This is a genomic window from Streptomyces sp. NPDC006309, from assembly GCF_040613095.1.
Lineage (GTDB): Bacteria > Actinomycetota > Actinomycetes > Streptomycetales > Streptomycetaceae > Streptomyces.
On record NZ_JBEXRO010000005.1, the window covers coordinates 134,109 to 364,003 of the forward strand.

The window sequence follows — 229,895 nt, forward strand, 5'->3', positions numbered from 1 at the left end:
GCGACCACGGCCCACCTCGCCCGGCACCGCGACCACGGCCCACCTCGCCCGGCACCGCGACCACGGCCCACCTCGCCCGGCACCGCGACCACGGCCCACCTCGCCCGGCACCGCGACCACGGCCGATCTCGCCCGGCACCGTGACCACGGCCGACCGGGCCGGTTACAGGACGAAGCCCGGCTTGCCGTCGTCGGTGACCACCGGGCGGCCCGTGGCGTGCCAGTGCTGCATGCCGCCGTCGACGTTCACCGCGTCGATGCCCTGCTGGACCAGGTACATGGTCACCTGGGCGGAGCGGCCGCCCGAGCGGCAGATGACGTGGACGCGGCCGTCCTGCGGGGCGGCCTCGGTCAGCTCGCCGTACCGGGCCACGAACTCACTGATGGGGATGTGCAGCGCTCCCTCGGCGTGACCCGCCTGCCACTCGTCGTCCTCGCGGACGTCCAGCAGGAAGTCGCCGTCCTTGAGGTCGGTGACCGGGACCGTGGGCACACCAGCTCCGATATTCATGACTCCGACGCTACCCGAAGGACAGGACCGGGCGGCCCGGGACGGTCCGGCTCAGGCCTGCCCCAGCAGGCCCGCCAGTTCCGCCTCCCGCTCGGCGATGTCGGCGCGCAGCCGGCCGGCGATCTCGTCGAGCAGGCCGTCCGGGTCGTCGGGCGCGAGGCGGAGCATGCCGGCGATGGCGCCGTCCTCCAGCTCGCGGGCGACGAGGGTCAGCAGTTCCTTGCGCTGGGCCAGCCACTCCAGGCGGGCGTACAGCTCCTCGGCGGGGCTCGGCCGCCGCTCGGGCGGCACCGGGCCGGCCGCCCACTCCGCGGCCAGTTCCCTGAGCAGGGGCGCGTCGCCGCGGGCGTAGGCCGCGTTGACCCGGGAGAGGAACTCCTCGCGCCGCTTGCGCTCCTCGTCCTCCTGCGCCAGGTCGGGGTGGGCCTTGCGGGCCAGCTCGCGGTAGAGCTTGCGGGCCTCCTCGCTGGGCCGTACCCGCTGCGGGGGCCGTACCGCCTGGTCGGTGAGCATGGCGGCGGCCTCCGGGAAGAGGCCGTCACCGTCCATCCAGCCGTGCAGCAGCTCCTCCACGCCCGGGATCGGCAGGACATGGGCGCGGGCCTCCGCGGCCCGCCGGATGTCCTCGGGGTCCTGGGTGCGGGCGGCCTTCGCCTCGGCGATCTCCGCGTCGAGTTCCTCGAGACGCAGGTAGAGCGGGCCGAGGCGCTGCTCGTGCAGGCGGGAGAAGTTCTCGACCTCGACGCGGTAGGTCTCCACGGCGATCTCGAACTCGATCAACGCCTGCTCGGCGGCCCGTACGGCCTGTTCCAGCCGTTCCTCGGGACGCGGCGACTGGGACTGATCGGCTTCCGGGGTCGTCACCCGCCCAGACTAGCCTCTGCGCCCCGCGGGAACCGGCACGTACCCCGAGGACCGGCACGCACCCGGGGACCGGCACGCACCCGGGGCCGGCCTGGCCTGACCGCACCTGGGTGTCACGAGGGACCCTTCTCGGGCGATGGCGGGAGCGGCGGCCGTCCCCCTGCGGGGAGACAGCGCCCCCGTGGGAAGCCGCGGTTCCGCCGGTTCCGCTGCCGCGGCAGAACCGGCCTGTTCCCCTCACACCCCCTCACACCCCCTCAGGCCCCGATCACACCCCCGACTCGGCCGCGATCCGTCCCGCCCGGATGCCCGCGACCAGGTCGGCGTGGTCCGTCTCGGTGCGGTCGGCGTAGGCGACTGCGAAGCCGGCCACCGCCTCGTCCAGCTCCTCGTTCTTCCCGCAGTACCCGGCGATCAGCCGCGGGTCGGTGCTGTGGGAGTGGGCGCGGGCCAGCAGGGCGCCGGTCATGCGGCCGTAGTCGTCGACCTGGTCGGCGGCGAGCGCGGCCGGGTCGACGCTGCCCTTGCGGTTGCGGAACTGCCGTACCTGGTACGGCCGCCCCTCGACGGTCGTCCAGCCCAGCAGGACGTCGCTCACCACCTGCATCCGCTTCTGCCCGAGGACCACCCGGCGCCCCTCGTGCGGCACCGGTGGCGCCTCGAAACCGGCGGTGGCCAGGTGCGGGACGAGCGCGGACGGACGGGCCTCCTTCACCTGGAGCACCAGTGGCTCCCCGCGGTGGTCCAGCAGCAGCACGACGTAGGAGCGGGTGCCGACGCTGCCGGTGCCGACCACCCGGAAGGCCACGTCGTGGACCGCGTGCCGGGCGAGCAGCGGGTGCCGGTCCTCGCCGAGGGTGCCGGCGTACGACTCCAGGGACGCGGCGACGGCTGCCGCCTCGGCGTCCGGGATCTCACGCAGCACCGGCGGGGCGGCCACGAACCGGCGCCCGCCGTCCGCCACCGTCTCGGTCGACTTGGCCGCGAACCGGCCGCTGGTGTTGGCCCGCGCCTTCTCCGAGACCCGTTCCAGCGTGCCGAGCAGGTCGTGGGCGTCGCTGTGGGAGACCAGTTCCTCGTCGGCGATGGCGTTCCAGGCGTCCAGGACGGGCAGTGCGGCCAGCAGGCGCATGGTGCGCCGGTAGGCGCCGGCCGCGTCCCGTGCCGCCGCGCGGCAGGTGTCCTCGTCGGCGCCGGTCTCGCGCCCGGCGAGCACCAGGGAGGCCGCGAGCCGCTTCAGGTCCCACTCCCAGGGACCCTGCACGGTCTCGTCGAAGTCGTTGAGGTCGATGACCAGGCCGCCGCGGGCGTCGCCGTACAGGCCGAAGTTGGCCGCGTGCGCGTCACCGCAGAGCTGGGTGGCGATCCCGGTCACGGGGGTGCGGGCCAGGTCGTACGCCATGAGCCCGGCCGAGCCGCGCAGGAAGGCGAACGGGGTGGCCGCCATCCGGCCCACCCGTATCGGGGTCAGCTCGGGCAGCCGCCCGGCGTTCGACTCGGCCACCGCGCTGACCGCGTCGGGGCGGGCGGAGTCCAGGCCGAGGGTGCGGTGCGCGTCGCGCGGCACGCTCGCCCTGAGGGCCTTGCCCTCCTTCTTCGGCGAACCCTGCGGCGGCCACTGGGCGAACCCGCGCACCCGGGGCAGCGAACGCGCGCCCCGGTCCGCCCCCTCGGCCCCCTCCGACACGGCCACCACACCGGTTCCGGTCACCACGACCGCCTCCCCCATACTCCCGCACGCCTGCCGAACAGGCGTCGGTATCCACACCGACTCGGGGGAGACCGTACAACCGGTGACGGGAACGCATCAGGCGATCACCGCCTCCTGAGCCCCCGTGAGATAGCTCACCGGGCACCGGCCCGGCCGGCCCCGTGGCTGTGCGATGCCTCACACGTCGCGGCACGACGAGAAACGGGCCTCCACCGTGACATCCGTCACCGGTGGAGACCCGTTTCATCGGTTCTCGTTGTGCGCGAGGGGGGAGTTGAACCCCCACGCCCTTTCGGGCACTGGAACCTGAATCCAGCGCGTCTGCCTATTCCGCCACCCGCGCATTGGGTGTGTCTTCCGTTTCCGGCCCTTGCGGGCTGGCCCCTTCCGACACGCAGAACATTAGCACGTGGGACGGGGTGGATTCACATCCCTTCCCGGCCGCCCCATGCCGCCGGCCCCCGGGTCCGAACGCGGCGCGCCCGCGGCTCCCAGGCGGTGGCGCGGGTATCAAGAAGACACGGTTCACGTATCAACCTCGTACCGGTCCCGGCCATCTCACCAGGAGGCGGACCGGGTCCACAGCCGGGTGCGGGACACTGGTCTCCGCCCGCATCTACGATCCATGCCAGCAGGACACGCGCCAGGAGTTCGAAGGGGAGCCGCTGGGGGAACCGGCTGATTGGCGGGCGCGTAGATACGATCAGTGAGCAGTACCGGAAGTACGCGGCAAGCCAGCGGCACACAGCAGGGCAAGACAGCGGCAGGGACGGAGGAGGTGCCCCATGGGAGTCCTGAAGAAGTTCGAGCAGCGTCTCGAAGGTCTGGTGAACGGCACCTTCGCCAAGGTCTTCAAGTCCGAGGTCCAGCCCGTGGAGATCGCCGGAGCGCTCCAGCGAGAGTGCGACAACAACGCCACCATCTGGAACCGCGACCGGACGGTCGTGCCCAACGACTTCATCGTGGAGCTGAGCGCGCCCGACCACGAGCGCCTCAGCCCCTACTCCGGGCAGCTCGGCGACGAGCTGGCCGGAATGGTGCGCGACTACGCCAAGCAGCAGCGCTACACCTTCATGGGACCGATCAAGGTCAACCTGGAGAAGGCCGAGGACCTGGACACGGGCCTGTACCGGGTGCGCTCGCGCACCCTCGCCTCCTCCAGCGACCAGCAGGGCCAGGCGCCCGCCGCACCGGCCGGACGGCCCGGTCCCACGGGCGCCGGCGCCCCGGGCGGCTACGGCCCCCCGCCCGCCGCGCCCGCCGGACCTCCCCCGATGCCGGCCGCACCGCCGCCCGGCGCCCGCCCCGGCGGCTACGGCTACCCGCAGCCCGCCACCCAGCGACCCGCCGCCGCCCCGATGACCGGCGCGCGCACCCGCTACTGGATCGAGATCAACGGCACCCGCCACCAGATCTCCCGCCCGACGCTGGTGCTGGGCCGCAGCACCGACGCCGACGTGCGGATCGACGACCCCGGCGTCTCCCGCCGGCACTGCGAGATCCGGACCGGAACGCCCTCGACGATCCAGGATCTCGGCTCCACCAACGGCATCGTGGTGGACGGGCAGCACACCACCCGCGCTACGCTCCGCGACGGCTCGCGGATCGTCGTGGGCAGCACCACCGTTATCTATAGGCAAGCCGAAGGGTGAAGCGGGGGCAATGTCAGAGCTGACCCTCACGGTCATGCGGCTGGGTTTCCTGGCCGTACTGTGGCTGTTCGTGATCGTGGCCGTGCAGGTCATCCGGAGCGACCTGTTCGGTACGCGCGTCACTCAGCGCGGATCGCGTAGGGAGGCCGGGCGCCAGCAGCAGACGGCCCCCCGGCCGCAGACCCGGCAGCAGGCCGCCGCGACGCCCCCGCCCCAGCGCGGGCAGCAGGGCGGCGGCAGGCGTGGCCGCAACGCCCCCTCCAAGCTGGTCGTGACCGAGGGGACCCTCACGGGTACCACCGTCGCGTTGCAGGGCCAGACCATCACTTTGGGCCGGGCGCACGATTCCACCATCGTGCTGGACGACGACTACGCCTCCAGCCGCCATGCCAGGATCTACCCGGACCAGAACGGCCAGTGGATCATCGAGGATCTCGGCTCCACCAACGGCACCTATCTGGACCGGTCCCGGCTGACGACCCCCACACCGATCCCGCTGGGCGCGCCGATCCGCATCGGCAAGACCGCAATCGAGCTGCGGAAGTAGTGCTACGTCATGAGTAAGCGCGAGCGGAGCGAGCACGCAGCGGCAGGCCGCCACCCGGTCTCCGGCGCGCTCCCGACCGGAGGGTGGGCAGTGTGGCTCGACACGACCGGCTGTACCCGGAGCCGACGGGCGAGGTGCGCATGAGTCTGTCACTGCGCTTCGCCGCCGGATCGCACAAGGGCATGATCCGCGAGGGCAACGAGGACTCCGGTTACGCCGGTCCGCGCCTGCTCGCCATCGCCGACGGCATGGGCGGCCAGGCGGCGGGCGAGGTCGCGTCCTCCGAGGTGATCTCCACCCTGGTCACCCTCGACGACGACGTGCCCGGCTCCGACCTCCTCACCTCCCTCGGTGTGGCCGTGCAGCGCGCCAACGACCAGCTCCGCTCCATGGTCGAGGAGGACCCGCAGCTGGAGGGCATGGGGACGACCCTCACCGCCCTGCTGTGGACCGGGCAGCGGCTCGGCCTGGTGCACGTCGGCGACTCGCGCGCGTATCTGCTCCGCGACGGCGCGCTCACGCAGATCACGCAGGACCACACCTGGGTGCAGCGCCTCGTCGACGAGGGCCGGATCACCGAGGAAGAGGCCACCACCCACCCGCAGCGCTCCCTGCTGATGCGCGCCCTCGGCAGCGGCGAGCACGTCGAACCCGATCTGTCGGTGCGCGAGGTCCGGGCCGGCGACCGCTATCTGATCTGCTCCGACGGGCTGTCCGGGGTCGTCTCCCACCAGACGATGGAGGAGACCCTCGCCAGCTACCAGGGCCCGCAGGAGACCGTGCAGGAGCTGATCCAGCTCGCGCTGCGCGGCGGCGGCCCCGACAACATCACGGTCATCGTCGCCGACGTCCTCGACCTGGACACCGGTGACACCCTCGCCGGGCAGCTGTCCGACCAGCCGGTCGTGGTCGGTGCCGTCGCCGAGAACCAGCACCACCTGCACGACAACGGCATCATGCAGACGCCGGCCGGCCGCGCCTCCCACCTGGGCCGCCAGAACCAGCGGCACGGCGGCGGCGAGTTCGGCCCGCCCGGCTCCGGCGACGGCGCCGGCTACGTCCCGGACGGCAGCTTCGACGACTACGCCGACGACGACTTCACCAAGCCGCGCGGGAAGCACCGGTGGCTGAAGAGATCCCTGTACGGCGTCCTGGCGCTCGCCGTCGTCGGCGGCGGCCTCTACGGCGGCTACCGCTGGACGCAGACGCAGTACTACGTCGGCGCCAAGGACGAGCACGTCGCGCTGTACCGCGGGATCAGCCAGGACCTGGCCTGGGTGTCGCTGTCGAAGGTGGAGCGGGACCACCCCGAGATCGAACTCAAGTACCTGCCGCCGTACCAGCAGAAGCAGGTGAAGGCCACGATCACGGAGGGCGGTCTCACGGACGCCCGGACGAAGGTCCAGGAGCTGGCCGTGCAGGCGTCCGCGTGCCGCAAGCAGGCCGAGCGCAAGGCCGCCGCGGAGGCGCGGAGCAGCGTGAACGGCACCGGCAGGACCGGTGGCGGCACGGGCACCGTCACACGCACCGCCTTCACCAAGGCCCCGACACCGACCACGACCCCGAACCCGTCGGCCTCGAAGCCGTCCCCGACGTCCCCTTCGAAGCCTCCGTCCACGTCCCCGTCCGCGACCCCCAGCCCCGGCCCCACTCTCTCGGAGGACGAGCAGAAGGTCGTCTCGCTGTGCGGTAAGCAGTAGGCAAGCCGTGAGAGGCCCTGTCACACGATGAGCAGTACTACGAATTCGCCGACGCATCACACGTCCACGATCGGCGCGATCGGCGCCCCGAGCCGGCGCAACACCGAGCTGGCCCTGCTGGTCTTCGCGGTGGTCATCCCCGTGTTCGCCTACGCCAACGTGGGCCTCGCCATCGACAACCAGGTCCCCGCGGGGCTGCTGAGCTACGGGCTCGGGCTCGGTCTGCTGGCCGGCGTCGCCCATCTCGTCGTACGGAAGTTCGCGCCGTACGCCGACCCGCTGCTGCTGCCGCTGGCGACCCTGCTCAACGGGCTCGGACTCGTCGTCATCTGGCGGCTGGACCAGTCGAAACTGCTTCAGTCGCTGCCCCATTTCGCCCCGGCCGCGCCCCGCCAGCTGCTCTACACCGCGCTGGGCATCGCCCTGTTCGCCGTGGTGCTGATCTTCCTGAAGGACCACCGGGTCCTCCAGCGCTACACCTACATCTCGATGTTCTTCGCGCTGGTCCTGCTCATCCTGCCGCTGGTGCCCGGCCTCGGCGCCAACATCTACGGCGCCAAGATCTGGATCAGGATCCCCGGCCTCGGCTCCCTCCAGCCCGGTGAGTTCGCGAAGATCGTCCTCGCGGTCTTCTTCGCCGGCTACCTGATGGTCAAGCGCGACGCCCTCGCCCTCGCCAGCCGCCGCTTCATGGGCCTGTACCTGCCGCGCGGCCGCGACCTCGGCCCCATCCTGGTCGTCTGGGCGATCTCGATCCTCATCCTGGTCTTCGAAACCGACCTGGGCACGTCGCTGCTGTTCTTCGGAATGTTCGTCATCATGCTGTACGTCGCCACCGAGCGGACCAGCTGGATCGTTTTCGGTCTGCTGATGTCCGCGGTGGGCGCCGTCGGCGTGGCGAGCTTCGAGTCGCACATCCAGACGCGTGTGCACGCCTGGCTCGACCCGATGCGCGAGTACCAGCTCAGCCGCCAGATCACTCATGACGGCATCCTCCACTCCGACCAGTTGCAGCAGGCGCTGTGGGCGTTCGGTTCCGGCGGCACCCTCGGCACCGGTCTCGGCCAGGGCCACTCGGACCTGATCAAGTTCGCCGCCAATTCCGACTTCATCTTCGCCACGTTCGGCGAGGAGCTGGGGCTCGCCGGCATCATGGCGATCCTGCTGATCTACGGTCTGATCGCCGAGCGCGGTGTGCGCACCGCCCTCGCCGCCCGCGACCCGTTCGGCAAGCTGCTCGCCATCGGCCTGTCCGGCGGCTTCGCGCTCCAGGTGTTCGTCGTGGCCGGCGGTGTGATGGGCCTCATCCCGCTGACCGGTATGACGATGCCGTTCCTCGCGTACGGCGGTTCCTCCGTGCTGGCCAACTGGGCGCTGATCGGCATCCTCATCCGCATCAGCGACACCGCCCGCCGCCCGGCGCCCGCCCCCGCCGCCAACCCCGACGCCGAGATGACCCAGGTGGTCCGCCCGTCATGAACAAGCCCCTGCGCCGGATCGCGCTCTTCTGCGGCCTTCTCGTCCTGACCCTGCTGCTGCGGGACAACTACCTCCAGTACGTCAGGGCGGACAAGCTGAAGGACGACCCGAACAACCGCCGGGTCACCATCGCCCGCTACGCCACCCCGCGCGGCGACATCGTCGTCAACGGCGATCCCATCACCGGATCCACGCTGACCAGCAAGACCGGCGAGAACGACCTGAAGTACAAGCGGACCTACAAGAACGGCGCCATGTGGGCGCCGGTCACCGGGTACGCCTCGCAGGCCTTCGGCGCCACCCAGCTGGAGTCCATCGACGACGGCATCCTCACCGGCGACGACGACCGGCTGTTCTTCCGCAAGACGCTGGACATGATCACCGGCAAGCAGCAGCAGGGCGGCAACGTCGTCACCACGCTGAACGCCGCCGCGCAGAAGGCCGCGTTCGACGGCCTGCGCCGGCAGGGCGGCAAGGGCGCGGTCGTCGCCCTGGAGCCGTCGACCGGCAAGATACTGGCGCTGGCCTCCTACCCGTCGTACGACCCCTCGTCCTTCGCGGGGAACAGCAACGACGACGCGGCGGCCTGGAAGAAGCTCCAGAAGAAGTACAACCCGGCCGACCCGATGCTGAACCGGGCGCTGCGCGAGACCTATCCGCCGGGCTCCACCTTCAAGGTGGTCACGGCCGCGGCGGCGCTGGAGAACGGCAAGTACACCTCGGCCGACCAGAAGACCGACTCGCCGCTGCCGTGGACCATGCCGGGCACCACCACCCAGCTGAAGAACGAGGGCAACATCCCGTGCGAGAACGCGACCATGCGGGTCGCGCTCCAGTACTCCTGCAACACCGTCTTCGGCAAGATCGGCGCCGACCTCGGCAACGACAAGATGCTCGCCGAGGCGAAGAAGTTCGGCTTCGACTCCCAGCAGTACACCCCGGTGCGGTCCAGCGCCTCGGTGTTCTCCGACAACATGAACGCGTCGCAGACCGCGCTGTCCTCCATCGGCCAGTACAACACCGCGACCACCCCGCTCCAGATGGCCATGGTCGCCTCGGCGGTCGCCAACGACGGCAAGCTGATGAAGCCGTACATGGTCGACTCGTTGCAGTCCCCCAACCTGGACCCGGTCGCCAAGACCCAGCCGGAGGAGCTGAGCCGGCCGCTGTCGCCCGAGAACGCGCAGATCCTCCAGTCGATGATGGAGACGGTCGTCGAGAAGGGCACCGGTACCCGCGCGAAGATCGACGGGGCGATCGTCGGCGGCAAGACCGGTACCGCCCAGCACGGTGTGGAGAACAGCGAGAACCCGTACGCCTGGTTCATCTCCTACGCCAAGCTCAGCGACCACAGCAGCCCCGTGGCCGTGGCCGTGGTCATCGAGGACGAGAGTGCCAACCGCGACGACATCTCCGGCGGCGGCCTGGCAGCGCCGATCGCGAAGAACGTCATGGAGGCGGTCATCAACTCCAAGAAGTGACCGCCCCGATCACCGCCGAGTGACGCCGCTCACACCGTCCTCACATCGCCGCACGTTGCGGTACCGGTCCTGTATCGGGTTACGGGCTTGGCCAGGTCACACAGAGCGATCCGGGTACGGTAGGCCCGGACGGCAGCCTCCGGCCGCACACAGACAGTGCGGCCGGGGACCGACGGAGAGGGCTGGTAGGTAGCTATGGAAGAGCCGCGTCGCCTCGGCGGCCGGTACGAGCTGGGCCAGGTGCTCGGCCGCGGTGGCATGGCGGAGGTCTACCTCGCGCATGACACCCGCCTCGGCCGCACCGTGGCGGTGAAGACGCTGCGCGCGGACCTCGCGCGTGATCCGTCCTTCCAGGCCCGGTTCCGCCGGGAGGCCCAGTCGGCCGCCTCGCTCAACCATCCCGCGATCGTCGCGGTCTACGACACGGGCGAGGACTACATCGACGGGGTCTCCATCCCGTACATCGTGATGGAGTACGTCGACGGTTCCACGCTCCGCGAGTTGCTGCACTCCGGCCGCAAGCTGCTGCCCGAGCGCGCGATGGAGATGACCATCGGCATCCTCCAGGGCCTGGAGTACGCGCACCGCAGCGGCATCGTCCACCGGGACATCAAGCCGGCCAACGTCATGCTGACCCGCAACGGCCAGGTCAAGGTGATGGACTTCGGTATCGCCCGTGCCATGGGCGACTCCGGGATGACCATGACCCAGACGGCCGCGGTGATCGGCACGGCCCAGTACCTCTCGCCGGAGCAGGCCAAGGGCGAGCAGGTCGACGCCCGCTCCGACCTCTACTCGACCGGCTGCCTCCTGTACGAGCTGCTGACGGTCCGTCCGCCGTTCGTGGGCGACTCCCCCGTGGCCGTCGCCTACCAGCACGTGCGCGAGGAGCCGCAGGCTCCCTCGGTCTTCGACCCCGAGATCACCCCCGAGATGGACGCCATCGTCCTGAAGGCGCTGGTCAAGGACCCCGACTACCGCTACCAGTCGGCCGACGAGATGCGCGCCGACATCGAGGCGTGCCTGGACGGCCAGCCGGTCGCGGCCACGGCCTCGATGGGCGCGGTGGGCTACGGCGGTTACCCCGACGACCAGGCGACGACGGCCCTGCGGTCGGACGCGGGCGCGGGCGCGACCAGCATGCTCCCGCCCATGAGCCCCGACGACGGCGGCGGTTACGGCTACGACGACCGCCCGGACCGCCGCCGCCAGCAGAAGAAGTCGCACACCTCCACGATCCTGCTGGTGGTGGCGGGCCTGCTGGTGCTGGTCGGCGCCATCCTGATCAGCAAGTGGGCCTTCACCGGCGACAACACGGGCAACGGCAAGGTGGTCGTACCGACGTTCGTGGGCCAGCCGGAGAAGACGGCCCGGAAGATGGCCGACAACGTCGGGCTCCAGGTCTCGGTCACCAAGAAGTCCTGCGCCGACCAGGCCACGGGCAACGTGTGCACCCAGAACCCGGATCCGGGCGGGAAGGTCGCCAAGGACAGCACGGTCACCCTGGTGATCTCCACGGGCGCGCCGAAGGTGACCGTGCCGGACGTGCGCGGCGCCCAGTTCGACCAGGCGGAGGCCGAACTGAAGGCCAAGGGTTTCGAGGTCGACAAGAAGACCCAGGTGTCGACCCGCACGCCCGGTGTGGTCATCACCCAGGACCCGGAGGGCGGCACCAGCAAGGAGAAGGGGTCCACGATCACGCTCACGGTCGCCCAGGCCGAGGAGAAGATCACCGTGCCCGACGTCACCGGCAAGTCCTGTGACGAGGCGAAGGCCGAACTCCAGGCCAAGGGGCTCGCGCCGACCTGCAACGACACCGCGGTCAGCGACCCCGCCCAGAACGGCAAGGTGCAGAACACCAACCCGGCGGCGGGCCAGCAGGTCGTCAAGAACACCAACGTGGTGATCAACGTCGGCAAGGCGCCGGAACAGCAGAAGACGGCGGTCCCGGACGTCCGGGGCCGCACGGTCGCCGTGGCCCGGCAGCTGCTGAACGCCGCGGGCTTCACGAACATCCAGTTCGCGAGCGGCAGCGACGGCAGCGACACCGCGATCGTCGCCGCCCAGGACCCGAAGCAGAACGACCAGGTCGACGACCCGGGGAGCACCACCGTCACCCTGACGACGCTGGGCTTCGGCAACAACAACGGCGGCGGGAACGGCAACGGCAACGGCGGCGACAACGGCGGCACCAACTTCTTCGGCGGCACCACCGGCTGACGCCCCGCGCTCGCACATGGGCCCCTGCCGGGACATCCCGGCAGGGGCCCACGTCGTTCCCGGTGTCCCCGGGAGGGCGCGTCAGCGCAGTTCCGCCGGCGGGGTCCGCCGGGCGTCGACCTTCTGCACCCGGACCAGTTCGCCCCAGACGACGTAGCGGTAGCGGGAGGTGTAGACGGGGGTGCAGGTCGTCAGGGTGATGTAGTGGCCGGGCTTCTTCCGGCCGGACTCCCTCGGGACGGCCGACAGCACCCTGACGTTGTACTTCGAGGTCTCGGGCAGGATCGAGTAGACCTTGTAGACGTACCAGTTGTCCCGGGTCTCGAAGACGACCGGGTCGCCCTCGCGCAGCTTGTCGATGTTGTGGAACTTCGCGCCGTGGCCGTCGCGGTGGGCGGCGAGGGCGAAGTTGCCGGTCTTGCCGGTGGTGGGCAGCGAGGATCTGACCGGGTCCGTGTAGTAGCCGGCCACGCCGTCGTTGAGGACGTCCGTGCCCGTGCCCTTCTCGACCAGCACCTCGCCGTTCCTCATCGCCGGCACGTGCAGGAAGCCGATGCCCTCCTTGGTGTCGAGCGCGCCCGGGCCGGTGTCCTGCTGCTGCGCCCAGTGCTCGCGGACCCGGTCGGCCTGCCGGTCCGCCTTGCGGTCCGCTATGACGTTGGTCCACCACAGCGAGTAGACGACGAACAGGCCGAGCAGCACGCCCGCGGTGATGAGGAGTTCCCCGAAGACGCTGACCGCGGTCGCGATCCGGCCGGGGCGCCGGCGGCGCGCGGACGGGTCCGGGTCCGGCTCGGACGCGTCCGTGGTGTCTTCGGTCTCGTCGGTGGTCGCTGCCACAGTTCGTCTGCCCTTACTCGATGAGCCCTACTCGATGAGCGCGTCCGGCTTGCCCTTGCTGCGCGGGCGTTCCTCGACCATCTTGCCCCAGACGATCAGCCGGTACTTGCTGGTGAACTCCGGCGTGCAGGTGGTGAGGGTGATGTAGCGGCCCGGCCGGGTGAACCCGGAGCCCGGCGGGACGGGGTCCAGCACGCTCGTGTTGGACGGCGGGGTCACCGGAAGCATCGAGGTCACCTTGTACACGAAGTACGTGTCCTGCGTCTCGACCACGACCGCGTCGCCGGCCTTGAGCCGGTTGATGTACCGGAACGGCTCACCGTGGGTGTTGCGGTGCGCGGCGAGACCGAAGTTGCCGGTCCGGGCGTCGGGCATCGCCGTGCGGAGCGCGCTCTGCCCGCCGTAGTGCCCGACCATGCCCTTGTCGAGCACCTTCTTGTTGCTGACGCCCTCCGCGATGGGCGCGACGACGTCGAGGGCGGGGATGTGCAGGATGGCGAAGCCCTGGCCCGGCTCGAAGACGTCCGGCTTGCGTCTGCCGCTGGCCCAGTCGTCCTGGAGCTGGTGCGTCTCGCTGCCGGCCTGCGCGTGCGCGCGCACGTTGGTCCACCACAGCTGGTAGGTGACGAACAGCAGCATCAGCACGCCGGTGGTGATGAACACCTCGCCGACGGCCCGGCTCACGAGGACGGCCGGACCCGGCCTGCGCGCTTTCGCCCGCCGCCGGGCCTCCACCCGGGACCGCGGGCGCCCCGGGTCCCGCTCCGCCGGCGGAGCCGCCGTCCCCCGGCTCCCGCCGTGACGCCCGCCGCGGCGCTTGGCGGCCTTTCTGCGGGCCGCCCGGCCGCCCGGTGCGACTCCGGTCACGGAAGGGGCGGGGGAGGCCCCAGGCGGGCGGGGGGGCGTGTTCCGCGGGCCGGTGTCCGCCGCCACCGGGATCCGCAGCGCCATCGTCTCCTCGTCGGCGGGAGGCGACGGCGCCATGAGGTTCTCGCCCGGCGGCCCGGCCTCCGTCACCCGGGGCATCGGGGCCGTCGGCGGATCCTGTCGGCGTCCCGTGTGCGGCCGCGCACCGCCGGAGGACTCGTACGGTCTGCCACCGCCGTACAGGTCCTCGCGCTCGGGGCGCAGCGCGGTCACGCCGTGGCCCTGCCCACCACCGGGGCGAGCCCCGCCGATCTCGCCACGGCGCCCTGGTCGCCGCACTCGGCGAGCCAGTTGGCCAGCATCCGGTGGCCGTGCTCGGTCAGCACCGACTCGGGATGGAACTGCACGCCCTCGACCGGGAGTTCGCGGTGACGCAGGCCCATGATGATGCCGTCGTGCGTGCGGGCCGTCACCTCCAGCTCGGCCGGGACGGTCGCCGGCTCGGCGGCCAGGGAGTGGTAGCGGGTCGCCGTGAAGGGCGAGGGCAGGCCCGCGAAGACGCCCTTGCCCCCGTGCTCGACCGGCGAGGTCTTGCCGTGCAGCAGCTCGGGCGCCCGGTCGACCACACCGCCGTACGCCACCTGCATGGACTGCATGCCGAGGCAGACACCGAAGACCGGTACCCCGGTCGCGGCGCAGTGGCGGACCATGTCCACGCACACGCCGGCCTCCTCGGGCGTGCCGGGCCCGGGGGAGAGCAGCACGCCGTCGAAGCCGTCCTGGGCGTGCGCGGTCGACACCTCGTCGTTGCGCAGCACCTCGCACTCGGCGCCCAGCTGGTACAGGTACTGGACGAGGTTGAAGACGAAGCTGTCGTAGTTGTCGACGACGAGAATCCGCGCACTCACTGGTTGTCCACCGTCACATCGTTGAAGGGCAGCAGCGGCTCGGCCCACGGGAAGACGTACTGGAACAGGACGTAGACCACGGCCAGGACCAGTACGAGCGAGACGAGCGCCCTCACCCACGCGTTGCCCGGCAGATGCCGCCAGATCCAGCCGTACATGCCGTTCCCTGCCGTCCTTCCGTGTTCCCTACGGCACCAGACCCACGCCGTACGGCACCAGACTAGCGGCGCGGCGCTCCCGGTTCGGCTGCCTCCGCGGACCCGGTGGGATCCGGGACGCACCCGCCGGGTTCCCGGCGCGGGCCGGTCACCGCACGGGTTTGGCGTAGTGCAGGTCGACCGTGCCGGAGTAGCCGGGAAGGGTCACCGTGCCGTCGTCGGCGACTTTCCAGCCGAGGCCGTAGACGTTGACGTACACCATGTAGGTCTGGATCGCCTTGCTCGCCGCGAGCGCCTGCTTCAGCCGCCCCGGGTCCCCGACCGCCGTGATCCGGTACGGCGGGGAGTAGACGCGGCCCTGGAGGATCAGGGTGTTGCCGACGCAGCGCACCGCGCTGGTGGAGATCAGCCGCTGGTCCATGACCTTGATGCCCCGGGCGCCGCCCTGCCACAGCGCGTTCACCACGGCCTGGAGGTCCTGCTGGTGGATGACCAGGTAGTCGGGCTGGGGCTCGGGGTAGCCGGGGAGCTTGGCGGTGGCGTTGGGCGGGGCGTCGTTCAGGGTGACGGTGACGGCCTTGCCGGTGAGCCCGCGGGTGCCCGCGTCGTTCTCCAGGGCACCGAGCTTGCGGTCCTCGGCCCGGGTGCTGCCGTCGTCGCTCTCGGCCAGTGACTCCACGCCGGCGCGCAAAGCCGCGTTGGACTCGTCCAGCCCCTTGTTCTTGCGGCTGCGCTGCTGGATCAGGTCGGACAGCTTCAGCAGGGAGCCGTCCTGCCGGATGTCGGTGCCCCTGGCGGTGTCGAAGCTGGTGAAGAAGATGAGCCCGGCGAGGGCGAAGACGGCCGCCGTGAGGATCCGCACGGGCCGCGGGCGCGGCCGGCGGGCCGGACCGGAGCCCGTTGATCCCGTCCCGGGAAAGTCGGCAGAATTGCTCAACGTACCCTTATCTCCTTCGGCGCCACGGAAGCACTACGCTAACGGACGCCCGGGGGAGCACACAGAGTCGTCATGTCGGCCCCTTGTACGCTGCCCCGAGCCCGACCCAGTTCCCTGCGCGGCCACGCAGCGCATCGACAGGAGAGACCCTCGTGCCGAAGTCACGTATCCGCAAGAAGGCCGACTACACGCCGCCCGCGGCGAAGCAGGCGCAGGCCATCAAGCTCACCAACAGTGCCTGGGTCGCGCCGGTCATGCTGGCCATGTTCCTGATCGGGCTGGCCTGGATCGTCGTCTTCTACGTGACCGACGGCTCGCTGCCGATCGACAGCCTGGACAACTGGAACATCGTGGTCGGCTTCGGCTTCATCGCCGCCGGCTTCGGTGTCTCCACGCAGTGGAAGTAGCGGCGGGCCGCCCCAGGGCGCAATAGCTCTGCCCACGGCTATCCACTGAGTTATCCACAGCTGTTTCCACAGTGGGGAAAAAGAACGACGATCTGTGGATAACCCGTCGCGTGTTGACGCCGGTGTGATCGGTCGACAGCCCACCAGACACCTGTTCGCCCCCTGCCCCACCTGCGGAAACACATCCGAGCGGCAGGGGGCACAGCCGTGTCCGCACAGCGTGCACCACAGTCGCCACCCTCTGTGGACAACGGTTCGGTAGCCGGGTGTTCGCAGGCCCGGTCAGGTCAGCTGGGCGGTCCTGACCAGCGCCACCGCCACCGCCACGGCGAGGACGGCGGCACAGGTGCCGTACTGCACGAGCGACCGCTTCTCCCGCGGGGCGTGCACCATCGCGAAGCCCGTCACGACACCGGCGACCAGGCCCCCGATGTGCGCCTCCCAGGCGATGTTGCTGAACCGGAACGTGAAGAACAGGTTGATCACCAGCATGGCGATGACCGGCCGCATGTCGTAGTTCAGCCGGCGCATCAGCACGGCGGTGGCGCCGAAGAGACCGAAGATCGCACCGGAGGCGCCCAGCGACGCGGTCGCCGGGGAGGCGATCAGGTAGGTGAGCGCGCCGCCGGCCAGCCCGGAGACGAAGTACACCGCCAGATAGCGGGTCCGGCCGAGGGCCGCCTCGAGCGGACCGCCGACCCACCACAGGCTGAGCATGTTGAAGCCGATGTGCCAGTACTCCTCGTGCGCGAACATCGACGTCACGAAGCGGTACCACTCGCCGTCGGCGACCCCCATGGTCGGCGGGAACGGCCTGGGGGGCCACTGGCCGATGAGGACCAGGTGCTCCAGCAGGGACCGGTCGGCCTGGACGGCGATGAACACCGCGAGGTTGATCCCGATCAGGATCTTGGTGAGCAGCCGGGGGTCGGACGTGACCGTGCCGCCGGCGAGCGTCCGCGGCCGGGACGCCTGCGGCGCCTGCCCCGTACCCGAACCGCCGCGGACGCAGTCCGGGCACTGGAAGCCGACCGAGGCGCTGACCATGCACTCGGGGCAGATGGGGCGTTCGCACCGGGCGCAGCGCACGCCGGTCTCGCGGTCCGGGTGCCGGTAGCACACGGGCGCTCTCCCGGCGTCCTGCGCGCTGCCTGCGGCCTGCTCCATCGGGTCCCCTTGGTCGTCGTGTCCCTGCCTGACGGCACTATCCTGCCCCGTTCATCCTCACGGACGAAGGGCGCGGTTGGTTCCCCGTGCGGGTTTTCCGGGAATGCGGGTTTCCAGGGAGTCGGGGGGCCGGGGAGGGAAGGTGGTCCAGGATGCCGGAATCAGCCCTGCCGCGTCTCGATGACCACCGTCTCGATGACGACGTCCTGAAGCGGACGGTCGTTGCGTCCGGTCGGCACGCTCGCGATGGCGTCGACGACCTTCTGCCCGGCCGGGTCGGTGACCTCGCCGAAGATGGTGCGCTTGCCGTTCAGCCAGGTGCTCGGGGTCACCGTGATGAAGAACTGCGAGCCGTTGGTGCCCGGACCCGCGTTGGCCATGGCCATCAGGTACGGGACACCGAAGGACAGGTCGGGGTGGCACTCGTCCTCGAACCCGTAGCCGGGGCCGCCGATGCCGTTGCCCAGGGGATCGCCGCCCTGGATCATGAAGCCGCTGATGACGGAGTGGAAGACCGTGCCGTCGTAGAGCGGCTTCCGGCTCTTCTCGCCGGTGCCGGGGTGCGTCCACTCGCGTTCGCCCCGGGCCAGTTCGACGAAGTTCCGCACCGTGACGGGAGCGTGGTGCGCGAAGAGCCGCACCCCGATGTCGCCGAGGGTGGTCTTCAGGGTGGCATACAGCTGCTCAGCCACGAGGTGCCTTCCGTCGTCGTGCGCTGCGACGACTCGATCCTTGCACGCTCCCGCCCGCGCGTCGCCGCACGCCCGCGACTTCCGCCGGGAGAGGGTTGTCGGCACCCGTATGCGCGTCCGCACATGCTGCGGTCGCCGTTGACAGGCATGATCCGTAAAAGGGTGGAAAGTCGAAATACCGTACGCCACCGAGGAGGAGGAACCCGTGACCCGCATCGAGAGCGTGCGCGCCGCGACCGGTTCGGCGAAGGACAGCGTGCTGCACGCCGCGGAAGTGGTGGCGCCTTACGCCGACACGGCCAAGGAGCGTGCCTCGCACTATGCGCAGGAGGCACGCGTACGGCTGGCGCCCGTGGTGTCGCAGGCCGCCGGACAGGCCCGCGTCCAGTACGACGCCCGGCTCGCCCCACGTGTGGAGCAGGCGCTGACGCACGTACCGCCGAAGGTCGACCAGGCCGCGCACGACGCCGCCGCACTCACCCGCAAGGCCGCCCGGCAGGCCGCCGAGTACTCGCTCCCCCGGATCGAACAGGCCGTGGCCGCGACCGCTCCGGTACGCGACGAGGCCGCCGCCCGCGGCGCGGCCGCCCTGGCCGCGCTGCGCGGCCAGGTCTCGGCCGAGCAGATCCAGAAGCTGGCCCGGCGCAACGAACGGCGCTGCCGCACCGGCCGCACCGTGAAGACGCTGCTGGTGGTCGGCGCCGTGGCGGGCGGCGCGTTCGCCGCGTGGAAGTGGTGGGACCGGCAGGCCAACCCCGACTGGCTGGTCGAACCGTCCGCGGCGACGGAGGTCCCCGACACGGACCGGCTCAGCTCCGTCGACGGCACGGGCGCCGCGCCACTGGACCCGGAGGTCGAGGCCAAGCAGACGCAGGACGAGCAGACGGACCCCGGCGACCAGGCCTGACCCGCGCGGTACCGCCGCACACGACAGAAGACCCCTCCGGCCCGCGGGCGAGCGGACCGGAGGGGTCTCGTCGTGCCCGACGACGGACGCGGGCGCTTGCCGAGCCGGGGAAAAAGACCCCTCCTGCCTGCGTTTCCGCAGGCAGGAGGGGTCGTTTCGCGTGGAGCCTAGGGGAGTCGAACCCCTGACATCCGCCATGCAAAGACGGCGCTCTACCAACTGAGCTAAGGCCCCGGGAGGCAGCGACCGGCCGGAGGAAGCTCGTTCCGGCGGGTGCCGCAGACCAGAGTACCGGGTCACCCCCCGTATCCCGCAAAAAGATTGGGGGTCCCCGCGGATGACCACTCTCCGTAGGATGCACGACGTGGTTCGCTACAGCGAACCGCGGTTTTCAGGGGAAGCGATGGGGAGACGCAATGGACGCCGCACAGCAGGAAGCCACCACGAGAGCGCGGGAGCTCCAGCGGAACTGGTACGGGGAGCCGTTGGGGGCGCTCTTCCGTAAGCTCATCGACGATCTCGGGCTGAACCAGGCCCGTCTCGCGGCGGTCCTGGGACTGTCCGCCCCGATGCTTTCGCAGCTGATGAGCGGCCAGCGCGCGAAGATCGGCAACCCCGCGGTGGTGCAGCGGGTACAGCTGCTCCAGGAACTGGCGGCCCTGGTCGCGGACGGCAGTGTCAGCGCCGCCGAGGCGACCGAGCGCATGGACGAGATCAAAAAATCGCAGGGAGGCTCGGTGCTCAGCAACACCACGCACACCTCGGGCAGTTCCGGCGCCCCCGCGGTCAAGCGGGTGGTCCGCGAGATCCAGTCGCTGCTCCGCTCGGTGGCCGCCGCGGGCGACATCATCGACGCCGCGGACACCCTCGCCCCGAGCCACCCCGAACTGGCCGAGTTCCTCCGCGTCTACGGTGCCGGCCGCACCTCCGACGCCGTCGCGCACTACCAGTCCCACCAGAACTGACACGGCGGTCCGCGTCACCGGCAAGGCCCCGGGTCGAGAGGTCCGCCGCGGGAAGGTCCGGGGACGGAGGCGCGGGGACGGAGGCGCCGGGGCGGAGGCTCGGGGGCAGAGGCGCCGGGGCGGAGGCGCGTATCCGCCGTCACATGGGTAGGGAAGGGGAGCGAGGGGCACGGGGGCCTCGCAGGGCCAGGGGGAGGAGCGGCGGCTGTCATGGGTGAGGTCTTCGCCGGCCGGTACGAGCTGGCCGACCCGATCGGGCGCGGTGGTGTGGGCGCCGTATGGCGGGCCTGGGACCACCGACGGCGGCGGTACGTGGCCGCCAAGGTCCTCCAGCAGCGCGACGCCCACTCCCTGCTCCGCTTCGTCCGTGAGCAGGCCCTGCGCATCGATCATCCGCATGTCCTCGCCCCGGCCAGCTGGGCCGCCGACGACGACAAGGTGCTGTTCACCATGGAGTTGGTCGGCGGCGGCTCCCTGGTCCATCTCGTGGGCGACTACGGGCCCCTCCCGCCCGTGTTCGTGTGCACCCTGCTCGACCAGCTGCTGTCCGGGCTCGCCGCCGTGCACGCCGAGGACGTCGTCCACCGGGACGTCAAGCCCGCCAACGTGCTCCTGGAGGCCACCGGTACCGGCCGGCCGCGGCTGCGGCTGTCCGACTTCGGCATCGCCATGCGGCTGGGTGAGCCCCGGCTGACGGAGACCGACCTCGTGGTGGGCACGCCCGGTTACCTCGCCCCCGAGCAGATGCTGGGCGCCGAACCGGGCTTCTCCGCCGACCTGTTCGCCGTCGGACTGGTCGCCCTGTACCTGCTGGAGGGCGCGCGGCCCGACGCCAAGGCGCTCGTGCAGTACTTCCTGGAACACGGGACGCCCGGTGCGCCCCAGGGCGTCCCGGAGCCGCTCTGGCAGGTCGTCGCCATGCTCCTCCAGCCGGACCCCGAGGACCGTTTCCGCACTGCCACGGGGGCCCGAAAGGCGCTCGCCGCCGCCGCGGAACTCCTGCCCGAGCCCGGCCCCGACGACGAACTCATCGAGATCTTCGACCAACTCGGCCCGCTGCCCCCGGGCTTCGGACCCGAGGGCCCCCTCGCGCGGGCCCCCGGTGTGGTCCTGGAGACGGTCCCGGGAGCGGGCGCGCGGACCGTACCGGAGGCGGCTCACCCGGCGTCCTCCGCGACCGGCACCGGTTCCGGCGCACGGCACGGGAGCACGCCGACGGGCGCCGGGCCGACGGGCACCGGCTCCCTCTCGGACACAGGCGGCTTCCGCCTGCCCTCTCCCCGGCAGCCCCCGTCGCCGGATCCGCGTACCGGCTCCGGTACCGCCGCGTACACCACCCCCGGCCCCCAGCCACCGCCCCGGACACCCCCGCCGGTCCCGCCCGCGCCGCGGCCCGCCCGGGGCCGCCGTGGCCGGCGCGCGGCCCGCCGCCCCGGCCCCCCGGCCCGCGTCGTGCTCCCGGTCCTGCTGCTGGCGCTCGTCTGCTACGCGGTCGGTTTCTGGGCGCTGACCCGTCTCTGAGCCGCGCCGCCGACCCGTCCCCGAGCCCGCCGGGCCGTCACCGTCCAGCCGCCGAGAAACAGCAGCAGCGCGGTTCCCCCGCCGATCCCGCCGACGGCGACCAGCGTCATCGTGAGGTCACCGCCGCCCCCGGTGGCCCCGGTCGGCGCGGCCGTCCGGTCCTGCCCGGTGACCGTGAGGACGCCGTCCGGGACGGGCCGCCCGGCGTACCCCGGGCCCGGGTGCGCCTGCCCGCCCACCCGGACCCGCAGGGTCACCTCGAACGGCCCCCGCCCGAACGTGCCGGTCATCCGCGCGCTGAGGTGCAGCACCAGGTAGTAGTCGCCGGCGAAGCGGACGGAGGTCACCGCGGTGGGAACGGCGTACCGGTTGGCGTACTCCACCGGTGGCAGCGGCTGGAGGGCGGCGCGTCCGGCGGTGCCGGTGTAGCCGACGGAGGCGTCGTCGACGTAGCCGCGCACGGGGTTGTAGAGGGAGAGGTTCAGGGCGCCGCCGACGTATCCGTGCCCCGGGGAGTCGCCCAGGCCGGCGGAGGCGTACAGCTGCCGGCCCCAGTCGAGCGGCACCTTGTAGAACCGGGTCTGTCCGGGCGCCAGGCGGGTCCGCCAGACGCCCTCACCCAGCGGACGCGCCGCGGCGAAGCCGGTGCCGCCGAAACGGTCGCGGGGCGCGGCGGTGAGAGGCCCGGGGGTGGCGGAGTCCCAGGCCCGGGGGGCGGTGGTGGCGCCGGTCCGGGCGAGGGCCGGTTCCGTGGCGGGCGCGATCTCCAGATCCCACGCGCCGGCCGGGGCCGCCGCGCCGGAGCCCTGGGCGTCGAGGCGTTCGACGAGGAGATAGAAGGTGCCCGCGCCCTGGCACAGCGACTTCCCGGCCTCGCGCTGCCCCAGGGCCGTGACCGGGCGCGGGCTGAGTCCGGCGCCGAAGCGGGCGGAGGCGTAGGAGCAGGCCGTGCCGTGCGCGTCCCTGAGCGAGACACGGATGCCGTCGGTGGCGGAGACGGTGGCGTCCGCCGGCGGGACGGCGGTGACGGGGACGTACGCGGTGTCCGCGGCGGCCAGCTCGAGCCGGTAGTAGAGCCGGCCGTTGCGCGGGACGGTGCCGCGGTAGGTGCGGCCGGGGTCCAGCAGGGCGGCCCCGGCGGTGCTCCGCGCGCCCGTGACCGCTCGGGCGCCGGGGGCGAAGGCGTACGGCCCCGGGTGCGGCCCGGCGGCTGCCGCCGGCGGCGCGGCCGGCAGCACGAGGGCCGCACAGACGGCGGCACAGGCGGCGGACGGGGCGAGGGCGGCACGGACGGCTGCCGGCACGCACCGGCGGGCGCCCCGCCGCGGTGCCGCCGTACGCACACCCACGCCCCGCCACCACGCGATCCGCACACGCGCGGGTCGCCACCACGCCGTAGGCCTCGACACTCTGCGCCACCGCGCCGTACGCCCTCGCACGTGCCGCCACCCCCGGTCCTCGGTCCGCGCCCGCCGTCCGGGTCCCATCCTGCCCCGGCCGGCCCTGCGCCGTCCGGGGCATGCGTACGGCCGTCCGAAAAGCCCGCCACCGTCCCCGGGCCCCGCCGGGCCGCCGTACCCCACCCGCCGGCACCCCGCAACACGGGGCAACGCCCGCGTGATGCCGAACCCGGGCCCCGGGAACGCGAAACCCCGACCGCGAAGGCGGCCGGGGTCGGTTCAGCTGGGGTGTGGGGGACTCACGAACCCGTGGGCACGGAGTCAGTCGCCTCCGTCCACAGGTCCTGCTCGGCGCGATCCGCCTGGATCTGCCGGTACACGAGGAGCCCGCCGATGGCGGCCAGTGCGACCAGGAGCAGCTTCTTCACCGCGCGACCTCGTCTTTCCTTGACGTAAGGGACCTCTGGCGCCCGACTATACACACCGACCGATATCGATCGGTGACCTGCGTCGGGGCCTCAACTCCCCGCCTTCGGCAGCACCGAGGTTCTCCGTCCCCGTGCACCCGTCCGGGTGGTGTTCATCGGAACATCGACGCGCCACGGCTGTCGGTCCACCACTTCGCGAACCTCATACACATCATGAGGAAAGTACGCAAATCGCCCAACCCGAAAGTGAGGGGCCATGACCCAGAACAAGGTCATGAAGCTGTGGACCGCCATCGTCACCGCCTTCCTCGCGCTGTGCACGGCGCTCGGACTCGTCACCGCCGGCTCCGCGACCGCCGCCGCGGCCGGACCCCGGACCGAGAGTCCCCGCACCGGCACCGCGCAGCAGTCGGCACCGATGATCCCGGCGACCAGCCACTGGGCCTGGTCCCACGGCAGGGCCCTGCCCCCCACGATGAAGCAGCGGATCCGGGCCGAGGCCCATGGGAAGTCCCCGAGCTGCCGGCACCGCCCCCGCACCGAGACGCAGACGGACACGACGGACAGCGACGACGCGGCGGAGTCCCTCGACTGCTGATCCGGTCCTGCCGCAGTACCGCAACGTCTCGACACCACGGCGACTTGCGTACGCACCAGTCGACACGGAAGACCCCCGGCCGGGAACGGCCGGGGGTCTCGCGCTGTTCCGGCCCCCGCATCGCGGTCGTGCCCGGCCCGTACGTCATGCTTGTACGACCCCGACCCCGACCCCGACCCCGACCCGTCCCCGTCCCCGTCCCCGACCCCGACCCCGCCCCGTCCCCGACCCCGTGCCCCACCCGCGGCCCCGACCCTCACCCGCGGCCCCGGAAGGAGGTGAGTGCCGCGTGAACCGGCGCGTCACCGTTGTCACCGCTGTCCACGGCCCGTCCGCCCGTTTCCTGCCGGACGCCTACGCCTCCCTGTGCGGCCAGCGGCTCCCCGACGGCTGGGAGTGGCAGTGGGTCGTCCAGGAGGACGGCTTCACGGACGAGGTCCGCCCGCACGTCCCGGACGGCGACGCGCGCGTGACCTTCCGTCAGGGACGCCCCGGCGGGCCCGGCGTCGCGCGGACCATCGCGCTGGCGCGCGCCGAGGGAACGTACGTCAAGGTCCTGGACGCCGACGACCGGCTCGCACCGGGCGCGCTCGCCCGCGACCTGGCCGTGCTGGAGGCCGACCCCGCCATCGGGTGGACCACGTCCCGCGTCCTGGACCTGCTGCCCGACGGCTCCACGGCCGGCTTCCCCGGCGACCCGGACGACGGGCCGCTCGAGCGCGGTGCCGTCCTCGACCACTGGCGGCGCAACGGCTTCCGCCCACCGGTCCATCCCGCGACCCTCTGCGTCCGGCGGGAGCTGCTGACCGCCCTGGGCGGCTGGATGGCGCTGCCGGCCTCCGAGGACACCGGCCTGCTGCTGGCGCTGAGCGCGGTGAGCCGCGGCTGGTTCTCGGCGGAGACCGGCCTGCTGTACCGCAAGTGGGAGGGGCAGGTCACGGGTCAGGCGCCGCACGGGGATCCCGTCGAGCGCGCGGACCGCACCGCGGTCGCGGAGGCCAGGGCCCGGGACCTGGCGAATCTGGGCTGGAGCTATCCGCCCGCCGCGCCCGGACCGCCCTCTGCCGCCCCGGCTACGACGTGACGTCCTGCTCCGTGCAGACGATCGCCTGCGAGGGACACCTCTCGGCCGCCTCCCGGACCGTTGCCAGGCTCTGCGGGTCCGCGGCGGCCTGGGCACCACCGGGCCGTACGACGCCGTAGCCGTCCTCGAAGGCGAACACGGCCGGCGCCCGGTGCGCGCACTCGGCCGAGCCGTAGCACAGGGAGCGGTCGACGGAGACCTTCATACGTCCTCCAGCCGTCAGCGGCGATCTCGGTGTCCCCCGGACCCGTCCCTGCCCGGCGGAGCACCCGCCGAACCGCCCCGCACGCATCGGCCCCTGGCTTCGGCACGTCCGCGCACCCTGCCCGCCCGGCACCGGTCCCTCCCCTCGTGGGGACCGGTGCCGAACGGTGCGGGGCTTTCGGCCCGCGCCACGACGGCGTACCGGCGCGGGCCGAAGGAAGGGGAGCCGGGTCAGAAGCGCCGGCGGGTTCTTTCACCCGCCGGTGTCGTCGCCGTTCCCAGTCTGTGGTGGAAGTTGACCGATAACGTTCGGCGCCATGGGCTGCCTTCCCCGGGTGCGGTGCCGTTGGCCTGTCCGGACGGTGTGTGACGGATCCGATACCGGGTTCGGATCCTGCCATCCGATACCGCCCCCGAGGAGGCTCCGGTTGCCACTCCGGCCCTTCCGCCCAGGTCAGGCGTATAAGGTGAGTTTTCCGGTCCGGACGTCCTGGGGTGGGGGGAAGTAAGGGGTGGGACCTTGAGTTCCGACTCAGGGGCACGCACAGCCTTCGCCGAACGCCTCGCGCTGCTGTACCGGGAGGCCGGCAACCCTCCCCTCAAGAGCGTCGCCGAGGCTGTCGTACGACTTCGGCGGGTCGACGAACGCGGCCGTCCCGTACGGGTGTCGGCCCAGCGGATCAGTGACTGGCGCCGGGCCAGGAACGTGCCGGCCCAGTTCGCCGCCCTCGCGGCGGTCCTCCAGATCCTCATCCCGGAAGCGCGTCGGCTGCGCCCCGCACCCGTCTCCACGGGCCTGTACGACCTCGCGCACTGGCAGCGGCTGTGGGAACGCGCGCTCGCCGGCCCGGTCGGTGACGGTCCCGCGCCCGACGCCGAGAAGAACCGGCGGCCACCGGCCCAGGCCCCGCCCGTCGCCGGAGTCGTGTGCCCCTACCGGGGACTGGCCCCCTACCGGCAGGAGGACGCCCGGTGGTTCTTCGGCCGGGAGCGCAGCACGCGGGCGCTCGTGGACCAGTTGCGCGCCGCCGAACGGGAGGGCGGGCTGGTGATGCTGGTCGGCGCCTCGGGAGCCGGTAAATCGTCCCTGCTGAACGCCGGCCTGGTGCCCGCGGTCCGCGCCGGCGCCCTCGGGACGCGTGACGGCGGGACGCACGCCGCCGGGACGCGTGACGGCGGGACCCCGGTGGCCGGCGGAACCGCCACCGCTCCAGGGACCGCGTCCCCGGCCGCTCCCCGGACCAGTGCGGCCACCGCTTCCCGGACGGCTTCAGCCACCGCTTCCGAGAAGCCCCCTTCGGCCGCCGCCACGACCACAACCGCCACCGCCGCTCCCGCGAAGCAGCCCGCGGCCCCCACCGCGTCCGGCACCGGGCCGCCTGCCGCGGGCGCCGAACCGGCCGGTGCCGTCCTCCAGTTCGTCCCGGGCGCCGACCCGCTGGCGGAGCTGGTCCACCGGATCCCCGACCTCGCCCCCGTCGCCGCCGACGCGCGCCGGGCCGAGCAGGAGGCGACGGAGAACCCGGTGGCACCCGGCTCCGACGCCCCGCACCTCACCCGGGCCGTCCGCGAGGCGGTCACGGCCTGGGCGCGCCGCGAGACCCCCGGGGACACCCGGCCGGTCGTCATCGTGGACCAGTTCGAGGAGGCGTTCACCCTCTGCCCCGACGAGGCGGACCGGCGCACCTTCATCCAGCTCCTGCACGCGGCCTGCACCCCGGGTGCCGGGTCCGGCGAGCCGGCGCCCGTTCTCGTCGTCCTCGGCATCCGCGCCGACTTCTACGAGCAGTGCCTCGGCTACCCGGAACTCGCCGACGCGCTCCAGCACCGCCACATGGTGCTCAGCCCCCTGACCAGCGCCGAGCTGCGCGACGCGGTGACCGGTCCGGCCCGGGCCGTGGGTCTGGAGCTGGAGCCGGGGCTCGCCGAGCTGATCGTGCGCGAGGTGAGCGCGGACGGCCCGCGCGGGGCGCACGACGCCGGCGTACTCCCCCTGCTGTCGCACGCCCTGCTGGCCACCTGGCAGCGCCGCAAGGCCGGACGGCTGACGCTGGCCGGTTACCGCGCGGCGGGCGGCATCCAGGGCGCGGTGGCCGGGACAGCCGAGCGCGCCTGGTCCGGCCTGGACCCCGCGGCCCGTACCGCCGCCCGGCTGCTCCTGCTGCGCCTGGTCCGCCTCGGCGAGGACACCCAGGCCACCCGCCGGCGCGGCACCCGGCGGCAGCTGGCGGAGGAGTCCGCGGACCCCGGCAAGACGGAGGAGTCCCTGGAGGCCCTGGTCCAGGCCCGGCTCGTGACGCTGGACGCGGAAACGGTGGAGATCACCCACGAGGCGCTGCTGCACGCCTGGCCCCGGCTGCGGCACTGGATCGACGAGGGCCGCGGCGACCACCTGGTGCGCCAGCGGCTGGAGGAGGACGGCCGGGCCTGGGAGAGCACGGGCCGGGACAGCTCGCTGCTGTACCGGGGGACCCGGCTGGAGAAGACCCGCAACTGGGCCCGGGCGACCGGGGACACCAGTCTGACCCGCAGCGCGGTGGAGTTCCTGGCCGCGTCGGTACGGCTGCACCGGCGCACGGTGTGGCTGAGCCGGGCCGCGGTGGCGGCGCTGGTGGTGCTGGCCGTACTCGCGGCCGGTTCCGCGGTGATCGCCTGGAAGCAGCGCGACGACGCCGTGTTCGAGCAGGTGCTCGCCGAGGCCGACCGGGTCCAGCACACGGACCCGTCCCTGGCCGCCCAGCTCGACCTGGTCGCCCACCAGTTGCGCCCCGGTGACGAGGGCACGTACAGCCGCCTGATCTCGATCGTGAACGCGCCCCTGGCCACCCCCCTGACCGGCCACACCGGCGCCGTCTACCTCACCTCCTTCAGCCCCGACGGCCACACCCTGGCCACCGCCAGCTACGACCGCACCATCCGGCTGTGGAACGTGACCGACCCGCACCGCCCGGTCCCGCTCGGCAAGCCCCTCACCGGGCACACCAGCTGGGTGAGCAGCGCGGTCTTCAGCCCGGACGGGCACACCCTGGCCAGCGCCGGCGACGACGGCACGGTCCGGCTGTGGAACGTGACCGACCCCGCCCACCCGGTCCCGCTCGGCGAGCCGCTCGCCGGGCACGAGGGCACCATCTACCTGGTCGCCTTCAGCCCGGACGGGCACACACTGGCCTCGGCCGGCGAGGACCGCACCGTACGGCTGTGGGACCTGGCCGACCCGCGCCGGCCCACCCCGCTGGCCACGCTGCGCGGCCACAGCGCCGCGGTGCGCTGTGTGACGTTCAGCCCGGACGGGCGGACGCTCGCGACGGGCGGCGACGACGACACGGTCCGGCTGTGGGACGTGACCGCCGCGCGCCGGCCCGAACCGGTCGGGGCACTGCGGGGGCACACGGGCCTGGTGCACACGGTGGCCTTCAGCCCCGGCGGCCACACCCTGGCCAGCGGCAGCGCGGACGACACGGTCCGGCTGTGGAACGTCACCGACCCGGGCCACGCGGCGGCGGCCGGCCCGCCGCTGACCGGCCACACCGGGCCGATCTGGTCCGTCGCGTTCAGCCCCGACGGCGGCCGGCTGGCCGCCGCCAGCGCCGACAGCACGGCGAGCCTGTGGAACGTCAGCGATCCGGCGTCCCCTTCCCAGGTCGGCGAGCCGCTCGCGGGCAGCAGCGGCGAGATGTACGCCCTGGGGTTCAGCCCCGACGGACGGACCCTGGCCACCGGCAGCGGGGACGGCAAGGTGCGCCTGTGGTCCGTCCCCACCTCCGACATGATCGGCCGGAGCGGTGCGTTCCGGCCGGACGGCCGGGTTCTGGCCACGGCCGCCCGGGACGGCCGGCTGCGGCTGTGGAACGTGGCGCGGCCCGGCCGGCCCGTCCCGCTCGGCGAGCCGTTCATGCGGGCCGACGGCGGCCAGCGGTCCCCCGTCTTCTCCCCCGACGGCCGCACCCTCGCCGTCCTCACCGGCGACGAGGCGGTGTACCTGTGGAACGTCACCGACCCCGCCCACCCGGTCCCCGCCGGCCCGCCGCTGCGCCTGCGGACCCGCTTCATGGGACCCGACGCGCTCGCCTACAGCCCGGACGGCCGCACCCTGGCCACCGCCTACGACGACCGCACCATCCGGTTGTGGAACGTCACCGATCCCGCGCACGCGGTACCCCTGGGCAAGCCGCTCACCGGCCACCGGGGCTTCATCGACACCCTGGTCTTCGCGCCCGACAACCGCACACTGGCCAGCGGCAGCGCCGACAGCACGATCCGGCTGTGGAACGTGACCGACCCCGGCCGGCCCGTACCGCTCGGCACCCCGCTCACCGAGCACTCCGGGCCCGTCAACGCCCTCGCCTACAGCCCGGACGGCCACACCCTGGCCAGCGGCAGCGACGACGACACCGTGCGCCTGTGGAACGTCACCGACCCGGCCGCGGCCAGCGCGCGCGGCGCCCGCCTCACCGGCCACACCGAGGCGGTCACCTCACTGACCTTCGGCCCGGACGGCCACATCCTGGCCAGCGGCGGCAACGACAACACGGTCCGCCTGTGGAACGTCTCCGACCCCGCCTCGGCGACCCCGATCGGCCAGTCGATGAGCCCCAACGCCAAGACGGGCAACTTCCTGTCCTTCAGCCCCGCGACCCGGGTCCTCGGCGTCTCCAGCGGCGCCGACACGGTCCGCCTGTGGAGCCTGGACGCCGACGCCGCGATCCGGCACATCTGCTCGGTCACCCGCAACGTCCTGACCGAACACAAATGGCACGAGTACCTCTCGCGCCTCTCCTACGACCCCCCGTGTGGTCGATGATCGGCCAACGTCCCGGGATTCCCCCGGACTTGCCCCCACGGAACCGACAACCTTGTTACCCTTGGCCATAGCCCGATCGCTGGTGCATCCCCCGTCGCCAGCGGTCGGGCGCTCGCGTCCCGGCCCCCTTGTCGTCCTGATCGGCCGGTGTAAGCCGTAGATGACAAGAACCCCCCGACCATGATCGGTCGGGGGGTTCTCGCACTGGTGGGGCTAACAGGATTTGAACCTGTGGCCTCATCCTTATCAGGGATGCGCTCTAACCAACTGAGCTATAGCCCCGCCGCGCTCTGCGGTGTATGTCCCGCGCGCTGACTCCTGAAGATTAGCGCACGACCGCGTCAGTCCCAAAATCGGTTGTCGGGGGCCGTGGGGCCGGACGACCGCGGGCGGTTACTCGTCCTCCGCCAGGGTCAGCTCGACGCCGCCCACGAAGCCCGCGGACAGGTTGTAGATGAACGCGCCGAGCGTCGCGAGCGCGGTGGCCAGGACCACGTCGATGACCGCGATGACCGTCGTGAACATCAGGACGTGGGGGAGGGACAGGAACGCCTGGAGGTCGAAGCCGTTCGCCTCGTTGGAGCCGGTCGCCTCCGAGATCGTGCCGCCGACCGTCGAGAACACGCCCATCGCGTCCATGACCATCCACAGCACCGCCGAGGCGACCACCGTGCAGATGCCGAGCGCGATGGAGAGCAGGAAGCTGACCTTCATCACCGACCACGGATCGGCCTTGGCCACGCGCAGCCGTGCCTTGCGGGTGCGCGGGGTCGTCGTCCGCACACCGGTGCGCGGCTTGCGCGTCGCACCGGCGGGGGTCTGCGCAGGGTAGGCCTGCGGCGGGTGGTACGGCCCGCCGGTCTGCTCCGGATGCCGCTCGCCGGGAAGCGGCGACGCCGGCTGTGCCTCACCGGCCCGGGCCGGGCCTCGGGTGTCCGTCACGGTTCCCCCCTGGGGCTCCTGCTCCGATGTGTGCGCGCCGGAGGCCTCCGGCGCGGAAGCCTTCACCGGCTTCAGGTTCGTCGTGTGCGGGTCGTTGCCGGCCCCCGCACGCGCGGCGGAGCCACGGCCGCCGCCGTCCGTTTCCGTACCCGTGGAGGTACCGGCCGATCCGGCGCCCGTGGCTCCGCTCACGATGACTCTCTCCTCGTGCTACTCGGCCGAGGGCGCCTCGCCCTCGTCCGTGCCGGCCGTCGCGGCACCTTCGGCGGTCTCGTCCACGGCCACGTCGCCGTCGACTTCCTCCGCCTCGCGCCCCGCCTCGGCGTTACGTGCGATACCGACCACGGCATCGCGCTTGCCCAGGTTGATCAGTTGGACGCCCATGGTGTCACGGCCCGTCTCCCTGATCTCGTTGACTCGCGTACGAATCACACCGCCGGAGAGGGTGATGGCGAGGATCTCGTCGTGCTCCTCGACAATCAGCGCGCCGACGAGCGACCCACGGTCCTCCACGATCTTGGCGGCCTTGATGCCGAGGCCACCGCGGCCCTGGACGCGGTACTCGTCGACGGCGGTCCGCTTCGCGTACCCACCGTCGGTGGCAGTGAACACGAACGTACCGGGTCGCACCACATTCATCGAGAGAAGCTCGTCGCCCTCCCGGAAACTCATCCCCTTGACGCCGGAGGTGGCGCGGCCCATCGGGCGCAGGGAATCGTCCGAGGCGGTGAACCGGATCGACTGCGCCTTCCTGCTGACCAGCAGGAGATCGTCGTCGGCCGAGACGAGTTCCGCGCCGATCAGTTCGTCGTCGGTACCGTCCTCGCGCTCCCGCAGGTTGATCGCGATGACACCACCGGAGCGCGGCGAGTCGTAGTCCTTCAGCGACGTCTTCTTCACCAGTCCGGACTTGGTCGCCAGCACCAGGTACGGCGCCGCCTCGTAGTCCCGGATCGCGAGGATCTCGGCGATCGCCTCATCGGGCTGGAAGGCGAGCAGGTTAGCCACGTGCTGCCCGCGCGCGTCCCGGCCGGCCTCCGGCAGCTCGTACGCCTTCGCCCGGTAGACCCGGCCCTTGTTGGTGAAGAACAGCAGCCAGTGGTGGGTGGTGGAGACGAAGAAGTGGTCGACGATGTCGTCCTCCTTCAGCTTCGTCCCGCGCACGCCCTTGCCGCCGCGCTTCTGCGCCCGGTAGTCGTCCGTCTTCGTCCGCTTGACGTAGCCGCCGCGCGAGACGGTGACGACGATGTCCTCCTCGGCGGTCAGGTCCTCGATGGACATGTCGCCCTCGTACGGGATCAGCTTGGTCTGCCGGTCGTCGCCGAACTTCTCGACGATCGCGGCCAGCTCCTGGCTGACGATCCCGCGCTGGCGGACCGGCGAGGCGAGGATCTCGTTGTACTCGCTGATCTTCGCCTGGAGCTCGTCGTGCTCCTGGACGATCTTCTGGCGCTCCAGGGCGGCCAGCCGGCGCAGCTGCATCTCGAGGATGGCGTTGGCCTGGATCTCGTCGATCTCCAGGAGGCCCATCAGGCCGGTGCGCGCCACGTCGACGGTGTCACTGCGCCGGATCAGCGCGATGACCTCGTCGATGGCGTCCAGGGCCTTCAGCAGACCGCGCAGGATGTGCGCCCGCTCCTCGGCCTTGCGCAGCCGGAAGCGGGTCCGGCGGACGATGACCTCGATCTGGTGCGTCACCCAGTGGCGGATGAACGCGTCCAGGGACAGCGTACGCGGCACGCCGTCGACCAGCGCCAGCATGTTGGCGCCGAAGTTGGTCTGGAGGTCGGTGTGCTTGTACAGGTTGTTCAGCACGACCTTGGCGACCGCGTCCCGCTTCAGGACGATCACCAGACGCTGGCCGGTCCGGGACGACGTCTCGTCGCGGACGTCCGCGATGCCACCGATCTTGCCGTCCTTGACCAGGTCGGCGATCTTCTGCGCCAGGTTGTCCGGGTTCGTCTGGTACGGCAGCTCGGTGACCACCAGGCACTGGCGGCCCTGGATCTCCTCGACCTCGACCACCGCGCGCATCGTGATGGAGCCGCGGCCGGTGCGGTACGCCTCCTCGATGCCCTTGCGGCCGACGACGAGCGCGCCGGTCGGGAAGTCCGGGCCCTTGATGCGCTCCATGAGCGCGTCCAGCAGCTCCTCGTGCGAGGCCTCGGGGTGCTCCAGGTACCACTGGGCGCCGGCCGCGACCTCGCGCAGGTTGTGCGGCGGGATGTTGGTCGCCATGCCGACCGCGATGCCGGCCGAGCCGTTGATCAGCAGGTTCGGGAAGCGCGCCGGCAGGACGGTCGGCTCCTTGGAGCGGCCGTCGTAGTTGTCCGTGAAGTCGACGGTCTCCTCGTCGATGTCACGGACCATCTCCATCGACAGCGGCGCCAGCTTGCACTCGGTGTAGCGCATCGCCGCCGCCGGGTCGTTGCCCGGGGAGCCGAAGTTGCCGTTGGAGTCCACCAGCGGCATCCGCATCGACCACGACTGGGCGAGGCGCACCAGTGCGTCGTAGATCGAGGAGTCGCCGTGCGGGTGGTAGTTGCCCATGACGTCGCCGACGACGCGGGCGCACTTGTAGAAGCCGCGCTCGGGGCGGTAGCCGCCGTCGTACATCGCGTACAGCACGCGGCGGTGGACGGGCTTGAGGCCGTCGCGGACGTCGGGCAGCGCGCGGGACACGATGACGGACATCGCGTAGTCGAGGTACGAGCGCTGCATCTCCGTCTCGAGCCCGACGGGCTCGACACGCATCGCGACTTCGCCCTCTTCAGGGGTGACGGGGGTGTTCTCGTCGGCCATTGCTGGTGAAGATCCTTCCTGGTGCGGTCAGCTGAGACCGACTCAGATGTCGAGGAAGCGGACGTCCTTGGCGTTGCGCTGGATGAACGCGCGGCGGGCCTCGACGTCCTCGCCCATCAGGACCGAGAACAGGTCGTCGGCCTGGGCGGCGTCGTCGAGGGTGACCTGGCCGAGGACCCGGTGCTCCTGGTCCATGGTGGTCACGCGCAGCTCCTCGGCGTTCATCTCGCCGAGACCCTTGAAGCGCTGGATCGAGTCCTCGCGGATGCGCTTGCCGCGCTGCCGGCCCATCTCGATCAGGGCGTCGCGCTCGCGGTCGGAGTACGCGTACTCGATGTCGTCCCGGCCCCACTTGATCTTGTACAGCGGGGGACGGGAGAGGTACACGTGCCCGGCCTCGACCAGCGGCCGCATGAAGCGGAACAGGAAGGTGAGCAGCAGGGTGCTGATGTGCTGGCCGTCGACGTCGGCGTCCGCCATCAGGATGATCTTGTGATAGCGGAGCTTCTCGATGTCGAAGTCCTCGTGCACACCCGTGCCGAAGGCCGAGATCAGCGCCTGGATCTCCTGGTTCTGGAGGATCTTGTCGATCCTGGCCTTCTCGACGTTCAGGATCTTGCCGCGGATCGGGAGAATCGCCTGGTACTGCGGGTTGCGGCCGGACTTGGCCGAGCCGCCGGCGGAGTCACCCTCGACGATGAAGATCTCGCACTTGGTCGGGTCGTTGGACTGGCAGTCGGACAGCTTGCCCGGCAGGGACGCCGACTCCAGCAGGCCCTTGCGGCGGGTCAGGTCGCGGGCCTTGCGGGCCGCCACGCGCGCGGTGGCCGCCTGGATGCCCTTGCGGATGATGTCCACGGCCTCGACCGGGTTGCGGTCCAGCCAGTCGTTGAGGTGTTCGTAGACCGCCCTCTGCACGAAGGTCTTGGCCTCCGTGTTGCCCAGCTTGGTCTTCGTCTGGCCCTCGAACTGCGGCTCGCTCAGCTTGACCGAGATGATCGCGGTCAGACCCTCACGGATGTCGTCACCGGTGAGGTTGTCGTCCTTCTCGCGCAGCAGCTTCTTGTCCCGCGCGTACTTGTTGATCAGCGAGGTCAGTGCCGCCCGGAAACCCTCTTCGTGGGTACCGCCCTCGTGGGTGTGGATGATGTTCGCGAAGGAGTACACGCCCTCGCTGTAACCGCTGTTCCACTGCATGGCGACCTCGAGGGACAGGCTCTTGTCCCTGTCCTCGGCCTCCAGGTCGATGATCGTGGGGTGGACCGCCTCCCCCTTGCGGGAGTTCAGGTACTTCACGAAGTCGACGATGCCGCCGTCGTAGTGGTACGTGACGGTCTTGACCTCGGCCTTCTCGTCCGCACCGGCCTCGTCCGCGCCCGTGACGGCCTTCGCCGACTCGCGCTCGTCGGTGAGCTTGATCGTCAGGCCCTTGTTGAGGAACGCCATCTCCTGGAAACGCCGGGACAGCGTCTCGAAGGAGTACTCGGTCGTCTCGAAGATGTCCGCGTCCGCCCAGAAGGTGACCGAGGTGCCGGTCTCCTCCGTCGCCTCGTGCTGGACGAGCGGGGCCGTCGGGACGCCCATCTTGTATTCCTGCGTCCAGCGGTGGCCGTCGGTCTTGACCTCGACGGAGACCTTGGACGACAGGGCGTTCACCACGGAGACACCGACGCCGTGCAGACCACCGGAGACCGCGTAGCCACCGCCGCCGAACTTGCCGCCCGCGTGCAGCACCGTCAGCACGACCTCGAGGGCCGGCTTGCCCTCGGAGGGCACGATGCCCACCGGGATGCCGCGGCCGTTGTCGATGACACGCACACCGCCGTCGGCGAGTACGGTCACGTCGATGGTGTCCGCGTAACCGGCCAGCGCCTCGTCGACCGAGTTGTCGACGACCTCGTACACCAGGTGGTGCAGACCGCGCTCGCCCGTGGAGCCGATGTACATGCCGGGCCGCTTGCGGACCGCGTCCAGCCCTTCGAGCACGGTGATGGCGCTGGCGTCGTAGGAGACCTGGGGGGTGGCCTCGCCGCCCGCGGGGGCCTTGGGGGCCTCGCGGTTCACGCCGGCGTCGGTGGACGGGATGTTCTCGTTGGGGTTGCCGGAATCGGCCACGAAGCGCCCTTTCTGGCACAGCACGAGCCGGGCTCGTCGGCAGGTTGCCGGAGCGGCTGCGGCATGTTGCGTTGGTAAGCCTTGATCAGCGTTGCTCAGCGTTTCCCGGGCGGTCCCCACGTGGGGGCGGGATTGTCTTCCAGTCTACCGGTAGCGCTGACATCGATGGGGGTTTGCCGGTACCTGAGTCCCCATGTGCCGCCCTCAACCGGTCTCCGCCGGGTCCCGATATACGGATGGGGGCTCCAAGGGGCTCACGGCGGCACTCAGCCCCTTGAGCCGTCAACCCTTGGCTACTCCCGGGTCAGATGGCGATCCACACCTGTGTACGGGGGTGATCCGGGCCCGCGCCCGGCGGTGCGAGTGCCTCGCGCGCGCGGCCCGCACGTGAGGTACGTCACCTCGGCGCCGACGGGGCTTCAGGGGCCCTTCTCCCGGGTACCGGGCGTACCCACAGGGGGTGTGTGCCTTGTCCGGCTGCGTCCCCGGTGGGCCGGTGCCGACGCCTCGGGCACCCCCGGAGCCCATGCGGGTGCCCGGCGTATCCACAGGGAGTGCGTACCGGTATCCGGCCGCGCCTCCCGGCGGATCGATGCCGACGCCTTGGGCACCTCCGGAGCCCGTGCGGGTGTTGGGCGTATCCACAAGGGGTCTGGTGCCGGTATCCGGCTGCGCCCCCGGCGGACCGGTGCCGGCGCCTCAAGCGCCCCCCGAGCCCCGTGCGGGTGTCATCCGTTTCCGCAGAGAGCCTGCCGCCGGCGTCCCCCTACGGTGCGTTCCCGCCCGCCCGGGTGCCACCCGGGTCCGCGGAGGCCTGTGCGCCGTCCCGCCCGTGCCCCTGCGGCGTCCCGCCGCCGGCTCAGCCGTAGGTGTCGCCGGGGCCCATGCTGCCCGGCGCCCGCAGGGGGCCGTAGCGGCGGGCGGGGCCGCCCGGGCCCTGCACCTTGATCAGCCGGACCGCGCCCTGCCCGAGGTCCTTGTTGAGCCGGGCCACCAGCTCCGGCGCGAGCAGCCGCAGCTGGGTCGCCCAGGCCGTCGAGTCGCACTGCACCGTCAGCACCCGCTCGTCCTCGTCGTACCGCTGCGGCACACAGTGCTTGGCCAGGTCCTCGCCGACGATCTCCGGCCAGCGGCCCATCACCCCGCCCACCGCGGCGGGCGTCTCCCAGCCCCGCTCGGTGATCAGCCGGTTGATCGCCGCGCCGAGCGCCAGCGGATCACGGCCGTCGGCCCGCGCGCCGGAGCGCAGGCCACCGCCCCGCCGGGCCTGCTTCTTCTGCCGTGCCGCGTCCCCACGCGCGCGTGCCTGCTCCTTCGCCGCGCGCAACGCCACGCGCGCGAGGTCGACGCCGGAGGGCTCCGTCCTCCCCGGGGCCTTCGCCGGGTCTGCCGGGTTCTTCCCCGGGTCCTTCGGAGCCGGTCCGTCGGGGCTCATACGCGCTCCACCGTCCCGTCGGCCACCGTGTACCGGGCACCGGCCAGCACCTGCGGTACGTCGTCGTCCACGGCGGCGGTGACCAGTACCTGCTCACCGGGCGCGACCAGTTCCGCCAGCCGTTCCCGGCGACGGGCGTCCAGCTCGGCGAAGACGTCGTCCAGGATGAGCACCGGCTCGTTGCCCTCGGCGCGCAACAGGTCGTACGAGGCCAGCCGCAGCGCCAGGGCGTACGACCACGACTCGCCGTGCGAGGCGTAGCCCTTCGCCGGCAGCTGCCCCAGCTTGAGCACCAGGTCGTCCCGGTGGGGGCCCACCAGCGTGACACCCCGCTCGATCTCCTGTTTGCGCGCCTGCGCGAGGGCCGCCGTCAGCTGGGCGTACAGCTCCTCGCGCCCGTGCGCCTCGCCGGGCGCCGACGGCTTGTACTCCAGCGCCACCGGGCCGCCGCCCGGAGCCAGCTGCTCGTACGCCTTGTCGGCCAGCGGTTGCAGCGCGGCGACGAGATCCATTCGCTGCGCGAGCAGCTCCGCGCCCACGCGCGCGAGGTGCTGGTCCCACACGTCCAGGGTGGACAGGTCCATGGACCGTCCCCCGTGCCGGCGCGCGAGCGCCGCCGACTTCAGCAGGGTGTTCCGCTGCTTGAGCACCCGCTCGTAGTCGGAGCGCACGCCCGCCATCCGCGGGGACCGCGCGGTGATCAGCTCGTCGAGGAACCGCCGCCGCTCCCCGGGATCCCCCTTCACCAGCGCCAGATCCTCGGGCGCGAACAGCACCGTGCGGACGATCCCCAGCACGTCCCTCGGTCTGACCTGCGAAGACCGGTTGATACGGGCGCGGTTGGCGCGGCCCGGGTTCAGCTCCAGCTCGATCAGCTGCTGCCGCTCGCCCTGCCGGACCTGCGCCCGGACGACCGCCCGCTCGGCGCCCATCCGGACCAGGGGCGCGTCGGAGGCCACCCGGTGGCTGCCCAGCGTGGCCAGGTACCCGACCGCCTCCACCAGGTTGGTCTTGCCCTGCCCGTTGGGGCCGACGAAGGCGGTGACGCCCGGGTCGAGCGGAACCTCGGCCCGGGCGTACGAACGGAAGTCGGCCAGCGAAAGATGCGTGACGTGCATGGTCGTTCCGCCGACCTTCCTGCTCCTGTGGCGCTACTTCTTCTCTACGGCATGGCCGCCGAACTGGTTGCGCAGCGCGGCGATCATCTTCATCTGCGGCGAGTCGTCCTGCCGGGAGGCGAACCGCGCGAACAGCGAGGCGGTGATCGCGGGCAGCGGCACCGCGTTGTCGATCGCGGCCTCCACCGTCCAGCGTCCCTCACCGGAGTCCTGTGCGTAACCGCGCAGGCCTTCCAGGTGCTCGTCGTCGTCCAGGGCGTTGACCGCGAGGTCCAGCAGCCAGGAGCGGATGACGGTGCCCTCCTGCCAGGAGCGGAAGACCTCGCGGACGTTCTCCACGGAGTCGACCTTCTCCAGCAGTTCCCAGCCCTCGGCGTAGGCCTGCATCATCGCGTACTCGATGCCGTTGTGGACCATCTTCGCGAAGTGGCCCGCGCCGACCCGGCCGGCGTGCACCGCGCCGAAGTCACCCTCCGGCTTGAGCGCGTCGAAGACGGGCTGCACCTTGGCGACGTTCTCGGCGTCGCCGCCGTACATCAGCGCGTACCCGTTCTCCAGGCCCCAGACGCCGCCGGAGACACCGCAGTCGACGAAGCCTATGCCCTTGGCCGCCAGCTCCCCGGCGTGCTTCTCATCGTCCGTCCAGCGGGAGTTGCCGCCGTCCACGACCACGTCACCGGGCTCCAGCAGCTCGGCGAGCTGGTCGATGGTCGACTGCGTGGGCTCGCCGGCCGGGACCATCACCCAGACGACGCGCGGGCCGCTGAGCTTGCCCACGAGTTCTTCCAGGCTGTGGACATCCGCGAGGTCGGCGTTGCGGTCGTATCCGAGGACGGTGTGGCCCGCGCGGCGGATCCGCTCGCGCATGTTGCCGCCCATCTTGCCGAGGCCGACGAGACCGAGCTCCATCAGTTGTGTTCCTTAGGTCGCTGTGTGGCGTGACAGGCACCGGAGTGCCGAGCCGAGCCTAAACCCGCCCGGTCACGCACAGCTGTGGGCATACGTGCTCATCCGTAGCCCCTCACCTGCGGATTCCTTCCACAGGCCGGGACGGTTTCCCACCGGCCTGTGGATGAGCACCGGCCGCTCAGCCGCTGAGGCGCACCGGCATGATCAGGTACTTGTACGCGTCGTCGGCCTCCGCGTCCACCGACGGCCTCCCGCTGAGCAGCGCCGGCTTCGTGGACGTCGTGAAGGCCAGCTGGGCCACCGGGGAGTCGATCGCGCTCAGGCCGTCCAGCAGGAACGTCGGGTTGAAGGCGATCGAGATGTCGTCACCCTCCAGCTGGGCGTCGACCCTTTCCACAGCCTGTGCGTCGTCGCTGGACCCGGCCTCGAGGATCAGCACACCCTGCTCGAAGCTCAGCCGCACCGGGGTGTTCCGCTCGGCGACGAGCGCCACGCGCTTGACGGCCTCCACGAAGGGGGCGGTCTCGATCACGGCGACGGAGTTGAACTCGGTCGGGAACAGCGTCCGGTACTTCGGCAGGTCGCCCTCGAGGAGCCGCGTGGTCGTACGCCGGCCCGCGCCCTCGAAGCCGATCAGGCCCTCACCGGCACCCGAGCCGGACAGCGCCAGCGTGACACTGTCACCGGCACCGAGCGACTTGGCGGTGTCCAGCAGCGTCTTGGCGGGGATCAGGGCGACCGCGGAGGCGTCCGGGTTCTCCGGCTTCCACAGGAACTCGCGGACCGCGAAGCGGTAGCGGTCGGTGGAGGCCAGGGTGACCGTGTCGCCCTCGATCTCGATGCGGACACCGGTGAGCACCGGGAGCGTGTCGTCGCGGCCGGCGGCGATGGCCACCTGGGACACGGCGGCGGCGAAGACCTCGCCGGGGACGGTGCCGGTCGCGTTCGGCATCTGCGGCAGCGCCGGGTACTCCTCCACCGGCAGGGTGTGGAGGGTGAACCGGGAGGAGCCGCAGGCCACGGTCGCCCGTACACCGTCTGTGGAAATCTCCACCGGCCGGTTGGGCAGGGCCCGGGAGATGTCGGCCAGCAGGCGGCCGGAGACGAGGACGGTGCCCTCCTCCTCGACCTCCGCGTCGACGTTCACCCTGGCGGAGACCTCGTAGTCGAAACCCGACAGGCTCAGCCGGCCGTCCTCGGCCTTCAGCAGAAGGCCGGCGAGGACAGGAGCCGGCGGACGGGCCGGGAGGCTGCGGGCCGCCCAGGCCACTGCCTCCGCGAGTACGTCGCGTTCCACCCGGATCTTCACCGTAAGCCGCCTCCTGCTGTTGCTACTGAGTCCTCCGACTCGGTGTCACCGCCCACTGCGACGGGCGGAGCACCGGGGACCAGTCTGACGCACGGCACTGACAGTAGGTGCCCGTCGGGGTCAAGTCGGTCCGGGGGGCAGCCGGGCTCGAGACGGCGAGTTGTGCACAGGCCCCGCTTCGAAGCGGTTTCCCAGCTATCTCTAGTCGGAAGTAGTAGTAGGGCCTGTGGATACCGTGGATAACCCCGTTTTCCCAGCTCAGGGCGGGAATTTTATCCACCGGGCCTGTGGGCGGAGCCGGTGGACAACCGGGCCTGTCTGTGGAGAACAAAAAGTTCTGCACACAGCGCCCACAGGGTGGGGGCAGTTCTCCCCAGCTGTGTCCCCAGGAATACCCGGGTTTCCCACACCCCAATCCGGCAGCTTCGTGTGACGCCTTTCACTCGACGTGGTGACCGGGGCCTTCAGGTTGCCGAACAGTGGACAACCATGTGGAGAAGCGCCGGATCACTGGGGACAACGGCCCCCAACCTGTGGGTTGCCCGTGGACAACATCGTCCACAGGCTGGGGCCCCTCAAGTTGTCCACAGGCTGTGGAGATCCTTTGTCCACGAATCCACAGGCCTCTGAGCTGCGCGGAGGCCGCAGGGCCAGCCTGCCTGTGGACGCAGTTCGGGACAACTCCTAGGTCCCCAGGATGTGGACGGAAGAAAGTCACCGAATCTGTGGAGAGTGGCCGTAACCCGGCAAGTATTCGAACACCGGATGACACGGGAGGAACGGCCCACCGGGCTGTCCGCGGCGCTCCGAAGGGCCGGAACACCGGCCGACGACCCCGACGAGCGGCCTCCTGGACGCCGAAGCGCGCACCTTGAGCGGGTCGAGCGGGCCGAGCGGGCCGAGCGGTCGGGCGGCTCGACCGCCCTGAGCGTGCCCGCCCGCTTGAACGGCTCGGAGCGCACGGTGGCCCGCCCTGCTGGGACGGCTCCGCAGCGGGATGCCCCCGCCGGGGCAGCTCCTTCTACCGGAACGGCTACCCCGCCGGAGGCTCCCCCTGCCGTGGCGGCTCTTTCCGCCGGAACGGCTCCCGGGAATGCCGGAGGGCGCCCCGGGATGCGTTCCGGGGCGCCCTCCGTGCCGGTCGGCGTGCGGCCCGCCGGCCTGCCTCCTGCCGGCCTCTGGCCTGCCTCAGCCGTTCTTGATGCGGTTCGTCAGCTCGGTGACCTGGTTGTAGATCGAGCGACGCTCGGCCATCAACGCGCGGATCTTGCGGTCGGCGTGCATGACGGTCGTGTGGTCGCGGCCGCCGAACTGCGCGCCGATCTTCGGCAGCGACAGGTCCGTCAGTTCGCGGCACAGGTACATGGCGATCTGCCGGGCCGTGACCAGCTGGCGGCCCCGCGAGCTGCCGCACAGGTCCTCGACCGTGAGCCCGAAGTAGTCCGCGGTCGCCGCCATGATGGCCGGCGCGGTGATCTCCGGCGTCGAGTCCTCGCCGCCGGGGATCAGGTCCTTCAGGACGATCTCCGTCAGGCCCAGGTCCACCGGCTGCCGGTTGAGCGAGGCGAACGCCGTCACCCGGATCAGCGCACCCTCCAGCTCACGGATGTTCCGCGAGATCCGGGAGGCGATGAACTCCAGCACCTCCGGCGGCGCGTTCAGCTGCTCCTGCACCGCCTTCTTGCGCAGGATCGCGATCCGCGTCTCCAGCTCGGGCGGCTGGACGTCGGTGATCAGGCCCCACTCGAAACGGTTCCGCAGCCGGTCCTCCAGCGTCACCAGCTGCTTGGGCGGCCGGTCGCTCGACAGCACGATCTGCTTGTTGGCGTTGTGGAGCGTGTTGAACGTGTGGAAGAACTCCTCCTGCGTCGACTCCTTGTCCGCCAGGAACTGGATGTCGTCGACGAGCAGGATGTCCATCTCGCGGTACCGCTTGCGGAAGCTGTCGCCCTTGCCGTCGCGGATCGAGTTGATGAACTCGTTGGTGAACTCCTCCGAGCTCACGTACCGCACGCGCGTGCCCGGATAGAGGCTGCGCGCGTAGTGCCCGATCGCGTGCAGCAGGTGCGTCTTGCCGAGCCCCGACTCCCCGTAGATGAAGAGAGGGTTGTACGCCTTCGCCGGCGCCTCGGCGACCGCGACCGCCGCCGCGTGCGCGAACCGGTTCGACGCGCCGATGACGAACGTGTCGAACAGGTACTTGGGGTTCAGCCGCGCGGTCGGCTCCCCGGGACCGCTTCCCTTCGCCGGCTGCCCGGCGGCCGGGCCGGACATGTCCGGGCGGCCGTGGCCGCCACGGTGCGCCGACGGGTCGGGCAGCTCACGGCGGACCGGGTCGCGCTGGTCGTACTCGGCCCGGGAGGAGTCGTACTCGCCCCGCGCGGAGTCGTAGTCCGGGCGGGACGGCTCGTAGGGCGCGCGCGGGGCGTCGTAGTCACCGCGCTGCTGTCCGTACGACGGCCGGTCCCTGCCCTGCGGCCGGTAGTTCTGCGACGACGAGCCGTACGCGTCCGCCCCGGAGCCGTAACCGTCCTGGGACGACGGTGACGCGTACGGATCGCGCTCGGGGAAGCCGAGCCGCGGCTGCTGCCAGCCGTAGTCGTCCTGCCCGGAGCGCGGCCAGGCGCCGGGCTCGGGGCGCTGGTACTCCGACGGGTAGGCCGGGCGGGCGGTCGGGAGCTGGTCCGGGCGGCCCTGCGGGGACTGCTCGCCACCCGGCTCGGTGCCCGGGATCTGGTCGGGCCCGCGGTGGCGGCCGTAGCCCTCGTAGGGCCCCGAGGGCAGTTCCTGCTCCTCGTAGCGCGACGCGGGCGCCTGCTGCGCGGGAGACGCCGGCGGTTCGCCCGCCGAGTCGTCCACGGTGATCGCGATCCGGATGGGCCGGCCGCACTCGCGGCTCAGCGTCTCGCTGACGACGGGTGCGAGACGGCCCTCCAGTACGCCTTTCGCAAATTCGTTCGGTACGGCGAGCAACGCGGTGTCGGCGACCAGCGCCAGCGGCTGGCAGCGCCGGATCCAGTGCTCGTCCTTCACCTCGACGCCCTGACCGCGGCCCTCCCCCAGGAGCTGCTCCAGTACGCGTGGCCACACTGCGGCAAGATCGGCAGGTACGTCAGCCACAGGGCACGCTCTCTCACAGGTCCCACGAACGTGTGGTCCGGGGGACGGATCGGGATCTGAATCGGGTGGTGAGTGGGACAAGGGAACGAATCGGAGTCCAGCCACGGTAGTCAGCGCGGCGGGTAGGGTTCAAGTTGTTGTCCCCAGCCTGTGGACAGTGTCTCTCGGCTGGCCCCGGTTTGACCGGACGGCCCGGCCGCGCGTACCGTAACCAGGTCGAGTTGTCGATGGCTGCTGCCGCCTGCCTCCGATGGGCACAGATCACCTGGGTGATCGGGAAGCGGTGCACTCGGGCGTGAAGCGAGCTACTCGTGGGCGCACGGTGACAGCCAGGACGGCACCCCGCCACTACCGATTTCTTCTGGAGCCCCCGAGTGAGCAAGCGCACCTTCCAGCCGAACAACCGTCGTCGCGCGAAGACCCACGGCTTCCGGCTGCGTATGCGCACCCGTGCCGGCCGCGCGATTCTCGCGTCCCGCCGCAGCAAGGGTCGCGCCCAACTGTCCGCCTGATCCCGGTCAGGTCATGACATCGTGCTGCCCACCGAGAACCGGCTGAGGCGGCGCGAGGACTTCGCGACCGCGGTACGACGAGGGCGCCGGGCAGGCCGCCCAACCCTCGTCGTCCACCTTCGTAGCGGTGCCACGGACCCGCACGCGCCTGGGGAGAGCGCTCCCCCGACGCGTGCGGGTTTCGTCGTGAGCAAAGCCGTGGGTGGTGCGGTCGTGCGCAACAAAGTGAAGCGCAGACTGCGTCATCTGATGCGTGACCGAGTCACCCTGTTCCCCCCCGGTAGCCTGGTAGTCGTACGAGCGCTGCCCGGGGCGGGCGACGCAGACCACGCACAGCTGGCCCGAGACCTGGACGCCGCCCTCGAGCGGCTGCTGGGAGGGGGCGCGCGATGAAGTACCCGCTGCTGGCTCTGATCAAGCTGTACCAGTGGACGATCAGTCCACTGCTGGGGCCGGTATGCAAGTACTACCCGTCGTGCTCCCACTACGGCTACACGGCCATCGACCGGCACGGTGCGGTCAAGGGAACGGCACTCACCGCTTGGCGCATCCTCCGGTGCAATCCGTGGTCGCTCGGCGGTGTGGACCATGTCCCTCCGCGTAAGCGCCCGCGGTGGCACGAAAGGCTGCGCAACGCCTGGCGCGCACGCAAGGGCGGGCCCTCCGCCGCACCGGCCATCGAAGCGAAGCCCGAGAAGCCTGCTTCCGAGCTTCCCCCGAGCCCGGCCGCAGAGACCTCGTCCCATGCCCAAGGAGCATGATTAGTGGACACGATTGCCAGCCTGTTCAGCTTCATCACGACACCCGTCTCATGGGTCATCGTCCAGTTCCACACGGTGTACGGCGCCATCTTCGGCCCCAACACCGGGTGGGCCTGGGGCCTGTCCATCGTGTCCCTCGTGATCCTGATCCGCATCTGCCTGATCCCGCTCTTCGTGAAGCAGATCAAGTCGACGCGCGCGATGCAGACGCTCCAGCCGGAGATGAAGAAGATCCAGGAGCGCTACAAGAACGACAAGCAGCGCCAGTCCGAAGAGATGATGAAGCTGTACAAGGAGACGGGCACCAACCCGCTCTCCTCGTGCCTTCCCATCCTGGCGCAGTCGCCGTTCTTCTTCGCCCTGTACCACGTGCTCAGCGGCATCGCCTCGTACAAGAAGATCGGCGTCATCGACGAGCAGCTGCTCGCCAGCGCCCGTCAGGCGCACATCTTCGGCGCCCCGCTCGCCGCGAAGTTCATGGACAGCGCGTCCACGGTCGAGGCGCTGGGCGCCACGCTGACCGACGTCCGGGTCGTGACCGCGGTCATGATCGTCATGATGTCGTTCTCGCAGTTCTACACGCAGCGTCAGCTGATGACGAAGAACGTCGACACCACGGTGAAGACGCCGTTCATGCAGCAGCAGAAGATGCTGATGTACGTCTTCCCGGTCATGTTCGCCGTCTTCGGCATCAACTTCCCGGTCGGCGTCCTCGTCTACTGGCTGACCACCAACGTGTGGACCATGGGCCAGCAGATGTACGTCATCCGCAACAACCCGACGCCGGGCTCCAAGGCGCAGGCCGCCTACCTGGAGCGCCTGACCAAGCACGTCACCGAGCACGGCAAGATCCGCCGGCGCGGTGAGAAGGCCATCATCAAGGCGATCGTCGCCAAGGGCCGCGACCGCAACGAGTTCGAGCGCAAGTTCGTCAACGCGCTGAACAAGGCCGGTCTCGCCGCCCAGACCGACGGCACGGTGGTGCGGAGCACGGCCCAGGCCGCGGCGCAGACCGAGGACGGCGTGACCACCACCACGGCCGTGGCCGACACCGCCGCCCGGCGCCAGCAGCCCAAGCGGCAGAGCAAATCCCAGCGTCAGTCCGGCGCGCCCAGGCAGCCGGGTGACGACTCGCTGTCGCTGGAGAAGGCCGACGAGCCGCAGGCCGCCAAGCCCACCGCCGCCAAGCAGCCCCAGAAGCCCGGCTCCGCCACCCGCAGCAAGGCCCAGTCCGGCCAGCGCAAGGGTGGCCCGCAGCGGCCCAAGTCCCCGTCCAAGAAGTAAGAAGGAGCCCATCCCGTGACGGAAGGCACCACCTCCGCCGCTGCCGAGGGTGCAGACACCCTCTCCCGCTTGGAGCAGGAGGGTGAGATCGCGGCGGACTACCTCGAGGGTCTGCTGGACATCGCCGATCTGGACGGCGACATCGACATGGACGTCGAGGCCGACCGCGCCGCCGTGTCGATCATCGGCGACACCGGCAGCCGTGACCTGGAGAAGCTGGTCGGCCGGGACGGCGAGGTGCTGGAGGCGCTTCAGGAGCTGACGCGCCTGGCGGTGCTCCGGGAGACCGGTGACCGCAGCCGGCTGATGCTGGACATCGCGGGGTACCGGGCCAGGAAGCGGGCCGAGCTGTCCGAGCTGGGCGCCAAGGCCGCCGCCGAGGTCAAGAGCAGCGGCGAGCCCGTGAAGCTCGCGCCGATGAGCCCCTTCGAGCGCAAGGTCGTGCATGACGCGGTCAAGGCCGCCGGACTGCGCAGCGAGTCCGAGGGCGAGGAGCCGCAGCGGTTCGTCGTCGTACTGCCCGCCTGATCGGACCCTCGCGTTTCACCGGCCCCGTCTGTTGAGCAGGCGGGGCCGAATATTTGTCAGCCTGGTAGTTCTGGTGGGCCGGTGCACGAAGCGCCGGCGCTGTACGGAAGGACGGTCCCCGTGACGGAGGCAGCGGAGCTTCCCCCCGCGCCCGCGCAGGCGCGGGAAGTGTTTGGTGATCGCTTCGCGGATGCGGTGCGGTACGCGGAGCTGCTCGCCGAGGCGGGCGTGCAGCGTGGCCTCATCGGCCCGCGGGAGGTGCCCCGCCTGTGGGAGCGGCACCTGCTCAACTGCGCGGTGCTGTCCGAGGCCGTCCCGGAGGGCGTGACGGTCTGCGACGTCGGCTCGGGTGCCGGCCTGCCGGGTATCCCGCTGGCCCTGGTCCGCGACGACCTGAACATCACCCTGCTGGAGCCGCTGCTGCGGCGCACCAACTTCCTCAGCGAGGTTGTCGAGCTGCTCGGCCTGGACCACGTCACCGTGGTGCGCGGCCGTGCCGAGGAGGTCATGGGCAAGCTGCCTCCGGTACATGTGGTGACCGCACGTGCCGTGGCTCCGCTGGACCGCCTGGCCACGTGGGGCATTCCGCTGCTGCGTCCGTACGGCGAGATGCTCGCGCTGAAGGGCGACACGGCCGAGGAGGAGCTGAAGGCCGCGGCCTCCGCTCTCAGCAAGCTCGGCGCGGTCGAGACATCCATCCTGCATGTGGGCGAGGGTGTGGTGGATCCGCTGTCCACCGTGGTGCGGGTCGAGGTCGGGGAGAGCCCGGGCGGTGTGCGGTTCGCGGCCAAGCGCGCGAAGGCGGCCCGCACCGGTCGTGTCCGCCGCCGTCGCTGATCCGTCCTGACGACGAGCCGTACTCCACACAAGCTGCCCCTCCGCGATGCTCCGGAGTGTCGCGGAGTTTCGGTCGCGGGCGCTGTGCATCGTGTTTCACGTGAAACGTCGCTCATTGCTGCACGGCATCATCGGTCGCGGTCGCGCCGCGGCCGAGCCCCGCGACCGGAAGTCCCTCGGCTCGCTCGGAAAGGAGCCCCCCTCCCCGGGCGCCCCGCCCCCCTCCAGGGGTACGGAGTTGTCCACAGAGGTGGATTTCTCCACAGAACACCAGGCCTCACTGGTTCATGACCCCGACGGCATGGGAGGCTCTGTTCATTGCGAGCCTGATGTCGAGGAGAGTGAATCCGTGCGGTCCGACGCCAATATCGCGGGACCGATGACCGATCCGGTCCCCGGTCCCCGCACCGAGTCGATGGGGGCGGATGTTTCACGTGAAACACCGCCCCCGATGGACGACACTCCCATCGGTCGAGCGGCCCAACTGGCGGTGGAGGCCCTCGGCCGTGCCGGGGAAGGCCTGCCACGACCGGAGCAGACCCGACTGATCGTGGTCGCCAACCAGAAGGGTGGGGTGGGCAAGACGACGACGACCGTCAATCTTGCCGCCTCGCTGGCTCTGCACGGCAGTCGCGTCCTGGTGGTCGACCTCGACCCGCAGGGCAACGCCTCCACGGCTCTGGGGATCGACCACCACGCCGAGGTGCCCTCCATCTACGACGTGTTGGTGGAGAGCCGGCCTCTCGCCGAGGTCGTCCAGCCCGTCGTCGATGTCGAGGGTCTCTTCTGTGCCCCCGCCACCATCGATCTCGCCGGTGCGGAGATCGAGTTGGTATCCCTGGTGGCCCGGGAGAGCCGGCTCCAGCGGGCGATCCAGGCGTACGAGCAGCCGTTGGACTACATCCTCATCGACTGCCCGCCCTCCCTCGGCCTGCTGACCGTCAATGCGTTGGTCGCGGGCCAGGAGGTTCTCATCCCGATCCAGTGCGAGTACTACGCGCTGGAGGGCCTGGGCCAACTGCTCCGCAACGTCGACCTGGTGCGGGGGCACCTCAACCCCACGCTGCATGTGTCGACCATTCTGCTCACCATGTACGACGGCCGGACGCGTCTCGCTTCCCAGGTCGCCGAAGAGGTGCGCACCCACTTCGGTGACGAGGTACTGCGGACGAGCATTCCCCGCTCCGTCCGTATCTCCGAGGCGCCGAGTTACGGGCAGACGGTGCTGACTTACGATCCAGGATCGAGCGGCGCCCTCTCCTACCTTGAGGCGGCCCGAGAAATCGCGCTGAGGGGCGTCGGTGTCAGCTATGACGCCGGCCACGCCCACATCGGCGCCCAGAACGACCCGAGCATGGTGGAGGGCATCCAGTGAGCGAGCGACGGAGGGGACTGGGCCGTGGACTCGGCGCGTTGATCCCCGCTGCCCCGACCGAGAAGACCCCGACGCCGGCGGCGATGGGCGGTGGAGCATCGGCCTCCCCCGCCGCCGTCCCGGTGCTGACGACCGACCGGGGGGTGGCCGCGGCGAAGGTGGCCACGCTGCCGCCTGTCGCACGCGAGGCCGAGGCAGCCCCGGCGAGCCCGGACGTGGAGGTGCCCGCGGCTCCGATGGGCGCCCACTTCGCCGAGATCCCGCTGGACGACATCACGCCGAACCCGCGCCAGCCGCGTGAGATCTTCGACGAGGACGCGCTCCAGGAGCTGGTCACCTCCATCAAGGAGGTCGGCCTCCTTCAGCCCGTTGTCGTGCGCCAGATGGGACCGGCCCGCTATGAGCTGATCATGGGCGAGCGCCGCTGGCGCGCCTGCCGCCAGGCCGGCCTGGCGGCCATCCCGGCCATCGTCCGGGCCACGGAGGACGAGAAGCTCCTCCTGGACGCGCTGCTGGAGAACCTGCACCGGGCGCAGCTGAACCCGATCGAAGAGGCCGCTGCCTACGACCAGCTGCTGAGGGACTTCAACTGCACACATGATCAGCTCGCGGACCGGATCGGACGCTCCCGACCGCAGGTCTCCAACACCCTGCGTCTGCTGAAGCTGTCGCCGACCGTGCAGAAGCGGGTGGCCGCCGGAGTGCTCTCGGCCGGTCACGCCCGGGCGCTGCTGGCCGTGGAGGACTCCGAGGAGCAGGACCGGCTGGCGCACCGGATCGTGGCCGAGGGGCTGTCCGTGCGGTCCGTGGAAGAGATCGTCACGCTGATGGGGTCGCGGCCTCAGAAGGCCTCGCGTTCCCGGGGTCCCCGGGCCGGATCGGTGCCCTCCCCGGCGCTGAGCGAGCTGGCCACCCGGCTGTCGGACCGCTTCGAGACGCGTGTGAAGGTCGAACTGGGGCAGAAGAAGGGCAAGATCACCGTCGAGTTCGCTTCGCCGGACGACCTGGAGCGGATCCTCAGCACATTCGCCCCGGGCGAGAAGCTGGCCCTCCAGAAGAGTCTTCAGGAGGATGCCGGCGAGGAGACGCACGACTGACCCTCGGGCGGATCCACCGCGTTGTGCAGGGGAGCGGGCCGTGTCCGGTGTGTACCGGAACACGGCCCGCTCTTTGCTTTGAGGCGGTATCGAGTGAATCGCATCGTGGATACGATGCGAACAGGTATGGCGCATCCACCGGACAGCATCTGCATCTCTGAGCGGGAGTCGGGGCCATGCGATCGATGAGCCGCACCGGAATGGTTAGCGCGGGCCTCGGCCTCGGCGCGGCCGGCGGATTCGTCGGCAGCCTGCTCAGGGAGCGGAGCGCTCTGACAGCCGCACATGATGCGGCGAGCGAAGGAAGCGAGGATCACCCTCCATGGGGCGTCGGCTCGTGCCGCTCACGCTGGACAACCTTCAGGACCTTCCCCAGCGCTGTCGCTCATGCGTCTTCTGGGAACTGGACCCCGTCAGCGGCGAAGCGGCGGTGACAGCGGGCACCTCCGCGACGGAGAAAGAGGCCTGGATCTCCGCCGTCCTGCTGGACTGGGGATCGTGCGGCCGGGTGGCCTACGTGGACGACGTGCCGGCGGGCTTCGTGCTCTACGCCCCTCCGGCCTATGTGCCGCGCTCCACGGCCTTTCCCACGAGCCCGGTGTCACCGGACGCGGTCCAGCTGATAACGGCCTTCATCCTGCCCGGTTACCAGGGACAGGGGCTGGGCCGGATGCTGGTGCAGGCGGTCGCCAAGGATCTGCTGCGCCGGGGCTTCAAGGCGATCGAGGCGTTCGGTGACGCCCGTTGGAAGGAGCCCGCCTGCCTGCTGCCCGCCGACCATCTGCTGGCCGTGGGCTTCAAGACGGTACGTCAGCATCCCGCACATCCGCGGCTGCGGCTGGAACTACGGTCCACGGTCTCCTGGAAGGAAGACGTGGAGATGGCCCTCGACCGTCTTCTGGGAGCGGTCCAGAAGGAACCCGCACTGAGGCCGCTCTAGCGGACGGGGGCCGACGGGCCACCGTCAGCACATGGCCGTCCTATGCGAATGGGCCAACCCCGGGAGGTTGGCCCATTCGTGTTTCACGTGAAACGTCACTTGGTGATGAACTCGTCGAGGTCACGCAGAAGCGCGGCCTTGGGCTTGGCGCCGACGATCGTCTTGGCGACCTCGCCGTCCTGGTAGACGTTCAGGGTCGGGATGGACATGACGCCGTACTTGGCGGCCGTGCCCGGGTTCTCGTCAATGTTGATCTTGACGATCTCGATCTTGTCGCCGAACTCGGCAGCGATCGCCTCCAGCGACGGGGCGATCTGGCGGCACGGGCCGCACCAGGCCGCCCAGAAATCCACCAGGACAGGCTTGTCGCTCTTCAGGACGTCCTGCTCGAAGGAATCGTCGGTCACAATCTTGAGGTTGCCGGCCACGGCGGGCTCCTTACCTTGGTCGTGCGGTGGGGCGAGGGGAGAAGAGGAAGGTCAGACGGCGGCGGTCTTCTCGGGCTCCGCTTGGTCCTCGTCCGCGAGAGCGGCGAGGAAACGCTCGGCGTCCAGAGCGGCGGAGCAGCCGGTACCCGCTGCGGTGATCGCCTGCCGGTAGGTGTGGTCGACCACGTCGCCGGCGGCGAAGACACCGGTCACGTTGGTGTGCGTGGACGGAGCGGCGACCTTCAGGTAACCCTCCTGGTCCAGGTCCAGCTGTCCCTGGAACAGCTCCGTGCGCGGGTCGTGGCCGATCGCGATGAACAGACCCGTGACGGGCAGCTCGGACAGCTCGCCCGTCTTGAGGTTGCGCAGCTTCAGTCCCGAGAGCTTCTGGTCGCCCTGGATCTCGGCGACCTCGCTGTCCCAGACGAACTTGATCTTCGGGTCGGCAAAGGCACGCTCCTGCATCGCCTTCGAGGCGCGCAGGGTGTCCCGGCGGTGGACGATCGTCACGGACTTGGCGAACCGCGAGAGGAAGGTGGCCTCCTCCATCGCGGTGTCGCCGCCGCCGATCACGGCGATGTCCTGGTCCCTGAAGAAGAACCCGTCACAAGTGGCACACCAGGAGACACCGCGACCGGACAGCACGTCCTCCTTCGGCAGGCCCAGCTTGCGGTGCTGGGAGCCGGTGGTCACGATGACGGCCTTCGCCTGGTGGACGGTGCCCGCGGTGTCGGTGACGGTCTTGATCTCACCGGTCAGGTCGACAGAGACGATGTCGTCCGGAACCAGCTCGGCGCCGAAGCGCTCGGCCTGCGCGCGCATGTTGTCCATGAGGTCGGGGCCCATGATGCCGTCGCGGAAGCCGGGGAAGTTCTCCACCTCGGTGGTGTTCATCAGGGCGCCACCCGCGGTGACGGCGCCCTCGAACACCAGGGGCTTCAGCGACGCACGGGCGGTGTAGAGCGCCGCCGTGTAGCCGGCGGGCCCGGAGCCGATGATGATCACGTTTCGGACGTCGCTCACGGCTTGATTCCTCGTCTCTGGTCAGCGTCAGTCGACCGATGAGAGCCCCTTTCAGGACTCTCACCCACCCAACGGATCCTACGGGGCGCGCATTCCCGATGTGTCCGAGCACACGCATGCGCACCGGCGGCCGAAGAAGCGTTCCAGCCGACTCAAGGACGCGCGACGGATTGCTTCAGCAGAACCTCGCCGGCCGCCGGGGTGCTCCGCTGCCGCACACAGGCCTCATCGACCACGTACGCGGTGACCCGCTTGGTGTCGTGAGCATCGGATACGACGACGAGGTAGGCGGGCCTCCCCGCATAGGTACCCGTCTTGGCGCCCAGGACGTCAGCGCCCCGGCTGAGCGCTTGCCGGACGCAGTCGGGGACGGGGACAGCGGTCTGGATCAAAGTGTGCGGGCCGGGGGTCACCCCCGGCGTGTCCGACCCGCCCTCGGCGTCCGACCGTGGCTTCTCGCTGTCCTGCGGCAGTCCCTTCTTCGTGGCGAGGAGTCCGCGCACCTGGTTCTGCACGCTGTCACCGGAGAAGCTGACGGCGGACGGGGTGGGCGTCCCATGGGCCGTCGTGTGGCCGGCGTTGTCACCGAGTGACGTCACGACCAGCCCACCGCCGCCCAGTACGGCGGCCGTGAGGACGGCGCCCAGGACGAACCGGCCGCGGCGCCGCCCGCGCTCGGACGGCTTGCGCCCGGGCCCGGTCGTCGCACGCGGTCGTCCGGCGGGACGATCCGCCACGGTCGCCGTTTCACGTGAAACATGGCCGGCGATGCCTTCGTCGCCGGCGTGCGGGGCCGCGGCGGCCAGGGCGGCGCCGATACGCGCGGCCACGTCGTCCGGCATCCGTTCCGGCTCCGGCACGGCTCCCAGCAGGCTCCGGATCTCCTCCAGCGAGGCGTACATGTCCGCGCACGGCTCACACGTGCTCAGATGACGCCGCACATCACTGCTGCGGTCCGGCGGAAGCAGGCCCTCGGTGAGGTCGGAGATCTCGGCGACGTCCGGGTGCCCGGCCGTGTCCGTCGTGGAAGTCACGCTCGCCCACCTCCGCCCTTCACTACGGCTGAATCGCTCGGCCCCGTGTCCAGGGGGCGTCCGCTCGGTGATCCCGTTGCCGGTGGGACGGATGTCCCCGGCCCCCGGTTCCGTCCCGGGCCGGATTCGTTCCGCCCCCCGGCGTCATCGGGTTCTTCACCGCTCCCGGTGCGGGCGGACCGAGGATCCGCGCCGCCCTCGGGCCGTAGGTGAGCGAGCAGAGGCAGCAGCCGGGCTCTGCCCCGGGCGCACCGGCTCTTCACCGTCCCCGTCGGCACGTCCAGGATCCGCGCGGCCTCGGCCACCGGGTAGCCCTGCATGTCCACCAGGACCAGAGCGGCCCGCTGCTCCGGCGGAAGGGTGCCGAGCGCTTCGAGGAGCTGGCGGTGCACGTCCTTGCGCTCGGCGGGCGCCGAGGCGGACTCGTGCGGTTCCAGCAGCTGCTCCAGCCGCTCGGTGTCATCGACCGGGGCGGTCTTGCGCGAGGCGGCCTTGCGGACCCGGTCCAGACAGGCGTTCACGGTGATCCGGTGCAGCCATGTGGTGACGGCTGACTGCCCCCGGAAGGTGTGGGCGGCCCGGTAGGCGGAGACCAAGGCGTCCTGTACCGCGTCGGCGGCCTCCTCCCGGTCCCCAAGCGTCCGTAGCGCGACCGCCCAGAGCCGGTCCCGGTGCCGCCGCACGATCTCACCGAAGGCTTCGGGATCGCCTTCCACGTGACGGGCGAGCAGATCCTTGTCGCTCGCTCCGTCGTATCCGGCGCCCTCCGCCATCTGCCCCCTCCGGTCCGGGTGAGACGTCAGCCCGTGAACTTCACTTCGCCGATGGCCTGCTTGTAGCCGGCCTCGGCGTACAGGGCGGAGTCATACCCTGAATTCGGTACGGCCGTCAGCCAGACGAGGACGTACCGCGTGCTGACCGATTTGGTGACCTTCACCGTAGCGTTGGTGCCCGTCGTCGTGACCTTGCCGATCTGGTCCATCGAGTCCAGCGAGGGCGGCGTCAGCGAGTCGGCCGCGTACAGCTCGACCGTCGTGTGGTCACCGGCGTAGCGCATGTCGAGGGTGGCGGTGCTGAGCTTTTTGGCCGAACCGAGGTCGTAGACGATGCCGACGCCCGGCTTGAACGGCGCGATCGGCGGGCCTTCGTTGAAGCTTCTCGTCCTCCAGTAGGTGGACGCGTCCCCGTCGTAGGTCTTGGCCACGTCGTCGGGGCGCTGGGCGTTCCCCCCGGCGACGAACTCCTGGCTGTGCTCGATCTTTATCGGGACCGGTTTCGTCTTCCCGGTGTTCTTGTCGCCGTCGTCCGTCGTCTGGCTCTTGTTGGTGTCGTCCGACGTGTTGCCCCGGTCCATCAGGGCGTCCGCCAGCTGCCAGCTGCCCAGGCCCAGGGCGGCGATCAGGAGCGCCGACACCGCCCACTTCAGGGCCTTGCCCGTGCGGCTCTGGAGCGGGGGCGGCGGAGCCGCGATCGGCTGACCGGCTCCGGGGTGCGCCGCAGGGCGGCCGTAGGTGCCCTGCTGGTAGGTGGTGCGCTGGTAGTCCGGCGGGGCCGTGAACGACGGCTCGGGCGGGCGGATGCGGGGCATCTCGCCGATCGCCTTCACCAGCTCCTCCGGCGTGGTGCACGCAGCCTCGTGACGGGACGCCGTGGCCCCGTCGTTCACCAGGGCGCGCATGGTCAGCTCGGACAGACCGCGGTGCACCCCGGCCCGCACCTGGTCCGGTGCGATGAGGCCGATGTCCTTGGGGAGGCCGGACAGGCCGTAGGCGTCGTTCTCGTACGGCCAGCGCTGGGTCAGCGCCGCGTACAGCAGGGCACCGATGGCCTCGGTGTCGGTGCGCTGCGGGGTGTCGGAGCTGACCCCGCGCAGCGCGGCGTTCACGGCGAGGCCGCGGATGCGCCACTGGCCGGTGGAGGTGCGCAGTACGGCGTTCGGGTTCAGCCGCAGATGGGCGAGACCCTCGCGGTGCGCCGCGGCCATGGCCGAGGAGATCTGACTGACCATCTGGTAGGCGTCGTGCGGTTCCAGCGGGCCGCCGGCGAGAAGCGTGGTCATCTCGGTGGCGTCGGGCAGCCACTCGTGCACGACGTACACGAGGTCGTTCTCCTCGACGGCGTCGAGGACCTGGACGAAACGCGGATCGCCGAGCAGGGCGGAGGAACGGGCGGCGGCGAGGACGGAGCGGGCCCGGACATGGTTCGCGGGCAGGACGTGGACGCCGACGGCACGGCGGAGTTTCTCGTCGACCGCCCGCCAGCTGCTGAAGCCGTCCAGACGGGTGACGCACTCCTCCAGCCGGTAACGTCTGGCCAGCTTGTGACCGCTGTGCAGTTCCGGAGGCGAGGCCTTCTGTGCGGGACTCTCGGTGCCGCCACTTCCCTGTGCCTGGTCGCTGTCCGTGTCCCGCTCCGGGTTCTTGGCCACCCCGTCGGCCGTGGACTGGTCCGCCTTGGCGGTCAGCGGTTGCTCACCGCTGGTGTCTGCCACGTCGACGGCAGCCGTGCTCCGTTCCGCCACCGTCGTCCCTGCCTCCCCATCCGTTGCACGCTGTCCGACGCCGAAACCAATTGTGCCCACAGTCCGCCGCTATGCACGACACACAGCGGCGGACGATGGTTGTGCGCCTACCCCCGCCTCAACGCCCCAGACGCCCGCGCACCATACCCACGAGCGAGTTGAGCTCCTCGATGCGCATCCGCCGGGCCGCCACGAAGAAGACACCCAGCAGGACGATGCCACCGGCGAGCAGCTCCGCGAACGAGCCGACGACGCCCTGGCCGAGGGTGTGCCCGATGGCGTAGACGGCCGCGCCGCTGAGCAGGGCCGCCGGCAGGGAGGCGATGCCCAGCCGGGCGTACGTGCGCAGCACCCGGGCCCCGTCCAGGTCGCCGCCCAGCCGCTTGCGCAGCCGCCGCCAGGCGATGCCCACGCCGATGGCGTAGGCGAGGCCGTAGGCGGCTGCCATGCCGGCGACCGCCCAGCGGGGCGGCAGCAGGAAGTAGCAGAGGGCCGAGGCGCTCGCGTTGACCGCGGCCACGATGACCGTGTTGTAGAAGGGGGTGCGGGTGTCCTCGTAGGCGTAGAAGGCGCGCAGGACGACGTACTGCACCGAGTACGGGATCAGGCCGAGACCGAAGGCCATCAGCATGTAGCCCATGTTCACCGCGGCGCTGGTGCCGGCGGAGCCGAAGATCAGCGTGCACATGGGGATGCCGAGCGCGAGGAAGCCGAAGGCGATCGGGACGATGGCGACCGCGGTGGTGCGCAGGCCCTGCGAGATGTCGTCCCGGACCGCGCCGCCGTCACCCTCGGCGGCCGAGCGCGAGATACGCGGCAGCAGGGCGGCCATCAGGGAGACGGTGATGATGGCCTGCGGCAGACCCCAGATCAGCTGGGCGTTGGCGTAGGCGGCGAAGCCGACGCCCTTGATGCCGGAGTCCTTGCCGGCGGCGGTGGACAGCTGCGTCACCACCATGGCGCCCGCCTGGTTGGCGAGGACGAACAGGACCGTCCACTTGGCGAGCATCGCGGCCTTGCCCAGGCCGTGCCCGCGCCAGTCGAAGCGCAGCCGCACCCGGAACCCGGTCTCGCGCAGATACGGGATCATCGCCAGCGACTGGACGACCAGACCGAGCAGCACACCGATGCCGAGCAGGCGCTGGCCCTCCGGCGGGATGTTCGTGACGGTCATGTGGGAGTTGGCCGCGGTGCCGTAGACCCAGATGAACATGCCGAGCGTCACGATGATGACGATGTTGTTCAGGACCGGGGTCCACATCATCGCGCCGAACTTCCCCCGTGCGTTGAGGATCTGACCCATCACCACGTGGATGCCCATGAAGAAGATCGAGGGCAGGAAGTAGCGGGTGAAGGTGACGGCGACGTCGTTGGCCGCCGGGTTGGTGGCGACCGGGTTCGACAGCAGGCGCACCAGGAGGGGCGCGGCGAACATCGCGAGACCGGTCAGCGCCGCCAGCGCCACCATCACCAGGGTCAGGAGCCGGTTGGCGAAGGCTTCGCCGCCGTCCTCGTCCTCCTTCATGGAGCGCACCAGCTGCGGCACGAACACGGAGTTCAGGCCGCCGCCGACGGTGAGGATGTAGATCATCGTCGGTAGCTGGTAGGCCACCTGGAAGGAGTCGGCGAGGAAGCCGAGGCCCAGTGCGGCCGCGATCAACGCGGAGCGGACGAAGCCGGTGAGGCGGGAGACCATCGTGCCCGCCGCCATCACGGCACTGGACTTCAGCAGTCCGGTGGCCCGTCCGCCCTTCTTGGCGGGAGCGGCGGGAGCGGCGGGAGCGGCGGGAGCGGCGTCGGCCGCGCGGTCCTCCGGCCCGGCGCCCCGGGGACCGCCCGGGACACCGCCCGGGTACGGCGCTGCGGCGGGGGCGGGCACCGGGGTCTGCGCCGGATGTCCGGCGCCGGGACCGGCCGCATAGGAGGCCTGGGCCGGGTAGGCGCCCCCGGCGTACGGGTTGTCCTGCTGCGGGCCCTGGCCGTACGGACCGCCGTGCCCGCCGCCCGGCGCGCCGGCCGGTCCGGGGACGACCGGCGGATCCATGGGCGAGTGCCCGCCGCTGTGCTGCTGGTCCTTGAAGAGATGCGCGAAGGCGTCCGGCTCGTGGTATTCCTCGCCGGAGTGCGTGACCAGGTCGTCCACGCCCACGAACCGGGTGGTGCGCGGGTCGTCGCCGTACGGCAGGTACGGGGCCGGGGCTTCCGGCTCGGGGGCCGGTGTCTGCGCCCACACTCGCGGGTCGGGCGAGTACGGCGACTGGGCGGGCGGGGCGTACAGCGGCTGCTGCGGGTCGTACGTGCCCGGGGGCGGCGGCGGGTGCGCGGCGCGGTCGTAGAGCGCCTCGGCGACCGGGTCCTGGGCGGACAGGTCGTGCGCTCGGTAGGGATCCTGCTCGTAGGCGTCCTGGAGGTACATGTCCGCCGCGTGCTGCGGCGGCACCTGGCCAGGCTCGGGCGGCGGCTCGGGGTAGCCCGAACCGGCAGCGCCCTCGCCGCGGTCACCGTCGTACGGCGCGCTCATGCTTACCCCACCTCATCGTCCCGGGCCCACCGGCCACGACATCGCTCAACGGTCCACTCTCTCACCCGTCCCGGACGGGTCGGCGCTTTCCGGTGCGGTGTCCGGCGCAGGGTCACTCGGCTGCTCCGGGTCGCCTGCCCCGGAGGCGGAGTCGGGCTCTTCCGGGAGACGGTCCCCAGGGGCTCCGGGGTTCCCCGGTTCGTCCGTGTCCCCGTCCGCCGTGCCGGGACCGTCCTCGTCGGCCTGCCGGGCGGCGGCGCGCTTGCGCTGGGTGTACATGCGGAAACCGGCGAGGACGAGGAGCAGCACGCCGCCACCGATGACCAGCATCACGGTGGGCGTGACCTCGGTGACCTTCACATCGAAGGTGACGGGGGCACCGTACTCCTGACCGTCCTCGGTGAACAGCTGGGCGATGACCGTCACCCGGCCGTTGGCGTTGGCCGAGGTGGTGAACTTCACCGACTGGCTGTGGCCGCCGGAGACGTCCACCCGCTGTTCGTAGTAGGCCTTGTCGCCGATCTTGAGGCGGGTCGGCATGGTCGAGGTGAGGCGCAGCACCAGGTGGCCGACCGGCTGTACCAGGCGGTTCTGGACGGTCACCGGGATGGTGGCGCTGCGGCCCGAGAGCTTGGTCTCCGACTTGTCGATCAGCCTGACCTGATCGGCCAGCTCGTCGAGCCACGCCTCCACACCGTCCCGGTAGCCGGCCGCCTCGCCACGGCTGCCGCGCCACGACGTGGACATCTCCCGGTGTATGGCCAGCCCGAACGGGGTGGCCACGCGGGACCGGTCGCTGAGGATCACCTGGAAGTTGTCGAGCTTGTCCTGGGTGCGGGCGATCTGCGCGAAGACCGCCCTCGGCAGCTCCTGCCGGCGCAGCGAGGGCGGGTACACGGACGTCGAGGGGATGCGCGTGGTGGCACCCGGGTCGGGCTTGGCCTTGGCCGCCGCGGTGAGGTCCTGCGACTGGGACCAGCCGCTGCCCTGGAGCTCCCTCAGCGCTGCCGCCATCGCCTGTGCCTGGCTCGCCGTGGGCACGCGCTGCGGGGCGACGACGACGCTGCGCTCCTCGTCCGTCTGCGCGTTCAGCTCCAGGCTCTGCGCCAGGAACCGCTGTACGGCGAGTGTGGCCGAGCCGGCCTTCGTCATGTCACCCTCGAACGCCCTGGACAACCTGGCGTCGGCGACCACCGCCGTGGTGCCCCCGCCGACCGGGCGGGCGGCGGACGGCGTGTACGGCAGTCCGGCGGTCTCCTGGAGGCTGTCGCTGCGGGCGATCACCCGGTCTGCGCCGGCGGACGTCGCGACCTTCATGATCGACGGATCCACGGCGCCGTTCACGGGCCAGGCGAAGTCGATGGTCGGCGTGACGTGGAGCACCGTCTTGACCGTGGTCGCGGCGACGTCGGTGGCGTCCTTGAGGTGGCTGAGCGAGCCGGTGACGCTGGTGCCGCTGTGCGCCAGAGAGGCCAGGTCCGGGTCGGCGAAGGGCAGGGCGACGACCTCCTTGCCGGCCACGGCCTTCTGGAGTCCGGCCAGCCATTGCTTGGCGACCGCCTGGTGCTCCCGGGACCCGGGCGTCGTGGTGCCGTCGGCGTCCGGGAGCCGGTAGTTTCCCGTGGCCATCGCGTCGACCGACGCCAGCAGGTCCGGGTCGATCACCCAGGTCACGTCGAGATCCTTGCCCAGCTCCACCATCTGGGCCAGCCGGCCGCCCGGTGCCAGCTCCTTGGCCAGGCCGTCGTCGAGGAACACCGGTGTCTGAAGGTCACCGGCGCCCGTCTTGGCCGTCATGTGCACGCTGGAGATCAGCGGCCACAGGAATGTCGTCCTGGTCCGGGTGTCGGCCTCCGACGACTGCCACGGCAGGAACGTCTGCCGGATGCCGAGCAACTGGTCCCAGGGCTGTGCGGAGGTCTGCCCGGACAGGGAGACCCCGAACTCGTAGACCCCGTCCTCACCGAGGTCGAGCTTGTCCACGGGGACGGAGATGCTGAAGTGCTCGGCGACGCCCGGTGGCAGTGTGGCGAACTTCTCCTCGTACTTGTCGTCCACCTCGGCGCCGGTGCCGCCCTGCGGTTCGTCGGAGTGCCGGGCGACGGAGTCGATGGCCGAGCGGGTGGTGAGCCGGGGCCCCACCCGCAGGTTCACGTGGGCGCCCGTGACGGTCCGCTTGCCGTTGTTGGTCACCGTGCCGGCGACGGTCAGCGTGTCGCCGTCCGTGGGAACGCTGGGACTCAGGTTGTCCAGGGACACGGACACCGGGGCCGAGGAAGCGGCCTGCGCGGGCGCCGCGGCGGGCAGCTGGAGGAGACCGGCCAGCAGAGGCGCCCCGGCGAGCAGTGCTCCCGCGCGTCGCATCCACCGGCGGGCAGGTGAGGCACTGGTCCCCTGGAAGTCAGCCGCCTCGGCCACGCGCTCGCCCGTCCCTCGTCGTCGTCAGTGGTCGTCGGAATGTGCGTCCACGCATGGTAACGATGCGCGCCGAGGGGAAGTGCCGCGGTCTCCTCCACAAGATCGGAAGGACAACGGCGGCCCGTCCTCTATATCCAGTATCGGCGGGAGAGCAGCCGTACGCCGCAAGGGCAGCGCTTGGACGGGTATGGAAGGAGCTGTCCGCGCCGCTCGACGGGACGCCCCGGTCGCGCGGGCACGTACCCTTTTCTGTTGTGCCGAACCCCAACGAAGACACTCCCTCTGCCCTGAGCCAGGCGCAGCAGCGCGCGGTCGCCGAGCTGCTGCGGGTGGCTCCCGTCGCCGACGACCTCGCCCGCCGATTCCAGGAGGCCGGGTTCTCACTCGCCCTGGTCGGCGGTTCGGTCCGCGACGCGCTGCTCGGCCGGCTCGGCAACGACCTGGACTTCACCACCGACGCCCGCCCCGAGGACGTACTGAAGATCGTCCGGCCTTGGGCGGACGCGGTCTGGGAGGTGGGGATCGCGTTCGGCACGGTGGGCGCACACAAGAGTGCCCGCGTCGGCGACACCGACTGGGACTTCCAGATCGAGATCACCACCTACCGGTCGGAGGCCTACGACCGCACCTCGCGCAAGCCCGAGGTGTCGTACGGCGACTCCATCGCGGAAGACCTGGTCCGCCGGGACTTCACGGTGAACGCGATGGCTGTGGCACTGCCGGAGAAGGAGTTCATCGATCCGCACGGTGGCCTGGCGGACCTCGCGGCGCGCGTGCTGCGGACCCCGGGGACGCCCGAGGAGTCGTTCTCGGACGATCCGCTGCGCATGATGCGGGCCGCCAGATTCGCCGCCCAGCTGGACTTCGAGATCGCCCCCGAGGTTGTCACCGCCATGACGGAGATGGCCGAGCGTATCGGAATCGTCTCGGCGGAGCGGATCCGTGACGAGTTGAACAAGCTCGTCCTGTCCACCCATCCGCGCAAGGGACTGACCGTGCTCGTGGACACCGGGCTCGCCGAGCACGTCCTGCCCGAGCTGCCGGCGCTCCGCCTGGAGCGCGACGAGCACCACCGGCACAAGGACGTCTACGAGCACACGCTGATCGTCCTCGAGCAGGCGATCGCGTTGGAGCAGGACGGCCCGGACCTCACGCTCCGGCTGGCCGCGCTGCTCCATGACATCGGGAAGCCGCGTACCCGCCGCTTCGAGGACGACGGCCGTGTCTCCTTCCACCACCACGAGGTGGTCGGCGCGAAGATGACGAAGAAGCGCATGACCGCATTGAAGTACTCCAACGAGCTGGTGAAGGACGTCTCACGGCTGGTCGAGCTCCACCTGCGCTTCCACGGGTACGGCACCGGGGAGTGGACGGACTCGGCGGTCCGCCGCTACGTCCGTGACGCGGGGCCGCTGCTGGACCGCCTGCACAAGCTGACCCGCTCCGACTGCACCACCCGCAACAAGCGGAGGGCGGCCGCGCTGTCCCGGGCCTACGACGGCCTGGAGAAGCGCATCGCCCAGCTACAGGAGCAGGAGGAGCTGGACTCCATCCGCCCCGACCTCGACGGCAACCAGATCATGCAGATCCTGGACGTCGGGCCCGGCCCGGTCATCGGCAAGGCGTACAAGCACATGCTGGAGCTGCGCCTGGAGAACGGCCCGATGGGGCACGACGCCGCGGTGAAGGCCCTCAAGGAGTGGTGGGCCGCGCAAAACTGAGCCGAACTGTGTCCCGGCGATGTTTCACGTGAAACACGTCCGCGGGCCGACGGCATCCGGGGCGGTGTTTCACGTGAAACACCGCGCCTCGTCGCGCCCGGCCCCATGTCGTTCGAAGCGGGCCAGCGTCACGGAGATACCGCCGTAGATCAGGGAGACCAGCACCACCAGTGCGGTTGAGCGGCCGTCCGGTGGCAGTAGCAGGGCCGCCACGCCTGCCGCGCCGACGAAGGCCACGTTGAAGAGGACGTCGTACACGGAGAAGACGCGGCCACGGAAGTCGTCGTCGACACCCGTCTGCACGAGGGTGTCCGTGGCGATCTTGGCGCCCTGGGTGATCACACCCAGGACGAAGGCGGCGGCCAGGAGCGGGGCGGTGGCGAAAGGGAGACCGAGAGCCGGTACGAGCACCGTCGCTGTACCGGAGCACACCACGATCCAGCGGCCCGGGCCGAGCCGGCCCGCCGCCCAGGGCGTCACCACGGCCGCCGCGAAGAATCCCGCGCCGGACAGCGCCAGTGCCGGCCCGAGCAGGCGCAGTCCTTCTTCGGGAGTGTCGGAGAGGGCGTAGCGGCAGAGCATGAGCAGCAGCACGAGAAGCGCGCCGTAGCAGAAGCGCATCAGCGTCATCGCGGTCAGGGCCCAGGCGGTCTCCCGGCGCCGGGGTGCGGCCAGGTGCCGCACGGCCGCGGCCAGCTCGCGTGCCGTCTCGGCGAGCGCCGTACCGAGGTGGGGGCGAGCCGGGTGCCGGTCGGGACCGAGGAGGCCGGGAGCCAGGCTCAGGGACGCCAGGCTCGCGCACAGGTAGAGAAGCGCACCGAGCAGTACCACCGCGGCGTCGGAACCCGAGGCCAGGAGCCGTACACCGAGAGCCAGGCCTCCGCCGGCGGTCGCGGCGAGCGTGCCGGCCGTGGGTGAGACCGAGTTGGCCAGCACCAGGCGCTCGGCGTCCACCACGCGGGGCAGGGCGGCGGACAACCCGGCGAGAACGAAGCGGTTCACGGCCGTGACGCAGAGGGCGGAGACGTAGAACAGCCAGTCGGGGACACGGCCGAGGATGAGCCCGGCGGTGGCCGCGGCGAGCACGGCCCGCAGCAGATTGCCGTACACGAAGACCTGTCGGCGCCGCCAGCGGTCGAGCAGGACCCCGGCGAACGGTCCCACAAGGGAGTAGGGGAGCAGCAGGACCGCCATCGCCGAGGCGACCGCGGCGGCCGAGGTCTGCTTCTCCGGGGAGAAGACGACGTAAGCGGCGAGCGCGATCTGGAAGACGCCGTCGGCACCCTGGGACAGGAGACGGACGTACAGCAGACGCCGGAAGTACCGCAGACGCGACAGGAGACGCAGGTCTCGGACGACAGGCATGGGGCACAGCCTCACACATGAGGAAAGTCCCCGGGTCAGGGGACCCGGGGACCTTCACCGCCCTGGCAGGAGCGTTGTTTCGACGCGCCGCTGTGCCGAGCCGGCGATCAGCTCTGACTAGCGCTCGACGTCACCGCGGATGAACTTCTCGACGTTCTCACGGGCCTCGTCGTCGAAGTACTGCACCGGCGGGGACTTCATGAAGTACGAGGACGCCGACAGGATCGGGCCGCCGATGCCGCGGTCCTTGGCGATCTTCGCTGCGCGCAGGGCGTCGATGATGACACCCGCGGAGTTCGGGGAGTCCCAGACCTCGAGCTTGTACTCCAGGTTCAGCGGGACGTCACCGAAGGCGCGGCCCTCGAGGCGGACGTAGGCCCACTTGCGGTCGTCCAGCCAGGCCACGTAGTCCGACGGGCCGATGTGGACGTTCTTCTCACCAAGGTCCCGGTCGGGGATCTGGGAGGTGACGGCCTGCGTCTTGGAGATCTTCTTGGACTCCAGGCGCTCGCGCTCGAGCATGTTCTTGAAGTCCATGTTGCCACCGACGTTCAGCTGCATCGTGCGGTCGAGGACGACACCGCGGTCCTCGAACAGCTTCGCCATGACGCGGTGCGTGATGGTGGCACCGACCTGGGACTTGATGTCGTCACCGACGATCGGCACACCGGCCTCGGTGAACTTGTCCGCCCACTCCTTGGTGCCGGCGATGAAGACCGGGAGGGCGTTGACGAAGGCGACCTTGGCGTCGATGGCGGCCTGCGCGTAGAACTTCGCGGCGGCCTCGGAGCCCACGGGGAGGTAGCAGACCAGGACGTCGACCTGCTTGTCCTTCAGGATCTGGACGATGTCGACCGGCTCGGCGTCCGACTCCTCGATGGTCTCGCGGTAGTACTTGCCGAGACCGTCGAGGGTGTGGCCGCGCTGGACCGTCACACCGGTGGTGGGAACGTCGCAGATCTTGATGGTGTTGTTCTCGGAGGCGCCGATCGCGTCCGCGAGGTCCAGGCCGACCTTCTTGGCATCGACATCGAACGCGGCGACGAACTCGACGTCGCGCACGTGGTAGTCACCGAACTGCACGTGCATCAGGCCGGGCACCCTGGCCGCCGGGTCGGCGTCCTTGTAGTACTCGACTCCCTGCACCAGCGACGCCGCGCAGTTGCCCACGCCGACGATGGCTACGCGAACCGAACCCATTCCGGTTGCTCCCTGTGTGTACGAGTGAGGCCCTGACTGGGCGCTCACGTGGCGGTGTCGTCGGGCGTATCCGTCCCGGAGGTGTCCCCGGGGCGGGGCAGGCCGCCCGTCGATCCTGTGGTGGTGTCCTGCTGAGCGGTCCCCCCGGACGCGGAACCCTTCAGGTCCCGCCCGGCCCGCTCGCTCTCGATGAGCTCGTTCAGCCAGCGCACTTCGCGCTCCACGGACTCCATGCCGTGGCGCTGTAGCTCAAGCGTGTAGTCGTCGAGGCGCTCCCGGGTGCGCGCCAGCGAGGCGCGCATCTTCTCCAGGCGCTCCTCCAGGCGGCTGCGCCGGCCCTCCAGCACGCGCATGCGCACATCGCGCGAGGTCTGCCCGAAGAAGGCGAACCGTGCGGCGAAGTGCTCGTCCTCGTACGCGTCAGGGCCGGTCTGCGAGAGCAGCTCCTCGAAATGTTCCTTGCCTTCCGCCGTCAGCCGGTAAACGATCTTGGCGCGGCGGCCGGCGAGAGGAGCGGCGAGCGCGTCCTCGTGGGTGCTTCCCGGCTCCTCGATCAGCCAGCCGTTGGTGACCAGCGTCTTCAGGCAGGGGTACAGCGTTCCGTAACTGAACGCACGGAACACACCCAGTGACGTGTTCAGGCGTTTGCGCAGCTCGTAGCCGTGCATCGGGGATTCGCGGAGCAGGCCGAGTACGGCGAACTCAAGGATGCCGGAACGCCGGCTCATCGTCGCCTCCTCCCGGTCCCGCAGGCCGATCCCGCAGGTCTCGCAGTGCCTGTCCGTGTCTTTATACCGTGCTGATGTATCGACTCGATACATCAGCACGATAGAACGGCCGACTGTGGGCGACAAGGGGGATGACGGTGAACGGGATCACATCACCGATTCGTTGGAGGCAAGTTGCCTGTTTTGGGGTGAACTTCGGGGCTCGGCAGGTTTTGGCGGTGCGTAGTCTGTGCGGCATGCACACCACCGGGAACCACGTGGCGCCCGGGACGCGTCGTCGTCCTCGGTGCGGTACGGGTGAATGCGGAACCGACCACATCCGTACTTCGGGGGGACCGGAAACCAGCCGCCGTTCCAGGCGCGCACGGGTGCGCCTGCCCGAGGAGTAAATCGTTCGATGAGCGAGCACCGTCGCAAACCGCCGCAGCCGCAGGGAGGCGGACGTGCCGCGGCCCGACGCGGCCAGTCCGGTTCGTCCCCCGGCCGCCGTGCGGCACCGCGAGGCGCCACCGGGGCCCCTGCCGACTCCTATGCGTCCAGTTCCTATGGTCCGGATTCCCAGGACACGGGAGGCGATGCCTACGGCAGCCGTGCCGAGGCCCGCCGGGCGGCGCAGAAGGGCGGCCGCCGCAGACCGGCCGACGCCGCCGCCCCGGACGGCCGGCGCGGTGGTCCGGGCGGTCCAGCCGGCCCCGGACGCGGCAGGGGCCGGACGGCAACGGCACCCGGCAAGAAGCGGCTGATCGACTATCCCCGGGCCGGCAGGCACGGCTGGGGGCGCTGGGTGCCGTCCTGGAAGCTGGTCAGCGGCCTGTTCATCGGCTTCCTCGGCGGTCTGGTCGCGATGGTGGGCATCGGGTACGCGATGGTCTCGATCCCCAACGAGAACGACGCGGCCAAGTCCCAGAACAACGTCTACTACTGGGCCGACAAGAGCCAGATGGTCGCCACGGGTACCGGCGTCAACCGGCAGAACGTCAACATCGAGCAGATCCCGGTGGCGATGCGCTACGCCGTGATCTCCGCCGAGAACAAGTCCTTCTACCAGGACTCGGGTATCGACCCCATGGGCATCGCGCGTGCCGTGGCCAACATGGCGCGGGGCGGTCAGACGCAGGGCGGCTCGACCATCACCCAGCAGTACGTGAAGAACACGTACCTCAGCCAGGACCAGACGCTCACCCGTAAGTTCAAGGAGATGTTCATCTCCATCAAGGTGGGCACGAAGCTGAAGAAAGACGTCATCCTGCGGGGTTATCTGAACACCTCGTACTTCGGCCGGGGCGCGTACGGCATCCAGGCCGCGGCGCAGACCTACTACGGCAAGGACGCGGTCGACCTCCAGCCGAGCGAGTGCGCCGTCCTCGCGGCCCTGCTCAAGGGCCCGACGTACTACGACCCGGCGGGCGCCCAGGATCTCGACAAGTCGGCGAGCGCCGAGGCCAACAAGAAGCGCTCCCAGGCCCGCTGGGCCTGGATCCTCGGCGAGATGCACAAGGACAAGCACCTCAGCGACGCCCAGTACCAGAAGGCGATCAAGAAGTACCCGATGCCGGACGGCCGCAAGGCGACCAAGGGCATGACCGGGCAGATCAGCTACCTGGTCGACACGGCGAAGAAGTACGTGCTCGCCCACTCCGACATCACGGAGGCCCAGTTCGACCGGGGTGGTTACCAGATCTACACGACGTTCCAGAAGGGCAAGGTCAACGCCCTGGCCAAGGCCGTGAAGAACGTCCAGAAGGACCGGCTCGACCCGAAGCACCGCGACCTCGACAAGTACGTCCAGTTCGGCGCGGCCTCGGTGGTGCCCAGGGACGGTGCCATCGTCGCTCTCTACGGCGGTGACGGCTACGAGAACGGGCACTTCACGAACAACGCCGACACCTCCGGCGTACCGGTGGGTTCGACCTGGAAACCGTTCGTGCTCGCCGCGGCCATGAAGTACGGCACGTACGACTCCAATGGCGAGGGTCTGTCTCCGCTGAGCAAGTACAACGGCAACGACCACTTGAAGGTCCACAAGCCGGACGGGTCGTTCTACCTCAACAAGGACAATTCGTACTTCTTCCAGAACAACGAGAGCGACCATCCGTGGGGGTACATCACCCTGCGCAAGGCGATGGAGCAGTCCGTCAACACACCGTTCGTGCAGCTCGGTGTCGACGTGGGGATGACGCACGTCCGGGACGTCGCCAAGTCCGCCGGCATCCTCGGCGACAGCATGTCGCAGGACCTCAACCCGTCCTTCGCCATCGGTACGTCGACGCCCAGCGCGATCCGCATGGCCGACGCCTACGCGACATTCGCCGCGTCCGGCAAGCAGACGGACCCGTACTCCGTGACCGCGGTCAAGGTCAACGGCGCGGACGCGCCGAGCTTCGTCAAGCCCAGGCCCGCCCCCCAGCAGGTACTGGACCCGAACATCGCCAACAACGTCACGGACGTCCTGGAGAACGTCATCCAGAACGGCACGGGCACGAACGCCAAGGCTCTCGGCCGGACGGCGGCCGGCAAGACCGGCACCACCGACGAGAACAAGTCGGCCTGGTTCGTCGGCTACACCCAGCAGCTGTCGACCTCGGTGGCGATGTTCCGCGAGAACCCCAAGGACCACAAGCTGCTGTCCATGAACGGCACGGCGGGCGTGGACTCCATCCACGGTGGCGACATCCCGACATCCGTGTGGACCGAGTACATGAGGACCGCGCTCAAGGGGAAGAACGACCCCGGTTTCCCGTCCGCCACCGAGATCGGCTCGGTCAAGGACGAGGTGGGCGCCCCTTCCCCGACCCCGAGCGCCACGTTCACGCCGTCTCCGACTCCGACGCCGAGCGCCACACCGAGTCCGACGCCCAGTGAGACGACACCCACGCCGTCTCCCTCGGCCAGCGCGTCCTGCACCCTCGGATGGGGCAACACCTGCGACGGGAACACCACCGGCACCGGTGGCACGGACACGGGCGGGGGCACCGACGGAGGCACCACCCCGGCGCCCACGGACACAGCCGGGAACGGGAACACCCGGGGCAACGGCAACGGCAACGGCGGCTTCTTCGGAGGCCCGACCGGTTAGCTAGGCGATCTGTCCGGTTGGCGCCCATATCGCCGACGGCGGGTGTTTCACGTGAAACACGGGCCGCCGCACCCACGAGGTGCGGCGGCCCTCGGCGTGTCCAGGGGCAGGTACGGCAGGATGTGCCTCATGCCCAGTGCAGAGATGACGCCCGCGAGCATGCGTGAGCCCGAACCCGTGCGGGCCGCCACGGCACAACCGGTGCAGCCGACCAGGGAGGACGAGGTCGCCGCCGCCGGCAGTGAGCTGATCGGCGGCCCGCTGGGGCAGCGCGCCCTGTCCGGGACCTCCTGGTGGACGCCCGTACGGATCGTGGTGCTCGTGGCGATCGGCATGTTCGCCCTCGGCCTGGTCCAGAAGGCGCCCTGCTACCACAGTGCCTGGTTCTTCGGCGCGAGCAGCCAGTACACGCACGCCTGCTACTCGGACATCCCGCACCTCTACCAGGGCCGTGGGTTCGCCGACCATCTCGTGCCGTACTTCGACAAGCTGCCGGGCGACATGGGCTACCTCGAATATCCGGTGCTGACCGGTCTGTTCATGGAGGTGGCCTCCTGGCTGACCCCGCACAGCGGCAGCATCCAGCACCAGGAGCAGTGGTACTGGTTCGTCAACGCCGGGATGTTGATGGTGTGCGCCGCGGTCGTCGCCGTCTGTGTGGCCCGCACCCACCGCCGGCGCCCCTGGGACGGCCTGCTGGTCGCCCTGTCGCCCGCCTTCGCCCTGACCGCGACCATCAACTGGGACCTGCTGGCGGTGGCTCTGACGGCCGCCGCGATGCTGATGTGGTCGCGGGGCCGGGCCCTTGCCTTCGGTGTCCTGTTGGGGCTCGCCACGGCCGCCAAGCTGTATCCCGTCCTGCTGCTGGGTCCGCTGCTGGTGCTCTGCTGGCGGGCCGGCAGATGGCGGCAGTTCGGTCAGGCCGTGGCCGGCGCGGTGGTTTCCTGGCTCGTGGTGGACCTGCCCGTGATGCTCACGCACGACGCGTCGGGCTTCCACATCCGCGAAGGCTGGGCGAAGTTCTACACCTTCAGCGAGGAGCGCGGGGTCGACTTCGGCTCCTTCTGGCTGATCTGGTCGCAGAACTCCAGCAACCCGCCCACCACCAGCTTCGTCAACAGCGCCGCCATGGTGCTGGTGGTGCTGTGCTTCCTCGGCGTCGCCGCGCTGGCGTTCACGGCTCCACGCCGCCCGCGCTTCGCCCAGCTGGCGTTCCTGATGGTGGCGGCCTTCGTCCTCACCAACAAGGTCTACTCCCCGCAGTACGTCCTGTGGCTGGTGCCGCTGGCGGTCCTCGCCCGGCCCAGGTGGCGCGATTTCCTGGTCTGGCAGGTGTGCGAGGTGGCGTACTTCCTGGGCATCTGGTTGTACCTCGCCTACACGACCAGCGGCGACGCCCACAAGGGTCTGCCGACGCAGGGCTACCACTGGGCGATCGTCGTCCATCTGCTGGGCACGCTGTACCTGTGTGCCGTCGTCGTACGGGACATCCTCATGCCGGAACGGGACGTCGTGCGCCGGGCCGGAGAGGACGATCCCTCGGGCGGGGTGCTCGACGGTGCGGAGGACGCCTTCGTGTTCGGCGCTGCGGCCCGTCCGTCGCCGCACGCGGTCCGCTTCGAGGGGCCGCAGGTGGACTGGGGCAAGCCCGCGACACCGGCCGGCAAGCCCGGGACACCGACCAGCAAGGACAGTTCGCCGTGAGCGAACAGCCCTCTTGATCCGCCCGTCAGGTCATGCGGAAGGCCGTACGCCGGAATCCCGGAGTACGGCCTTCGCGCTGTCCGGACGGACTCAGCGGTCCACTATCCGGTCGAACTGAGTGGTGGTGTGCCGCAGATGCGCCACCAGCTCGTCACCGACCTTCGGCTCAGGGGCGTCCGCGGGGACGAACAGGATGGACACCTGCATGTGCGGCGGCTCGGCGAACCAGCGCTGCTTGCCGCCCCAGACGAACGGCGAGAGGTTCCGGTTGACCGTGGCGAGCCCGGCCCGTGCGACGCCCTTGGCGCGCGGCATGACGCCGTGCAGGGCCTTCGGGGCTTCCAGGCCCACCCCGTGCGACGTACCGCCCGCCACGACCACCAGGAAGCCGTCGGAGGCCGCCTTCTGCTGCCGGTAACCGAACCGGTCGCCCTTCGCCACGCGTGTGACGTCCAGGACGGCACCGTGGTACTCGGTGGCCTCGTGGTCCCCCAGCCACAGCCGCGTGCCGATGCGGGCGCGGAACCGGGTCTGCGGGAACTGCTGCTGGAGCCGGGCCAGCTCGTCCGCCTTGAGATGGCTGACGAACATCGTGTGCAGCGGCAGCCTGGCCGCACGCAGCCGGTCCATCCAGCCGATGACCTCCTCGACGGCGTCCGAACCGTCGGTGCGGTCCAGCGGCAGGTGGATGGCGAAGCCCTCCAGCCGGACGTTCTCTATGGCCTGGTGCAGCTGGGGCAGCTCCTGCTCGCTGACGCCGTGCCGCTTCATCGAGGACATCACCTCGATGACGACACGGGCGCCGACGAGGCCGTACACGCCGTCGATCGACGACACCGAGCGCACCACCCGGTCGGGCAGCGGCACCGGCTCCTCGCCACGCCGGTACGGCGTCAGCACCAGCAGGTCACCGCCGAAGAAGTCCTTGATGCGCGCGGCCTCGTACGTGGTGCCGACGGCGAGCAGGTCGGCACCGAGCCGTGTGGCCTCCTCCGACAGCCGTTCGTGCCCGAAGCCGTAGCCGTTGCCCTTGCAGACCGGGACCAGCCCCGGGAACTGCTCCTGCACGTGCTTGTGGTGCGCACGCCAGCGCGCGGTGTCGACGTAGAGCGTGAGCGCCATGGCCGGACCCGGGACCTTTCTCGTGACTGCGGTGGATCGGTGAGGTGAGAACTGTGAAGGCTATGGAATCAAACGCCCGCGCGGCTCAGCGGCGCGACATGTAGATGTCGAGCGCCTTGTGGAGCAGCTTGTTCAGCGGGAAGTCCCACTCGCCGAGGTACTCGGCTGCCTGGCCGCCGGTGCCGACCTTGAACTGGATGAGGCCGAAGAGGTGGTCGGTCTCGTCCAGCGAGTCGGAGATACCCCGCAGGTCGTAGACGGTGGCGCCGAGCGCGTAGGCGTCGCACAGCATCCGCCACTGCATCGCGTTCGACGGCCGGACCTCGCGGCCGATGTTGTCGGAGGCGCCGTAGGAGTACCAGACGTGGCCCCCGACGATCAGCATGGTCGCCGCGGACAGGTTCACCCCGTTGTGGCGGGCGAAGTACAGCCGCATGCGGTTGGGGTCCTCGGTGTTGAGGGCCGTCCACATGCGCTGGAAGTACGACAGCGGGCGGGGCCGGAAGTGGTCGCGGACAGCCGTGATCTCGTACAGCCGCTGCCACTCGGGCAGGTCCTGGTAGCCGCCCTGGACGACCTCCACGCCGGCCCTCTCGGCCTTCTTGATGTTGCGGCGCCACAGCTGGTTGAAGTTCTTGTGGACCTCTTCCAGGGAACGGTTGGCCAGCGGCACCTGGTAGACGTAGCGGGGCTGCACGTCACCGAAGCCGGCACCGCCGTCCTCGCCCTGCTGCCAGCCCATGCGGCGCAGCTTGTCGGACACCTCGAAGGCGCGCGGCTCGATGAAGTCGGCCTCCAGGTCGCGCAGCCGCTTGATGTCCGGGTCCTGGATGCCCCTTTTGATGGTGTCCGCGTTCCAGCGCCGGATGATCACCGGCGGGCCCATCTTCACGGAGAAGGCGCCCTGCTCCTTCAGGTGCGCCAGCATCGGCTGGATCCAGTCGTCCAGGTTCGGCGCGTACCAGTTGATGACCGGGCCCTCGGGCAGGTATGCCAGATAGCGCTTGATCTTGGGCAGCTGGCGGTAGAGGACCAGGCCGACGCCGACCAGCTGGCCGCTCTTGTCGAACCAGCCGAGGCTCTCCGAGCGCCACTCGGCCTTCACATCGGCCCATGCCGGGACCTGCATGTGGCTCGCCGCAGGCAGGCTCTGGATGTAAGCCAGATGTTGCTCACGGCTGATGGTCCTCAGGGTCAGGCTCATGTCGGGGCGCTCCTCGGGCTGGTGTGTCCCCATGGGTACAGGGGCTCCGGCTCTCGCGCCGAAGCCTACTGCGCCCCGCGAGCGCCCCGACTGGGCGTACGGGCCTTAGCCCGGACGGGTCAGCTAGATGAGCCCGCCGAACAGTCCGCCGTGTGCCATGCCGAGCAGGAAACCGATTCCCGAGGCACCGAGGCCCAGGATCAGACCGAAGCGCTCGCGAGTGGTCACGGAGATCCACTGTCCGTACACGCCGACCAGGAGCCCGGCCAGGCCGGCCCAGGACGTCAGCAGGTGGAGGCCGTGGAAGAACGACGTGATGAAGGACAGCAGCCCCAGGACCAGCGTCACCGCCATGAGGGCGTCCTGGAGCGGATGGGACTTGCCGTCCGTCGCGAACAGGGATCCGGCTGTGTTGGGCTGCAATGCCTGTGCCATAGGGCACCTCCTGCGGAAGCGGCGCATCGTAGCGCCGTCGACACCCGATGGGTACAGATTGACGGCCTCGGCGGCAGGATTTCAACCGGAAGCGGGTGTGCGGGTAGTCTGTACCGTCTGCACGGTGTCTGCCCACACCCACCGGGTGCCCCCTCGGGGCCCTCGACTGTCAGTGGTGGCCGATACCGTTGCGAACGCATCACAACCCTCCTGCCACGGAACGACCGTGGCCGCTGAGTCCGAAGGAGGTGGGTTCCACATGCGTCACTACGAGGTGATGGTCATCCTCGACCCCGATCTCGAAGAGCGTGCTGTCTCCCCGCTGATCGAGAACTTCCTCTCCGTCGTCCGCGACGGTGGCGGCAAGGTTGAGAAGGTCGACACCTGGGGCCGTCGTCGTCTCGCCTACGAGATCAAGAAGAAGCCCGAGGGCATCTACTCGGTCATCGACCTTCAGGCCGAGCCTGCGGTCGTCAAGGAGCTCGACCGCCAGATGAACCTGAACGAGTCGATCCTCCGGACCAAGGTCCTCCGCCCCGAGATGCACTGAGCTTCCGCTCAGCTGATCCCGGGACTCGAGTAGCAGCACCAAGCAGCCAGCAGCAAACCCGCCGAGAGGTTCCCCCATGGCAGGCGAGACCGTCATCACGGTCATCGGCAATCTTGTCGACGACCCCGAGCTGCGCTTCACCCCGTCCGGTGCGGCGGTCGCGAAGTTCCGCGTCGCGTCCACTCCCCGCACCTTCGACCGTCAGACGAACGAGTGGAAGGACGGCGAAAGCCTCTTCCTGACCTGCTCGGTCTGGCGTCAGGCGGCGGAGAACGTCGCCGAGTCGCTCCAGCGAGGCATGCGCGTCATCGTGCAGGGCCGGCTGAAGCAGCGGTCCTATGAGGACCGTGAGGGCGTCAAGCGCACGGTCTACGAGCTGGACGTCGAGGAAGTCGGCCCCAGCCTGCGCAATGCCACGGCCAAGGTCACCAAGACCGCCGGTGGTGGCGGTCGCGGTGGCCAGGGGGGCTACAGCGGCGGTGGCGGCGGCCAGCAGGGCGGCGGCTGGGGCGGTGGTTCCGGTGGCGCCCAGCAGGGTGCCGGCGCCGGCACCGGCGCTCCGGCCGACGACCCCTGGGCGACCGGCACTCCCGCCGGTGGCAGCCAGGCCGGCGGCGGCTGGGGCGGAAGCTCCGGCGGCAACGGTGGCGGCTACTCGGACGAGCCCCCCTTCTAAGCCCTCGGGCTGAGGGTGGGTCGTACCCCAACTTCTTGATCACACAGGAGAAACACCAATGGCGAAGCCGCCTGTGCGCAAGCCGAAGAAGAAGGTCTGCGCATTCTGCAAGGACAAGGTCACGTACGTGGACTACAAGGACACGAACATGCTGCGGAAGTTCATTTCCGACCGCGGCAAGATCCGTGCCCGCCGCGTGACCGGCAACTGCACGCAGCACCAGCGTGACGTCGCCACGGCCGTCAAGAACAGCCGTGAGATGGCGCTGCTGCCCTACACGTCCACCGCGCGATAAGGGAAGGGTGACCCACTCATGAAGATCATCCTCACCCACGAGGTCTCCGGCCTCGGTGCCGCGGGCGACGTCGTCGACGTCAAGGACGGTTACGCTCGCAACTACCTGATCCCGCGGAAGTTCGCTATCCGCTGGACCAAGGGTGGCGAGAAGGACGTCGAGCAGATCCGTCGCGCTCGCAAGATCCACGAGATCCAGACCATCGAGCAGGCCAACCAGATCAAGGGCCAGCTCGAGGGCGTCAAGGTCACTCTGGCCGTCCGCTCCGGCGACTCCGGCCGTCTCTTCGGTTCCGTCACCCCGGCCGACATCGCTTCCGCGATCAAGGCTTCCGGTGGCCCCGAGGTCGACAAGCGCCGCGTCGAGCTGACCTCTCCGATCAAGACCCTGGGCGCCCACGAGACGTCCGTGCGTCTGCACCCCGAGGTTGCCGCCAAGGTCAGCATCGAGGTCGTCGCGGCCTGATCGCTGCGTGATCACTGTGCTCACCTGAGCACGTGAAAGGGGCCGTACCCGTGAAGGGTGCGGCCCCTTTCACCATGGCCGGGAGCACGTCCGCGCCGTGTTTCACGTGAAACGGTCAGCGGGCCGCGCCCGTCACGATCCAGCGGCCCGAACGGGCGCGCAGCCACAGGGTCAGCATGCGCACCGTCATCATCAGCGCCATCGCCGCCCAGATCGCGGTGAGCCCGCCACCGAGAGCGGGCACCAGCAGGGCCACCGGAGCGAACACCCCCAGGGTGACCACCATGGCCCAGGCCAGGTAGGGGCCGTCGCCCGCGCCCATCAGAACCCCGTCCAGGACGAAGACGATCCCGCAGACGGGCTGGGAGAGCGCCACCAGCAGCAGTGCCGGCAGGGCGACGTCCTGGACCACGGGATCGCTGGTGAACAGCGGCAGAAACAGCGGCCGGGCGGCCACCACGAGCAGGCCGAGTACGACACCGGTCGCGATTCCCCACTGGATCATTCGGCGGCATGCCTCGCGTGCGCCGTCGGCGTCGTCGGCGCCGAGGTACCGGCCGATGATGGCCTGCCCCGCGATCGCGATCGCGTCCAGCGCGAAGGCCAGCAGGTTCCACAGCGACAGGGTGATCTGATGTGCGGCGATGTCGGCGTCGCCGAGCCGTGCCGCGACCGCTGTCGCGATCATGATGATCGCCCGCAGGGACAAGGTACGGACGAGGAGGGGGACGCCTGCCCGGGCCGAGGCCCGGATGCCGGCGGCGTCCGGACGGAGGGAAGCACCGTGCCGTCGGGCCCCGCGGACGACGACGGCCAGGTAGACGGCCGCCATCCCGCACTGCGCGATGACCGTGCCCCAGGCCGAGCCGGCGATGCCGAGTCCGGCGCCGTAGACCAGCACCAGGTTCAGTCCGGCGTTGGCGACGAAGCCGCCGACCGCGACGTAGAGGGGAGTCCGGGTGTCGTGCAGGCCGCGCAGGACACCGGTGGCGGCCAGGACGCCGAGCATGGCGGGGATGCCCAGTGCGGAGATGCGCAGATACGTCGTGGCGTAGGGGGCCGCAGTGGCGGAGGCGCCGAAGAGGTCCACGATCACCGGGGCGAGGGGCAGGACGACGGCGATCACCGCGGCACCGAGCAGCAGCGCCAGCCAGATCCCGTCCATGCCCTGCCGGATGGCTGCCTGGAGATCACCGGCTCCCACGCGGCGGGCGACGGCGGCCGTGGTGGCGTAGGCGAGGAAGACGAAGATGCTCACGGCGGTGGTGAGGAGCGCCGAGGCGACGCCGAGACCGGCGAGCTGAGTGGTCCCGAGGTGGCCGACGATGGCGCTGTCCGCCAGGACGAACAGAGGCTCGGCGATGAGGGCGCCGAAGGCCGGGACGGCCAGTGCGACGATGTCCCTGTCGTGCCGTCTCCGGGTCGCGCGGAGGGTCGCTGGAGCCTGTGTCATGCGCATCAATCTAATCGTCCACAGGTAAGTGATGCAATTGGCTATTGATCCTTACTTGCCGTCTCATGGCGTGTCCTTTCGGGAACCGTTCGAAGCGATCTTGGCCCGATGGGGAAAGTTTTTCTTCTGCACAGCCAGTGGACGGCAAAACTGCTGGTCAGAGGGTTTCCCTTGAGGGGATCGAGGGCTTGTTCACAGGGCTGTCCACCGGGTCGTGCACAGGTTTCGGCGAGTTCTCCACAGCATCCGGGCGGTCGTCCACATGGCCTGTGGATAACCAGATTGGCTGACGGTGCCGCCGGGCCTACCGTGGTCCGGCGCCCGCTCCTTCTCGCGGCCCCGGAAGCATCTGTGTTCCGGCCCGGGAAACGTCACAAATCCGACGCGTCAGAAGCGGAGTTGGGCCTCTTGTTTGTCAGTGTCGTGCCGTACAAAAGACGTCGGCGAGGTCCGCCGTGCGGACGGGAGGAGGTGGCTCGGTGAGCATTTCCGAGCCCTTGGACGATCCGTGGGCCGACAGCGGGCCCAGTGATCGTCTGCCGGCCTCCCGGCGGCGTGGTGACGGCGGCCGGGGCCGTGACGAACAGCACGACCGGGGCCGGGACAACGGTGCGTGGGAGGGTGCGGGCTCGTCCTTCGAGCGGGTGCCTCCCCAGGATCTGGACGCCGAGCAGTCGGTGCTGGGCGGCATGCTGCTGTCGAAGGACGCCATCGCCGACGTCGTGGAGATCCTCAAGGGCCACGACTTCTACAAGCCCGCGCACGAGACGATCTACCAGGCCATCCTGGACATCTACGCCAAGGGTGAGCCGGCCGACCCGATCACCATCGCCGCCGAACTCACCAAGCGCGGCGAGATCAACAAGGTCGGCGGGGCCGCGTATCTGCACACTCTCGTCCAGACCGTGCCGACGGCGGCCAACGCCGAGTACTACGCGGAGATCGTCCACGAGCGGGCCGTCCTGCGCCGCCTGGTCGAGGCCGGCACGCGCATCACGCAGATGGGCTACGCGGCCGACGGCGACGTGGACGAGATCGTCAACAGCGCCCAGGCAGAGATCTACGCGGTCACCGAGCAGCGCACCAGCGAGGACTACCTGCCGCTCGGCGACATCATGGAGGGCGCCCTCGACGAGATCGAGGCGATCGGCTCACGCAGCGGTGAGATGACGGGCGTACCCACCGGGTTCACCGACTTCGACTCGCTGACGAACGGCCTCCACCCGGGTCAGATGATCGTCATCGCGGCCCGTCCCGCCATGGGTAAGTCGACGCTCGCACTGGACTTCGCGCGTGCCGCCTCGATCAAGAACAACCTCCCGAGCGTCATCTTCTCGCTCGAGATGGGCCGCAACGAGATCGCGATGCGGCTGCTGTCCGCCGAGGCCCGGGTCGCCCTGCACCACATGCGTTCCGGCACGATGACCGACGAGGACTGGACCCGGCTCGCCCGCCGCATGCCGGACGTCTCGGCCGCGCCCCTGTACATCGACGACTCCCCGAACCTGTCGATGATGGAGATCCGCGCCAAGTGCCGGCGGCTGAAGCAGCGCAACGACCTGAAGTTGGTCGTCATCGACTACCTCCAGCTGATGCAGTCCGGCGGCTCCAAGCGCGCCGAGAGCCGTCAGCAGGAGGTCTCGGACATGTCCCGTAACCTCAAGCTGCTCGCGAAGGAGCTGGAGCTCCCGGTCATCGCCCTCTCCCAGCTCAACCGTGGCCCCGAGCAGCGCACCGACAAGAAGCCGATGGTCTCCGACCTGCGTGAGTCCGGTTCCATCGAGCAGGACGCCGACATGGTCATCCTGCTGCACCGCGAGGACGCGTACGAGAAGGAGTCCCCGCGCGCGGGCGAGGCCGACCTGATCGTCGCCAAGCACCGTAACGGCCCCACCGCCACGATCACGGTCGCCTTCCAGGGTCACTACTCCCGTTTCGTGGACATGGCTCAGACCTGACCGGAGCTTTCACGGAGTCCCGCACCGACGGCGCTGCGAGCCGGCGCTGAACGATGTCCTCACGCTCGCGTGGATCCGGCGTTGTCCTCGGCTCGCCGACGTCGGTACTCCGCTGCCCTGGCTTCGTAGTCCTGGTGCTCCCGCGCATGGTCCGGGGGCAGGTGCGGCGCGTCCGGGGACGTGGTGGCGAAGAACCGCTCGAGCGCGGTGTTCGAACTCATGGCGAGTTCGCCGGACCGGGCGAACATCGCCGCCTCATAGCGTGAGACAGCCTTGTCGAGGCTCGCCTCCTCGCTGACGGCGTGCGCGAGTTCCGCGCCGTCGAGCAGGGCGAGGTTCGCGCCGTGGCCACCGAAGGGAGCCATGGCGTGGGCGGAGTCGCCGATCAGGGTGACCCCGGGGACGCGGTCCCAGGTCAGCGGGGCGGGCAGTGCCCAGAAGGAACGCGGTACGTAGTCACCGTCGTTGTCGGTGAGCAGCGGCCGCATGGACGAGGACCAGCCGCTGAACTCCCGCAGCAGACAGGACCGGACGGACTCGCGGTCGGCGAGGTTGACCCCGGCCTTGACGTGCCAGTCCAGCTCGGCACGGAACGACACGTAGCCGCGGACCACACCGTTGCTGTTGCGCTGAACGATCACCGCGCGGCCGTCGCAGTCGTTGGCGAACATGTGCCCGGCACCGACGATCGCGGCGATCTCGGGGTGCCGGGTGTCCACGGCGTCGAATCGGACGTCGAGGAAACAGACCCCCAGGTATTCCGGAACCGCGTCGGTGAGCAGGGGGCGGACCTTCGACCAGGTGCCATCGGCGCCGATCACCAGGTCCGCTTCCACACTGGCACCGTTGGCGAACTCCAGGCGGTGCACGCCCTTGCCGAGCGGTGCCGCCTTGACGAGTTCGTGTCCCCAACGGACCGTGCCGGGCCACAGGTGCTCGTGCAGCATGGTCCGTAGTTGGCCGCGGTCGATCTCGGGCGCTGCCCGGTCGCCCGCGGCGGGGGTGAACTCCGCTAGCACCGTGCCCTGGTGATCCCGGCGGCTCTTGGCCTGGCCCTCGACGCGGGCCGACGCCAGGAAGGCGTCCATCAGCCCGGCATCCTCCAACGCGATCTGGCCGGAGTCGGCGTGCAGGTCGAGTGTTCCTCCCGTGTCGCGGGAGTCCACGGCGGCATCGGCGTCGTACACCGTCGGCGCTATGCCATGTCCCTGCAAGACCCGGGCACACATCAGCCCGGCCGGCCCGCCGCCGATGATGGCGATTCGGGGTGTGGTCGTCACGGTTCGCTCCTGTCGGTTGCGCTGTCCTGACCCCACGCACCGTAGGTGAAACGGATACGAATATGCAACCGATACACTTAGAGACTGGATCAACTCTCCTGTTAGGGTCGGAGCGTGACCGAGATGGGGCGCCGTGAGCGCAAGAAGGCCGCCACCCGCCAGGCCCTGGCGGACGCGGCGCTGAGGCTGTTCCTGGAGCGGGGCTACGACGCGGTCGGCGTGCGGGAGATCGCCGAGGCCGCCGATGTCTCGGTGACCACGCTGTTCAAACACTTCCCCGACGGCAAGGAAGCGCTGGTCTTCGACCAGGACACCGATCGTGAGGCCGCGCTGGTGGCCGCCGTCCGCGACCGCCCGGAGGGCCGGTCGATCCCGCAGGCGCTGCGTCAGTTGCTGCGCGAGGAGAGCTCCCAGCGGGTCCGCGACGACCCCCGCTTCGCCGGATTCCTCCGCCTGATCGACACCACTCCGGTGCTGCGCGAGTACGCCCGCCGCATGTGGCTGCGCCACGAGAACGCCCTGGCCGCCGCGATCGCCGCCGACACCGGGCTGCCCGCCGATGACGCCGGCTGCCAGGCACTGGCCCACTTCGCCCTCGACGCCGTCACCCTCGTCCGGGGGCGGGAGGACCCCGAGGCCGCCCTCGACCGGATCTTCACCCTCCTCGACCAGGGATGGACAGGCACGACAGGGGAATCCAGGGGACACACCGGCACTTGACCGCCCTGCCGCCCCCGGTCCTACCGACGACGGCCGCCGCTCGGGCGAGTTCCTGCCCGATGCTGCCGATGCAGCGCCTCAGGATCCGTGTCCTTTCCCCCGCTGTCGCGTCATCACGACGGCGGTCCTGAGGCTTCGGCTCACTCCGTTACGGGCAGGCACTCGGCGAGCAGGTCGACGACGTCGCGCCAGGCTCGCTGCGCGTGTCGCGGGTGGTAGCCGACGCCGGGGACCACGGGGTGGTCGACCGGCGGGTGGTGGAAGGCGTGCAACGCCCCGCCGTAGACCACGAGGCGCCAGTCGACGCCCGCGGCCTGCATCTCGGCGGTGAACGCGTCCCGTTGTGCGGGCGGCATGATGGGGTCTTCCGACCCGACCCCGGCCCACACCGGGCAGCGGATGCGCGCCGCCTCGCCCGGTCGGCCCGTGGTCAGTGCGTTGACCGTCCCGATCGCGCGCAGGTCGACGCCGTCGCGCCCGAGTTCCAGCCCGATGGCGCCCCCGGTGCCGTAGCCGATAGCGGCGATCCGGTCGGGGTCGGTCCGCGGTTCGGTGCGCAGCACGTCGAGCGCCGCGTGGCCGATGCCCCGCATCCGGTCGGGGTCGGCGAGCAGCGGCATGCACCGGGCCAGCATCTCCTCGGGGTCGCCCAAGTAGCGCCCGCCGTGGAGGTCGAAGGCCAGCGCCACGTATCCCAGCTCGGCGAGCGCATCGGCCCGCCGGCGTTCGACGTCGCTGAGCCCCATGCCCTCCGGTCCGAGCAGCACCGCGGGCCGGCGGCCGACACCGGCGGGGAGCGCGAGGTGACCGATCATCGTGAGGCCGTCGGCCGGGTACTCGACCGTGCGTGTGGTGACCGTCGTCATGGGTCCGGACTGTAGTGATCGCCGAGTCCGGTGGGGCCGCTCTTCGCCGTCGGCAGAACGGCGCGGGTCCAGACCGCGCGCCTCACTGCGCCGGCACATGGCCTGGGTGGCTACGGCTGCCAGGCTGGTGTCCGCCTGGCAGCGGCGTGTGTGAGGCCGCCCATGGACTCGCTCCCGGGCTCAGACCAGTTCCGGCTGGGGTTCCGGTTGGGGGACCGGCGCGGTTTTCGGTTCCCACGGTCCGGTGGTCCGTACGTAGCCATAGATCACGGAGACCATCGCCAGAACGAGGAGTGGTCCGAACACCGACGGATGCCCGGCCATGTGCACCGGCAGATAGCGATAGGACACCAGGAGAGCGGCGAAGACCGTCGTGCCGTAAGCGACCAATTGGATTCCGGACCGGTCCCAGCCGCGTTCGAGTGAGCGCAGAGCCGCCTCGATCGTGAGGGTGAACACCACGCCGGCAATGATGTCCGTGCCGTAGTGGTAGCCGAAGCCCAGGGTGGCGCCGAGCGTGGCGATCAGCCAGAAGGTGCCGGCGAAGCGCAGCAGCCGCGGCCCCTTGCGGGAATGTATGAAGATCGCGGTAGCCCACGCGGTGTGCAGGCTCGGCATGCAGTTGCGCGGGGTGATCTCGTCGAACGGCATGTCGTGCGGGGTCGCCATGACCGGCGGTGTGTGCGGCCACTGGTCGGCCACCGCCCAGTGCCCGCCGTCCGCGCCGTAGGCGAAGATGGGTCCGACCACGGGGAAGAGCATGTAGATGCCGGGCCCCAGGAGGCCGATCACCAGGAAGGTGCGCACCAGATGGTGGCGCGGGAATCGGCGCTCGGCCGCCACGTTGCGCAGCTGGTAGAGCGCGACGACGACCGCGGCCACCGCGAGCTGGATGTAGACGTAGTCCAGGACATGGTCGCCGATCGGGCCGGTGGCCCTGACGATCCGGCCTGCCACCCAGGACGGGTTGCCCAGCGCGTGATCGGCGGTCGCCACGTACTGGTCGAGCACCGTCGGCCGGGTCTTCGACGTGATGAGCAGCCAGGTGTCACCGGTCTTGCGGCCGGCCACCAGTAGCAGGCCCAGCCCGACGCCCTTCAGCAGCAGGACTCGTTCCCGTCCGGTGCGGCGCGTGACAGCGATGACCGCGTAGCCCAGGACCACCCACAACGCGCCGTTGCCGAAGCCCAGCTTGGCATCGGCCGCCCAGCGCACCAGCAGGAAGACGACGTCGATGCCGATCGCGACACCAGCGGCGATCAACCGTTGCCGCCAGGTGAGTACGACCATCATCAAAGCCATGCTGGCGTATAGCAGGGGCCCCGATTTCGGGGCGACCACGACTTCCTTCACCTGGTTGGTGATCGGCCCCGGCAGACCGTAGCGACGAGCGGCGATCTCCAGTGCGATGAGGAATCCGAGGGCCACCACGCCCGCTGCGGCCCACAGCAGGGGCCGTGGACGGCGCCACGCGGAAGATTGAATTCCACGCCTTATTCGGGAAAATGCCCGCGATTCCATAAGTATCAATGGTTCGGCCGATTTGATAGGGGTTGGTGGAGTAGGTCACTCATCGTGCTGGCTGGCATGGTTTTCCGGTTAGGGCAGGTGATAGGGGCGATCGTCGTAAGTTAGAACATGTTATCGGAGTGGTGCGAGCGGGTTTCGTTGCTCACCGGTCCGGTGAGGGCCGGTCGTTCCGGCGTTCATTGGCGCAACGCGCCGGAGATGACCATGGCACTGTCCGCCCCTGCCGGTACAGCCCCCTTTTCGGTCCGCGCGTCCTGAGGCCATGCCCTCGCACCGCGCAGGTCCATATTCGACGTCCGGCGCCGCAACCGGGTGGACTGTGCCCATGACGACATCTCATGAAGCGCTGCTCCCTGGCACCCGGCGTGCCTTGCTGCACCGGATCGCTGTCGCACAGGCCGAGGGGCGGGCTCCCTCGCTCGTTGCCGTCGTCGTACGGAACGGACAGGCCGTGTGGCACGGTGCGCGGACCTCGGTGGACGGGCACGGGCCGGACGAGACCGTGCAGTACCGGATCGGCTCCCTCACCAAGATCTTCACTGCCGTGCTGGTGATGCGGCTGCGCGACGAGGGTGTGCTCGACCTCGGTGATCAGCTGGAGAGGCATCTGCCCGGCACCGGCGTGGGGAAGGCGACGATCGCGGAACTGCTCGCGCACACCGCGGGGCTGGCGGCCGAGTCACCCGCGCCGTGGTGGGAGCGTACCCCCGGTGCGCTGCGGCCCGAGCTGAGCGATGTGCTCGGTGACCAGCCCCTGCTGCATCCCGTCGGCCGGCGGTTCCACTACTCCAACCCCGGCTACACGGTGCTCGGCGCCCTGGTGGAGCAGTTGCGCGGTGCTTCCTGGGAGAAGGTGCTGCGCGACGAGATCCTGGAGCCACTGGGCCTGCGCCGGACGAGCGCGCAGCCGCAGGCCCCGCACGCGAGTGGCTGGGCGGTGCACCCGTGGGCCGACGCCCTGCTGCCCGAGCCGCTGGAGGACCTGGGCCGGATGGCGCCGGCCGGCCAGCTCTGGTCGACCACCGGGGACCTGGCGCGGTTCGCCGCCTTCCTGGCGCGGGGAGACGACCGGGTCCTGAGTGCGGAGTCGGTACGGGAGATGCGCACCCCCGCGGCGCCCACCGAGGCCGCGGACGTGATGGACGGGGCCACCTACGGCCTGGGGATGCAGATCCAGCGTCGCGACGGCCGACTCCTGGTCGGGCACTCCGGTTCCCTGCCGGGATTCCTGGCGAACCTCACCCTCTGTGTGGAGGACGACGTGGCCGCGGTGGTCCTCGCCAACTGCACGAGCGGACCGCTGCTGGGAGCGGTGGGCGCGGACCTGGTCCGGATCGTCGCCGAGGCCGAACCGCGCATCCCCGAGCCCTGGCGGCCCCTGCGGGAGGTGGATCCGGCGGTGCTGGAGCTGGCGGGGCAGTGGTACTGGGGAACGCACGCCTTCGCCCTGCGGGCTACCGCCGACGGCTTCCTCGTGCTGGCACCGCTGACCGGTGGCGGCCGTCGTGCCCGCTTCCGCGCGAACGGTGACGGCACGTGGACGGGTGTGGAGGGCTACTATGCCGGCGAACTGCTGCGGCCGGTACGGCGTCCCGGTCAAACCGTGAGCCACTTCGATCTCGGCTCGTTCGTGTTCACACGGCAGCCGTACGATCCTGCGGCACCGGTGCCCGGCGGGGTCGACGCGGAGGGGTGGCGGGGCATCGGCTAGCCCTGGGCATCCAAGGGGGGGTGTTTCACGTGAAACACCCCCCTTGCTCGGTTCCCGGCGCTCTCGTCCGCCCGGCGCTGCGGTCAGAGGCGCAGCTTGAAGCCCTCGTGCGACGCTGTGAAACCCAGCCGCTCATAGAAGCGGTGGGCGTCGGTGCGCGACTTGTCGGATGTCAGCTGCACCAACCGGCAGCCGAGCCGCCGGGACGTGTCGACCGCCCACTCGATCAGCAGGCTGCCCAGCCCGCTGCCGCGCTCGCCGGCGTGGATCCGCACCGCCTCGATGAGCGCGCGGGTGGCTCCCTTCTGCGAGAGGCCCGGGATGATCGTGAGCTGGAGGGTCCCGATCACACGGCCCTCGCGCACCGCCACGACGAGGTGCTGGTTCGGGTCGGCGTCGAGGCGCTCCAGCGCGGCCCGGTACGGCGTCAGATCGTCGGGGGACTCGCGCTGAGCGCCCAGCGGGTCGTCGGCGAGCATGGCGACGATCGCCGGGAGGTCGTCGGCGGTCGCGTCCCGTATCTCAAGATCTCCCATGCCCGCACCCTATGCGGGCACGTTCAGGGACTCCACCGCCCGCACCAGCGGCGCCAGTTCGGCGTTCTTGGAGGCCTCGTCCAGGGCCTCACGCAGGGCGGCGTCATTGGTGGGCCGCGCCTCGTCCACCAGGCGCAGGCCCGCCGGAGTGACGTTGGTGTAGATGCCGCGCCGGTCGGTGGGGCACAGGTACCGCTCCAGCAGGCCGCGGTCCTCCAGCCGGGTCACCAGGCGGGTGGTGGCGCTCTGGCTGAGCACGACCGCGTCGGCGACCTGCTTCATCTGGAGGTGCCCGCCCTCGCCGTCGTGCTGCCGGCTGAGCACGTCGAGCAGGGAGTACTCGCGCACGCTCAGGTCGTGTCCGGCCTGTAGGGCGCGCTCGATGTGCGCCTCGATCCTTCCGTGCAGCGCAGAAAGGGCGCACCACCCCTGGGCGAGCGCGGTGAGCGCGGGGTCCGTCGCTGTCATGGCGTTTCCTCCGTCCCGGAGCGGCTGCATCACCAGGATAGGGCACGCCCGCAACATACGGCGGTTGCAAATAACCCGCGTCTGCAATTATTGTGGACAAACGCAAAGCGCTCCTGCAATCGTCTGGGAAGGTGTCCCCCCATGCCTCTCGCGCTTCTGGCCCTCGCGATCGGGGCCTTCGGAATCGGAACGACCGAGTTCGTGATCATGGGCTTGCTGCCCGAGGTCGCGGGCGACTTCGGGGTCTCCATCCCCACGGCGGGACTGCTCGTGACGGGCTACGCGCTCGGCGTGGTCGTCGGTGCCCCGCTGATGACCGTCCTCGGCACCAAGGTCCCGCGCAAGCGGATGCTGATGCTGCTGATGGGCCTGTTCATCGCCGGCAACCTCCTCTCCGCCGTTGCCCCGGCCTTCTCGGTCATGCTGATCGGACGCGTGGTCGCCTCGCTCGCTCACGGCGCCTTCTTCGGCATCGGCTCGGTCGCGGCCGCCGAGCTGGTCGCGCCGCACAAGAAGGCCGGCGCCATCGCCATGATGTTCACCGGTCTGACCGTGGCCAACGTCGTCGGCGTCCCGCTGGGCACACTCGTCGGACAGACCGCCGGCTGGCGTGCCACCTTCGGCATCGTCGCCGCCCTCGGCGTCATCGGTCTCGCCGGCATCGCCAAACTCGTGCCCGACCTGCCGCGCCCGCACGGCGTCCACCTGCGGCACGAGCTGGCCGCCTTCAAGAACGCCCAGGTCCTGCTCGCCATGGCGATGACCGTTCTCGGCTTCGGCGGCGTCTTCGCGGCCATCACCTACATCGCGCCGATGATGACCCATGTCACCGGCTTCGCCGACGGCTCGGTCACCTGGCTGCTGGTCCTCTTCGGCCTGGGCATGGTCGGCGGCAACCTCCTCGGCGGCAGGTTCGCCGACCGCGCCCTCATGCCGATGCTGTACGTCTCGCTGGGCGCCCTGGCCGTCGTCCTCGCTCTCTTCACGCTCACCGCCCACAACAAGATCGCGGCTGCGGCGACCATCGCGCTGATCGGCGCCCTCGGCTTCGCCACGGTGCCACCGCTACAGAAGCGCGTCCTCGACCAGGCCCACGGCGCCCCGACGCTCGCGTCGGCGGTGAACATCGGCGCCTTCAACCTGGGCAATGCCCTGTCCGCCTGGCTCGGCGGTCTCGTGATCGCGGCCGGCTTCGGCTACACGGCCCCCAACTGGGTCGGCGCCGTCCTCGCCGCCGCGGCCCTGGTCCTCGCCGTCCTCTCGGCCGCCCTGGAGCGTCGCGACGGCGCACGCACCACCGCGGCCGCCTCCGGCACCGCCGCCGGGCAGCGGACGCCCGTCGACCACTGAGCCGTCCGGCACGTCGGACACCCGTACCAGGGCGTGCCCGGTACGGCAGACATTCACCTCAGTACCACCAAGGAGACAGTTCCATGAGCACCACCACCGCCGTCGCCCCGCTGACCATCGAGGACGCCGAGCTGCTCATCGGCACGGCCCGCCGAGCGGCCGAGGACGCCGCGGTCACCGTCAGCGTCACCGTCCTGGACGCCGGGGGCAACCTGCTCGCCTTCCGCCGGGACGACCGGGCCGTGCTGATCTCCGGTGAGACCAGCACCCGCAAGGCCTACACGGCGCTCCAGCTGAACGCGCCCACCGCCGGCCTCGTCGACGCCGTCCAGCCCGGCGGCCTCTTCCACACGCTGCCCACGGCACTGGACCGCCCCCTGCTGTTCATCGCCGGTGGTGTCCCCGTCCACCGGGACGGCCGGCTGATCGGCGCCATCGGTGTCGGAGGCGGCGCACCGGAGCAGGACCACGGCTTCGCCACCGCGGCCGTACAGGCACTCGCCTGAGCACCCGGCCGTAGTCAATACGCGGGCCCCGCCGCTGGAAGCGGCGGGGCCCGCGTATTGCCGTACGGCGGTTCAGCCCGCGGCCACCGTCAGCGGCGCGAACCGCCGGGTCCAGTCCCCCGGAAGATCCGTGATGCCGTAGGTCATCACGGCGTTGAAGGCCACAGAGGCCAGCCCGCGTGCCTTCGCCCAGGCCAGCAGCTCTTCATGGCGCACGTCGATGTCGGTGCGCAGCGGACGGTCCGTGTGGGCCGCCAGCGAGGCGATGAGGGCCTTCGCGGTCTCGGTGTCCCGGGCGATCAGCGGACCGACGACGTGGGTGTCCATGTTGGGCCATGCGGCCGTGTAACCGATGAGCCGGCCACCCTCCTCGGCCACCCGCAGCTGATCGGCGAAGGCGGGCAACCGGGTGATGAGAGGTGTGCGGTCGGTGCCGAACACCTCCTCGTCGAGACGCAGGATCGCCTGAAGATCGTCCGCCGTGGCAGCACGGGTGGGGACCCCCGGCTCGGACCCGCCCGGAACGAAGCCGCCCATGAGCATCTCCGCCCGGCCCGTCGCCTTGAATCCCAGCTCCTCGTACAGGGGGCGGCCGCAGGGCGTGGCGTGCAGGGTCAGTGGGGTGGCTCCCATGACCGACATGACGTGCCGCATCAAGCGGCGGCCGACCCCCCGGCGGGCGTGGCGTCCGGCCACCAGGACCATGCCGACGGCGCCGAGATCCGGCTGCCCCCAGGGGCCGTACTCCGTGAGCACGCACGCGGCGACGAGACCGCCCGCGGGGTCGTCGATGCCCAGGCCCTTCCCGGCCGTGAGCAGGAAACCCCACTTGTGTTCCTCGCGGGGCCACCCCCGGTCTTCGGACAGATCGGCGCACGCGGTGAGGTCGCGAAGCGTCAGGCGGCGGATGGGCAGAGCGGCGAGGGGAGGAGTCGGCACGCAGGTCAGGCTGTCCGACCGAGACCCTCGCCGTCCACCCGTTTCGATGCGGACGCACGTGCTTTTGGCCATCTCGTGGCCTTGTGGACAGCACGGGGACAGCTGCGGGTGTTTCACGTGAAACATCGACAGCCAACCAGCCTTACGTCATCACCGTCTTTCTGTTCGACGGGGTATGGGCGGACCGCGCGGTGGACGGCCACTCGTTCGGGGAGGGAGCAGCCTAACGAGAAGGAAAGACCGAGACCCGCGTTTCCGGGTATACGGCCGCGGCAGCCGATCGGGATGGGAGGCTGCGGGCCGAGTGCTACGGCCGGCCACCCGCCGGGGGAATGCATGCGCCTCGCGAGGAGCGGGGTGCGCGGACCGACCGAGAGATGTTCGAGGCGAGGGCACACCATGGACACTCCGACCACCACGTCGGGGGAGAGCGGCATGTCGGACGGCGGCGGCTGGTTCATGCCGCACAGGGATCCATCGGCTCCGCCGGACGGTGATCAGGCAACGCCGGAGGGGGCTGACGCGCGGGCCGCGCCGGCGCTCCCCCAGGGGTACTCCGCGGCCCCGCAGATTGATGCTCCCGCCCCACAGCCCGTGCGGGTGCCGTGGTCGGCGCCGGCCACCGAGGGTGTCTCTGCGGACGCGCTCCTCATCCGCCGCACCATGACCGAGATCGGCCCGGTCGCCGACAAGGTCACCTCCTACTTCTACGCCCTCCTCTTCGTCCGCCATCCCGAACTGCGGTCGCTGTTCCCTGCCGCGATGGACACCCAGCGGGACCGTCTGCTGAGGGCGCTGCTCATGGCGGCCGAACACCTGGACAACACGCGCGTTCTCGTCGACCACCTCCAGAACCTGGGCCGCGGGCACCGTAAGTACGGAACGCGTGCCGAGCACTATCCGGCGGTGGGCGAATGCCTGCTCGGCGCGTTGAGCAAGTACGCCGCCATCGTCTGGAACCCGGAGACCGAGGCGGCCTGGGTACGGGCGTACACGACGATCTCCCAGGTGATGATCGACGCGGCGGCGGCGGACGAGCTGCGGGCCCCCGCCTGGTGGCAGGCCGAGATCGTCGCCCATGAGTTGCGAACCCGGGACGTCGCGGTCCTCACGGTCCGCCCCGACCAGCCCTATCCCTTTCTCGCGGGCCAGTACACGAGCGTGGAGACGCCCTGGTGGCCACGGGTGTGGCGGCACTACTCCTTCGCCTCCGCGCCCCGGCCGGACGGTCTGCTGACGTTCCATGTGAAGGCGGTCCCGGCCGGCTGGGTGTCCAACGCGCTGGCACACCGGGCGCGGCCCGGAGACGTCATCCGGCTCGGTCCGCCGGCCGGCTCGATGACCGTCGACCACACCACCGACAGCGGACTGCTCTGCCTGGGCGGCGGCACCGGCATAGCGCCCGTCAAGGCCTTGGTCGAGGATGTCGCCGGGCACGGCCGGCACCGGCCCGTCGAGGTGTTCTACGGCGCCCGCACCGAGCACGACCTGTACGCCATCGAGACCATGCTCAGGCTCCAGCAGAGCCATTCCTGGCTGACGGTCCGCGCGGTCACCGACCAGCAGTCCCGACTGCGGCTCCCGGACGCCGTACGGGGGTACGGCCCCTGGAACGAGTACGACGCCTACGTGTCGGGGCCGCCCGCGATGATCCGCAGCGGCATCGACGCGCTGCGGGACGTCGGAATCCCGCCGAGCCGTATACGGCACGACGTGGTGGAGGAACGGCTCGTCGTCGCGGACTGACCGTGTCAGCCGAGGTCGGGGGCGTGCATGGCGCGCACCCCCTCGATGTTGCCGTCGAGGTAGTGACGCAGGGACAGCGGGACGAGGTGGACGGAGGCGATGCCGACGCGGGTGAACGGGACGCGGACGATCTCGTACTCCCCGGCCGGCTCCTCCACCTCGGGGCCGTGACGCAGCGAGGGGTCCATGGACTCCAGCCGGCAGACGAAGAAGTGCTGTACCTTCACGCCGGTCGTGCTGCTGTCCTCGCCGATGTGCTCGACGGTGTCCACGAAGCACGGCACGACATCGGCGATCTTGGCACCGAGTTCCTCGTACACCTCGCGGTGCAGGGCGTCCACGACGGTTGAGTCCCCGGGTTCGACTCCGCCACCGGGGGTGACCCAGTAGGGATCGACACCGGGCTTGGTGCGCTTGATGAGGATCAGGTCGTCACCGTCCAGGAGAACGGCACGGGCGGTGCGCTTGACCACGGGTCGGACGGTCATGGGAGAAATGTGGCCCCGTTGGTTCCACGTGAAACATCGCAAAGCGCCAGGACACGACCGCAGGGTGTGCATGCCCGTCCGACCGGCGTCAGTACCAGACCGTGGCGGCACGCTGGAGCCACTCGTGGGCCCGGGCGACAAGGGGCAGGGCCAGGGTGCCGGTGCGCACCACCAGGAAGTACGTGCGCAGCGGTGGGACCGCCGGGTCGTGCAGGGCGACGATGGTGCCCTGGCGGAGGGCCGGAGCGCACAGGTAGCGGGGCAGCACCGCCAGTCCGGCTCCCGCGATCGCGCAGCAGAGGACGGCCCGTAGATCGGGGACGACTACCGTGCCCGAGGCGGCTGGACGGGAGTCGAAGACGGAGGCCCAGTAGCGTGCGACGAACGGCAGCGACTCGTGGACCTCGACGACGGGCAGGTGATCCAGGGCCGGCGCGCCCTTCAGCCGCAGCATCTCCGAGCCGATGCGATCGGCCCAGCGCGGCGCGGCGACCAGGACGTGCTCCTCGTCGCAGAGCGGAGTGGCGCTGAGCAGGGCGCCCCGTGGGCGGGCCGTGCTGATGGCCAGGTCGTGGTGGCCGGAGGCCAGTCCCTCCAGCACCTCCTCGGCCGTGCCGAAGGAGGCGCGCAGTGCCAGACGACGGCCGTCCTCGCCGGTCAGCCCCGTGAGAGCGGGCAGGGCGCGTTCGGCGGTGAACTCCGGGGGTCCGGCCAGGTGCAGCGTCCGGGGCGAGGACTCCTCGTCCAGGCCGCTCTCGGCTATCTCCACCAGGGCGTCGAGATGCGGTGCGGCCTTGTGCGCGAGTTCGTCACCGATGGTCGTCGGGATGACGCCGCGCGCCTGGCGAAGGAAGAGCGGCCTGCCCAGCTGACGTTCGAGCGTGCGGATCTGCGAGGTGACGGCGGGCTGGGAGAGGCCGAGCAATGCGGCGGCGCGAGTGAAGGAACCGGCCCGGTGCACGGTGACGAAGGTCCGCAGCAGGGCCAGATCCATGGCATGCCTCCCTGTACCTGCCTCCTCCGGCCCCCAGGCAGGCACCAACTATAAATATGTCGATAGGCTCCTGTCGCTAGCGTGATTGGACACTGACGCAGAGTCAACTAGCCTTGTTCGCGCGGCTCTTCTTGCGCGGAACCGCAGACGGTCCGAGCCACGAGGGGGGGAGGCTCGGACCGTCATCAAGGCCTGCCCGGCATGCCGCCCGAGGCCCGGGCTCTCCGGCTCAGTCCGCGGACTCGTCCAAAGCGCGCAGGACGTCGGTCACGAGGTCCTCGGGGTCCTCGGCACCCACGGACATCCGGATGAAACCGTCCGGTACCGCGTCCCCGCCCCAGCGGCGGCGGCGCTCGGCGGTGGACCGCACCCCGCCGAAGCTGGTCGCGTCCTCCACCAGGTGCAGAGCCTCGAGAAAACGCTCGGCACGCGCGCGCGTGGGCAGCGTGAAGGAGACGACACAGCCGTAACGGCGCATCTGCTGCGCGGCGATCTTGTGCGAGGGGTCGTCGGGCAGCCCCGGATAGCGCAGACCGGAGATCTCGGGCCGCTGCCGCAAGGTCTCGGCGAGGGTGAGCGCGGTGGCGTCCTGCCGGTCGACACGCATCTGGAGCGTGGCGATGGACCGGTGCGCGAGCCAGGCCTCCATGGGTCCCGAGATGGCCCCGACGATCTTGCGCCAGCGGCGTACGGCGGCCATCGCCTCGGAGTTCCGGCCGGTGACGTAACCCAGCAGGACGTCACCGTGGCCGGTCAGCTGCTTGGTGCCGCTGGCCACGGAGAAGTCGGCGCCCAGCTCCAGCGGGCGCTGCCCGAGCGGGGTGGCGAGGGTGTTGTCGACGGCCACCAGAGCGCCCCGCGCGTGTGCCGCCTCCGCGAGCCGCCGGATGTCGCAGACGTCGAGCCCCGGATTCGACGGGGACTCGATCCACAGCAGCCGGGCGCCGTCGAGCACGTCCAGCTGCGCGTCGCCGCCGGTCGGCGCGGTGCGCACCTCGATGCCGTACGCCTCCAGCTGGGCGCCCACCATCGGCAGCACCTGGTAGCCGTCGGACGGCAGCACGACCGCGTCACCCGCGCGCAGCTGGGAGAACAGCACAGCGGAGATCGCCGCCATGCCGGAGGCGAACACCAGAGTCTCGGCGTCCTCCCGCCCGGGCGCCTCCAGCTCACCGACCGCGCGCTCCAGCAGCGTCCAGGTCGGATTGTCGTCACGGCCGTACGCGTACGGTCCCGTCACCTCGCCGGGCAGATGGAAATGGGCCGCGAACACCGGGCCGGGCAGGGTCGGCTCGTGCTTGACCGGCTCGGGCAGCCCGGCCCGTACCGCGCGCGTGCCGTCCCCGGTATAACCCTCGTCCTTCGTGGCGTCGCTCATGCGGCCCGTCCCTCCAGCTCTTCTCGTACGGCGGCGAGCAGTCCCGTGCTCGCCGCCTCCACCATCTCAAGACACCGCTCGAAGCCGTCCCGGTGTCCGTAGTACGGATCGGGTACGTCGAGGTCGTCGCCGGCGGCGGGATCGTACGAGCGGAGCAGGCGGACCTTGCGCGCCTCCGCCCCGGTCGGCGCCAGGCGGCGCAGGGCCCTGAGGTGACCGGAGTCGAGGGCGATCACGAGGTCGAGACGGGCGAACCACGACGGCTCGAACCGACGGGCGACGTGCTCACCGCCGTAACCGTGTTCCTCCAGGACCGAGATGGTGCGCGGGTCGGCCTGCTCGCCCTCGTGCCAGCTGTCGGTGCCGGCGCTGTCGACCGCCACCAGGCCCTCGAGCCCGGCCTCCGCCACGCGCGCGCGGAAGACGGACTCGGCCATCGGGGAGCGGCAGATGTTGCCGGTGCACACGAAGCAGACGCGGTAGGTCATGGCGGACTCAGTCCTCGTCGGGCAGGACGACGTGCAGTGCCCAGGAGACGAGCGAGATGATCAGGCCGCCGAGCACGGCCGTCCAGAAGCCCTCCACGTGGAAGCTCAGGTCGAGCTTGCCGCACAGCCAGGAGGTCAGCAGCAGCATCAGCGCGTTGACGACCAGGGTGATCAGGCCGAGGGTCAGGATGAACAGCGGCAGGGTGAGTAGCTTCACAACCGGCTTGACCAGCCAGTTCACCAGGCCGAAGATCAGCGCGACGACGATCAGCGTGCCGGCCTTCTCCGCGGTGTTGTCACCCGTGAGGGTGATCTTGTCGAGCAGCCACACGGCGACCGCCAGGGCGCCCGCGTTGGCGATCGTCTTGACTACGAAATTCTTCATGTGTCTGATCGTGGCAGACCTTGCGGTCGGCGAGCAGGGGCACCGTGAACAGTGAGGCGAAGGCGACGGCGATGAAGTCATTCCGGCTGGACGAACTGGAGGCGGAGCGCGCCGCCCATGAGGGTGCCTACCTTCAGTTCCTGCGCGAGCGGAACATGTCGGTCGGCCTGTACGCCCTCGACGCGGGTGAGCACGACCCGCAGAAGCCCCATCACCAGGACGAGGTGTACTTCGTCGTCAGCGGCCGGGCGTCGATCACGGTCGGTCCGCAGACGACGGAGGTGGCGCGGGGCAGCATCGTGTACGTGCCGGCCGGAGTGCCGCACAGGTTCCACCACATCAGCGAGGACCTCAGGGTTCTCGTCGTGTTCTCTCCGCCCGAGGCGTGAGCCCGCACCCCGGACTCCCTAGGGGACGGATCAGGGGAGGACAAGGGATGCGCGGCCCCCGTGCGGCCCTTTCGCGGCCCTAGCATCGGGTGCAGGACATCAACAGCGCATGAAACACGAGGGACGAGGACGATGCGGGAGATCTTCACGGGTATGCCGTGGTGGGTGAAGTGGGTCGCGGTGCCGGTCATCGCCCTGGTCGTGTTCGGCGGCCTGATAGCGACCGTCGTCGGGTTCGTGATCGGCCTGCTGTTCAAGGCGCTGGTCTTCGTCGCCCTGGTCGGCGGACTGGTCTACGTCATACGCAAGTTCACGGCGAGCTCCTCGTCGCGCAGCGACTGGTGAGACCGAGGGGGCCCGGCGGCCGGTGAGGGGGCCACCGGTTCCCTCGGGGGAGGGAAGTTTTCCCAGGAGCCGTCTGCGCGCGGTGGCCGACGGTTAGAGTCCGGAACTCCCCACGGGATCCGGCTCCGTGGGTGGCGCAGACCCCCCTCCGTGCTCTTCCCCGCACGGGCTGCCCCTCGCGCTACGGGAGTACCCCTTGGCCACGGTCGACACCGCACCGGCAGAACCCCACGCACCCCCCGTCCCCCCGCGCTCGTGCGCGCCGCCCCTTCAGCGACCGGCCCCCCTGGCCGTCCCCGGCCGGCCCACGTCCGCCTCCGTCCCCGGCCGGCCCACGTCCGCCTCCGTCCCCGGCCGGCCCACGTCCGCTGCCCCGGGGCCCCCGGCCGGTGCGACGCTCATCGGATCCGTCCAGCGCGCCATGCGCCTGCTCGAGGCCGTCGCCGCCCGCCCGTACGGTGCCCCCGCCAAGCAGCTCGCCCGGGAGACGGGCCTGGCGCTGCCCACGACGTACCACCTGCTGCGCACCCTTGTGCACGAGGGCTACCTGTACCGCGAGAAGGGGCTGTTCTTCCTCGGTGACGCCGCCGCGCGGCTCGCGAGCAGCGGAGCACAGCAGAAACGTCGCAGCTCGGTGGCGGACATGCTCGCGCACTGGCGTGATTCGATCGGTGTACCGGTGTACTACGCGATGTACCGGGACGGCGAGATCGACGTGATGTGCGTCTCCGACTCGCGCGAGGCACCCGCGGTCGAGGAGTGGGCCGACTTCCGTGAGACCGGCCACGCCCATGCCATCGGACAGTGCCTGCTGTCCCAGCTGGACGAGGACGCCCGGCGCGACCACCTCGCCCACTACCCGGCCGAACCCCTCACGCCCTACACCGTGCGGGACCACGGCGCGCTGCTGCGGCGACTGGCCCGCACCCGGCGCATGGAACTGACGGTGGAGCGTCAGGAGTACGCGCTCGGGACGGTCTGCGCGGCGGTCCCCATCACGGTCGGCACGACCGCGGCCACCATGGCCATCTCCCTGCCCGTCCAGCGGGCCGACCGGCTGCTGCCCGCCGCCCGCCGGCTCCAGGCGGAGATCGGGCGGCACGTCGGCTCGCTCACGCTCTCTATCAGCATGTGAAAACTTACTCCTTGTGATCTATTGCGTACTTTCAGCAAGATTTGACCATGGCTAGAGGGATCAATCCCGGCCAGTCGATGTCATATGACGGGGTAGGCGATGCGCGAGTCCGTACAGGCAGAAGTCATGATGAGCTTTCTCGTGTCGGAGGAGCTCTCCTTCCGCATCCCGGTGGAGCTGCGCTACGAGACCTGTGATCCGTACGCGGTGCGGCTCACCTTTCACCTGCCCGGTGACGCCCCGGTGACCTGGGCCTTCGGGCGCGAGCTGTTGATCGACGGGGTCGGGCGGCCCTGCGGGGAGGGTGATGTGCGCATCGCTCCAGCCGATTCCGAGGTGCTGGGCGAAGTGCTGATCCGGCTTCAGGTGGGCGGGGACCAGGCGCTGTTCCGTTCGTCGGCGCCGCCGCTGGTGGCCTTCCTCGACCGGACGGACAAGCTCGTGCCGCTCGGTCAGGAGGGTGCGCTGGCGGACTTCGACGCTCATCTCGACGAGGCGCTGGACCGCATCCTGGCCGAGGAACAGAGCGCCGGCTGAAGCGTCACGATACGAGGCACCGACGCACCGTCATCTCGTCCGCCTCCGTGCAGGAACGCTTCTGCACCCGGTGGACGGCACCACCGCCCCACCCCACGTCGCGTTCACCGCTTCCGGCGCCGGCCCCGGCCGCCGCGCGCCGGTGCGGGACGCCCCCCGGCAGGCACCGGGTCAGCCGCTCCCGACCGGTCGGCCGAGACCACCAGCGCGGCCAGCGCGGTGGTGACCGGCACCGAGGCGACCAGGCCGATCGAGCCCACCAGCGTGCGCACGATCTCCTCGGCCACCAGTTCGCTGTCCGCCACGGTCCCCACGCTGCTCTGCGCGATCGAGAACAGCAGCAGCAGCGGCAGCGCGGCGCCGGCGTAGGCGAGCACCAGCGTGTTGACCACGGAGGCGATGTGATCTCGGCCGATCCGGATGGCCGCCCGGTACAGCCCCCGCCAGCCCATCGCCGGGTTCGCCTCGTGCAGTTCCCAGACCGCCGACGTCTGCGTCACCGTCACGTCGTCCAGGACGCCGAGCGAGCCGATGATGACGCCGGCCAGCAGCAGACCGCTCATGTCGATCGACGGATACAGGCCGTGGATCAGACCGGTGTTGTCGTCCGTGTTGCCGGTCAGCGCGGACCAGCCGATGAACAGCGAGCCGAGCAGGCCGATCAGCGACAGGGAGATCAGCGTGCCGAGCACCGCCACCGACGTGCGGGCGGACAGGCCATGGCACATGTACAGCGCGATCAGCATGATGGCGCTCGCTCCCACCACGGCCACGACCAGCGGATCGGAGCCCTGGAGGATGGCGGGCAGGATGAACAGGGTCAGCACGAGGAAGCTCACCGCCAGGGCGACCAGAGCCATGAGACCGCGCAGCCGGCCGACCACGACGACGGCCACGGCGAAGATCCCCGCGAGCAACGCCATGGGGAACGTCCGGTTCACATCGGTCACCGAGTACTGGAGGTTCTTCGGTGCCGAAGGCTCGTAGGCGACGACGACCTTCTCGTCCCGGTGCAACTGCCGAGTCTGGTCCGGCTGCACGATCTCGGTGAACGTACGGCCTGTGTCCTCGCCGGTGTCGACGCGGACGGTCGCCTTCTTGCAGGTTTTGCCGCCCGCCTGCTTCGCGGGGGCGCCGCCGGTGGCGGAGGGGGCGCCGGCCGGGGCGCCGCCCGACGCGTTCACCGACGCGCAGCTGACCTCGGTGACCCGGATGACCGTGGCCTGCTGGGTCTGCCGGTCGAAACCGACGCCGGTGCGCGAGTGGGGCGGGGCTCCGCCGGGCCAGAGCACCGCGAGGCCGACGACGACCGCCACGGTGAAGGGGATCAGGATCGCCGCGATCACCTTCCGCAAGTGCTGGGAGACCGGCGCGGCCGGGCCGTGGCCGTGCGCGTGACCGTGGTGGCCGCCTTCCCTGGCTCCGTGGTCGTGCGCGGGACCGTGATGCCCGCCCGCACCGGTTCCGTGGCCGTGCGCGTTGCCCTGTCCCGGGCCGTCTCGGCTGGGCGGATCGGGCGGCTGGTGGGGGTACTGCTCCATCCTGGTCACCGCCCGATCATCGCAAGAACGGTGGGGGCCCACTGTTCACCGCGCCCCCCATGCCGCTAGCGTGGAGACACCTTTGCACACGCGGGAGCTCGGAGCACCGGGCTGAGAGGGCGCTGACCTCCGTAGACGCGATGTTTCACGTGGAACCAACAGGTCCCACGCAGGACATCGGCACACGGGAATCGCTGCGTCGACCGCCGAACCTGTTACCGGGTAATGCCGGCGTAGGGAGTAGGTCCGATGACCAACAAGGACGCACGCACGCCTGCCTCCGTTCGGGACGAGAAGTCCGACGAGGCCGGGAAGTCCATCGGCTGGCACAAGGCGTACGTCGAGGGCTCGCGCCCCGACCTGCGCGTGCCGGTCCGTCAGGTGCACCTCACCAACGGGGAGTCGGTCACGCTGTACGACACGTCGGGGCCGTACACCGATCCGCTCGCCGATACGGACGTCCGCAGGGGCCTGTCACCGCTGCGGGAGAACTGGATCATCGCCCGCGGTGACACCGAGGAGTACGCGGGCCGTCCTGTCCGTCCCGAGGACGACGGGCTCCGGCACACCTCGCCGCGCGGCGGGCTGCGCAACCTGGACGCGGTCTTCCCCGGGCGCCCGCGCCAGCCGCGGCGCGGCCGGAGCGACCGGCCGGTGACGCAGCTCGCCTATGCCCGACGAGGCGAGATCACGCCGGAGATGGAGTTCGTGGCCATCCGGGAGAACGTCTCTCCCGAGGTGGTCCGCGAGGAGATCGCGGCAGGCCGGGCCGTGCTGCCGGCCAACGTCAACCACCCGGAGATCGAGCCGATGATCATCGGCAAGCGGTTCCTGGTGAAGGTGAACGCCAACATCGGCAACTCCGCGGTGACGTCCTCCATCGAGGAGGAGGTCGAGAAGATGACCTGGGCGACCCGCTGGGGCGCCGACACGGTCATGGACCTCTCGACCGGCCGCAACATCCACACCACCCGTGAGTGGGTGCTGCGCAACTCCCCCGTCCCCATCGGCACGGTGCCGCTGTACCAGGCCCTGGAAAAGGTCGACGGCCGGGCCGAGGAACTGACCTGGGAGATCTACAAGGACACCGTCATCGAGCAGGCCGAGCAGGGCGTGGACTACATGACCGTCCACGCGGGCGTCCGGCTGCCGTACGTCCCGCTCACCGCCAACCGCAAGACGGGCATCGTGTCGCGCGGAGGTTCCATCATGGCCGCGTGGTGCCTGGCGCACCACAAGGAGTCGTTCCTGTACGAGAACTTCGAAGAGTTGTGCGAGATTCTCGCCGCCTACGACGTCACGTACTCGCTGGGCGACGGGCTCAGGCCCGGTTCGATCGCGGACGCCAACGACGAGGCGCAGTTCGCGGAACTGAGGACGCTCGGGGAACTCAACCGCGTCGCCAGGCGCTTTCAGGTACAGACGATGATCGAGGGCCCCGGGCATGTCCCGATGCACAAGATCAAGGAGAACATCGACCTTCAGCAGGAGATCTGTGATGAAGCTCCGTTCTATACGCTCGGCCCGCTCACCACGGACGTCGCGCCGGCGTACGACCACATCACCTCCGGCATCGGTGCCGCGATGATCGCTTGGTGGGGCACGGCGATGCTCTGCTACGTCACGCCCAAGGAGCACCTGGGCCTGCCCAACCGGGACGACGTCAAGACCGGTGTCATCACCTACAAGATCGCCGCGCACGCGGCAGACCTGGCCAAGGGGCACCCGGGCGCTCAGGAGTGGGACGACGCGCTGTCGGACGCCCGTTTCGAGTTCCGGTGGGAGGACCAGTTCAACCTCGCCCTGGACCCGGACACGGCACGGGAGTTCCACGACGAGACCCTGCCCGCGGAACCCGCCAAGACGGCCCACTTCTGCTCCATGTGCGGGCCGAAGTTCTGCAGCATGAAGATCTCGCAGGACATCCGGCGCGAGCACGGCGGCGACCGGGCCGAGATCGAGCAGGGCATGGCCCAGAAGTCGCAGGAGTTCGCGGCGGCGGGCAACCGGGTCTACCTGCCGGTCGCCGACTGAGAGGCGCGGTGAACGTGCCGCGCCGGCCGGGCCCTTGAGGGGACGGCCGGCGCGGTGGGCCGGAGTCGTCCGGCGCGCGGGGCCGGACTGCCGCGGGTGCGGTCAGTCGGGCTGGTGCTCCGGGCCGCCGTAGTCCGGGCTCGTGTAGTCGGGGCTGGTGAAACTGGGGCGGCCGCTCGGGGTGCCGTCGTCCCCGGGGCTGCTGAAGCCGGGACGGTCGTAGCCCAGACGCGGGATGCGGCCGGTCGTCGGGGCGGGCGGGGCCGTACGGCGCACGGCGGGCGGACCCGGTTCGGTGAGCGCCTCCCGCAGGAACGGCAGGATGCCGCGCTCCAGCAGCGCCTCCCGCCACGCCTCTCTGGCCCCGGCCAGCTCCTCGTGCGCCGCCTCCTGGGCGCGGGCCTCCGCCGAGGTGCTGTTGCGCAGGGCGGTGAGCAGCAGCCCGACGGCGGCGACGAGGATCCCGGCCGCCGTGAGAGCGCCGAACACCCAGCCGGTGGTGAGCATGGTCCGGGCGAAGGTCTGCCCGGGATCCAGCACCTTCAGGAGGTAGCCGACGAGGAGGAAGAGGACGGCCGCGCTCCCGGAGAGGAGGGGAGCTAGGACGGCGATGACGGCGACGGCGCCCGCGCCGGTGCTCTCGGCGGCCTCCCCGAGGGCGGTGGCGAGGTTCGTGGCGTCCGGATCCGGTTCCGCCGCGCCGGGGCCGCCGGCGGCGGGCTGGACGGACAAGGCCGGGTGACGCAGTTCGTCGCGGACCTTGACGTAGTGCTGGTACTCGGCCGCCGCGGCTGCCGTGATCACGGCGCTGGCGCTTCGTGCCATGGTGCGCAGTTGTTCGGGATTGAGCCGCTGACCCACAGCGGCCAGTTCCGGCCGGTCGGGTGCGGAGCGCAGCGCCTCATCGAGGAGCCGCTCGAAATCCTGGCGGTCCTCGCTCTGAAGGTGCTGCGGAACGCTGTTCATGTGCATCCCCCGGTGCTCCGTAGGGCTGGGGCTCGCACGCCGGCGAGCCGTCGGGCAGAAACGGAGGGGAGCCTGCTACGGATAAGCCGATGGTAGAGCCGGCACGGCGCGCGGTGACAGGGGTTGCCGGAAATTGCGTTCCGGCCTGCGCTTTCACGGCCGGGTGACTCGTGCACGGAGAACGGTCAGCCGCCCAGGGGAAGTTGCTGGACGAGTAGCTTTCCGGCCATGGTCACTCCGCCGTCCATGGCGATGGCGAGGCCGTCGGCGTACACGTGCGGTCCCTCGACGGCCGGGCCGGCGCCGTCCTCGTCCTCCTCGGAACCGACCTCACCGAGGAGGTAGGGAATCGGGCTGTGCCCGTGAACCACCCGGGTGCCGCCGTACGTATCGAGGAGGGAGCGTACGGCGTCGGCACCGCCCTCGTCACGGAAGGAGAAGCGCTTGGTGAACTTGCGGAACAGATCCCAGACCTCGTCGGCGTCGTTGCGGGTCAGAGCCTCGCGGATGGTGTCGTTGACCGCCTCGATCGAGTCGCCGTAGTCGAGATAGGCGGTGGTGTCGGAGTGGAGGAGCAGATAGCCGTCGACCTCCTCGACGGCGTCGAGACGGGCCATCCACTGGAGATGGTGGTCCTGGAGGCGGTCCATGTCGGTCTTCTGGCCGCCGTTCAGCAGCCAGGCCGCCTGGAAGGTGGCGGTGCCCGCGCCGGAGTTGACGGGGGTGTCGCCGAACCGCTTGGCGCCGAGCAGCAGCAGCTCGTGGTTGCCCATGAGGGCCTTGCAGTAGCCGCCGGCCGCGGCGGCCTCGGCGGACAGCCGCATGACGAGGTCGATGACGCCGATGCCGTCGGGGCCGCGGTCGGTGAAGTCGCCGAGGAACCACAGCCGGGAGGTGCCGGCGCACCACTGGCCCGAGGCGTCGACCAGGCCCTGCGCCTGTAGGGCGGTCATCAGTTCGTCGAGGTAGCCGTGGACGTCACCGACGACGTACAGCGGTCCGGGACCGGGGACGGGCTGCGGTGCCGGGGCGGCGGTGGCCGGCTCGACGGGGACCTGGAGGGTGTCACCGGGGCCGATGACCGGCAGGTCCCGCCGGGTCGGGGTGTACCCCTCCGGGTACGCCTCGTCGGCGGGCGGTTCGGCGTCGTCCGGGTGGATGCCGTGGACGTACGGAGCGGCCTCATGGACGTACGCGGGTACCCGGAAGTCGCGTAGCGTCGCCGTCCGCTCCACCTCGGGTCCCTGACCGGCCCCCTGAGTCATCAGACCCCTCCACCATCGCGCCGCATCTGCACCGCTTCGGACTGCCTGGTCGCAGCGGTCCGCGGTGTCGTGGGCCCATCATAGGAATGCGCGTAGCGCCATGTGATGACCCAGGGGTGGTGAATCGGAACAAGACTCCGGTTCACCGCGGCTTTCGCCCCGTTTGGGCAGGTGTTCGGCAGGCTGTCGGGCGACCGGAGGGCCGGCCGGTCACGCGTCCGCCGGCCCGGACCCCGTCGGGGCGTGCCGGACTCCCCGTCCCCCCGGGCGCCCGCGGTGCTGCTTCGGCGTCACGTGTCGTCCGGCGTCCGGGGCGGGCTGACCGTCGTGCGCGGCGGACGTCGCTGGGACGAGGTGCGCACGATCAGCTCGGTCGGTATCACCTGCTCCACCGGCCGGTCGCCCTGGACACCCTCGATGGCGTCGATGAGCAGTTGCACGACCGCCGTGCCGATGCGGCGTGGCTTCAGGGAGAGGGTGGTGATGGGCGGTTCGGTGCCGGCGTAGACCGCCGACTCGCTGCAACACACCACCAGCAGGTCCTCGGGGACGCGCAGCCCGTAGCGGCGGGCGGCGGCGAGCAGGTCGGTGCCGTTGGGGTCGAACAGGCCGTAGACGGCGTCGGGGCGGTCGGGACGGGCGAGCAGCCGGTCGGCGGCGACGGTGCCCGCGCACGGGTCGTGCGCCGGGTAGGCCTCGTAGACAGGTTCCTGGCCGACCCGTTCGCACCAGCGCAGGTAGGCGGAGGTCGACAGGTGGGTGTACGTGTCCGTCGAGGTGCCGGTGAGCAGGCCGATGCGGCGGGCGCCCGAGTCGGCGAGGTGGTCCAGGATGTCGAGTACGGCGGCGGCGTGGTCGTTGTCGACCCAGGCGGTGACGGGGAGCGCGCCGGCCGGGCGGCCGTCGGAGACGACGGGCAGTCCCTGCCGCACCAGTTCGCTGACCACGGGATCCTGGTCGGAGGGGTCGATGACGATCGTGCCGTCGAGGGCCACGTTCGACCAGACGTCGTGGCGTGACGTCGCGGGCAGGATGACCAGGGCGTAGCCGCGGGCGAGCGCGGCCGAGGTGGCGGCCCGGGCCATCTCCGCGAAGTAGGCGAACTCGGTGAAGGTGAAAGGTTCATCCCCGTAGGTCGTCACGGTCAGGCCGATCAGCCCGGACTTGCCGGTACGGAGGGTGCGGGCGGCGGCCGAGGGGCGGTACCCCAGCCGGTCGGCGACCTCGCGGACATGGCGGCGGGTGGCGTCCGGCAGCCTGCCCTTGCCGTTGAGGGCGTCGGAGACGGTCGTGATGGAGACCCCGGCTGCTGCGGCGACGTCTCTGATGCCGGCCCGACCGGGCCGGTTGCCTCGACGCGAGGTTTCCGCGCGGCTCACCTGGTGCTTCCCTGCTGCTGTCATGGCGAGCCGATAGTAGGGCTCATGCGGTGGGGTAGTGCGGACGCATATGCACGCGTTGACGGGCACGTTTCTGCATGGTCATACGGAGTCAACTCCCTTGGAAACCAAGGTAGTTGCCCGATTCAATGGTACGACGTGACCTGTCGAAGCGGATGGACCTGCCGAGGGTCCGATGTCTCGAAGAGGTCTCAACTCACCTTCATGGGGGACGCGCGCCACGGCGCGAGCCACGGGCGCGTAGATATATGTACGGCGCGCCCCCCGAAACGCACGCCTTCGTACGGTGATGCCCGGGATGCCGCCGGGCCGGGCGGGGGTTCGTCCTGATCGCGGGCCGCACTCGCACACCTGCTCGTCCCGCGCCTGTACGCAGGGGCGCCGAATCCTCTTAAGGTGAGGAGTATGGGAAGCCGGCGGCGTCGATGGTCCGCCGGTGGTCGCGAGGAGGACTGCGGTGAGCGAGACGAACCCCAAGCTGCGCGCCGAGCTGGAGGGGATCCCCACCTACAAGCCGGGCAAGCCGGCGGCGACCGGCGGACCGGTCGCCTACAAGCTGTCCTCCAACGAGAATCCGTACCCGCCGCTGCCCGGTGTGCTGGAGAGCGTGACCGCGGCGGCCTGCACCTTCAACCGCTACCCGGACATGGCCTGCACCGGGCTGGTGAACGAGCTGTCGGACCGCTTCGGCGTCCCGCTCTCCCACCTGGCCACCGGCACCGGCTCGGTCGGGGTCGCCCAGCAGCTGGTGCAGGCCACCAGCGGGCCGGGCGACGAGGTGATCTACGCCTGGCGGTCGTTCGAGGCGTATCCGATCATCGCGCAGATCAGCGGTGCCCGGTCGGTGCAGGTGCCGCTGACGCCGGGTGATGTGCACGACCTGGACGCGATGGCGGACGCGATCACCGACCGGACGCGGCTGATCTTCGTCTGCAACCCCAACAACCCGACCGGCACGGTGGTACGGCGGGCCGAGCTGGAGCGGTTCCTCGACCGGGTGCCCGGTGACGTACTGGTGGTGCTGGACGAGGCCTACCGTGAGTTCATCCGGGATCCCGAGGTGCCCGACGGTGTCGAGCTGTACCGGGAGCGGCCCAATGTCTGCGTCCTGCGCACGTTCTCCAAGGCGTACGGGCTCGCCGGGTTGCGCGTCGGTTTCGCGATCGCCCATGAGCCGGTGGCGGCCGCGCTGCGCAAGACGGCGGTGCCGTTCGGGGTGAGCCAGCTCGCGCAGGAGGCGGCGATCGCCTCGCTGCGGGCCGAGGACGAGCTGCTGGGCCGGGTCGGCTCGCTCGTGTGTGAACGCACTCGCGTGGTCGACGCGTTGCGGGATCAGGGCTGGACGGTGCCCGAGACGCAGGCCAATTTCGTATGGCTGCGGCTGGGGGAGCGTACGGTCGCCTTTGCCCAGGCATGTGAGGAGCACGGTGTGGTGGTCCGGCCGTTCCCGGGCGAGGGTGTGCGGGTGACGGTCGGGGAGACCGAGGCGAACGACATCTTCCTCAAGGCCGCGGAGGCGTTCCGCGGGGAGCTGTAGCCCACCCGCTGTTCTCTACTCCTCGATCAGCTCCACACGGACGGGGTCGCCGTTGCGTACGGTCGCCAGGACGCCGTGGTCCCCGTCCACGTTGCCGAGGACGTTGCACGGGCTCGCGAGGCGGCACTCCCCCCGGAACTCGCTCCGGGGGGACCCCCAGCCCTGTGAGATCGGCGTGGGGCCGAAGGGCAGGGCGAGCGCGTCGCCGTCCGTCCAGAAGGTAACCGTGCCCGGTGCCACGATCTGCCGGGCGTCCGTTTCACGTGAAACAGAGACGCCTGTGGCGAAATGCACCTCCTCGCCCCATGTGTGTGCGGTCGAAGCGAGCGGCAGTGCCTTCGCGAGTGCCTGGGTGGTCGGTGTGCTTGCGTCGAGGGTCGCGGTGATGTTGCCCGCGGGCCAGGAGATGCGTATCTGCATGGCGGGCAATTCAACAAGATGTTGAAGTAGCTGCCAAGGTCCTGACGTGGAGGCGGAGGGGGGACCCCCCTTCGGCAGCCGAAAATCAGTGCGTGCATAATGGCTTGTGAATGTGAACGCGTTCACAAGCGAGTCCCGATTGCTCCGGTATGTAGGTGACAAGCGGGGCAGATCGCCGCTGTACCACGGCGTAGTAAGGAGAGTGACGACGTGGACCTGGCTCTGGCGCCGGAGACACTGGCGCGCTGGCAGTTCGGCATCACCACCGTCTACCACTTCCTGTTCGTCCCGCTGACGATCTCCCTGGCCGCCCTCACGGCCGGGCTCCAGACGGCCTGGGTGCGCACGGAGAAGGAGAAGTACCTCAGGGCGACGAAGTTCTGGGGCAAGCTCTTCCTGATCAACATCGCGATGGGCGTGGTCACCGGCATCGTGCAGGAGTTCCAGTTCGGCATGAACTGGTCGGACTACTCGCGGTTCGTCGGCGACATCTTCGGTGCTCCACTCGCCTTCGAGGCGCTGATCGCCTTCTTCTTCGAGTCCACCTTCATCGGCCTGTGGATCTTCGGCTGGGACAAGCTGCCGCAGAAGATCCATCTGGCCTGCATCTGGATGGTCTCGATCGGAACGGTGCTGTCGGCGTACTTCATCCTCGCGGCCAACTCCTGGATGCAGCACCCCGTCGGCTACCGGATCGACAAGGCGAAGGGGCGGGCGGAGCTGACCGACTTCTGGGCCGTGCTGACCCAGAACACCGCCCTCAGCCAGGCCTTCCACACCCTGTCCGCCGCCTTCCTCACCGGTGGCGCCTTCATGGTGGGCATCTCCGCCTACCACCTGGCCCGCAAGAAGCACATCCGCGAGATGAAGACCTCGCTGCGGCTGGGCCTGATCACCGTGGTCGTCGCCGGTCTGCTCACCTCGGTCAGCGGTGACGTGCTCGGCAAGGTCATGTTCAAGCAGCAGCCGATGAAGATGGCCGCCGCCGAGGCGCTGTGGGACGGCCGGAAGCCGGCACCGTTCTCGATCTTCGCCTACGGTGACGTCGACAAGGGCCACAACACCGTGGCCGTGGAGATACCCGGCCTGCTGTCCTTCCTCGCCGACGACGACTTCACCTCGTACGTCCCCGGCATCAACGACGTCAACAAGGCCGAGCAGCAGAAGTTCGGGCCCGGCGACTACCGGCCCAACATCCCGGTCGCCTTCTGGGGCTTCCGATGGATGATCGGCTTCGGCATGGCCTCCTTCGGGATCGGCCTGGCCGGGCTCTGGCTGACCCGCAAGAAGTTCATGCTGGCGCAGCACCTCAGGGTCGGCGACGACGAGGTGCCCCACCTGGTGCTGTTCAGGGACAAGGTCCTGGGACCGAAGCTCACCTGCTGGTACTGGCGCATCGCGGTGTGGACCCTGGCCTTCCCGCTGATCGCCAACTCCTGGGGCTGGATCTTCACCGAGATGGGCCGCCAGCCGTGGGCCGTCTACGGTGTCCTCCAGACCCGGGACGCGGTCTCCCCGGGTGTCTCGCAGGGTGAGGTCCTCCTCTCGATGACCGTCTTCACCGCGCTGTACGCGATCCTCGCCGTCGTCGAGGTGAAGCTGCTCGCGAAGTACGTCAAGGCCGGCCCGCCGGAGCTGACCGAGGCCGACCTCAACCCGCCCACGAAGATCGGCGGCGACACCCGTGACGCCGACAAGCCGATGGCCTTCTCGTACTAGGCCGAGGGAACAGTCATGGAACTTCACGACGTCTGGTTCGTCCTGATCGCCGTCCTGTGGACGGGCTACTTCTTCCTGGAGGGCTTCGACTTCGGAGTCGGGATCCTCACCAGGCTGCTGGCGCGTGACCGGGCCGAGCGCCGGGTGCTGATCAACACCATCGGCCCCGTCTGGGACGGCAACGAGGTGTGGCTGCTCACCGCGGGCGGCGCGACCTTCGCCGCGTTCCCGGAGTGGTACGCCACCCTCTTCTCCGGCTTCTACGTGCCCCTGCTCCTCGTCCTGGTCTGCCTGATCGTCCGGGGCGTCGCCTTCGAGTACCGGGCCAAGCGCCCGGAGGAGAACTGGCAGCGCAACTGGGAGACGGCGATCTTCTGGACCTCGCTGCTCCCGGCGTTCCTGTGGGGCGTCGCGTTCGGGAACATCGTCGGGGGCGTGCGGATCGACCGGAACTTCGACTACGCCGGCAGCGTCTGGGACCTGCTCAACCCCCACGCCCTGCTCGGCGGACTGGTGACGCTCACGCTGTTCACCTTCCACGGAGCGGTGTTCACCGCGCTCAAGACCGTCGGCGACATCCGGGTGCGGGCACGGAGACTGGCCCGGTGGGTCGGTCTCGTCACGGCCGTCACGGCGCTGGTGTTCCTGTTGTGGACACAGGCCGACAGCGGTGACGGCAAGAGCCTGGTGGCCCTGATCGTGGCGGTGGCCGCCCTGGTGGCCGCCCTGGTGGCCAATCAGCTCGGGCGTGAGGGATGGGCCTTCGCACTGTCCGGCATCACCATCGTGGCCACCGTGGCGATGCTCTTCCTGTCGCTCTTCCCGAACGTCATGCCGTCCACCCTCGACAGCGACTGGAGCCTGACGGTCACCAACGCCTCGTCGAGCCCGTACACCCTGAAGATCATGACGTGGTGCGCGGCGATCGCCACACCGATCGTCCTGCTCTACCAAGGCTGGACCTACTGGGTGTTCCGCAAGCGGATCGGCACCCAGCACATCGCAGCCGACGCCGCTGCCGGCACCGCGCACTGAGTCCGCCGAGGGTGTGTTCCACGTGGAACACACCCTCAGGACCGAAGGGCCTGTTTCACGTGAAACCAATCGATCCACGCCTTCTGCGGTACGCCCGCGCCACCCGGCTCTTCCTCGTGGCGGTCGTCGTCCTGGGTGCCGCCGGCGCGGGGCTGGTCATCGCCCAGGCGATGCTCGTCGCCGAGATCGTCGTCGGCGCGTTCCAGCACAGGGAGTCGGCTGCCGACCTGGGCACTCCCCTGCTGCTGTTGGCGGCCGTGGCCGTGGGGCGGGCGGTTGTCGCATGGCTCACCGAACTCGCGTCCCACCGGGCGAGCGCGGTCGTGAAGTCGGAACTGCGCGGGCGGCTCCTGGACCGGGCGGCGACCCTGGGACCCGGATGGCTGAGCGGACAGCGGACCGGCTCGCTCGTCACCCTGGCCACACGCGGGGTCGACGCCCTGGACGACTACTTCTCGCGCTACCTCCCGCAGTTGGGGCTCGCGGTGGTCGTGCCGGTGGCGGTGCTCGCCCGGATCGTCACCGAGGACTGGGTGTCGGCGGCGATCATCGTCGGTACCCTGCCGCTCATTCCGCTGTTCATGATGCTGATCGGGTGGGCGACGCAGTCCCGGATGGACCGGCAGTGGCGATTGCTGTCCCGACTGTCCGGACACTTCCTGGACGTGGTGGCGGGGTTGCCCACGCTGAAGGTGTTCGGCCGGGCCAAGGCGCAGGCCGCGTCCATCCGGCGGATCACCGATGAGTACCGGCAGGCCACGCTGGGGACGCTGCGCATCGCGTTCCTCTCCTCGTTCGCGCTGGAATTGCTCGCCACGCTGTCCGTCGCGCTGGTCGCCGTGGCGATCGGGATGCGGCTGGTCCACGGCGAGATGGATCTGTACGTCGGACTGGTGATCCTGGTCCTGGCGCCCGAGGCGTATCTGCCGCTGCGGCAAGTGGGCGCGCAGTACCACGCCGCGGCGGAGGGGCTCGCCGCCGCGGAGGAGATCTTCACCGTGCTGGAGACGCCGGTGGCGGAGCCGGGTACCGGCGTGGTGCCCGCGGGCGCGGTGGCCTTCGACGGCATCACCGTGCGCTATCCCGGTCGCTCCGAGGACGCCGTGACCGGTGTGTCCTTCAGCGTGGAGCCCGGGGAGACCGTCGCCCTGGTGGGGCCGAGCGGAGTGGGCAAGTCGACGCTGCTGGGCGTGCTGCTGGGGTTCGTGCGGCCCAGCGAGGGCCGGGTGCGGATCGGGGGAGCCGATCTCGCCGGGCTGGACGTGGCCGAGTGGCGGTCGCGGATCGCGTGGGTGCCGCAGCGACCGCACCTGTACGCCGGGAGCGTCGCGGAGAACGTACGGCTCGCGCGGCCCGGAGCCGACGACGCCGCCGTACGGCGTGCGCTGCGGGACGCGGGGGCGTGGGAGTTCGTGACGGCGCTGCCCGACGGGGCCGACACCGTGCTCGGCGAGGACGGGGCGGGGCTGTCCGCGGGGCAGCGGCAGCGGCTGGCGTTGGCGCGGGCGTTCCTCGCGGACCGGCCCGTGCTGTTGCTGGACGAGCCGACGGCCGCGCTCGACGGCGTGACCGAGCGGGAGGTCGTCGCCGCGGTGCGGAGGCTCGCGGTGGGGCGGACCGTGTTGCTCGTCGTGCATCGCCCGGCGTTGCTGGAGGTGGCCGACCGGGTGGTGCGGCTGGGGCGCGGCGGGCTGGTGACGCGTTCGGCGGACAGCCGGCCGACCAGGGGCCTGGACTCCCGCCCCCGTCTCGGCGACCTGGAGGGGGAGCCCGAGGCGGCTGGGCCGGGCGGGCCGGCTGGCGCACCGGTGGGGGCCGAGGCCGGCGGGCCCGCCGGAGTCGGCGGGCCCGCCGGAGTCGGCGGGCCGGTAGGAACGGGGCGTACCGGGCGCGGGTCGGTGGGGGCCGAGGCCGGTGGGACGGTTCTCGGGCGGGTCTTGCGGGGCGGTGGGGCCTGGCGTGGGCGGCTGGGGCTTGCCTGGGGCCTCGGGAGTCTGGCCGTCGGGAGCGCCGTGGCGCTGATGGCGACCTCCGGGTGGCTCATCTCGCGGGCCTCGCAGCAGCCGCCGGTGTTGTACCTGATGGTGGCCGTGACCGCCACGCGGGCGTTCGGGATCGGGCGGGCGGTGTTCCGCTACGCCGAGCGGCTGGTGTCGCACGACGCCGTCCTGCGGATGCTGGCCGACACCCGGGTCGCGGTCTACCGGCGCCTGGAACGCCTCGCGCCCGCCGGGCTGCGTACCGCGCGCCGCGGTGATCTGCTCACCCGGCTGGTCGCGGACGTGGACGCGTTCCAGGACTACTGGCTGCGCTGGCTGCTGCCCGCCGCGGTCGCCCTGGCCGTCTCCGCGGCCTCCGTCGGCTTCACGGCCTGGCTGCTGCCCGAGGCCGGGGCGGCCCTCGCGGCCGGCCTGCTCGCGGCCGGCGTGGGTGTCCCTTGGCTGACCGCACGCGTGGCCGGGCGGACCGAGCGGCGGCTGGCGCCCGCCCGAGGAGTGCTCGCGACCCGTGTGACCGACCTGCTCACCGGCACCGCGGAACTGACCGTCGCCGGCGCGCTGCCCGGCCGTACGGCCGCGGTCCGGCGAGCCGACGGCACCCTCACCCGGATCGCGGCGCGCGCGGCCACCGTCACCGGGCTCGGTGACGGGCTGACCGCGCTCGTCTCCGGGCTGACCGTCACGGCCACCGCGCTGCTCGGGGCCCAGGCGGTGGCGGCCGGCCGGCTCGGCGGCGTGGCGATGGCCGTGGTCGTCCTGACCCCGCTGGCCGCGTTCGAGGCCGTCCTCGGGCTGCCGCTCGCCGTGCGTCACCGGCAGCGGGTGCGGCGCAGCGCGGAGCGCGTGTACGAGGTCCTGGACGCCCCCGAGCCCGTACGCGAGCCGGAGCGGCCCCGGCAGGCGCCCGCCTCGCCGTTCCCGGTGGTCGTCAAGGGGCTGACCGCACGGTACGCGGGACAGCGGCGGGAGGCGCTGGCCGGGCTGGACCTGACCCTGGAGCGGGGCCGCCGGGTCGCGGTGGTCGGCGCGTCCGGGGCCGGCAAGTCGACCCTCGCCCAGGTGCTGCTGCGGTTCCTCGACCCGGAGGCGGGTTCGTACACGCTCGCCGGTGTGGACGCCTGCGCGCTGGCCGGTGACGACGTGCGGCGGCTCGTCGGGCTGTGTGCCCAGGACGCCCACCTCTTCGACAGCTCGGTGCGCGAGAACCTGCTGCTGGCCAGGAAGGACGCCACCGAGGCCGGCCTGCGCGAGGCCCTGGCCCGGGCCCGGCTGCTGGACTGGGTGGACTCCCTGCCCGACGGCCTGGACACGCTGGTCGGCGAGCACGGGGCGCGGCTGTCCGGCGGGCAGCGGCAGCGGCTGGCGCTGGCCCGCGCGCTGCTGGCGGACTTCCCCGTCCTGGTGCTCGACGAGCCCGCCGAGCACCTGGACCTGCCGACGGCGGACGCGCTGACCGCCGACCTGCTGGCCGCCACCGAGGGCCGTACGACACTGCTGATCACCCACCGGCTGGCGGGGCTCGACGCGGTGGACGAGGTGCTCGTGCTCGACGCGGGCCGGGTGGTGCAGCGGGGGCCGTACGCGCGGCTGATCACCGAGGAGGGGCCGCTGCGGGAGCTGGCCCGGCGGGAGGCGGAGGCGGAGTCCCTGGTGGGGGACCCGGCCGCCACGGCGGGAAGCCCCCGGTAGGCGGCGACCTGCCGGGAGCCCGGATCGGCAACGGCGATCGGGGAGCGTTACGGGGTGTGGTCCGTGAGCAGGTTCTCGATCACCACGGCGACCCCGTCGTCGTTGTTGGCGACCGTACGGCCCGACGCGGCGGCGATGACGTCCGGGTGGGCGTTGCCCATCGCGAACGACTGGCCGGCCCAGGTGAGCATCTCTACGTCGTTGGGCATGTCCCCGAAGGCCACGACCTCCTCGTGCGAGATGCCGCGCTCGGCGCAGCACAGGGCGAGGGTGCTGGCCTTGGAGACGTCGGGGCCGCTCAGTTCCAGCAGGGCGCTGGGGCTGGAGCGGGTGACGTTGGCGTGGCCGCCGACGGCGAGGCGGGCCAGGGTGAGGAAGGCGTCCGGGTCGAGCGACGGGTGGTAGGCGAGGATCTTCAGGACGGGCTGGTCGGCGTCCGGCCCGTCGGGCGCGAGCAGTTCCTCGGCGGGCCGGAGGTTGTCGGGGATCTCCATGTGCAGCTTGGGATAGTCCGGCTCCTGGTGGAAGCCGTAGGTCTGCTCCACCGCGAAGACCGTGCCGGGTGCCGCCTCGCGCAGCAGCCGTACGGCGTTCAGGGCGTTCGTCCGGAGCAGTTCCCGTACCTTGACGAACCGGTGGGCGCCGGGGCCGCCGTGCAGGTCGACCACGGCGGCGCCGTTGCCGCAGATCGCCAGGCCGTGGCCGTGGACGTGGTCGCTGACCACGCTCATCCAGCGGGCGGGCCGGCCGGTGACGAAGAAGACCTCGATGCCGGCGGCCTCGGCGGCGGCCAGCGCGGCGACGGTCCGCGGGGAGACCGACTTGTCGTCGCGCAGCAGGGTGCCGTCGAGGTCGGTGGCGATCAGCCGCGGCCGGATGGCGGCGGACGGGGTCCCGGGCTGTCTGGTCGCTGAGGTCACCCGGTCATTCTCGCGCATATGCCTGCACGGTCGTGCGGAAGTGCGCACAGATGAGACGCAGATGACGCTCGGCGGCCCTTGCCGGGGCCGGCGGCCGTGGTGGCCGGGACCGGTCCGCCCGGTCCCGGCGGGGCTCAGGCCAGCTGGGCCGGGGCTTGTGTGGCGATCCGCTCGAAGACCTTCTCGTCCGCGGCGAAGTCGGAGTCCGGGATGGGCCAGTGGATCACGATCTCGGTGAAGCCCAGCGCCTGGTGGCGGCCGGCGAAGTCCACGAAGGCGTCCACGGAGTCGAGCGGCCGGCCGCGGTCCGGGGTGAAGCCGGTCAGCAGGACCTTGTCCAGCCCGGCCACGTCCCGGCCGGCGGCCTCGCAGGCCTCGGACAGCCTGCCGAGCTGCCCGCGCAGCGCTTCGACGGACTGCTCGGGGGTGCCGGTCTCGTACAGCTTCGGGTCGCCGGTGGTCACCCAGGCCTGGCCGTACCGCGCGGCCAGCTTCAGACCGCGGGGGCCGGTGGCCGCGACCGCGAACGGCAGCCGGGGGCGCTGCACACAGCCGGGTACGTTCCGCGCCTCGTGCGCCGAGTAGAACCGGCCCTCCTGCGACACGGTGTCCTCGGTGAGCAGGCGGTCGAGGAGGGGCACGAACTCGGCGAACCGGTCGGCGCGCTCCCGTGGGCTCCAGGGGTCCTGGCCGAGGGCGGTCGCGTCGAAGCCGGTGCCGCCGGCGCCGATGCCCAGGGTGACCCGGCCGCCGGAGATGTCGTCGAGGCTGACGAGTTCCTTGGCCAGCGTGACCGGGTGCCGGAAGTTCGGCGAGGTGACGAGTGTGCCCAGGCGCAGTCGGTCGGTGGCCGCTGCCGCCGCGGTCAGCGTCGGGATCGCGCCGAACCAGGGGCCGTCACGGAAGCTGCGCCAGGACAGGTGGTCGTAGGTGTACGCCGTGTGGAAGCCGAGCTGTTCGGCCCGCAGCCAGGACGCGCGGCCGCCTTCGCTCCAGCGGCGGTACGGCAGGATCACGGTGCTCAGACGCAGACTCATGGGTCCGAGCGTAAGCGTCCGGCGTGAGCCGGTGTTCAGCGCGGGTCCGGGAAGCGCAGGTGACGCGGGGGTACGGCCGCCGTCAGCCAGACTCCGTTGGCGCTGAGGTGGAACACATGGCCGTCGCGGTGCATGGCGCCGGAGTCGACGGTGAGCACCACGGGCCGGCCCCGGCGGGCGCCGACCCGGGTGGCGGTCTCCCGGTCGGCGGAGAGATGGACGTCGTGCCGGTCCATGGGCCTGAGGCCCTCCGCGCGGATCGCGGCCAGGCTGCGCTCAACCGTCCCGTGGTAGAGGTGCGGCGGCGGAGTGGCCGGGGGCAGGCCGAGGTCGACCTCGATGCTGTGCCCCTGACTGGCGCGGATCCTGGTGCCTTCCGTCACGAAGCGCTGTTTGTCGTTCGTGGCGACGACGTGGTCCAGCTCGTCCCGCGTGAACCGGAATCCGTGCGCGGCGGCCGCGGCGATCAGGGTGCCGATGTCCACCCAGCCGCCCGGGTCCGGCGTGATCCCGATGCGCTCGGGCTGGTGGCGCAGGTGTCTGGAGAGGTATCTGGACACCTGCACGGTGCGTCGTTCGTTCATGGGACCAGCGTGCGGGAGAGACGTGGATCACGCAGGTTTTTTCCTCCGTAGGTTTGGTCCACAGCCAAGTGAGTTTATCCACAGGGGATTTGACGAAGGTTGTGGACAAGTGGTGGGCCGGTCAGGGGACTGCCTCAGCCCCCGCTCACAGTCTCGGTTCCACCCGGGCGATCCTGCGCAGCGTGCCCGGCAGGAAGCGGGACAGCAGGTGGGCGGCCCGGGCTTCCGGGGTCACGGGGGCCACCGCCCTGTTGTGGGCCACCGCGTCCAGGATGGCGGTGGCGACCTTCTCCGGTGGGTAGTTGCGCAGGCCGTACAGTCGGGCGGACCGCTGCCGGCGGCGCCGTTCCTCGGCCGCGTCGACGCCGGTGAAGCGGGCCGTGGAGGTGATGCCGGTGTTGACGAAGCCGGGGCAGACCGCCGTGACGCCGATGTCCTGGGAGGCCAGTTCGGCGCGCAGGCACTCGGAGAGCATCAGTACCGCCGCCTTGGAGGTGCTGTAGGCCGGCAGGGCGCGGGAGGGCTGGTAAGCCGCGGCGGACGCGATGTTGACGATGTGGCCGCCCTGACCGCGCTCGGCCATGCGCGCGCCGAAGAGCCGGCACCCGTGGATCACCCCCCACAGGTTGACGTCCAGGACCTTGCGCCAGTCGTCGGCGGTCGTGGCGAAGAACGAGCCGGACAGGCCGATGCCCGCGTTGTTGACCAGCACGTCCGGTACGCCGTACTCGCGGTGGACCCGCTCGGCGAGTTTCTCCATGCTCTGCTCGTCGGAGACGTCCGTGGGCTCGGCCCAGGCGTCGGGTGCGCCGGCCAGCAGGGACAGTTCGGCGGTGCGGGCCGCGGCGTCGGCGTCCCGGTCGACGGCGATCACGCGCGCGCCGGCCTCCGCGAAGGCGAACGCGGTCGCCCGGCCGATGCCGCTGCCGGCGCCGGTGATCAGCACCAACTGCCCGCCGAACCGGTCGGCATGGGGGCCGGTGCCCTTCGGGGCGGGACGGCCGCCTTCCACGGACGTGACGAATTCGGCGATCCAGGCCGAGACCTGGTCGGGGCGGGTACGCGGGACCCAGTGCCGGGCCGGGAGCGTGCGGCGGGTCAGCCGCGGCACCCACCGGTCCAGGTCGTCGTAGAGCCGCTCGGAGAGGAACGCGTCCCCCTGGGGCGTGATGAGCTGCACGGGGGCGTGCGCGTACGCGTCCGGGCGCGGCCTGCGCATCCGGGCGCGGACGTTGTCCCGGTACAGCCAGGCGCCGTGGGCCGCGTCGCCGGGCAGGGAGGCGGTGGGATAGTCGCCGTCGGAGATCCGCTCGGCCCGCTCCAGGATCCGCGGCCAGCGCCTGCCGAGCGGGCCGCGCCAGGCCAGTTCCGGCAGGAGCGGGGTGTGCAGCAGGTAGACGTACCAGGACCGGGCGCCCTGGCCGAGGAGCTGGCCGACCCGGCGGGGTGTCGGACGCTTCACCCGCGCGTCGAGCCAGTGCCCGAAGTGGTCGAGGGAGGGCCCGGAGATCGAGGTGAAGGAGGCGATGCGGCCCTTCGTCCGGCCGACCGTGACGAACTCCCAGGACTGCACCGAGCCCCAGTCGTGCCCGACGAGGTGCACCGGCCGGTCCGGGCTCACCGCGTCCACGACGGCGAGGAAGTCGTCCGTGAGCTTGGCGAGCGTGAAGCCCCCGCGCAGCGGCCGGGGCGCCGTCGAGCGGCCGTGGCCCCGGACGTCGTACAGGACCACGTGGAAGCGGTCGGCGAGCCGGTCCGCGACCTGGGACCAGACCTCCTTGCTGTCCGGGTAGCCGTGCAGCAGGACGACCGTCGGCCGCTGGGGGTCGCCCAGCTCGGCCACGCACAGCTCGACCCCGCCGGTCCGCACCCAGCGCTCACGCGCGTCTGTCGGTTTCACTTCTCCTCCGCCCAGCGCCGCACGTGCGGCAGGTCGTCGTCCAGCCAGAAGGCGCTCTCCGCCGGGTCCCGGGAGTCGGTCACCACCAGGATCTCCTCGAACTTCGCGCCCGTACCGCGGAAGCCGAGGTGGGGTTCGACCGCCCACAGGCCCGGCCGCGGCGGGTGGTCCGAGAAGCGGTACGGGGACCACAGCGGCGACCAGCCCTCGCGGTGGCCGTGCAGCGCGTCGGCGGCCAGGCCCTTGAGGGACTGGGTGCCGAACCCGAACAGGTGCGGGGACCAGCGCCGCTGTCTCACCCGGTCCACCTTGTGGGCGATCACCCCGAAGGGGTACGCCCGGTGCCGGTTGGCGTAGCCCTGGCGGGTCATGAGCCGGTCCACGTCCTCGTAGATCTCCCGCAGCGGGCGCCGCTCGCGCACCTCGCGCAGGATCAGCTCGCGGTGCGCCTCGAGGTCGGCCATCAGCCGGTTCTGCACGGGGTTCACGCCCAGGGAGCCCGAGTAGCCGATGTCCGCCGTGTACCCCTCGTACACCGGGGCCATGTCCAGGATGAACGGCATCCCCGGCTCCAGCGCGCGGCCGGTCGGGAAGAACTGGAGCGGGACGCGGAAGCCCGTGAACGCCGTGCGGTCCCCGAACCAGGCGAAGGGAAGGTGGAACCAGTCCCGGACCCCGCGCCCACGCAGCCACTCGCGCTGCATCCGGGCCGCCTCGCGCTCGGTCACGCCCGGCTCGAGGCGTGCGGCGACCGCCTCCGCGCACTCGTAGGCGAGGCGCTGCACTCTTCTGAACCCCCGCAGGTCCACGGAGAGTCCGTTGCTCACTGCCGTCGTCATGCCGCCCCGTCCCGTCGCCCCGGCGACGCGTCCGTCGACCGCGGTACGCGTCCGTAACTTGACACTGGTGAATGTGACAGTTGTTAGAGGTGTCGTCAATAGGGGTGATCCCGGAGTCCGCCGGCGTTCGGCGGCCGTCCCGCACCACCCCTGGGTAGGCCTCCCCTAGGGCCCCGTACTACCTGGGTCTGACGTGAAACGGCTCTGAAGTCTGACGACCGGCGTGGTCCCGGTCACTACTGTCGGAGCCGTGACTGTGATCGCGACCGAAAGCCTGAGCAAGCGGTTCCCCCGGGTGACCGCGCTCGACCGGCTGTCCGTGGACATCGGACCCGGTGTGACCGGACTCGTCGGGGCCAACGGCGCCGGCAAGTCCACTCTGATCAAGATCCTGCTGGGTCTGTCCCCCGCCACGGAGGGCCACGCCGAGGTGCTCGGCCTCGACGTGGCCACCAAGGGCGCCACCATCCGCGAGCGCGTCGGATACATGCCGGAGCACGACTGCCTGCCGCCGGACGTCTCGGCCACCGAGTTCGTCGTGCACATGGCCCGCATGTCCGGGCTGCCGCCCACCGCGGCCCGCGAACGCACCGCCGACACCCTGCGCCACGTCGGCCTGTACGAGGAGCGGTACCGCCCGATCGGCGGCTACTCGACGGGCATGAAGCAGCGGGTGAAGCTCGCCCAGGCGCTGGTGCACGACCCGCAGCTGGTCTTCCTGGACGAACCGACCAACGGCCTGGACCCGGTCGGCCGCGACGAGATGCTCGGCCTGATCCGCCGCATCCACACCGACTTCGGCATCTCCGTCCTGGTCACCTCCCACCTGCTGGGCGAGCTGGAACGCACCTGCGACCACGTCGTCGTCGTCGACGGCGGCAAGCTCCTGCGCTCCAGCTCCACCACCGACTTCACCCAGACCACGACCACCCTCGCGATCGAGGTCACCGACAGCGACAGCCATCCCGACGGCACCCGCGCGGTCCGCGAGGCGCTCCACGCGCGCGGGGTCGACACCCACGCCGAGGCGGGCGGCCTGCCCGGCGCCGGACACATCCTGCTGCTGACCGCCGCGGGCGAGGAGACGTACGACCTCGTCCGGGACGTGGTCGCCGACCTCGGGCTCGGCCTGGTGCGCATGGAACAGCGCCGGCACCACATCTCCGAGGTGTTCACCGGCAACGACGAACAGCGCAAGGAGGCCGTCGGCCATGGCGGTTGAGCATCCCCCGGCAACGCCCACCGGCGACCGGTCCCGCATCCACGACATCGGCTACCGCGGCTACGACGGCCCCCGCCTCGGCCGCGCCTACGCCCGCCGCTCGCTGTACTCGCAGTCCCTGCGCGGCGCCTACGGCCTCGGCCGGTCGGTGAAGTCCAAGGTGCTGCCGATGCTGCTGTTCGCGGTGATGTGCGTGCCCGCCGCCATCATGGTGGCCGTCGCCGTCGCCACCAAGGCGCACGAACTGCCGGTGTCCTACACCCGCTACGCGATCACCATGCAGGCCGTCATCAGCCTGTACGTCGCCTCGCAGGCCCCCCAGGCCGTCTCCCGCGACCTGCGCTTCAAGACCGTACCGCTGTACTTCTCGCGGCCCATCGAGAGCACCGACTACGTGCGCGCGAAGTTCGCGGCGCTGGCCTCGGCCCTGTTCGTCCTCACCGGCGCTCCGCTGCTCGTGATGTACATCGGCGCGCTGCTGTCCAAGATGGGCTTCGCCCACCAGACCGAGAAATTCGCCCAGGGACTGGTCTGTGTGGCCCTGCTCTCCCTGCTCTTCGCCGGCATCGGCCTGGTCATCGCCGCCTTCACCCCGCGCCGGGGCTTCGGCATCGCCGCCGTGATCGCCGTGCTGACCATCTCCTACGGCGCCGTGTCCACGCTCCAGGCCATCGCCGACGCCCAGGGCAGCGGCGGCGCCGTCCCGTGGATCGGCCTGTTCTCGCCGGTCACACTGATCGACGGCGTGCAGCACGCCTTCCTCGGCGGCAGCTCCGGCTTCCCCGGCGGGGTCGGCCCGTCCAGCGGGGAGGGCGCCGTGTACGTCGTCCTCGTCCTGGCCCTGATCGCGGCCTGCTACGGCCTCCTGAACCGCCGCTACAAGAAGGTGGGACTGTGACCACGCTCACCATCGACCACGTGTCCCGCTGGTTCGGCAACGTCGTCGCCGTCAACGACATCACCATGACCATCGGCCCCGGCGTCACCGGACTGCTCGGCCCCAACGGCGCCGGCAAGTCCACACTGATCAACATGATGGGCGGCTTCCTCGCCCCGTCCACCGGCACGGTCACCCTCGACGGGCAGCCGGTCTGGCGCAACGAGGCCGTCTACCGGCACATCGGCATCGTCCCCGAGCGGGAGGCGATGTACGACTTCCTCACCGGCCGCGAGTTCGTCGTCGCCAACGCCGAGCTGCACGGCCTGGGCGCCAAGGCGGCCCAGCGCGCCCTCGCCACGGTCGAGATGGAGTACGCGCAGGACCGGAAGATCTCCACCTACTCCAAGGGCATGCGGCAGCGCGTGAAGATGGCGAGCGCCCTCGTCCACGACCCGTCGCTGCTCCTGCTGGACGAGCCGTTCAACGGCATGGACCCCCGGCAGCGCATGCAGCTGATGGAGCTGCTGCGCAGGATGGGCGACGAGGGCCGCACGGTCCTGTTCTCCTCGCACATCCTCGAGGAGGTCGAGCAGCTCGCCCGGCACATCGAGGTCGTCGTCGCCGGACGCCACGCGGCCAGCGGTGACTTCCGCCGGATCCGCCGTCTGATGACCGACCGCCCGCACCGCTACCTGGTGCGCTCCAGCGACGACCGCGTCCTCGCGGCCGCGCTGATCGCCGACCCGTCGACGTCCGGCATCGAGGTCGACGTGGCCGAGGGCGCGCTGCGCGTCCAGGCCGTCGACTTCGGCCGCTTCACCGCCCTGCTGCCGAAGGTCGCCAGGGACCACGGCATCCGGCTGCTCACGGTCTCGCCGTCCGACGAGTCCCTGGAGTCCGTCTTCTCGTACCTGGTCGCGGCGTAGGAGGCCCATGATGTATGACCCCACCGTCGCCCGACTCACCTACCGTGCCCTGCTCGGCCGCCGCCGGGCCCTCATCCTCGGCGCGCTGCCGCTGCTGCTGATCGTGATCTCCGTGGCCGTGCGCGGCCTGACCGGAGCCGACGACCAGACGGCGTCGGACGTCCTCGGCGGCTTCGCGCTCGCCACGATGGTGCCGATCATCGGTGTCATCGCGGGGACGGGCGCGATCGGCCCGGAGATCGACGACGGCTCCGTCGTCTACCTGCTGTCCAAGCCGCTCAAGCGGCCCACCATCATCCTGACGAAGCTGATCGTCGCCGTCGGTGTCACCATGGTCTTCTCGGCGGTGCCGACCCTGATCGCCGGCCTGATCCTGAACGGCAACGGCCAGCAGATCGCCGTGGCCTACACGGTCGCGGCGCTGATCTCCTCCATCGCCTACTCCGCGCTGTTCCTGCTGCTGGGCACCGTCTCCCGGCACGCGGTGGTCTTCGGGCTCGTCTACGCCCTGGTCTGGGAGGCGCTGTTCGGCTCCCTGGTGCCGGGTGCGCGCACGCTGAGCGTCCAGCAGTGGTCGCTGGCCGTCGCCCACAAGCTGGCCGGCGGGGACCTGGTGACCTCCGAGGTGAGCCTGCCGACGGCCACCGTGCTGCTGGTGGCGGTCACCGTGCTCGCCACCTGGTACGCCGGGCAGAAGCTGCGGGCGCTGACCTTGGCGGGCGAGGAGTAGAAGGTACGCGGGGCAGAGAGCAAGAGGTACGGGGGCCGCGCGAGCGGCCCCCGTCGCATTCCGCGCTCGGTGACGGGCCGTGGGCCCGACGCGCGAGCGCTACGCCAGCGAACGCTCCAGCACGACCGCGATGCCGTCGTCCTCGTTCGAGGCCGTCACCTCGTCGGCCACCGCCTTCAGTTCCTCATGGGCGTTGGCCATGGCCACGCCCCGGGACGCCCAGGCGAACATCGGGATGTCGTTGGGCATGTCGCCGAAGGCGATCGTGTCGGCGGCCTTCAGGCCGAGCCGGCGGGCGGCGAGGGACAGGCCCGTGGCCTTGGACAGGCCGAGCGGGAGCAGTTCCACGATGCCCGCCCCCGCCATGGCCACCGTGACGAAGCCGCCGGCCGCCTGCCGGGCGACCTCCGCCAGCTCGTCGTCGCCCAGTGTCGGATGCTGTATGTAGATCTTGTTCAGCGGGGCGCTCCAGATGTCGGACGCGTCCGTGAACGGTGTCGCGGGCAGCTTGCCGGTGACCGCGTATCCCGGGCCCACCAGGACCTCGCCGTCCAGGCCGTCGCGGCTGGCCGCCAGGTACAGCGGGCCGACCTCGGCCTCGATCTTGGCCAGGGCCACGCCCGCCAGCTGCCGGTCCAGGGTGACGGAGGTGAGCAGGCGGTGGCTGCCGGCGTCGTACACCTGGGCGCCCTGGCCGCAGACGGCGAGGCCGTCGTAGCCGAGGTCGTCCAGGATGTGCCGGGTCCAGGGCACCGCGCGGCCGGTGACGACGATGTGCGCGGCGCCCGCCGCGCTCGCCGCGGCGAGCGCGTCCCGGGTGCGCCGCGAGATCGACTCGTCGGAGCGCAGCAGCGTGCCGTCGAGGTCGGTGGCGATGAGCCCGTACGGGAAGGTCACCGGGACACCGGCTCCAGTACCTCACGGCCGCCCAGGTAGGGGCGCAGCACCTCGGGGACCCGGACGGAACCGTCGGCCAGCTGGTGGTTCTCCAGGATCGCCACGATCGTGCGCGGGACGGCGCACAGCGTGCCGTTGAGCGTGGCGAGCGGCTTCACCTGCTTGCCGTCGCGGAACCGGATGGACAGGCGGCGGGACTGGAACTCGGTGCAGTCCGAGGTCGAGGTCAGCTCGCGGTACTTGCCCTGGGTCGGGATCCACGCCTCGCAGTCGTACTTGCGGGCGGCCGAGGAGCCGAGGTCACCGGAGGCGACGTCGATGACGCGGAACGGCAGCTCCAGCGACTCCAGCCACTGCTTCTCCCAGGCCAGCAGGCGCTGGTGCTCGGCCTGCGAGTCCTCGGGAGCGACGTACGAGAACATCTCGACCTTGTCGAACTGGTGCACGCGGAAGATGCCCCGGGTGTCCTTGCCGTGCGAGCCGGCCTCGCGGCGGAAGCAGGGCGAGAAGCCCGCGTACCGCAGCGGCAGCTTGTCGGCGTCGATGATCTCGTCCATGTGGTAGGCCGCCAGCGGGACCTCGGAGGTGCCGACCAGGTACAGGTCGTCCTTGTCGAGGTGGTAGACGTCCTGGGCGGCCTGGCCGAGGAAGCCGGTGCCCGCCATGGACTGCGGGCGGACCAGCGCCGGGGTGAGCATCGGCGTGAAACCGGCCGCGGATGCCTGGGCGATCGCTGCGTTCACCAGGGCCAGTTCCAGCAGGGCGCCGACACCGGTGAGGAAGTAGAAGCGGGAGCCGGAGACCTTGGCGCCGCGTTCGACGTCGATCGCGCCGAGCAGCTGGCCCAGCTCCAGGTGGTCCCTGGGCTCGAAGCCCTCGGCACCGAAGTCACGGATCGTGCCGTGCGTCTCCAGCGTGACGAAGTCCTCCTCGCCGCCGACGGGCACGTCGGGGTGGACGAGGTTGCCGAGCCGGAGCAGCAGCTCCTGGGTCTCGGTGTCGGCCGCGTCGCGCTCGGTGTCGGCGGCCCTGACGTCGGCCTTCAGCTGCTCGGCACGCTTGAGCAGCTCCGCCTTCTCGTCGGGGGAGGCCTTGGGGATCAGCTTGCCGAGCTGCTTCTGCTCGGCACGCAGTTCGTCGAAGCGGACGCCGGAGGACCTGCGCCGCTCGTCGGCAGAGAGGAGGGCGTCGACGAGCGCGACGTCCTCTCCACGGGCACGCTGGGACGCGCGCACACGGTCGGGGTCCTCACGGAGCAGGCGAAGGTCAATCACGGGGCCAAGGCTACCGGTGCGCGGTCGTGGCTCACGAATCACTATTCCGGGGTGTTGTGATTCGTCGCTTACGTTCCGTTATGAGCTAATTGCCGAACGTGTCAAGGAAAAGTGTCCCACTCCCTGGGGCGGGGCACGCGCCGGCCGTCGCGTTGACCGGATCTCCTTGCCGGGGAGGGGATTTGGCGGCTCGGTTGTCCACAGAGATCCGCACCCCCCGATAAGTTATCCACAGGCTGTGTGGAAGATCTGTGGATTTCAGAATTGATCACTCCGAAAACCCGGGACGGGCCGAAGAATTCCCGGGTCAAACCCCATCGACACCCGCGTTCGGGTGGAAAACGGTCGCCCTAATAGATGAATCGAAGCAAACGGCTGAACGAAGGGTGGTCCTACGGAGGGTGGCGGCGCCCGGCCGTTCTAGGGCGATTTGTCGACCCACCAGTCCTCCACTGTCGACTTGTCCCCAGGTCGAGAAGGGTGCCTGTGGATAACTCCTGTGGATAACGTTGGTATGCAGGTACGACCGGCTGGAACGGCCGGTCAGAACCGGCCGTCCTGGCAGCGCGCCACCCAGTCCGCCGCCGCCATGAACTCCTCGTCCGACGTCCCCGGCAGCGTCGGACGGACCGCGTCCGGCGTGATGTCCGCGCGCGGGTAGGAACCCAGGAAGCGGACCTGGAGACAGATGCGCTTCAGGCCCATCAGTGTCTCCGCCATCCGCCGGTCGGCGATATGGCCCTCGGCGTCGATGCAGAAGCAGTAGTTGCCGATGCCGGCGCCGGTCGGCCGGGACTGGAGCAGCATGAGGTTGATGCCGCGCGAGGCGAACTCGCCGAGCAGGTCGCGCAGGGCACCGGGGTGGTCGTCCCGCTGCCACAGCACCACCGAGGTCTTGTCGGCACCGGTCGGTGCGGCGGGCCGGGCCGGGCGGCCGACCAGCACGAACCGCGTCTGGGCGTTCTCCGCGTCGTGGATGCCGGTCTCCAGCGCCTCCAGGCCGTACCGGGCGGCGGCGAACTCACCGGCGAACGCGGCGTCGTAGCGGCCCTCCTGGACCAGGCGGGCGGCGTCCGCGTTGGAGGCGGCCGACTCCCAGAGCGCCTCGGGGAGGTGGGCGCGCAGCCAGTTGCGCACCTGCGGCTGGGCCGCGGGGTGGGCGGAGACCGTCTTGATGTCCGCGAGCTTCGTGCCGGGCCGGACCAGCAGCGCGAACGTGATGGACAGCAGCACCTCGCGGTAGATCGTCAGTGGCGCGCCCGCGACCAGCTCGTCCAGGGTGGTGGTGATCCCGCCCTCGACCGAGTTCTCGATCGGCACGAACGCGGCCTCGGCCTCACCGGCCCGCACCGCGTCCAGCGCGGACTGCACCGACACGTAGGGGATCAGTTCCCGGGTGGCCGCCTCCGGAAGCGTGCGCAGGGCGACCTCCGTGAAGGTGCCCTCCGGGCCGAGATAGGCATAGCTCGCTGGCATGCCCTCACCCTAATGGCCGCGCGGCCGGCCGGCCCCGCCATCTCATCGGCGCCACTCGACCGGGTGGTTTCAACCCCGATCGTCCCCCGGACGGGTGCCGATGCGCGTACGCGGTCGGCCCTCCGGCGGCTGTTGCCCCGTCAGCCCTCCAGCAGCCGTTGCCCCACGTACTCGCCCTCGGCCGCGCCCCCCGGCACCGCGAACAGACCGCTCGCCTCGTGACGGATGTACTTCGACAGCGCGTCGCCCCGGTCGAGCTTGCGCTGCACCGGTACGAAACCGCGCAACGGGTCCGCCTGCCAGCAGATGAAGAGGAGCCCGGCGTCGGGCGTGCCGTCCGGGCCGATGCCGTCGTGGTAGGAGAAGGGGCGCCGGAGCATGGCCGCGCCGCCGTTCTTGTCGGGCCGGGTGATCCGGGCGTGCGCGGTGAGCGGGACGACGTACTCGCCGTGGGCGTCGGTCTTCTCCAGGTCCATCGGCGTCGTCTCGTCACCCCCGGACAACGGTGCCCCGTCGGCCTTACGGCGCCCGATGACCTGCTCCTGCGCCGTGAGCGACAGCTCCTCCCAGTCGTCCAGGAGCATGCGGATGCGGCGTACGACGGCGTAGGAACCGTTCGCCATCCACGCGGGCTCGCCCGACGCGGGCACGAAGATCCGCTTCTCGAAGTCGGTGTCGGCCGGCTTGGGGTTGCGGGTGCCGTCGAGCTGGCCCATGAGGTTGCGGGCCGTCATGGGGTGGGCGGTGGCGCCCGGGCTGCGGTTGAAGCCGTTCATCTGCCAGCGCACCCGCGCGGCGGAGCCCGCGTCCTTCTGGATCGCGCGCAGGGCGTGGAAGGCCACCAGGGCGTCGTTCGCGCCGATCTGCACCCACAGATCGCCGTTGCTGCGCGCCCGGTCGAGATGGTCGGAGGAGAAGTCCGGCAGCGGATCGAGGGCGCCGGGCTGCTGCTTCTCCAGGCCGGTCCGCGCGAAGAAGCTGTGACCGAAGCCGAAGGTGAGGGTCAGCGAGGAGGGGCCCGCGTCCCGGGCCACAGCGGTATCGCCGTGCGGGGCGGCCTCGCCCGCCATCAGCCGTTCCGCCGTCGCCGACCAGCGGCGCAGCAGGGCGGCTGCCTCCCTGCGGCCCGCGCCCGCCGCCAGGTCGAAGGCGACGAGATGGCCGCAGGCCTGGAGTCCCTCGGTGATGCCGGGCTGATGTTTCCCGTGAAACATCGCCCGGCCGGAGCCCACCGAGGACAGTGGAGCGGCCTGGGCGGGCGCGGCGGCGTACCCCACGGCACCGCCCGCCGCGCCGAGCGCGAGCCCGGTGGCCCCGGCCGTTCCCAGCAGGGCGCGCCGGGAGACACCGCGCGCACCGGACACGCGCCCGGGCACCGGCGTGCCGGGCGTGCGGGTCTGCGGGAGGGACTGGTCGGACATGGTGGTTCAGCCGATCTGCGCGTGCTTGGAGACGGTCGTCTGGTCGATGCCGGAGGTGCGGACCGTGACGGCGACGGTCCAGTCCCCGGCGATCGGGATCTGCACCCCGCTCGCCGACCAGTGGCCGGTGGTGATGTGGTCGGGCGTCACGGGCAGCGGGCCGATCTTCTTCGCCTGGAGGGTGAAGGAGATCTTCACCTCGGGGACGTCGAAGGCCCGGCCGTTGGGGCGCTGGACGTAGACGTGCATCTCGTTGCCGCCCACGCGCGCGGGGTCGAGGTCGACGCTGACGACGCCCTTGCCGTCGGTGCCGCCGGTGTCGAACGGCATGTCCAGGGTGAGCGCCCCGGACGGGGACGAGGTGGCGGCGCCGGACGCGGCCGAGGTGGCTGCCTTGGCCTCCTGTTCGGTGCGGCCCGGCTCGGTCTGGGTCAGCGCGGTGGTGACGGCGAGCAGCACCAGGGCGACGCCGGTCTCGGCGAGTACCGAGCGGCGCAGGCCCGAGCGGTGCGGGTCGGCGTCGCGCAGCCGCTTTCGCCGGGCGGCGTCGACGGCCGCGCGCTGCCGGGCGAGCTGGTCGGCACGCCGCGAGTCACCGGGAGCGGGATCCTCGCCGGCACGGGGAGCGGCATCGTCGTCGGAACCGGGAGCGGGATCCTCGTCGGAACCGGAACCGGAACCGGAACCGGAACCGGAACCGGAACCGGAACCGGAACGGGAGCCGGAGCCGGCATCCTCGCCGGCACCGAAAGCGGCACCCTTGCCGGGACCGGCACCGGCACCGGCGCTGGCACCGAAACCGGCACCGGAATCCGGTACGTCATCGGCCCCCTTGCCCCCACCCACCGCCGCGCGGCAGGCCCGGGTGTCGGCGTCGGTGTCGCCACCGCTCACCCTCGCTGCTGTCACCGGTTGCCTGGCCTCGGACCTCTCCGTCCCTTCGGCAGGGACGGCCGGGTCCCTGAGCTGAGCCGTCCAGCGCCGGGAGACCACCGCGACACCGACCAGCAGCGCCACCAGCCCGATCTTGGCCAGCAGCAGTAGCCCGTACCGGGTGCCGGTGAACGCCGACCAGGAGCCGAGCTGCCGCCAGGACTGGTAGACGCCGGTGGCGACCAGCGCGACGACGGAGCCGGCGGCAACCCGGGAGAACCGCTGTACGGCGGCGGCCCCGACCGGGGTCTCGGCGGGCGCCCGGTACAGGGCGACCAGCAGCGCGGTGAGCCCGCCCAGCCAGGCGGCGACGGCCAGCAGATGGACGACGTCGACCGGCATGGCGATGCCCGGCTGGAGCCCGGTGGAGGCGTGCTCGGCCATCGCCCAGGTGGTCGCCAGTCCGGCCGCGACGACGCCCCCGCCGACCGCGAGCCCGAAGGTCAGGTCGCGCTTCTCCTGTTGCTCCTCGCGCCGGGTGTAGGTGCCGAAGAGGACGGCGACGAAGAGCGCGGCGGCGGCGAGCAGCAGCAGCCGGGAGACCAGCGCGGCACCGGTCTTGGTCTGGAGCACCTGGCCGAGCAGACCGAGGTCGAAGACGTCGGCGAGCTTGCCGGAGGTGGTGTACGAGCCGCGCAGGAGCAGCAGCCACAGGGTGGCCGCGGTCAGCGCGACCCAGCCGCCGGCCACCAGCCGTTGCAGGGCCCGTACGCCCGCGCCGCGCTGCCAGCAGGCGAGGACGAAGGCCGCACCGCCGGCGAGCACGAGGAAACCGGCGTAGGACACGTACCGTCCGAACACGTACAGCGCGCCCACGACCCCGCCGCCCGCGGCCGGCCCTGTGTCCTGCACGACGGTCTGCGAGGGCGCGCCGATGGAGAAGGTGTAGGCGCCGGAGACGGGGTGGCTGTCCGCCGAGACGACCTGGTAGGTCACGGTGTAGGTGCCCTTGCCGAGGCCGCTCCTGAGCCGCACGGCGTACGTCGTTCCGCTGAGGTTCGCGGGGCTGCCCGTCTGGACCGGCTTGCCCCTGGGGTCGAGGACGCGCAGGGAGTCGTCGTTCATCGCCACCTTCTCGGAGAAGGTGAGCGACACCTGGGTGGGCGCCTTGTCGGCCACCACCCCCTGCGCGGGGTCGCTCCCGGTCAGTGCCGCGTGCGCGGAGGCCGGTCCGGCGGCGCCCGCCAGCAGCGCGCCGGTGACGGCGAGCAGCATCAGCACCAGGTACCGCAGGCGGGGGGTGATGGTCCGGGTCACGGTGGTCCCTCCCTCAGTGGCCGGTCGACGGGTGGTACGTGGCGGACTCCACCGGCATCTCGACGGTGAGGCGCCCCGACCGGGCGAACGTGAGCCGCACGGTGACCGTCTGGCCCTGCTTCGGCGCGTGCTTCAGCTTCTCGAACATCAGATGGTTGCCGCCGCTCTCGAAGACGAGCCGGCCGTGGGCGGGCACCGCGAAGGAGGACTTCTCCGCCATGGCGCCACCCTCCGTGCTGTGCATGGTGACCTGGCCGGCGACGTCACTGCTGACCGAGGTCAGCCGGTCCTCGGCGCCGCCCTTGTTGGTGATCGTCAGGAAGCCGGCGGCCATGTCGGCGGAGACCGGCTGGGGCATGTACGGGGAGCTGACGGACAGCTCGGCCCGGTCCGGCCCGGAAGCGGAACCGGACCCGGAGCAGCCCGTGAGCGTCAGCGCGCCGGCGAGCGCGCCGGCGGCCAGGACGGCCGTGCGACGCCTCACGGGTTGGCTCCCCTGACGAGCTTGGGCAGGTCCCGGCTGTAGTCGTCGACCGTGGTGTCCTCGCCGTAGAGGACGTAACCGGCGTCCGTCTTCGGGGAGAAGGCGATGACCTGGGTGCCGTGCACCGAGACGAGCTTGCCGTTCTTGTCCTTCGTGGTCGGCTCCACGGCGATGCCGACCGAGCGGGCACCCGCCTTGACGGCGGCGAAGTCGCCGGTGAGGCCGATGAACCGGGAGTCGATGCCCTTGAGCCACTTGCCCAGCTCGACGGGGGTGTCGCGGCCGGGGTCGGTGGTGACGAACACGACCCGGAGATCGTTCTGCTCGGCCTTGGGCAGTGTCTTCCGGGCGACGGCGATGTTGCTCATCGTCGTGGGGCAGATGTCGGGGCAGTGGGTGTAGCCGAAGTAGAGCAGGGTCGGGTGGCCCTGGGTCTCCTTGCGGAGGTCGTACTTCCTGCCGTGGGTGTCGGTGAGGACGAGGTCCGGCTTCTTGAACGGCTGGTCGAGAACGGTGGCGGCCTTGCCCGCGTCCGACCCGCCCGAGACGACGGCGACCGGCGCGTCGCTGTTGCCGTCGGTGCCGCAGGCGGAGAGGGTCAGGGTGGCGGCGGCGAGCGTCACGGCCGCGGCGAACGTCTTCTTGCGCATAGGAAAATGTCCCAGATAGGTGAATTCCGGCGCGCACCGGGGTCGGACGACGGGGTCCTCGGCCGGGGCCGGCGGACCCTGCCGTACGACCCCGGTGCGCGCGCTGGGTAAGGGCTCAGGCGGTGCGGCGGCGGCCCGCGAGGACGCCGTAGGCCACGCCCGCGACGCCGGCGACGATGCCGATCACGCCGAGCACGCGCGCGGTGGTGTCACTGCCGCTGCCGGAGTCCCCGGCGGCGGCCGTCTTCCCGCTCCTGCCGTCCGTTTCGTCGGCGGCGGCCGTCGTGCCGGGGTGGTCGTCACCGGAGGCGGCGGTCAGCTCCAGGACGGGCGCCGGGTTCTCCGGCTCGGCCTGCCCCTTCTGCGGCACCTCGATCCAGCGCACGACCTCCTTGTTCGAGTACGTCTGCACCGCCTTGAACACCAGCTGGTCGGTGTGCTCGGGCAGGGCGCCCAGGGAGAGGGGGAACTTCTGGAAGTAGCCGGGGGCGATGCCCTTGCCGTCGGCGGTCCAGGTCACCTTGGTGACGGCCTCGTCGATCTTCTCGCCGTGCATGGTCAGCGGCTTGGCCAGCTTGGACTTGGTGACGTCGATCTTCCAGCCGGGGATCGGCTGCGGCATCACCGAGGCGATCGGCTGGTCGGCCGGGAGGTTGACCTCGATCTTGGTGGTCGAGGCGTCGTCGCGCTCGTTGGGGACCTTGAAGTCCACGACCGCGTAACCGCCCTTGGCCGCGATGCCCTCCGGCTGCACGCTGACGTGCGCGAAAGCGGGAGCCGACAGGACGAGGACGGCCGAGCCGGCGACGGCAGCGGCGGCGGCGATACGAGAAGCCTTCATGGAAGGAAGTACTCCACTCTGAGTGAGTCCGGTGGTGAGGAGGAATACGCGCGTGCGGGGCCGGGGTGCCGGCCGTACCGCTGGAAAAAGGGGTGCACGCGCGCGTGCCGCGTGTCGGCGGCCCACCGGGGTCCGTGGAGCGGGGGTCGCGTCAGGCGGCGAGGCGGAACGCGGCGGCGGGCGGGCCGCGCCGGATCACCGTGTGCTGGAGTACGGCGGTGTGCGGGGCCGGTGCCTCGTCGCGGTCGGTACGCCGGCCGCGCGGGCCGGGGCCGGCCGCGGGCAGCAGCCCGGCGCACAGGGCGTGCGCCAGCGCCAGCGCCGCGCGCAGGGACCGTACGAGCGCCCCCTCCACGACTCCGTGCGCCGACAGCTCGATCAGCCGCAGCACGGCGAGGTCTCCGCGGCGCAGCAGCCAGCCCGCGACGACGGCCGCGAGCAGGTGGCCGAGCAGCATCGGCAGCGAGGGCAGCAGCCCCGTGGCGGCGCCGATGGCGTCGTGCGTGTGGTGCAGCGCGGGCAGGGCGCCCGTCGGCCGGCCGGCGCGGTCTATGAGGTGCGCGTCGAGCAGCAGCCGGAAGGCGTGCCCCGGGGTCAGGGACGACGGGGCCGAGCCGCACACCAGGCGCGCGGCCTGCTCGACTAGCGCGCTGTCGCTCAGCGTCCCGCCGGCGGAGGATCCCGGCCCGGACGCCGCCATCGACGACATCCCGCCGGTGGCCGCCGCGGCCCCGTGCTGGCCCAGCCCGAACAGCGTGTGCAGCACGGTCTGGCCGAGGGCGAGGAGCGCGGCGATACCCGGCAGCGAACGGGCCCGCCCGGTGAGCGGGGCGACGAGCAGCAGGGAGCCGAGGAAGCCCGCGCCCAGCGTCCACAGCGGCACGCGCGCGCAGGAGGCCAGGGTGTGCCCGGCCGCGGCCAGCGCGACGCAGACCGCGGTGAACACCGCGGCCCGCAGCATCCGGAGACCGGCTCCGGGGCGCGCCGTGCGCGGGTGGGGGGCAGTCATGGCGGGGTCATCATCGCACTGGGCCCGCCGGGCGCCTACGGCAGGGCGGCCGAGCCGGCCCCTCATACACCGATTCCTCCCCCGGCGCATCGGCTGTATGGGCGGCGTCACGCCCACGCAGTGCTTACGGGCGCCTACAGGCGGCAATAGGTAACGGTATGTCGAGCCGCGGCCGGGAGGCTGGAGCATGAGCATTTGGTGGTCACTCCATCTGCGGCGCGACGCCGCGAGCGTGCCGCTCGCCCGGCGGCTGCTGATCGGCACCATGGAGACGGCGGGCGTCGACCCGGAGATCTCCTACGACCTGTCCGTCGCCCTGAGCGAGGCCTGCGCGAACGCGGTCGAGCACGGCGGGGACCTCGCGCCCGGCGCCTCGGAGGCGTACCGGGTGACCGCGTACCTCGACGGTGAGAAGTGCCGTATCGAGGTGACCGACTCGGGGTCCGGCACCGTCCGCACCCAGGACATCCGGCCCGCCCGCCCGGACGCCGAGCACGGCCGCGGCCTGTGTCTGATCCGGGAACTCGCCGACCACGTCCATATCGGCCCCAAGCCGGGCCGCGGCGGGACGGTGGTCAGCTTCGACAAGATCCTCAAGTGGACGAAGGACCCCTCCCTGCTCACGGCCTGACGGCTTGACGGCCCGGCAGAGCCACGGGGCGCGTACGGCGGCGCCCGGCACGCGCGCGTGAGGCGTGCTGGGCCCAGCGGTCGGCACGGGCGTGAGGGGTACTGGGCCAGCCAGCCAGCCAGCCAGCCAGCCAGCCAGTCAGTCGGCACGCGCGCGTGAGGCTCCGGGGCCCCGGCCCACCGGGCGGCCCGGCACCCGGGCGTCCACCGACGGTGCGCCGCCCGCCGGCGGACGCGCTCGCTGGCGGCCTCGCCCATCGGTAGATGCACCCGGCGGTGGGCGCGCCCGGGTGGCGCCTTCGCCCAGTGACGGACGCGCTCGCTGGTGGTCTCGCACGTCGGCGCATGAACCCGGGGGTGGGCGCGCCCCGGTGGCGGACTCACCGGTGCCAGACGCGCTCGCTGCTGACCCCGCACGTCGGCAGATGTAACCCGGCGTAGGCCGTGCCCCGGTGGCGCCCTCGCCGGTGGCAGTCGCGCTCGCTGGTGGCCCCGCCCGTCAGTAGATGCACACCGGCGGAAGGCACGCCCGGGTGGCGCCCCCACCCGGCGGTGAACTCGCCCGTCATCGGCGCGCTTCCTTTGTCGGCACGCTCCGGCGTCGGCGCGTCCGGGTGTTGGCGCGCCCTGGCGTCGGCACGCTCCGGTGTTGGCGCGTCCCGGCGTTCGCGCGTCCCGGTGTCGGCGCGCTCCGGTGTCGGCGCGCCGTCTCAGCCGTCGGTGCCCAGCACCCTCGCCAGCGCCTCCAGTGCCTCGGGATACGTCCGTTCCCGGGGTGTGCCGTAGCCGACGACCAGGCCCTGGGGCCGGTCGGGGGCCGGGGTGTGCCAGTGGTCGCCGAGGGTGCCGAGCGCCAGGCCCTCCGTCTCCGCGCGGGCCAGCACCTCGGCCTCGTCCGGGACCTCGATCAGCGCGTGCAGCCCGGCCGCGATCCCGCGCACGCTCCACCGCGCCCCCAACCGGTGCAGGAGCTGGTCCCGGCGCCGCCGGTAGCGCAGCCGGCACGCGCGCACGTGCCGGTCGTACGCGTGGCTGTCGATCAGTTCGGCGAGCGCCAGCTGCCCGATGGTCTCGGTGTGGTGGTCGCTGTGCAGCTTGGCGTCGGTGACCGCGTCGACCAGGCCCGGCGGCAGCACCATCCAGCCCAGCCGCAGCGCCGGGCCGAGGGTCTTGGAGACCGTGCCCAGGTAGGCCACCTGGCCGGGAGCCATCCCCTGCAACGCGCCCACCGGCTGCCGGTCGTAGCGGAACTCGCCGTCGTAGTCGTCCTCGACGACCAGGCCGCCGCGCGCGCGTGCCCAGTCGGTCAGCGCCCGGCGCCGCTCGGGATGCAGGGTCACCCCGGTCGGGTACTGGTGGGCCGGCGTGACCACCACGGCCGCCGCCTCGCCCAGTTCCCCGGGCCGTACCCCACGTGTGTCGACCGGGGCGGGCAGCACCGTCCCGCCGTTGCGCCGCACCACGTCCCGGTGGAAGGGCAGCCCGGGGTCCTCCATGGCGACCGCCGCGCCGTCCAGCACCCGGGTCAGGAGCGCCAGGCCCTGGACGTACCCGGAGGTGATGACGATCCGCTCCGGCGGTGCGAATACCCCCCGTGCCCGGCCCAGGTAGCCGGAGAGCGCGGTGCGCAGCTCGGTCCGGCCGCGCGGGTCGCCGTAGTCGTACGCCAGTGAGGGTGCCGTCGCGATGGCGCGGCGCAGCGCGCGCAGCCAGGCCGCGGCCGGGAAGGCGCCGACGTCGGGGCTGCCTGGGCGCAGGTCGAAACGCGGGGCACGCGCGCGTGCGGACGGTTCCGGCCGCGGCACCCGGACGGCCGGCAGCTCGGCGACCCGGGTGCCCGAGCCCTGCCGGGCCGTCAGGTAGCCCTCGGCGACGAGCTGGTCGTAGGCGGCCTTGGCGGTGCCGCGCGAGATGCCGAGTTCCGCCGCGAGGCGCCGGGTGGCCGGCAACCGGGCGCCGGGGGCGAGCCGCCCGTCCCGCACGGCGTCCCGCAGGGCCCGCTCCAGCCCGGCCCGGCGCCCGTCCGCCGCGTCGGGTTCGAGATGCAGGTCCACGCCCACGCCGGACCGGAAACCGTCCACGAACACCCTCCCCCCGGGGGCGTGAGACCTTCGCGCGCCCGCCCCCGTGCCGATGGCCGGGCACCGCTGCGGTGCCCGGCCATCATCATCCTGTTCGTACCGTCCGGACCGTTCAGCCCTTCAGGGCGGCCATCCACGCCTCGACCTCGTCGGACCGCCGCGGCAGTCCGGCGGACAGGTTCCGGTTGCCGTCCTCCGTGACGAGGATGTCGTCCTCGATGCGGACGCCGATGCCCCGGTACTCCTGCGGCACCGTAAGGTCGTCGGCCTGGAAGTACAGGCCCGGCTCGACGGTGAGCACCATGCCCGGCTCCAGCGTGCCGTCGACGTACGTCTCCACGCGCGCGGCGGCGCAGTCGTGGACGTCCAGGCCCAGCATGTGTCCGGTGCCGTGCAGCGTCCAGCGGCGCTGGAGGCCCAGCTCCAGGACGCGCTCGACCGGGCCCTCGGCCAGTCCCCACTCGACGAGCTTCTCGGCGAGGACACGCTGGGCGGCGTCGTGGAAGTCGCGGTACTTGGCGCCGGGGCGTACGGCCGCGATCCCGGCCTCCTGGGCCTCGTACACGGCGTCGTAGATCTTCTTCTGGATAGCGCTGTACGTGCCGCTGACGGGCAGCGTGCGCGTGACGTCGGCGGTGTACAGCGTGTGGGTCTCCACGCCCGCGTCGAGCAGGAGCAGGTCGCCGGAGCGGACCGGGCCGTCGTTGCGGACCCAGTGCAGGGTGCAGGCGTGCGGGCCGGCGGCGGCGATCGTGCCGTAGCCGACGTCGTTGCCCTCCACGCGCGCACGGAGGAAGAACGTTCCTTCGATGTAGCGCTCGCTCGTCGCCTCGGCCTTGTCGAAAACCTTCACGACGTCCTCGAAGCCGCGGACCGTCGAGTCGACGGCCTTCTGGAGCTCGCCGACCTCGAACTCGTCCTTGACCAGCCGGGCCTCGGAGAGGAAGACGCGCAGTTCCTCGTCGCGCTCGGCGGTGACCTTGTCGGTCAGGGCGGCCTCGATGCCGGCGTCGTGACCGCGCACGACGCGGACCGGGCCGGTGGCCTCACGCAGCTGCTCGGCCAGCTCGCGCACGTCGGCGGCCGGAATGCCGTAGAGCGCCTCGGACTCGGTGAGGGAGTGGCGGCGGCCGACCCACAGCTCGCCCTGGCCGGAGAGCCAGAACTCGCCGTTCTCGCGGTCGGAGCGCGGCAGGAGGTAGATCGTCTCCTGGTGGCCGTCCGCGGTGGGCTCCAGGACGAGGACGCCGTCCTCGGTCTGGTCGCCGGTGAGGTAGGTGTACTCGACGGAGGCGCGGAAGGCGTACTCCGTGTCGTTCGAGCGGGTCTTCAGGTTGCCCGCCGGGATCACCAGGCGCTCGCCGGGGAAGCGGGCGGAGAGCGCGGCACGGCGGCGGGCGGTGTGCCCGGCCTGCTCGACCGGCTCCAGGTCACGCAGCTCCGTGTCGGCCCAGCCGGACTTCATGTTCTCGGCCAGCTCGTCGGAGACGCCCGGGTACAGGCCGTTCTTCCGCTGCTTGATGGGCTCGTCGGACTCGGTCTCGGGGCCCTCCGCGGTAGCGGAGTCGGGCACAGCCGGGTTGAGCTCGTCGGACACGTGATCCTCCTCGATACGCCATGTGATCTCCCCCGGGGCCCGCGACGCTCCTGCTTGTGGCCGAGCGGGGACCTCCATCATCGTACGGTCGTACCGCGGGCGGACCGGGGCCGGATGACCTGTTATGCCCGGTCATGCCGGTCCCGGGCCTGGGGCTCAGTCGAAGCGGGCCGCCAGCAGGACCACGTCCTCGTCGCTGTCCGCCGCGTCCAGTCCGTCCGGCAGGACCGTGCGCAGGACGTGGTCGGCGACGGCTCCCGGATCGTGGCGCACCGCGCGCGGGACGCCCGCGGCGGCCGCGTGCAGCCGGGCGAAGGCGCGGTCCATCGGGTCGCCGGTACGGTGCAGCAGCCCGTCGGTGTAGAGCAGGACCGTCTCCCCGGCCTGTGCCTGGATCTCCACGCTGGGCGCCTCCCAGCAGGCGAGCATGCCGAGCGGGGCGGAGACGGAGGTCTCGGCGAACTCGGTGCGCCGCTCCCCGATGAGCAGCGGCGGGCTGTGTCCGGCCCCGGCCAGGGTGACCTTGCGCAGGGCGGGCTCGCAGAAGGCGAACAGGGCGGTTGCCGAGCGGGCGGGCTCGGTCAGCCGCAGCAGCAGCTCCAGGTCGGACAGGACGGCCACCGGGTCCTCGCCCTCCATCACGGCGTACGCCCGCAAGGAAGCGCGCAGCCGGCCCATGGCGGCCACCGCGCTGGGCCCTGAGCCGGTGACCGAGCCGACGGACAGGCCGAGCGCGGCGTCCGGCAGCGGCAGGGCGTCGTACCAGTCGCCGCCGCCGCGCGGGCCGGTGCGGTGCCGGGCGGCGAGCTGCACACCGGCCACCCGGGGCAGCCGGGCGGGCAGCAGCTCCTCGGTGATGGTCGCCATGCACGCGCGCGTGCGCTCCACCTCCAGCAGCCGGGCGAGGTGCTCGGTGGCGTGCCGGACGTACAGGCCGGCGAGGTGGCGCTGCCGTTCGTGCGGTTCGGCCGGTTCGTCGTAGAACCAGACGGCGGCACCGAGGCGGCCGGCGGATGCGGTGGCGAGGGGCACGGCGTAGCTGGCTGCGTAGCCCAGGCGGGCGGCCACCTCCCGGTGGCGGGGGTCGAGGCCGTCCTCGGCGAGCAGATCGGGGTGGACGATCTCGGCGCCGCCGCCCGTGTCGTACGGCAGGGCGCCGTGCGGGACGGTCTCGATGAGGCCGAGGTCGGCGCGGCCGAGACCGAGGCCGAGGGTGGTGCGGGGGCCGTGGCCGTCGCCGGGTTCCAGGACGACCAGGCCGCGGCGGGCGCCGACGAGGGACGCCCCGGCGCCCAGCAGTTCGTGCAGGGCGGGGTCCAGGGCGCTGGTGCGCGTCAGGCGCTCGGTGAGTTCGTGGAGGGTCGTGAGGTCCGAGACCCAGCCGGCCAGCCGGTCCTGGAGGACGGCGCCGGGCGCGGGCGGGTGGGGAGCGGGGACGGGGGCGGGGACGGAGGCGGGAGAGGTGGGCGCGACAGTGTGGGCGGGTGTGGGAACCGTCGGATCGATTCCGGCCACTTTCGGAGGGTGCGGGGCGTTCATGGTGTCCGGCTTTCAGACCGGTGCGTATGGCTCAGAAGCATCGCAAACCCCCATGTCATTCTGCGCCGCTGGCAGTGTCTCCACATGTACACGCACTCGTGAGGGGATGTCCAGCATTGTCCTGCGAGCATTCCTGGTGTCCATGGGGCGGACGAGGTTTTCCCGAACTCCTTGCCTTACCGGCAAGTTGGCTCAAAACTGTCTTAGGTATCGGTTCATTGCGGTCGACTGGCCTTGCTCCACGGAGCGTCACAGCGGTCGTGTGGGGTACGTACTCGGAGAAGGCCAGGGGTGGTTGGGGACCGCCCGGAACCTGGCGGCGGACCCGGGCGTCATAGCCACCGACGGCCGAGCCCCATCCTCCCGTGGCGGAGGCCGAAGAACCACGCGCGACGGCGAAACGCCAGACTTCGCCACCCCCGTGCCGCAGCCGTGCATGTGATAGACGCACCATGGACGCGGCCCACGCTCGACTCCCGGGGGTTCCCCCTGCCGTGCGCAAGGGTGTGATGCGCCAACAGGTACGCACAGTGAAGCGATCGACACATGGTGTGATGTGGACCACGGTGTTGCCAGTGGTGCAACGGAAAGGAACGAGCGCTCATGCGCGAGATCCTCGGAAGGCGACGCAGGCTCCTGTCCAGGCGGAACGACGGGCAGCCCGAGCTGATCAGCGCGGCCCTGACCTTCGCGACGCAATGGCAGTGGCCCGTACTCCCGGGCGTGGCCCCGGACCCACAGGGACGGTCCCGCTGCGCCTGCCCGGACCCGGAGTGCACGGTGCCGGGCGCGCACCCCTTCGACCCCGGCCTGCTCGCGGCCACCACCGACGCGCGCCTGGTGCGCTGGTGGTGGACCAACCGGCCGGCCGCGCCGGTCATCATGGCCACCGGCGGCAAGGCGCCCTGCGCGGTCAGCCTGCCGGCGCTCGCGGCCTCCCGCGCGCTCGCCCTGCTCGACCGGCGCGGCATGCGGCTGGGCCCGGTGATCGCCGCGCCGAACCGGTGGGCGCTGCTGGTCAAGCCGTACTCCATGGAGCAGCTCGGCGAGCTGCTCTACGCCAAGGACTTCGTCCCCGGCTCCCTGCGCTTCCACGGCGAGGGCGGCTATGTCGCCCTGCCCCCGTCCGAGACCGGCCAGGGCGCCGTCCGCTGGGAGCGTGCCCCGCTGCCCGGCTCGGCCTCGCCGTGGGTGCCCGACGTGGAGGCCGTGGTGGACGCCGTGGTCGACGCCCTCACTCGTACGGGTGTGAGCGCACCCGAGTTGTAGGGGATGTCGGGCGCGGACGCGGCGGACTGGCCCCGTCCGCTCGTACTGTTCCGCTCATGCCGCGTCATTCCCGGGGACACAGCGCCCCCCAGCCGTTCCGCGGCGGGCCGGACGGCCGAAAGCTTCGTCTGCTCGCCCTGCTGGGCGTCGTGGCGGCCGTCGCCGCGCTGCCGCTGGCCGTGGCGTCCGCGGGGCCGGGGGCCGGCACCGGCCGGGCCGCCGTGCCGGCCGCGCCCCGCGGCGACGCCAAGGCCCGCACGGCCCACTCCGGCCGCTCCCCGTTCCTGCTCGGCATCGGCCTCGCCACCGCCGCCCGCTGCGGACCCGGACTCACCTCTCCCGGCGGTATCGAGGCACAGACCTGTGTGCTGACGCAGGGCGCGGACACCTGGGCGCGCACCTACTACCGCAACGCCACCGGGAAGTCGCTGGACTCCGTGCTGAGCTTGATGGGGCCGGGCGGCCGGACCGTGCAGATGCGCTGTGTCACGGGTACCGGCGACGAGCCCGCCACCTGTGAGACGCCCCGCGAACACAGCCGGGGCCGGCCGGACGCCTACGCGGCCGTCACCGAGTTCGCCGCGCACGGCACCGACGGGGCGCTGCTGCTGCGTTCGGGCAGCAACTCGTAGCGCACACAGGGCAGTTGACGCCCAGGGGTGTGCTGTACACCGGCTGCGGACATGGAAAGACCCGGTTGCTGGCGACGGGGGATGCACCAGCAACCGGGCTACTGGAACGGTAACAAGAGATCGGCGGTTCGCAAATTCCGTCTGGGCTATTCGGACACCGATTTCCCTGTCACGACGGGGAGTTGTGACAGGAGTCACCTGCTGTGCGGTCCGGCGCCGCGGCTGACCGACCGGGCAGCCGCAGCCCCCGCGCGCCGCGTGTCAGCTGAGCGTGACCTGCCGGTTGGTGAGTCCGCCGCGCGCCCGGCGCTCGTCCGCCGTGAGCGGCTCCGTGACGGCGAGCGCGGCGGCCAGCCGCTCGGCGAACTCGGCGGCCGGCTTCTCCACGTCCTCCGCCCCGATCTCGCTCGGCAGGTCCCAGACCGGCACGGTGAGGCCGTGAGCACGGAAGGAGCCCACGAGCCGGGTGCCGTCGCCGAGGCTGGAGCGCCCCGCCGCGTGCAGGCGCGCGAGAGCGTCCAGAAGCTGCTCCTCCGGGTACGGCATGACCCAGCGCAGGTGGTTCTTCTCCGGTGTCCGGCACCAGTACGCGGCGCCCACCCCGGCCAGCTTCACCGTCGGGATGGCGGCGGCGTTGGCACGCTCCAGCGAGGCGGTCACCTCGGGCGTGGCGTTCTCCGCGTCCGGCACCCAGAACTCGAAGCCGCTGTGCACGACCGGCTCGAAAGCACCCTCCGGGTCGAGCAGGTCCTGGAGCCGGGGGCCCTCGGCGGGGGCACGGCGGCCCTGCACCGGGCTGCCGGGCTCGGCCTCCAGCGCGCGCAGCAGCGTGTCCGCGAGGTCGCGGCTGATGTCGCCGGACGCCGTGTCGTTCTGGAGGCCGATCAGGATCGAGCCGTCGTCGCGGCGCAGCGCGGGCCACGCCATCGGCAGCACGGTGGCCAGCGTGATCGACGGGACGCCCGCGGGCAGCCCGTCCCTGAGGGTCAGCTCGGCCGTCGCCGCCGGGACCAGCTCGCGCAGTGCGACCCAGTCGCACTCGCCCGGCAGTCCCTCGAAGGGGCGGTGCACCAGCTCGGTCGCGGCATGCGCGGCGGCCCGGCCGTGACAGGCCTTGTAGCGCCGGCCGCTGCCGCAGGGGCAGGGTTCGCGGGCGCCGACGACCGGGATCTCCCCGTCGGTCAGCTGCGGCTTGGCCTTCGTCTGGGGTCGCTTCTTGGCCATGGTGGGGTCTCCCGGTTACGGCGCTTCTCGTACGTCCGGAGCCTAGCCGTTCGGGCCAGGAGCGACGGGAACCTGTGGACAACGTACGCGCGCTCGACACCGGAGGTGTGAACCTGTGGACGACGATCCCCGGCGCCGGAACCGGAACGGGAGCCCGCCCCGGCCGCCGGGCTCAGTCGAGGTCCTCGAAGGCGTCCGCGAGGCCCAGGGCGGGCAGGTCCGGCAGCGCCAGGTCCGGAAGGGTCAGGTCGGGCAGGGTGCCGTCGGTGCGCGGGAGGTCCGGCAAGGTCAGGTCCGGGAGGGTCGCATCCGCCGCCGCGAGGTCCGGGAGTGTCATGTCCGTGGACGTCAGGTCCGCCAGTGTCAGCTCCGGCAGGGCACCGGGCGTGCCGGGTGCACCGGGTGCGGCGGGTGTGACGCGCGTAGCGCGGGAGCCGTGACGGCACCCGGCATCGGGACGGCGGACGTCCTCATGGACCACCACCCAGACCGTCACCTCACCGTGGACGTCGTCCCGGACGCCCCAGTCGTCGGCGAGGGCCGTGATGATGTTCAGCCCGCGACCGCCGCGCGCGGTCACCGACGGGGTGGCCGGTGCCGGGCGGGTCGGCCCGCCGCCGTCCGTGACCTCCACGATGAGCCGCCCGCGGGCGTCGACGCGCCAGGCGGCGCGGACGTCCCCGTCCCCGGCTGGCGCGTCGCCCAGGGGCCGGCCGTGCTTGCAGGCGTTGCTCAAGAGTTCGGAAAGGATCAGTACGGCGTCGTCCACGACCGATTCCGCGACGCCACCGCCGCGCAGCTGCGTACGCATCCGGCGCCGCGCCTTCCCCACGCCCGCAGGACCATGGGGTACGGCCATGCTCGACGACGTGGGCACCTCCTGTGCCACCACCAACGCCACCCCCGAGACCTCCTTCGCCCCACGCCACGGTGTGGATGCCCCATCGGCCTGTGCCGGAAACCGGCCAGGCCGCTTCCGGTGACGCATTCGGGACATGGCCGTACGCAGCGAACGCCCCGGTGCACTTTCCGTGACCTAATCTGCCGGATGTGGACCGAAATAGCGGGATTTCTGCCTCCCGGTAAGCGGCCGGAATCCCGGAATTCCGAGTCTCGGATCCCGAGATTTCCGCATTCCGGGGTCAGCGCCCCAGTTGCCGCAGCACCGCGCGCGGGCGGTTGGTGATGATGGCGTCGACGCCCAGTCCGGCGCAGAGGTCGACGTCGGCGGGCTCGTTCACGGTCCACACGTGGATCTGGTGGCCGGCCCGCTTCAGCCGCTCCACGTACGCGGGGTGGCTGCGCACGAACCGGATCGAGGGGCCCGCGATCCGCACGCCCGCGGGCAGCCGCCCGTCGCGCAGCCGGGGCGAGACGAACTGCATCAGGTAGACCGTCGGCAGCGTCGGCGACGCGGCACGCACGCGGTGCAGCGAACGCGCCGAGAAGCTCATGACCCGCACCTGCGAACCGGCGGCCGGGTCCGGCGCGTCCAGGCCGAACCGCTTCAGCAGGGTCAGCAGCCGCTCCTCGACCTGGCCGGCCCAGCGCGTGGGGTGTTTGGTCTCGATGGCCAGCTCCACCCGCCGCCCGGCGTCCGCGACCAGTTCCAGCAGCCGCTCCAGGGTGAGCACGGACGTCTCCTCGCGGTCCTCCGGGCGGTGCTCCCAGTCGGGCTCCTCGTCCCGTCCGTGCCAGGCCTCGCGCGTCTTCCGGGACCCGAAGTCGAGGGCCGCCAGATCGGCCAGCTCCAGCGCGGAGACCGCGCCGCGGCCGTTGGAGGTACGGTTCACCCGCCGGTCGTGGACACAGACCAGATGGCCGTCCGCGGTCAGCCGTACATCGCATTCCAGGGCGTCCGCGCCGTCCTCGATCGCTTTCCGGTAGGCGGCCAGGGTGTGTTCGGGGGCGTCCTCGGAGGCGCCTCGGTGGGCGACGACCTGGATGGAGTGCTGTGGTGCGTGGGTCACCGCGTCATGGTGCCACCGTCACCGGGTGCGCGGGCGGCGCCCGCACGGCCGGTCGGCGAACGAGGGCGGCCACCCTGTTCCTTTGTATAACCTTTGCGTCAAAGATCCTATATAAAGAAGAGTCTGGGACCCACAGCCACCGCTTATGGTGCTCTGACGGCCCGTGGGAAAAGCTGACTACAGACCGAGTGCGACCGACGACACAGGCGTGGATCGAGGAGAAGAGCTGTGAGCACCGAGAACGAGGGCAACGCGGTACCCCCGGCCCCGTCCGCACCTCCCGTGCCGGTGGCCCCTCACGACGCCTCCCCGCAGGGCCCCGTGCCCGGTGGGAACGCGCCGACGGCACCGCTCCCGCCCGTGCCCCACGAGGCCCCCGCGGCCTTCGGGGCGCCCGAGGCCCCCTCGGCGTTCGCGGCGTCCGGGCACGGTCCGGCGCACCAGCCCGGCCAGGCGCACCAGCCCGGCCCGCCCGCCGACGGCTCCTGGCCGCCTCCGCCGCCGGGCACCCCGTCCTACGGCGACGGCGGCTCCGGCGGGCCCGGCGCCGGCTGGGGAGCCGCGTACCAGCAGCCCGCCCCCAAGCCGCGCAGCGGACGCGGCGGCCTCGTGGCGGCGGTCCTGGTGGCCGCTCTGGTCGCGGGCGGTCTGGGCGGCGGCCTCGGCTACACCCTGGCCAAGGACCACGACGACCACGGCTCCACCACCGTCTCGGCCTCCGACAGCGGCGCCGCCCAGGTCAAGCGCGCGCCCGGCACGATCGCCAGCGTCGCCGGCAAGGCGCTGCCCAGCACGGTCACCATCGAGGCCGAGAGCAGCAACGGCGAGGGCGGCACGGGCACCGGGTTCGTCTTCGACACCCAGGGCCACATCGTCACCAACAACCACGTGGTCGCGGACGCGGTGGACGGCGGCAAGCTCACGGCCACCTTCCCGGACGGCAAGAAGTACAACGCCGAGATCGTCGGCCACGCGCAGGGCTACGACGTCGCCGTCATCAAGCTGAAGAACGCGCCCTCGGACCTCAAGCCTCTCGCCCTCGGTGACTCCGACAAGGTGGCCGTCGGCGACGAGACCATCGCCATCGGCGCCCCCTTCGGCCTGTCCAACACGGTGACGACCGGCATCATCAGCGCCAAGGACCGTCCGGTGGCCTCCAGCGACGGCAGCTCCACCAGCAAGGCCTCGTACATGAGCGCCCTCCAGACGGACGCGTCCATCAACCCCGGCAACTCCGGCGGCCCGCTGCTGAACTCCTCGGGCGCGGTCATCGGCATCAACTCGGCGATCCAGTCCAGCAGCAGCGGCGGCGGGTTCGGCGGTTCGGGCCAGTCCGGCTCGATCGGCCTGGGCTTCGCCATCCCGATCAACCAGGCCAAGTACGTCGCCCAGCAGCTGATCAAGACCGGCAAGCCGGTGTACGCCAAGATCGGCGCCTCCGTCTCCCTGGAGGACACCACCGACGGCGCGAAGATCACCGACCAGGGCACGGGCGGCTCCGCCGCGGTCGAGTCCGGCGGCCCCGCTGACAAGGCCGGCCTCAAGCCCGGCGACCTCATCAGCAAGCTCGACGACCACGTGATCGACAGCGGCCCCACCCTGATCGGCGAGATCTGGACCCACAAGCCCGGCGACAAGGTGACGGTCACCTACAAGCGGGGCGGCCAGGAACACACGGTCGACCTGACCCTGGGAGCCCGAGAGGGCGACAGCTGACGCACCCGGCCCCGATCCCGGTACGCTGTATCCGCTCCGCCCCAGGTGGGCCGGGGCGCGGGTGGGTTGCCCGAGCGGCCTGAGGGCACGGTCTTGAAAACCGTAGTGACGTGAACCGTCACCGTGGGTTCGAATCCCACCGCCTCCGCAGGTCAGAGACGTGCTGCTCCGAAGGGGTGTCCCTCGAACAGGGACGCCCCTTCTGCATGGTGCCTGTCTCACCATGGTCCGGCCCTTTCGCGTTGTGGATCAGTGCGTGTGGAACAGGCGTGGACCGAGAACCGGCGGACCGGGGCCGGGAACTCGCTGGACAGCGGCCCGGTCATGCCTGAGCAGCGCCCTTGCCGCATGGTGCCTATCGTTGAGGCATAAGACTGCCCAAGGGATGGACGGAGGTCCGGTGAGCGGGCGCACCGACCTGTTTGACGTGGAGCAGGTGTCCGGGGGCCGTGTCGTGCTGCTCCTGGACGGTGGCGGACGCGTGGTGATGTGCCAGGGGCGGCTACGCACGGTGACGGACCGCCCGGCCGAGGACGTGTGTGGCAGGCACATAAGCGAACTGCGGATCGACTTCGACAGCTGGGACACGGTGTCGGCCCCGCTTCCGCCGCAGGACCGCAGCGGCTGGGCGGACGTGCGGCAACAGGACGGGTCGACCGTGCGCGTGTGGTGGGAGGCGCACCGTACACAGGGGACGGGCGGAAGAGGCTGTCTCGTCGAGATCGTTCCGGCCATGGTGGCGGTGCGCCGCGAAGAGAACACCGCACTGGTACGGGCACTGTTCCGACAGACGAAGGTCGGGCTCGCGATCCATGAGCTTGATCTGTCCACGACGCGGCTGAACCTCACACCCGAGTCGCTCGGCCGGCCGTCGGCCGTAGGGACGGCCGTCGATCCGCTGGGACAGGGCATCGAAGAGGTCGTACTGCCGGAGGACGCCGCCGCGGTGAACGAGCAACTGCGACGCGTGGCGGACACCGGTGAGCCTTTGGTGGACTGGGTGCACCGGGCCCGGCGTCGCGACGCGCCGGAGCTCGAACGGGCGGTGTCGCTGTCGGCCTTCCGGCTCGAGGACGCCGGCACCAACCCGATCGGCGTGGCGGTGATCTTCACCGATGTGACCGACCAGTACGTGGCCCGGCAGCGGATGGGCCTGCTCCAATCGGTGGCGGATCGCGTCGGTGGCGATCTGGACATGTGCCGTATCGCGGAGGAACTCGCGGACTGCCTGGTGAGCCAGGGGTTCGCGGACCTGGTCGCCGTGGATCTGATGGAGGCCGTCCTCCTGGGAGGAGAGCCCAGTGACTTCCGAATGGATGCCCCTCTGCGGCGCGTCGCCGTCTCGGCCTACGACGGGCACTGGCCGGCTGAGGTGTACGCCCGTGACGCGACCTTCCGGCTACAACGGTGCGAGAGCGACAATCTGAACCTCGGACGCCCCATTGTCGAGTCGGAACTGAGCCGGCTTCGGAAGCTGCTGGCCGACGACCCCGCCCATGCGCGGTTGTTGTTGCCGGACGCTGCGTCGTCCCTCCTCGTCGTCCCCTTGACCGCACGGGGGCATGTACTGGGTGCCGTGCCCCTGTGGCGGACCCCTCGGCAGCCTCCGTACGGTCAGGCCGACGCCGAACTTGCCGAGGTGATCATGTCCCGAGCCGCTCTGGGCCTGGACAACGCACGCCGCTACACCCGCGAGCAGCGCACCGCCGAAGCCCTTCAGCGCAGTCTGCTGCCGCCGGCGGCCAGTGAGACCAGCGCAGTGCAGACGGCCGGGCGGTACGTGCCGGCCGCCACGACGGCGGGTATGGGCGGGACGTGGTTCGACGTGATTCCGTTGTCCTCGGCCCGGGTGGCGATGGTCGTCGGGGAGGTCGCCGGACACGGGTTGGAGGCGTCGGCGACGATGGGCCGTCTGCGGACGGCTGTGCAGACGCTCGCAGATCTGGAACTCCCGCCCAGCGAGCTGCTGACCCGTCTGGATGATCTGGCGGTCAGGCTCGGCGAGGCGGAGGCGGGAGAGGGGAGCGACGAACCGCCAGTCCGACTTGCACGGCCGGTGGTGCCCACCGGTCCACTGGCGACCGGAGCCACCTGCCTGTACTGCGTGTACGACGCCGTCGAGGGCTGGTGCGAGATGGCCAGCGCCGGGCACCCTGTCCCCCTGCTCGTCATGCCGGGCGGGGATGCGCGGGACCTCGGGGCGAAGCCCGGACCGGCACTTGGCGTCGGGGGGAACCCGTTCGAGTCGGTCACCGTCGAGCTGCCGCCGGGCAGCCTGCTCGCCTTCTTCACCGGCTCTCTCCTCGCCGGTGACGAGGATGGCCTGCTTCGGCACCGGTTCACCAGGACCCTGCAGGCGGCCGTCTCGCAGCAGGACACGGCGGCGGAAGCAGCGCACAGGGTGGTCGATGAACTCCTGCCTGTCCCTCCGGACGAGGACGTGTCCTTCCTCGTCGCCCGGACCCGCCGTCTGGCCTCGGACAGGGTCGCCTCCTTCGACTTCCCCGCCGATCCCGCGGTCGTCGCCCAGGCACGGAAGTTCGTGGACGGCCACCTTGAGGCATGGAACCTGAACCACCTGACGTTCAGTGCCGAACTGATCGTCAGCGAGCTCGTCACCAACGCCATCCGCTACGGGGGGGACGGGCCGTTTCGGCTGCGACTCATCCTGGACACGGTGCTGACGTGCGAAGTGTCCGACACCAATGAGACGCAGCCGCGCCTGCGCCGGGCGCGGCTGACGGACGAGGGCGGCCGGGGACTGTTCCTCGTCGCGCAGCTCTCTCACCGCTGGGGAGGTCGCTACACAGAGCACGGTAAGACGTTGTGGACCGAACAACTCCTGACTGACGCCTTCGAGCTCGACTTCGGACCGTGAGGTCCGGCTTCACGGCACCCCTTACGCCTGCAGCGGCACGTGATATAGGCCCATGGCGGGTCGGCACCGGTACGGGACACGTCCCGGCGGAAACTCTGGCCGCGTACGTGCAGGCGTCGCGGGTCTGGCACTTCGGTCAGTCTGTCCGGCCGCCTGCCGAGTCCGGCGAGCGTCGACAGGTAGTGGAGGAGCCCGGCAGCACGGCCGGGGTCACCGTGCACGCTCCCAGGCAGGCTCCCTCGCGTCGATCAGCCGCCCGAGCTGGCTGTAGTACAGGTCTCATAGCTTGAGCACTGGACGTCATGGCCGGGACGGGATCGGCCTCCGAGGGTTGATCGGCAGTGCTGGGTGCCGGGAGCGGAATCAGTGCCGGTGGACCCCGTGTGGACCATGCCCCCCGAGCAGCGCCCGATCCCGGTAAGGTGTACCCGCTCCGCCCCAGGTGGGACGGGGCCCAGGTGGGTTGCCCGAGCGGCCTAAGGGAACGGTCTTGAAAACCGTCGTGGCAGCGATGTCACCGTGGGTTCAAATCCCACACCCACCGCGGGTGAACGGCCCCCGACCGGATACGCCGGTCGGGGGCCCTTCATTGCGTAGAGCGGGGCGAGGCGGGGCACGGGAACGTGTCCTGCGGGGCAGGCTCGTCGTGTTCCCTGTCGCACCCGTCGTCACGTCGAGCAGTGACCGACCACGTCCGTCCGCCCGCAGACGCCTCGGCGACGGGGCACGTCGCCCGGCCGGGCCCGCTCAACTTCCCATCGGACCGCGGCCCCTCCGCCGTCCCGCCTCCCGGTGATCGCCCGCGGCGACGCGCATCTGCGAGGCCGTCGAGAAGGCGCTGAGCCGACCAGCGGGGCGTCAGGGGCGGTGGCCCGTCATGCGGGCGGCTGATGTGATCGTCGCGCGGGCCTCGCGTTCCGAGAGGCCGGTGTGGAGGGCCGCCTCGGTGAGAGGAGCCTCCAGGGCCGGGCCGATGCCGTTCTCGTAGGCGCGGCAGGCCGCCCAGAACAGGCGGGTGTTGCGCTGGCCCTCGTGCGCGGCGAGGACGAACTGGACCAGGCCGCGGCCGTGGTCGCCGGGGACGGGCGGCGCCGGAAGGCAAGGGCGCGACGGGGGCAGGAGGAGGCGCAGGAGGGACGGCGGGCAGGGGGCGGGAGGCAGGGCGGCGGTGCCGGGGGCCGTGGCGTAGATGCCGTGGTCGGTGCGGGAGCCGGGGCCCACCAGGTAGCCGCCGGCGCCGCGGATGTCGATGCCGGGGGCGAGGCGGCCTGCCGAGTTGGGCACCGTGACGTCCGGCGGGCCGGTCAGCCACAGGTGGCGGCCTCCGCTGGGCGTGAGGACGACGACCGTCTCGGGGATCGTGAACAGGTGGCGCAGGGCCAGTTCGCGCAGGGCGGCCGAGGAGTCCGTGGCGGACTTGGTGTCCAGGTCGACGCCGATCAGATGGTACGGGGGCAGTCCGCAGGCGATGCCGTAGCCGGTGGCCCAGGGGGCGGCGGCGAAGAGGGCGCGGACGCGGGCCGGGTCGGCCGAGGCGTCGTACACGCCGTGGCCGGGGCGGCCGCACCGGCCGTGGCAGCGGGGTCCGGCCGGGTCGGGGTCGTCGTGGTGGGGGGAACGCAGGGCCGGGAGCTTCGTCCGGGAGAGGGGGATGACGGCCAGGCCGCGTTCGGCGGCTGACAGGGCGTGGGCGAGGGCCAGCGTCGTGGCCTGCCGGTCGGTGGTGGCCATGACTCTATGTTCGTATGTGTGTTCGAAAAAGGAAAGGTGGCGTCGCACGGAGAGCCGCAGGGCCGGGCGGCCGTGGTCTCGGGGTCTACCCGCAGACAGCACACACCCCGTACTCCACCTACAGGAGGTGGAGCCGGCCCCACCCCTACAACCTGAGGGGGACTCCGCTTCGGGACCTGCGGCCGATCCGCCGGAGTGGGCCCGCTCCTAGCGTGGAGCCATGACCACGCCCGTCTGCACCAGCGCCTCGGCCGCCGCCGCACCAGCGCGGCAGACCCTCCACGACTCCCGGCTCAGCCCGGGCGCCCCCGCGTACCCGTCGTTCGCGTCGTACGTGCGCGCCCGCCAGCCGGTCCTGCTGCGCGCCGCGCGCTCGCTGACCGCGAACCCGTGCGACGCCGAGGACCTGCTCCAGACCGCGCTCGCCAAGACGTACCTGGCGTGGGAGCGGATCGAGGACCAGCGGGCGCTCGACGGCTATGTGCGCCGGGCGCTGCTGAACACCCGGACCTCGCAGTGGCGCAAACGAAGAGTGGACGAGTTCGCCTGTGAGGAACTGCCCGAGCCGGACCACGCGCCCGGCGGCGAGGACCCGGCCGAGCGGCAGGCCCTGCACGACGCCATGTGGCGCGCGGTCATGAAGCTGCCGGCGCGGCAGCGGGCGATGGTCGTCCTGCGCTACTACGAGGATCTCAGCGAGGCCCAGACCGCCGAGGTGCTCGGGGTGTCGGTGGGCACGGTGAAGTCCGCGGTGTCGCGTGCGCTCGGCAAGCTGCGGGAGGACGCGGAGCTGACGCTCGCCCGCTGACCCCAATTTTCCTCCCCCTAGTGACATACCGCGCGGTATGTGCGCAGAATCAGCGCAACCTCTCCCACCGCGTAGGCAATGTCGCCCAGGAGGACGCCGCCGTGCTGAGCACCATGCAGGACGTACCGCTGCTGATCTCGAGGATCCTGACCCACGGGGCGGCGGTCCACGGCTCGTCACAGGTGACCACCTGGACCGGGGAGCCCGAGCCGCACCGGCGCACCTTCGCCGGGATCGGCGCCCGCGCCGCCCAGCTGGCGCACGCCCTGCGCGACGAACTCGGGGTGACCGGCGACGACCGGGTCGCCACGCTCATGTGGAACAACGCCGAACACGTCGAGGCGTACTTCGCGATCCCGTCCATGGGCGCCGTGCTGCACACCCTCAACCTGCGGCTGCCCGCCGAGCAGCTGGTGTGGATCGTCAACCACGCGGCCGACAAGGTCGTCGTCGTCAACGGCTCGCTCATCACGCTGCTCGCGCCCCTGCTCCCCAAGCTGCCGACGCTGGAGCACATCGTCGTCTCCGGTCCCGGCGACCGCACCCCGCTGGCCGGCGCCGGCGCCCGGGTGCACGAGTACGAGGAGCTGATCGCCGGCCGGCCCACCCACTACGACTGGCCGGAGCTGGACGAACGCCAGGCTGCCGCCATGTGCTACACCTCCGGCACGACCGGCGACCCCAAGGGCGTGGTCTACAGCCACCGTTCGATCTACCTGCACTCCATGCAGGTCAACATGGCCCAGTCGATGGGCCTGTCCGACCAGGACACCTCCCTGGTCGTGGTCCCCCAGTTCCACGTCAACGCCTGGGGCCTGCCGCACGCCACCTTCATGACCGGCGTCAACCTCCTGATGCCCGACCGCTTCCTCCAGCCCGCCCCGCTCGCCGAGATGATCGAGACCGAGCAGCCGACGCACGCCGCGGCCGTGCCCACCATCTGGCAGGGCCTGCTCGCCGAACTCACCGGCCGCCCCCGGAACGTCTCCTCCCTCACCCAGGTCACCATCGGCGGCTCGGCCTGCCCGCCCTCCCTGATGGAGGCCTTCGACAAGCTGGGCATGCGGGTCTGTCACGCCTGGGGCATGACGGAGACCTCCCCGCTGGGCACGGTGGCCCGCCCGCCGGCCCACGCGGTCGGCACCGAGGAGGAACTGGCCTACCGCCTCACCCAGGGCCGCTTCCCGGCCGGCGTCGAGGCCCGGCTCACCGGCCCCGGCGGCGGACGCCTGCCCTGGGACGGCGAGTCGGCGGGCGAGCTGGAGGTGCGGGGCCCCTGGATCGCCGGTGCCTACTACAACGGCCCCGACGCCGAGCCCCTGCGGCCCGCCGACAAGTTCAGCGAGGACGGCTGGCTGAAGACGGGTGACGTCGGCACGATCTCCCCCGACGGCTTCCTCACCCTCACCGACCGCGCCAAGGACGTCATCAAGTCCGGCGGCGAGTGGATCTCCTCCGTCGAGCTGGAGAACGCGCTGATGTCCCACCCGGACGTCGCCGAGGCCGCCGTGGTGGCCGTACCCGACGAGAAGTGGGGCGAGCGCCCGCTGGCCACGGTCGTCCTCCGCGAGGGCGCGACCACCGACTTCGCCGCCCTGCGCGCCTTCCTCGCCGAAGAGGGCCACATCGCCAGGTGGCAGCTGCCGGAACGCTGGACGGTGATCGAGTCGGTGCCGAAGACGAGCGTGGGCAAGTTCGACAAGAAGGTGCTGCGCAGGGACTACGCGGACGGCCGCCTGGACGTCACCACTCTCTGAGCGACGCCGGCGCTCTCCTGGCAGTCGTACGGCCCGATGGGCGTCGTACGGCACGGCGCCGCCATGCCGTCGGCGCCGTGTCCGCCCGGGCGGGGCCCTCGGCCCCGCCCCGACCGCCCCCGACCGCTTCTACCGCCCCGGCCGGCTCGCCGTGGCCGCCCAGCCCAGGACCAGCCAGACTGCCGCGACCGCGCACACCCCGCCCCAGCCCCAGTGCCCGAAGGCGGGGCCCGCGGCGGCCGAGGCGAGGGCTCCGCCGGCGAAACCGGAGACGACGTAGGCGGTGTTGGCGGTGGCCGGGGTGGAGGTCGTGGTCAGGGCCAGGGTCTGGTTGGCGACGTGGGAGGCGACCAGGGCGGCGTGGATCGCGATCGCGGCGGCGCACAGCGCGACCAGCACCTGCCCGCCCAGCCAGAACAGCGGCACGGCCACCGCGGCCAGCAGATACGCGGTGCCCACGACCCGCGTGGCGCCGAACCGGTCCACCAGGCCGCCGGCCAGCGGCGCCACCGCGCTGGAGGTGAGCCCGAAGAGGCCGAAGAGCCCGGCGGTCGCGGTGGACAGGCCGTACGAGGGGCCGGTCAGCAGCAGCGCGAGAGTGGTCCACAGGGCGCTCCAGGCGCCGAACATCCCCGCCTGCCGCAGGCACGCCCGCCACAGGTCGGGGGAGCGGCGCAGGAGGCCCGGCAGCTCGGCTATGCCCGAGAACAGGGCGCCCTGCCGGGTGCGCCGCTCCGCCGGGAGGGCGAGGGCGGTGGCCAGTCCCAGGGCGAGGGTCAGCGCCGCGGACCCGGCGAACACCCAGCGCCAGCCGAAGGCCTGCCCGGCGAGACCGCCGAGGACGCGGGCCGCGACGATGCCGGTGAACAGTCCGGCGATGACGGCCGCGACATGCCGGGCGCGCCGGTCGGCGGGTGCCCGTTCGGCGACCAGCGGGACGAGCAGCTGGGGGACGACGGTCGCGGCCGCGGCGGCGAACACGGCGGCGGCGAGGGCCGCGGTGCCGGGCGCGACGGCGGCGACGACCAGGGCGACCGTGGTGGCGACGGAGAGGCCGGCGACGAGCGGGCGCCGATTGACGCGGTCGCCGAGCGGGGCGAAGAAGAGCAGTCCGGCGGCGTAGCCGAACTGGGCGACGGAGGCGATCCAGGTCACGGCCGAGGGAACCGTGCCGAAGTCGTGGGCGATGAGGGGGAGCAGCGGGGCCGCGAGGTAGATGTTGGCGGCCGTGACGGCGGTGCAGACGGCGATGAGGAGGAGGAAGAGGGAGCCGGAGGCGGCGGGCCGTCCGCGTGCGGGGATCCGGATCTCGTGTGCCTGCTCGGTGCTGGTCGCTGACGGCATGGGCGGAGCTACTCCTTGGGAACCGGCTCGGGTGACGGACTGGGTTCTCGGATAACTAACTGGTTGGTTGGAACCTGGGATCTGCAAAAGCGTGCCCGGCCCCCGCATTCCCGTCAACCATGGCAACCAAATAGTTGGTTACCCGTCCGCCGCCCTCTACCCTGTCCGCATGGGAGCAGTCAGGGACCCCGAGGCCACCAGAGCCCGCATCTTCGGCGCGGCGCTCGCCGAGTTCGCCCGGCACGGCATCGCGGGCGCCCGCATCGACCGCATCGCCGACCGGGCGAAGGCCAACAAACAGCTGATCTACGCCTACTTCGGCAACAAGGCGGAGCTGTTCACCCGGGTCCTGGAGAAGTCGATGCTCGACCTGGCCGTCGCCGTCCCCGTGACCCCCGACGACATCGAGGGCTGGACCGACCGCGTGATCGACTACCACGCCGCCCACCCCGAGGTGCTCCGCCTGCTCTTCTGGGAGGGCCTGGAGTACGGCGCCGACACCGAACTGCCCGATGAGAACGGGCGCCATGAGCATTACCGGCAGAAGATCGACGCACTCCGGGACGGCCAGGAACGGGGCGTGATCACCGACGCGATCCCGGCCCGCGACCTGCTCTTCCTCCTCATCGGCCTGGCCAACTGGGCCGCCGTCGTCCCCCAGATGCGCCGCATCGTGGTGGGCACCGAGGACACCGACCGGGACCGCCTGCGCGCCTCGGTCAGGGAAGCGGCCCGACGACTGGTCGCCCGCTGACCCCGGCGTCCGGCGCGCCCGGCCGACCGAGGTGCCCGATCGGGCCGACCGCCGCGCGCGGCTAGTTGGTACCGATCCGCGCGAGCAGGTCGACGATCCTGCTCTGCACCTCGGTGCTGGTGGACCGCTCGGCGAGGAACAGCACGGTCTCACCGGAGGCCAGCCGGGGCAGGTCGGCCTGGTCGACAGCGGCGGTGTAGACGACGAGCGGGGTGCGGTTGAGCTGCCCGTTCACCCTCAGCCAGTCGATGATCCCGGCGTGTCCGGCCCGCCGCCCATGCACCTGCATCAGGTCCATCACCACCAGGTTCGGCCGGAACTGCCCCGCCAGCGTCACCGCGTCGTCGTCGCTCGCGGCCCGCGCCACCTGCATCCCGCGCCGCTCCAGCGTCGAGGTCAGCGCCAGCGCGATCTCCGCGTGCTCCTCGATGAGCAGCACCCGCGGCGGATGCTGCTCACTGTCCCGGGGGGCCAGCGCCTTCAGCAGGACGGCGGGATCGGCGCCGTACGCCGCCTCGCGCGTCGCCTGCCCGAGCCCGGCCGTCACCAGCACCGGCACCTCGGCCGCCACGGCGGCCTGCCGCAGCGACTGGAGCGCCGTACGGGTGATGGGCCCGGTCAGGGGATCCACGAACAGCGCGGCGGGGAAGGCCGCGATCTGCGCGTCGACCTCCTCGCGGGAGTGCACGATGACCGGCCGGTACCCGCGGTCGCTGAGCGCCTGCTGGGTCGTCATGTCCGGCGCGGGCCACACCAGCAACCGGCGCGGGTTGTCCAGCGGCTCCGGGGGCAGCTCGTCGTCCAGCGGCTGCGGGCGTGGGGTGTCCGCCACCTCGACGGCCCCGCCCGGCCCGTCCAGCGGCTCCGGCCCCTCGGCTGCGCCGGGACCCGGCGCCCCTATGGCGTACGACCGCCCGATCCCCTCGGTCCCGGCGGCCGGCCGCGACGGGGAAAGGGGTGCCTGGCCGCCCAGCGACGGCTGGGCGGGCGCCGGTCCGGCCGACGGGTGCGGCCGGGCCGCCTGCTCCGGCTGCGGTTCCGGACGGGCGGCCGGGTCGGGGGGCGTGCCCAGCCTGCGCCGACGGCCCGAACCGCCCGGCGCGTGCGGCGGCGGCGTCGCCGTCGGCTGCTGCACCTGCGCGGCCTGGCGTGCGAACGGCACGCCCTGTCCGAGGGTACGGACGCTGATGGCCCGCCCCTGCGTCGAGTCGGGGTCGACCGGCGCGCCACCCGCGGCCTCCGCGGGCAACGGCTGCGCGGCCCGCTGCGGCTGTCCACCCGGCAGCGGGGTGCCAGGAAGCGGAGTGCCGGGCAGCGGAGTGCCGGGCGCGGGCGTGGGTGTCACCGCACCGCCGGTGTCGCCGGCGCCCGGCCACTGCCGGGGGGCACCGGGCGGTACGGGCAGGGCCTGCCCCGCCGCACCGGTCTCCGTGGGCGGCGGAAGGACACCCAGCGGCACCACCGGGCTGCCGGCGGACGGCGTCCCCGGCTGCCCGGCCGGAACCTGTGCCGCCGGGGCCTGGGCGGGTCCGGCATGTCCGTGCGTGCCCTGGGCCGGTACGGCCGTGGCCTGCTGCCGGGCCTGGCCGGCGGACGCGGGCTGTGCGGCGGTGCCGTGGGCGGGCGCGGCCGACGGCTGTGCTCCCTGAGGGCCGGGCACGGGCTGGCCGTGCGCCGTGCCCTGGGCGGGCAAGACGGACTGGGTGGCCGTAGCCGGCCGGCCCGGGGCGACGGCGCCGGGCCGGGTACCGGGGCCCGCCTGCGCGGCACCCGGAGCCGCGGTCTGCGGCTGGCCCGCGGGCACGGCGGGACCGCCCTGGGCCGGGATGCCCGCTCCGGCCGTACCCTGCGCCGGAACGCCGTGTCCCGGGTGCCCGGGAGCCTGCGGTACGGCCGTGCCGTGCGGGGCCTGGCCGGGAGCGACGGGCGCCGCCGGCACCGGCTGCCCGGGAGCCGCTTGCCCGGGAGCCGCCTGTCCGTGGACGGCCTGTCCCGGGACGGTCCCGGGTGCCACCGCCCGGCGGCGCCGGCCGGTCGGGGCGCTGGTGGGATGCGGCTGCGGCGGGGTGTGGTCCTCGGACTGGTCGAGCGGTACGGCGTCGTGCCGGCCGTCGTCCCCCGGGAAGCCCGGGGCACCCGGAACACCCCTGACGGACACCGGCTGCTGCGCGGGCATCTGCACCTGTCCGGGCAACGACCCGGCACCGGCCGCCTGCGGCTGATGCGGCTGACCGGCGTCGGCACCCGGCGCCACGGGGGCTGCCGGGGCCGCCGGTGGCGCGGGAGCGAGACGGGCGTCCGTGGCCGGTTCCCCGGGGGCACCGGTGCCCGCCACCACGGGCGCGACGGCGCCCGGAGCCGCTACCGGCAGCACCGGGCCCGAACCCGGACCCGTACCGGGAGCCACCGCGTCCACCGTGGCAGCCGCGTCGGCCGTGTCGGGGGCCCGGTCGGCCTCGGCCGGGGGCAGGGCGAAGACCGCGCGCGGATTGCCCGCCGCCTCCTGGGCCGCGGCCCGTTCCGCCGCGGCGGCCAGTGCCCGCCGGCGCCGTCCGGTCGGCTGCCCGTCGTCGTCCCCGACCGCCTGCGCACCCTCGCCGGGAGCCAGGCCCGCACCGTGCGCGGGCACCGCGTGCGACGCGCCGCCCGCCACGGGAAGGGCCGGCGGCAGGGCGGCCTGCGCGGCGCCGGAGTCGTGGCGGCCGCGCCGGCCCGTGGGCACGGGTACGCCCTGCGGCGGCACGGTGCCACCGAGGCCCGTACCGGAGGCGGCGGCCCCAGCGGCATGCTCGGCCGCGGTCACCACGGCACCCTCGGCGGCCACGCTCTCGACCATGCCCGTACCACCGGCTTCGCCGGCAGGCGCACCGGAACCGTCACCGCCGTCGATGTCGGAGGGCCGGCCACGGCGCCGTCCGGTGCCGCCGGACGCGCCCTCCGGAGCCTCCGCCGGTACCGCGGGGGGCAGCGCGGCCGGTTCCCCGACGGATGCGGCGGCCCGCCGCCGGCGTCGGCCGGTCGGCAGGGCGTCCGGGTCACCGGCGTCGACCGCGCCGGCCACGTCACTCTCCAGGAAGGCGTCGGTGGAGCCCCGGCGTGCCCGCCGCCGCCCTCCGCCGGCCCCCTGCTCATCCAGGCCGCCGTCGTCGGCAGTCGCCTCGACCGTGGCGCCCGGAGTCCGCTCCGGAAGGGCTGTCTGCCCCGGGAGCGCCGGCTGGCCCGCGACGGCCGCCTGCCCCCCGAGCGCCGCCTGGCCCGCGCCGCCCGTGACCGCGCCCGCTCCGCCGCCGAGCGGCACCTCCAGCACGTACGCGCTGCCGCTCATGCCGGGCACCTCGTGCGTCTGGAGGACACCGCCGTGGGCGCGCACGATCCCGCGCACGATGGGCTCGTGCACCGGGTCTCCGCCCGCGTACGGCCCGCGCACCTCGATCCGGGCGACCTCTCCGCGCTGCGCTGCCGCCACCACGACCGTGTTGTCCAGATAACCGCCCGCCGAGACGGGCGTGTTGCCCGTGGCGTCGACTCCGGCGACATCCGCCACGAGATGGGCGAGCGCGGTGGCGAGCCGCTGCGGGTCGACCTCCGCCTCGATGGGCGGCGCGTGGACGGCGAACTGCACCCGCCCCGGCCCGATCAGCTCGACGGCGCCGTCCACACCGGCGGCGACGACGGCGTCCAGCAGCACCTTCGTACGGGTGATGTCCTCGGCGCCCGTGTCCAGCCGCTGGTACCCGAGGACGTTGTCGATCAGCGTCGTGATGCGTGAGTAACCGGCCGACAGATGGTGAAGCACCTGGTTGGCCTCGGGCCACAGCTGCCCGGCGTCGTCGGCGGCCAGCGCGGCCAGTTCGCGGCGCAGCTCGTCGAGCGGCCCGCGCAGCGACTGCCCGAGCAACGTGAGCAACTGCTCGTGCCGGCCGGCCAGCGCCTCGTACCGGTCCTTCTCCCGCTCGGCGAGCGAGGCGTACCGCTCCTCGCCGGCCGCGACCTCCTCCGCGTGGCTCTCGCGCAGCTCCTCCAGCTCGGTGACGTGCTGCTGGCGCAGTGCGGTCAGGTCGGAGGCGTGCTCCTCGGAGAGCCGCTCCAGCTCCTCCGTGTGCGCCTTCTCCAGCGCGGCCTTCTCCTCCGAGAGGGAGTCGAACGGCCGTCGGTCGGTGAAGGTCATCACGGCGCCGACGAGCTGGTCACCGTCACGTACCGGCGCGGTGGTCAGATCGACCGGCACCTTCCGGTCGCCCTTGGCCCACAGCGCCTGCCCGCGCACCCGGTGCTTGCGCCCGGAACGCAGGGTGTCGGCGAGCGGCGACTCCTCGTACGGGAACGGCGAGCCGTCGGCACGCGAGTGCAGCACCAGGGTGTGCAGCTCCTTGCCGCCCAGTTCACCGGCCCGGTATCCCAGTATCTGGGCGGCGGCCGGGTTGACGAGGACGATCCGCCCGTCGGTGTCGGTGCCGACGACGCCCTCCGACGCGGCCCGCAGGATCATCTCCGTCTGCCGCTGCGAGCGCGCCAGCTCCGCCTCGGTGTCGACGGTCCCGGACAGGTCCCGGACCACGAGCATGAGCAGCTCGTCACCGGTGTAGCCGTAACCGTCGTACGCCTGCTGCCCGTTCTCCAGGTTCGCGCTCGTGACCTCGACCGGGAACTCGTTCCCGTCGGTCCGCCGCGCGACCATCCGCGTCGGCTTCGTACGCCCGCGGGGATCCATGTGATCGGGCCGCCGCATCGAGCCGGGGATGAGCCGGGAGTCGAATTCCGGCAGCAGATCGAGCAGCCCGCGCCCGACGAGCGCGGTCCCCGGCGCCTCGAAGGCCTCCAACGCGATGGTGTTGGCGTTGACGACGGTTCCGTTCGCGTTGACCAGGACCAACGCGTCCGGCAGCGCGTCGAGTATGGCTGCGAGGCGAGCAGCGCCTCGGGATGGCCTGCTGCTCACGAGACGCCTTCCTCCCTGTTACCGCACCTTGCCGACCGCTCCGGCCATCTTGCCAACCGGCCCGCGACGTGTCACGCGAGGGAGTCTAAGCGCACGGGTCGCGCTCGCGGCGCCGGATGAGAGGGAGGTCCCACGAGGAAGTGACGCCGAACGTGTGACCGCATGCCCCGGCTCCCCGATCCCTCCCCCGGACCTTTACGGAACCACTGCGTCCGCCAGCCCCCTCGCGCGCCCTCCGCCCGCCGTCTACGCGCCGGCGCGCGGCAGCAGGGGCACCATCCGGTCCCACCGCCGGATCTGGCACCCGTCACCGCGGTCGTACGAGGCGTCGACCGGGCGGCCGGCCCAGACGCCGGTGACATGGGCGGTGGCCGGGCCGCCGTAGAGCGGGGTGCAGACGGCACCCGGGTCCACCGGCGCGAAGGGGTCACGCCCCCACCGGGTACGCGTGTCGAGCACCCGGCAGGCCCCCGCCACGTCCGGGTGACGGCCGGACTCCGGGTGACAGGACACCTGGTACGTCCCGTCCCGCCCGGCCCCGGCGTGCCGGACCACGGCGGTCAGGTGATCACCCCGGTCCTCGGGCCGGACGGGCGGCGGCACGGCACCGGCCGCGGAGGCGGGTACGGCGGTGAGGAGCGGGAGGAGGGAGGCGGCACCGGCGAGAGACGCCAGCAGCAGGCGCCGCCCGGCGCCCGACAGTAGAGAGGTCATACCCGTCCAACGCCGAACCGCCCAGGACGTTGCGCGACCACACCCGTCCGCCCCGCCGATCTTCCCCCTGCGCCCCTCCGATCCCCCCGTCCGCCCCGCCGGGGAAGCCCTTTGCCCTGCGGCCCGGCTGCCTAGTACCGTGGGGGGCGATTGGTGACAGGGCGCTCGCCTGTGTCATCATCTGCACGCACCGATCGCGCGCTCGCGTGAGCGGTTGTGCTGGAGGCGTCGCCTAGTCCGGTCTATGGCGCCGCACTGCTAATGCGGTTTGGGTCTTAAAGCCCATCGAGGGTTCAAATCCCTCCGCCTCCGCACGGATCCCGAAGCCCCGGTCCCCAGGACCGGGGCTTCGGCGTTCCCGACCTTGATCGCCTCCGCCGCCCAGGAGCAACGTTTCCGCAGGTCACAACGGGTATGCCGACCGGATTTCACATGGCGGCGGCAGTCATGTAATGTTCTTCCTGTCGCCGCGAGCGGGCCGAAAGGGCCGGGAGCGAAGACAAAACAAAAGAACAAGCACTCGTAGCTTAACGGATAGAGCATCTGACTACGGATCAGAAGGTTGCAGGTTCGAATCCTGCCGAGTGCACACAGGTCGAAGGCCCCGGATCACTCCGGGGCCTTCGGCGTTTCAGGGGCGTACAGCAGCGAAGTACAGCAACGGCATCGCCCGGCGCCGCCCGATCACGGTCCCGTCACCAGGTCTGGGCGTCCGCTTCGGTGGGATGGTCCGGGGAGGGTGGCCGTAGCCGGTCCGCCGGGTCGGTGACGACCAGGGTCGTGGCCATCTTGTCCCACAGTTCCTGCCCGTTGCGGTCCCACAGGAGCCAGAAGTAGGGGACGAAGAGGGTGAAGCAGGCAAGGACGCCGATGATCCCCTTCGCGAGGAACTCCCGGAAGAACATGCGCCCCCACCGGGCGGTGCCCGCGTCCGTGATGTGGACGACCCTCATGTGGAGGAGCTGCTTGGCGGGCGTCTGGCCGTGCTGGAAGACGATGAACGCCCAGATGAACCAGCCGATGCCGAGCGTGCAGACGAACAGTGCTGCTTCCAGCAGGTAGCCGCCGAAGCGGAGCCCGGGGGTGGACAGCGCGAGGCCCCGCGGGAGGAAGAGGACCTGGCCGCAGGACTGACAGCACGGCTCGATCCCGGTCGCCTGCCCGCAGGCCGTGCACGCGCTCCTCGGGGCGAGCGCCGTCGGGGCGGCCAGCGCCGCCGCTGATGCCGGCCGGGGGCGGGCGGACCATCGCTGTCCCGGCCTGGTCCCCGTACCTCGGCTCTCGCCCGGGTTAGTGGTCATGACCGACTCCCTCGGCACACCCCAGGTGCCTTGTGTCGCGTACGCGCCCACTGACGGAATGTGCCGGCCACAACCCTGCGGATGGTCCTCGCCACCACATCCGGAGAGGGGCGAACGGATAGGACGGACGGATAGGACGGACGGGCGTCTGCTGTCACAGCGGGCAGAGAACGAAGTCTTCCGGCCGTGCTTCGCGTCGGACGCGGAGTCCGGCAGCAGGCGAACGTGCCCACAGCGCCTACGGCGACGCGGGCAGAACCTGATTCCAGGGGAACACGGGGGCGCGGTCACCGCACCTCGATCAAGGGCGCGCGGCGACCCCCAGGGTCCGTCGGTGCGCGGCACGCCTCGTCCGGGTCGGTCCGGTTCGGTTTCTCCAGGTGTGCGTGGGCCAGGGCCGTGGCGCGGGTGAACCCGCCACTGTCAGTGCCCCCCTCTACCCTGACGAGTGATGGCACAGGTCTGGAGATGCGCGGGGCTTCGGTGGGTGGGCGGGGGGCCCGTGCTGGAGTGGGGTGGTGGGCGGCGCAGTGCCTTGCCCTGGGGGAAGCGGATCGTGTTCGCGGTGCCGGAGGGGGGTGTGCGGACGTGTGTGGGGGCCCGGGGGAACGCCTGCGCGCGGGGGGCCGCCGTGCCGGGGCGGAGCACGGGGGCGCGGTGCGAGGAGTGTGCGCGGCTGGACCGGGCGCACTCCGTGGCCGCCGACACGATCGCGGACGATCCGCGGCCGTACCGCGTGTATCTGGCGTGGTTCGGTCCGGGCCTGGTGAAGGTCGGCATCACCGCTCTCGAACGCGGGCCGGCCCGGCTGCTCGAACAGGGTGCCGTCTGCTTCAGCTGGCTCGGCACCGGCCCATTGATGGCCGCCCGCCGTACCGAGGAGCTGTTGCGGGCCGCGCTGCGGGTGCCGGACCGGATCGCGTACGCCGAGAAGCGTGCCGTGCGGTCGGCGCTGCCGGGGACGGAGGCGGAGCGTGCCACCGAGGTGCAGGAGCTGCATGCCCGGGCCGTCGCGCTCGCCGGGTGGCCGGAGACCCTGCGGCGGGAGGTCTTCGAAGTCACCGACCACGTGCGGGCGTTCGGGCTGGACGGGGTGCCGGCGGCGCTCGGCGAGGTCACAGGGCTCGTGCCGGGTGGCGCCGTGCACGGTGAGCTGGTCGCGGCTGCCGGGCCCGATCTGCATCTGGCGGTCGCCGGCCTCGGCGTCGTCGTGCTGGACACCCGGCTGATGACCGGCTGGGAACTGGCCCCGGTGGCGCTGCCGGCCGGCACGTTCACCGTCCCGGTACGGCAGTTCAGGCGGGATCAGGGCGAGTTGCAGGACGGGTTGTTCTGACGTGCGGCCCCCGGGGGCGGCGGGACGGGGGCCTGCCCGGTGACGTACCGTCCCCGTGAGCGGGGAAGGTCAAGAATCGGATCCCGGACGGATCCCCTTCGGTCAGGACCATGGCCCGCGCGGCCCTTCGGCAGTCATCGTGGCCGGCATGAGCGATCAGACAGCAACGACAACCGAGGCCGAAGCCGGCGCCGTTCCCGTCGCCGAGCCGGTGCCGCCGTACGAACCTCCCTACTACGCCGTCGTGTTCACCAGCGTCCGCACCGATCACGACCCCGACGGATACGACCGCACCGGCGCCCGTCTCTCCGGGCTCGTCAAGGACATCCCCGGTTTCCTCGGTGAGGACCTCGCCGAGACCCCCGGTGGGCTCACGATCTCCGTCGTCTACTTCCGCGACCTCGCCGGGATCGAACGGTGGCGCCGGCACCCCGAACACCTGGAGGCCAAGCGGCTGGGGCGGGAGCACTGGTTCGACCGGTACGTGATCCACATCGCGCGGGTCGAGCACAGTCACGCCTTCCAGCGTTCCTGACGCGCTCCCAGACGTTGCCTGAGAGGTTCCTGTGCGCTTCTCAGAGAAAACACAGACTCCGGAAAGCGTCTTCTCAGAGGACGCCGACAGGGTGTCCGGCATGACCACGACCTCGCCCCAGGGGCGCACCGAACTGCTGAGGCCGGACGGGAGCCCCGTCCGCGTGCTGGTGGTGGACGACGAGCTGTCGATCACCGAACTGCTGAGCATGGCCCTGCGTTACGAGGGCTGGCAGATCAGGAGTGCGGGGGACGGGCAGGGGGCCGTGCAGACGGCCCGCGAGTTCCGGCCCGACGCCGTCGTGCTGGACATGATGCTGCCGGACATGGACGGCCTGGCCGTGCTCGGCCGGCTGCGCCGTGAACTGCCGGACGTACCCGTCCTGTTCCTCACCGCGAAGGACGCGGTGGAGGACCGTATCGCCGGACTGACCGCCGGCGGCGACGACTACGTCACCAAGCCGTTCAGCCTGGAGGAGGTCGTCGCGCGGCTGCGCGGGCTGATCCGCCGCGCCGGCGCCGCCGACCGGCGGTCCGACTCCGTGCTCGTCGTGGGCGATCTGACCCTGGACGAGGACAGCCACGAGGTGTCGCGGGCCGGGGACGACATCCACCTCACCGCGACCGAGTTCGAGCTGCTGCGGTTCCTCATGCGCAATCCCCGGCGGGTGCTCAGCAAGGCGCAGATCCTGGACCGCGTGTGGTCGTACGACTTCGGCGGGCAGGCCAACGTCGTCGAGCTGTACATCTCGTACCTGCGCAGGAAGATCGACGCCGGCCGGGAGCCGATGATCCACACCCGGCGCGGGGCCGGTTACCTGATCAAGCCCGCCGTGTCATGAGCGGACGACGGCGGCCGCGTCCGCGGAAACGGCGGACGGGACAGCCGCGCACCCTGCGGACGCGGCTCGTCGTCGCGTCGGTGGTGCTGATCGCCGTGGTGTGCGCCGTGATCGGTACGGTGACCACGCTGGCCCTGCGCAGTCATCTGTACGACCAGCTGGACGGCCAGCTGCGCGAACTCGGAACCCGGGCGGCCGGTGGCTTCCCGCCGCCCGGCGCCAAGGACGGCCTCGGCCCCGGCGGCCGGCAGAGCGGCCGGAACGAGCGGACCGGCCAGGCCGTCGACCTCTCGCTCTTCGTCTCGCGGGCCCCGCAGTCGCAGTACACGGTCGCGGCGGAGGTCGAGAAGGGCACGGCCACCGAGGGCAAGGTGGGCGACGCGTCCGGCGACGCCTACCTGATGACCGCCAAGCCTCTGGGCCGGGCCCAGCTCGCCGTCCTCGGCACCGTCGCCCGCGACGAGAAGCCGCACTCCGTGGACCTCCCCGGCCTGGGTGCCTACCGCGTGCGGTACGCCCACGGCCCCGCCGGCGACTACTACGTCGGCATCCCCACCAAGGCGGCCGACGGCACCATCGACGCCCTCGTCCTCATCGAGGTCAGCGTCACCGTGGCCGGCCTGGTCGCCGCCGCCATCGCCGGTTACGTCCTCGTCGGTGTCGCCACCCGTCCCCTGCGCAAGGTCGCCGCCACCGCCACCAGGGTCTCCGAACTCCCGCTGCACACCGGCGAGGTGAACCTCAGTGAGCGGGTCACGGAGGCGGAGTGCGACCCGCACACCGAGGTCGGCCGGGTCGGTGCCGCGCTCAACCGGATGCTGGACCATGTCCACGGGGCGCTGCTCGCCCGGCAGCAGAGCGAGACGCGGGTACGGCAGTTCGTGGCCGACGCCAGCCATGAGCTGCGCACGCCCCTCGCGTCCATCCGCGGGTACGCCGAACTCACCCGGCGCGGGCGCGAGCAGGTCGGGCCCGACACCCGGCACGCCCTCGGCCGGATCGAGTCCGAGGCCAGCCGCATGACCCTCCTCGTCGAGGATCTGCTGCTGCTCGCCCGGCTCGACGCCGGCCGGCCGCTCCAGTTGGAGCGGACCGATCTGGTCCCGCTGGTCGTCGACACCGTCAGCGACTCCCGCGCGGCCGGCATGGACCACAGCTGGCGGCTCGACCTGCCCGACGAACCGGCGCTGGTCCCGGCGGACGCGGCACGGGTGCAGCAGGTGCTGGTCAACCTGCTGGGCAACGCCCGCAAGCACACCCCGCCCGGTACGACCGTCACCGCGCGCGTGCGGCGGCGCGGGGCGTGGATGTGCGTCGACGTGGAGGACGACGGGCCGGGCATCCCGCCGGAGCTGCTGCCGCACGTCTTCGAGCGGTTCGCCCGGGGCGACTCCGCACGGTCCCGCGCCACCGGGTCGACGGGGCTGGGGCTCGCCATCGTGCAGGCCGTCGCGTCCGCGCACGGCGGTGCCGTGACCGTGGACAGCGTGCCCGGCCGCACGGTGTTCACCGTGCACCTGCCCACGCTCGACCCCGCCGTCCCGCAGCCCTCCCCGCGGACCGGCCGGGGATCTGTCTCACAGGCACAGCACAGTGCCACCACATGGGCGCGACAGGGCACTTGACGAGAGTCGGTCCATGCGAACCGACTCTTCTCCCGGCACCCTGCCGGCGCGGGAGCACCTCCCGGCCACAGACGCCGGAACGCCTGTCCTGGACGTAGTGATCCCCGTCCACAACGAGGAGAAGGACCTCCCGCCGTGCGTCCGCAGACTGCACGAGCACCTCACGCGCACCTTCCCCTACACGTTCCGCATCACGATCGCGGACAACGCGTCCACGGACCGCACCCCGCAGGTCGCGGCGCGGCTGGCGGCGGAGATTCCCGAAGTGGACACCTTCCGCCTGGAGCAGAAGGGACGCGGGCGGGCGCTGCGGACCGTGTGGTCCGCGTCCCGGGCGCCGGTGCTCGCCTACATGGACGTCGACCTGTCCACCGACCTCAACGCCCTGCTGCCGCTGGTGGCGCCGCTGATCTCGGGCCACTCCGACCTGGCGATCGGCTCGCGGCTCGCCCGTGACTCCCGGGTCGTGCGCGGCCCCAAGCGGGAGTTCATCAGCCGGGCCTACAACCTGATCCTGCGCGGATCGCTCCAGGCCCGCTTCTCGGACGCGCAGTGCGGCTTCAAGGCCATCCGGCGGGAAGTGGCGCAGGTGCTGCTGCCGCTGGTGGAGGACACCGGCTGGTTCTTCGACACCGAGATGCTCGTGCTCGCCGAGCGGGCCGGCCTCCGGATCCACGAGGTGCCGGTCGACTGGATCGACGACCCGGACTCCACCGTGCACATCGTGAGGACGGCCACCGACGACCTCAGGGGCGTGTGGCGGATCGGCAGGGCCCTGGCCACCGGTTCGCTGCCGCTGGACCGCTTGGCCCGGCCCTTCGGGGACGACCCGCGCGACCGCGAACTGCCCGACGTGCCCAAGGGGCTGGCCCGTCAGCTCGTCGGGTTCTGCGTGGTCGGCGGCCTGTCGACCCTGTTCTACCTGGCGCTCTACAGCGTCTTCCGGCAGTTCTCCGGCTCGCAGGCCGCCAACGCGCTCGCCCTGCTGGTCTCCGCCGTGGCCAACACCGCCGCCAACCGCCGGCTCACCTTCGGGGTGCGCGGCCGGGGCGGCGCCGTACGCCACCAGGCGCAGGGCCTGGTCGTCTTCGGCATCGGTCTCGCCCTGACCAGCGGCTCGCTGGCCGCCCTGAGCGCGGCGAGCGGCAGCCCGGCCCACTCCACCGAGCTGGCGGTGCTCATCGCCGCCAACCTCGCGGCGACCGTGCTGCGGTTCCTGCTCTTCCGTGCCTGGGTCTTCCCGGACCGCGACGGCTACGGCGGCGGACCGGCCCGCACCGTGACCACACCGGCCCACGACACACCGGCCCACGACACACCGGCCCACGACACGCCGGCCCACGACACGCCGGCCCACGACACACCGGCGCCGTCCGCACCCCTGCCCCAGCACGGCTACGAGCCGGTGCGCCCTCACCACAACGACCCGGGGGATGCCCGATGACCACCCACTACGACTCGCCGACCGCACCGCAGGGCACCCCGGGCGGCGGAGAACCGTCCCCGGCCGCACCTCCACGGGCCCCCGGGGCCGGTGAGCCGCGGCAGCCGTTCGTCCGCGGACTGTGGCGCGGCCGGCCGGAGGACCCGCGCTGGGCCCGCCCGGCCCTCCTGGGCCTGCTGGCCACCACCCTTGTCCTCTACCTGTACAACCTCAGCGCCTCCGGGTACGCCAACTCCTTCTACTCGGCGGCCGTCCAGGCGGGCAGCACCTCGTGGAAGGCGTTCTTCTTCGGCTCGCTGGACGCGGGCAACGCCATCACCGTCGACAAGCCGCCGGCCGCGCTGTGGCCGATGGAGCTGTCGGTGCGGATCTTCGGCCTGCACTCCTGGGCGATCCTGGCTCCCGAGGTGCTGATGGGCGTGGCGGCCGTCGCCGTCGTCCACGCGTCCGTACGCCGCCGGTTCAGCCCCGCGGCCGGTCTGATCGCGGGCGCGGTGCTCGCGCTGACCCCTGTCGCGGCGCTCATGTTCCGGTTCAACAACCCCGACGCCCTGCTGGCCCTGCTGATGTCGGTGGCCTGCTGCCTCGTCGTCCGGGCGGTGGAGGACGGCCGTACGAAGTGGCTGGTGTGGGCCGGCGTCGCGATCGGTTTCGCGTTCCTCGCCAAGACGCTCCAGGCGTTCCTGATCCTGCCTGCGCTGGCGGCCGTGTACGCGGTGTGCGCGCCGGTGCCGCTGCGGCGGCGGTTCGGACAGCTGGCCGCGGCGACGCTCGCGCTGGTCGTGTCCGGCGGCTGGTGGGTGGCCGTCGTCGAGCTGTGGCCGGCCTCCTCCCGGCCGTACATCGGCGGTTCGCAGCACAACAGCTTCCTGGAGCTGACCTTCGGCTACAACGGTCTCGGCCGCCTCAACGGCGAGGAGACCGGCAGCGTGGGCGGTGGTGGCGGTGGCGGCACCGGGATGTGGGGCGAGACCGGCTGGGACCGGATGTTCAGCTCCGAGGTCGGCGGCCAGATCTCCTGGCTGCTGCCCGCCGCGCTGATCCTGCTCGTCGCCGGTCTGGTGGCCACCCGCGGGCTCGGGCGGACGTCCGTCACCCGTGCCTCGTTCCTGGTCTGGGGCGGTTCGCTGCTCATGACCGCGGTGGTGTTCAGCTACATGGCGGGCATCTTCCACCAGTACTACACGGTGGCCCTCGCCCCCTACCTCGCCGCGGTCGTCGGCATGGGTGCCGGGCTGCTGTGGGAGAAGCGGCGGGAGCTGTGGGCGTCGATCGCGCTCGCCGCGTCCGTGGTCGCGGCGGCGGCCTGGGGGTACGTCCTGCTGAACCGGACCTCCGGCTATCTGCCCTGGCTGAAGTGGCTGGTCCTGGTCGGCGGGCTCACCGCGGCGCTCGGCCTGGTCTTCGCGGGCCGCCTCTCGCGGCGACCGGCACTCGGGGTGGCGGCGGTGGGTCTCGTGGCCGCGCTGGCCGGACCGACCGCGTACACGCTGAGCACGCTCGGGCAGGGGCACAGCGGGTCGATCGTCACGGCGGGCCCGGCGGGCGCGAGCATGATGGGCGGCCGGGGCGGCGGTCCCGGCGGTGACGGCATGCCGGGCGGCTTCGGCGGCGGGGCACCGGGCGGACAGGGACAGCGCAACCAGCAGGGCAACGGGTTCCCGGGCGGTGGCGGCTTCGGCGGAGGCATGCCGGGCCGGAACCAGCAGAACGGCAACGGCGGCTCCCCGGCGCAGCCGGGTCAGCCGGGCCGGCAGAACGGCAACGGCTTTCCCGGTGGCGGCCGGACGGGCGAGGGCGGCCCCGGCGGCGCCGGCGGGCTCCTCAACGGCACGAGCGTGTCGGCCGAGGCCAGGAAGCTGCTGGAGAAGAACGCCTCCGCGTACACCTGGGTCGCCGCCTCCATCGGCTCCCAGAACGCGGCCGGCTACCAGCTCGCCACCGGTGACCCGGTGATGGCGATCGGCGGCTTCAACGGCACCGACCCGTCCCCGACGCTCGCCCAGTTCAAGAATTACGTCGAGGAGGGCAGGATCCACTACTTCATCACCGGTGGCCGCATGGGCGGCGGTATGGGGGGCAACAGCGGCAGCGCCTCGCGGATCAGCTCGTGGGTCCAGGGCACCTTCAAGAAGGTGACGGTCGGCTCGGCCACGTTCTACGACCTCACGCGGAAGACGGGCGGCTGACGTCACAGTCTCCGGTAGGTCGCCGTCCGCGGGCTGGGGACCGCCGGGGCAGGGGTAGACGTAGGGGGAGGGCCCGGCCGCTCTTTCGGGGCCGGTGCCGCGTTCCGGCTCGGTCCCGGCCCCCTGCGGCCGGCGCGGTTCTAGCATCTGGAGCGACAGCCGAGGTGGAGGAAGGTGCGCCGGTGACGAAGGCAGCAGGTCGGTCGGCGCGGCACAGCGTGTGGCTGGCGGACAGGGCCCGCCGCGGCGGGCGCAGCGGGCAGCCCTCGGGGCTCGACCGGGAGCGGATCACCGAGGCGTCGGTGCGGCTGCTGGACGCGGAGGGCCTCGCCAGGTTCTCCATGCGGCGGCTGGCCGCCGAGCTGAACGTCACCGCGATGTCCCTGTACTGGTACGTCGACACCAAGGACGACCTGCTGGAACTCGCCCTGGACGCGACCTACGCCGAGCTGCGTCTGCCCGACCCGGAGAACACCGACGAGGACTGGCGCCAGCAGCTGCGGGAGCTGGCCACCGCGTACCGGACGCTGCTGGTCCGCCACCCCTGGGTGTCCCCGCTGACCGGGCGCTTCCTCAACATCGGACCCCGGTCGGTGTCCTTCTCCCGCGTGGTCCAGCGGGTCGTCCGGCGGGCGGGGCTGCCCGTGCACGGGGTGACCGGGGCGATCGCGGCCGTCTTCCGGTTCGTGTACGGCTACGGCACCATCGAGGGTCACTTCCTCGCCCGCAGCGCGGACACGGGGCTGAGTCCGGACGAGTACTTCGAGCAGGCCATGGCCGTCGTGGCCGAGGCCCCGGGGACCGCCGAGGTGATGCGGGAGTCCAGGGACCTCATGGCGGCCCGCGGCGGCGACACGGTGGCCGAGATGATGGAGCGCGACTTCACCTTCGCCCTGGATCTGCTCGTCGCCGGCATCGAGGCGATGGTCTCCCGCGGCTGACTACTCGCCGGGGGCCAGCCGTGCCGGGAAGCCGCCGGTGGCCACGGGACCCCACCGTTCGGGTGTCACCCGGATGACGGACTTGCCCTGCCTGACCATCGCCTGCCGGTACTCGTCCCAGTCGGGGTGTTCCCCGGCGATGTTGCGGTAGTACTCGACCAGGGGTTCCACGGAGTCGGGCAGGTCGACGACCTCGGCGGTGCCGTCGATCTGGACCCAGGGGCCGTTCCATTCGTCGCTGAGGACGACGAGGCTGACGCGGCTGTCCCGCCGGGCGTTGCGGGTCTTGGCGCGCTCGGGGTAGGTCGACATCACGATCCGGCCGGAGTCGTCGACGCCGCAGGTCAGTGGGGACGCCTGCGGGCTGCCGTCGGCGCGGCGGGTGATGAGGAGGGCGCGGTGGCGGGGGCGGACGAAGTCCAGCAGCTCGGCTGCCGATACCCGGGTGTTGGACGCGATGTTCGGTGCCATGCGGGCAGCCTAGGCGGAGGAGGCCCCGGTCGGCCTGTCCCTGCCGGGGGCAGGTTCGGCTGATCGGGGCCTCGGGTCGTCACACGGCGGGGTCGGGCCCCGGGGTGTCAGGCGGGGGGCAGGGAGTCCCCCTGTACGGCCTGGATGTCCAGTTCCACCCTGAGCGTGGTGCCGATGGCGGCGATGCCGGCCTGGAGGACCTGGTTGTAGTTCATGGCGAAGTCCTCGCGGTGCAGTTCCGCGGTGGCCCGGAACGCGGCCCGGGTGCCGCCCCACGGGTCGGCGCCGGTGCCCAGGTAGGCCAGGTCCAGGTCGACGGGGCGTACGACACCGTGCAGGGACAGCTCGCCGTGGACGGTCCAGCGGTCCTGGGCGGCCAGCGTCAGGCCCGTCGACCGGTAGGTGATCTCCGGGTGCCGTTCGACGTCGAGGAAGTCGCCGGAACGCAGGTGGGTGTCCCGCATGCCGTTGCCGGTGTCGACGGAGGCCGCCCGGATGACCGCCTCCACGCGGGACTTGGCGACGTCGTCGGGCGCGATCTCGATCGTGCCGCCGAACTCGGTGAACCGGCCGTGCACGCTGGAGATGCCCAGGTGCTGGGCGACCGCGGCGACGGAGGAGTGCACCGGGTCGATGGTCCAGGGGCCGGGCGGCGGCAGTTCGGTGCCGCCCTGCCGGGTCAGCGTGACCGTGCCGACCTCGGCCCGTCCGCTCGCGGTGACGATCGCGCTGGACGCGGCGGGCGCGTACCCGACGGCGGTCACGATCACCGTGTACGCCCCCGGTGCCAGCTCGGTGGTGTCCCGTACGGCTCCCTCGGCGTCCGCCTCGGCCCGCAGCACCTGCGTGCCGGTCATGTCGGTCACCGTGACGACCGCGTGCGACACGGCCCACCCGTCCCGCGTACGGATCTTCGCGGTCAGTCCCATCCCGTCATCTCCCTGGAAAAGCTCAAAAACTGGTCAATATGAGACCGGCCCGTGGCGGGCGCGCCCTCCGCTCAGGGCGCGCGCCGCCACGGGCCGGGGTGTGGACTACTCGCCGGGGTGGGCGAGCTCGATGTCGTGGCCGTCCACTCCGGGGCCGGCCACGGTCAGCGCTGTGGCCACCGGCGGGTAGCCCGTCGCGATGACGGTGTACTCGCCGCTGTCCAGGTCGGTGAAGGCGTACGCGCCGTCGGTGCCGGTGGTGGCGGTGCCGACCACGTTGCCCGCCTGGTCGACCAGGGTGACCCGGGCGTCGGCCAGCGGACCGTGCGGGGCCCGGACGACACCCTGGAGCTGGGCGCCGGCGTCCAGGTCGACCTCGATCCGGGTGACGCCGGTGGCGCCGACCTCGACCGGCAGGGCGCGCGGGCGGAACCCGGCGGCGTTGACCGCGACGGTCACGGTGCCGGGCACCAGGTCGGTGAGGGCGAAGTCGCCCTGCTCACCGCTGGCGGCGGTGGCCAGCAGGTCTCCGCGCACGTCGGTGACGATCACCATCGCGTCCTTGACCGGCAGCGCGCTCCCGGCGGCCCGGACCACACCGGTCAGTCCGCTGGTGCCGCTGAGCAGGATGTCGTACGACAGCGCGTCCTCGCCCACCACGACGGTGCAGGCCTGCGGCTGGTAGCCGTCGGCGGAGGCGATCAGGACGTACGAGCCGGTGCCCGGGGCGGCCAGGGTGTAGGAGCCGTCGGCCTGGGCGACCGAGCGGCCCAGCTGGCGGCCCGCCAGCGAGATCAGCGTGACGGCGGCCTGCGGAACCGGGGCGCTCTCGGCGCCGCGGACGAAGCCGCGGACCGGGGTGCCGCCGGCGGTGCCGGACTCGGCGGCCGAGGCGACGGCCGTCAGCTGCCGGGTGGCGGCCGCCGTGGCCGTGCCGTCGGACGCCGTGCCGTCGGACGTCGGGGCGGCGGAGACCGCGGCCGGGACCTGCTCGGCGGCCGGGGCCTGGGCCTCGGCGACGGCGGGAGCGGCGGCCGGGTCGGTCACCGGGGCCTGGGACTCGGCGCCCTGGGCGAGCGCGCCCTTGGTCTTCAGCGGGACCTCCTTGATGAACAGCGTGATCAGGAAGGCGACGGCGGCGAGGCAGCCGGCGATCAGGAAGACGTCGGCTATGCCGTGGCCGTAGGCGCTCTCCATCAGGGTCCGGATGGGGGCCGGCAGCTTGTCCATGTCCGGGATGGTGTCGGTCGAGCCGGAGCCCCCGGCCAGAGCGGCCTGGTACTTGGGGCTGAGGTCGGAGACGCCGTCCTTGACGTAGTCGGTGATCTTGTTCGCCATCACGGCACCCAGCGCCGAGACGCCGACCGCACCGCCGAGGGAGCGGAAGAAGGTCACCGTGGAGCTGGCCGAGCCGAGGTCGGAGGGGGCGACCTGGTTCTGCGTGGCGAGGACCAGGTTCTGCATCATCATGCCGATGCCGAGACCCAGCAGGGCCATGTAGATGGCCATCTTCCAGTAGTCGGTGTCGTACCGGATGCCGCCGAGCAGCAGCAGGCCGGCCGTCACCAGGACGCCACCGCTGACCAGCCACGCCTTCCAGCGGCCGGTACGGGTGATGAACTGACCGGAGACGGTCGAGGAGATGAACAGGCCGCCGATCATCGGGATCGTCATGACGCCCGACATGGTCGGGGACTTGTCCCGGGCCAGCTGGAAGTACTGGCTGAAGAACACGGTGCCGGAGAACATCGCGATACCGACGAACAGCGAGGCGAGCGACGCCAGGGTGATCGTGCGGTTCCTGAACAGGCGCAGCGGGATGATCGGCTCGCTCGCCTTGGACTCGACGAGCACGAAGAGCGCGCCGAGGACGATCGAACCGCCGACCATGGCGTAGGTCTGCCAGGAGACCCAGTCGTACTTGTCACCGGCGAAGGTGACCCAGATCAGCAGCAGGGAGACCGCGGCGGCGATGAGGGTCGCGCCGCCCCAGTCGACCTTCACGTCCCGCTTGACCACGGGCAGGTGCAGGGTCTTCTGCAACACGATCAGCGCGATGACGGCGAAGGGGACACCGACGTAGAAGCACCAGCGCCAGCCCAGCCACGAGGTGTCGGTGATGACACCGCCGAGCAGCGGGCCGCCGACGGTGGCGACGGCGAAGGTGGCGCCGAGGTAACCGGAGTAACGGCCACGCTCGCGCGGGGAGATCATCGCGGCCATGACGATCTGCGCCAGGGCGGACAGACCGCCGACGCCGATGCCCTGGAACACCCGGAAGGTGATCAGCATGCCCGGGTTCTGGGACAGCCCGGCCGCCATCGAGGCGACCACGTAGATGATCAGCGCTATCTGGACGAGCGCCTTCTTGCTGTACAGGTCGGCGAGCTTGCCCCACAGGGGAGTGGCCGCGGTCATCGACAGCAGGGCGGCGGTGACCACCCAGGTGTAAGCGGACTGGCCGCCACCGAGATCCCCGATGATGTGCGGCAGGGCGTTGGAGACGATCGTCGACGACAGGATCGCCACGAACATGCCGAGCAGCAGCCCGGAGAGGGCCTCCATGATCTGCCGGTGCGTCATCGGGGCGTCGCCGTGGGAGCCTCCCCCGTGCTTGGCGTGAGCCCGCACACCGGCTGGTGTGGTCGTTGCCATGTGCTTCCTTTTCTTACGTGCTTGCGGGTGTACGGGTGGTCTCTTCGAATACGGGTGCGGGTAGCCGCGGAACGGACCGGCAGTCACCGAAGGACGCACGCAGTCGGGTCATCAGCCCGATCAGCTGGGCGACCTCCTCGTCGGTCCAGTCGGCCAGCCGCTCGGCCAGCAGATGCGTGGTCCGCCGGGACAGCTCGTCCAGCTGCTCCAGACCCTCGGGCGTCAGGCGCAGGATGCGCGAGCGCTTGTCCGCGGGGTCCGGGTGCCGTTCGATCCAGCCGCGTGCCGCCACGTGTGCGACATGCCGGCTGGTGACCGACATGTCCACGGCGAGCAGCTCCGCGAGCTTGCTCATGCGCATGTCGCCGTGGCGGCCGAGCAGAGTCAGCACCGCGGCCGAGCCGGCCGGGCAGTCGGGCGGCAGAATCCGCCCCATGTCCCGCTTCACGGCTCCGACGGCGCTGAGCTGACGCGCCAGCTCTTCGAACTGCGCCTGCTCGGCCATCGCACCTCCCGTATTCGTTGCTTGAAGCAACCATAAGGGAGTTTGGTTGCTGAAGGCAAACAAGTAGATGGTTCGCGGCGCAAAAAATTGGCAAAGTCAAGTGTTGCTGGCGTAAATACCCAGGTGAGTCCGGGGGAAGTACCCTTCCCCCTCGCGGAGCCCTCCGGCAGGCCCCCGCTTGGGCCGCGGGGCGTGACTTCGCTAAGGTCTCGGGCCATGGCTAACACCCAGGGCCCCCAGGGCAATTACGACCCCGCCGGCAACACCCAGATGTTCCGCGCGTTCGTCGACGAGGCTCCCCAGGGCCGACAGCAGCAGGCGGCCCCCTCGGGCCCCCGGATCGGCCTGATCATCGGCATCGTCGTGGCGCTCGTCGTGGTGGCGGGAGTGGCCTGGCTGGCGCTCAAGTAACTCCGGCGGGACCCGCTGATCAGGACGGACCCCTCCCGCGTCCGTCGCGCATGCCGGCGCCCTCCGGCCGATGCCGAGCGCGCCGGTGACGTACGCCCGCCCGGGCCGCCGGGGTGCCGGAGGCCGGCGGCGCGGATCTCCTCGGGTGTCCGGCCCACCGCCGTAGGGACGTCCTCGCCCGGGTGTCCGGCCCACCGCCGTACGTGCGCCCTCGCCCCACCGCCGGAGCCGGCGTCGCGGCCGGGTGGACCATGGGCGCGGGCTGGTCCCGGACGGACGACGGCCGCCGACGCGGCCATGACGGCGCTTCGGCGGCCACGCGTATCCGTCGTACGCGTCGTCGTCCCTGTGACCCCGCCCGGTCCCGGCTCCCGTCGCTGACAGCTGTCGTGACGGGGCCCGGCGGGCGGTGGCCGGGTCAGTCCGAGATCAGGCCCTCGCGCAGCTGGGCCAGCGTCCGGGTCAGCAGCCGGGAGACGTGCATCTGGGAGATGCCGACCTCCTCGCCGATCTGCGACTGGGTCATGTTGGCGAAGAAGCGCAGCATGATGATCCGCCGCTCCCGGGACGGGAGCTTGGCCAGCAGGGGCTTGAGGGACTCGCGGTACTCGACGCCCTCCAGCGCGGTGTCCTCGTAGCCGAGCCGGTCGGCCAGGGAGCCCTCGCCGCCGTCGTCCTCGGGGGCCGGTGAGTCGAGGGAGGACGCGGTGTAGGCGTTGCCGACCGCGAGGCCGTCGACGACGTCCTCCTCGGAGACGCCGAGCACGGCGGCCAGTTCCGTCACCGTGGGCGAGCGGTCCAGCTTCTGCGACAGGTCGTCGCTGGCCTTGGTGAGTGCCAGGCGCAGCTCCTGGAGGCGGCGCGGGACGCGCACCGACCACGAGGTGTCGCGGAAGAAGCGCTTGATCTCACCGACGACGGTCGGCATCGCGAACGTCGGGAACTCCACGCCCCGTTCGCAGTCGAACCGGTCGATCGCCTTGATCAGGCCGATCGTGCCGACCTGGACGATGTCCTCCATCGGCTCGTTGCGCGAGCGGAACCGCGCTGCCGCGTAGCGCACCAGCGGCAGGTTCAGTTCGATGAGGGTGTCCCGTACATAGGCCCGCTCGGGGCTGTGCTCGTCCAGCGCGGCGAGGCGCAGGAAGAGGGAGCGGGACAGGGTGCGGGTGTCGAGGTTCGCCGTGGCCGGCATGGCCGGGACAGCTTCGGCGGCCGGGGCGGCGGCCGGGGACGGCACGGCTTCGAGGGCCGTGACACCCTCGAATCCGTCGAGGACGTCGAGAGCGTCGAGCTCCTTGGGCGCTGCCTCGCTCAGCGTGGGCGTCAGCACCTTCGAGCTGCCCTGGTCTGCGGACATGCCACCCCCTTTGGGTCGCGGGACGGTCGCGGCGGCGTCCTTCTCGAGCGACGCAGCCTTCACCTGAATACCGGAGCCGAAGCCTCGGCAAACGCGCTTCCCGCAGAATGTCACATGTCGGCAACGCGCTGTAGTGACATGTCGACATGTGAGAAGTGAATACCCCCTGCAGAGAAGGGGTCTGACGGCATGTCGGGCCACAACTGTCGGCAACAGCCCTGGTGAGGGATTCGCTCGCGCCGGTGACGGATCGCTCGGATATGCGATGCAGGGCCATTCGGGGCGTGCTTCCGTGCGCCTGCTGTGCAACCACCCGCCACCCGTGGTGAGACGGTTCGACGGACGTGAAGTCCGTGGGGCTACGCCTCGATCCGATTCGCGGAACGCAGCCGCTGGAAGCTGCGGGCGAGCAACCGCGAGACATGCATCTGGGAGACGCCGAGTTCCGCGCTGATCTGGGACTGGGTGAGATTGCTGTAGTAGCGCAGCAGAAGGATGCGCTGTTCGCGCTCGGGGAGCTGGACGAGGAGGTGGCGGACCAGGTCGCGGTGTTCGACGCCGTCCAGCGCCGGGTCCTCGTAGCCGATCCGGTCGAGCAGTCCGGGCATCCCGTCGCCCTCCTGCGCGGCTTCCAGCGAGGTGGCGTGGTACGAGCGTCCCGCTTCGATGCAGCTCAGCACCTCCTCCTCGCTGATCCGCAGCCGGTCGGCGATCTCGGCGGTGGTCGGTGAGCGGCCGTGGAGCGTGGTCAGGTCCTCTGTCGCGCTGTTGACCTGCACCCACAGCTCGTGCAGCCGGCGGGGGACGTGGACCGTGCGGACGTTGTCCCGGAAGTACCGCTTGATCTCGCCCACCACGGTCGGCATGGCGAAGGTCGGGAACTGCACGCCCCGGTCCGGGTCGAAGCGGTCGATGGCGTTGATCAGGCCGATGGTGCCGACCTGGATGACGTCCTCCATCGGCTCGTTGCGGGAGCGGAAGCGGGCGGCGGCGTAGCGCACGAGCGGCAGGTTGGCCTCGATCAGCGCCCCCCGCACGCGGTTGTGCTCCGGCGTGCCCGGGGTGAGCGTCTTCAGCTCGGCGAACAGCACCTGGGTGAGGGCACGGGTGTCCGCGCCCCGGCGCCTCTCGGGGGCCGGCGGGGGCGGAGCGGGTGCCTCTTCCTGGGGCGGCGCAGTACTGGCCGACACGGTCAACGCCACCTCTTCACGGTCAATCATCCGTCAAAAGCGGTCATAGCATCACAAGACATGTGCACTGTGCGCAAGCACCGCATAACGCCGTGTTGTGCTCAAATAAAGACAAGTTGGGGCCCAAGACGCGGGAAAGCCCCCCGCTGTTCCAGCGGGGGGCTTCTGCGGGGAAGGGCTCAGAACTCGTAGTCGGCGATCACCCACGTGGCGAACTCGCGCCACAGCGCGACGCCCGCCTGATGGGCCGGATGCTCCAGGTAGCGCCGGAGGGCGCCGGTGTCCTCGACGGCCGAGTTGATCGCGAAGTCGTAGGCGATCGGCCGGTCGCTGATGTTCCAGGCGCACTCCCAGAACCGCAGCTCCTCGATCTGCCCGCCGAGCGCCCGGAACGCCTCGACGCCCGCGACCACGCGCGGATCGTCGCGCCCGACGCCGTCGTTGAGCCTGAAGAGGACCAGATGGCGGATCATGGGAGGTACCTCAGCCCTTTCCTCCGTGGGCGAGCCAGGTCATGAAGTCGCCTATGGCTCTGGCGGCGTCCGAGATGCCCTCGAAGCCTATCTGCACGTAGTCGGCCGCCTTGGCCGGGTCCGTGATGATCACGTACAGCGCGAAGACCACGAGCACGTACACGGCGATCTTCTTGGCGTTCACCGCCATCGCGGCCTCCCCTGTGCCAGTGCCCCGAGGGCCCCCTGCTGCCGGCCGCGAGTGTAACCTCCGCGCCCTCCTGCCCCGCCAACAGTCCGCCGGTGCGGCGCGGTTGGCCCGGAACGCGGGAAAGGCCCCGCCGTCGGCGGGGCCTTTCCGTAAGCGGTAGCGGAGGGATTTGAACCCTCGGTGACTTGCGCCACACTCGCTTTCGAGGCGAGCTCCTTCGGCCGCTCGGACACGCTACCGAGGGAGACCTTACAGCACACCGCGGCCCGGTTCGAAATCGGAATTCAGCGGTCCCGGAAGAACCCGGTGAGGAGCCGGGCGCACTCCCCCGCGAGGACGCCCTCGATGACCTCCGGACGGTGATTGAGCCGCCGGTCGCGCACCACGTCCCACAGGGAACCGGTGGCGCCGGCCTTCTCGTCCCGGGCGCCGTACACCACCCGGTCCACCCGGGACTGGACCAGCGCGCCGGCGCACATCGTGCACGGTTCCAGGGTGACGACCAGCGTGCAGCCGGTCAGCCGCCACTCCCCGAGCCGGGCCGCGGCCCGCCGGATCGCGAGAACCTCCGCGTGGGCCGTGGGATCACCGGTGGCCTCGCGCTCGTTGTGCCCGGCCGCCAGTACGGTCGCACCGTCCGGGGACAGCACGACCGCGCCGACGGGGACGTCCCCGCCCCGGGCGGCCAGTCCTGCCTCGTCCAGGGCGAGCCGCATCGCGGCCCGCCAGGGGTCGCGGACCGGGTCCGGTGTGCCCCGCGGGTCCTGGGGCGCGGTCAGCGGACGGTCTCCAGCACCTCCGAGGCGCCCAGGGCCTCGGCGATCGTGTTCAGCGCGTCGTCGGCGTCCAGCGCGCGCAGCTCCTTCTCACCGATGCCGAGGTCGTCCAGGATCTCCCTGTCGCCCACCGGGCTGTGCGGCACCGAGTCGGCGGCAGGGGTGCCCTCCTCCTCGGTGTCGTCGTCGGACTCGCCGTCCTCCGTGCCGTCGAGGTCGAGGGCGTCCAGGTCCACGTCGTCGTCCGAGCCGGGCTCCCGGCCGAGCAGCTCGTCGGTGAGCAGCAGCTCGCCGTACGCGCTGCGCTGGGCGGCGGCGGCGTCCGAGACGTAGATGCGAGGGTCCTCCTCGCCGTCCACGCGGACGACGCCGAACCAGGAGTCCTCCTGCTCGATCAGGACGAGCACCGTGTCCTCGTCGGGAGAGGCTTCCCGGGCCAGGTCGGCCAGATCCGACAGGGTTTCCACATCGTCGAGCTCCGTGTCGCTCGCTTCCCACCCGTCTTCGGTGCGCGCGAGCAGTGCGGCGAAGTACACCGTGACTCTCCCACTGGTCATAGGCGTGCCGGTTGGGGGTCCCCCCGGCGGAGGTACGTGGGAGGGGAGAGCCTTAGCTCCGAGCCCCACCCACTCGGAATCGTGGCAGAAACAAGGCGTCCAGGGGACGTCTTCGGCTCCCTGTGTCCGGCTGTTCCGATCGCCATCGGTGATCGGTCCGCCAGTGCGCTCATTGCCGCCACCTGCGGATCGTACGCGGCTTTCCCCGCGCTCACGCATGCCCGCCACCCCGACACCGGCGCGGACACGGATCTTCCCGATTCGGACGTCCGCACCGGCCCCGGCCTGCGCGGCTCGGTCCGGCCGGTCCGTCTACCGGCGGAACGTCCGCATCCGCATCGCGTGGTGCAATCGGGCGACCTTGGCGCGCCGCGGCTGGACCCGGGCACGCAGTTCCCGGGCCTCGGCGAGATCGCGCAGGAACTCGGCACGGCGGCGCCGCCGGTCGGCCGCGCTCTCGGGCGCGTCGGGATCGGTCTGTGCGGACCCGTTCCCGGAGCCGGCCGCACCGCCGGGGGCCCCGAAGCCGTCCGCACGCTTGTCAGGCAGGTCAGACACGTCACACCACCCCTGTCCGTCCTTCTCACCTTCCCCCGGACGGCCGGTTTGACGCCAGCGTGAGGGAGCGCGCGGCGCAGGTACCGTTAGGGCATGCGTCTCCACGTCGTCGACCACCCTCTGGTCGCCCACAAGCTCACCACGCTGCGCGACCAGCGCACCGATTCCGCGACCTTCCGGCGGCTCGCCGACGAGCTGGTCACCCTGCTCGCCTACGAGGCCACGCGGGACGTACGCACCGAGACGGTCGGCATCCGGACGCCGGTCGCGCAGACCACCGGCGTCAAGCTCGCCCGTCCCCGCCCGCTGGTGGTGCCGATCCTGCGCGCCGGTCTGGGCATGCTGGACGGCATGGTCCGGCTGCTGCCGACCGCCGAGGTGGGCTTCCTGGGCATGATCCGCAACGAGGAGACGCTGGAGGCCTCCACGTACGCCTCGCGCATGCCCGAGGACCTCTCGGGCCGCCAGGTGTACGTCCTGGACCCGATGCTGGCCACGGGCGGCACGCTGGTCGCGGCGATCCGGGAGCTGATCAGGCGCGGCGCCGACGACGTCACGGCGGTCGTCCTGCTGGCCGCCCCCGAGGGCGTCGAGGTCATGGAACGCGAACTGGCCGACACGCCGGTCACGGTCGTCACGGCGGCCGTGGACGACCACCTCAACGAGCACGGCTACATCATCCCGGGTCTGGGTGACGCGGGGGACCGGCTCTACGGCGCGGCGGAGTAGGCACCGCGCGGGGTACGAGCGCGGCACGAGGGCTGGGCGGGGCGGGTACTACTGCGCCGCGCAGCCCTTCTTCGTCCCGGCCGAGGGTGAGGCCGGGGCGGCGGACGCGGGTGCGCTCAGCCTGGTCAGGGCCTGGTCGGCGGACGCCTGCCGGGTCAGGCCCTTGAACGCGTCCCCGATGACCAGGTCGAGGTCGGCGCCCTTGCGTCCCGCGTCGGTGCGCAGGTCGGCGCCGCCGAGCTGGGTGCCGAGCACCCGCAGCGAGGTGTCCCGCGCGGCCGCGGGGCCGAGGAGCAGCCCCGTGCCCTTGACCTTCTTGTCGTACTGCTCGGGCGCATTGCCCACGGCACCGATCCGGAAGCCCCGCTTGCGCAGCTGGTCCGCGGTGTCCTTGGCGAGTCCGGTGCGCCGGGTGGCGTTGTAGACGTTCACCTTGATCCGGCCGGGCGCGGGCAGTGCCTCGACCCGGGCCGCCGGGGCCGCCGCGGCCTTCAGCCGGCAGTCCGCCGCGGAACCGGCCGCCGGGTTCCCGTCGCCGGAGAAGACCTGGATGAGCTGCAAGGTGCCCCAGCCGGTCAGGCCGAGCACGGCGGTTGACGCCACCACGACGGCCACGAGCCTGACGCGCCGCCGGGGCGGACGCATCCGCGGGTATGTGTCCCCCGTGATGCGGTACCGGCCGCCCATGCCGGGCGGAGTCAGCATGCTCATGAACGCAGCGTAGTGCGCCCGGGCGGCGATGCCTATCAGATGATCAGCTGATGCCGTCCAGGGAACCCGAAAGGGCCAACGGCCGTGTCGCCCCGGGTCAGTCCAGTTCGAGCACGCGAGCGTGCAGCACCTGGCGCTGCTGGAGGGCGGCGCGGACCGCGCGGTGCAGGCCGTCCTCCAGATACAGGTCGCCCTGCCACTTCACGACGTGCGCGAACAGGTCGCCGTAGAACGTCGAGTCCTCCGCCAGCAGGGTCTCCAGATCGAGCTGCTGCTTGGTGGTGACGAGCTGATCGAGGCGGACCGGGCGCGGCGCGACGTCCGCCCACTGCCGGGTGCTTTCCCGGCCGTGGTCGGGGTACGGCCGGCCGTTTCCGATGCGCTTGAAGATCACACGGAAAGCCTACCGGTCAAGACGTTCCGGGCGCAGCCATGGTGGCCGAGTGCAACGCTTGAAAAGATGGAACAAATCAGGCGAACGGCCTAGTACGGGGACGGGGGCGGGGGCTGAGTGGCAGTGATATCGCGCCGTCCGCCGGCCCGCGGGAGCCCGCCGGACGGCCCGCCGGGGCCTGCGGGATCGTTTCTCCGGGGGACGCGGAAGGCCAACGCGCGGACGCTGTGCACAGGCTGTGGACCGTGAGCCGGTATGCGAGGGGGCGACGGCGTGTCACCCCGTTCGGCACGGCAGGGCGGCAGACCGGGGGCGGGGCCGCAGCGGTCGGGCGGCCGCGGGTGCCTAGGGGCCGGGTGCGCGGTTCCCCGCGCCGTCGGGGAGCCGGCGTGGGCGCTTGCCGGGCGGTGGGCGTCCCTGCCGGCTGGGGGACGGTCGCGCGGTTCCCCGCGGCCCTGGGGGCGTTGCGGCGCTCGCAGGTCCGATCCGCCTCTTACTTCTTCTTCGCCTTCATCTCCTGTTTGTACGCGCGGACCTTGGCCAGGGAGTCCGGGCCGGTGATGTCGGCGACGGAGCGGAAGGAGTCCGGTTCGCCGTAGGGGCCGGCGGCCTCGCGCCAGCCCTCGGGGGTGACCCCGAGCTGCTTGCCGAGCAGGGCCAGGAAGATCTGCGCCTTCTGCTTCCCGAACCCCGGCAGGTCCTCCAGCCGCCGCCGCAGCTCGGCCCCGCTGCCGGCGTCCCGCCAGACCGCCTCGGCCTCCCCGTCGTAGTGCTCGACGAGGTACTGGCACAGCTGCTGCACCCGCTTGGCCATCGAGCCCGGATAACGGTGCACCGCGGGCTTCTCGGCGAGCACCGCGGCGAACGCCTCCGGATCCGCCGCCGCGATCTCGTGCGCGTCCAGCTCCTCGGTGCCGAGCCGGTCCGCGATGGTCCGGGGCCCCTTGAACGCCCACTCCATCGGAATCTGCTGATCGAGCAGCATCCCGGTCAGCGCGGCGAGCGGGGAGCGCCCGAGCAGCGCGTCGGCCGCGGGCTCCTGGGCGAGGTGCAGGGTGACGTCCATGGGTCGATGATCCCGCGCGGTTCCTCAGTCCGCGCGCCAGTACCCCAGCGCGTGCACCCGCTGCCTCGGCACGCCCAGTTCCCCGCGGACGTAGCCCGCGAGCGCCCGGGTCGTCGCCGTGTCACAGGCGATCCACACATACGGGTGGGGGCCGGCGGCGAGGACGGCGGGCAGTTCAGCGCGGACCCGTTCCACGAGGTGGGCGCCCGCGTCCCGGCGCGGCACCGGCCGTATCTCGTGCGGGCCGCGTCCGGCCGGCCCGGGCAGGCCCGCCGGATCGCCCTCGAACCAGACGGTCGCCGGGGCGGAGTCCAGCGCGCCGAGCAGGGAGTTGACGGCGGGCAGGGAGGCCGGGTCGCCGATCGCGACGAGATGGGAGGGCGTGGGGTCCGGGTGCCGGAACCCGGTGCCCTGCACGGTGGCCTCGACGGTGTCGCCGGGCCGCGCGGCCCGCGCCCAGTCGGAGGCCCGGCCCTCGTGCAGGGCGAACTCCAGGCCGAAGGTGCCGGCGGCCGGGTCGGGGTCGACCAGCGTGTAGGCGCGCTGGTGCGGCCGGCCGGCGTTCGCGAACCACAGCCGTACCCACATCGTGGGGTGGACGCCGGCCGCGGCGAGGAGCCCGCCGTCGCTCAGCCGGAGCCGCCGGTAGTGCGGGGTGACGTCCTCGGCCTCGAGGACCGTGCAGCGGAAGTCCTTGCCGCCGAGCAGCCTGAGGACCGTGCCTTCCCAACCCCGCCCCTGCCCCATGACCCCTCCGCCGCTCGCGTACGATTCGTTGAAAGTTAGGTCAGGCTAACCTAAAAAGAGGGAGGGTTCCGGATGGCCACCGAGACCTACCGCGACGCCTGGGGCATCCCCCATCTGCGCGCGTCCGGCGTCCGTGAACTCGCCCACGCCCAGGGCAGGGTCACCGCCCACGACCGGGCCTGGCAGCTGGAGGTGGAACGGCACCGCGCGCAGGGCACCTCGGCCGCCTTCCTCGGCGCCCCCTCCGTCTCCTGGGACGTCCTCGCCCGTCGCGCCCGGCTGGACGACACCGCCCGCCGCTGCTTCGCCGCCCTGGAACGCCGGGACCCCGAAACGGCCGACTGGGTCCGGGCGTACGTCGACGGCGTCAACGCGGGCCTGCCCGCGGGCGCCCGCCGCGCCCCCGAGTTCACCCGCACCGGCCTGGCCCCCGGCCGCTGGCAGCCCTGGACCCCCCTCGGCATCTGGCTCGCCACCCACCTCCTCTTCGCCGGCTTCCCCGCCAAGCTCTGGCGCGAGCACGCGATACGGCACCTCGGCCCCGACGCCGTCCCCCTGTTCGCCACCGACGGCCCCGGCACCGCCGGCAGCAACGGCTGGCTCCTCACCGGCGAGCGCACCGCCACCGGCCACGCCCTCATCGCCGGCGACCCGCACCGCTTCATCGAGGACCCCGGCGTCTACCAGCAGATACGCCTCTCCTGCCCCGAGTTCGACGTCATCGGCCTCGCCGTCCCCGGCGTCCCCGGCATCGCGCACTTCGGCCACACCGGCACCGTCGCCTGGGCCATCACCAACGCCATGGCCGACTACCAGGACCTCTACCGCGAACGCCTGCGCCGCACGGGCACCGGCGGCGTGGAGGCCCTCTCCCCGGACGGCGCCTGGCACCGCGCCGCCCGCCACACCGAGACCGTCGAGATCGCCGGCGGACCCCCGCTCGTACTGGAGATCGTCGAGACCGCCCGGGGCCCGGTCATCGTGGGCGGCCCGGACGGCCCGGACGGCACGCCGGATGGGGCACACCGGCCCGAGACCGCCGACGGCGGGGCCGTACCGCCGGTGCCGCTCACCCCCGCCGATGAGAGCGGCACGGCCGGTCCGGAGAGCCGTACGGCCACGTCGGAGCGCCGCACGGCCGGGCCGGGCGGGAGCAGGCCCGCCGAGGGCGTCGCCGAGGCGCTCGCCCTCCGCTGTCCGCCCCGGGTCACGGAGGACCTCGGTTTCGGCGCCCTCCTCCCCCTCCTCCGCTCCCGCACCGTCTCCGACGTCGACAGGGCCCTGGACGCCTGGGCCGAACCGGTCAACGTCGTCCACGCCGCCGACACCGAGGGAGGCACCCTGCACCGCGTCGCCGGCCGCGTCCCCCTGCGCGCCGAGGCCAACAGCGTCCACCCGGTCCCCGCCTGGAGGCCCGGCCACGCATGGCGGGGCACGCACGAGACGCCGTACGCCGTCCCGGACGACGGCATCGCGGTCATGGCGAACGAACGCGGGCTCGCCGCCCCCCTCGGCGTCGAGTTCGCCCCACCCCACCGCGCCGCCCGGATCCGCGCCCTCCTCGAGGCCCGCCGCACCTGGACCGCCGACGACATGGCCGCGATCCACACGGACACCCACCTCGCCTCCGCCGGCCCGCTCCTCGACCACGTCGCCGCCCTCAACGGCCTCACCCCCGCCGCGGCCGGCCTCCGCGACCGCCTCCTCGCCTGGGACCGCCGCATGGAGGCGGACAGCACCGACGCGGCGCTGTACGCGGCGGTACGCGGCGCGGTCGTCCGCCACCTCGCCGCGCACCCCGTCCTCGCCCCGCTCGCCGAGCCCCCGGCCTGCCCGGACGTCCTGCTCCCGTGGCTCGCTCTGGTCCCGCGCGTCGGGTACGCCCTCGAACACCTGCTGCGCACCGGGAGCCTGTACGGCATCGACCGCGCCGCGGCCGTCCGTGCGGCCCTGGAGGAGATTGCCGCCGCACCCCCCGCCGGCCCCTGGTCCGCCACCCACCTGCTGGCCCCCTGGAGGGCACTGCCGGCGGACCCGCCCCCCGGCCCCGACACCTCCGGCCCGGGCCTCGCCGGTGACCACGACTGCGTGCTCTGCACCTCGTCCGTCCCCGGTCTCACCGACCGCTGCGCCCGCGGCCCGGCCGCCCGCTACGTCTGGGACCTCGCCGACCGCGACAGCAGCCGTTGGGTGGTCCCCTTCGGCGCCGACGGCGTCCCCGGCACCGCCCACCACCACGACCAGCTCTCCCTGTGGCTCCGGGGAGACCTCGCGCCGGTCGTCACCGACTGGACCCTGCTCACCCCCGAGGAGACCGATGACTGACCTGCACATCCAGCACATCGACGGTTACGGCACCGTCCGCGTCCGACCCCTCGACCCGGACGGCGACGCGGGTCTGGTCCACGCCTGGGTGAGCGAGGAACGCGCCGTGTTCTGGGGCATGAACGGCCTGTCCGAGGCCCAGGTCGCCGAGATCTACGGCCACCTGGCCACCCTCGGCACCCACCACGCCTACCTCGTCACCAAAGACGGCCGGCCGGCCGCGCTCCTCCAGACGTACGAGCCGGCCGCCGACCGCGTGGGCGAGTGCTACGACGTCCGCCCCGGCGACCTCGGCGTACACATCCTCCTCGCCCCCGCCGGCCCCGAAGGCCCGCACCACGGCTGGACGTCGGCCCTGCTGACGGCGGTGACGACGTTCGCGCTCCAGGTCCTGGACCGGCAGCGGATCGTGGTCGACCCGGACGTCCGCAACACCAAGGCGCTCGCCCGCTTCGCACGCCAGGGATTTCGCCGCGGCCCCGCGGTCGTCCTCCCCGAGATCGACCTCCCCGACGTGTACCTGCCGGAGAAGCACGCCCAACTCGCCTTCCTCGACCGGGCGGTGGCCCTCCCCGGGTGACGACGCCCGAAAGAGCGCCCCGGACTGCGCCGAGGCCCGGTGAGCAGACGGGCGTTTCTTCCCGTACCCCTACCGAGGCACCGGCACGGGTGCACGTGGCCGTGGGGACGGAGGCTGACGACGGTGCTGCGCGACGGAGACCGACGACCGGCGCGGCGGCACACCCGGAGCGTCACGAGGCGCCCGCTCCCGGCGCTCCTGCTGCTCCCGGCGCTCCTGCTCGGCCTTCTGCCGGGCCTGGTGCTGGGCACGGCCGCCCCCGCATCGGCGCACGCCGTCCTGCGCGCCTCGGACCCCGCCGACGGAACGGTCCTGCGCACGGCCCCCCGCCACGTGACCCTCGCCTTCACCGAGTCGGTCGGCCTGCTGACCGACTCCTTCCGGGTGTACGACCCCCGCAACCACCGGCTCCGCACCGGCCCCGCCGGTCATGCCCCCGGCGGCTCCGGCACGGCCCGCGTCTCCCTGCCCGCCCGGCTGGCCACCGGCACGTACACGGTCGCCTGGCGGGTGGTGTCGGCCGACAGCCACCCGGTGTCCGGCGCCCTCACCTTCTCCGTCGGCAGGCGCACGGCGGCCCCGGTGGCCCCGCCCCCGGAGCGCACGAAGAACGGGGCGACCACCGCCCTGCACACCATCGCCCGCTACCTCGCCTACCTCTCCCTCGCCCTGCTCCTGGGTACGGCCGCGTTCGTGGCGTACTGCCGTCCGCCGCAGACGGCACACCTGCGCGTCCCCGCCCTGGCCGCCCTGGTCACGCTCGTCCTGTCCACCGCCGCGCTGTACGTCCTGCGCGCCCCCTACGAGGAGGCGGCCTCCCCGGCGACCGCTCTCAGGCTCTCCGCCCTCACCCACACGGCGACGACCCGCCCGGGGCAGCTGCTCCTGGTCCGGCTGGCGCTGCTGCTGCCGGCCGCGGTGGCCCTGGCCCTGCCGGGAACCCGCCGGGTCCGGCTACCGCGCCGTGCCGGTCTCGCGGCGGCCGCGGTCCTCACCGTCGCCCTGTCCCTGACCTGGTCGGCGTCCGACCACGCCTCGGCGGGCATCCAGGTCCCGGCGGCGATCGTCTCCGCCACCCTGCACCTGCTGGCCATGGCGGCCTGGCTCGGCGGCCTGGCCGCCCTCCTGTGGACGTTCCGGCACACCCCGGAACCGGCCGGCCTGCCGGCCACGGTCCCGGCCCGCTTCTCCCGCCTGGCCGCCGTCTCGGTGACGGTCCTGGCCCTGACCGGCGTCTACCAGTCCTGGCGGGGCCTCGGCTCCTGGCAGGCGCTGACGGACACGACGTACGGCCGTACCCTCCTGGCCAAGCTGGCCGCGGTCGCCGCGCTCCTCCTGGCGGCGGCCTGCTCCCGCACCTGGACCGCCCGCCTGACCCGGGCCGCCGCCCCCGCCCGCGCGCGCGTGCCCGAACCGGCCACGGGCCCCCCGCTGCCCCCGGACCTCCCGGAGCCTGCCCCCGCCGTCCCACTCCACCTGCTGCGGCGTTCGGTGCTGGCGGAGGCGGCGGCCGCCCTGCTGGTCCTGGCCCTGACCACACTCCTGACCAGCACCGTGCCAGGCCGCGCGGCGACCGGGTCCGCGCCGGCCGGCGCCCCGGTGACGGCCGGCATCCCCACGGCATCCGTCACCACGATCCCCTTCGACACCGGCGCCCCCGGGGGCCGGGGCACGGTCCAGATCACCCTGGACCCCGGCCGCGTCGGCACCGGCTCCGTCCAGGCGGTGGTCTACGGCGCCGACGGGGGCCTCTCCACCGTCCCCGGACTCCGCCTCACCCTCACGCTCCCGTCCCGGCACCTGGGCCCCCTGGACACGCGCGTCACCGACCGCGGCGGCTACTGGTCCGCCCCCGCCTTCACCCTGCCCCTGCCCGGCACTTGGACGATGAAGGCGACGGTCCGCGTCTCGGACCTCGACCAGGTGACGGTGACGGCACCCCTACGGGTGACGCGCTAGCCGCGCTGTCCCGGCAGGGCAGCGGCTCCCTGGGGCCGACGACAGGCGCACGCAGGAGTGCACGAAGCGTCAAGGGGGGCAATGGGGGCCTCGACCGGACCGCGGCCAGAACTCACGCGGTCACTCAGGAGGACAGACGGAACGGGGTGGGCGAGGGACTTCGCCGCCCTCGGCCGGACCAGGACCGGGAAGATCGACGGGGAGCGCTGCTCCCCGAGCAACCTGGTCAGCGCGGTGCGGCCGTTCACCGTCGTCCGGTGGGCGCGGCACCACGCGCGGCACCACGCGGTGGATCGTTATGGAGCGCGGCACGCCGTCCGACGTCGCGGAGGGGACCGGAGTCGCCGGGCAGGAGAAAACGGACGGCCGCCTGTGCGGGCGGGCCGCACCGGGCCGGCGGCCGCGCGACGCGCTCGGGGCGGCTAGGCCGCCGCGCGCCGCGACGCGCGCATGTCGGGGGCGCTGTCAGGGCCCGTATCTTCGGCGTCCTCGGTCCAGAGCGTCTCGTCCTCCCCGAAGTCCGGGGCCTGGAAGGGGTTCGTCGTCGGACGCGGCGAGCCCGCGGTGGAACTGCGGGGCTGGCCTTCCGGAGCGGAGAACAGTGACGTCGGTTCGATGAGAGGTCTCTCTTTCGTTACGGACCCCTGTCGGGGCCCGGCGTGCCGTGACCGGACACAGCGGTCTACAGCTTGGTCATCTTGGCGTACGGGCTCAGGATCCGCATCTGCGCCGAGCCGAAATCGACGAGGACCGCGATTCCTTCCTCGACGCCGATCACGCGGCCGAGGCCGTACATGTCGTGTGTGACCTGGTCGCCCACGGCGAAATGCTTGGGAGCCGGTGCGGCCGGGGCCTTGAAGGGGCTGGTCGGCAAGTGACGCTTGGGTGCAGCAGGTTTTGTCATTGTCCCCAGTATGCGCCCAAGTGCCTCCGGTCCGCTGCGGCCGTACACATCCGTTATCAAGGCGGGGGTCGGGCCGGCACCGGCCGCGCGGGGCCGATTCCGAGTCGCCCCGCCCATGACCTGCGTATTCCACGGCCGGGCGGCAGCCGGGCACGGTGACCGCGGCAGACCTCGGGTCGTTCCGACATTCGGCCCCGGGTCGGGTACTTCCGGCGTCCCGCGTCGGGTGCTTCCGCCGTCCCGCCTCGGATCGTTCCTGCTGCGTTCCTGCTCCCTCGGCCGGACGGGCAACGACGAAGGGCCCCGCCGCGAACGGTGGGGCCCTTCGACATCGTGCCCGGTGAGGCACTGGCGGAGGATACGAGATTCGAACTCGTGAGGGGTTGCCCCCAACACGCTTTCCAAGCGTGCGCCCTAGGCCTCTAGGCGAATCCTCCGCCGCAAACATTACATGACCGTGGGGGGTGCTCACGAACCCGTTCCCGCAGGCCCGCATCGGGTACTGACCGCGGGCCCGCATCGGGTACTGTGGGCGCAGCCCCTCACGCGGCGCTATCTGACTGAACTCCCCCAGGGCCGGAAGGCAGCAAGGGTAGGTCGGCTCTGGCGGGTGCGTGGGGGGCGCTTGCGTTCCCGGGGTCCGCGTTCCCGGGGTCTGCGGCGGAGCCCGTTGTCGGTGGGCGCCATTAACCTCGTATGCGTGTCGTCTCTCGCGCTGTACCGCCGCTACCGACCGGAGACCTTTGCCGAGGTCATCGGGCAGGAGCATGTCACCGACCCGTTGCAGCAGGCGCTGCGGAACAACCGGGTCAATCACGCGTACCTGTTCAGCGGTCCGCGGGGATGTGGCAAGACGACCAGCGCGCGGATCCTGGCCCGCTGCCTGAACTGTGAGCAGGGTCCCACTCCCACCCCGTGCGGCACCTGCCAGTCCTGCCAGGACCTGGCCCGCAACGGACCGGGTTCGATCGACGTCATCGAGATCGACGCCGCTTCCCACGGAGGCGTGGACGACGCCCGTGACCTGCGCGAGAAGGCCTTCTTCGGCCCCGCCGGCAGCCGGTACAAGATCTACATCATCGACGAGGCCCACATGGTCACGTCGGCCGGCTTCAACGCGCTGCTGAAGGTCGTCGAGGAGCCGCCCGAGCACCTGAAGTTCATCTTCGCGACCACCGAGCCCGAAAAGGTCATCGGCACGATCCGGTCGCGTACGCACCACTACCCCTTCCGGCTCGTCCCCCCGGGCACCCTGCGGGAGTACCTCGCCGAGGTGTGCCGGCGAGAGGACATCCCGGTCGCGGACGGCGTGCTGCCGCTCGTCGTGCGCGCCGGCGCGGGGTCCGTGCGTGACTCCATGTCCGTCATGGACCAGCTGCTCGCCGGCGCCGGGACGGAGGGTGTGACATACGCCATGGCCACGTCCCTCCTCGGATACACGGACAGCTCCCTGCTCGACTCCGTGGTCGAGGCCTTCGCCACGGGCGACGGGGCCGCCGCCTTCGAGGTCGTCGACCACGTCATCGAGGGGGGCAACGATCCGCGGCGGTTCGTCGCCGACCTGCTGGAGCGGCTGCGGGACCTGGTCATCCTCGCCGCGGTGCCGGACGCCCTGGAGAAGGGGCTCATCGACGCCCCGGCCGACGTCCTGGAGCGCATGCGGGCCCAGGCCGGCACCTTCGGCGCCGCCGAGCTGAGCCGCGCCGCCGACCTCGTCAACGAGGGCCTCACCGAGATGCGCGGCGCCACCTCGCCCCGCCTCCAGCTGGAACTGATCTGCGCCCGCGTGCTCCTCCCCGCCGCCTACGGCGACCAGCGGTCGCTGATGGCCCGCCTCGACCGCATCGAGCGCGGCGTCCAGTTCTCCGGCGGCGCCGGCGCGCCCTCCATGGGCTACGCCCCGGGCCCGGAAGCCCACGGCGCGGCTCTCGCGAGCGCCGGTGCGGTGGCCGTGCCGCCCGGCGGCGGCCCCGCGGCGGCCCGCGCGGCCGTACGGGGGGGCGGGCCGGGTGCTCCGGCGGATCCGGTCGCCGCGGACGGGCCTCCGGTCACCGCCGCACCCACGGCCCCTGCCCCCGCGCCTGCCCCGGTTCCCACCCCGGCCCCCACGCCCACCCCCACCCCTGCACCGGCCCCGGCTCCGGCCGCCGTGTCCGCACCCGCCGCCCAGGCCCCGGCGGCCCCGGCCCCCGGCGCCTGGCCCACCGCCGCCACCGCCGGTGGCGGCGGCAGGCGTCCGGGTGGCTGGCCGACGGCCGCCGCTCCGGCGGAGAGCGGTCCGGGCCAGGGTCCCGGCCCGGCGGCACCCGCCCAGCCGCAGCCCCAGCCGAGCCAGGCCGCGCCCGCACCGGCGGCTCCGGCGCCCGCCCCTGCCGGCGGCCCCGACCCGCGCTCGCTGTGGCCGAACATCCTGGAGGCGGTGAAGAACCGCCGCCGCTTCACCTGGATCCTGCTCAGCCAGAACGCCCAGGTGACCGGCTTCGACGGCACCACGCTCCAGCTCGGCTTCGTCAACGCCGGCGCCCGCGACAACTTCGCCGGCAGCGGCAGCGAGGACGTACTGCGGCAGGCGCTGACCGAGCAGTTCAACGTGCACTGGAAGATCGAGGCGGTCGTCGACCCGTCCGGTGGCGGCTCCGCCCCCGCAGCGCCGGGCGGCCCGTCCGGCTACGGCGGCGGTGGCTACGGCGGCGCTCCCACGGCCGGCCACGGCGGCGCCCCCGGCGGTGGCTACGGCGCCCCGGCCGCCGCCCCCCGCCCCACGGCGCCCCAGTCGGCCCCACAGGCCCCCGCCGCCCCGCACAGCGGGTCCGCCGCGCCCGCCCCTGCTCCCCGGCCGACGGCCGCCCCCGGACCACGGTCCGTCGCCCCCGAGGACGACACCGCCGAGGACGACGACCCGGACCTGGACGAGTCGGCGCTCTCCGGCCACGAACTGATCGTGCGGGAACTGGGAGCGACGGTGGTGGAGGAAATCGCCAACGAGTGACAGGCCGCTCCCCGCCGAGCCGCGGTACGGCACTCCCGGGTGAGGGGTCGGCCCGGAGGATCGCGCCCGCCCCCGCAGGGTGACCGGGTGCCCTGCGGGGTGACGCGCTGGCCCGCCAGGTGACCGGGTGCCCTGTCGGGTGAGGAACTGGCCGGCCGGGTGACGGGCTGCGCCGGGTGGCGCGCCGCCCCGCCGGGTGGGCAGCTGCCCCGGCTGATGCGTTCCTCCCTGGCAGCCGGGTTGCCCTGTCGGGTGGCGCGCTGTCTTGCCGGGTGGTGGGTGGTGGCGCCGGGTGATGCGCTGTCCCGCCGGGTGGGCAGCTGCCCCGGCTGATGCGCTCCTCCCTGGCAGCCGGGTTGCCCTGTCGGGTAGCGCGCTGTCTTGCCGGGTGGTGGGTGGTGGCGCCGGGTGATGCGCTGTCCCGCCGGGTGGGCAGCTGCCCCGGCTGATGCGCTCCTCCCTGGCAGCCGGGCTGCCCTGTCGGGTGGCGCGCTGTCTTGCCGGGTAATGGGTTGCGCCGGGTGACGCGCTGTCCCGCCGGGTGATGGGTTGCTGCGGGTGGTGCGTGCCCCGCCGGGTGAGCAGCCGAGCAGCCCCCTGGTGACGAGCTGTCCCGTCGGGTGACGGATCGGCCTGTCGAAGGATGCCTCGCCTTGCCGGGTGACGGATCGGCCCGCGGAACGACGCCTCGCCCGCCGGGTGACGGACCGGCCCGGCCGGTGATGCCCGGCACCGGCGGATGCCGAGCCGGCCCGGATGCCGAGCCGGCCCGGATGCCGCGCCGGCTCGGGTGCCGCGCCGGCTCGGGTGACGCGCCGGCTCGGGTGACGCGTCGGCCCGGGTGGCGGGTCGGTCCGGGGGTGCGTGTCCCGTCGGGTGAGCAGAGGCCCTGGTGGCGCGCCGCCCCGTTCGGAGGAACATACGACAAACCCGCCCCCCTGGGTTCGGCGACCTTGCCATTAGGCTGGGCGCGTGAAGGTCCTCGTCATCGGAACCGGCGCCCGCGAACACGCCCTGTGCCACTCCCTGTCCCTCGATCCCGACGTCACCGCGCTGCACTGCGCCCCCGGCAACGCCGGCATCGCCGAGGTCGCCGAGCTGCACCAGGTCGACGCGCTCGACGGTGCCGCGGTGGCCGGGCTGGCCACCCGTCTCGGGGCCGACCTGGTCGTCGTCGGTCCGGAGGCCCCGCTGGTCGCCGGGGTGGCCGACGCCGTCCGCGCCGCGGGCATCCCCGTGTTCGGCCCCTCCGGGGAGGCCGCGCGGATCGAGGGCTCCAAGGCCTTCGCCAAGGACGTCATGGCGGGGGCCGGGGTGCCGACCGCCCGGTCCTACGTCTGCACCACCGCCGAGGAGGCCGCCGTCGCGCTCGACGCGTTCGGCGCCCCCTACGTCGTCAAGGACGACGGCCTCGCCGCGGGCAAGGGCGTCGTCGTCACCTCCGACCCGGAGGCCGCCAGGGCGCACGCCGCCGCGTGCATGGGGGCACCTCCCGCGAAGCGGGGGAGCGTGGTGATCGAGGAGTTCCTCGACGGTCCCGAGGTCTCCCTGTTCGCCGTCACCGACGGGCGGACGGTCGTACCGCTCCAGCCCGCCCAGGACTTCAAGCGCGCGCTGGACGGCGACGAGGGCCCGAACACCGGCGGCATGGGCGCGTACTCGCCGCTGCCGTGGGCCGACCCGAAACTGGTCGACGAGGTGCTGGAGACGGTGCTCCAGCCGACGGTGGACGAGATGCGCCGCCGGGGCACGCCGTTCTCGGGGCTGCTCTACGCCGGTCTCGCCATCACCTCGCGCGGGATCCGGGTCATCGAGTTCAACGCCCGTTTCGGCGACCCCGAGACGCAGGTCGTGCTGGCCCGGCTGAAGACCCCGCTGGCCGGTGTCCTGATGGCCGCCGCCACCGGCACCCTCGCCGACCTGCCGCCCCTGCGCTGGAGCGAGGACGCGGCCGTCACGGTCGTCGTCGCCTCGCACAACTACCCGGGCACCCCGCGTACCGGTGACCCGATCACCGGTCTGGACGAGGTGGCCGCCGAGGACGCCCCGCACGCGTACGTGCTGCACGCCGGTACCCGGCGGGACGGCGACGCGATCGTCAGCGCGGGCGGCCGGGTGCTGTCCGTGACGGCCACCGGCACGGACCTGGCCGAGGCACGCGAGCGGGCGTACCGGGCGGTGGGCCGGATCCGGCTCGACGGCTCGCAGTACCGCACGGACATCGCCAGGAAGGTGGCGCAGCCGGAGGGCTGACCCGCGGCGGAGGCGGCGCCACCGGCGGGCCGGCCCGCGGCTGCGGGGCCTGTCCGGTCCTGGCGCGCCCCTGTCCGGCCTGCTCTTTCTCCCTCAGGCCCCGGATTCCGATCCGGGGCCTGATCTTTGCTGTCTGTCACCCAGCTCTGACCAAAGCCATTCCATCGAGTGAGCGATCGCCCATACGGCTGACTGGGGCGTGGGCCCCAACTAGGGTGCCGCGCAAGCGTTCCGGCACTTGGCCCCACCGGCATTGCGATGTCAGTGGCGGGTGCCACAGTGGGGGAGTGAGCAAGACCAGAACGGCACACGTCGGACAGCGAGGGGGCGAGATCGGCACGTGACCGGAATCGGTGTGGAGGCGGGCGCGCAGGCCGCGCGTTCCCGGGCGCTCGCGGTGCTGCGGGTGCGGGGCCGGGCGCTGGCCGTGGCCCTGCTGCCCGCGGGCGCCGCGGTGATCCTGCTGGCCGGGGCCTCCACCGGCCGTCTCGTCGGCCCGGCGTGGGACGCCGCCCGCTGGACGGTGGGTGTGCTCGCCGTGCTGGTGCTGCTGGCCGCGGCCGGTGTCGGCCTGGTCGTCGCCCGGGCCCGCCCCGCCGTGAGCCCCACGGTGCCGATCGCGGAGAAGACCGCCCCGGACCTGTACCGGATGGTGCGGGACCTCGCCGACCGCCTGGACGTTCCGGTCCCGTCCGCCATAGCGCTCACCCCTGACTGCGACAGCTGGCTGGAGGACCGCACCCACGCGGCCCACGGGCCGCCCCCGCGCCCCGCGCCCGGCGGTCCGGCGACCGGCGGTCCCGGAGCCCCGGTCCGCCGCCGGACCCCGGTCGCACCGGTCCTCGTCATCGGCTCCCCGTTCCTGTGGTGGATGCGGGTCGGCGAGCTGCGCGCGGTCCTCGCCCCGGTCATCGCGGGTACGGGCCCCTCGGCGCACCCGGACATAGCCGCCGCCCGCCGCTTCGTGCGCGGGCTGGACGCGGCCGTGGCCGTCGCCTCGACACCGGGGCGCTGTCCGCCGGTGCGCGGGTTGTGCGCGGCCCTCGGCTGGGTGGCCCGGCTGCTGCTGCGCGGCTGCCGGGAGCACGCCACGCTGATGGAGCGCGGGGTCGCGGCGGCGGCGGCCGAGCGCGCCAAGACGGTGGACTACGGCCTGCGCATCGTCGCCCAGGAGCAGGTGGGACTCGCCTACGCCGGCTGGGACCGGCTGCTGACCAGGGTGGCGCTGCCCGCCTGGCGCATGGGCCGCTGGCCCGCCCGGCTGGACGCGGGCGTGGTCGCGGCGCTCACCGAGCTGTCCCGTCGTGACCGCCTCGCCGAGGGCTACGCCTCCCGGCTCGGCGAGCGGCCCGCCTGTGACCTGCTGGAGGAGCCCGGCGCCGTGGACGAGGCCGCCTCGCTGCTCGCCGCCCGCCTCTTCCACGGCGGCCCGGCCGAGACCGGTCCGGACTGGGCCCCGGTGGACTGGCAGGCGTATCCGGAGGAGGTCGTGGACCGCGCCTGGCGCGCCCACGCCGCCCGCCTGCACCGCGTCCTGGACGCCCTGGGCGTACGCCCCTCCCCGGACCCCGCGGCCGCCCATCCCGGCGGCGCCACCCTGGCCCGCGTCCTGGACCACCTCACGGAACCGGCCGGCCGGCCCGCGGCTCCCGCCCCCGCCACCGGCGCTCCCCACGGCGACGAAGAGGACCCCGATCCCACCACCGAACGCAGTGCCGTTCTCGCCGCCGGGCTGAGTGCCGAGGTGGCCCGGGAGGAAGGTGCCGTGGCGGGAGGCGCCGGCGCGGCCCGGCGCAGCGCGGAGAGCGACCTGTGGGACGAAGGCGGTCTGCCGCTCTTCCCGCTGCAACCACCGCGCACGGCCCGCGAGCTGCTCACCGACCATGTCACCGCGATGGTGTGCTGCGCGGCCGTCGACACCGCCGGCGCGGCCCCGGCCCTGGACTGGCTGGACGGCCCGTCCCTGCTGCTGGGCGGTGAGCGGGCCGCCGACCTGACGCCCAGGGTGCTCAGCCTGATCGAGGAGGGGGACCCGGGCCCGCTGCGCGACTGGCTGGCCGCGTCCGGCATACGCGCCGAGAAGCCCGTACGCCTCGTCTGACCCCGCCCGCACCGCCCGCCCCGGCCGCCGTAACGGAAAGGCGACTTCCACTTCAGGTCAATTCGCAACGACTAGTGACCGGGCCCGTGCGTTATGTGATGTGCTGGGACCGACCACGCCGTTGGCAAAAGCTCGCGACATACGACACGGCGACGTACGACACCGCATACGGCAGCACGGCCGGGTACGGCCCGGTGTGCACTGACAGGACACGGGGGCACCAGGGAGGGGAGCGACCATGGCCTCGGACCACATCCGCCGCTGGGAGTCCGGAGCACTCGCGCACGCCGTCACGGACCCCTTCGGTCAGGGCCCGGTGCCCTGGCTGCGCGGCAGTGAGACGTACTTCGACGACACAGGTCACGTCGTCCCCTGGTACGTCGACCCCAGTCCGCAGCAGCACACCGGCAGGTCCGGCGCGCGCGTTCCCGCACCGCGGTCGGCCGGTGCCGGACCCCGTTCGGCCGACGACGTGCACCGCCAGATCAAGGGCTTCACCGCCACCGGCGCGGTCGCGCCCGGCGAGGCGATCGACTTCCACGTCACGGTCGACCCGCCGCAGGAGTTCAGCGTCGACATCTACCGCATCGGCCACTACGGCGGCGACGGCGCGTCCAAGATCACCACGAGCCCCCGGCTCTCCGGCATCGTCCAGCCCCCGCCGCTGACCGCCGACCGCACGGTCTCCTGCCACCACTGGTGGCTGTCCTGGCGCCTCCAGGTGCCCTCCTACTGGAACATCGGCGCCTATGTCGCCGTCCTCACCACCGTCGACGGCTACCGCTCCCACGTGCCGTTCACGGTTCGCGACGACCACCCCGCCGACCTGCTCCTGCTGCTGCCGGACATCACCTGGCAGGCGTACAACCTGTATCCGGAGGACGGCCACACCGGCGCCAGCCTCTACCACGCCTGGGACGAGCACGGCCGTCTCCTCGGTGAGGCCGACGCGGCCACCACCGTCTCCTTCGACCGTCCGTACGCGGGCGCGGGTCTGCCCCTGCACGTCGGCCACGCCTACGACTTCATCCGCTGGGCCGAGCGCTACGGCTACGACCTCGCCTACGCCGACGCCCGTGACCTGCACGCCGGCCGCGTCGACCCCACCCGCTACCGGGGCCTGGTCTTCCCCGGCCACGACGAGTACTGGTCGGTGCCGATGCGCCGCGCCGTCGAGGACGCCCGCGACCGCGGCACCTCACTGGTGTTCCTCTCCGCCAACACCATGTACTGGCAGGTGGAGCTGGGACCGTCCCCGTCCGGCGTCCCGGACCGGCTGCTGACCTGCCGCAAACGCAAGGGCCCCGGCCGGCCGGTGCTGTGGCGGGAGGTCGACCGGCCCGAGCAGCAGCTGGCCGGCATCCAGTACGCGGGCCGCGTCCCCGAACCGCACCCGCTGATCGTCCGCAACGCCGGCCACTGGCTGTGGGAGGCGACCGGCGCCCACGAGGGCGACCCGATCGAGGGTTTGGTCGCCGGCGAGGCGGACCGTTACTTCCCGCGCACCCCGCTGCCGGAACACGACGAGCGGATCCTGCTCGCGCACTCCCCCTACACGGACAACGACGGCGTCCTGCGCCACCAGGAGACCTCCCTCTACCGCGCCCCCTCCGGCGCCTGGGTGTTCGCCTCCGGCACCTTCGCCTGGTCCCCGGCCCTGGACCGCCCCGAGCACCTGGACCCCCGCGTCCAGCGCGCCACGGCCAACCTGCTGGACCGTATCTGCAAGCGCGACTGACCCCCGGGCGCGGCCGATCGCCCCCATACGGGAGAATCGAGGCGATTGGACAGACCCACGGGGAGGAACCGTGTCCGGATTCGTAGAAAAGCCCGAGCCGATCGAGGTTCCGGGCCTGGTGCACCTGCACACCGGAAAGGTGCGCGAGCTGTACCGCAACGAGGCGGGCGACCTCGTGATGGTCGCCAGTGACCGTGTGTCCGCCTTCGACTGGGTGCTGCCCACCCAGATCCCCGACAAGGGCCGCGTCCTGACCCGGCTCTCCCTGTGGTGGTTCGACCAGCTGCGCGACCTGGCCGCCCACCACGTCATCAGCACGGACGTCCCCGAGGGCGCCCCCGCCGACTGGGAGGGCCGCACCCTGATCTGCAAGTCGCTGCGGATGGTCCCGGTGGAGTGCGTGGCGCGCGGCTACCTCACCGGCTCCGGCCTGCTGGAGTACCAGGAGTCCCGCACGGTCTGCGGGCTCGCCCTCCCCGAGGGACTGGTCGACGGCTCGGAACTGCCCGCCCCGATCTTCACCCCGGCCACCAAGGCCGAGGTCGGCGAGCACGACGAGAACGTCTCCTACGAGGAGGTGGCCCGCCAGGTCGGCGCGGAGACCGCCGCCCAGCTGCGCCAGGCCACGCTGGCCGTGTACGCGCGCGCCCGGGACATCGCCCGGGACCGGGGCATCATCCTGGCGGACACCAAGTTCGAATTCGGCTTCGACGGTGACACGCTCGTGCTCGCCGACGAGATCCTCACCCCGGACTCGTCCCGCTTCTGGCCGGCCGACCAGTGGCAGCCGGGCCGGGCGCAGCCGTCGTACGACAAGCAGTTCGTGCGCGACTGGCTGACCTCGCCGGAGTCCGGCTGGGACCGCAGGAGCGAGCAGCCCCCGCCGCCGCTGCCGGAGAAGGTCGTCGCGGCGACCCGCCAGAAGTACGTGGAGGCGTACGAGCGGCTGACGGGCACCAGCTGGTCGTAGGGAACGAAGAAGCCCCCCGGTGGAAACCGGGGGGCTCATCCGGAGCGGACGACGAGGCTCGAACTCGCGACCTCAACCTTGGCAAGGTTGCGCTCTACCAACTGAGCTACGTCCGCGTGGCGCCGTGGCGCGAGAGCAACTATACCCAACCGCGCTCGCGGGCGAGACGCACCGCCGTGTGCCGGTTCTCGGCGCCGAGCTTCGTGACGGCCGAGGAGAGGTAGTTGCGCACGGTCCCCGGTGACAGCGCCGCCCGCTCGGCGATCTCCGCGACGGGCGCGCCGTCGGCGGCCAGCTCCAGCACCTCGGCCTCCCGCGCGGTCAGCGGCGAGTCGCCCGCGGAGATCGCGTCGGCGGCCAACTCCGGATCCACGTAGCGGTTTCCCGCGTGCACCGTCCGGATGATCTCGGCGAGGCGCTGGGCGCTGACGGTCTTCGGGACGAACCCGCGCACACCGGCCGCGAGCGCCCGTTTCAGATGCCCGGGCCGCCCGTGCCCGGTGACGATCAGCACCCGGCAGCCGGGCAGCTCCGTGCGCAGGGATGTGGCGACCTTCACACCGTCGGCACCCGGCATCTGAAGGTCGAGCACGGCCACGTCGGGGGTGTGCGCCCGGGCCATGGCCAGTGCCTCGGGCCCGGTCGCCGCCTCGGCGACGACCAGCAGATCGTCCTCCAGCGAGAGCAGCGCGGTCAGCGCCCCCCGGATCAGATGCTCGTCGTCCGCGAGCAGCAGCCGTACCGGAGCGTTCACGAGGTGACTCCTCCCATCTGGGTCAGGGGCACGTCCGCCACCAGCCGGAACCGGTCGCGACCGGTCCCGACCACGCCCGCCCGAAGGGTGCCGTCGACGGCGGCGAGCCGCTCCCGCAGCCCGGCGAGTCCCGTGCCGCCGCCGCCCGGTCCGTCCGGGACCCCGTCGTTCTCCACCGTCAGCACCACATGTCCCTCCCGCACGGTCAGTCCCACGTCGCACCGGCCCGCGTCCCCGTGCCGCAGTACGTTGGTGGTCGCCTCGCGCACCACCCAGCCGAGCGCGGACTGCACCTCGGCGGGCAGCCCGGGGGCCTCCGCACGTACCGCGCAGTCGATCCCGGCCGCCGCCAGCACCCCCTGCGCCCCGGCGAGTTCGGCGCCGAGGTCGGCCTCGCGGTAACCGCGTACGACGGCCCGTACCTCCCGCTGGGACTCCTGCGCGATGCGCTGCACCTCGATCATCTGCTCCACGGCCTCCGGCCGCCCCCGGCGGGCGAGTTGGACGGCCAGTTCGCTCTTGAGGGAGATCACGGACAGATTCCGGCCCAGCACGTCGTGCAGGTCCCGCCCGAACCGCAGCCGTTCCTCGGCGACCGCGAGCCGGGCCTCGGCCTCACGGGCCCGTTCCGCCTCCCAGAGCACGGCCAGGGTCCAGGCGCCGGCACGGCAGGCGAGCAGCGCGAACACCGCCTGGAAGGCGGCCATCAGGCCGGTCACGAGGATTCCGACGCCGTCGCCGTCGGTGAGCCAGACGGCACCCGACAGCAGCATCGCGAGCACCGCCGACCGGCGCAGGAACACCCGTACGGGGACGGTGAGTCCGTAGAGCAGCCCGAACGGCAGCAGGACGGCGGCGACCGCCCACCGGACGGCCATCGGGTCGGCCGCGTCCAGCGCGGAGAGGGCCAGGACCAGCGCCAGGGCCGACCCGAGCAGGGCGGCCGGTACGCGGTGCGCGCCGGCCGGCAGCCGGGCGCGCCCCAGGTAGTGGTCGAGCGCGGGCCGGGTGAGCCGGTTGGAGACCGCGCACTGGAGTACCGACACGAGGACGAGCAGGGCGCCGAGGGCGACCGCCACGGGCCGGTGGCCGAGCCCGGCGACCAGGGGCAGCAGCAGCCAGCCGAGCGAGAAGACCCAGACCGACACGTACCAGGAGACGACGGTGTACAGCTCGACCCGTTCGGCCTTGCTGCGCTCCCGCCACTGCCGCTGCTGCCAGCGCCGTATCCGCCCCGTCATGCGCGCCTCCCCGCCCCTCAGCGCCGTGGCTCCCACCGGAACCACCGCCGTACAGCAAACATCGCCACGACCGTCCAGGCCAGGGCGGTCGCGAGGGCGCCCAGGATCTCGTACGCGCCCGACTGCCCGGTCCAGCCCGCCCGGACGAGCCGTATCGCCGGGGACAGCGGGAGCAGTTCGCAGACGGAGGCCAGTCTGTCCGGCATGACCTCGGTGGGGAACATGACCCCCGAACCGAGCATCGTCACGAACACCAGGGGCAGCGAGGTGATCTGGCCGCTCTCCACGGACCGGGTGAAGGAGGCGGTCAGCGCGGCGAGCGCGGCGCTCAGCACCAGCCCGGCCGCGAGCCCCAGCAGACTCAGGTACGGCGCCCTGGGGGCCCCGGCGTGCAGCAGCACCGCACCCCCGGCGCACAGCAGCAGTGCCTGGGCGAGCCCCACGGCCATGGCGGGCAGGGCGGTGCCGGTGAGGATCTCGGCGTCGGTCGGTTCGCCGGTGCGCAGCCGTTTGAGGACGAGTTCCTCGCGGCGGGCGACGAAGACGTTGACCAGCGCGGTGTAGACGGTGAAGAGCAGGGAGAAGCCGACGGCGGCCGTGAGCAGGGCCGCGCCGGCGCTCACGCCGTGCTTCTCCAGCTCCAGCTGGTCCAGGGCCGGACGCACGCTGAACGGCAGCGCGAGCGGCACGACGAGCGCGGTGAACAGGACGCCGCGGTTGCGCCCGAGCAGGACCAGCTCGGCCAGGGCCAGCGCCCGCAGCCGCCGGGTCACGGGCGCCGGGGCGCCGGGGGACGCACGGTGCGCGCGGCCGGCTCCGGCGCCGGGGGAGACGCCGTTCACGCCGCCACCCCGTCCCGCGCGATCCCGAGGAACGCCTCCTCCAGGGAGGCCGAGCGCACGTCCAGGCCGCGCAGTTCGACACCGGCCCGCTCGGCCCAGGTGAGGACGGCGGTGGCGGTCCGCTGGAGTTCGCGGGTGCGCAGCCGCACGACCCGGCCGGCGCTCTCGTGTCCGCAGACGCCGAGGTCGGCGAGGGGCGGCAGGTCGCCGGGAAAGTAGCCGGCGGGCAGTTCGAAGGAGATCCGGGACGGCCGGCCGGCGGTGACCTCGGCCGGGGTGCCGCAGGCGGCGATGCGCCCCTCGTGCAGGATGGCGAGCCGGTCGGCGAGGCCCTCGGCCTCCTCCAGGTAGTGCGTGGTGAGCAGCACGGTCGTGCCCGCGTCCCGCAGCTCCCGCACCAGCGCCCAGGTGTCCCGGCGGCCCTCCGCGTCGAGCCCGGTCGTCGGCTCGTCGAGGAAGAGCACCTCGGGATCGCCGAGCAGGGCGAGTGCCAGGTCGAGGCGCCGGCGCTCCCCGCCGGACAGCTGCTTGACCCGCACCCGCCGCTTGTCCGCGAGCCCGACCCGCGAGAGGACCTCGTGCTCCGGCCGGGCCCCGCTGGTGCATCCCGCCCACATCCGGGCGGTCTCGGCGACGGTCAGCTCGGCGGGGAAGCCGCCCTCCTGGAGCATCACGCCGGTGCGGGGCCGCACGGCGGCCCGTTCGCGGTGGGGGTCGTGGCCGAGGACCCGGACCCGGCCGGCGGCGGGTGCTGCGAGCCCTTCCAGCAGTTCGACCGTGGAGGTCTTCCCGGCACCGTTGGTGCCCAGCAGGGCGAAGATCTCCCCGCGCCGCACGGAGAAGGTGATGCCGCGTACGGCCTCGAACCCGCCTGCGTAGACACGCCTGAGGCCGGTGGCCTCGATCACGTGCTCGTGTCCGTCGATGTCCATGGAGCAAGCGTCCCGGCGGCGCGGCCCGGCGGGCAGTGCGCGGTGTCATCACCCGGCATGACACATGTCAGTGCGGGGCCCGATACGGAAAGGACGGACAACGAGAGGACGGACAACGAGAGGACGGACAACGAGAGGACGGACAACGAGAAGACCCCGGTCCAGTGGACCGGGGTCTTCTTCCCGAGCGGACGACGAGGCTCGAACTCGCGACCTCAACCTTGGCAAGGTTGCGCTCTACCAACTGAGCTACGTCCGCACTGCCCCCGACCGGCTCCCACCGATCGGTGCGGCACCAGCCTACCTGATCCACCGGAGTGGTCATGTCGGCGGTGCAGAGCGGGTGACAGGAATTGCACACTGCGCCTTCCCCCTGGAAGGGGGATGTTCTACTACTGAACTACACCCGCGTGTCCTCGGGATCCGGCCTTCCGGCCTCGCCCCTCGGCGTGTCCCAGACATTAGCCGATCGGCGGGGGGGTAGCGCAAGTCGGCTCCCCTTGTGACCCGGTTCGCCCCAAGTGCACGATCCTCAGGGCCCGCTGACGGACCCTGAGGACTCGCCCCTTCGCGGGTTCACTGCGCGGCGCTGAACGCCTCGTAGACCTTCTTCGGGATGCGCCCGCGTGCGGGCACGTCCATCTTGTTGGCCTGGGCCCAGGCGCGGACGGCCGCCGGGTCGGGGGCGACCTCCGTCTGCTTGTACGCCTTGCCGGACCGCGACCGCTTGCGGCCGGCCTCGACGTAGGGCGCGAGCGCCTTGCGCAGTTTCCTGGCGTTGGTTTCGTTCAGGTCGATCTCGTACGACCGGCCGTCGAGTCCGAAGGCGATCGTCTCCGCCGCTTCCGAGCCGTCGATGTCGTCGAAGAGAGTGACCACGACCTTTTGCGCCACGAATATCGGTCCCTTCGTGCGGCACGTCGATACAGCTCAACGCCGATGACGTGCCGGGTATCGGCTATTGCCAATTCATTTGTATGGTGCCCGGCAATGCAAATGTACCGTGCCCGGCAATGCAAAGTGAAGCCCGACTAAATCTGCCCGCGTGTCCGAGCGCAATAGGTGGATCGGGAGGATGGTCGAACTTTCCCAGAACTTTTCGCGGGCGGGCGGGTCCGACACCCGATCGTGATGCGCCTCACGTACTTTCCTCCAACTCTACCCGCGTAGAAATTTTGTGCGGGTAGTCTGAAGGGACCTGCTCAGCACCACACACCGGGAGTGCCAGTGGCACGCGTCGTAGTCGACGTCATGCTCAAGCCGGAGATCCTCGACCCCCAGGGCCAGGCGGTCCAGCGTGCGCTGCCGCGCCTGGGTTTCGAGGGGATCTCGGACGTACGTCAGGGAAAGCGTTTCGAACTGGAAGTTGACGGGCCGGTCGACGACGCCGCGCTCAGCCGCATCCGCGATCTTGCGGAATCCTTCCTCGCCAACACCGTGATCGAGGACTTCACCGTCCGGGTCGACGAAGTCGCGGAGGCGGCCAAGTGACCGCTCGTATTGGCGTCGTCACTTTTCCGGGCAGCCTGGACGACCAGGACACCCGGCGCGCGGTCCGTCTGGCGGGTGCCGAGCCGGTCGCCCTGTGGCACAAGGACAAGGACCTCAAGCAGGTCGACGCCGTCGTCCTGTGCGGCGGTTTCTCCTACGGCGACTATCTGCGGGCCGGCGCCATCGCCCGTTTCTCGCCGGTCATGGAGTCCCTGATCGAACAGGCGAAGGCCGGCCTCCCGGTCCTCGGCATCTGCAACGGCTTCCAGATCCTCACCGAGGCCCACCTCCTCCCGGGCGCGATGCTCGGCAACGACCACCTCCACTTCATCTGCCGCGACCAGAAGCTGCGGGTGGAGAACGCGGAGACGGCCTGGACCGGTGACTACCGCGCCGGCCAGGAGATCCACATCCCGCTGAAGAACATGGACGGCCGGTACGTCGCCGACGCGTACACGCTGGACGAGCTGGAGGCGGAGGGCCGGGTCGCCTTCCGGTACGTGGACTTCAACCCGAACGGCTCGCTCCGCGACATCGCCGGCATCACCAACGAGGCCGGGAACGTCGTGGGGCTGATGCCGCACCCGGAGCACGCCGTGGAGCCGCTCGTCGGCACCGGCCGCACCGACGGCCTCCCCTTCTTCACCTCGATCCTCAAGAAGCTGGTCAACGCATGAGCCGGACGCCTCTGGACACGGTCGAGCACGCGGCCGGGACCCCCGACGTCGAGCTGCCCTGGGCCGAACTGGGCCTGAAGAAGGACGAGTACGAGCGGGTGGTGGAGATCCTCGGCCGCCGCCCCACCGGCGCCGAACTCGCCATGTACTCGGTCATGTGGTCCGAGCACTGCTCGTACAAATCCTCCAAGGTCCACCTGCGCCAGTTCGGCGAGAAGGCGCCCGAGTCGGACGCCCTGCTCGTCGGCATCGGCGAGAACGCCGGCGTCGTGGACGTCGGCCAGGGCTACGCGGTCACCTTCAAGGTCGAGTCGCACAACCACCCCTCCTACGTCGAGCCCTACCAGGGCGCGGCCACGGGCGTCGGCGGCATCGTCCGCGACATCATCGCCATGGGCGCCCGCCCGGTGGCGGTCGTGGACCCGCTGCGCTTCGGCGCCGCCGACCACCCCGACACCAAGCGCGTCCTGCCGGGCGTGGTCGCGGGCATCGGCGGCTACGGCAACTGCCTGGGCCTGCCCAACATCGGCGGCGAGGTCGTCTTCGACGCCTGCTACCAGGGCAACCCGCTGGTCAACGCCGGTGCCATCGGTGTGATGCGGCACGAGGACATCCACCTCGCCAAGGCCTCCGGCACGGGCAACAAGGTCATCCTGTACGGCGCCCGGACCGGCGGCGACGGCATCGGCGGCGCCTCGATCCTCGCCTCCGAGACCTTCGACGACGCCAAGCCGTCCAAGCGGCCCGCGGTGCAGGTCGGCGACCCCTTCCAGGAGAAGCTCCTCATCGAGTGCACCCTGGAGGCGTTCAGCGAGAAGCTGGTCGTCGGCATCCAGGACCTCGGCGCGGCCGGCCTGTCCTGCGCCACCTCCGAGCTGGCCTCCAACGGCTCCGGCGGCATGCGCGTGACGCTGGACGACGTCCCGCTGCGCGACTCGACGCTCTCGCCCGAGGAGATCCTCATGAGCGAGTCGCAGGAGCGCATGTGCGCGGTCGTGGAGCCGGAGAAGGTCGGCCGGTTCCTGGAGATCTGCGAGAAGTGGGACGTCATCGCCACCGTCATCGGTGAGGTGACCGACGGCGACCGGCTGGAGATCTTCTGGCACGGCGAGAAGATCGTCGACGTCGACCCGCGCACGGTCGCGCACGAGGGCCCGGTCTACGAGCGCCCCTACGCGCGCCCCGACTGGCAGGACGCGCTCCAGGCGGACGACGCGAACAAGCTGCCGCGCCCGGAGACGTCCGAGGAGCTCAGGGCCCAGGTCCTGAGGCTGGTCGGCTCCCCCAACCAGGCCTCCAAGAAGTGGATCACGTCCCAGTACGACCACTTCGTGCAGGGCAACACCGTCCTCGCCCAGCCGGAGGACTCCGGCATGATCCGCGTGGACGAGGAGACCGGGCTCGGCGTCGCGATCGCGACGGACGGCAACGGCCGCTACGCCAAACTGGACCCGTACACCGGCGCCCAGCTGGCCCTGGCCGAGGCCTACCGGAACGTGGCGACCACCGGCGCGAAGCCGCTGGCCGTCTCCGACTGCCTGAACTTCGGTTCGCCCGAGGACCCGGCGGTCATGTGGCAGTTCGCGGAGGCCGTGCGCGGTCTCGCCGACGGCTGCCGCCAGCTGGGCACGCCCGTGACCGGCGGCAACGTCTCGCTGTACAACCAGACCGGCGAGGCCGCCATCCACCCGACCCCGGTCGTGGCCGTCCTCGGCGTCATCGACGACGTCGCCCGCCGCACCCCGGTCGCCTTCCAGGAGGAGGGCCAGCTGGTCTACCTCCTCGGCGACACCCGCGAGGAGTTCGGCGGCTCGGCCTGGTCCCAGGTGATCCACGACCACCTCGGCGGGCTGCCGCCCAAGGTGGACCTGGAACGGGAGCGGCTGCTGGCCGAGATCCTGATCTCCGCCTCCCGCGACGGCATGATCGACTCCGCGCACGACCTGTCCGACGGCGGCCTGGTCCAGGCCGTGGTCGAGTCCGCGCTGCTCGGCGGCAAGGGCGCCCGCCTGGTCGTCCCGGACGGCCTGGACGCCTTCACCTTCCTGTTCTCCGAGTCGGCCGGCCGCGCGATCGTCGCCGTACCGCGCTCGGAGGAGGTCCGCTTCAACGACATGTGCGGTGCGCGCGGCCTGCCCGTCACCCGCATCGGTGTCGTGGACGGTGACACGGTGGAGGTGCAGGGCGAGTTCACCCTCTCCCTGACCGAGCTGCGCGAGATCCACGAGAACACGATCCCGGCGCTGCTGGCGTAGTACCCGCCCCGCTGAAAGCCCTGCCCGGTCCCGGGCGGGGCTTTCGCGCGCACCGCCGGATGCAGACCTTCCCCGCGTCCCGGACGCCGGTTCCGGGGCGCTCGGGCGTCACCGACGGGGTAGCGCGCGCCGCCGGCATCAGCAGCCGGAACCTGCCGCGACACCCTCCCGGAAGCGCCGCGGCGGACCCCCACAGAACCAGGAACCGGCCGCCCCCGCGTCCCTGGGGCACGCGCCGCACCGCCACCTCGCCGGCCGCGACGCGCAGGCTGCTCCGCGGATCCAGCCGGCAGCCGGGCCGCACCGCACTCCGCCCCGAGGCCGCGGCGAGCGTCCGGGCGCCGGCCCCGGGAAAAGCCGCTGAAGCCCCGGTGCCCGGGGGCTTAAGGTCGCTTCCATGCCACCGGCCAGGAAGCGCGCCCGCAGTTATGACCCCGCCAAGACCCGCGCCGTGGTGTTCGCCCAGCTCGGCACCGTACGGGAGGCCGTCCGCGGGCTCGGCCCCGGGCAGCTCGCCCTGCCCACCCGGCTCGGCGACTGGACCGTACGGGACCTGATCGCCCACATCGGCATGGCCGTCACGGCCGTGCACCGCGCCCTGGACCGGCCGGCCCCGCCCAAGCAGGACGTGCGGGTGGCCGAGTGGCCCTTCGCCACCGCCGCCGCCGCGGGAGCGATCGCGGACTTCACCCGCAACCTCGCCGCGGACCGCTCCGACCTCGACGCCTACCTCACCGAGGCCGAGGACGGCCTGCGCGCCCTGCTCGCCGCACACCCCGGCAGCCGGCTCCTGGAGACCAACGCGGGTGCCATGCCGCTGGACGACTACCTCGTCACCCGCGCCGTCGAACTCGTCGTCCACACCGACGACCTCAACGCCGCCGTCCCCGGCCTGGAGGTGCCGTACGACCGGCAGGCCCTGGCCGCCGCCACCCGGCTGCTCGCCGACGCCCTCGCCCTGAAGGCACCCGGCGGCTCCACCGAGGTGCGGGTGCCGCCGTACGCCGTCGTGCAGTGCGTCGAGGGGCCCCGGCACACCCGCGGCACCCCGCCCAACGTCGTGGAGACCGACCCGCTGACCTGGATCCGGCTGGCCACCGGACGCCTGACCTGGGCCGACGCGCTGGCCGGGGCGAAGGTCGGCGCGAGCGGGGAGCGGGCGGACATCGGCGGACTCCTGCCGGTCATGTCGTAGCCCTGCCCGCCGGTCCTGCCGTGGCGCCGTTCGCCGGTCACGCCCTGCCCGCCGGTCTGTCAGGTCCCGCCGCGGAACCGGTCGCACCACTCGCCCGTCGAATCCGTATGAACCGGTACAAGCAGCACATGTCTCTGGCGGTGGCCGCCGTGTTCCTCCCGCTCACGGTGGCCTGCGGCAGCGCGGCGGGGGACAGTGGAGCGGTGAGTGCCCAGCAGCCGGTGACCGGGATCGACTGGCGGGTCGACGGCATCACCGTCGGCGGCGCGACCCGGCACGCGCCCGCCACCGCCCGCCTGCGCATCGACGAGGACGGCAGGGCGGCCGGCAACCTCGGCTGCAACCGCTTCAGCGCCCGGGCCACCGTGCACGGCGACCGGATCACCATCGGCGACCTGCGCACGACCCGGATGGCCTGCGCCCCGGCCCGGATGGACTTCGAGCGCGCCCTCGCCCGCACCCTCACCACCGGCACGCTCACCGCGCGGACCGACGGGGCGAGGGCGACCCTCACCGACGGCGACGGCGACCGCGTCCACCTCAGCCGCCGCGCGCCCGCATGATGTGCGACACCTCACTCACGCACCCGGCGAAAAGCCTGGTGGCGGGCCCGCCCGACGCGGGCCGTGCCCCCGGCCGTCCATGCTGCACAGTCCTGACCTGCCTGAACGCGAAAACACCCAAAGTGATCGCATCCCCGTTCTCGGCAACCGGCACGATCCCCAATTCGGACCGGTGACCGATCTCGCCTACACTCGGTGGCGTGCCACGTGGTGACGGTCGACTCAATCACGATCTGCTTCCCGGCGAAAAGGGCCCCCAGGACGCTTGCGGCGTCTTCGGTGTCTGGGCGCCGGGTGAAGAGGTCGCAAAGCTCACGTACTTCGGGCTCTACGCCCTCCAGCACCGGGGCCAGGAATCCGCGGGAATCGCGGTCAGCAACGGCTCCCAGATCCTCGTCTTCAAGGACATGGGCCTGGTCTCCCAGGTCTTCGACGAAACCTCTCTCGGCTCGCTCCAGGGCCACATCGCGGTCGGACACGCCCGCTACTCGACCACCGGTGCCTCCGTGTGGGAGAACGCCCAGCCGACGTTCCGTGCCACCGCGCACGGCTCGATCGCGCTCGGGCACAACGGCAACCTGGTCAACACGGCGCAGCTCGCCGAGATGGTCGCCGCGCTGCCCAACGACAACAACAGCCGCTCCACCCGGGTCGCGGCCACCAACGACACCGACCTGCTGACGGCCCTGCTGGCCGCCCAGGTCGACGAGGACGGCAAGCCGCTGACCATCGAGGAGGCCGCCCACGCGGTCCTCCCGAAGGTCCAGGGCGCCTTCTCCCTCGTCTTCATGGACGAGCACACCCTCTACGCCGGCCGCGACCCGCAGGGCATCCGTCCGCTGGTCCTCGGCCGTCTGGAGCGCGGCTGGGTGGTGGCCTCCGAGTCCGCCGCCCTCGACATCTGCGGCGCCAGCTATGTGCGCGAGATCGAGCCGGGCGAGTTCGTCGCCATCGACGAGAACGGCCTGCGCAGCTCGCGGTTCGCGGAAGCGAAGCCCAAGGGCTGCGTCTTCGAGTACGTGTACCTGGCCCGCCCGGACACCGACATCGCCGGCCGGAACGTGTACCTCTCCCGTGTGGAGATGGGCCGCCGCCTGGCCAAGGAAGCGCCCGCCGAGGCCGACCTGGTCATAGCCACCCCGGAATCCGGCACCCCGGCCGCCATCGGCTACGCGGAGGCCTCCGGCATCCCCTTCGGCGCGGGCCTGGTGAAGAACGCCTACGTCGGGCGTACGTTCATCCAGCCCTCCCAGACCATCCGCCAGCTGGGTATCCGCCTGAAGCTGAACCCGCTGAAGGAAGTCATCAAGGGCAAGCGCCTGGTCGTCGTCGACGACTCGATCGTGCGCGGCAACACCCAGCGGGCCCTGGTCCGCATGCTCCGTGAGGCGGGCGCCGCCGAGGTCCACATCCGGATCTCCTCCCCGCCCGTGAAGTGGCCCTGCTTCTTCGGCATCGACTTCGCCACGCGCGCGGAGCTGATCGCCAACGGCATGACCATCGAGGAGATCGGCACCAGCCTGGGCGCCGACTCCCTGGCCTACATCTCCATCGACGGCATGATCGAGGCGACCACGATCGCCAAGCCGAACCTGTGCCGCGCCTGCTTCGACGGCGAGTACCCGATGGACCTGCCGGACCCGGAGCTGCTCGGCAAGCAGCTGCTGGAGACGGAGCTGGCCGCGGGCCCGGCCGCCACGGCCGCGACCGACGCGATCCGCCGCCCGTAATCCCCGCTGTTCACGCGGTACGACACGAAAGTTCTCAAGGTCATGTCTTCTGATGGTTTTCATCAGCGTGCCCCGCATGCCGGCCCGTCCGCCGCGGCCGGAGCCAGCTACGCGAGCGCCGGCGTCGACATCGAGGCGGGCGACCGCGCGGTGGAGCTGATGAAGGAGTGGGTGAAGAAGACCCGGCGCCCCGAGGTGCTGGGCGGCCTCGGCGGTTTCGCCGGGCTCTTCGACGCCTCCGCCCTCAAGCGCTACGAGCGTCCGCTGCTGGCCTCCGCCACGGACGGCGTCGGCACGAAGGTCGACATCGCGCGCCGCATGGGCGTCTACGACACCATCGGCCACGACCTGGTCGCCATGGTCATGGACGACATCGTGGTGTGCGGCGCCGAGCCGCTGTTCATGACCGACTACATCTGCGTCGGCAAGGTGCACCCCGAGCGGGTCGCCGCGATCGTCAAGGGCATCGCGGAGGGCTGTGTGCTGGCCGGCTGCGCCCTGGTGGGCGGCGAGACGGCCGAACACCCGGGTCTGCTGGGCGAGGACGACTTCGACGTCGCCGGCGCCGGCACGGGCGTCGTGGAGGCGGACCGGCTGCTCGGCGCGGATCGTATCCGCACGGGTGACGCCGTGATCGCCATGGCGTCCTCCGGGCTTCACTCGAACGGGTACTCCCTGGTCCGGCACGTCCTGCTGGACCGCGCCGGGATGACCCTGGAGACGGAGGTCGCGGAGCTGGGCCGGAGTCTCGGCGAGGAGCTGCTGGAGCCCACGAGGATCTACTCGCTGGACTGCCTGGCGCTCACCCGCACCACCGATGTGCACGCCTTCAGCCACATCACCGGCGGCGGTCTCGCCGCCAACCTGGCCCGGGTGATCCCGGACGGCCTGCACGCCGTGGTCGACCGCTCCACCTGGACCCCGGGCGCGATCTTCGGCCTGGTCGGGGCGGCCGGCAACGTCGAGCGCCTGGAGCTGGAGAAGACCCTGAACATGGGCGTCGGCATGATGGCGATCGTCGCGCAGGAGTCCACCGAGGTGGCCCTGGCGACCCTGGCCGACCGCGGCGTCGAGGCGTGGGTGGCCGGCGAGATCACCGAGCGGGACGGGAAGACGACCGGCGCGGAGCTGGTCGGGGACTACGCCGTCTGACCGTGCGGACAGCACGAAATCCGGTCGGTGGCTGCGCCACCGACCGGACCGGTCCGTGCAAGGTCAAGCGCCTCGACGATGTGACGAGGACTCGTCGTCCTCGTCCTCGTCGTCGACCTCATAGAGGTCGGCGTACCGTGCATACAGGTCGTCGTCGTGCTCATCGTCCGTGAAACGGTCGCCGTTCCGCGACTGGTTCGACGTCGATGCGCCCAGCTCCTCGGCCAGGCGTGAGAGGTCAGTCCCGCCGCTGTTGTACTTCAGCTGACGGGCAACCTTCGCCTGTTTGGCCTTGGCCCGGCCGCGCCCCATGGCTCGACCCCCTCAACGACGGGGCTCGACGGCCCCAGAGTCTGACACGCGTTCATGGTCTGGAACGGACTCTCCGCGGAAAGTCCGGTCCGTAGGGCTCCCACGGTACCTGAGCCCGCGCCCATACGGTACGTCGCCCACCGTACGCGCGTCTGCCCAGAACCCTCGAGGCGCCCTGTCCTCGCTGGTCAATGACGATTTTAACCAGTTCTGAAGGAACGACCCGCCGGTGGAAGTGAGAGTTCTCTCCAACGTCCCGCCGACGGGTACCGCTCATCCGTTCGATCGCATCAGAGTGCGATGCCGCCCGCGCGGGCCTCGGCCATGCGCTGCTCGGCGATCCGGTCGGCCGCGGCGGCCGGCGGAATACCGTCGTCCTTCGCACGCGCGAATATGGCCAGCGTGGTGTCGAAGATCCGGGCCGCCTTCGCCTTGCACCGGTCGAAGTCGAACCCGTGCAGCTCGTCGGCGACCTGGATGACCCCACCGGCGTTCACCACGTAGTCCGGCGCGTAGAGGATCCCGCGGTCGGCGAGGTCCTTCTCCACCCCGGGGTGGGCGAGCTGGTTGTTGGCGGCCCCACAGACCACCCCGGCGGTCAGCACGGCCACGGAGTCGTCGTTCAGGGCCCCGCCGAGGGCGCAGGGGGCGTAGATGTCCAGGCCCTCGGTCCGGATCAGCTCCTCGGTGTCGGCGACGGCCGTCACGCCTTCGGGGTACTGGCCGAGGATCCGCTGGACGGCGTCCGCGCGCACGTCCGTGACGACGACCTCGGCACCCTCGTCCCGCAGGTGCCTGACCAGGTGGTGGCCGACCTTGCCGACCCCGGCGACGCCGACCTTGCGGCCCCGCAGCGACGGGTCGCCCCACAGGTGCTGGGCGGAGGCGCGCATGCCCTGGTAGACACCGAAGGCGGTGAGCACGGAGGAGTCGCCGGCGCCGCCGTTCTCGGGGGAGCGGCCGGTGGTCCAGCGGCACTCGCGGGCCACGACGTCCATGTCGGCGACGTACGTGCCGACGTCGCACGCGGTGACGTAACGCCCGCCGAGCGAGGCGACCATGCGGCCGTAGGCGAGGAGCAGCTCCTCGGTCTTGTCGCGCTCCGGGTCACCGATGATCACGGCCTTGCCGCCGCCGTGACCGAGACCGGCCATGGCGTTCTTGTACGACATGCCGCGCGCGAGGTTGAGGGCGTCGGCGACGGCCTCGGCCTCGGTCGCGTACGGGTAGAAGCGCGTGCCGCCGAGGGCGGGGCCCAGGGCGGTGTTGTGGATGGCGATCACGGCCTTGAGGCCGCTGGCGCGGTCCTGGCAGAGCACGACCTGCTCATGGCCGCCCTGGTCCGAGTGGAACAGGGTGTGCAGGACATCAGCAGACGCGCCGGTTACGTCGGTCACTGTGGTGACTCCTGTGTAAAGAGCGGCGAGTGGGGACGGACCCCGTACGGGTGGCGGGGTGCCGTGGCATGAGGGTAGAGCCTCCGCCCGAGCAGCATCCGCGCAGTGTTCAGGATCACTCTCCCGGGTCCTGCGCGCACGCATGGGCGTGGCACGATGCGCAGTGGTTTCGAGCCGGACCCGCTGGGGAGGGAGCAGGCGTGGCCAAGGAGTACTCGGTGGTCGTCCCCTACGCCACGTACCTGCGTGTGTACGAGCCGCTGGGCGCCTTCCCGGACGCGGAACGCGCCCACTGGGAGCGCTACGCCCGCCGCCCCGACCGCCCCTCCTACCAGGACGAGCTGCGCCGCTCCCTGGCCGCCCTGCTGCCCACCCCGCCGGTCGCGGTCCCGGTGCACGAGAGCGCCGACGCCTTCGTCCTGGAGGTCGACGGGGTCGTCTGCGTGTGCCCGTGGCGGACCCGGCTGCGCGGCTGGCAGGCCCTGGACGAGCTGCCCGGCGAACTGCCGCCGACGGTGCTGGACGCGGTGCTGCCGTCGCTGGTGCGCCGCCAGGCCGCCCAGGACCACGAGCGCTGGCTCGCCCGCAACCCCGACGCCCGCCCGTGGATCCGGACGGCGACCTGGCAGGTGCCGCTGAACTGGTTCGTGCTGGTCTCCGACGAGGAGCGCCGGTACGACGAGGGGACCGCCGAGGTGCCCCCGGTGCTGCGCTACCGCACACCGATGGTGCAGGCCAGACGCCGGGTCGCGCGGGCGCTGCGCACGCTCAGGGACACCGTGGAGGAGGGCCCGCTGCTCGACGGCCTGATGGACGTCGGCCGCTGGCTGGAGGAGTTCCACCCGCGCTCACTGGTCGAACTGGACTACGGCGGCCTGGTGCACGTGCTGCCGGCCGGAGAGCTGGAGGACGACCGGTCGGCGGCGGACGTGGCGGCCGGGATCGAGGCCCTGCGCCGGGGCGACGGGATGGCCGCCGGGGAGGCGTACGGGCGGCTGGTGGAGCGCTGGCGGGCGGTACGGGACCGGCGTTCCGCGAACTGAGCGCGGAATACGATTCGAACATAGTGACGTACGTCACGGCCCAAACCGCCGCGCACGACGTACGGTCTACGCACTTGGTTCATCTGACGGAACGTTGGTTCAGAGCTGGACTTTCGTCCCAAGGGTGATGGACGGCACTTACCCGGCTCTTGCGCCTCTTGCCACTCCTCATGCCAAAATAGGACAAGGAGTCCGGGGAGGACTCCTTCCGTCCAACTATGCTCGACCCTGGGCGGATTCTCCGCTTTGTAAGCTTTGGGGGGTCTGGTGACCTCTGATCGCCGCTGTGACTGATCGTCACACTGGCGTGACTGTCCGCTATGGCACGGTCCATCGGCATCCGTCGCTGATGAACACCTGGGAGGGCAATTCCATCGGTTTGGCCGACGCGGCTGGACAGATGGTGTAGTTGTAGTGCCGAGGACAAGCCGTTCGTCCTATAACCGACTCGACTCGCGTCCGCCATTTCGGGCAACGCGGGTCAAGGTGCAGAATTTAGAGGAAAGAACCGAGAAGGTTCGGTTCTCCCGAGGAGGCCGCTCATGACCGCTCGCACCCCTGATGCCGAGCCGCTGCTGACCCCGGCTGAGGTCGCCACCATGTTCCGTGTCGACCCCAAGACGGTCACGCGGTGGGCGAAGGCCGGCAAGCTCACTTCCATCCGTACGCTCGGCGGGCACCGCCGCTACCGCGAGGCCGAGGTCCGCGCTCTGCTCGCGGGCATCCCGCAGCAGCGCAGCGAGGCCTGAACAACTTCATAACCGGGCAAGACGGTCGGTCCCCCAACCGGCCGAGGCGCCCGAAACCCTAGCTACAAGCGACGCGGGACCTGCCCCAACAGGACCCACGCCCCAGCCGAAGAGAGCGTTGCAGGCAAGCCGTACAGGGTGCGTCGTCGATCGCGCTGGACTCCGCCGAGTCCAGCGCGATCTTTTTTGTGCGCTGACCGGGGGCCGGGAGGCGGCGCCGTGAGCGTCCTTGTCGGAGTCTGGGGAGGCCTGTCGGAACGACCGGGGGCCGGGTCCGGGGGCGGTGCAATTGCACATATTAAATCGACCCGTTGTATGAAGGGGGTAAATACCGCCGTTTCAAAAACTCATGCGGTGACTCCCGTCACACGCCAGGGCGCTTGTTGCCCCCGGCGTGCGTGCGCTAGAGAAAGCGTGCGTTCCAGAATCCCGCGCCTGTACGGGGGTTGGGCCGGCGGGCGTCACGCGGGGCGGGGGTCCTCGTCCTCGACGGCCTGCCACCCCTGCTGGTCCTCGCCCTCGCCCTCGTCCTCGTCCTCCTGGCTCCACGGGCCCGTGTCCATCGCCAGCCGCAACAGGCGGTGGCAGATGGGGCAGTGGCGGGTGAGATGCCCGTACGACGAGGCGGCCGCCAGATGCGCCCTGAGAAGCGCCCGCGTCTCATGCCTGACCGAAGCCGCCATACGCCACCTCCGGGGCCGCACAGGAGGACGGAACCCTGCTCCTTGGGTACCGAGGGAAAGCGACGCCGTCAAGACCGCACGCCTTTGGTGCGGGGGGTGTTGAGGGGGTGAGACTTGAGGCCCGCGTCCCTTGGGGGCAGATACGACCGAGGCCCGCTCCCTTGCGGGACGCGGGCCTCGGTTCTTGTGCGGTCCTGACGGGATTTGCTGTGTCTGATCGCGGCTGCGCCGCGGGCGCGGCCTCCACCTCGACAGGGGCGCGGACGGTGACGTGGATACGACCGAGGCCCGCTCCCTTGCGGGACGCGGGCCTCGGTTCTTGTGCGGTCCTGACGGGATTTGAACCCGCGGCCTCCACCTTGACAGGGTGGCGAGCACTCCAAGCTGCTCCACAGGACCAGGTTTCGCGGCGCTTGTTGCTGTGTTGCGCTGCGAGAAGGACTGTACAGGAGGGCGAGGGTCCTGGTCGAACTCACCCTCCGTACGGCCCTCGTCACGGCGCGGCGGCGTCGATCGCCTTCAGGATCCGTTTGTCGGAGACCGGGTACGCCGTGCCCAGCGCGTGGGCGAAGTAGCTGACCCGGAGTTCCTCCAGCATCCAGCGGATGTCCCGGACGGAGGACGGCACCGGGCGCCCCTTCGGGAGCTGTTCCAGGAGCCAGGCGTACTCGTCCTGCATCTCGTGGACCTTCTCCATGCGCGTGGTGTCCCGCTGGACGCCCGTCGGCATCTGCTGTAGGCGCCGGTCGACGGCCACGAGATAGCGCAGCAGGTCGGGCAGCCGGCGTATGCCCGCCCACGTCACGAAGCCGGGCTTCACGAGGGCGTCCAGCTGCTTGCGCACGTCCGTGAGGTTGGCGAGCAACGCCGGACTGGAGACGGCCTTGAGGCGGCGTTCACACGCCTGCCAGGCGGCCAGGACCTGCTGCACCTGGGCGACCGTACGGACCGTCGTGTCCACGATCTCCGCGCGCACCTTGTCGTACAGCTTGCGGTACGACTCCTCGTCCCACGCCGGCCCGCCGAAGTCCGCGACGAGCCTGTCCGCCGCGGCCGTCGCACAGTCCTCGAACAGGGCCTGCACGGAACCGTGCGGATTCGCGGACAGGGCCAGCTTCTGCTGGTTCGTCAGCCGGTCCGAGGCGAACTTCGCCGGGTTCACCGGGATGTTGCGGAGGATCAGGCGGCGGGTGCCCTTCCACATGGCCTCCACCTGCTCGTCCTCGGTGTCGAAGAGGCGGACCGAGACGGTGTCGCCGTCGTCCACCAGCGCGGGGTACGCCTTGACCGGCTGTCCGGCCCGGCGGGTCTCGAAGACGCGGGTGAGCGTGCCGATCGTCCAGTCGGTCAGCCCGGTGCGCTCCAGGGACTCCCCGCCCTCGCGGGAGGCGGTCGCGGCGGCGGCCTGGGACAGCGCCTTCCTCGCCTTGGGCTTCAACCGGAGCTTCAGCGCCTCCAGGTCCTTGTCCTCGGCCAGCTTCCGGCGCCGCTCGTCGACGATCCGGAACGTGATCCTGAGGTGGTCGGGGACCTTCGCCCAGTCGAAGTCGTCCGCCTCGAAGGGGACGCCGACCATGCGCTTCAGCTCGCGGGCCATGGTCACCGTCAGCGGTTCCTGGAGGGGCACCGCCTTCTCCAGGAACGCCTTCGCGTAGTTCGGCGCCGGCACGTAGTGGCGGCGGACCGGCTTGGGCAGCGAGCGGATCAGCTCCGTCACCACCTCCTCGCGCAGCCCCGGGATCTGCCAGTCGAATCCCTCGCCCGTGACCTGGTTGAGGACCTGGAGCGGGATGTGCACGGTCACGCCGTCGGCGTCCGCGCCGGGCTCGAACTGGTACGTCACGCGGAAGGAGAGCTGCCCCTGCCGCCAGGTGTCCGGGTAGTCGGCCTTGGTGACCGCCTCCGCCGACTCCCGGATCAGCATCTCCCGCTCGAAGTCGAGGAAGTCCGGCTGCTCCTGCCGCTTCCGCTTCCACCAGGAGTCGAAGTGGGCGCCCGACACGGCGTGCTGGGGCACCCGCTCGTCGTAGAAGTCGAACAGCGTCTCGTCGTCCACGACGATGTCCCGGCGCCGGGCGCGGTGCTCCAGCTCCTCGACCTCGCTGAGCAGCCGGCGGTTGTCGGCGAAGAACTTGTGGTGCGTGCGCCAGTCGCCCTCCACCAGCGCGTTCCGGATGAACAGTTCGCGGGAGACCTCGGGATCGATGCGCCCGTAGTTCACCTTCCGCTGGGCGACGATCGGGACGCCGTACAGCGTCACCTTCTCGTACGCCATGACGGCCGCCTGGTCCTTCTCCCAGTGCGGTTCGCTGTACGTCCGCTTCAGCAGGTGCCCGGCGAGCGGCTCGACCCACTCGGGTTCGATCTTGGCGTTGACGCGCGCCCAGAGGCGGCTCGTCTCCACCAGCTCGGCCGACATCACGAACTTGGGCTGCTTCCGGAACAGCGCCGAACCCGGGAAGATCGCGAACTTGGCACTGCGGGCGCCCAGGTACTCGTTCTTGTTGCCGTCCTTCACGTCCTTCATCCCGATGTGGGACAGCAGGCCGGCGAGGAGGGAGAGGTGGACGCGGTCGCCGGGGGCGTCGTCCTCGTTGGGGTGGATGCCCATCTGCTTGGCGACCGTGCGCAGCTGGCTGTAGATGTCCTGCCATTCGCGGATGCGCAGGAAGTTCAGGTACTCCTGCTTGCACATCCGCCGGAACGACGACGAACCGCGCTCCTTCTGCTGCTCGCGGACGTACCGCCACAGGTTCAGATAGGCGAGGAAGTCACTGGTCTCGTCCTTGAACCGGGCGTGCTGCTGGTCGGCCTGGGCCTGCTTGTCGGCCGGGCGTTCGCGCGGGTCCTGGATGGAGAGCGCGGCGGCGATGACCATGACCTCGCGGACACAGCCGTTCTTGTCGGCCTCCAGGACCATCCGGGCCAGGCGGGGGTCGACGGGCAGCTGGGCCAGCTTGCGGCCGGTGTCCGTGAGCCGCTTGCGGGCGTCCTTCTCGGCCGGGTCCAGCGCGCCCAGCTCCTGGAGCAGCTGCACGCCGTCACGGATGTTGCGGTGGTCCGGCGGGTCGATGAAGGGGAACTTCTCGATGTCGCCGAGTCCGGCCGCGGTCATCTGGAGGATGACGCTCGCCAGGTTCGTACGGAGGATCTCCGCGTCGGTGAACTCCGGGCGGGCGAGGAAGTCGTCCTCGGAGTACAGCCGGATGCAGATGCCGTCGGACGTACGGCCGCAGCGGCCCTTGCGCTGGTTGGCGCTGGCCTGGGAGATGGCTTCGATGGGCAGCCGCTGGACCTTGGTGCGGTGGCTGTAGCGGCTGATCCGGGCGAAGCCGGGGTCGATGACGTACTTGATGCCGGGCACCGTGAGGGACGTCTCCGCGACGTTCGTCGCCAGGACGATCCTGCGGCCGGTGTGCTGCTGGAACACGCGGTGCTGCTCGGCGTGCGAGAGGCGCGCGTACAGCGGCAGCACCTCGGTGAATCGGTATCTCTTCTTCTCCAGCGCGTCCGCGGTGTCCCGGATCTCCCGCTCACCGGAGAGGAACACGAGGATGTCGCCCTTGCCCTCCGCCATCAACTCCTCGACGGCGTCGGTGATCGCGGTGATCTGGTCCCGGTCGGCGTCCTCGGAGTCGTCCTCCAGGAGCGGGCGGTAACGCACCTCCACCGGGTACGTCCGGCCGCTGACCTCGACGATCGGCGCGTCGCCGAAGTGCCGGGAGAAACGCTCCGGATCGATGGTCGCCGAGGTGATGACGACCTTCAGGTCCGGACGCTTGGGCAGCAGCTGCGCCAGGTAGCCCAGCAGGAAATCGATGTTGAGGGACCGCTCGTGGGCCTCGTCGATGATGATCGTGTCGTAGGCGCGCAGCTCGCGGTCGGTCTGGATCTCGGCGAGCAGGATGCCGTCCGTCATCAGCTTGACGAAGGTGGCCTCCGGGTTCACCTGGTCGGTGAAGCGGACCTTCCAGCCGACGGTCTCGCCCAGCGGCGACTTCAGCTCGTCGGCGACCCGCTCGGCGACGGTCCGGGCGGCGATCCGCCGCGGCTGCGTGTGCCCGATCATGCCGCGCACGCCCCGGCCCAGTTCCAGACAGATCTTCGGGATCTGGGTCGTCTTGCCGGACCCGGTCTCACCGGCCACGATGACGACCTGGTGGTCGCGGATGGCGTCCGCGATCACGTCCTTCTTCTGGCTGACGGGCAGCTGTTCGGGATAGGTGACGGTCGGCACGCGGGAGCGCCGCTCGGCCATCCGGTCCTCGGCACGGCGGATCTCGGTGTCGATCTCGGCGAGGACGGCGGCACGGGCCTCCGGCTTGCGGATCTTGCGCGCGCCCTCCAGCCGCCTGCCGATCCGGTGCGCGTCGCGCAGCGACAGCTCGGACAGACGAGGGGCGAGGGTGCCGAGGGCGGGGGCGGGGTGCGTAGACATACGGCCTCCAGGATCTCACCTCGCCCGAAAAACACGCGAACGAATTGACCTGGGCGCGGACGGCGGGCCGCGCGAACAGTCACCCCGGGGTCCGGTCCTCACCGGCAGCCGGCTCGGCGGGCAGCGGGTCCGGGGTCCAAGTCTGACCGGCAGCCGGCTCGGCGGGGTCCGGGGTTCGGTCCTCACCGGCAGCCGGCCCAGGGTCCGGCCTCGCCGATGACCACGTAACCACACCCCTGCGAACAGCCGAGGTCGTCCCGGCGGGCCGGCGGGACATGACCTAGCGTGGTCGGTATGCCCGATTCCCCCCACGGAAGCCACGGCCGCCCCCCTACCCGCGCGGAACGCTGGTCGGCGTTCCGGGAGTCGCCCTTCCTGCCCGCCTCGGTCCTGCTGTTGATCATCGCCGCGGCCGCCGGTCTCTTCGCCGGTTCCTACACGTACGCCATGGCCGACCCGACCCCCCACAACATCCCCACGGCGGTGACCGGCTCCTACGGCGGGCCGGCCGCCCGGCGGTTCCTCGACGGCATGGAACAGGCCCTGGGCGCCTCGCTGAAACTGCATCCGTACGGCAGCCGGGAGGCCGCGGTGCGGGCGGTGGACGAGCAGAAGGAGTTCGCGGTGGTGGAGGCGTCCGCCGACGGCCGGTCGATCAGGGTCGACGTGTCGGGGGCGTCCGGGGCGACGGTCGCCCAGGTGCTCGGGGAGGCCGCGGTGAAGGTGGGCAGGGCCACGGGCACGACCGTGACGGTCCATGACCTGAAGCCGTCGCAGCGGGGCGACCCGCGCGGGCTGGCGATCTTCTACATCTCCCTGGCCGCCGTGATCATCGGCTTCGTCGGCTCCATCCAGCTGAGCGTGCACGCGCGCGCCCTGAATCCGCTGGAGCGGGTCGCCTTCACCGTGGCCTACGCGCTGCTCGGCGGGTTCGTGATCGCCGCGGTGGTGGACTGGCTGCTGGGCGCGGTGAAGCTGCCCTTCCTGGAGTCCTGGGGGATCCTCAGCCTGACGATGTTCACCACGGGCATGGTGTTCACGATGTTCAACACCCTCGTCGGGCGCTGGGCGATGCTGCCGACCTGGGGACTGATGGTGCTGCTGGGCAACCCGTCGTCCGGCGGTGCCGTCTCCTGGCCGCTGCTGCCGTCCCCGCTCGGCGAGATCGGCCGCTGGCTGCCGCCCGGCGCGTCGGTGAACGCCCAGCACACCGCGGTGTACTTCCGGGGCCACCAGCACGCGTTCCCGTTCCTGGTGCTGACGGGCTGGGCGGTGGTCTCCTGCGCGGTCTTCCTGATCTGGCGGCACCGGCACCCGGGCGGCCGGCCGGTCGGCCCGGCGCACGCGGCCTAGGGGACGCGCTGGGCGGGCGGGGCCGGCGGGGCGGGCGGAGCCGGTGGGGCCGGCGGGGCCGCTTCGGTGTGCCGGGGGAAAGTGCCGTTCCCGAGGGCGATGGACCGCGCGGTGTTGGAGACGGCCTTGATGCCCAGGTAGGCGGTGGTCATACCGCTGACGGCGGTGAAGGCGGCCGTGAGGATGCCGACGATCACCGCCTTGTCACCGCCGAGCCGCCACACACCGAAGATCGCGACCGCGGCGATCGCCAGATTGCTGATGACGACCGCCAGCAGCCCGTACCGGGCCCGGATCTTCTCCAGGTCGGCGTCCCCGATGGCTCCGGTCCCGTTCCGGTTCATGTCTCCCCCGCCCCCTGCGCACCACCCGCGCACCACCTGCGCTCCGCCTGAACGTAGTGCCGGGCGGGCGCGGTGCCAAGGTTGTCCGGCGCCGACGCGGTCCCTCGGCGGCAACGGCGGGGGCCCCTCCGACTGCGTCGGGACGAGGCTTTCACTGTCGTGGGCTGCCGTTGGCGTACGGCTTGGCGTACGTCTCCCTGGCGCCCTCGACGGGTGGCCGACAACAGGTCTTCTGGAGGATGGAAGTGGTCGACCTCGCAGAGACGAGAGCGGAGCGGGTCGAACTCATCGATCAGATGCACGCCGCCTCCCGCCGATGCCTGAGCGAAGTGACCAGGACCAGCAGAGACGTCTACCTGGAGGGGCCCTGCGGCAGCGGCGAAGGCTGCGGGAGAACTGGGTCGCAAAGCCGTGGACGCGCATCTCCTACTGATACGGCTGCACGACGGCACGGAGCAGACCCGGTCCGCTTGCAACGACGCGTACCGCAGCTTCAGCGAGCAGCACGTGCGCTTCCTGGACGCGGCTCGGGTGGCGCTCGAGGTCGGATGACGAGGCGCGAAGCACTGTGAAAGAGCCCCTCTCCGTTGACGCCGGAGAGGGGCTCATGCCCTGGTGAGGGCTGCGGTGGCTGGGGCCGGGGTCGAACCGGCGACCTTCCGCTTTTCAGGCGGACGCTCGTACCAACTGAGCTACCCAGCCACGGTGTTTCACGTGAAACACCAGCGGTCCTGACGGGATTTGAACCCGCGGCCTCCACCTTGACAGGGTGGCGAGCACTCCAAGCTGCTCCACAGGACCAAGCGTGCGTGCAACAGTGTTGCACACGGTAAAGCGTGCCCCCAACGGGATTCGAACCCGTGCTACCGCCTTGAAAGGGCGGCGTCCTAGGCCGCTAGACGATGAGGGCTATCGGCCCGCCTGGGCGCTTCTCAGCGCGTCGGGGACGTGAGAAGCATATGGGATGGCGCGGGGTATCGCCAAAACGGTTTACGGCGAGGTGGCGGAACCGGCCGGGGAGGGCGTGCGCGTGGGACCGGCACCCGGCTTGTTCTCGTCCGCCAGGTGGCGGCTGACCTCCGCCGTCGTCAGCCCCAGGCCCCCCAGCTTGATCGCGTCCCACGCCTGGAGCCTGCGGCTCTCCCGGTCGAAGTACAGGATCGAGGCCTCGATCGGCGCGGGATCCCCGTGCTCCACCGCACGCAGCCCGCTGCCGCCCGTGGAGCCCTCCATCCGCAGCCGGGTGCCGTACGGCAGCATCTGCGTACCCTCGTGGTGCAGGTGACCGCAGAGCACCAGCGGCACCTCGCCGTCCGTCTCCCGGGCGGCGGACGGCTCGTGCGCGACGGCCACGTCCGCCGGGGTGCCGGCCGTCCGCTGGTCGCGCAGGGCACTGGCCAGCCGGTCGCCCGCCAGTTCCTCGGACGCGTCCCGGCCGATCGCCGCCGAGCGGTCGGGGGTGAACTGCGGATCACCGATGCCCGCGAACCGCAGGCCCGCGACCGTCTCCGCCCGGCCGTCGTCCAGGACGTGCACGTTCCGCATGCGCGCCAGATATCGCTGGGTGGCCCGGGAGTCGTGGTTGCCGCGCACCCACACGTACGGCACGCCCAGCTCCCGGACCGGGTCCAGGAAGCCGTTCTCCGCCGCCGTGCCGTGGTCCATCGTGTCGCCGGAGTCGACGATCACGTCCACCTTGTACTGGTTCACCAGCGAGGCGATGATCTTCCAGCTCGCCGGGTTGAGGTGGATGTCCGACACGTGCAGGACCCGGATGGTGGAGGGGTCGGGGCGGTAGGCGGGCAGTGTGGACGTGACGTCGTAGAGCTTCGTCACGTTCGTCACCAGCCGGGCCAGTTCCTTCTGGTAGACGTCGAACTCCGTGACGATGCTGCGCGCGTTGCCGACCACGGACGGCGCCGAGCTGAGCAGCCCGGAGAACCGCGGCTCCAGGACCGACTTCGGGTTCCAGGTGGCGTACGCCGACGCGCCCGACGCGGCCAGCAGGACCAGCGCGAGGCCGCCGGCGGCCAGGGCCGGGCGCGGGCGGCGGTAGACGGCGAGCCCGAGGGCCGTGGCCCCGGAGACCACCGCCACACAGGAGCGCACGGCCAGGTCGAGCGTGCCGTGCTCGACGTCCCGGGCCACCTCGTCCTGGAGCCCGGAAAGCCGCTCCGGGTGGTCGACCAGGGCCTGGGAGCGCAGCGGGTCCAGCTGGTCGACGTTGACGTCCAGGCGGACCGGTGCCACATGGCTGTCCAGGGTGAGCGCGCCCAGCGGCGACACGTTGATCTTCGTGCCGCCGGTGAGGGAGGGGCGCAGCGCCATGGTCGTGTCCATCGGGCCGACCGGGGCCCGGACGTTGCCGACGACCAGCAGGCCCAGCCAGGCGCCGAGCAGGACGACCGCGGTCAGCCCGAGGGCGCGCCGCCAGGGGCGGGGCCGTGCGGCGGGGTCGAGGCAGGGGAGCGGGCGGGCGGTGCGGGTGCGGTTCGAGGTCCGGTTCGGCATGGTGCGCGGGGCTGCGAGGGGGACGCGGGCCATTGGTCCCGTATGCCCAGGTGCCGACGCGGATATGCGGCGGTCCGGAACGTACGCACGGGCCTCGCGTGCCGGACAATGACGGTGTGCTGGAGATGACGCGCGAGGAGTTCGAGGAACTGGTGGCCGAGGCGCTCGACCGGATCCCGCCGGAGCTGACGCGGCTCATGGACAACGTGGCCGTGTTCGTGGAGGACGAGCCGCCCGCCGGTGACCCCGGGCTGCTCGGGCTGTACGAGGGCACTCCGCTGACGGACCGGGGTGAGTGGTACGCCGGTGTGCTGCCGGACCGGATCACCGTCTACCGCGGGCCCACGCTCAGGATGTGCGAGAGCCGCGAGGACGTCGTCGCGGAGACCGAGGTCACGGTGGTGCACGAGATCGCCCACCACTTCGGCATCGACGACGCCCGGCTGCACGCCCTCGGTTACGGCTGAGCGGCGATGGGCGCGGGACGCGTGTCCTCTTGCGGGCGGCGGGAGTTGGGAAGGTTGACTTCTTCCCCCGCCCCCGGAGGTGGCCGCCGTGCGCCCCTTGAACGTACCCGCCCGTCTCGCCGTCACGGTGCTGGCCGTCACCGCCGCCGCGGGCTGTATGAACGTGGGTGACGACGCGGGCCGTGCCCGGCCCGCCCACTCCGCGGGACGGCACGGCGCCGACGCGCCCGGCGGCGGCCCGGTGGGCGGTGCGGACGGCGTGGGCGGCCCGGGCCGTGAGGGGCCGGCGGCGGACGGCAAGCACGGGCACGGCGGCAAGAGGAAGCCGGGCGGGTCACCGTCGGCGTCGGCCGGCCCGACCGGGGCGGGCAGCGCCTCCGCCGTCCCGGCGAAGCCGGGGAAGAGCGCCGGGCCCGGGGATCCGGCGCCGAGCAAGGTGCCGCCGACACCGCCGGCCAGCACCGCGCCGCCCGAGCCGCCCGCCTCCACGCCGCCTCCGCCGGTCTCGGAGCCGCCGTCGGCGGAGCCGTCGTCCTCGGCGCACGAGGAGACCGGACCGCAGCTGGTGCAGCGGGAGCCGGCGCCCGCGGCGGGCGTCGCGGCATGATGTGACCTGGCCTTATGTGCTCGGTTTGCCTTCAGGGGCAGTGGGTGCGTATGGTAGTAGATCGTTTGATCCCATTTGCCCGGCGCCATCAGAGAGCGCCGTGTGGCGCGTACTCTCTCCCTTGCCGTGGCGGACCGCATTGAGGCGGTCGTGAGCGAAACACGGAGTTGACGGGCGCGTGCCGAAGAGACTCCGGAAGGTTTCGCATTCGCATGTCCGTGTCCAGTACTGACCAGATCGTCGTGTCCGAGAACGAGAACGAGAACGCACTCGTCGACGTGACGACCGAGGTCACCGAGGCCCCCGAGGCCGCTGACACCCCCCAGACCACCTTCGCCGACCTCGGTCTCCCCGAGGGCATCGTGCGCAAGCTCGCACAGAACGGCGTCACCACCCCCTTCCCGATCCAGACCGCGACCATCCCGGACGCCCTGACCGGCAAGGACATCCTCGGCCGCGGCCGCACCGGCTCCGGCAAGACCCTCTCCTTCGGTCTGCCGACCCTGGCCACGCTGGCCGGCGGGCGCACCCAGAAGCACAAGCCGCGTGCCGTCATCCTCACGCCCACCCGCGAGCTGGCCATGCAGGTCGCCGACGCCCTCCAGCCGTACGGCGACGTCCTCGGCCTGAAGATGAAGGTCGTCTGCGGCGGCACCTCGATGGGCAACCAGATCTACGCCCTCGAGCGCGGCGTCGACGTCCTCGTCGCCACCCCGGGCCGGCTGCGCGACATCATCAACCGCGGCGCCTGCTCCCTGGACGACGTGCAGATCACGGTCCTCGACGAGGCCGACCAGATGTCCGACCTGGGCTTCCTGCCCGAGGTCACCGAGCTGCTCGACCAGGTCCCGGCCGGCGGCCAGCGGATGCTCTTCTCCGCCACCATGGAGAACGAGATCAAGACCCTCGTCGACCGCTACCTGAACGAGCCCGTCCTGCACGAGGTGGACGCGGCCCAGGGCGCGGTGACGACCATGTCGCACCACATCCTCATCGTGAAGCCCAAGGACAAGGCGCCGGTCACCGCCGCGATCGCCTCCCGCAAGGGCCGCACGATCATCTTCGTCCGCACCCAGCTGGGCGCCGACCGCGTCGCCGAGCAGCTGCGCGAGTCCGGCGTGAAGGCCGACGCGCTGCACGGCGGCATGACCCAGGGCGCGCGTACCCGCACGCTGGCCGACTTCAAGGACGGTTACGTCCACGTCCTCGTCGCCACCGACGTCGCCGCCCGCGGTATCCACGTCGACGGCATCGACCTGGTCCTGAACGTGGACCCGGCCGGTGACCACAAGGACTACCTGCACCGCGCCGGCCGCACCGCCCGCGCGGGCCGCACCGGCACCGTCGTCTCCCTGTCGCTGCCGCACCAGCGGCGCCAGATCTTCCGCCTCATGGAGGACGCCGGCGTCGACGCCGCGCGCCACATCATCCAGGGCGCCGGCGCCTTCGACCCGGAGGTCGCCGAGATCACCGGCGCCCGCTCCATGACCGAGGTGCAGGCCGAGTCCGCGGCCAACGCCGCCCAGCAGGCCGAGCGCGAGGTCGCCCAGCTCACCAAGGAGCTGGAGCGCGCCCAGCGCCGCGCGACCGAGCTGCGCGAGGAGGCCGACCGGCTGGTCGTCCGGGCCGCCCGCGAACGCGGTGAGGACCCGGAGACCGCGGTGGCCGAGGCACAGGCGCAGGCGACGGCGGCCCCGGAGTCGGCCGTGGCCGCGGAGCCGGCGGAGCGGGAGACCGAGCGCGAGGAGCGCCCGGCCGCCGCGGCGCCGTACGAGCGCCGGGAGCGTCGCACCTTCGACCGTGACCGTGGCGAGCGGGGCGGCTTCGAGCGTCGTGACGACCGCCGTGACGACCGGGGTGGCCGTGGCTTCGAGCGCCGTGACGACCGCGGTGACCGTGGCGACCGCGGTGGGCGTGGCTTCGAGCGTCGTGACGACCGCGGTGGCCGTCCGTTCGAGCGTCGTGACGAGCGCCGCCCGTTCGACCGTGACCGTGGCGAGCGGGGCGGCTTCGAGCGCCGTGACGACCGCCGTGACGACCGGGGTGGCCGTGGCTTCGAGCGCCGTGACGACCGCGGTGACCGTGGCGACCGCGGTGGGCGTGGCTTCGAGCGTCGTGACGACCGCGGTGGCCGTCCGTTCGAGCGTCGTGACGACCGCGGTGGCCGTCCGTTCGAGCGTCGTGACGACCGCGGTGGCCGTCCGTTCGACCGCGACCGTGACCGTGGTGAGCGGGGCGGCTTCGAGCGCCGTGACGACCGCCCGGGCTTCCGCCGTGACGAGCGCACCGGACACCGGGGCAGCGACCGTCCGTTCAACCGCGACCGCCGCGACGACCGCCCGGGCTTCCGCTCCGGTGGCCACGAGCGTCCCACCGGCCGTCGTGACGACCACCGCGGCACCGGGTCCTTCGGCCGCCGCGAGGACAAGCCGCGCTGGAAGCGCAACGGCTGACGCCGAGTGAGCGAGGAAGGGCCCGTACGACTCCGGTCGTACGGGCCCTTCCGGCATTCCCGGGGTGTTCGCCGGCCCCCGGCCCGGGGGCGCGACAGCGTCACCACCCCCGGCACCCCCCCAGCGGCGAGATCGCGCCCCCTACCCGCCGACGGCCCTATGACGCATGTCACGCCCTCGCGCAGGGAATTGCTGGGGGCATGACAGAAGACGCGAGGGCGGGCGACAGTGCGAGCGAACCGCGGAAGGCGTCCGGCGGCCCCGGCCTGTCCGAAGCCCCCGATCCGCCCGGCGTACCCGGCGTACCCGGCCCGCCCGGTCCGTCCGACGAGGAACGGCTGGCCCAGCTGGGTTACACCCAGGTCCTCGCCCGCCGGATGTCGGCGTTCTCGAACTACGCCGTCTCCTTCACGATCATCTCGGTCCTCTCCGGCTGCCTGACCCTCTACCTCTTCGGCATGACCACCGGCGGCCCCGCCGTGATCACCTGGGGCTGGGTGGTGGTCGGCCTGATGACGCTGTCCGTGGGCCTGGCGATGGCCGAGATCTGCTCGGCGTACCCGACCTCGGCGGGCCTGTACTTCTGGGCCCACCGCCTGGCACCCCCGCGCTCGGCGGCGGCCTGGGCGTGGTTCACCGGCTGGTTCAACGTGCTGGGCCAGGTGGCGGTGACCGCGGGCGTCGACTTCGGCGCGGCCTCCTTCCTCGGCGCCTACCTGAACCTCCAGTTCGGCTTCCGGGTGACCCCGGGCCGCACGGTGGTGCTGTTCGCCGCGATCCTCGTCCTGCACGGCCTGCTGAACACGTTCGGCGTCCGGATCGTCGCGTTCCTGAACGGCGTGAGCGTGTGGTGGCACGTACTCGGGGTGGCGCTGATCGTCACCGCGCTCGCGTTCGTCCCCGACCACCACCGGTCGACGGCGTTCGTCTTCACCGAGTTCGTCAACCGGACGGGCTGGAGCAGCGGTCCGTACGTGGTTCTGCTGGGTCTGCTGATGGCCCAGTACACCTTCACCGGTTACGACGCCTCCGCCCACATGACCGAGGAGACCCACGACGCGGCCACGGCCGGCCCCCGGGGCATCGTCCGCTCGATCTGGACCTCCTGGATCGCCGGGTTCGTCCTCCTGCTGGGCTTCACCTACGCCATCCAGTCGTACGACGCGGAACTGGCCTCCCCCACGGGCGCCCCGCCCGCCCAGATCCTCCTGGACGCCCTCGGTTCCACGGCCGGCAAACTCCTGCTGCTGGTCGTCATCGGCGCCCAGCTCTTCTGCGGCATGGCGTCCGTCACCGCCAACAGCCGCATGATCTACGCCTTCTCGCGGGACGGCGCGCTGCCCTTCTCCCGCGTATGGCACACGGTCAGCCCGCGCACCCGCACCCCCGTGGCGGCGGTCTGGCTGGCCGCGCTCGGCGCCCTGGCCCTCGGCCTGCCCTACCTCATCAACACGACCGCGTACGCCGCGGTGACGTCGATCGCGGTCATCGGGCTGTACATCGCGTACGTCATCCCGACCTTCCTCCGCGTCCGCAAGGGCGCCGCCTTCACCCCCGGTCCCTGGCACCTGGGCCGCTGGTCACGCCCCGTCGGGATCGCCGCGGTGAGCTGGGTGGTGGCGATCACGGTCCTCTTCATGCTCCCGCAGGTCTCCCCGGTCAC

190 protein-coding genes, 16 tRNA genes, 1 other RNA gene, 1 pseudogene and 1 riboswitch (1 of these 209 only partly in view) are annotated in these 229,895 nt (G+C 71.6%); of the genes and pseudogenes, 93 read left to right on the forward strand and 115 right to left on the reverse strand.

All coding sequences use genetic code 11. The features are described 5' to 3' along the window. Positions 1–163: 163 nt before the first annotated feature. The 4 genes from ABZ117_RS09705 to ABZ117_RS09720 all read right to left on the reverse strand — a co-directional run bounded on the left by ABZ117_RS09705 (position 164) and on the right by ABZ117_RS09720 (position 3,429). Positions 164–493, reverse strand: coding sequence for a rhodanese-like domain-containing protein (locus tag ABZ117_RS09705; protein ID WP_356819377.1), 330 nt, complete (start codon positions 491–493; stop codon positions 164–166). A gap of 69 nt (positions 494–562) precedes the next feature. Beyond that, positions 563–1,375 (reverse strand): hypothetical protein, encoded by an 813-nt coding sequence (locus ABZ117_RS09710; RefSeq protein WP_356819024.1) that lies wholly within the window; start codon positions 1,373–1,375, stop codon positions 563–565. Between the two features lie 268 nt (positions 1,376–1,643). Continuing rightward, positions 1,644–3,104, reverse strand: a complete 1,461-nt coding sequence (locus tag ABZ117_RS09715) for a DUF2252 domain-containing protein (RefSeq protein ID WP_356819026.1) — start codon at positions 3,102–3,104, stop codon at positions 1,644–1,646. 241 nt (positions 3,105–3,345) lie between these two features. Continuing rightward, positions 3,346–3,429 (reverse strand) — tRNA-Leu (locus tag ABZ117_RS09720). Positions 3,430–3,871: 442 nt separating this feature from the next. Here ABZ117_RS09720 and ABZ117_RS09725 point away from each other — a divergent pair. The 6 genes from ABZ117_RS09725 to pknB all read left to right on the forward strand — a co-directional run bounded on the left by ABZ117_RS09725 (position 3,872) and on the right by pknB (position 12,165). Then, positions 3,872–4,738, forward strand: coding sequence for a DUF3662 and FHA domain-containing protein (locus tag ABZ117_RS09725; RefSeq protein ID WP_356819028.1), 867 nt, complete (start codon positions 3,872–3,874; stop codon positions 4,736–4,738). 10 nt (positions 4,739–4,748) lie between these two features. Continuing rightward, the gene (locus ABZ117_RS09730) at positions 4,749–5,285 is read left to right on the forward strand and encodes an FHA domain-containing protein (protein WP_356819030.1); all 537 of its coding nucleotides are present in this window, start codon (positions 4,749–4,751) and stop codon (positions 5,283–5,285) included. 140 nt (positions 5,286–5,425) lie between these two features. Further along, positions 5,426–6,985 (forward strand): Stp1/IreP family PP2C-type Ser/Thr phosphatase, encoded by a 1,560-nt coding sequence (locus ABZ117_RS09735; protein WP_356819379.1) that lies wholly within the window; start codon positions 5,426–5,428, stop codon positions 6,983–6,985. 27 nt (positions 6,986–7,012) lie between these two features. Continuing rightward, a complete protein-coding gene (locus tag ABZ117_RS09740; RefSeq protein ID WP_356819032.1) occupies positions 7,013–8,464 on the forward strand; it encodes an FtsW/RodA/SpoVE family cell cycle protein in 1,452 nt (483 codons plus the stop codon). Further along, complete coding sequence (locus ABZ117_RS09745; RefSeq protein WP_356819034.1) at positions 8,461–9,945, forward strand: penicillin-binding protein 2; 1,485 nt, start codon at positions 8,461–8,463, stop codon at positions 9,943–9,945. Before ABZ117_RS09740 ends, ABZ117_RS09745 begins: the two co-directional genes overlap by 4 nt. A 195-nt stretch (positions 9,946–10,140) precedes the next feature. Continuing rightward, positions 10,141–12,165: a Stk1 family PASTA domain-containing Ser/Thr kinase gene (gene pknB, locus ABZ117_RS09750; protein ID WP_356819036.1), complete on the forward strand. Its 2,025-nt coding sequence runs from the start codon at positions 10,141–10,143 to the stop codon at positions 12,163–12,165. A gap of 81 nt (positions 12,166–12,246) precedes the next feature. Here pknB and ABZ117_RS09755 read toward each other — a convergent pair whose 3' ends face one another. The 5 genes from ABZ117_RS09755 to ABZ117_RS09775 all read right to left on the reverse strand — a co-directional run bounded on the left by ABZ117_RS09755 (position 12,247) and on the right by ABZ117_RS09775 (position 15,875). Next, positions 12,247–13,005, reverse strand: coding sequence for a class E sortase (locus tag ABZ117_RS09755; RefSeq protein ID WP_356819038.1), 759 nt, complete (start codon positions 13,003–13,005; stop codon positions 12,247–12,249). 27 nt (positions 13,006–13,032) lie between these two features. Further along, entirely contained in the window at positions 13,033–14,145 is a 1,113-nt protein-coding gene (locus tag ABZ117_RS09760) for a class E sortase (RefSeq protein WP_356819039.1), read from the reverse strand. After that, positions 14,142–14,780: an aminodeoxychorismate/anthranilate synthase component II gene (locus ABZ117_RS09765; RefSeq protein WP_356819040.1), complete on the reverse strand. Its 639-nt coding sequence runs from the start codon at positions 14,778–14,780 to the stop codon at positions 14,142–14,144. The genes ABZ117_RS09760 and ABZ117_RS09765 overlap by 4 nt, the downstream gene beginning before the upstream one ends. After that, complete coding sequence (locus ABZ117_RS09770) at positions 14,777–14,938, reverse strand: hypothetical protein (protein WP_356819042.1); 162 nt, start codon at positions 14,936–14,938, stop codon at positions 14,777–14,779. The genes ABZ117_RS09765 and ABZ117_RS09770 overlap by 4 nt, the downstream gene beginning before the upstream one ends. A gap of 148 nt (positions 14,939–15,086) precedes the next feature. Beyond that, on the reverse strand, positions 15,087–15,875 hold the full coding sequence (locus ABZ117_RS09775; RefSeq protein WP_356819044.1) for a DUF881 domain-containing protein: 789 nt from the start codon (positions 15,873–15,875) through the stop codon (positions 15,087–15,089). A gap of 152 nt (positions 15,876–16,027) precedes the next feature. On the opposite strand from ABZ117_RS09775, the gene crgA reads away from it, so the two are divergent. After that, complete coding sequence (crgA, locus tag ABZ117_RS09780; RefSeq protein WP_356819045.1) at positions 16,028–16,282, forward strand: cell division protein CrgA; 255 nt, start codon at positions 16,028–16,030, stop codon at positions 16,280–16,282. A gap of 282 nt (positions 16,283–16,564) precedes the next feature. Here the strand turns inward: crgA and ABZ117_RS09785 are convergent, their stop codons facing one another. Continuing rightward, a complete protein-coding gene (locus ABZ117_RS09785) occupies positions 16,565–17,449 on the reverse strand; it encodes a rhomboid family intramembrane serine protease (protein WP_356819047.1) in 885 nt (294 codons plus the stop codon). 161 nt (positions 17,450–17,610) lie between these two features. Beyond that, positions 17,611–18,141 (reverse strand): peptidylprolyl isomerase, encoded by a 531-nt coding sequence (locus tag ABZ117_RS09790; protein WP_356819049.1) that lies wholly within the window; start codon positions 18,139–18,141, stop codon positions 17,611–17,613. A 205-nt stretch (positions 18,142–18,346) separates the two neighbouring features. On the opposite strand from ABZ117_RS09790, the gene ABZ117_RS09795 reads away from it, so the two are divergent. After that, positions 18,347–19,048 carry a DUF5324 family protein gene (locus tag ABZ117_RS09795; RefSeq protein ID WP_356819051.1) on the forward strand — a complete coding sequence of 234 codons (702 nt, stop codon included), beginning with the start codon at positions 18,347–18,349 and terminating at the stop codon, positions 19,046–19,048. Between the two features lie 161 nt (positions 19,049–19,209). Here the strand turns inward: ABZ117_RS09795 and ABZ117_RS09800 are convergent. Further along, positions 19,210–19,282: transfer RNA gene (locus ABZ117_RS09800), tRNA-Ala, on the reverse strand. 182 nt (positions 19,283–19,464) lie between these two features. Here ABZ117_RS09800 and ABZ117_RS09805 point away from each other — a divergent pair. Both ABZ117_RS09805 and ABZ117_RS09810 read left to right on the forward strand, forming a co-directional pair. Then, the gene (locus ABZ117_RS09805) at positions 19,465–20,013 is read left to right on the forward strand and encodes a DNA-binding protein (protein WP_356819052.1); all 549 of its coding nucleotides are present in this window, start codon (positions 19,465–19,467) and stop codon (positions 20,011–20,013) included. A 210-nt stretch (positions 20,014–20,223) separates the two neighbouring features. Next, positions 20,224–21,534 (forward strand): serine/threonine-protein kinase, encoded by a 1,311-nt coding sequence (locus ABZ117_RS09810; protein WP_356819054.1) that lies wholly within the window; start codon positions 20,224–20,226, stop codon positions 21,532–21,534. Here the strand turns inward: ABZ117_RS09810 and ABZ117_RS09815 are convergent. Continuing rightward, a complete protein-coding gene (locus ABZ117_RS09815; protein ID WP_356819056.1) occupies positions 21,498–22,838 on the reverse strand; it encodes a hypothetical protein in 1,341 nt (446 codons plus the stop codon). The two genes, ABZ117_RS09810 and ABZ117_RS09815, sit on opposite strands and share 37 nt — an antisense overlap. Positions 22,839–23,233: 395 nt before the next feature. Next, positions 23,234–23,362 carry a DLW-39 family protein gene (locus tag ABZ117_RS09820; protein ID WP_003999697.1) on the reverse strand — a complete coding sequence of 43 codons (129 nt, stop codon included), beginning with the start codon at positions 23,360–23,362 and terminating at the stop codon, positions 23,234–23,236. Positions 23,363–23,618: 256 nt separating this feature from the next. Between ABZ117_RS09820 and ABZ117_RS09825 the strand changes: the two genes are divergently transcribed. Together ABZ117_RS09825 and ABZ117_RS09830 are read left to right on the forward strand one after the other, a co-directional pair. Continuing rightward, positions 23,619–23,960, forward strand: coding sequence for a DUF6344 domain-containing protein (locus ABZ117_RS09825; protein ID WP_356819058.1), 342 nt, complete (start codon positions 23,619–23,621; stop codon positions 23,958–23,960). 289 nt (positions 23,961–24,249) lie between these two features. Next, positions 24,250–25,044: a glycosyltransferase gene (locus tag ABZ117_RS09830; protein WP_356819060.1), complete on the forward strand. Its 795-nt coding sequence runs from the start codon at positions 24,250–24,252 to the stop codon at positions 25,042–25,044. On the opposite strand, the gene ABZ117_RS09835 is transcribed toward ABZ117_RS09830, so the two are convergent. Continuing rightward, positions 25,034–25,249 carry a ferredoxin gene (locus ABZ117_RS09835; protein WP_356819061.1) on the reverse strand — a complete coding sequence of 72 codons (216 nt, stop codon included), beginning with the start codon at positions 25,247–25,249 and terminating at the stop codon, positions 25,034–25,036. The genes ABZ117_RS09830 and ABZ117_RS09835 overlap by 11 nt on opposite strands. A gap of 519 nt (positions 25,250–25,768) precedes the next feature. Between ABZ117_RS09835 and ABZ117_RS09840 the strand changes: the two genes are divergently transcribed. Beyond that, complete coding sequence (locus ABZ117_RS09840) at positions 25,769–30,049, forward strand: hypothetical protein (protein WP_356819062.1); 4,281 nt, start codon at positions 25,769–25,771, stop codon at positions 30,047–30,049. A gap of 205 nt (positions 30,050–30,254) precedes the next feature. On the opposite strand, the gene ABZ117_RS09845 is transcribed toward ABZ117_RS09840, so the two are convergent. The 9 genes from ABZ117_RS09845 to dnaA form a co-directional block, all read right to left on the reverse strand. Further along, positions 30,255–30,331: transfer RNA gene (locus tag ABZ117_RS09845), tRNA-Ile, on the reverse strand. Between the two features lie 111 nt (positions 30,332–30,442). Then, positions 30,443–31,183 carry a DUF3566 domain-containing protein gene (locus tag ABZ117_RS09850; RefSeq protein WP_356819064.1) on the reverse strand — a complete coding sequence of 247 codons (741 nt, stop codon included), beginning with the start codon at positions 31,181–31,183 and terminating at the stop codon, positions 30,443–30,445. 18 nt (positions 31,184–31,201) lie between these two features. Then, positions 31,202–33,793: a DNA gyrase subunit A gene (gene gyrA, locus ABZ117_RS09855; RefSeq protein WP_356819065.1), complete on the reverse strand. Its 2,592-nt coding sequence runs from the start codon at positions 33,791–33,793 to the stop codon at positions 31,202–31,204. 42 nt (positions 33,794–33,835) lie between these two features. Next, positions 33,836–35,932: a DNA topoisomerase (ATP-hydrolyzing) subunit B gene (gene gyrB, locus ABZ117_RS09860; protein WP_356819067.1), complete on the reverse strand. Its 2,097-nt coding sequence runs from the start codon at positions 35,930–35,932 to the stop codon at positions 33,836–33,838. Between the two features lie 835 nt (positions 35,933–36,767). Next, on the reverse strand, positions 36,768–37,343 hold the full coding sequence (locus ABZ117_RS09865; protein WP_356819069.1) for a DciA family protein: 576 nt from the start codon (positions 37,341–37,343) through the stop codon (positions 36,768–36,770). Further along, positions 37,340–38,461 (reverse strand): DNA replication/repair protein RecF, encoded by a 1,122-nt coding sequence (gene recF, locus ABZ117_RS09870; protein ID WP_356819071.1) that lies wholly within the window; start codon positions 38,459–38,461, stop codon positions 37,340–37,342. The genes ABZ117_RS09865 and recF overlap by 4 nt, the downstream gene beginning before the upstream one ends. A gap of 33 nt (positions 38,462–38,494) precedes the next feature. Next, the gene (gnd, locus tag ABZ117_RS09875) at positions 38,495–39,370 is read right to left on the reverse strand and encodes a phosphogluconate dehydrogenase (NAD(+)-dependent, decarboxylating) (RefSeq protein ID WP_356819073.1); all 876 of its coding nucleotides are present in this window, start codon (positions 39,368–39,370) and stop codon (positions 38,495–38,497) included. A 178-nt stretch (positions 39,371–39,548) separates the two neighbouring features. Continuing rightward, positions 39,549–40,679, reverse strand: coding sequence for a DNA polymerase III subunit beta (gene dnaN, locus ABZ117_RS09880; RefSeq protein WP_356819075.1), 1,131 nt, complete (start codon positions 40,677–40,679; stop codon positions 39,549–39,551). 1,188 nt (positions 40,680–41,867) lie between these two features. Next, positions 41,868–43,799, reverse strand: a complete 1,932-nt coding sequence (gene dnaA / locus ABZ117_RS09885; RefSeq protein WP_356819076.1) for a chromosomal replication initiator protein DnaA — start codon at positions 43,797–43,799, stop codon at positions 41,868–41,870. A 374-nt stretch (positions 43,800–44,173) separates the two neighbouring features. On the opposite strand from dnaA, the gene rpmH reads away from it, so the two are divergent. The 9 genes from rpmH to ABZ117_RS09930 all read left to right on the forward strand — a co-directional run bounded on the left by rpmH (position 44,174) and on the right by ABZ117_RS09930 (position 51,133). After that, positions 44,174–44,311, forward strand: coding sequence for a 50S ribosomal protein L34 (gene rpmH / locus ABZ117_RS09890; protein ID WP_356819078.1), 138 nt, complete (start codon positions 44,174–44,176; stop codon positions 44,309–44,311). Between the two features lie 21 nt (positions 44,312–44,332). After that, positions 44,333–44,704 (forward strand): ribonuclease P protein component, encoded by a 372-nt coding sequence (rnpA, locus tag ABZ117_RS09895; RefSeq protein WP_356819080.1) that lies wholly within the window; start codon positions 44,333–44,335, stop codon positions 44,702–44,704. Next, positions 44,701–45,072, forward strand: coding sequence for a membrane protein insertion efficiency factor YidD (gene yidD, locus ABZ117_RS09900; RefSeq protein ID WP_356819082.1), 372 nt, complete (start codon positions 44,701–44,703; stop codon positions 45,070–45,072). The genes rnpA and yidD overlap by 4 nt, the downstream gene beginning before the upstream one ends. A gap of 3 nt (positions 45,073–45,075) precedes the next feature. Then, positions 45,076–46,356 carry a membrane protein insertase YidC gene (gene yidC, locus ABZ117_RS09905; protein WP_356819084.1) on the forward strand — a complete coding sequence of 427 codons (1,281 nt, stop codon included), beginning with the start codon at positions 45,076–45,078 and terminating at the stop codon, positions 46,354–46,356. Positions 46,357–46,371: 15 nt separating this feature from the next. Then, positions 46,372–46,884 (forward strand): R3H domain-containing nucleic acid-binding protein, encoded by a 513-nt coding sequence (locus tag ABZ117_RS09910; protein ID WP_356819086.1) that lies wholly within the window; start codon positions 46,372–46,374, stop codon positions 46,882–46,884. Between the two features lie 120 nt (positions 46,885–47,004). After that, positions 47,005–47,721, forward strand: coding sequence for a 16S rRNA (guanine(527)-N(7))-methyltransferase RsmG (rsmG, locus tag ABZ117_RS09915; RefSeq protein ID WP_121787888.1), 717 nt, complete (start codon positions 47,005–47,007; stop codon positions 47,719–47,721). A 301-nt stretch (positions 47,722–48,022) separates the two neighbouring features. Next, the gene (locus tag ABZ117_RS09920) at positions 48,023–49,096 is read left to right on the forward strand and encodes a ParA family protein (RefSeq protein ID WP_356819088.1); all 1,074 of its coding nucleotides are present in this window, start codon (positions 48,023–48,025) and stop codon (positions 49,094–49,096) included. Then, positions 49,093–50,193 (forward strand): ParB/RepB/Spo0J family partition protein, encoded by a 1,101-nt coding sequence (locus ABZ117_RS09925; protein WP_356819090.1) that lies wholly within the window; start codon positions 49,093–49,095, stop codon positions 50,191–50,193. The genes ABZ117_RS09920 and ABZ117_RS09925 overlap by 4 nt, the downstream gene beginning before the upstream one ends. Positions 50,194–50,515: 322 nt before the next feature. Beyond that, the gene (locus ABZ117_RS09930; protein ID WP_356819092.1) at positions 50,516–51,133 is read left to right on the forward strand and encodes a GNAT family N-acetyltransferase; all 618 of its coding nucleotides are present in this window, start codon (positions 50,516–50,518) and stop codon (positions 51,131–51,133) included. A gap of 95 nt (positions 51,134–51,228) precedes the next feature. Here the strand turns inward: ABZ117_RS09930 and trxA are convergent, their stop codons facing one another. From trxA to ABZ117_RS09965, 7 genes are all read right to left on the reverse strand, one after another. Further along, a complete protein-coding gene (gene trxA, locus ABZ117_RS09935) occupies positions 51,229–51,561 on the reverse strand; it encodes a thioredoxin (protein WP_356819094.1) in 333 nt (110 codons plus the stop codon). Positions 51,562–51,612: 51 nt separating this feature from the next. Beyond that, on the reverse strand, positions 51,613–52,584 hold the full coding sequence (gene trxB / locus ABZ117_RS09940) for a thioredoxin-disulfide reductase (RefSeq protein ID WP_356819096.1): 972 nt from the start codon (positions 52,582–52,584) through the stop codon (positions 51,613–51,615). A gap of 152 nt (positions 52,585–52,736) precedes the next feature. Then, positions 52,737–53,618: a hypothetical protein gene (locus ABZ117_RS09945; RefSeq protein ID WP_356819098.1), complete on the reverse strand. Its 882-nt coding sequence runs from the start codon at positions 53,616–53,618 to the stop codon at positions 52,737–52,739. Continuing rightward, entirely contained in the window at positions 53,615–54,391 is a 777-nt protein-coding gene (gene sigM / locus ABZ117_RS09950) for an RNA polymerase sigma factor SigM (protein WP_356819100.1), read from the reverse strand. The genes ABZ117_RS09945 and sigM overlap by 4 nt, the downstream gene beginning before the upstream one ends. Before the next feature lie 26 nt (positions 54,392–54,417). Continuing rightward, positions 54,418–56,139 carry a serine/threonine protein kinase gene (locus ABZ117_RS09955; protein ID WP_356819102.1) on the reverse strand — a complete coding sequence of 574 codons (1,722 nt, stop codon included), beginning with the start codon at positions 56,137–56,139 and terminating at the stop codon, positions 54,418–54,420. 118 nt (positions 56,140–56,257) lie between these two features. After that, the gene (murJ, locus tag ABZ117_RS09960; RefSeq protein WP_356819104.1) at positions 56,258–58,660 is read right to left on the reverse strand and encodes a murein biosynthesis integral membrane protein MurJ; all 2,403 of its coding nucleotides are present in this window, start codon (positions 58,658–58,660) and stop codon (positions 56,258–56,260) included. 45 nt (positions 58,661–58,705) lie between these two features. Beyond that, on the reverse strand, positions 58,706–61,078 hold the full coding sequence (locus tag ABZ117_RS09965) for a DUF6049 family protein (protein ID WP_356819106.1): 2,373 nt from the start codon (positions 61,076–61,078) through the stop codon (positions 58,706–58,708). A gap of 254 nt (positions 61,079–61,332) precedes the next feature. Between ABZ117_RS09965 and ABZ117_RS09970 the strand changes: the two genes are divergently transcribed. Continuing rightward, complete coding sequence (locus ABZ117_RS09970; RefSeq protein ID WP_356819108.1) at positions 61,333–62,799, forward strand: CCA tRNA nucleotidyltransferase; 1,467 nt, start codon at positions 61,333–61,335, stop codon at positions 62,797–62,799. A 69-nt stretch (positions 62,800–62,868) separates the two neighbouring features. Here ABZ117_RS09970 and ABZ117_RS09975 read toward each other — a convergent pair whose 3' ends face one another. From ABZ117_RS09975 to ABZ117_RS09985, 3 genes are all read right to left on the reverse strand, one after another. Then, positions 62,869–64,164, reverse strand: a complete 1,296-nt coding sequence (locus ABZ117_RS09975) for an MFS transporter (RefSeq protein WP_356819110.1) — start codon at positions 64,162–64,164, stop codon at positions 62,869–62,871. Between the two features lie 117 nt (positions 64,165–64,281). Further along, on the reverse strand, positions 64,282–65,364 hold the full coding sequence (locus tag ABZ117_RS09980) for an inositol-3-phosphate synthase (protein WP_356819112.1): 1,083 nt from the start codon (positions 65,362–65,364) through the stop codon (positions 64,282–64,284). A 44-nt stretch (positions 65,365–65,408) separates the two neighbouring features. Then, positions 65,409–66,092, reverse strand: coding sequence for a helix-turn-helix transcriptional regulator (locus ABZ117_RS09985; protein ID WP_356819114.1), 684 nt, complete (start codon positions 66,090–66,092; stop codon positions 65,409–65,411). A gap of 784 nt (positions 66,093–66,876) precedes the next feature. On the opposite strand from ABZ117_RS09985, the gene ABZ117_RS09990 reads away from it, so the two are divergent. Both ABZ117_RS09990 and ABZ117_RS09995 read left to right on the forward strand, forming a co-directional pair. Beyond that, complete coding sequence (locus ABZ117_RS09990; protein WP_356819115.1) at positions 66,877–69,168, forward strand: transglycosylase domain-containing protein; 2,292 nt, start codon at positions 66,877–66,879, stop codon at positions 69,166–69,168. 129 nt (positions 69,169–69,297) lie between these two features. Continuing rightward, positions 69,298–70,872 carry a glycosyltransferase 87 family protein gene (locus tag ABZ117_RS09995; RefSeq protein WP_356819117.1) on the forward strand — a complete coding sequence of 525 codons (1,575 nt, stop codon included), beginning with the start codon at positions 69,298–69,300 and terminating at the stop codon, positions 70,870–70,872. 90 nt (positions 70,873–70,962) lie between these two features. On the opposite strand, the gene ABZ117_RS10000 is transcribed toward ABZ117_RS09995, so the two are convergent. From ABZ117_RS10000 to ABZ117_RS10010, 3 genes are all read right to left on the reverse strand, one after another. Then, positions 70,963–71,994, reverse strand: a complete 1,032-nt coding sequence (locus ABZ117_RS10000; protein ID WP_356819118.1) for an alanine racemase — start codon at positions 71,992–71,994, stop codon at positions 70,963–70,965. Positions 71,995–72,079: 85 nt separating this feature from the next. Then, complete coding sequence (locus tag ABZ117_RS10005) at positions 72,080–73,198, reverse strand: peptidoglycan bridge formation glycyltransferase FemA/FemB family protein (protein ID WP_356819120.1); 1,119 nt, start codon at positions 73,196–73,198, stop codon at positions 72,080–72,082. Between the two features lie 123 nt (positions 73,199–73,321). Further along, entirely contained in the window at positions 73,322–73,633 is a 312-nt protein-coding gene (locus ABZ117_RS10010) for a hypothetical protein (RefSeq protein WP_356819121.1), read from the reverse strand. Between the two features lie 259 nt (positions 73,634–73,892). Here ABZ117_RS10010 and rpsF point away from each other — a divergent pair, with 259 nt between their 5' ends. The 4 genes from rpsF to rplI all read left to right on the forward strand — a co-directional run bounded on the left by rpsF (position 73,893) and on the right by rplI (position 75,619). Further along, the gene (rpsF, locus tag ABZ117_RS10015; protein WP_121787906.1) at positions 73,893–74,183 is read left to right on the forward strand and encodes a 30S ribosomal protein S6; all 291 of its coding nucleotides are present in this window, start codon (positions 73,893–73,895) and stop codon (positions 74,181–74,183) included. 76 nt (positions 74,184–74,259) lie between these two features. After that, positions 74,260–74,859, forward strand: coding sequence for a single-stranded DNA-binding protein (locus ABZ117_RS10020; protein ID WP_356819123.1), 600 nt, complete (start codon positions 74,260–74,262; stop codon positions 74,857–74,859). Between the two features lie 58 nt (positions 74,860–74,917). Then, entirely contained in the window at positions 74,918–75,154 is a 237-nt protein-coding gene (rpsR, locus tag ABZ117_RS10025; RefSeq protein ID WP_003949403.1) for a 30S ribosomal protein S18, read from the forward strand. A gap of 18 nt (positions 75,155–75,172) precedes the next feature. Beyond that, the gene (rplI, locus tag ABZ117_RS10030; RefSeq protein WP_356819125.1) at positions 75,173–75,619 is read left to right on the forward strand and encodes a 50S ribosomal protein L9; all 447 of its coding nucleotides are present in this window, start codon (positions 75,173–75,175) and stop codon (positions 75,617–75,619) included. A gap of 115 nt (positions 75,620–75,734) precedes the next feature. Here the strand turns inward: rplI and ABZ117_RS10035 are convergent, their stop codons facing one another. After that, a complete protein-coding gene (locus ABZ117_RS10035) occupies positions 75,735–77,072 on the reverse strand; it encodes an MATE family efflux transporter (RefSeq protein WP_356819126.1) in 1,338 nt (445 codons plus the stop codon). Positions 77,073–77,551: 479 nt separating this feature from the next. Here ABZ117_RS10035 and dnaB point away from each other — a divergent pair, with 479 nt between their 5' ends. After that, the gene (dnaB, locus tag ABZ117_RS10040; RefSeq protein WP_356819128.1) at positions 77,552–79,030 is read left to right on the forward strand and encodes a replicative DNA helicase; all 1,479 of its coding nucleotides are present in this window, start codon (positions 77,552–77,554) and stop codon (positions 79,028–79,030) included. A gap of 59 nt (positions 79,031–79,089) precedes the next feature. On the opposite strand, the gene ABZ117_RS10045 is transcribed toward dnaB, so the two are convergent. Further along, complete coding sequence (locus ABZ117_RS10045) at positions 79,090–80,310, reverse strand: NAD(P)/FAD-dependent oxidoreductase (protein ID WP_356819130.1); 1,221 nt, start codon at positions 80,308–80,310, stop codon at positions 79,090–79,092. Positions 80,311–80,433: 123 nt separating this feature from the next. Between ABZ117_RS10045 and ABZ117_RS10050 the strand changes: the two genes are divergently transcribed. Further along, on the forward strand, positions 80,434–81,030 hold the full coding sequence (locus ABZ117_RS10050; RefSeq protein WP_356819381.1) for a helix-turn-helix domain-containing protein: 597 nt from the start codon (positions 80,434–80,436) through the stop codon (positions 81,028–81,030). A gap of 140 nt (positions 81,031–81,170) precedes the next feature. Here ABZ117_RS10050 and ABZ117_RS10055 read toward each other — a convergent pair whose 3' ends face one another. Beyond that, positions 81,171–81,896, reverse strand: coding sequence for a dienelactone hydrolase family protein (locus ABZ117_RS10055; protein WP_356819132.1), 726 nt, complete (start codon positions 81,894–81,896; stop codon positions 81,171–81,173). 180 nt (positions 81,897–82,076) lie between these two features. Then, on the reverse strand, positions 82,077–83,417 hold the full coding sequence (locus ABZ117_RS10060) for a phosphatase PAP2 family protein (protein WP_356819134.1): 1,341 nt from the start codon (positions 83,415–83,417) through the stop codon (positions 82,077–82,079). Positions 83,418–83,751: 334 nt separating this feature from the next. Here ABZ117_RS10060 and ABZ117_RS10065 point away from each other — a divergent pair, with 334 nt between their 5' ends. Further along, positions 83,752–85,137 carry a serine hydrolase domain-containing protein gene (locus ABZ117_RS10065; protein WP_356819135.1) on the forward strand — a complete coding sequence of 462 codons (1,386 nt, stop codon included), beginning with the start codon at positions 83,752–83,754 and terminating at the stop codon, positions 85,135–85,137. 83 nt (positions 85,138–85,220) lie between these two features. On the opposite strand, the gene ABZ117_RS10070 is transcribed toward ABZ117_RS10065, so the two are convergent. Both ABZ117_RS10070 and ABZ117_RS10075 read right to left on the reverse strand, forming a co-directional pair. Then, positions 85,221–85,673: a GNAT family N-acetyltransferase gene (locus tag ABZ117_RS10070; protein ID WP_356819137.1), complete on the reverse strand. Its 453-nt coding sequence runs from the start codon at positions 85,671–85,673 to the stop codon at positions 85,221–85,223. Positions 85,674–85,682: 9 nt separating this feature from the next. After that, positions 85,683–86,141, reverse strand: a complete 459-nt coding sequence (locus ABZ117_RS10075; RefSeq protein ID WP_356819139.1) for a MarR family transcriptional regulator — start codon at positions 86,139–86,141, stop codon at positions 85,683–85,685. A 141-nt stretch (positions 86,142–86,282) separates the two neighbouring features. Here ABZ117_RS10075 and ABZ117_RS10080 point away from each other — a divergent pair, with 141 nt between their 5' ends. Beyond that, positions 86,283–87,491 (forward strand): MFS transporter, encoded by a 1,209-nt coding sequence (locus ABZ117_RS10080; protein WP_356819140.1) that lies wholly within the window; start codon positions 86,283–86,285, stop codon positions 87,489–87,491. An 83-nt stretch (positions 87,492–87,574) separates the two neighbouring features. Next, a complete protein-coding gene (locus tag ABZ117_RS10085; protein ID WP_356819141.1) occupies positions 87,575–87,997 on the forward strand; it encodes a heme-binding protein in 423 nt (140 codons plus the stop codon). A gap of 72 nt (positions 87,998–88,069) precedes the next feature. Here the strand turns inward: ABZ117_RS10085 and ABZ117_RS10090 are convergent, their stop codons facing one another. After that, entirely contained in the window at positions 88,070–88,936 is an 867-nt protein-coding gene (locus tag ABZ117_RS10090; protein ID WP_356819142.1) for a GNAT family N-acetyltransferase, read from the reverse strand. Between the two features lie 399 nt (positions 88,937–89,335). Here ABZ117_RS10090 and ABZ117_RS10095 point away from each other — a divergent pair, with 399 nt between their 5' ends. Further along, entirely contained in the window at positions 89,336–90,682 is a 1,347-nt protein-coding gene (locus ABZ117_RS10095; RefSeq protein WP_356819144.1) for a globin domain-containing protein, read from the forward strand. A gap of 5 nt (positions 90,683–90,687) precedes the next feature. Here the strand turns inward: ABZ117_RS10095 and ABZ117_RS10100 are convergent, their stop codons facing one another. The 5 genes from ABZ117_RS10100 to ABZ117_RS10120 all read right to left on the reverse strand — a co-directional run bounded on the left by ABZ117_RS10100 (position 90,688) and on the right by ABZ117_RS10120 (position 94,415). After that, complete coding sequence (locus tag ABZ117_RS10100; protein ID WP_356819146.1) at positions 90,688–91,170, reverse strand: NUDIX hydrolase; 483 nt, start codon at positions 91,168–91,170, stop codon at positions 90,688–90,690. Positions 91,171–91,258: 88 nt separating this feature from the next. Next, on the reverse strand, positions 91,259–92,164 hold the full coding sequence (locus tag ABZ117_RS10105) for a LysR family transcriptional regulator (RefSeq protein WP_356819147.1): 906 nt from the start codon (positions 92,162–92,164) through the stop codon (positions 91,259–91,261). A gap of 229 nt (positions 92,165–92,393) precedes the next feature. Beyond that, a complete protein-coding gene (locus tag ABZ117_RS10110; RefSeq protein ID WP_356819149.1) occupies positions 92,394–93,542 on the reverse strand; it encodes a cystathionine gamma-lyase in 1,149 nt (382 codons plus the stop codon). After that, positions 93,539–94,030 (reverse strand): low molecular weight protein-tyrosine-phosphatase, encoded by a 492-nt coding sequence (locus tag ABZ117_RS10115; protein ID WP_356819151.1) that lies wholly within the window; start codon positions 94,028–94,030, stop codon positions 93,539–93,541. Before ABZ117_RS10115 ends, ABZ117_RS10110 begins: the two co-directional genes overlap by 4 nt. A 7-nt stretch (positions 94,031–94,037) precedes the next feature. Beyond that, positions 94,038–94,415, reverse strand: coding sequence for a phage holin family protein (locus ABZ117_RS10120; protein ID WP_356819153.1), 378 nt, complete (start codon positions 94,413–94,415; stop codon positions 94,038–94,040). Between the two features lie 71 nt (positions 94,416–94,486). On the opposite strand from ABZ117_RS10120, the gene ABZ117_RS10125 reads away from it, so the two are divergent. From ABZ117_RS10125 to ABZ117_RS10140, 4 genes are all read left to right on the forward strand, one after another. After that, positions 94,487–94,804, forward strand: a complete 318-nt coding sequence (locus ABZ117_RS10125) for a cupin domain-containing protein (protein WP_356819155.1) — start codon at positions 94,487–94,489, stop codon at positions 94,802–94,804. 132 nt (positions 94,805–94,936) lie between these two features. Beyond that, positions 94,937–95,149, forward strand: coding sequence for a DUF5326 family protein (locus ABZ117_RS10130; RefSeq protein WP_356819157.1), 213 nt, complete (start codon positions 94,937–94,939; stop codon positions 95,147–95,149). A gap of 400 nt (positions 95,150–95,549) precedes the next feature. Beyond that, on the forward strand, positions 95,550–96,284 hold the full coding sequence (locus tag ABZ117_RS10135) for an IclR family transcriptional regulator C-terminal domain-containing protein (RefSeq protein WP_356819383.1): 735 nt from the start codon (positions 95,550–95,552) through the stop codon (positions 96,282–96,284). Positions 96,285–96,383: 99 nt separating this feature from the next. Beyond that, on the forward strand, positions 96,384–96,821 hold the full coding sequence (locus tag ABZ117_RS10140) for an SsgA family sporulation/cell division regulator (RefSeq protein WP_356819159.1): 438 nt from the start codon (positions 96,384–96,386) through the stop codon (positions 96,819–96,821). A 104-nt stretch (positions 96,822–96,925) separates the two neighbouring features. Here the strand turns inward: ABZ117_RS10140 and ABZ117_RS10145 are convergent, their stop codons facing one another. After that, on the reverse strand, positions 96,926–98,371 hold the full coding sequence (locus ABZ117_RS10145; RefSeq protein ID WP_356819160.1) for a YibE/F family protein: 1,446 nt from the start codon (positions 98,369–98,371) through the stop codon (positions 96,926–96,928). Positions 98,372–98,442: 71 nt separating this feature from the next. Further along, positions 98,443–98,619, forward strand: a riboswitch (TPP riboswitch). Here ABZ117_RS10145 and thiC point away from each other — a divergent pair. Beyond that, entirely contained in the window at positions 98,612–100,396 is a 1,785-nt protein-coding gene (gene thiC, locus ABZ117_RS10150; RefSeq protein ID WP_356819162.1) for a phosphomethylpyrimidine synthase ThiC, read from the forward strand. Its footprint overlaps the riboswitch before it by 8 nt. 102 nt (positions 100,397–100,498) lie before the next feature. Here the strand turns inward: thiC and ABZ117_RS10155 are convergent, their stop codons facing one another. The 3 genes from ABZ117_RS10155 to ABZ117_RS10165 all read right to left on the reverse strand — a co-directional run bounded on the left by ABZ117_RS10155 (position 100,499) and on the right by ABZ117_RS10165 (position 104,030). Beyond that, positions 100,499–101,368, reverse strand: a complete 870-nt coding sequence (locus tag ABZ117_RS10155) for a hypothetical protein (RefSeq protein WP_356819163.1) — start codon at positions 101,366–101,368, stop codon at positions 100,499–100,501. Positions 101,369–101,547: 179 nt separating this feature from the next. Further along, on the reverse strand, positions 101,548–102,627 hold the full coding sequence (locus tag ABZ117_RS10160) for a metallophosphoesterase (RefSeq protein ID WP_356819165.1): 1,080 nt from the start codon (positions 102,625–102,627) through the stop codon (positions 101,548–101,550). Between the two features lie 290 nt (positions 102,628–102,917). Then, entirely contained in the window at positions 102,918–104,030 is a 1,113-nt protein-coding gene (locus ABZ117_RS10165) for a LacI family DNA-binding transcriptional regulator (RefSeq protein ID WP_356819166.1), read from the reverse strand. A 454-nt stretch (positions 104,031–104,484) separates the two neighbouring features. On the opposite strand from ABZ117_RS10165, the gene hisC reads away from it, so the two are divergent. Next, entirely contained in the window at positions 104,485–105,564 is a 1,080-nt protein-coding gene (hisC, locus tag ABZ117_RS10170) for a histidinol-phosphate transaminase (RefSeq protein ID WP_356819168.1), read from the forward strand. Between the two features lie 15 nt (positions 105,565–105,579). Here hisC and ABZ117_RS10175 read toward each other — a convergent pair whose 3' ends face one another. Beyond that, positions 105,580–105,984 carry a cyclophilin-like family protein gene (locus ABZ117_RS10175; RefSeq protein ID WP_356819169.1) on the reverse strand — a complete coding sequence of 135 codons (405 nt, stop codon included), beginning with the start codon at positions 105,982–105,984 and terminating at the stop codon, positions 105,580–105,582. A 210-nt stretch (positions 105,985–106,194) separates the two neighbouring features. Between ABZ117_RS10175 and ABZ117_RS10180 the strand changes: the two genes are divergently transcribed. The 3 genes from ABZ117_RS10180 to cydD are packed head-to-tail and all read left to right on the forward strand — an operon-like array spanning position 106,195 to position 112,427. Further along, entirely contained in the window at positions 106,195–107,703 is a 1,509-nt protein-coding gene (locus ABZ117_RS10180) for a cytochrome ubiquinol oxidase subunit I (RefSeq protein WP_356819171.1), read from the forward strand. Between the two features lie 15 nt (positions 107,704–107,718). Next, complete coding sequence (cydB, locus tag ABZ117_RS10185; RefSeq protein ID WP_356819173.1) at positions 107,719–108,738, forward strand: cytochrome d ubiquinol oxidase subunit II; 1,020 nt, start codon at positions 107,719–107,721, stop codon at positions 108,736–108,738. Between the two features lie 59 nt (positions 108,739–108,797). Continuing rightward, positions 108,798–112,427, forward strand: coding sequence for a thiol reductant ABC exporter subunit CydD (gene cydD, locus ABZ117_RS10190; protein ID WP_356819175.1), 3,630 nt, complete (start codon positions 108,798–108,800; stop codon positions 112,425–112,427). Between the two features lie 47 nt (positions 112,428–112,474). Here the strand turns inward: cydD and ABZ117_RS10195 are convergent, their stop codons facing one another. From ABZ117_RS10195 to ABZ117_RS10215, 5 genes are all read right to left on the reverse strand, one after another. Next, positions 112,475–113,365 carry an HAD-IIB family hydrolase gene (locus ABZ117_RS10195; RefSeq protein ID WP_356819177.1) on the reverse strand — a complete coding sequence of 297 codons (891 nt, stop codon included), beginning with the start codon at positions 113,363–113,365 and terminating at the stop codon, positions 112,475–112,477. 116 nt (positions 113,366–113,481) lie between these two features. Continuing rightward, complete coding sequence (locus ABZ117_RS10200) at positions 113,482–114,384, reverse strand: LLM class flavin-dependent oxidoreductase (RefSeq protein WP_356819178.1); 903 nt, start codon at positions 114,382–114,384, stop codon at positions 113,482–113,484. 35 nt (positions 114,385–114,419) lie between these two features. Then, positions 114,420–114,968 carry an RNA 2'-phosphotransferase gene (locus ABZ117_RS10205; RefSeq protein WP_356819180.1) on the reverse strand — a complete coding sequence of 183 codons (549 nt, stop codon included), beginning with the start codon at positions 114,966–114,968 and terminating at the stop codon, positions 114,420–114,422. 145 nt (positions 114,969–115,113) lie between these two features. After that, positions 115,114–116,868 (reverse strand): SDR family oxidoreductase, encoded by a 1,755-nt coding sequence (locus tag ABZ117_RS10210; RefSeq protein WP_356819182.1) that lies wholly within the window; start codon positions 116,866–116,868, stop codon positions 115,114–115,116. After that, the gene (locus ABZ117_RS10215; protein WP_356819184.1) at positions 116,865–117,707 is read right to left on the reverse strand and encodes a M24 family metallopeptidase; all 843 of its coding nucleotides are present in this window, start codon (positions 117,705–117,707) and stop codon (positions 116,865–116,867) included. The genes ABZ117_RS10210 and ABZ117_RS10215 overlap by 4 nt, the downstream gene beginning before the upstream one ends. Before the next feature lie 256 nt (positions 117,708–117,963). Here ABZ117_RS10215 and ABZ117_RS10220 point away from each other — a divergent pair, with 256 nt between their 5' ends. The 4 genes from ABZ117_RS10220 to ABZ117_RS10235 are packed head-to-tail and all read left to right on the forward strand — an operon-like array spanning position 117,964 to position 121,465. Next, the gene (locus tag ABZ117_RS10220) at positions 117,964–118,929 is read left to right on the forward strand and encodes an ABC transporter ATP-binding protein (protein ID WP_356819384.1); all 966 of its coding nucleotides are present in this window, start codon (positions 117,964–117,966) and stop codon (positions 118,927–118,929) included. Then, a complete protein-coding gene (locus tag ABZ117_RS10225; RefSeq protein ID WP_356819186.1) occupies positions 118,919–119,827 on the forward strand; it encodes an ABC transporter permease in 909 nt (302 codons plus the stop codon). The genes ABZ117_RS10220 and ABZ117_RS10225 overlap by 11 nt, the downstream gene beginning before the upstream one ends. Beyond that, complete coding sequence (locus ABZ117_RS10230) at positions 119,824–120,735, forward strand: ABC transporter ATP-binding protein (protein ID WP_356819188.1); 912 nt, start codon at positions 119,824–119,826, stop codon at positions 120,733–120,735. Before ABZ117_RS10225 ends, ABZ117_RS10230 begins: the two co-directional genes overlap by 4 nt. 10 nt (positions 120,736–120,745) lie before the next feature. Next, positions 120,746–121,465, forward strand: a complete 720-nt coding sequence (locus ABZ117_RS10235) for an ABC transporter permease (RefSeq protein WP_356819386.1) — start codon at positions 120,746–120,748, stop codon at positions 121,463–121,465. A gap of 99 nt (positions 121,466–121,564) precedes the next feature. On the opposite strand, the gene ABZ117_RS10240 is transcribed toward ABZ117_RS10235, so the two are convergent. From ABZ117_RS10240 to ABZ117_RS10280, 9 genes are all read right to left on the reverse strand, one after another. Continuing rightward, positions 121,565–122,362 carry a Cof-type HAD-IIB family hydrolase gene (locus ABZ117_RS10240; RefSeq protein WP_356819189.1) on the reverse strand — a complete coding sequence of 266 codons (798 nt, stop codon included), beginning with the start codon at positions 122,360–122,362 and terminating at the stop codon, positions 121,565–121,567. Continuing rightward, positions 122,359–123,636 carry a serine--tRNA ligase gene (serS, locus tag ABZ117_RS10245; RefSeq protein ID WP_356819191.1) on the reverse strand — a complete coding sequence of 426 codons (1,278 nt, stop codon included), beginning with the start codon at positions 123,634–123,636 and terminating at the stop codon, positions 122,359–122,361. Before serS ends, ABZ117_RS10240 begins: the two co-directional genes overlap by 4 nt. A 543-nt stretch (positions 123,637–124,179) precedes the next feature. Next, on the reverse strand, positions 124,180–125,112 hold the full coding sequence (gene pheA / locus ABZ117_RS10250) for a prephenate dehydratase (RefSeq protein ID WP_356819193.1): 933 nt from the start codon (positions 125,110–125,112) through the stop codon (positions 124,180–124,182). Between the two features lie 140 nt (positions 125,113–125,252). Further along, the gene (gene efeB / locus ABZ117_RS10255) at positions 125,253–126,533 is read right to left on the reverse strand and encodes an iron uptake transporter deferrochelatase/peroxidase subunit (RefSeq protein WP_356819195.1); all 1,281 of its coding nucleotides are present in this window, start codon (positions 126,531–126,533) and stop codon (positions 125,253–125,255) included. A gap of 6 nt (positions 126,534–126,539) precedes the next feature. After that, positions 126,540–128,723: a copper resistance protein CopC gene (locus ABZ117_RS10260; protein WP_356819197.1), complete on the reverse strand. Its 2,184-nt coding sequence runs from the start codon at positions 128,721–128,723 to the stop codon at positions 126,540–126,542. Between the two features lie 13 nt (positions 128,724–128,736). Continuing rightward, positions 128,737–129,207, reverse strand: a complete 471-nt coding sequence (locus tag ABZ117_RS10265) for a copper chaperone PCu(A)C (RefSeq protein ID WP_356819199.1) — start codon at positions 129,205–129,207, stop codon at positions 128,737–128,739. Continuing rightward, positions 129,204–129,857 (reverse strand): SCO family protein, encoded by a 654-nt coding sequence (locus tag ABZ117_RS10270; RefSeq protein WP_356819201.1) that lies wholly within the window; start codon positions 129,855–129,857, stop codon positions 129,204–129,206. Before ABZ117_RS10270 ends, ABZ117_RS10265 begins: the two co-directional genes overlap by 4 nt. A 115-nt stretch (positions 129,858–129,972) precedes the next feature. Then, positions 129,973–130,698: a YcnI family protein gene (locus ABZ117_RS10275; protein ID WP_356819203.1), complete on the reverse strand. Its 726-nt coding sequence runs from the start codon at positions 130,696–130,698 to the stop codon at positions 129,973–129,975. Between the two features lie 151 nt (positions 130,699–130,849). After that, positions 130,850–131,707 (reverse strand): hypothetical protein, encoded by an 858-nt coding sequence (locus tag ABZ117_RS10280; protein ID WP_356819205.1) that lies wholly within the window; start codon positions 131,705–131,707, stop codon positions 130,850–130,852. Between the two features lie 187 nt (positions 131,708–131,894). On the opposite strand from ABZ117_RS10280, the gene ABZ117_RS10285 reads away from it, so the two are divergent. Further along, positions 131,895–132,338 carry an ATP-binding protein gene (locus tag ABZ117_RS10285; RefSeq protein ID WP_356819207.1) on the forward strand — a complete coding sequence of 148 codons (444 nt, stop codon included), beginning with the start codon at positions 131,895–131,897 and terminating at the stop codon, positions 132,336–132,338. Positions 132,339–133,047: 709 nt separating this feature from the next. Here ABZ117_RS10285 and ABZ117_RS10290 read toward each other — a convergent pair. From ABZ117_RS10290 to ABZ117_RS10300, 3 genes are all read right to left on the reverse strand, one after another. Further along, on the reverse strand, positions 133,048–134,418 hold the full coding sequence (locus ABZ117_RS10290) for a PLP-dependent aminotransferase family protein (RefSeq protein WP_356819209.1): 1,371 nt from the start codon (positions 134,416–134,418) through the stop codon (positions 133,048–133,050). 112 nt (positions 134,419–134,530) lie between these two features. Further along, positions 134,531–136,015 carry an aminopeptidase P family protein gene (locus ABZ117_RS10295; protein WP_356819210.1) on the reverse strand — a complete coding sequence of 495 codons (1,485 nt, stop codon included), beginning with the start codon at positions 136,013–136,015 and terminating at the stop codon, positions 134,531–134,533. A 156-nt stretch (positions 136,016–136,171) separates the two neighbouring features. Further along, complete coding sequence (locus ABZ117_RS10300; protein ID WP_356819212.1) at positions 136,172–137,554, reverse strand: PP2C family protein-serine/threonine phosphatase; 1,383 nt, start codon at positions 137,552–137,554, stop codon at positions 136,172–136,174. Positions 137,555–138,157: 603 nt separating this feature from the next. On the opposite strand from ABZ117_RS10300, the gene ABZ117_RS10305 reads away from it, so the two are divergent. Both ABZ117_RS10305 and ABZ117_RS10310 read left to right on the forward strand, forming a co-directional pair. Next, on the forward strand, positions 138,158–138,823 hold the full coding sequence (locus ABZ117_RS10305; RefSeq protein ID WP_356819214.1) for a bifunctional DNA primase/polymerase: 666 nt from the start codon (positions 138,158–138,160) through the stop codon (positions 138,821–138,823). Between the two features lie 56 nt (positions 138,824–138,879). Beyond that, positions 138,880–139,455, forward strand: coding sequence for a hypothetical protein (locus ABZ117_RS10310; protein ID WP_356819215.1), 576 nt, complete (start codon positions 138,880–138,882; stop codon positions 139,453–139,455). A 261-nt stretch (positions 139,456–139,716) separates the two neighbouring features. Here the strand turns inward: ABZ117_RS10310 and ABZ117_RS10315 are convergent, their stop codons facing one another. The 3 genes and pseudogenes from ABZ117_RS10315 to ABZ117_RS10325 all read right to left on the reverse strand — a co-directional run bounded on the left by ABZ117_RS10315 (position 139,717) and on the right by ABZ117_RS10325 (position 142,649). After that, the gene (locus ABZ117_RS10315) at positions 139,717–140,679 is read right to left on the reverse strand and encodes a DUF5926 family protein (protein WP_356819217.1); all 963 of its coding nucleotides are present in this window, start codon (positions 140,677–140,679) and stop codon (positions 139,717–139,719) included. A gap of 415 nt (positions 140,680–141,094) precedes the next feature. Beyond that, positions 141,095–141,667 (reverse strand): annotated as a pseudogene (locus ABZ117_RS10320) (ATP-binding protein); the annotation flags it as partial. A gap of 154 nt (positions 141,668–141,821) precedes the next feature. Continuing rightward, a complete protein-coding gene (locus tag ABZ117_RS10325; protein WP_356819219.1) occupies positions 141,822–142,649 on the reverse strand; it encodes a glycerophosphodiester phosphodiesterase in 828 nt (275 codons plus the stop codon). Positions 142,650–142,877: 228 nt separating this feature from the next. On the opposite strand from ABZ117_RS10325, the gene ABZ117_RS10330 reads away from it, so the two are divergent. The 4 genes from ABZ117_RS10330 to ABZ117_RS10345 all read left to right on the forward strand — a co-directional run bounded on the left by ABZ117_RS10330 (position 142,878) and on the right by ABZ117_RS10345 (position 147,787). Next, positions 142,878–144,365, forward strand: coding sequence for a trypsin-like peptidase domain-containing protein (locus tag ABZ117_RS10330; RefSeq protein ID WP_356819221.1), 1,488 nt, complete (start codon positions 142,878–142,880; stop codon positions 144,363–144,365). A 57-nt stretch (positions 144,366–144,422) separates the two neighbouring features. After that, positions 144,423–144,515: transfer RNA gene (locus ABZ117_RS10335), tRNA-Ser, on the forward strand. A gap of 250 nt (positions 144,516–144,765) precedes the next feature. Then, on the forward strand, positions 144,766–147,243 hold the full coding sequence (locus ABZ117_RS10340; protein WP_356819222.1) for a SpoIIE family protein phosphatase: 2,478 nt from the start codon (positions 144,766–144,768) through the stop codon (positions 147,241–147,243). 457 nt (positions 147,244–147,700) lie between these two features. Beyond that, positions 147,701–147,787, forward strand: a tRNA-Ser gene (locus ABZ117_RS10345). A gap of 314 nt (positions 147,788–148,101) precedes the next feature. Here ABZ117_RS10345 and ABZ117_RS10350 read toward each other — a convergent pair. Then, positions 148,102–148,974 (reverse strand): bifunctional DNA primase/polymerase, encoded by an 873-nt coding sequence (locus ABZ117_RS10350; protein ID WP_356819224.1) that lies wholly within the window; start codon positions 148,972–148,974, stop codon positions 148,102–148,104. Positions 148,975–149,194: 220 nt separating this feature from the next. Between ABZ117_RS10350 and ABZ117_RS10355 the strand changes: the two genes are divergently transcribed. Together ABZ117_RS10355 and ABZ117_RS10360 are read left to right on the forward strand one after the other, a co-directional pair. Then, complete coding sequence (locus ABZ117_RS10355) at positions 149,195–149,782, forward strand: SigE family RNA polymerase sigma factor (protein WP_356819226.1); 588 nt, start codon at positions 149,195–149,197, stop codon at positions 149,780–149,782. Positions 149,783–149,883: 101 nt separating this feature from the next. Then, complete coding sequence (locus ABZ117_RS10360) at positions 149,884–151,539, forward strand: long-chain fatty acid--CoA ligase (protein WP_356819227.1); 1,656 nt, start codon at positions 149,884–149,886, stop codon at positions 151,537–151,539. A gap of 129 nt (positions 151,540–151,668) precedes the next feature. Here ABZ117_RS10360 and ABZ117_RS10365 read toward each other — a convergent pair whose 3' ends face one another. After that, on the reverse strand, positions 151,669–152,883 hold the full coding sequence (locus tag ABZ117_RS10365; protein ID WP_356819229.1) for an MFS transporter: 1,215 nt from the start codon (positions 152,881–152,883) through the stop codon (positions 151,669–151,671). Positions 152,884–153,052: 169 nt separating this feature from the next. On the opposite strand from ABZ117_RS10365, the gene ABZ117_RS10370 reads away from it, so the two are divergent. After that, on the forward strand, positions 153,053–153,637 hold the full coding sequence (locus ABZ117_RS10370) for a TetR family transcriptional regulator (protein ID WP_356819231.1): 585 nt from the start codon (positions 153,053–153,055) through the stop codon (positions 153,635–153,637). 61 nt (positions 153,638–153,698) lie between these two features. Here ABZ117_RS10370 and ABZ117_RS10375 read toward each other — a convergent pair whose 3' ends face one another. Together ABZ117_RS10375 and ABZ117_RS10380 are read right to left on the reverse strand one after the other, a co-directional pair. Next, complete coding sequence (locus tag ABZ117_RS10375) at positions 153,699–158,576, reverse strand: PAS domain-containing protein (protein ID WP_356819233.1); 4,878 nt, start codon at positions 158,574–158,576, stop codon at positions 153,699–153,701. 246 nt (positions 158,577–158,822) lie between these two features. After that, positions 158,823–159,290: an SSI family serine proteinase inhibitor gene (locus tag ABZ117_RS10380; RefSeq protein WP_356819235.1), complete on the reverse strand. Its 468-nt coding sequence runs from the start codon at positions 159,288–159,290 to the stop codon at positions 158,823–158,825. A gap of 221 nt (positions 159,291–159,511) precedes the next feature. Between ABZ117_RS10380 and ABZ117_RS10385 the strand changes: the two genes are divergently transcribed. Both ABZ117_RS10385 and ABZ117_RS10390 read left to right on the forward strand, forming a co-directional pair. Beyond that, a tRNA-Ser gene (locus ABZ117_RS10385) sits at positions 159,512–159,602 on the forward strand. A 204-nt stretch (positions 159,603–159,806) separates the two neighbouring features. Further along, positions 159,807–159,879, forward strand: a tRNA-Arg gene (locus ABZ117_RS10390). A 106-nt stretch (positions 159,880–159,985) separates the two neighbouring features. Here the strand turns inward: ABZ117_RS10390 and ABZ117_RS10395 are convergent. Then, the gene (locus ABZ117_RS10395) at positions 159,986–160,591 is read right to left on the reverse strand and encodes an RDD family protein (RefSeq protein ID WP_356819237.1); all 606 of its coding nucleotides are present in this window, start codon (positions 160,589–160,591) and stop codon (positions 159,986–159,988) included. Between the two features lie 451 nt (positions 160,592–161,042). Between ABZ117_RS10395 and ABZ117_RS10400 the strand changes: the two genes are divergently transcribed. From ABZ117_RS10400 to ABZ117_RS10430, 7 genes are all read left to right on the forward strand, one after another. Continuing rightward, entirely contained in the window at positions 161,043–161,927 is an 885-nt protein-coding gene (locus tag ABZ117_RS10400; RefSeq protein WP_356819239.1) for a DUF2797 domain-containing protein, read from the forward strand. Positions 161,928–162,075: 148 nt separating this feature from the next. Continuing rightward, the gene (locus tag ABZ117_RS10405; protein WP_356819241.1) at positions 162,076–162,462 is read left to right on the forward strand and encodes an antibiotic biosynthesis monooxygenase; all 387 of its coding nucleotides are present in this window, start codon (positions 162,076–162,078) and stop codon (positions 162,460–162,462) included. 100 nt (positions 162,463–162,562) lie between these two features. Continuing rightward, a complete protein-coding gene (locus ABZ117_RS10410; protein ID WP_356819245.1) occupies positions 162,563–163,303 on the forward strand; it encodes a response regulator transcription factor in 741 nt (246 codons plus the stop codon). After that, positions 163,300–164,928 (forward strand): HAMP domain-containing sensor histidine kinase, encoded by a 1,629-nt coding sequence (locus tag ABZ117_RS10415; RefSeq protein WP_356819247.1) that lies wholly within the window; start codon positions 163,300–163,302, stop codon positions 164,926–164,928. The genes ABZ117_RS10410 and ABZ117_RS10415 overlap by 4 nt, the downstream gene beginning before the upstream one ends. Before the next feature lie 13 nt (positions 164,929–164,941). Beyond that, positions 164,942–166,372: a bifunctional glycosyltransferase family 2/GtrA family protein gene (locus ABZ117_RS10420; RefSeq protein ID WP_356819248.1), complete on the forward strand. Its 1,431-nt coding sequence runs from the start codon at positions 164,942–164,944 to the stop codon at positions 166,370–166,372. Further along, entirely contained in the window at positions 166,369–168,561 is a 2,193-nt protein-coding gene (locus ABZ117_RS10425; protein WP_356819250.1) for a glycosyltransferase family 39 protein, read from the forward strand. The genes ABZ117_RS10420 and ABZ117_RS10425 overlap by 4 nt, the downstream gene beginning before the upstream one ends. 182 nt (positions 168,562–168,743) lie before the next feature. Continuing rightward, positions 168,744–169,502, forward strand: coding sequence for a TetR/AcrR family transcriptional regulator (locus ABZ117_RS10430; protein WP_356819252.1), 759 nt, complete (start codon positions 168,744–168,746; stop codon positions 169,500–169,502). On the opposite strand, the gene ABZ117_RS10435 is transcribed toward ABZ117_RS10430, so the two are convergent. The 4 genes from ABZ117_RS10435 to ABZ117_RS10450 form a co-directional block, all read right to left on the reverse strand. Next, a complete protein-coding gene (locus tag ABZ117_RS10435; RefSeq protein ID WP_356819254.1) occupies positions 169,503–169,973 on the reverse strand; it encodes a PPOX class F420-dependent oxidoreductase in 471 nt (156 codons plus the stop codon). It abuts the gene before it with no gap. Between the two features lie 107 nt (positions 169,974–170,080). Continuing rightward, positions 170,081–170,902, reverse strand: coding sequence for a YceI family protein (locus ABZ117_RS10440; protein WP_356819256.1), 822 nt, complete (start codon positions 170,900–170,902; stop codon positions 170,081–170,083). Positions 170,903–171,007: 105 nt separating this feature from the next. Continuing rightward, positions 171,008–173,557, reverse strand: a complete 2,550-nt coding sequence (locus tag ABZ117_RS10445) for an MFS transporter (protein ID WP_356819257.1) — start codon at positions 173,555–173,557, stop codon at positions 171,008–171,010. Between the two features lie 13 nt (positions 173,558–173,570). Further along, positions 173,571–174,062 (reverse strand): MarR family transcriptional regulator, encoded by a 492-nt coding sequence (locus ABZ117_RS10450; protein ID WP_356819258.1) that lies wholly within the window; start codon positions 174,060–174,062, stop codon positions 173,571–173,573. 216 nt (positions 174,063–174,278) lie between these two features. Between ABZ117_RS10450 and ABZ117_RS10455 the strand changes: the two genes are divergently transcribed. Next, positions 174,279–174,473 (forward strand): hypothetical protein, encoded by a 195-nt coding sequence (locus ABZ117_RS10455; protein WP_356819260.1) that lies wholly within the window; start codon positions 174,279–174,281, stop codon positions 174,471–174,473. A 418-nt stretch (positions 174,474–174,891) separates the two neighbouring features. On the opposite strand, the gene ABZ117_RS10460 is transcribed toward ABZ117_RS10455, so the two are convergent. The 8 genes from ABZ117_RS10460 to ABZ117_RS10495 form a co-directional block, all read right to left on the reverse strand. Beyond that, on the reverse strand, positions 174,892–175,833 hold the full coding sequence (locus tag ABZ117_RS10460; RefSeq protein ID WP_356819261.1) for an RNA polymerase sigma factor SigF: 942 nt from the start codon (positions 175,831–175,833) through the stop codon (positions 174,892–174,894). A gap of 359 nt (positions 175,834–176,192) precedes the next feature. After that, entirely contained in the window at positions 176,193–177,053 is an 861-nt protein-coding gene (locus ABZ117_RS10465; protein WP_356819263.1) for an RNA polymerase sigma factor SigF, read from the reverse strand. A gap of 149 nt (positions 177,054–177,202) precedes the next feature. Beyond that, positions 177,203–177,496, reverse strand: a complete 294-nt coding sequence (locus ABZ117_RS10470; protein WP_356819265.1) for a Dabb family protein — start codon at positions 177,494–177,496, stop codon at positions 177,203–177,205. A 10-nt stretch (positions 177,497–177,506) separates the two neighbouring features. Continuing rightward, positions 177,507–177,686, reverse strand: coding sequence for a hypothetical protein (locus tag ABZ117_RS10475; RefSeq protein ID WP_356819266.1), 180 nt, complete (start codon positions 177,684–177,686; stop codon positions 177,507–177,509). A 154-nt stretch (positions 177,687–177,840) separates the two neighbouring features. Then, positions 177,841–177,925 (reverse strand) — tRNA-Ser (locus tag ABZ117_RS10480). Between the two features lie 45 nt (positions 177,926–177,970). After that, on the reverse strand, positions 177,971–178,402 hold the full coding sequence (gene tadA, locus ABZ117_RS10485) for a tRNA adenosine(34) deaminase TadA (protein WP_356819268.1): 432 nt from the start codon (positions 178,400–178,402) through the stop codon (positions 177,971–177,973). A 59-nt stretch (positions 178,403–178,461) separates the two neighbouring features. Then, the gene (locus tag ABZ117_RS10490; protein ID WP_356819388.1) at positions 178,462–178,998 is read right to left on the reverse strand and encodes a hypothetical protein; all 537 of its coding nucleotides are present in this window, start codon (positions 178,996–178,998) and stop codon (positions 178,462–178,464) included. A gap of 333 nt (positions 178,999–179,331) precedes the next feature. Beyond that, positions 179,332–179,577, reverse strand: a complete 246-nt coding sequence (locus tag ABZ117_RS10495; protein ID WP_356819270.1) for a hypothetical protein — start codon at positions 179,575–179,577, stop codon at positions 179,332–179,334. 93 nt (positions 179,578–179,670) lie between these two features. On the opposite strand from ABZ117_RS10495, the gene upp reads away from it, so the two are divergent. Further along, positions 179,671–180,306, forward strand: coding sequence for a uracil phosphoribosyltransferase (upp, locus tag ABZ117_RS10500; protein ID WP_356819271.1), 636 nt, complete (start codon positions 179,671–179,673; stop codon positions 180,304–180,306). Positions 180,307–180,354: 48 nt separating this feature from the next. Here the strand turns inward: upp and ABZ117_RS10505 are convergent, their stop codons facing one another. The 4 genes from ABZ117_RS10505 to ABZ117_RS10520 form a co-directional block, all read right to left on the reverse strand. Beyond that, entirely contained in the window at positions 180,355–181,017 is a 663-nt protein-coding gene (locus ABZ117_RS10505) for a LytR C-terminal domain-containing protein (RefSeq protein WP_356819273.1), read from the reverse strand. A gap of 97 nt (positions 181,018–181,114) precedes the next feature. Continuing rightward, positions 181,115–181,411, reverse strand: a complete 297-nt coding sequence (locus ABZ117_RS10510; RefSeq protein ID WP_004943146.1) for a type II toxin-antitoxin system VapB family antitoxin — start codon at positions 181,409–181,411, stop codon at positions 181,115–181,117. A 493-nt stretch (positions 181,412–181,904) separates the two neighbouring features. Further along, positions 181,905–182,477: an HhH-GPD-type base excision DNA repair protein gene (locus ABZ117_RS10515; RefSeq protein WP_356819275.1), complete on the reverse strand. Its 573-nt coding sequence runs from the start codon at positions 182,475–182,477 to the stop codon at positions 181,905–181,907. 24 nt (positions 182,478–182,501) lie between these two features. After that, positions 182,502–183,224, reverse strand: coding sequence for a siderophore-interacting protein (locus ABZ117_RS10520; RefSeq protein WP_356819277.1), 723 nt, complete (start codon positions 183,222–183,224; stop codon positions 182,502–182,504). A 72-nt stretch (positions 183,225–183,296) separates the two neighbouring features. Here ABZ117_RS10520 and ABZ117_RS10525 point away from each other — a divergent pair, with 72 nt between their 5' ends. The 3 genes from ABZ117_RS10525 (at position 183,297) to ABZ117_RS10535 (ending at position 188,088) form a co-directional block, all read left to right on the forward strand. Further along, positions 183,297–185,549 carry a penicillin acylase family protein gene (locus tag ABZ117_RS10525; RefSeq protein WP_356819279.1) on the forward strand — a complete coding sequence of 751 codons (2,253 nt, stop codon included), beginning with the start codon at positions 183,297–183,299 and terminating at the stop codon, positions 185,547–185,549. Further along, positions 185,542–186,129: a GNAT family N-acetyltransferase gene (locus ABZ117_RS10530; protein ID WP_356819281.1), complete on the forward strand. Its 588-nt coding sequence runs from the start codon at positions 185,542–185,544 to the stop codon at positions 186,127–186,129. The genes ABZ117_RS10525 and ABZ117_RS10530 overlap by 8 nt, the downstream gene beginning before the upstream one ends. A 123-nt stretch (positions 186,130–186,252) precedes the next feature. After that, on the forward strand, positions 186,253–188,088 hold the full coding sequence (locus tag ABZ117_RS10535; RefSeq protein ID WP_356819283.1) for a copper resistance protein CopC: 1,836 nt from the start codon (positions 186,253–186,255) through the stop codon (positions 188,086–188,088). Between the two features lie 682 nt (positions 188,089–188,770). Here ABZ117_RS10535 and ABZ117_RS10540 read toward each other — a convergent pair. Then, positions 188,771–188,992 carry a hypothetical protein gene (locus tag ABZ117_RS10540; protein WP_121788003.1) on the reverse strand — a complete coding sequence of 74 codons (222 nt, stop codon included), beginning with the start codon at positions 188,990–188,992 and terminating at the stop codon, positions 188,771–188,773. A gap of 349 nt (positions 188,993–189,341) precedes the next feature. Then, positions 189,342–189,429 (reverse strand) — tRNA-Ser (locus tag ABZ117_RS10545). 96 nt (positions 189,430–189,525) lie between these two features. Between ABZ117_RS10545 and ffs the strand changes: the two genes are divergently transcribed. The 6 genes from ffs to ABZ117_RS10575 all read left to right on the forward strand — a co-directional run bounded on the left by ffs (position 189,526) and on the right by ABZ117_RS10575 (position 199,043). Further along, an RNA gene (gene ffs / locus ABZ117_RS10550) (signal recognition particle sRNA small type) lies at positions 189,526–189,624 on the forward strand. A gap of 68 nt (positions 189,625–189,692) precedes the next feature. Then, positions 189,693–191,981 (forward strand): DNA polymerase III subunit gamma and tau, encoded by a 2,289-nt coding sequence (locus tag ABZ117_RS10555; protein WP_356819285.1) that lies wholly within the window; start codon positions 189,693–189,695, stop codon positions 191,979–191,981. A 972-nt stretch (positions 191,982–192,953) separates the two neighbouring features. Continuing rightward, complete coding sequence (gene purD / locus ABZ117_RS10560) at positions 192,954–194,234, forward strand: phosphoribosylamine--glycine ligase (protein WP_356819287.1); 1,281 nt, start codon at positions 192,954–192,956, stop codon at positions 194,232–194,234. A gap of 340 nt (positions 194,235–194,574) precedes the next feature. After that, positions 194,575–196,335: a hypothetical protein gene (locus ABZ117_RS10565; protein WP_356819289.1), complete on the forward strand. Its 1,761-nt coding sequence runs from the start codon at positions 194,575–194,577 to the stop codon at positions 196,333–196,335. Between the two features lie 238 nt (positions 196,336–196,573). Beyond that, positions 196,574–198,073 carry a N,N-dimethylformamidase beta subunit family domain-containing protein gene (locus ABZ117_RS10570; RefSeq protein WP_356819290.1) on the forward strand — a complete coding sequence of 500 codons (1,500 nt, stop codon included), beginning with the start codon at positions 196,574–196,576 and terminating at the stop codon, positions 198,071–198,073. Positions 198,074–198,143: 70 nt separating this feature from the next. After that, positions 198,144–199,043 carry a phosphoribosylaminoimidazolesuccinocarboxamide synthase gene (locus ABZ117_RS10575; RefSeq protein WP_356819292.1) on the forward strand — a complete coding sequence of 300 codons (900 nt, stop codon included), beginning with the start codon at positions 198,144–198,146 and terminating at the stop codon, positions 199,041–199,043. Positions 199,044–199,086: 43 nt separating this feature from the next. Here ABZ117_RS10575 and ABZ117_RS10580 read toward each other — a convergent pair. From ABZ117_RS10580 to ABZ117_RS10615, 8 genes are all read right to left on the reverse strand, one after another. Next, positions 199,087–199,159: transfer RNA gene (locus tag ABZ117_RS10580), tRNA-Gly, on the reverse strand. 23 nt (positions 199,160–199,182) lie between these two features. Beyond that, the gene (locus ABZ117_RS10585; RefSeq protein ID WP_356819293.1) at positions 199,183–199,797 is read right to left on the reverse strand and encodes a response regulator transcription factor; all 615 of its coding nucleotides are present in this window, start codon (positions 199,795–199,797) and stop codon (positions 199,183–199,185) included. Then, complete coding sequence (locus ABZ117_RS10590) at positions 199,794–201,038, reverse strand: histidine kinase (RefSeq protein WP_356819295.1); 1,245 nt, start codon at positions 201,036–201,038, stop codon at positions 199,794–199,796. Before ABZ117_RS10590 ends, ABZ117_RS10585 begins: the two co-directional genes overlap by 4 nt. 17 nt (positions 201,039–201,055) lie before the next feature. Then, positions 201,056–201,811 (reverse strand): ABC transporter permease, encoded by a 756-nt coding sequence (locus ABZ117_RS10595; protein WP_356819390.1) that lies wholly within the window; start codon positions 201,809–201,811, stop codon positions 201,056–201,058. Positions 201,812–201,876: 65 nt separating this feature from the next. Continuing rightward, complete coding sequence (locus tag ABZ117_RS10600) at positions 201,877–202,812, reverse strand: ABC transporter ATP-binding protein (protein ID WP_356819297.1); 936 nt, start codon at positions 202,810–202,812, stop codon at positions 201,877–201,879. A 186-nt stretch (positions 202,813–202,998) separates the two neighbouring features. After that, positions 202,999–203,071, reverse strand: a tRNA-Gly gene (locus tag ABZ117_RS10605). Positions 203,072–203,150: 79 nt separating this feature from the next. Then, a tRNA-Gly gene (locus tag ABZ117_RS10610) sits at positions 203,151–203,222 on the reverse strand. Between the two features lie 166 nt (positions 203,223–203,388). Next, on the reverse strand, positions 203,389–203,706 hold the full coding sequence (locus ABZ117_RS10615; RefSeq protein ID WP_020940956.1) for an Lsr2 family protein: 318 nt from the start codon (positions 203,704–203,706) through the stop codon (positions 203,389–203,391). Positions 203,707–204,039: 333 nt separating this feature from the next. On the opposite strand from ABZ117_RS10615, the gene purS reads away from it, so the two are divergent. From purS to purM, 7 genes are all read left to right on the forward strand, one after another. Next, positions 204,040–204,303, forward strand: a complete 264-nt coding sequence (gene purS / locus ABZ117_RS10620) for a phosphoribosylformylglycinamidine synthase subunit PurS (RefSeq protein WP_356819299.1) — start codon at positions 204,040–204,042, stop codon at positions 204,301–204,303. Beyond that, the gene (gene purQ, locus ABZ117_RS10625) at positions 204,300–204,980 is read left to right on the forward strand and encodes a phosphoribosylformylglycinamidine synthase subunit PurQ (RefSeq protein WP_356819301.1); all 681 of its coding nucleotides are present in this window, start codon (positions 204,300–204,302) and stop codon (positions 204,978–204,980) included. The genes purS and purQ overlap by 4 nt, the downstream gene beginning before the upstream one ends. After that, positions 204,977–207,235, forward strand: a complete 2,259-nt coding sequence (purL, locus tag ABZ117_RS10630; RefSeq protein WP_356819303.1) for a phosphoribosylformylglycinamidine synthase subunit PurL — start codon at positions 204,977–204,979, stop codon at positions 207,233–207,235. The genes purQ and purL overlap by 4 nt, the downstream gene beginning before the upstream one ends. Positions 207,236–207,632: 397 nt before the next feature. Next, entirely contained in the window at positions 207,633–208,430 is a 798-nt protein-coding gene (locus tag ABZ117_RS10635) for a sterol carrier family protein (protein WP_356819305.1), read from the forward strand. A 128-nt stretch (positions 208,431–208,558) separates the two neighbouring features. Beyond that, positions 208,559–208,993, forward strand: a complete 435-nt coding sequence (locus ABZ117_RS10640; protein ID WP_356819307.1) for an META domain-containing protein — start codon at positions 208,559–208,561, stop codon at positions 208,991–208,993. Between the two features lie 200 nt (positions 208,994–209,193). Continuing rightward, the gene (gene purF / locus ABZ117_RS10645) at positions 209,194–210,723 is read left to right on the forward strand and encodes an amidophosphoribosyltransferase (protein ID WP_356819309.1); all 1,530 of its coding nucleotides are present in this window, start codon (positions 209,194–209,196) and stop codon (positions 210,721–210,723) included. Between the two features lie 42 nt (positions 210,724–210,765). Then, positions 210,766–211,875 (forward strand): phosphoribosylformylglycinamidine cyclo-ligase, encoded by a 1,110-nt coding sequence (purM, locus tag ABZ117_RS10650; protein WP_356819311.1) that lies wholly within the window; start codon positions 210,766–210,768, stop codon positions 211,873–211,875. A 63-nt stretch (positions 211,876–211,938) separates the two neighbouring features. Here the strand turns inward: purM and ABZ117_RS10655 are convergent, their stop codons facing one another. Both ABZ117_RS10655 and ABZ117_RS10660 read right to left on the reverse strand, forming a co-directional pair. Beyond that, positions 211,939–212,187: a DUF3073 domain-containing protein gene (locus ABZ117_RS10655; protein ID WP_356819313.1), complete on the reverse strand. Its 249-nt coding sequence runs from the start codon at positions 212,185–212,187 to the stop codon at positions 211,939–211,941. Between the two features lie 290 nt (positions 212,188–212,477). Further along, positions 212,478–213,584: a Glu/Leu/Phe/Val dehydrogenase dimerization domain-containing protein gene (locus tag ABZ117_RS10660; protein ID WP_356819315.1), complete on the reverse strand. Its 1,107-nt coding sequence runs from the start codon at positions 213,582–213,584 to the stop codon at positions 212,478–212,480. Between the two features lie 200 nt (positions 213,585–213,784). Here ABZ117_RS10660 and ABZ117_RS10665 point away from each other — a divergent pair, with 200 nt between their 5' ends. Together ABZ117_RS10665 and bldC are read left to right on the forward strand one after the other, a co-directional pair. Continuing rightward, the gene (locus ABZ117_RS10665) at positions 213,785–214,627 is read left to right on the forward strand and encodes a hypothetical protein (RefSeq protein ID WP_356819317.1); all 843 of its coding nucleotides are present in this window, start codon (positions 213,785–213,787) and stop codon (positions 214,625–214,627) included. A 542-nt stretch (positions 214,628–215,169) separates the two neighbouring features. After that, positions 215,170–215,376 carry a developmental transcriptional regulator BldC gene (bldC, locus tag ABZ117_RS10670; RefSeq protein WP_003949541.1) on the forward strand — a complete coding sequence of 69 codons (207 nt, stop codon included), beginning with the start codon at positions 215,170–215,172 and terminating at the stop codon, positions 215,374–215,376. Positions 215,377–215,837: 461 nt separating this feature from the next. On the opposite strand, the gene ABZ117_RS10675 is transcribed toward bldC, so the two are convergent. The 3 genes from ABZ117_RS10675 to hrpA form a co-directional block, all read right to left on the reverse strand. Then, positions 215,838–216,059 (reverse strand): DUF6274 family protein, encoded by a 222-nt coding sequence (locus ABZ117_RS10675; protein WP_356819319.1) that lies wholly within the window; start codon positions 216,057–216,059, stop codon positions 215,838–215,840. 324 nt (positions 216,060–216,383) lie between these two features. Beyond that, positions 216,384–216,458: transfer RNA gene (locus ABZ117_RS10680), tRNA-Asp, on the reverse strand. Between the two features lie 94 nt (positions 216,459–216,552). Continuing rightward, entirely contained in the window at positions 216,553–220,497 is a 3,945-nt protein-coding gene (hrpA, locus tag ABZ117_RS10685) for an ATP-dependent RNA helicase HrpA (protein ID WP_356819321.1), read from the reverse strand. A 294-nt stretch (positions 220,498–220,791) separates the two neighbouring features. Here hrpA and ABZ117_RS10690 point away from each other — a divergent pair, with 294 nt between their 5' ends. Beyond that, complete coding sequence (locus ABZ117_RS10690; protein WP_356819322.1) at positions 220,792–221,850, forward strand: ABC transporter permease; 1,059 nt, start codon at positions 220,792–220,794, stop codon at positions 221,848–221,850. Here the strand turns inward: ABZ117_RS10690 and ABZ117_RS10695 are convergent. Continuing rightward, positions 221,847–222,194, reverse strand: coding sequence for a hypothetical protein (locus tag ABZ117_RS10695; protein ID WP_356819324.1), 348 nt, complete (start codon positions 222,192–222,194; stop codon positions 221,847–221,849). The genes ABZ117_RS10690 and ABZ117_RS10695 overlap by 4 nt on opposite strands. Positions 222,195–222,605: 411 nt before the next feature. Between ABZ117_RS10695 and ABZ117_RS10700 the strand changes: the two genes are divergently transcribed. Beyond that, entirely contained in the window at positions 222,606–222,746 is a 141-nt protein-coding gene (locus tag ABZ117_RS10700; RefSeq protein ID WP_356819326.1) for a hypothetical protein, read from the forward strand. 76 nt (positions 222,747–222,822) lie between these two features. On the opposite strand, the gene ABZ117_RS10705 is transcribed toward ABZ117_RS10700, so the two are convergent. The 4 genes from ABZ117_RS10705 to ABZ117_RS10720 all read right to left on the reverse strand — a co-directional run bounded on the left by ABZ117_RS10705 (position 222,823) and on the right by ABZ117_RS10720 (position 224,705). Further along, positions 222,823–222,896 (reverse strand) — tRNA-Phe (locus ABZ117_RS10705). Between the two features lie 24 nt (positions 222,897–222,920). Beyond that, positions 222,921–222,995 (reverse strand) — tRNA-Asp (locus ABZ117_RS10710). 36 nt (positions 222,996–223,031) lie between these two features. Then, a tRNA-Glu gene (locus tag ABZ117_RS10715) sits at positions 223,032–223,104 on the reverse strand. 80 nt (positions 223,105–223,184) lie between these two features. After that, positions 223,185–224,705 carry a metallophosphoesterase gene (locus tag ABZ117_RS10720; RefSeq protein ID WP_356819328.1) on the reverse strand — a complete coding sequence of 507 codons (1,521 nt, stop codon included), beginning with the start codon at positions 224,703–224,705 and terminating at the stop codon, positions 223,185–223,187. A 116-nt stretch (positions 224,706–224,821) separates the two neighbouring features. On the opposite strand from ABZ117_RS10720, the gene ABZ117_RS10725 reads away from it, so the two are divergent. The 4 genes from ABZ117_RS10725 to ABZ117_RS10740 all read left to right on the forward strand — a co-directional run. Then, entirely contained in the window at positions 224,822–225,172 is a 351-nt protein-coding gene (locus ABZ117_RS10725) for a metallopeptidase family protein (protein ID WP_356819330.1), read from the forward strand. Positions 225,173–225,260: 88 nt separating this feature from the next. Then, positions 225,261–225,779 carry a hypothetical protein gene (locus ABZ117_RS10730; protein ID WP_356819332.1) on the forward strand — a complete coding sequence of 173 codons (519 nt, stop codon included), beginning with the start codon at positions 225,261–225,263 and terminating at the stop codon, positions 225,777–225,779. Between the two features lie 212 nt (positions 225,780–225,991). Beyond that, positions 225,992–228,232 carry a DEAD/DEAH box helicase gene (locus ABZ117_RS10735; protein WP_356819334.1) on the forward strand — a complete coding sequence of 747 codons (2,241 nt, stop codon included), beginning with the start codon at positions 225,992–225,994 and terminating at the stop codon, positions 228,230–228,232. Positions 228,233–228,432: 200 nt separating this feature from the next. Beyond that, a protein-coding gene (locus ABZ117_RS10740) for an amino acid permease (RefSeq protein ID WP_356819335.1) crosses the window boundary here: on the forward strand, positions 228,433–229,895 show its 5' portion. It continues 142 nt past the right edge of the window; only the first 1,463 of its 1,605 coding nucleotides appear in the window; the start codon lies at positions 228,433–228,435; the stop codon falls past the right edge of the window.

What these genes read in the sequence shown, in the direction of transcription:
- ABZ117_RS09715 (WP_356819026.1), bottom strand. Translation starts at nt 3,104, where the DNA reads ATGGGGGAGGCGGTCGTGGTGACCGGAACCGGTGTGGTGGCCGTGTCG.
- ABZ117_RS09725 (WP_356819028.1), top strand. Translation starts at nt 3,872, where the DNA reads ATGGGAGTCCTGAAGAAGTTCGAGCAGCGTCTCGAAGGTCTGGTGAAC.
- ABZ117_RS09730 (WP_356819030.1), top strand. Translation starts at nt 4,749, where the DNA reads ATGTCAGAGCTGACCCTCACGGTCATGCGGCTGGGTTTCCTGGCCGTA.
- ABZ117_RS09735 (WP_356819379.1), top strand. Translation starts at nt 5,426, where the DNA reads ATGAGTCTGTCACTGCGCTTCGCCGCCGGATCGCACAAGGGCATGATC.
- ABZ117_RS09740 (WP_356819032.1), top strand. Translation starts at nt 7,013, where the DNA reads ATGAGCAGTACTACGAATTCGCCGACGCATCACACGTCCACGATCGGC.
- ABZ117_RS09745 (WP_356819034.1), top strand. Translation starts at nt 8,461, where the DNA reads ATGAACAAGCCCCTGCGCCGGATCGCGCTCTTCTGCGGCCTTCTCGTC.
- pknB (WP_356819036.1), top strand. Translation starts at nt 10,141, where the DNA reads ATGGAAGAGCCGCGTCGCCTCGGCGGCCGGTACGAGCTGGGCCAGGTG.
- ABZ117_RS09770 (WP_356819042.1), bottom strand. Translation starts at nt 14,938, where the DNA reads ATGTACGGCTGGATCTGGCGGCATCTGCCGGGCAACGCGTGGGTGAGG.
- ABZ117_RS09785 (WP_356819047.1), bottom strand. Translation starts at nt 17,449, where the DNA reads ATGGAGCAGGCCGCAGGCAGCGCGCAGGACGCCGGGAGAGCGCCCGTG.
- ABZ117_RS09805 (WP_356819052.1), top strand. Translation starts at nt 19,465, where the DNA reads ATGGACGCCGCACAGCAGGAAGCCACCACGAGAGCGCGGGAGCTCCAG.
- ABZ117_RS09810 (WP_356819054.1), top strand. Translation starts at nt 20,224, where the DNA reads ATGGGTGAGGTCTTCGCCGGCCGGTACGAGCTGGCCGACCCGATCGGG.
- ABZ117_RS09825 (WP_356819058.1), top strand. Translation starts at nt 23,619, where the DNA reads ATGACCCAGAACAAGGTCATGAAGCTGTGGACCGCCATCGTCACCGCC.
- ABZ117_RS09835 (WP_356819061.1), bottom strand. Translation starts at nt 25,249, where the DNA reads ATGAAGGTCTCCGTCGACCGCTCCCTGTGCTACGGCTCGGCCGAGTGC.
- gyrA (WP_356819065.1), bottom strand. Translation starts at nt 33,793, where the DNA reads ATGGCCGACGAGAACACCCCCGTCACCCCTGAAGAGGGCGAAGTCGCG.
- ABZ117_RS09865 (WP_356819069.1), bottom strand. Translation starts at nt 37,343, where the DNA reads ATGAGCCCCGACGGACCGGCTCCGAAGGACCCGGGGAAGAACCCGGCA.
- recF (WP_356819071.1), bottom strand. Translation starts at nt 38,461, where the DNA reads ATGCACGTCACGCATCTTTCGCTGGCCGACTTCCGTTCGTACGCCCGG.
- gnd (WP_356819073.1), bottom strand. Translation starts at nt 39,370, where the DNA reads ATGGAGCTCGGTCTCGTCGGCCTCGGCAAGATGGGCGGCAACATGCGC.
- yidD (WP_356819082.1), top strand. Translation starts at nt 44,701, where the DNA reads ATGAAGTACCCGCTGCTGGCTCTGATCAAGCTGTACCAGTGGACGATC.
- ABZ117_RS09920 (WP_356819088.1), top strand. Translation starts at nt 48,023, where the DNA reads ATGGGAGGCTCTGTTCATTGCGAGCCTGATGTCGAGGAGAGTGAATCC.
- ABZ117_RS09930 (WP_356819092.1), top strand. Translation starts at nt 50,516, where the DNA reads ATGGGGCGTCGGCTCGTGCCGCTCACGCTGGACAACCTTCAGGACCTT.
- sigM (WP_356819100.1), bottom strand. Translation starts at nt 54,391, where the DNA reads ATGGCGGAGGGCGCCGGATACGACGGAGCGAGCGACAAGGATCTGCTC.
- murJ (WP_356819104.1), bottom strand. Translation starts at nt 58,660, where the DNA reads ATGAGCGCGCCGTACGACGGTGACCGCGGCGAGGGCGCTGCCGGTTCG.
- ABZ117_RS09975 (WP_356819110.1), bottom strand. Translation starts at nt 64,164, where the DNA reads ATGCCTGTCGTCCGAGACCTGCGTCTCCTGTCGCGTCTGCGGTACTTC.
- ABZ117_RS09980 (WP_356819112.1), bottom strand. Translation starts at nt 65,364, where the DNA reads ATGGGTTCGGTTCGCGTAGCCATCGTCGGCGTGGGCAACTGCGCGGCG.
- ABZ117_RS09985 (WP_356819114.1), bottom strand. Translation starts at nt 66,092, where the DNA reads ATGAGCCGGCGTTCCGGCATCCTTGAGTTCGCCGTACTCGGCCTGCTC.
- ABZ117_RS09995 (WP_356819117.1), top strand. Translation starts at nt 69,298, where the DNA reads ATGCCCAGTGCAGAGATGACGCCCGCGAGCATGCGTGAGCCCGAACCC.
- ABZ117_RS10000 (WP_356819118.1), bottom strand. Translation starts at nt 71,994, where the DNA reads ATGGCGCTCACGCTCTACGTCGACACCGCGCGCTGGCGTGCGCACCAC.
- ABZ117_RS10005 (WP_356819120.1), bottom strand. Translation starts at nt 73,198, where the DNA reads ATGAGCCTGACCCTGAGGACCATCAGCCGTGAGCAACATCTGGCTTAC.
- ABZ117_RS10010 (WP_356819121.1), bottom strand. Translation starts at nt 73,633, where the DNA reads ATGGCACAGGCATTGCAGCCCAACACAGCCGGATCCCTGTTCGCGACG.
- rpsF (WP_121787906.1), top strand. Translation starts at nt 73,893, where the DNA reads ATGCGTCACTACGAGGTGATGGTCATCCTCGACCCCGATCTCGAAGAG.
- ABZ117_RS10020 (WP_356819123.1), top strand. Translation starts at nt 74,260, where the DNA reads ATGGCAGGCGAGACCGTCATCACGGTCATCGGCAATCTTGTCGACGAC.
- rpsR (WP_003949403.1), top strand. Translation starts at nt 74,918, where the DNA reads ATGGCGAAGCCGCCTGTGCGCAAGCCGAAGAAGAAGGTCTGCGCATTC.
- rplI (WP_356819125.1), top strand. Translation starts at nt 75,173, where the DNA reads ATGAAGATCATCCTCACCCACGAGGTCTCCGGCCTCGGTGCCGCGGGC.
- ABZ117_RS10035 (WP_356819126.1), bottom strand. Translation starts at nt 77,072, where the DNA reads ATGACACAGGCTCCAGCGACCCTCCGCGCGACCCGGAGACGGCACGAC.
- ABZ117_RS10050 (WP_356819381.1), top strand. Translation starts at nt 80,434, where the DNA reads ATGGGGCGCCGTGAGCGCAAGAAGGCCGCCACCCGCCAGGCCCTGGCG.
- ABZ117_RS10055 (WP_356819132.1), bottom strand. Translation starts at nt 81,896, where the DNA reads ATGACGACGGTCACCACACGCACGGTCGAGTACCCGGCCGACGGCCTC.
- ABZ117_RS10060 (WP_356819134.1), bottom strand. Translation starts at nt 83,417, where the DNA reads ATGGAATCGCGGGCATTTTCCCGAATAAGGCGTGGAATTCAATCTTCC.
- ABZ117_RS10065 (WP_356819135.1), top strand. Translation starts at nt 83,752, where the DNA reads ATGACGACATCTCATGAAGCGCTGCTCCCTGGCACCCGGCGTGCCTTG.
- ABZ117_RS10070 (WP_356819137.1), bottom strand. Translation starts at nt 85,673, where the DNA reads ATGGGAGATCTTGAGATACGGGACGCGACCGCCGACGACCTCCCGGCG.
- ABZ117_RS10075 (WP_356819139.1), bottom strand. Translation starts at nt 86,141, where the DNA reads ATGACAGCGACGGACCCCGCGCTCACCGCGCTCGCCCAGGGGTGGTGC.
- ABZ117_RS10080 (WP_356819140.1), top strand. Translation starts at nt 86,283, where the DNA reads ATGCCTCTCGCGCTTCTGGCCCTCGCGATCGGGGCCTTCGGAATCGGA.
- ABZ117_RS10085 (WP_356819141.1), top strand. Translation starts at nt 87,575, where the DNA reads ATGAGCACCACCACCGCCGTCGCCCCGCTGACCATCGAGGACGCCGAG.
- ABZ117_RS10095 (WP_356819144.1), top strand. Translation starts at nt 89,336, where the DNA reads ATGGACACTCCGACCACCACGTCGGGGGAGAGCGGCATGTCGGACGGC.
- ABZ117_RS10100 (WP_356819146.1), bottom strand. Translation starts at nt 91,170, where the DNA reads ATGACCGTCCGACCCGTGGTCAAGCGCACCGCCCGTGCCGTTCTCCTG.
- ABZ117_RS10105 (WP_356819147.1), bottom strand. Translation starts at nt 92,164, where the DNA reads ATGGATCTGGCCCTGCTGCGGACCTTCGTCACCGTGCACCGGGCCGGT.
- ABZ117_RS10110 (WP_356819149.1), bottom strand. Translation starts at nt 93,542, where the DNA reads ATGAGCGACGCCACGAAGGACGAGGGTTATACCGGGGACGGCACGCGC.
- ABZ117_RS10115 (WP_356819151.1), bottom strand. Translation starts at nt 94,030, where the DNA reads ATGACCTACCGCGTCTGCTTCGTGTGCACCGGCAACATCTGCCGCTCC.
- ABZ117_RS10120 (WP_356819153.1), bottom strand. Translation starts at nt 94,415, where the DNA reads ATGAAGAATTTCGTAGTCAAGACGATCGCCAACGCGGGCGCCCTGGCG.
- ABZ117_RS10125 (WP_356819155.1), top strand. Translation starts at nt 94,487, where the DNA reads ATGAAGTCATTCCGGCTGGACGAACTGGAGGCGGAGCGCGCCGCCCAT.
- ABZ117_RS10130 (WP_356819157.1), top strand. Translation starts at nt 94,937, where the DNA reads ATGCGGGAGATCTTCACGGGTATGCCGTGGTGGGTGAAGTGGGTCGCG.
- ABZ117_RS10140 (WP_356819159.1), top strand. Translation starts at nt 96,384, where the DNA reads ATGCGCGAGTCCGTACAGGCAGAAGTCATGATGAGCTTTCTCGTGTCG.
- thiC (WP_356819162.1), top strand. Translation starts at nt 98,612, where the DNA reads ATGACCAACAAGGACGCACGCACGCCTGCCTCCGTTCGGGACGAGAAG.
- ABZ117_RS10155 (WP_356819163.1), bottom strand. Translation starts at nt 101,368, where the DNA reads ATGCACATGAACAGCGTTCCGCAGCACCTTCAGAGCGAGGACCGCCAG.
- ABZ117_RS10160 (WP_356819165.1), bottom strand. Translation starts at nt 102,627, where the DNA reads ATGACTCAGGGGGCCGGTCAGGGACCCGAGGTGGAGCGGACGGCGACG.
- ABZ117_RS10165 (WP_356819166.1), bottom strand. Translation starts at nt 104,030, where the DNA reads ATGACAGCAGCAGGGAAGCACCAGGTGAGCCGCGCGGAAACCTCGCGT.
- ABZ117_RS10175 (WP_356819169.1), bottom strand. Translation starts at nt 105,984, where the DNA reads ATGCAGATACGCATCTCCTGGCCCGCGGGCAACATCACCGCGACCCTC.
- cydB (WP_356819173.1), top strand. Translation starts at nt 107,719, where the DNA reads ATGGAACTTCACGACGTCTGGTTCGTCCTGATCGCCGTCCTGTGGACG.
- ABZ117_RS10195 (WP_356819177.1), bottom strand. Translation starts at nt 113,365, where the DNA reads ATGCGCGAGAATGACCGGGTGACCTCAGCGACCAGACAGCCCGGGACC.
- ABZ117_RS10200 (WP_356819178.1), bottom strand. Translation starts at nt 114,384, where the DNA reads ATGAGTCTGCGTCTGAGCACCGTGATCCTGCCGTACCGCCGCTGGAGC.
- ABZ117_RS10205 (WP_356819180.1), bottom strand. Translation starts at nt 114,968, where the DNA reads ATGAACGAACGACGCACCGTGCAGGTGTCCAGATACCTCTCCAGACAC.
- ABZ117_RS10215 (WP_356819184.1), bottom strand. Translation starts at nt 117,707, where the DNA reads ATGACGACGGCAGTGAGCAACGGACTCTCCGTGGACCTGCGGGGGTTC.
- ABZ117_RS10225 (WP_356819186.1), top strand. Translation starts at nt 118,919, where the DNA reads ATGGCGGTTGAGCATCCCCCGGCAACGCCCACCGGCGACCGGTCCCGC.
- ABZ117_RS10235 (WP_356819386.1), top strand. Translation starts at nt 120,746, where the DNA reads ATGTATGACCCCACCGTCGCCCGACTCACCTACCGTGCCCTGCTCGGC.
- pheA (WP_356819193.1), bottom strand. Translation starts at nt 125,112, where the DNA reads ATGCCAGCGAGCTATGCCTATCTCGGCCCGGAGGGCACCTTCACGGAG.
- efeB (WP_356819195.1), bottom strand. Translation starts at nt 126,533, where the DNA reads ATGTCCGACCAGTCCCTCCCGCAGACCCGCACGCCCGGCACGCCGGTG.
- ABZ117_RS10270 (WP_356819201.1), bottom strand. Translation starts at nt 129,857, where the DNA reads ATGCGCAAGAAGACGTTCGCCGCGGCCGTGACGCTCGCCGCCGCCACC.
- ABZ117_RS10275 (WP_356819203.1), bottom strand. Translation starts at nt 130,698, where the DNA reads ATGAAGGCTTCTCGTATCGCCGCCGCCGCTGCCGTCGCCGGCTCGGCC.
- ABZ117_RS10280 (WP_356819205.1), bottom strand. Translation starts at nt 131,707, where the DNA reads ATGACTGCCCCCCACCCGCGCACGGCGCGCCCCGGAGCCGGTCTCCGG.
- ABZ117_RS10285 (WP_356819207.1), top strand. Translation starts at nt 131,895, where the DNA reads ATGAGCATTTGGTGGTCACTCCATCTGCGGCGCGACGCCGCGAGCGTG.
- ABZ117_RS10300 (WP_356819212.1), bottom strand. Translation starts at nt 137,554, where the DNA reads ATGAACGCCCCGCACCCTCCGAAAGTGGCCGGAATCGATCCGACGGTT.
- ABZ117_RS10305 (WP_356819214.1), top strand. Translation starts at nt 138,158, where the DNA reads ATGCGCGAGATCCTCGGAAGGCGACGCAGGCTCCTGTCCAGGCGGAAC.
- ABZ117_RS10310 (WP_356819215.1), top strand. Translation starts at nt 138,880, where the DNA reads ATGCCGCGTCATTCCCGGGGACACAGCGCCCCCCAGCCGTTCCGCGGC.
- ABZ117_RS10315 (WP_356819217.1), bottom strand. Translation starts at nt 140,679, where the DNA reads ATGGCCAAGAAGCGACCCCAGACGAAGGCCAAGCCGCAGCTGACCGAC.
- ABZ117_RS10350 (WP_356819224.1), bottom strand. Translation starts at nt 148,974, where the DNA reads ATGGCCACCACCGACCGGCAGGCCACGACGCTGGCCCTCGCCCACGCC.
- ABZ117_RS10355 (WP_356819226.1), top strand. Translation starts at nt 149,195, where the DNA reads ATGACCACGCCCGTCTGCACCAGCGCCTCGGCCGCCGCCGCACCAGCG.
- ABZ117_RS10365 (WP_356819229.1), bottom strand. Translation starts at nt 152,883, where the DNA reads ATGCCGTCAGCGACCAGCACCGAGCAGGCACACGAGATCCGGATCCCC.
- ABZ117_RS10370 (WP_356819231.1), top strand. Translation starts at nt 153,053, where the DNA reads ATGGGAGCAGTCAGGGACCCCGAGGCCACCAGAGCCCGCATCTTCGGC.
- ABZ117_RS10380 (WP_356819235.1), bottom strand. Translation starts at nt 159,290, where the DNA reads ATGACCTCTCTACTGTCGGGCGCCGGGCGGCGCCTGCTGCTGGCGTCT.
- ABZ117_RS10395 (WP_356819237.1), bottom strand. Translation starts at nt 160,591, where the DNA reads ATGACCACTAACCCGGGCGAGAGCCGAGGTACGGGGACCAGGCCGGGA.
- ABZ117_RS10400 (WP_356819239.1), top strand. Translation starts at nt 161,043, where the DNA reads ATGGCACAGGTCTGGAGATGCGCGGGGCTTCGGTGGGTGGGCGGGGGG.
- ABZ117_RS10405 (WP_356819241.1), top strand. Translation starts at nt 162,076, where the DNA reads ATGAGCGATCAGACAGCAACGACAACCGAGGCCGAAGCCGGCGCCGTT.
- ABZ117_RS10410 (WP_356819245.1), top strand. Translation starts at nt 162,563, where the DNA reads ATGACCACGACCTCGCCCCAGGGGCGCACCGAACTGCTGAGGCCGGAC.
- ABZ117_RS10415 (WP_356819247.1), top strand. Translation starts at nt 163,300, where the DNA reads ATGAGCGGACGACGGCGGCCGCGTCCGCGGAAACGGCGGACGGGACAG.
- ABZ117_RS10420 (WP_356819248.1), top strand. Translation starts at nt 164,942, where the DNA reads ATGCGAACCGACTCTTCTCCCGGCACCCTGCCGGCGCGGGAGCACCTC.
- ABZ117_RS10425 (WP_356819250.1), top strand. Translation starts at nt 166,369, where the DNA reads ATGACCACCCACTACGACTCGCCGACCGCACCGCAGGGCACCCCGGGC.
- ABZ117_RS10435 (WP_356819254.1), bottom strand. Translation starts at nt 169,973, where the DNA reads ATGGCACCGAACATCGCGTCCAACACCCGGGTATCGGCAGCCGAGCTG.
- ABZ117_RS10440 (WP_356819256.1), bottom strand. Translation starts at nt 170,902, where the DNA reads ATGGGACTGACCGCGAAGATCCGTACGCGGGACGGGTGGGCCGTGTCG.
- ABZ117_RS10445 (WP_356819257.1), bottom strand. Translation starts at nt 173,557, where the DNA reads ATGGCAACGACCACACCAGCCGGTGTGCGGGCTCACGCCAAGCACGGG.
- ABZ117_RS10450 (WP_356819258.1), bottom strand. Translation starts at nt 174,062, where the DNA reads ATGGCCGAGCAGGCGCAGTTCGAAGAGCTGGCGCGTCAGCTCAGCGCC.
- ABZ117_RS10455 (WP_356819260.1), top strand. Translation starts at nt 174,279, where the DNA reads ATGGCTAACACCCAGGGCCCCCAGGGCAATTACGACCCCGCCGGCAAC.
- ABZ117_RS10460 (WP_356819261.1), bottom strand. Translation starts at nt 175,833, where the DNA reads ATGTCCGCAGACCAGGGCAGCTCGAAGGTGCTGACGCCCACGCTGAGC.
- ABZ117_RS10465 (WP_356819263.1), bottom strand. Translation starts at nt 177,053, where the DNA reads ATGATTGACCGTGAAGAGGTGGCGTTGACCGTGTCGGCCAGTACTGCG.
- ABZ117_RS10470 (WP_356819265.1), bottom strand. Translation starts at nt 177,496, where the DNA reads ATGATCCGCCATCTGGTCCTCTTCAGGCTCAACGACGGCGTCGGGCGC.
- ABZ117_RS10475 (WP_356819266.1), bottom strand. Translation starts at nt 177,686, where the DNA reads ATGGCGGTGAACGCCAAGAAGATCGCCGTGTACGTGCTCGTGGTCTTC.
- tadA (WP_356819268.1), bottom strand. Translation starts at nt 178,402, where the DNA reads ATGCGGCTCGCCCTGGACGAGGCAGGACTGGCCGCCCGGGGCGGGGAC.
- upp (WP_356819271.1), top strand. Translation starts at nt 179,671, where the DNA reads ATGCGTCTCCACGTCGTCGACCACCCTCTGGTCGCCCACAAGCTCACC.
- ABZ117_RS10505 (WP_356819273.1), bottom strand. Translation starts at nt 181,017, where the DNA reads ATGAGCATGCTGACTCCGCCCGGCATGGGCGGCCGGTACCGCATCACG.
- ABZ117_RS10515 (WP_356819275.1), bottom strand. Translation starts at nt 182,477, where the DNA reads ATGGACGTCACCCTGCACCTCGCCCAGGAGCCCGCGGCCGACGCGCTG.
- ABZ117_RS10520 (WP_356819277.1), bottom strand. Translation starts at nt 183,224, where the DNA reads ATGGGGCAGGGGCGGGGTTGGGAAGGCACGGTCCTCAGGCTGCTCGGC.
- ABZ117_RS10525 (WP_356819279.1), top strand. Translation starts at nt 183,297, where the DNA reads ATGGCCACCGAGACCTACCGCGACGCCTGGGGCATCCCCCATCTGCGC.
- ABZ117_RS10530 (WP_356819281.1), top strand. Translation starts at nt 185,542, where the DNA reads ATGACTGACCTGCACATCCAGCACATCGACGGTTACGGCACCGTCCGC.
- ABZ117_RS10540 (WP_121788003.1), bottom strand. Translation starts at nt 188,992, where the DNA reads ATGACAAAACCTGCTGCACCCAAGCGTCACTTGCCGACCAGCCCCTTC.
- ABZ117_RS10570 (WP_356819290.1), top strand. Translation starts at nt 196,574, where the DNA reads ATGGCCTCGGACCACATCCGCCGCTGGGAGTCCGGAGCACTCGCGCAC.
- ABZ117_RS10590 (WP_356819295.1), bottom strand. Translation starts at nt 201,038, where the DNA reads ATGACGGGGCGGATACGGCGCTGGCAGCAGCGGCAGTGGCGGGAGCGC.
- ABZ117_RS10600 (WP_356819297.1), bottom strand. Translation starts at nt 202,812, where the DNA reads ATGGACATCGACGGACACGAGCACGTGATCGAGGCCACCGGCCTCAGG.
- purL (WP_356819303.1), top strand. Translation starts at nt 204,977, where the DNA reads ATGAGCCGGACGCCTCTGGACACGGTCGAGCACGCGGCCGGGACCCCC.
- ABZ117_RS10635 (WP_356819305.1), top strand. Translation starts at nt 207,633, where the DNA reads ATGCCACCGGCCAGGAAGCGCGCCCGCAGTTATGACCCCGCCAAGACC.
- ABZ117_RS10640 (WP_356819307.1), top strand. Translation starts at nt 208,559, where the DNA reads ATGTCTCTGGCGGTGGCCGCCGTGTTCCTCCCGCTCACGGTGGCCTGC.
- purM (WP_356819311.1), top strand. Translation starts at nt 210,766, where the DNA reads ATGTCTTCTGATGGTTTTCATCAGCGTGCCCCGCATGCCGGCCCGTCC.
- ABZ117_RS10655 (WP_356819313.1), bottom strand. Translation starts at nt 212,187, where the DNA reads ATGGGGCGCGGCCGGGCCAAGGCCAAACAGGCGAAGGTTGCCCGTCAG.
- bldC (WP_003949541.1), top strand. Translation starts at nt 215,170, where the DNA reads ATGACCGCTCGCACCCCTGATGCCGAGCCGCTGCTGACCCCGGCTGAG.
- ABZ117_RS10675 (WP_356819319.1), bottom strand. Translation starts at nt 216,059, where the DNA reads ATGGCGGCTTCGGTCAGGCATGAGACGCGGGCGCTTCTCAGGGCGCAT.
- hrpA (WP_356819321.1), bottom strand. Translation starts at nt 220,497, where the DNA reads ATGTCTACGCACCCCGCCCCCGCCCTCGGCACCCTCGCCCCTCGTCTG.
- ABZ117_RS10690 (WP_356819322.1), top strand. Translation starts at nt 220,792, where the DNA reads ATGCCCGATTCCCCCCACGGAAGCCACGGCCGCCCCCCTACCCGCGCG.
- ABZ117_RS10695 (WP_356819324.1), bottom strand. Translation starts at nt 222,194, where the DNA reads ATGAACCGGAACGGGACCGGAGCCATCGGGGACGCCGACCTGGAGAAG.
- ABZ117_RS10720 (WP_356819328.1), bottom strand. Translation starts at nt 224,705, where the DNA reads ATGCCGAACCGGACCTCGAACCGCACCCGCACCGCCCGCCCGCTCCCC.
- ABZ117_RS10735 (WP_356819334.1), top strand. Translation starts at nt 225,992, where the DNA reads ATGTCCGTGTCCAGTACTGACCAGATCGTCGTGTCCGAGAACGAGAAC.